The 224,786-nt window shown below is 63.8% G+C and carries 210 protein-coding genes, 2 tRNA genes and 3 pseudogenes (1 of these 215 running past the window's edge); 116 read left to right on the top strand and 99 right to left on the bottom strand.

Annotated features, from left to right (window positions below; all coding sequences use genetic code 11):
• Positions 1 to 45: 45 nt before the first annotated feature.
• Positions 46 to 741 carry a glutathione S-transferase family protein gene (locus ABIC03_RS24050; protein ID WP_354061598.1) on the top strand — a complete coding sequence of 232 codons (696 nt, stop codon included), beginning with the start codon at positions 46 to 48 and terminating at the stop codon, positions 739 to 741.
• Between the two features lie 159 nt (positions 742 to 900).
• On the opposite strand, the gene ABIC03_RS24055 is transcribed toward ABIC03_RS24050, so the two are convergent.
• Complete coding sequence (locus tag ABIC03_RS24055; RefSeq protein ID WP_354061600.1) at positions 901 to 1,113, bottom strand: cysteine-rich CWC family protein; 213 nt, start codon at positions 1,111 to 1,113, stop codon at positions 901 to 903.
• Positions 1,114 to 1,227: 114 nt separating this feature from the next.
• On the opposite strand from ABIC03_RS24055, the gene ABIC03_RS24060 reads away from it, so the two are divergent.
• The 3 genes from ABIC03_RS24060 (at position 1,228) to hmuQ (ending at position 4,426) form a co-directional block, all read left to right on the top strand.
• Entirely contained in the window at positions 1,228 to 2,805 is a 1,578-nt protein-coding gene (locus ABIC03_RS24060; RefSeq protein ID WP_354061602.1) for a DUF1800 domain-containing protein, read from the top strand.
• Positions 2,806 to 2,807: 2 nt separating this feature from the next.
• The gene (locus ABIC03_RS24065) at positions 2,808 to 4,025 is read left to right on the top strand and encodes a DUF1501 domain-containing protein (RefSeq protein ID WP_354061604.1); all 1,218 of its coding nucleotides are present in this window, start codon (positions 2,808 to 2,810) and stop codon (positions 4,023 to 4,025) included.
• A 77-nt stretch (positions 4,026 to 4,102) separates the two neighbouring features.
• Positions 4,103 to 4,426, top strand: coding sequence for a heme-degrading protein HmuQ (hmuQ, locus tag ABIC03_RS24070; protein WP_354061606.1), 324 nt, complete (start codon positions 4,103 to 4,105; stop codon positions 4,424 to 4,426).
• Positions 4,427 to 4,445: 19 nt separating this feature from the next.
• On the opposite strand, the gene ABIC03_RS24075 is transcribed toward hmuQ, so the two are convergent.
• The 6 genes from ABIC03_RS24075 to ABIC03_RS24100 all read right to left on the bottom strand — a co-directional run bounded on the left by ABIC03_RS24075 (position 4,446) and on the right by ABIC03_RS24100 (position 8,341).
• Positions 4,446 to 5,387 (bottom strand): aldo/keto reductase, encoded by a 942-nt coding sequence (locus ABIC03_RS24075; RefSeq protein WP_354061608.1) that lies wholly within the window; start codon positions 5,385 to 5,387, stop codon positions 4,446 to 4,448.
• 277 nt (positions 5,388 to 5,664) lie between these two features.
• Positions 5,665 to 6,120 carry a GNAT family N-acetyltransferase gene (locus ABIC03_RS24080; protein WP_354061610.1) on the bottom strand — a complete coding sequence of 152 codons (456 nt, stop codon included), beginning with the start codon at positions 6,118 to 6,120 and terminating at the stop codon, positions 5,665 to 5,667.
• Between the two features lie 65 nt (positions 6,121 to 6,185).
• A complete protein-coding gene (locus tag ABIC03_RS24085; RefSeq protein ID WP_354061612.1) occupies positions 6,186 to 6,998 on the bottom strand; it encodes a PAS-domain containing protein in 813 nt (270 codons plus the stop codon).
• A 129-nt stretch (positions 6,999 to 7,127) separates the two neighbouring features.
• The gene (locus tag ABIC03_RS24090) at positions 7,128 to 7,322 is read right to left on the bottom strand and encodes a hypothetical protein (protein WP_275172527.1); all 195 of its coding nucleotides are present in this window, start codon (positions 7,320 to 7,322) and stop codon (positions 7,128 to 7,130) included.
• A 37-nt stretch (positions 7,323 to 7,359) separates the two neighbouring features.
• Positions 7,360 to 7,536 (bottom strand): hypothetical protein, encoded by a 177-nt coding sequence (locus tag ABIC03_RS24095; RefSeq protein ID WP_007614766.1) that lies wholly within the window; start codon positions 7,534 to 7,536, stop codon positions 7,360 to 7,362.
• 154 nt (positions 7,537 to 7,690) lie between these two features.
• Positions 7,691 to 8,341 carry a glutathione S-transferase family protein gene (locus ABIC03_RS24100; protein WP_007596746.1) on the bottom strand — a complete coding sequence of 217 codons (651 nt, stop codon included), beginning with the start codon at positions 8,339 to 8,341 and terminating at the stop codon, positions 7,691 to 7,693.
• A 636-nt stretch (positions 8,342 to 8,977) separates the two neighbouring features.
• On the opposite strand from ABIC03_RS24100, the gene ABIC03_RS24105 reads away from it, so the two are divergent.
• From ABIC03_RS24105 to ABIC03_RS24140, 8 genes and pseudogenes are all read left to right on the top strand, one after another.
• Entirely contained in the window at positions 8,978 to 10,180 is a 1,203-nt protein-coding gene (locus tag ABIC03_RS24105) for a pyridoxal phosphate-dependent aminotransferase (RefSeq protein ID WP_275172483.1), read from the top strand.
• Between the two features lie 163 nt (positions 10,181 to 10,343).
• Positions 10,344 to 10,823, top strand: a complete 480-nt coding sequence (locus ABIC03_RS24110) for a DUF992 domain-containing protein (RefSeq protein ID WP_354061615.1) — start codon at positions 10,344 to 10,346, stop codon at positions 10,821 to 10,823.
• A 169-nt stretch (positions 10,824 to 10,992) separates the two neighbouring features.
• Positions 10,993 to 13,041 carry an elongation factor G gene (locus ABIC03_RS24115; protein ID WP_354061617.1) on the top strand — a complete coding sequence of 683 codons (2,049 nt, stop codon included), beginning with the start codon at positions 10,993 to 10,995 and terminating at the stop codon, positions 13,039 to 13,041.
• 358 nt (positions 13,042 to 13,399) lie between these two features.
• On the top strand, positions 13,400 to 13,672 hold the full coding sequence (locus tag ABIC03_RS24120; protein WP_354061619.1) for a helix-turn-helix domain-containing protein: 273 nt from the start codon (positions 13,400 to 13,402) through the stop codon (positions 13,670 to 13,672).
• A gap of 109 nt (positions 13,673 to 13,781) precedes the next feature.
• Positions 13,782 to 15,536: a SulP family inorganic anion transporter gene (locus ABIC03_RS24125; RefSeq protein ID WP_354061621.1), complete on the top strand. Its 1,755-nt coding sequence runs from the start codon at positions 13,782 to 13,784 to the stop codon at positions 15,534 to 15,536.
• A 93-nt stretch (positions 15,537 to 15,629) separates the two neighbouring features.
• Positions 15,630 to 16,463, top strand: a complete 834-nt coding sequence (locus ABIC03_RS24130) for a shikimate dehydrogenase (RefSeq protein WP_354061623.1) — start codon at positions 15,630 to 15,632, stop codon at positions 16,461 to 16,463.
• A 65-nt stretch (positions 16,464 to 16,528) separates the two neighbouring features.
• A complete protein-coding gene (locus ABIC03_RS24135; RefSeq protein ID WP_354061625.1) occupies positions 16,529 to 17,155 on the top strand; it encodes a hypothetical protein in 627 nt (208 codons plus the stop codon).
• Between the two features lie 14 nt (positions 17,156 to 17,169).
• Positions 17,170 to 17,463: pseudogene (locus ABIC03_RS24140) on the top strand (hypothetical protein); the annotation flags it as partial.
• A gap of 210 nt (positions 17,464 to 17,673) precedes the next feature.
• On the opposite strand, the gene ABIC03_RS24145 reads toward ABIC03_RS24140, so the two are convergent.
• Entirely contained in the window at positions 17,674 to 18,810 is a 1,137-nt protein-coding gene (locus tag ABIC03_RS24145) for an alpha-hydroxy acid oxidase (protein WP_354061627.1), read from the bottom strand.
• A 149-nt stretch (positions 18,811 to 18,959) separates the two neighbouring features.
• Here ABIC03_RS24145 and ABIC03_RS24150 point away from each other — a divergent pair, with 149 nt between their 5' ends.
• The 11 genes from ABIC03_RS24150 (at position 18,960) to ABIC03_RS24200 (ending at position 30,063) form a co-directional block, all read left to right on the top strand.
• Positions 18,960 to 19,127, top strand: coding sequence for a hypothetical protein (locus tag ABIC03_RS24150; protein ID WP_007596725.1), 168 nt, complete (start codon positions 18,960 to 18,962; stop codon positions 19,125 to 19,127).
• Between the two features lie 217 nt (positions 19,128 to 19,344).
• Positions 19,345 to 20,688 (top strand): phosphoglucosamine mutase, encoded by a 1,344-nt coding sequence (gene glmM / locus ABIC03_RS24155; protein ID WP_275172491.1) that lies wholly within the window; start codon positions 19,345 to 19,347, stop codon positions 20,686 to 20,688.
• Positions 20,689 to 20,812: 124 nt separating this feature from the next.
• On the top strand, positions 20,813 to 22,063 hold the full coding sequence (locus tag ABIC03_RS24160) for an MFS transporter (protein WP_354061630.1): 1,251 nt from the start codon (positions 20,813 to 20,815) through the stop codon (positions 22,061 to 22,063).
• Between the two features lie 235 nt (positions 22,064 to 22,298).
• Positions 22,299 to 23,135, top strand: a complete 837-nt coding sequence (locus tag ABIC03_RS24165; protein WP_354061632.1) for an outer membrane protein — start codon at positions 22,299 to 22,301, stop codon at positions 23,133 to 23,135.
• A gap of 167 nt (positions 23,136 to 23,302) precedes the next feature.
• Positions 23,303 to 24,130, top strand: coding sequence for an outer membrane protein (locus ABIC03_RS24170; protein ID WP_354061634.1), 828 nt, complete (start codon positions 23,303 to 23,305; stop codon positions 24,128 to 24,130).
• 70 nt (positions 24,131 to 24,200) lie between these two features.
• Positions 24,201 to 24,791 (top strand): glutathione S-transferase family protein, encoded by a 591-nt coding sequence (locus tag ABIC03_RS24175; protein ID WP_354061636.1) that lies wholly within the window; start codon positions 24,201 to 24,203, stop codon positions 24,789 to 24,791.
• A 25-nt stretch (positions 24,792 to 24,816) separates the two neighbouring features.
• On the top strand, positions 24,817 to 25,281 hold the full coding sequence (locus ABIC03_RS24180) for a GNAT family N-acetyltransferase (RefSeq protein WP_354061638.1): 465 nt from the start codon (positions 24,817 to 24,819) through the stop codon (positions 25,279 to 25,281).
• Positions 25,282 to 25,437: 156 nt separating this feature from the next.
• A complete protein-coding gene (locus ABIC03_RS24185; protein WP_007614735.1) occupies positions 25,438 to 25,644 on the top strand; it encodes a hypothetical protein in 207 nt (68 codons plus the stop codon).
• Positions 25,645 to 25,723: 79 nt separating this feature from the next.
• On the top strand, positions 25,724 to 26,896 hold the full coding sequence (locus ABIC03_RS24190; RefSeq protein WP_027520323.1) for a phosphoserine transaminase: 1,173 nt from the start codon (positions 25,724 to 25,726) through the stop codon (positions 26,894 to 26,896).
• Positions 26,897 to 27,030: 134 nt separating this feature from the next.
• Positions 27,031 to 28,620: a phosphoglycerate dehydrogenase gene (serA, locus tag ABIC03_RS24195; protein WP_204512347.1), complete on the top strand. Its 1,590-nt coding sequence runs from the start codon at positions 27,031 to 27,033 to the stop codon at positions 28,618 to 28,620.
• Positions 28,621 to 28,890: 270 nt separating this feature from the next.
• On the top strand, positions 28,891 to 30,063 hold the full coding sequence (locus ABIC03_RS24200) for a thiolase family protein (protein ID WP_275172497.1): 1,173 nt from the start codon (positions 28,891 to 28,893) through the stop codon (positions 30,061 to 30,063).
• An 85-nt stretch (positions 30,064 to 30,148) separates the two neighbouring features.
• Here ABIC03_RS24200 and ABIC03_RS24205 read toward each other — a convergent pair whose 3' ends face one another.
• From ABIC03_RS24205 to ABIC03_RS24220, 4 genes are all read right to left on the bottom strand, one after another.
• Entirely contained in the window at positions 30,149 to 31,054 is a 906-nt protein-coding gene (locus ABIC03_RS24205; RefSeq protein ID WP_354061642.1) for a hypothetical protein, read from the bottom strand.
• Positions 31,055 to 31,174: 120 nt separating this feature from the next.
• Entirely contained in the window at positions 31,175 to 31,327 is a 153-nt protein-coding gene (locus ABIC03_RS24210) for a hypothetical protein (protein ID WP_354061644.1), read from the bottom strand.
• A gap of 265 nt (positions 31,328 to 31,592) precedes the next feature.
• Positions 31,593 to 31,853, bottom strand: a complete 261-nt coding sequence (locus ABIC03_RS24215) for a hypothetical protein (RefSeq protein WP_354061646.1) — start codon at positions 31,851 to 31,853, stop codon at positions 31,593 to 31,595.
• A gap of 42 nt (positions 31,854 to 31,895) precedes the next feature.
• Positions 31,896 to 32,084, bottom strand: coding sequence for a hypothetical protein (locus tag ABIC03_RS24220; RefSeq protein ID WP_354061648.1), 189 nt, complete (start codon positions 32,082 to 32,084; stop codon positions 31,896 to 31,898).
• Between the two features lie 151 nt (positions 32,085 to 32,235).
• On the opposite strand from ABIC03_RS24220, the gene ABIC03_RS24225 reads away from it, so the two are divergent.
• Complete coding sequence (locus tag ABIC03_RS24225) at positions 32,236 to 34,239, top strand: BTAD domain-containing putative transcriptional regulator (RefSeq protein WP_354061650.1); 2,004 nt, start codon at positions 32,236 to 32,238, stop codon at positions 34,237 to 34,239.
• A 3-nt stretch (positions 34,240 to 34,242) separates the two neighbouring features.
• Here the strand turns inward: ABIC03_RS24225 and ABIC03_RS24230 are convergent, their stop codons facing one another.
• Positions 34,243 to 34,710, bottom strand: a complete 468-nt coding sequence (locus ABIC03_RS24230) for an MAPEG family protein (RefSeq protein WP_354061652.1) — start codon at positions 34,708 to 34,710, stop codon at positions 34,243 to 34,245.
• Positions 34,711 to 34,827: 117 nt separating this feature from the next.
• Between ABIC03_RS24230 and ABIC03_RS24235 the strand changes: the two are divergent.
• A pseudogene (locus ABIC03_RS24235) lies at positions 34,828 to 34,974 on the top strand (acetyl-CoA C-acyltransferase); the annotation flags it as partial.
• A 56-nt stretch (positions 34,975 to 35,030) separates the two neighbouring features.
• Here ABIC03_RS24235 and ABIC03_RS24240 read toward each other — a convergent pair.
• On the bottom strand, positions 35,031 to 36,140 hold the full coding sequence (locus ABIC03_RS24240) for an AI-2E family transporter (protein WP_354061654.1): 1,110 nt from the start codon (positions 36,138 to 36,140) through the stop codon (positions 35,031 to 35,033).
• Positions 36,141 to 36,407: 267 nt separating this feature from the next.
• Positions 36,408 to 39,824, bottom strand: coding sequence for a PAS domain-containing sensor histidine kinase (locus ABIC03_RS24245; RefSeq protein WP_354061656.1), 3,417 nt, complete (start codon positions 39,822 to 39,824; stop codon positions 36,408 to 36,410).
• Between the two features lie 647 nt (positions 39,825 to 40,471).
• On the opposite strand from ABIC03_RS24245, the gene ABIC03_RS24250 reads away from it, so the two are divergent.
• From ABIC03_RS24250 to tenA, 5 genes are all read left to right on the top strand, one after another.
• A complete protein-coding gene (locus ABIC03_RS24250; protein WP_354061658.1) occupies positions 40,472 to 40,903 on the top strand; it encodes a phasin in 432 nt (143 codons plus the stop codon).
• 193 nt (positions 40,904 to 41,096) lie between these two features.
• Positions 41,097 to 41,173: transfer RNA gene (locus ABIC03_RS24255), tRNA-His, on the top strand.
• 418 nt (positions 41,174 to 41,591) lie between these two features.
• Positions 41,592 to 42,008 carry an ATP-binding protein gene (locus tag ABIC03_RS24260; RefSeq protein WP_354061660.1) on the top strand — a complete coding sequence of 139 codons (417 nt, stop codon included), beginning with the start codon at positions 41,592 to 41,594 and terminating at the stop codon, positions 42,006 to 42,008.
• Between the two features lie 2 nt (positions 42,009 to 42,010).
• Positions 42,011 to 42,334, top strand: coding sequence for a hypothetical protein (locus ABIC03_RS24265; protein WP_354061662.1), 324 nt, complete (start codon positions 42,011 to 42,013; stop codon positions 42,332 to 42,334).
• A 343-nt stretch (positions 42,335 to 42,677) separates the two neighbouring features.
• Positions 42,678 to 43,370 carry a thiaminase II gene (tenA, locus tag ABIC03_RS24270; protein WP_354061664.1) on the top strand — a complete coding sequence of 231 codons (693 nt, stop codon included), beginning with the start codon at positions 42,678 to 42,680 and terminating at the stop codon, positions 43,368 to 43,370.
• A 33-nt stretch (positions 43,371 to 43,403) separates the two neighbouring features.
• Here the strand turns inward: tenA and ABIC03_RS24275 are convergent, their stop codons facing one another.
• The 4 genes from ABIC03_RS24275 to ABIC03_RS24290 all read right to left on the bottom strand — a co-directional run bounded on the left by ABIC03_RS24275 (position 43,404) and on the right by ABIC03_RS24290 (position 47,183).
• A complete protein-coding gene (locus tag ABIC03_RS24275; RefSeq protein WP_354061666.1) occupies positions 43,404 to 43,808 on the bottom strand; it encodes a nuclear transport factor 2 family protein in 405 nt (134 codons plus the stop codon).
• Positions 43,809 to 44,145: 337 nt separating this feature from the next.
• A complete protein-coding gene (locus ABIC03_RS24280; RefSeq protein WP_354061668.1) occupies positions 44,146 to 45,084 on the bottom strand; it encodes an AEC family transporter in 939 nt (312 codons plus the stop codon).
• 6 nt (positions 45,085 to 45,090) lie between these two features.
• On the bottom strand, positions 45,091 to 46,020 hold the full coding sequence (locus tag ABIC03_RS24285) for an HpcH/HpaI aldolase/citrate lyase family protein (RefSeq protein WP_354061670.1): 930 nt from the start codon (positions 46,018 to 46,020) through the stop codon (positions 45,091 to 45,093).
• Positions 46,017 to 47,183, bottom strand: a complete 1,167-nt coding sequence (locus ABIC03_RS24290; RefSeq protein ID WP_354061672.1) for a CaiB/BaiF CoA transferase family protein — start codon at positions 47,181 to 47,183, stop codon at positions 46,017 to 46,019. Before ABIC03_RS24290 ends, ABIC03_RS24285 begins: the two co-directional genes overlap by 4 nt.
• A gap of 322 nt (positions 47,184 to 47,505) precedes the next feature.
• On the opposite strand from ABIC03_RS24290, the gene ABIC03_RS24295 reads away from it, so the two are divergent.
• Both ABIC03_RS24295 and ABIC03_RS24300 read left to right on the top strand, forming a co-directional pair.
• The gene (locus tag ABIC03_RS24295; RefSeq protein WP_354061674.1) at positions 47,506 to 47,856 is read left to right on the top strand and encodes a hypothetical protein; all 351 of its coding nucleotides are present in this window, start codon (positions 47,506 to 47,508) and stop codon (positions 47,854 to 47,856) included.
• A gap of 428 nt (positions 47,857 to 48,284) precedes the next feature.
• On the top strand, positions 48,285 to 48,962 hold the full coding sequence (locus ABIC03_RS24300; RefSeq protein ID WP_007596685.1) for an AAA family ATPase: 678 nt from the start codon (positions 48,285 to 48,287) through the stop codon (positions 48,960 to 48,962).
• A 78-nt stretch (positions 48,963 to 49,040) separates the two neighbouring features.
• On the opposite strand, the gene ABIC03_RS24305 is transcribed toward ABIC03_RS24300, so the two are convergent.
• From ABIC03_RS24305 to trxB, 5 genes are all read right to left on the bottom strand, one after another.
• Entirely contained in the window at positions 49,041 to 49,220 is a 180-nt protein-coding gene (locus ABIC03_RS24305; protein ID WP_211396596.1) for a hypothetical protein, read from the bottom strand.
• 98 nt (positions 49,221 to 49,318) lie between these two features.
• A complete protein-coding gene (locus ABIC03_RS24310) occupies positions 49,319 to 49,465 on the bottom strand; it encodes a hypothetical protein (protein ID WP_354061676.1) in 147 nt (48 codons plus the stop codon).
• Positions 49,466 to 49,643: 178 nt separating this feature from the next.
• Positions 49,644 to 50,552, bottom strand: a complete 909-nt coding sequence (locus tag ABIC03_RS24315; protein ID WP_354061678.1) for a 4-hydroxy-tetrahydrodipicolinate synthase family protein — start codon at positions 50,550 to 50,552, stop codon at positions 49,644 to 49,646.
• Between the two features lie 462 nt (positions 50,553 to 51,014).
• The gene (locus ABIC03_RS24320) at positions 51,015 to 51,938 is read right to left on the bottom strand and encodes a LysR family transcriptional regulator (RefSeq protein ID WP_007614700.1); all 924 of its coding nucleotides are present in this window, start codon (positions 51,936 to 51,938) and stop codon (positions 51,015 to 51,017) included.
• A 5-nt stretch (positions 51,939 to 51,943) separates the two neighbouring features.
• Entirely contained in the window at positions 51,944 to 52,909 is a 966-nt protein-coding gene (gene trxB / locus ABIC03_RS24325) for a thioredoxin-disulfide reductase (protein ID WP_354061680.1), read from the bottom strand.
• 265 nt (positions 52,910 to 53,174) lie between these two features.
• Here trxB and ABIC03_RS24330 point away from each other — a divergent pair, with 265 nt between their 5' ends.
• On the top strand, positions 53,175 to 53,654 hold the full coding sequence (locus ABIC03_RS24330; protein ID WP_275172518.1) for an Lrp/AsnC family transcriptional regulator: 480 nt from the start codon (positions 53,175 to 53,177) through the stop codon (positions 53,652 to 53,654).
• A 188-nt stretch (positions 53,655 to 53,842) separates the two neighbouring features.
• On the opposite strand, the gene greA (ABIC03_RS24335) is transcribed toward ABIC03_RS24330, so the two are convergent.
• From greA (ABIC03_RS24335) to ABIC03_RS24345, 3 genes are all read right to left on the bottom strand, one after another.
• The gene (greA, locus tag ABIC03_RS24335) at positions 53,843 to 54,316 is read right to left on the bottom strand and encodes a transcription elongation factor GreA (RefSeq protein WP_007596674.1); all 474 of its coding nucleotides are present in this window, start codon (positions 54,314 to 54,316) and stop codon (positions 53,843 to 53,845) included.
• Between the two features lie 212 nt (positions 54,317 to 54,528).
• Positions 54,529 to 57,993 carry a carbamoyl-phosphate synthase large subunit gene (gene carB / locus ABIC03_RS24340; RefSeq protein ID WP_354061684.1) on the bottom strand — a complete coding sequence of 1,155 codons (3,465 nt, stop codon included), beginning with the start codon at positions 57,991 to 57,993 and terminating at the stop codon, positions 54,529 to 54,531.
• Positions 57,994 to 58,138: 145 nt separating this feature from the next.
• On the bottom strand, positions 58,139 to 59,239 hold the full coding sequence (locus ABIC03_RS24345) for an MFS transporter (RefSeq protein WP_502917342.1): 1,101 nt from the start codon (positions 59,237 to 59,239) through the stop codon (positions 58,139 to 58,141).
• Between the two features lie 182 nt (positions 59,240 to 59,421).
• Here ABIC03_RS24345 and ABIC03_RS24350 point away from each other — a divergent pair, with 182 nt between their 5' ends.
• Entirely contained in the window at positions 59,422 to 59,793 is a 372-nt protein-coding gene (locus ABIC03_RS24350; RefSeq protein ID WP_354061686.1) for an ArsR/SmtB family transcription factor, read from the top strand.
• A gap of 237 nt (positions 59,794 to 60,030) precedes the next feature.
• Here ABIC03_RS24350 and ABIC03_RS24355 read toward each other — a convergent pair whose 3' ends face one another.
• Positions 60,031 to 60,732, bottom strand: coding sequence for a class I SAM-dependent methyltransferase (locus tag ABIC03_RS24355; protein WP_275173562.1), 702 nt, complete (start codon positions 60,730 to 60,732; stop codon positions 60,031 to 60,033).
• 113 nt (positions 60,733 to 60,845) lie between these two features.
• Between ABIC03_RS24355 and ABIC03_RS24360 the strand changes: the two genes are divergently transcribed.
• The gene (locus ABIC03_RS24360) at positions 60,846 to 61,370 is read left to right on the top strand and encodes a Dps family protein (protein WP_275173563.1); all 525 of its coding nucleotides are present in this window, start codon (positions 60,846 to 60,848) and stop codon (positions 61,368 to 61,370) included.
• A gap of 112 nt (positions 61,371 to 61,482) precedes the next feature.
• On the opposite strand, the gene ABIC03_RS24365 is transcribed toward ABIC03_RS24360, so the two are convergent.
• Both ABIC03_RS24365 and carA read right to left on the bottom strand, forming a co-directional pair.
• Entirely contained in the window at positions 61,483 to 62,004 is a 522-nt protein-coding gene (locus ABIC03_RS24365) for a hypothetical protein (RefSeq protein ID WP_354061688.1), read from the bottom strand.
• A gap of 160 nt (positions 62,005 to 62,164) precedes the next feature.
• Positions 62,165 to 63,355, bottom strand: a complete 1,191-nt coding sequence (gene carA, locus ABIC03_RS24370) for a glutamine-hydrolyzing carbamoyl-phosphate synthase small subunit (RefSeq protein ID WP_354061690.1) — start codon at positions 63,353 to 63,355, stop codon at positions 62,165 to 62,167.
• Positions 63,356 to 63,501: 146 nt separating this feature from the next.
• On the opposite strand from carA, the gene ABIC03_RS24375 reads away from it, so the two are divergent.
• The 6 genes from ABIC03_RS24375 (at position 63,502) to ABIC03_RS24400 (ending at position 68,748) form a co-directional block, all read left to right on the top strand.
• A complete protein-coding gene (locus ABIC03_RS24375) occupies positions 63,502 to 64,230 on the top strand; it encodes an alpha/beta fold hydrolase (RefSeq protein ID WP_502916942.1) in 729 nt (242 codons plus the stop codon).
• A gap of 33 nt (positions 64,231 to 64,263) precedes the next feature.
• Complete coding sequence (locus tag ABIC03_RS24380) at positions 64,264 to 64,719, top strand: GatB/YqeY domain-containing protein (RefSeq protein WP_275173566.1); 456 nt, start codon at positions 64,264 to 64,266, stop codon at positions 64,717 to 64,719.
• A 160-nt stretch (positions 64,720 to 64,879) separates the two neighbouring features.
• On the top strand, positions 64,880 to 66,016 hold the full coding sequence (locus tag ABIC03_RS24385) for an epoxide hydrolase family protein (RefSeq protein WP_354062020.1): 1,137 nt from the start codon (positions 64,880 to 64,882) through the stop codon (positions 66,014 to 66,016).
• 119 nt (positions 66,017 to 66,135) lie between these two features.
• Entirely contained in the window at positions 66,136 to 67,746 is a 1,611-nt protein-coding gene (locus ABIC03_RS24390; protein ID WP_354061693.1) for an acyl-CoA synthetase, read from the top strand.
• 9 nt (positions 67,747 to 67,755) lie between these two features.
• A complete protein-coding gene (locus tag ABIC03_RS24395; protein ID WP_354061695.1) occupies positions 67,756 to 68,223 on the top strand; it encodes a MarR family winged helix-turn-helix transcriptional regulator in 468 nt (155 codons plus the stop codon).
• Between the two features lie 81 nt (positions 68,224 to 68,304).
• Positions 68,305 to 68,748 carry a hypothetical protein gene (locus ABIC03_RS24400; protein ID WP_354061697.1) on the top strand — a complete coding sequence of 148 codons (444 nt, stop codon included), beginning with the start codon at positions 68,305 to 68,307 and terminating at the stop codon, positions 68,746 to 68,748.
• Here ABIC03_RS24400 and ABIC03_RS24405 read toward each other — a convergent pair whose 3' ends face one another.
• Positions 68,749 to 70,977: an ATP-binding protein gene (locus tag ABIC03_RS24405; protein ID WP_354061699.1), complete on the bottom strand. Its 2,229-nt coding sequence runs from the start codon at positions 70,975 to 70,977 to the stop codon at positions 68,749 to 68,751.
• 312 nt (positions 70,978 to 71,289) lie between these two features.
• On the opposite strand from ABIC03_RS24405, the gene ABIC03_RS24410 reads away from it, so the two are divergent.
• Entirely contained in the window at positions 71,290 to 72,063 is a 774-nt protein-coding gene (locus ABIC03_RS24410; RefSeq protein WP_354061701.1) for a DUF2189 domain-containing protein, read from the top strand.
• A 27-nt stretch (positions 72,064 to 72,090) separates the two neighbouring features.
• Here ABIC03_RS24410 and ABIC03_RS24415 read toward each other — a convergent pair whose 3' ends face one another.
• Both ABIC03_RS24415 and ABIC03_RS24420 read right to left on the bottom strand, forming a co-directional pair.
• Complete coding sequence (locus ABIC03_RS24415) at positions 72,091 to 72,282, bottom strand: hypothetical protein (RefSeq protein ID WP_354061703.1); 192 nt, start codon at positions 72,280 to 72,282, stop codon at positions 72,091 to 72,093.
• A complete protein-coding gene (locus tag ABIC03_RS24420) occupies positions 72,282 to 73,088 on the bottom strand; it encodes a transglutaminase-like domain-containing protein (RefSeq protein ID WP_354061705.1) in 807 nt (268 codons plus the stop codon). The genes ABIC03_RS24415 and ABIC03_RS24420 overlap by 1 nt, the downstream gene beginning before the upstream one ends.
• A gap of 392 nt (positions 73,089 to 73,480) precedes the next feature.
• On the opposite strand from ABIC03_RS24420, the gene ABIC03_RS24425 reads away from it, so the two are divergent.
• Positions 73,481 to 73,657, top strand: coding sequence for a hypothetical protein (locus ABIC03_RS24425; RefSeq protein ID WP_245286329.1), 177 nt, complete (start codon positions 73,481 to 73,483; stop codon positions 73,655 to 73,657).
• 18 nt (positions 73,658 to 73,675) lie between these two features.
• Here ABIC03_RS24425 and ABIC03_RS24430 read toward each other — a convergent pair whose 3' ends face one another.
• The 3 genes from ABIC03_RS24430 to ABIC03_RS24440 are packed head-to-tail and all read right to left on the bottom strand — an operon-like array spanning position 73,676 to position 74,962.
• The gene (locus ABIC03_RS24430; protein ID WP_275173575.1) at positions 73,676 to 74,188 is read right to left on the bottom strand and encodes an SRPBCC family protein; all 513 of its coding nucleotides are present in this window, start codon (positions 74,186 to 74,188) and stop codon (positions 73,676 to 73,678) included.
• Positions 74,185 to 74,655: an SRPBCC family protein gene (locus ABIC03_RS24435; protein ID WP_275173576.1), complete on the bottom strand. Its 471-nt coding sequence runs from the start codon at positions 74,653 to 74,655 to the stop codon at positions 74,185 to 74,187. Before ABIC03_RS24435 ends, ABIC03_RS24430 begins: the two co-directional genes overlap by 4 nt.
• A complete protein-coding gene (locus ABIC03_RS24440) occupies positions 74,648 to 74,962 on the bottom strand; it encodes an ArsR/SmtB family transcription factor (protein WP_354062022.1) in 315 nt (104 codons plus the stop codon). The genes ABIC03_RS24435 and ABIC03_RS24440 overlap by 8 nt, the downstream gene beginning before the upstream one ends.
• 166 nt (positions 74,963 to 75,128) lie before the next feature.
• Between ABIC03_RS24440 and ABIC03_RS24445 the strand changes: the two genes are divergently transcribed.
• Positions 75,129 to 75,749, top strand: a complete 621-nt coding sequence (locus ABIC03_RS24445; RefSeq protein ID WP_085384410.1) for a LysE family translocator — start codon at positions 75,129 to 75,131, stop codon at positions 75,747 to 75,749.
• Positions 75,750 to 75,760: 11 nt separating this feature from the next.
• On the opposite strand, the gene ABIC03_RS24450 is transcribed toward ABIC03_RS24445, so the two are convergent.
• A complete protein-coding gene (locus ABIC03_RS24450; RefSeq protein ID WP_354061708.1) occupies positions 75,761 to 76,567 on the bottom strand; it encodes an N-formylglutamate amidohydrolase in 807 nt (268 codons plus the stop codon).
• Between the two features lie 90 nt (positions 76,568 to 76,657).
• Between ABIC03_RS24450 and ABIC03_RS24455 the strand changes: the two genes are divergently transcribed.
• Together ABIC03_RS24455 and ABIC03_RS24460 are read left to right on the top strand one after the other, a co-directional pair.
• Positions 76,658 to 77,569 carry a transglutaminase family protein gene (locus ABIC03_RS24455; RefSeq protein WP_354061710.1) on the top strand — a complete coding sequence of 304 codons (912 nt, stop codon included), beginning with the start codon at positions 76,658 to 76,660 and terminating at the stop codon, positions 77,567 to 77,569.
• 184 nt (positions 77,570 to 77,753) lie between these two features.
• Positions 77,754 to 78,152, top strand: coding sequence for a gamma-glutamylcyclotransferase family protein (locus ABIC03_RS24460; protein WP_354061712.1), 399 nt, complete (start codon positions 77,754 to 77,756; stop codon positions 78,150 to 78,152).
• Here ABIC03_RS24460 and ABIC03_RS24465 read toward each other — a convergent pair.
• Positions 78,149 to 78,712 (bottom strand): chlorite dismutase family protein, encoded by a 564-nt coding sequence (locus ABIC03_RS24465; protein ID WP_354061714.1) that lies wholly within the window; start codon positions 78,710 to 78,712, stop codon positions 78,149 to 78,151. The genes ABIC03_RS24460 and ABIC03_RS24465 overlap by 4 nt on opposite strands.
• A gap of 191 nt (positions 78,713 to 78,903) precedes the next feature.
• Between ABIC03_RS24465 and dnaG the strand changes: the two genes are divergently transcribed.
• Together dnaG and rpoD are read left to right on the top strand one after the other, a co-directional pair.
• Entirely contained in the window at positions 78,904 to 80,913 is a 2,010-nt protein-coding gene (gene dnaG / locus ABIC03_RS24470) for a DNA primase (RefSeq protein WP_354061716.1), read from the top strand.
• Positions 80,914 to 81,290: 377 nt separating this feature from the next.
• A complete protein-coding gene (gene rpoD, locus ABIC03_RS24475; RefSeq protein WP_354061718.1) occupies positions 81,291 to 83,441 on the top strand; it encodes an RNA polymerase sigma factor RpoD in 2,151 nt (716 codons plus the stop codon).
• A 166-nt stretch (positions 83,442 to 83,607) separates the two neighbouring features.
• On the opposite strand, the gene ABIC03_RS24480 is transcribed toward rpoD, so the two are convergent.
• Positions 83,608 to 83,844, bottom strand: coding sequence for a hypothetical protein (locus ABIC03_RS24480; protein ID WP_007596614.1), 237 nt, complete (start codon positions 83,842 to 83,844; stop codon positions 83,608 to 83,610).
• A gap of 589 nt (positions 83,845 to 84,433) precedes the next feature.
• Positions 84,434 to 85,359: pseudogene (locus tag ABIC03_RS24485) on the bottom strand (OmpA family protein).
• Positions 85,360 to 85,542: 183 nt separating this feature from the next.
• Here ABIC03_RS24485 and ABIC03_RS24490 point away from each other — a divergent pair.
• Complete coding sequence (locus ABIC03_RS24490) at positions 85,543 to 86,349, top strand: lytic murein transglycosylase (RefSeq protein ID WP_354061720.1); 807 nt, start codon at positions 85,543 to 85,545, stop codon at positions 86,347 to 86,349.
• A gap of 201 nt (positions 86,350 to 86,550) precedes the next feature.
• Here ABIC03_RS24490 and ABIC03_RS24495 read toward each other — a convergent pair whose 3' ends face one another.
• Positions 86,551 to 87,381 carry an SDR family NAD(P)-dependent oxidoreductase gene (locus ABIC03_RS24495; RefSeq protein WP_354061722.1) on the bottom strand — a complete coding sequence of 277 codons (831 nt, stop codon included), beginning with the start codon at positions 87,379 to 87,381 and terminating at the stop codon, positions 86,551 to 86,553.
• Positions 87,382 to 87,508: 127 nt separating this feature from the next.
• Between ABIC03_RS24495 and ABIC03_RS24500 the strand changes: the two genes are divergently transcribed.
• From ABIC03_RS24500 to ABIC03_RS24515, 4 genes are all read left to right on the top strand, one after another.
• The gene (locus ABIC03_RS24500; protein WP_275173588.1) at positions 87,509 to 87,883 is read left to right on the top strand and encodes a response regulator; all 375 of its coding nucleotides are present in this window, start codon (positions 87,509 to 87,511) and stop codon (positions 87,881 to 87,883) included.
• Between the two features lie 56 nt (positions 87,884 to 87,939).
• Complete coding sequence (locus tag ABIC03_RS24505; RefSeq protein ID WP_354061724.1) at positions 87,940 to 88,551, top strand: LysE family translocator; 612 nt, start codon at positions 87,940 to 87,942, stop codon at positions 88,549 to 88,551.
• A 582-nt stretch (positions 88,552 to 89,133) separates the two neighbouring features.
• Entirely contained in the window at positions 89,134 to 90,345 is a 1,212-nt protein-coding gene (locus ABIC03_RS24510) for a GGDEF domain-containing protein (protein ID WP_354061726.1), read from the top strand.
• A 34-nt stretch (positions 90,346 to 90,379) separates the two neighbouring features.
• Positions 90,380 to 91,006 (top strand): peptidoglycan recognition protein family protein, encoded by a 627-nt coding sequence (locus ABIC03_RS24515; RefSeq protein WP_354061728.1) that lies wholly within the window; start codon positions 90,380 to 90,382, stop codon positions 91,004 to 91,006.
• 182 nt (positions 91,007 to 91,188) lie between these two features.
• Here ABIC03_RS24515 and ABIC03_RS24520 read toward each other — a convergent pair whose 3' ends face one another.
• The 3 genes from ABIC03_RS24520 to ABIC03_RS24530 all read right to left on the bottom strand — a co-directional run bounded on the left by ABIC03_RS24520 (position 91,189) and on the right by ABIC03_RS24530 (position 94,017).
• Positions 91,189 to 91,530 (bottom strand): hypothetical protein, encoded by a 342-nt coding sequence (locus ABIC03_RS24520; RefSeq protein WP_275173591.1) that lies wholly within the window; start codon positions 91,528 to 91,530, stop codon positions 91,189 to 91,191.
• A gap of 362 nt (positions 91,531 to 91,892) precedes the next feature.
• Positions 91,893 to 92,792, bottom strand: coding sequence for an RNA polymerase sigma factor RpoH (gene rpoH / locus ABIC03_RS24525; protein ID WP_007596598.1), 900 nt, complete (start codon positions 92,790 to 92,792; stop codon positions 91,893 to 91,895).
• A 217-nt stretch (positions 92,793 to 93,009) separates the two neighbouring features.
• Positions 93,010 to 94,017: an RluA family pseudouridine synthase gene (locus tag ABIC03_RS24530; protein WP_354061730.1), complete on the bottom strand. Its 1,008-nt coding sequence runs from the start codon at positions 94,015 to 94,017 to the stop codon at positions 93,010 to 93,012.
• Here ABIC03_RS24530 and ABIC03_RS24535 point away from each other — a divergent pair.
• The gene (locus ABIC03_RS24535) at positions 94,016 to 94,360 is read left to right on the top strand and encodes a hypothetical protein (RefSeq protein ID WP_354061732.1); all 345 of its coding nucleotides are present in this window, start codon (positions 94,016 to 94,018) and stop codon (positions 94,358 to 94,360) included. The genes ABIC03_RS24530 and ABIC03_RS24535 overlap by 2 nt on opposite strands.
• Before the next feature lie 221 nt (positions 94,361 to 94,581).
• Positions 94,582 to 94,656, top strand: a tRNA-Glu gene (locus tag ABIC03_RS24540).
• 103 nt (positions 94,657 to 94,759) lie between these two features.
• On the opposite strand, the gene ABIC03_RS24545 is transcribed toward ABIC03_RS24540, so the two are convergent.
• The gene (locus tag ABIC03_RS24545; RefSeq protein ID WP_275173662.1) at positions 94,760 to 95,713 is read right to left on the bottom strand and encodes an alpha/beta hydrolase; all 954 of its coding nucleotides are present in this window, start codon (positions 95,711 to 95,713) and stop codon (positions 94,760 to 94,762) included.
• Between the two features lie 749 nt (positions 95,714 to 96,462).
• On the opposite strand from ABIC03_RS24545, the gene ABIC03_RS24550 reads away from it, so the two are divergent.
• Positions 96,463 to 97,953 (top strand): amidohydrolase family protein, encoded by a 1,491-nt coding sequence (locus ABIC03_RS24550; RefSeq protein WP_354061734.1) that lies wholly within the window; start codon positions 96,463 to 96,465, stop codon positions 97,951 to 97,953.
• A 4-nt stretch (positions 97,954 to 97,957) separates the two neighbouring features.
• Positions 97,958 to 98,887 carry a CobW family GTP-binding protein gene (locus ABIC03_RS24555; RefSeq protein WP_354061736.1) on the top strand — a complete coding sequence of 310 codons (930 nt, stop codon included), beginning with the start codon at positions 97,958 to 97,960 and terminating at the stop codon, positions 98,885 to 98,887.
• A 61-nt stretch (positions 98,888 to 98,948) separates the two neighbouring features.
• Here the strand turns inward: ABIC03_RS24555 and ABIC03_RS24560 are convergent, their stop codons facing one another.
• Entirely contained in the window at positions 98,949 to 99,422 is a 474-nt protein-coding gene (locus ABIC03_RS24560; protein ID WP_354061738.1) for a hypothetical protein, read from the bottom strand.
• A gap of 11 nt (positions 99,423 to 99,433) precedes the next feature.
• Positions 99,434 to 99,892 (bottom strand): hypothetical protein, encoded by a 459-nt coding sequence (locus tag ABIC03_RS24565; RefSeq protein WP_354061740.1) that lies wholly within the window; start codon positions 99,890 to 99,892, stop codon positions 99,434 to 99,436.
• A 339-nt stretch (positions 99,893 to 100,231) separates the two neighbouring features.
• Between ABIC03_RS24565 and ABIC03_RS24570 the strand changes: the two genes are divergently transcribed.
• From ABIC03_RS24570 to ABIC03_RS24585, 4 genes are all read left to right on the top strand, one after another.
• Positions 100,232 to 101,914: a methyl-accepting chemotaxis protein gene (locus ABIC03_RS24570; RefSeq protein ID WP_354061742.1), complete on the top strand. Its 1,683-nt coding sequence runs from the start codon at positions 100,232 to 100,234 to the stop codon at positions 101,912 to 101,914.
• Positions 101,915 to 101,925: 11 nt separating this feature from the next.
• Positions 101,926 to 102,609: an aspartate/glutamate racemase family protein gene (locus ABIC03_RS24575; protein WP_354061744.1), complete on the top strand. Its 684-nt coding sequence runs from the start codon at positions 101,926 to 101,928 to the stop codon at positions 102,607 to 102,609.
• A gap of 127 nt (positions 102,610 to 102,736) precedes the next feature.
• The gene (locus ABIC03_RS24580; protein ID WP_354061746.1) at positions 102,737 to 106,042 is read left to right on the top strand and encodes an acetyl-CoA carboxylase family protein; all 3,306 of its coding nucleotides are present in this window, start codon (positions 102,737 to 102,739) and stop codon (positions 106,040 to 106,042) included.
• A gap of 109 nt (positions 106,043 to 106,151) precedes the next feature.
• Positions 106,152 to 108,032 carry a sigma-54-dependent Fis family transcriptional regulator gene (locus ABIC03_RS24585; RefSeq protein WP_354061748.1) on the top strand — a complete coding sequence of 627 codons (1,881 nt, stop codon included), beginning with the start codon at positions 106,152 to 106,154 and terminating at the stop codon, positions 108,030 to 108,032.
• Positions 108,033 to 108,237: 205 nt separating this feature from the next.
• On the opposite strand, the gene ABIC03_RS24590 is transcribed toward ABIC03_RS24585, so the two are convergent.
• Together ABIC03_RS24590 and ABIC03_RS24595 are read right to left on the bottom strand one after the other, a co-directional pair.
• Positions 108,238 to 108,792, bottom strand: coding sequence for a flavin reductase family protein (locus tag ABIC03_RS24590; protein WP_354061750.1), 555 nt, complete (start codon positions 108,790 to 108,792; stop codon positions 108,238 to 108,240).
• Between the two features lie 55 nt (positions 108,793 to 108,847).
• A complete protein-coding gene (locus tag ABIC03_RS24595) occupies positions 108,848 to 109,945 on the bottom strand; it encodes an LLM class flavin-dependent oxidoreductase (RefSeq protein WP_275173603.1) in 1,098 nt (365 codons plus the stop codon).
• A gap of 240 nt (positions 109,946 to 110,185) precedes the next feature.
• On the opposite strand from ABIC03_RS24595, the gene ABIC03_RS24600 reads away from it, so the two are divergent.
• The 3 genes from ABIC03_RS24600 (at position 110,186) to poxB (ending at position 113,563) form a co-directional block, all read left to right on the top strand.
• Positions 110,186 to 111,100 carry a 2-dehydro-3-deoxygalactonokinase gene (locus ABIC03_RS24600; protein ID WP_354061752.1) on the top strand — a complete coding sequence of 305 codons (915 nt, stop codon included), beginning with the start codon at positions 110,186 to 110,188 and terminating at the stop codon, positions 111,098 to 111,100.
• A gap of 13 nt (positions 111,101 to 111,113) precedes the next feature.
• Positions 111,114 to 111,746, top strand: coding sequence for a 2-dehydro-3-deoxy-6-phosphogalactonate aldolase (locus ABIC03_RS24605; protein ID WP_354061754.1), 633 nt, complete (start codon positions 111,114 to 111,116; stop codon positions 111,744 to 111,746).
• Between the two features lie 80 nt (positions 111,747 to 111,826).
• Positions 111,827 to 113,563: a ubiquinone-dependent pyruvate dehydrogenase gene (gene poxB / locus ABIC03_RS24610; protein WP_354061756.1), complete on the top strand. Its 1,737-nt coding sequence runs from the start codon at positions 111,827 to 111,829 to the stop codon at positions 113,561 to 113,563.
• On the opposite strand, the gene ABIC03_RS24615 is transcribed toward poxB, so the two are convergent.
• The gene (locus ABIC03_RS24615) at positions 113,560 to 113,925 is read right to left on the bottom strand and encodes a hypothetical protein (RefSeq protein WP_354061758.1); all 366 of its coding nucleotides are present in this window, start codon (positions 113,923 to 113,925) and stop codon (positions 113,560 to 113,562) included. The two genes, poxB and ABIC03_RS24615, sit on opposite strands and share 4 nt — an antisense overlap.
• Before the next feature lie 67 nt (positions 113,926 to 113,992).
• Complete coding sequence (locus ABIC03_RS24620) at positions 113,993 to 114,901, bottom strand: PaaI family thioesterase (protein WP_354061760.1); 909 nt, start codon at positions 114,899 to 114,901, stop codon at positions 113,993 to 113,995.
• Positions 114,902 to 115,051: 150 nt separating this feature from the next.
• On the opposite strand from ABIC03_RS24620, the gene ABIC03_RS24625 reads away from it, so the two are divergent.
• Positions 115,052 to 115,372 carry a hypothetical protein gene (locus ABIC03_RS24625; protein WP_354061762.1) on the top strand — a complete coding sequence of 107 codons (321 nt, stop codon included), beginning with the start codon at positions 115,052 to 115,054 and terminating at the stop codon, positions 115,370 to 115,372.
• 37 nt (positions 115,373 to 115,409) lie between these two features.
• Here ABIC03_RS24625 and ABIC03_RS24630 read toward each other — a convergent pair whose 3' ends face one another.
• The gene (locus ABIC03_RS24630) at positions 115,410 to 116,879 is read right to left on the bottom strand and encodes an amidase (RefSeq protein WP_354061763.1); all 1,470 of its coding nucleotides are present in this window, start codon (positions 116,877 to 116,879) and stop codon (positions 115,410 to 115,412) included.
• A gap of 124 nt (positions 116,880 to 117,003) precedes the next feature.
• Positions 117,004 to 118,116: a cyanuric acid amidohydrolase gene (atzD, locus tag ABIC03_RS24635; protein ID WP_275173610.1), complete on the bottom strand. Its 1,113-nt coding sequence runs from the start codon at positions 118,114 to 118,116 to the stop codon at positions 117,004 to 117,006.
• A gap of 397 nt (positions 118,117 to 118,513) precedes the next feature.
• On the opposite strand from atzD, the gene ABIC03_RS24640 reads away from it, so the two are divergent.
• The 4 genes from ABIC03_RS24640 (at position 118,514) to ABIC03_RS24655 (ending at position 123,493) form a co-directional block, all read left to right on the top strand.
• Positions 118,514 to 120,853 carry a Tex family protein gene (locus ABIC03_RS24640; protein WP_354061765.1) on the top strand — a complete coding sequence of 780 codons (2,340 nt, stop codon included), beginning with the start codon at positions 118,514 to 118,516 and terminating at the stop codon, positions 120,851 to 120,853.
• 331 nt (positions 120,854 to 121,184) lie between these two features.
• A complete protein-coding gene (locus ABIC03_RS24645) occupies positions 121,185 to 121,643 on the top strand; it encodes a hypothetical protein (protein WP_354061767.1) in 459 nt (152 codons plus the stop codon).
• A 97-nt stretch (positions 121,644 to 121,740) separates the two neighbouring features.
• Positions 121,741 to 122,433 carry a response regulator transcription factor gene (locus ABIC03_RS24650; RefSeq protein WP_354061769.1) on the top strand — a complete coding sequence of 231 codons (693 nt, stop codon included), beginning with the start codon at positions 121,741 to 121,743 and terminating at the stop codon, positions 122,431 to 122,433.
• Complete coding sequence (locus tag ABIC03_RS24655; RefSeq protein WP_354061771.1) at positions 122,420 to 123,493, top strand: sensor histidine kinase; 1,074 nt, start codon at positions 122,420 to 122,422, stop codon at positions 123,491 to 123,493. Before ABIC03_RS24650 ends, ABIC03_RS24655 begins: the two co-directional genes overlap by 14 nt.
• On the opposite strand, the gene ABIC03_RS24660 is transcribed toward ABIC03_RS24655, so the two are convergent.
• Both ABIC03_RS24660 and ABIC03_RS24665 read right to left on the bottom strand, forming a co-directional pair.
• Positions 123,490 to 123,861, bottom strand: coding sequence for a response regulator transcription factor (locus ABIC03_RS24660; RefSeq protein ID WP_354061773.1), 372 nt, complete (start codon positions 123,859 to 123,861; stop codon positions 123,490 to 123,492). The two genes, ABIC03_RS24655 and ABIC03_RS24660, sit on opposite strands and share 4 nt — an antisense overlap.
• Complete coding sequence (locus tag ABIC03_RS24665; protein ID WP_354061775.1) at positions 123,858 to 124,724, bottom strand: S1C family serine protease; 867 nt, start codon at positions 124,722 to 124,724, stop codon at positions 123,858 to 123,860. The genes ABIC03_RS24660 and ABIC03_RS24665 overlap by 4 nt, the downstream gene beginning before the upstream one ends.
• 197 nt (positions 124,725 to 124,921) lie before the next feature.
• Between ABIC03_RS24665 and ABIC03_RS24670 the strand changes: the two genes are divergently transcribed.
• From ABIC03_RS24670 to ABIC03_RS24680, 3 genes are all read left to right on the top strand, one after another.
• Positions 124,922 to 125,887, top strand: coding sequence for a VOC family protein (locus tag ABIC03_RS24670; RefSeq protein ID WP_354061776.1), 966 nt, complete (start codon positions 124,922 to 124,924; stop codon positions 125,885 to 125,887).
• 64 nt (positions 125,888 to 125,951) lie between these two features.
• Positions 125,952 to 126,827, top strand: a complete 876-nt coding sequence (locus tag ABIC03_RS24675) for a dihydrodipicolinate synthase family protein (protein WP_354061777.1) — start codon at positions 125,952 to 125,954, stop codon at positions 126,825 to 126,827.
• 143 nt (positions 126,828 to 126,970) lie between these two features.
• A complete protein-coding gene (locus tag ABIC03_RS24680) occupies positions 126,971 to 129,292 on the top strand; it encodes a xanthine dehydrogenase family protein molybdopterin-binding subunit (protein ID WP_354061779.1) in 2,322 nt (773 codons plus the stop codon).
• Positions 129,293 to 129,490: 198 nt separating this feature from the next.
• On the opposite strand, the gene ABIC03_RS24685 is transcribed toward ABIC03_RS24680, so the two are convergent.
• Genes ABIC03_RS24685 through ABIC03_RS24695 form a run of 3 tightly spaced genes read right to left on the bottom strand, consistent with a single transcriptional unit; the run spans position 129,491 to position 132,711 of the window.
• Positions 129,491 to 130,687, bottom strand: coding sequence for an acyl-CoA dehydrogenase family protein (locus tag ABIC03_RS24685; RefSeq protein ID WP_275173620.1), 1,197 nt, complete (start codon positions 130,685 to 130,687; stop codon positions 129,491 to 129,493).
• Between the two features lie 15 nt (positions 130,688 to 130,702).
• Positions 130,703 to 131,851, bottom strand: a complete 1,149-nt coding sequence (locus ABIC03_RS24690; RefSeq protein WP_354061781.1) for an acyl-CoA dehydrogenase family protein — start codon at positions 131,849 to 131,851, stop codon at positions 130,703 to 130,705.
• A gap of 5 nt (positions 131,852 to 131,856) precedes the next feature.
• Positions 131,857 to 132,711, bottom strand: a complete 855-nt coding sequence (locus ABIC03_RS24695) for an enoyl-CoA hydratase (protein WP_354061783.1) — start codon at positions 132,709 to 132,711, stop codon at positions 131,857 to 131,859.
• 182 nt (positions 132,712 to 132,893) lie between these two features.
• On the opposite strand from ABIC03_RS24695, the gene ABIC03_RS24700 reads away from it, so the two are divergent.
• From ABIC03_RS24700 to ABIC03_RS24710, 3 genes are all read left to right on the top strand, one after another.
• Positions 132,894 to 133,502 carry a LemA family protein gene (locus tag ABIC03_RS24700; RefSeq protein ID WP_275173623.1) on the top strand — a complete coding sequence of 203 codons (609 nt, stop codon included), beginning with the start codon at positions 132,894 to 132,896 and terminating at the stop codon, positions 133,500 to 133,502.
• 138 nt (positions 133,503 to 133,640) lie between these two features.
• A complete protein-coding gene (locus ABIC03_RS24705; RefSeq protein ID WP_354061785.1) occupies positions 133,641 to 134,531 on the top strand; it encodes a TPM domain-containing protein in 891 nt (296 codons plus the stop codon).
• Between the two features lie 3 nt (positions 134,532 to 134,534).
• Positions 134,535 to 135,032: a TPM domain-containing protein gene (locus tag ABIC03_RS24710; protein ID WP_354061787.1), complete on the top strand. Its 498-nt coding sequence runs from the start codon at positions 134,535 to 134,537 to the stop codon at positions 135,030 to 135,032.
• Between the two features lie 209 nt (positions 135,033 to 135,241).
• Here the strand turns inward: ABIC03_RS24710 and ABIC03_RS24715 are convergent, their stop codons facing one another.
• Together ABIC03_RS24715 and ABIC03_RS24720 are read right to left on the bottom strand one after the other, a co-directional pair.
• Positions 135,242 to 136,054, bottom strand: coding sequence for an MBL fold metallo-hydrolase (locus ABIC03_RS24715; RefSeq protein ID WP_275173626.1), 813 nt, complete (start codon positions 136,052 to 136,054; stop codon positions 135,242 to 135,244).
• A complete protein-coding gene (locus ABIC03_RS24720) occupies positions 136,051 to 136,422 on the bottom strand; it encodes a Crp/Fnr family transcriptional regulator (protein ID WP_035974430.1) in 372 nt (123 codons plus the stop codon). Before ABIC03_RS24720 ends, ABIC03_RS24715 begins: the two co-directional genes overlap by 4 nt.
• Positions 136,423 to 136,712: 290 nt before the next feature.
• Between ABIC03_RS24720 and ABIC03_RS24725 the strand changes: the two genes are divergently transcribed.
• From ABIC03_RS24725 to ABIC03_RS24735, 3 genes are all read left to right on the top strand, one after another.
• Positions 136,713 to 137,705 carry a hypothetical protein gene (locus tag ABIC03_RS24725; protein ID WP_354062024.1) on the top strand — a complete coding sequence of 331 codons (993 nt, stop codon included), beginning with the start codon at positions 136,713 to 136,715 and terminating at the stop codon, positions 137,703 to 137,705.
• A gap of 93 nt (positions 137,706 to 137,798) precedes the next feature.
• Positions 137,799 to 139,343 carry a hypothetical protein gene (locus ABIC03_RS24730; RefSeq protein ID WP_354061790.1) on the top strand — a complete coding sequence of 515 codons (1,545 nt, stop codon included), beginning with the start codon at positions 137,799 to 137,801 and terminating at the stop codon, positions 139,341 to 139,343.
• Positions 139,344 to 139,424: 81 nt separating this feature from the next.
• On the top strand, positions 139,425 to 139,589 hold the full coding sequence (locus ABIC03_RS24735; protein ID WP_354061792.1) for a hypothetical protein: 165 nt from the start codon (positions 139,425 to 139,427) through the stop codon (positions 139,587 to 139,589).
• Between the two features lie 8 nt (positions 139,590 to 139,597).
• Here ABIC03_RS24735 and ABIC03_RS24740 read toward each other — a convergent pair whose 3' ends face one another.
• The 3 genes from ABIC03_RS24740 to putA all read right to left on the bottom strand — a co-directional run bounded on the left by ABIC03_RS24740 (position 139,598) and on the right by putA (position 144,761).
• Complete coding sequence (locus ABIC03_RS24740; RefSeq protein ID WP_354061794.1) at positions 139,598 to 140,245, bottom strand: glutathione S-transferase family protein; 648 nt, start codon at positions 140,243 to 140,245, stop codon at positions 139,598 to 139,600.
• Positions 140,246 to 140,442: 197 nt separating this feature from the next.
• The gene (locus tag ABIC03_RS24745) at positions 140,443 to 141,648 is read right to left on the bottom strand and encodes a CaiB/BaiF CoA transferase family protein (protein ID WP_354061796.1); all 1,206 of its coding nucleotides are present in this window, start codon (positions 141,646 to 141,648) and stop codon (positions 140,443 to 140,445) included.
• Between the two features lie 113 nt (positions 141,649 to 141,761).
• Positions 141,762 to 144,761 (bottom strand): bifunctional proline dehydrogenase/L-glutamate gamma-semialdehyde dehydrogenase PutA, encoded by a 3,000-nt coding sequence (putA, locus tag ABIC03_RS24750; RefSeq protein WP_354061798.1) that lies wholly within the window; start codon positions 144,759 to 144,761, stop codon positions 141,762 to 141,764.
• 114 nt (positions 144,762 to 144,875) lie between these two features.
• Here putA and ABIC03_RS24755 point away from each other — a divergent pair, with 114 nt between their 5' ends.
• Positions 144,876 to 145,337, top strand: a complete 462-nt coding sequence (locus ABIC03_RS24755; protein WP_275173632.1) for an Lrp/AsnC ligand binding domain-containing protein — start codon at positions 144,876 to 144,878, stop codon at positions 145,335 to 145,337.
• A 170-nt stretch (positions 145,338 to 145,507) separates the two neighbouring features.
• Here ABIC03_RS24755 and ABIC03_RS24760 read toward each other — a convergent pair whose 3' ends face one another.
• The 4 genes from ABIC03_RS24760 to ABIC03_RS24775 form a co-directional block, all read right to left on the bottom strand.
• Positions 145,508 to 145,708, bottom strand: coding sequence for a cold-shock protein (locus ABIC03_RS24760; protein WP_007596519.1), 201 nt, complete (start codon positions 145,706 to 145,708; stop codon positions 145,508 to 145,510).
• A 208-nt stretch (positions 145,709 to 145,916) separates the two neighbouring features.
• Positions 145,917 to 146,225, bottom strand: coding sequence for a SorB family sulfite dehydrogenase c-type cytochrome subunit (gene sorB / locus ABIC03_RS24765; RefSeq protein WP_275173633.1), 309 nt, complete (start codon positions 146,223 to 146,225; stop codon positions 145,917 to 145,919).
• 11 nt (positions 146,226 to 146,236) lie between these two features.
• Positions 146,237 to 147,436, bottom strand: a complete 1,200-nt coding sequence (sorA, locus tag ABIC03_RS24770) for a SorA family sulfite dehydrogenase catalytic subunit (protein WP_275173634.1) — start codon at positions 147,434 to 147,436, stop codon at positions 146,237 to 146,239.
• 135 nt (positions 147,437 to 147,571) lie between these two features.
• A complete protein-coding gene (locus ABIC03_RS24775; RefSeq protein ID WP_275173635.1) occupies positions 147,572 to 149,308 on the bottom strand; it encodes an adenylate/guanylate cyclase domain-containing protein in 1,737 nt (578 codons plus the stop codon).
• 337 nt (positions 149,309 to 149,645) lie between these two features.
• On the opposite strand from ABIC03_RS24775, the gene ABIC03_RS24780 reads away from it, so the two are divergent.
• Positions 149,646 to 151,211: a glycosyltransferase family 39 protein gene (locus tag ABIC03_RS24780; RefSeq protein ID WP_354062026.1), complete on the top strand. Its 1,566-nt coding sequence runs from the start codon at positions 149,646 to 149,648 to the stop codon at positions 151,209 to 151,211.
• A 191-nt stretch (positions 151,212 to 151,402) separates the two neighbouring features.
• Here the strand turns inward: ABIC03_RS24780 and ABIC03_RS24785 are convergent, their stop codons facing one another.
• Together ABIC03_RS24785 and ABIC03_RS24790 are read right to left on the bottom strand one after the other, a co-directional pair.
• Complete coding sequence (locus tag ABIC03_RS24785) at positions 151,403 to 152,431, bottom strand: YcjF family protein (RefSeq protein ID WP_354061802.1); 1,029 nt, start codon at positions 152,429 to 152,431, stop codon at positions 151,403 to 151,405.
• A complete protein-coding gene (locus ABIC03_RS24790; protein WP_354061804.1) occupies positions 152,428 to 153,897 on the bottom strand; it encodes a YcjX family GTP-binding protein in 1,470 nt (489 codons plus the stop codon). The genes ABIC03_RS24785 and ABIC03_RS24790 overlap by 4 nt, the downstream gene beginning before the upstream one ends.
• Positions 153,898 to 154,081: 184 nt before the next feature.
• Here ABIC03_RS24790 and trhA point away from each other — a divergent pair, with 184 nt between their 5' ends.
• On the top strand, positions 154,082 to 154,777 hold the full coding sequence (gene trhA / locus ABIC03_RS24795) for a PAQR family membrane homeostasis protein TrhA (RefSeq protein ID WP_354061806.1): 696 nt from the start codon (positions 154,082 to 154,084) through the stop codon (positions 154,775 to 154,777).
• A 50-nt stretch (positions 154,778 to 154,827) separates the two neighbouring features.
• Positions 154,828 to 155,622 (top strand): SDR family oxidoreductase, encoded by a 795-nt coding sequence (locus ABIC03_RS24800; protein ID WP_354061808.1) that lies wholly within the window; start codon positions 154,828 to 154,830, stop codon positions 155,620 to 155,622.
• A gap of 155 nt (positions 155,623 to 155,777) precedes the next feature.
• Here ABIC03_RS24800 and ABIC03_RS24805 read toward each other — a convergent pair whose 3' ends face one another.
• Positions 155,778 to 156,239, bottom strand: coding sequence for a MarR family winged helix-turn-helix transcriptional regulator (locus tag ABIC03_RS24805; protein ID WP_354061810.1), 462 nt, complete (start codon positions 156,237 to 156,239; stop codon positions 155,778 to 155,780).
• Between the two features lie 76 nt (positions 156,240 to 156,315).
• Between ABIC03_RS24805 and ABIC03_RS24810 the strand changes: the two genes are divergently transcribed.
• Positions 156,316 to 157,092, top strand: a complete 777-nt coding sequence (locus tag ABIC03_RS24810) for an SDR family NAD(P)-dependent oxidoreductase (RefSeq protein WP_354061812.1) — start codon at positions 156,316 to 156,318, stop codon at positions 157,090 to 157,092.
• A gap of 163 nt (positions 157,093 to 157,255) precedes the next feature.
• Here ABIC03_RS24810 and mdlC read toward each other — a convergent pair whose 3' ends face one another.
• From mdlC to ABIC03_RS24830, 4 genes are all read right to left on the bottom strand, one after another.
• Positions 157,256 to 158,878: a benzoylformate decarboxylase gene (mdlC, locus tag ABIC03_RS24815; RefSeq protein WP_354061814.1), complete on the bottom strand. Its 1,623-nt coding sequence runs from the start codon at positions 158,876 to 158,878 to the stop codon at positions 157,256 to 157,258.
• Between the two features lie 137 nt (positions 158,879 to 159,015).
• Positions 159,016 to 159,864: an HTD2 family dehydratase gene (locus ABIC03_RS24820; protein WP_354061816.1), complete on the bottom strand. Its 849-nt coding sequence runs from the start codon at positions 159,862 to 159,864 to the stop codon at positions 159,016 to 159,018.
• 15 nt (positions 159,865 to 159,879) lie between these two features.
• On the bottom strand, positions 159,880 to 160,983 hold the full coding sequence (locus ABIC03_RS24825) for a CaiB/BaiF CoA transferase family protein (protein WP_354061818.1): 1,104 nt from the start codon (positions 160,981 to 160,983) through the stop codon (positions 159,880 to 159,882).
• A gap of 10 nt (positions 160,984 to 160,993) precedes the next feature.
• Positions 160,994 to 162,163 (bottom strand): acyl-CoA dehydrogenase family protein, encoded by a 1,170-nt coding sequence (locus ABIC03_RS24830; RefSeq protein ID WP_354061820.1) that lies wholly within the window; start codon positions 162,161 to 162,163, stop codon positions 160,994 to 160,996.
• Positions 162,164 to 162,287: 124 nt separating this feature from the next.
• Here ABIC03_RS24830 and ABIC03_RS24835 point away from each other — a divergent pair, with 124 nt between their 5' ends.
• Positions 162,288 to 163,208, top strand: a complete 921-nt coding sequence (locus ABIC03_RS24835; protein ID WP_275173645.1) for a LysR substrate-binding domain-containing protein — start codon at positions 162,288 to 162,290, stop codon at positions 163,206 to 163,208.
• Positions 163,209 to 163,432: 224 nt separating this feature from the next.
• On the opposite strand, the gene ABIC03_RS24840 is transcribed toward ABIC03_RS24835, so the two are convergent.
• Positions 163,433 to 164,707 (bottom strand): cytochrome P450, encoded by a 1,275-nt coding sequence (locus ABIC03_RS24840; protein ID WP_354061823.1) that lies wholly within the window; start codon positions 164,705 to 164,707, stop codon positions 163,433 to 163,435.
• Positions 164,708 to 164,800: 93 nt separating this feature from the next.
• Positions 164,801 to 166,066, bottom strand: coding sequence for a cytochrome P450 (locus ABIC03_RS24845; protein ID WP_275173647.1), 1,266 nt, complete (start codon positions 166,064 to 166,066; stop codon positions 164,801 to 164,803).
• A gap of 364 nt (positions 166,067 to 166,430) precedes the next feature.
• Between ABIC03_RS24845 and ABIC03_RS24850 the strand changes: the two genes are divergently transcribed.
• The 3 genes from ABIC03_RS24850 to ABIC03_RS24860 all read left to right on the top strand — a co-directional run bounded on the left by ABIC03_RS24850 (position 166,431) and on the right by ABIC03_RS24860 (position 169,289).
• Positions 166,431 to 167,585, top strand: coding sequence for a YjgN family protein (locus ABIC03_RS24850; protein WP_354062028.1), 1,155 nt, complete (start codon positions 166,431 to 166,433; stop codon positions 167,583 to 167,585).
• 3 nt (positions 167,586 to 167,588) lie between these two features.
• Complete coding sequence (locus ABIC03_RS24855) at positions 167,589 to 168,698, top strand: M48 family metallopeptidase (protein WP_354061825.1); 1,110 nt, start codon at positions 167,589 to 167,591, stop codon at positions 168,696 to 168,698.
• Between the two features lie 99 nt (positions 168,699 to 168,797).
• A complete protein-coding gene (locus ABIC03_RS24860) occupies positions 168,798 to 169,289 on the top strand; it encodes a DUF305 domain-containing protein (protein ID WP_354061827.1) in 492 nt (163 codons plus the stop codon).
• A gap of 16 nt (positions 169,290 to 169,305) precedes the next feature.
• Here the strand turns inward: ABIC03_RS24860 and ABIC03_RS24865 are convergent, their stop codons facing one another.
• The 4 genes from ABIC03_RS24865 to ABIC03_RS24880 all read right to left on the bottom strand — a co-directional run bounded on the left by ABIC03_RS24865 (position 169,306) and on the right by ABIC03_RS24880 (position 172,890).
• Positions 169,306 to 169,518 (bottom strand): hypothetical protein, encoded by a 213-nt coding sequence (locus tag ABIC03_RS24865; RefSeq protein ID WP_354061829.1) that lies wholly within the window; start codon positions 169,516 to 169,518, stop codon positions 169,306 to 169,308.
• Between the two features lie 78 nt (positions 169,519 to 169,596).
• On the bottom strand, positions 169,597 to 170,226 hold the full coding sequence (gene upp / locus ABIC03_RS24870) for a uracil phosphoribosyltransferase (protein ID WP_027520210.1): 630 nt from the start codon (positions 170,224 to 170,226) through the stop codon (positions 169,597 to 169,599).
• Between the two features lie 161 nt (positions 170,227 to 170,387).
• Positions 170,388 to 171,626, bottom strand: coding sequence for a URC4/urg3 family protein (locus tag ABIC03_RS24875; protein WP_275173651.1), 1,239 nt, complete (start codon positions 171,624 to 171,626; stop codon positions 170,388 to 170,390).
• A gap of 7 nt (positions 171,627 to 171,633) precedes the next feature.
• Complete coding sequence (locus ABIC03_RS24880; RefSeq protein ID WP_275173652.1) at positions 171,634 to 172,890, bottom strand: GTP cyclohydrolase II; 1,257 nt, start codon at positions 172,888 to 172,890, stop codon at positions 171,634 to 171,636.
• A gap of 372 nt (positions 172,891 to 173,262) precedes the next feature.
• Between ABIC03_RS24880 and ABIC03_RS24885 the strand changes: the two genes are divergently transcribed.
• A complete protein-coding gene (locus tag ABIC03_RS24885; RefSeq protein ID WP_354061833.1) occupies positions 173,263 to 174,390 on the top strand; it encodes a threonine synthase in 1,128 nt (375 codons plus the stop codon).
• 102 nt (positions 174,391 to 174,492) lie between these two features.
• Positions 174,493 to 175,299 carry a class I SAM-dependent methyltransferase gene (locus ABIC03_RS24890; RefSeq protein WP_354061835.1) on the top strand — a complete coding sequence of 269 codons (807 nt, stop codon included), beginning with the start codon at positions 174,493 to 174,495 and terminating at the stop codon, positions 175,297 to 175,299.
• A gap of 181 nt (positions 175,300 to 175,480) precedes the next feature.
• On the opposite strand, the gene ABIC03_RS24895 is transcribed toward ABIC03_RS24890, so the two are convergent.
• The 3 genes from ABIC03_RS24895 to ABIC03_RS24905 all read right to left on the bottom strand — a co-directional run bounded on the left by ABIC03_RS24895 (position 175,481) and on the right by ABIC03_RS24905 (position 177,153).
• Positions 175,481 to 176,296, bottom strand: coding sequence for a DUF2927 domain-containing protein (locus ABIC03_RS24895; protein WP_275173655.1), 816 nt, complete (start codon positions 176,294 to 176,296; stop codon positions 175,481 to 175,483).
• 72 nt (positions 176,297 to 176,368) lie between these two features.
• Complete coding sequence (locus ABIC03_RS24900; protein ID WP_275173656.1) at positions 176,369 to 176,947, bottom strand: L,D-transpeptidase; 579 nt, start codon at positions 176,945 to 176,947, stop codon at positions 176,369 to 176,371.
• The gene (locus ABIC03_RS24905; protein ID WP_275173657.1) at positions 176,944 to 177,153 is read right to left on the bottom strand and encodes a hypothetical protein; all 210 of its coding nucleotides are present in this window, start codon (positions 177,151 to 177,153) and stop codon (positions 176,944 to 176,946) included. Before ABIC03_RS24905 ends, ABIC03_RS24900 begins: the two co-directional genes overlap by 4 nt.
• A gap of 50 nt (positions 177,154 to 177,203) precedes the next feature.
• On the opposite strand from ABIC03_RS24905, the gene ABIC03_RS24910 reads away from it, so the two are divergent.
• Both ABIC03_RS24910 and ABIC03_RS24915 read left to right on the top strand, forming a co-directional pair.
• A complete protein-coding gene (locus tag ABIC03_RS24910; RefSeq protein WP_354061838.1) occupies positions 177,204 to 178,751 on the top strand; it encodes an acetolactate synthase large subunit in 1,548 nt (515 codons plus the stop codon).
• Between the two features lie 160 nt (positions 178,752 to 178,911).
• Positions 178,912 to 179,430, top strand: a complete 519-nt coding sequence (locus ABIC03_RS24915; RefSeq protein WP_354061840.1) for a hypothetical protein — start codon at positions 178,912 to 178,914, stop codon at positions 179,428 to 179,430.
• A gap of 45 nt (positions 179,431 to 179,475) precedes the next feature.
• On the opposite strand, the gene ABIC03_RS24920 is transcribed toward ABIC03_RS24915, so the two are convergent.
• From ABIC03_RS24920 to ABIC03_RS24935, 4 genes are all read right to left on the bottom strand, one after another.
• Positions 179,476 to 180,042 carry a hypothetical protein gene (locus ABIC03_RS24920; protein ID WP_354061842.1) on the bottom strand — a complete coding sequence of 189 codons (567 nt, stop codon included), beginning with the start codon at positions 180,040 to 180,042 and terminating at the stop codon, positions 179,476 to 179,478.
• A 22-nt stretch (positions 180,043 to 180,064) separates the two neighbouring features.
• Positions 180,065 to 181,666: a hypothetical protein gene (locus ABIC03_RS24925; protein ID WP_354061844.1), complete on the bottom strand. Its 1,602-nt coding sequence runs from the start codon at positions 181,664 to 181,666 to the stop codon at positions 180,065 to 180,067.
• A gap of 262 nt (positions 181,667 to 181,928) precedes the next feature.
• Positions 181,929 to 183,464, bottom strand: coding sequence for a peroxidase family protein (locus ABIC03_RS24930; RefSeq protein WP_275174632.1), 1,536 nt, complete (start codon positions 183,462 to 183,464; stop codon positions 181,929 to 181,931).
• Between the two features lie 325 nt (positions 183,465 to 183,789).
• On the bottom strand, positions 183,790 to 184,023 hold the full coding sequence (locus tag ABIC03_RS24935) for a DUF3551 domain-containing protein (protein ID WP_275174633.1): 234 nt from the start codon (positions 184,021 to 184,023) through the stop codon (positions 183,790 to 183,792).
• A gap of 255 nt (positions 184,024 to 184,278) precedes the next feature.
• Between ABIC03_RS24935 and ABIC03_RS24940 the strand changes: the two genes are divergently transcribed.
• The 4 genes from ABIC03_RS24940 to ABIC03_RS24955 all read left to right on the top strand — a co-directional run bounded on the left by ABIC03_RS24940 (position 184,279) and on the right by ABIC03_RS24955 (position 186,588).
• Positions 184,279 to 184,617, top strand: coding sequence for a hypothetical protein (locus ABIC03_RS24940; protein ID WP_247282441.1), 339 nt, complete (start codon positions 184,279 to 184,281; stop codon positions 184,615 to 184,617).
• A gap of 153 nt (positions 184,618 to 184,770) precedes the next feature.
• Positions 184,771 to 185,283 (top strand): hypothetical protein, encoded by a 513-nt coding sequence (locus ABIC03_RS24945; protein WP_354061846.1) that lies wholly within the window; start codon positions 184,771 to 184,773, stop codon positions 185,281 to 185,283.
• 90 nt (positions 185,284 to 185,373) lie between these two features.
• Positions 185,374 to 185,856, top strand: coding sequence for a transcription elongation factor GreA (greA, locus tag ABIC03_RS24950; RefSeq protein ID WP_354061848.1), 483 nt, complete (start codon positions 185,374 to 185,376; stop codon positions 185,854 to 185,856).
• Between the two features lie 54 nt (positions 185,857 to 185,910).
• Positions 185,911 to 186,588: a hypothetical protein gene (locus ABIC03_RS24955; RefSeq protein ID WP_354061850.1), complete on the top strand. Its 678-nt coding sequence runs from the start codon at positions 185,911 to 185,913 to the stop codon at positions 186,586 to 186,588.
• Between the two features lie 550 nt (positions 186,589 to 187,138).
• Here ABIC03_RS24955 and ABIC03_RS24960 read toward each other — a convergent pair.
• Both ABIC03_RS24960 and ABIC03_RS24965 read right to left on the bottom strand, forming a co-directional pair.
• A complete protein-coding gene (locus tag ABIC03_RS24960) occupies positions 187,139 to 188,380 on the bottom strand; it encodes a tyrosine-type recombinase/integrase (RefSeq protein WP_354061852.1) in 1,242 nt (413 codons plus the stop codon).
• Positions 188,381 to 189,334: 954 nt separating this feature from the next.
• Positions 189,335 to 193,363 (bottom strand): CHAT domain-containing protein, encoded by a 4,029-nt coding sequence (locus ABIC03_RS24965; protein ID WP_354061855.1) that lies wholly within the window; start codon positions 193,361 to 193,363, stop codon positions 189,335 to 189,337.
• Here ABIC03_RS24965 and ABIC03_RS24970 point away from each other — a divergent pair.
• Positions 193,335 to 194,510 (top strand): S1C family serine protease, encoded by a 1,176-nt coding sequence (locus ABIC03_RS24970; protein ID WP_354061857.1) that lies wholly within the window; start codon positions 193,335 to 193,337, stop codon positions 194,508 to 194,510. The two genes, ABIC03_RS24965 and ABIC03_RS24970, sit on opposite strands and share 29 nt — an antisense overlap.
• A gap of 200 nt (positions 194,511 to 194,710) precedes the next feature.
• Entirely contained in the window at positions 194,711 to 196,651 is a 1,941-nt protein-coding gene (locus ABIC03_RS24975; protein WP_354061859.1) for an ATP-dependent nuclease, read from the top strand.
• An 831-nt stretch (positions 196,652 to 197,482) separates the two neighbouring features.
• On the opposite strand, the gene ABIC03_RS24980 is transcribed toward ABIC03_RS24975, so the two are convergent.
• Positions 197,483 to 197,800, bottom strand: coding sequence for a hypothetical protein (locus ABIC03_RS24980; protein WP_354061861.1), 318 nt, complete (start codon positions 197,798 to 197,800; stop codon positions 197,483 to 197,485).
• Between the two features lie 341 nt (positions 197,801 to 198,141).
• Here ABIC03_RS24980 and ABIC03_RS24985 point away from each other — a divergent pair, with 341 nt between their 5' ends.
• The 7 genes from ABIC03_RS24985 (at position 198,142) to ABIC03_RS25015 (ending at position 206,337) form a co-directional block, all read left to right on the top strand.
• Positions 198,142 to 198,528: a hypothetical protein gene (locus ABIC03_RS24985; protein ID WP_354061863.1), complete on the top strand. Its 387-nt coding sequence runs from the start codon at positions 198,142 to 198,144 to the stop codon at positions 198,526 to 198,528.
• Between the two features lie 52 nt (positions 198,529 to 198,580).
• Positions 198,581 to 200,314, top strand: coding sequence for an efflux RND transporter periplasmic adaptor subunit (locus ABIC03_RS24990; protein WP_354061865.1), 1,734 nt, complete (start codon positions 198,581 to 198,583; stop codon positions 200,312 to 200,314).
• Between the two features lie 9 nt (positions 200,315 to 200,323).
• On the top strand, positions 200,324 to 203,443 hold the full coding sequence (locus ABIC03_RS24995) for an efflux RND transporter permease subunit (RefSeq protein WP_354061867.1): 3,120 nt from the start codon (positions 200,324 to 200,326) through the stop codon (positions 203,441 to 203,443).
• A 28-nt stretch (positions 203,444 to 203,471) separates the two neighbouring features.
• Positions 203,472 to 203,843, top strand: coding sequence for a hypothetical protein (locus tag ABIC03_RS25000; protein ID WP_354061869.1), 372 nt, complete (start codon positions 203,472 to 203,474; stop codon positions 203,841 to 203,843).
• A 24-nt stretch (positions 203,844 to 203,867) separates the two neighbouring features.
• Positions 203,868 to 204,926: a DMT family transporter gene (locus ABIC03_RS25005; protein ID WP_354061871.1), complete on the top strand. Its 1,059-nt coding sequence runs from the start codon at positions 203,868 to 203,870 to the stop codon at positions 204,924 to 204,926.
• Positions 204,927 to 205,081: 155 nt separating this feature from the next.
• Positions 205,082 to 205,378, top strand: a complete 297-nt coding sequence (locus tag ABIC03_RS25010; RefSeq protein ID WP_354061873.1) for a hypothetical protein — start codon at positions 205,082 to 205,084, stop codon at positions 205,376 to 205,378.
• A gap of 380 nt (positions 205,379 to 205,758) precedes the next feature.
• Positions 205,759 to 206,337: a hypothetical protein gene (locus ABIC03_RS25015; protein WP_354061877.1), complete on the top strand. Its 579-nt coding sequence runs from the start codon at positions 205,759 to 205,761 to the stop codon at positions 206,335 to 206,337.
• Positions 206,338 to 206,358: 21 nt separating this feature from the next.
• Here ABIC03_RS25015 and ABIC03_RS25020 read toward each other — a convergent pair whose 3' ends face one another.
• The gene (locus tag ABIC03_RS25020; RefSeq protein WP_354061879.1) at positions 206,359 to 207,732 is read right to left on the bottom strand and encodes a carbohydrate porin; all 1,374 of its coding nucleotides are present in this window, start codon (positions 207,730 to 207,732) and stop codon (positions 206,359 to 206,361) included.
• Positions 207,733 to 208,220: 488 nt separating this feature from the next.
• Between ABIC03_RS25020 and ABIC03_RS25025 the strand changes: the two genes are divergently transcribed.
• Positions 208,221 to 210,227: a carbohydrate porin gene (locus ABIC03_RS25025; protein WP_354061881.1), complete on the top strand. Its 2,007-nt coding sequence runs from the start codon at positions 208,221 to 208,223 to the stop codon at positions 210,225 to 210,227.
• Between the two features lie 6 nt (positions 210,228 to 210,233).
• Here the strand turns inward: ABIC03_RS25025 and ABIC03_RS25030 are convergent, their stop codons facing one another.
• Together ABIC03_RS25030 and ABIC03_RS25035 are read right to left on the bottom strand one after the other, a co-directional pair.
• Positions 210,234 to 211,526, bottom strand: coding sequence for a hemolysin family protein (locus ABIC03_RS25030; RefSeq protein ID WP_354061883.1), 1,293 nt, complete (start codon positions 211,524 to 211,526; stop codon positions 210,234 to 210,236).
• A gap of 333 nt (positions 211,527 to 211,859) precedes the next feature.
• Entirely contained in the window at positions 211,860 to 212,228 is a 369-nt protein-coding gene (locus ABIC03_RS25035) for a response regulator (RefSeq protein ID WP_354061885.1), read from the bottom strand.
• Between the two features lie 262 nt (positions 212,229 to 212,490).
• Between ABIC03_RS25035 and ABIC03_RS25040 the strand changes: the two genes are divergently transcribed.
• Entirely contained in the window at positions 212,491 to 212,619 is a 129-nt protein-coding gene (locus tag ABIC03_RS25040) for a hypothetical protein (RefSeq protein ID WP_354061887.1), read from the top strand.
• A 213-nt stretch (positions 212,620 to 212,832) separates the two neighbouring features.
• Here ABIC03_RS25040 and ABIC03_RS25045 read toward each other — a convergent pair whose 3' ends face one another.
• The 3 genes from ABIC03_RS25045 to ABIC03_RS25055 are packed head-to-tail and all read right to left on the bottom strand — an operon-like array spanning position 212,833 to position 215,268.
• On the bottom strand, positions 212,833 to 213,639 hold the full coding sequence (locus tag ABIC03_RS25045; protein ID WP_354061890.1) for an ABC transporter permease: 807 nt from the start codon (positions 213,637 to 213,639) through the stop codon (positions 212,833 to 212,835).
• The gene (locus tag ABIC03_RS25050; RefSeq protein ID WP_354061892.1) at positions 213,636 to 214,232 is read right to left on the bottom strand and encodes an ABC transporter ATP-binding protein; all 597 of its coding nucleotides are present in this window, start codon (positions 214,230 to 214,232) and stop codon (positions 213,636 to 213,638) included. Before ABIC03_RS25050 ends, ABIC03_RS25045 begins: the two co-directional genes overlap by 4 nt.
• A 4-nt stretch (positions 214,233 to 214,236) precedes the next feature.
• Entirely contained in the window at positions 214,237 to 215,268 is a 1,032-nt protein-coding gene (locus ABIC03_RS25055; RefSeq protein WP_354061894.1) for a Cj0069 family protein, read from the bottom strand.
• A 465-nt stretch (positions 215,269 to 215,733) separates the two neighbouring features.
• Here ABIC03_RS25055 and chrA point away from each other — a divergent pair, with 465 nt between their 5' ends.
• The 10 genes from chrA to ABIC03_RS25105 all read left to right on the top strand — a co-directional run bounded on the left by chrA (position 215,734) and on the right by ABIC03_RS25105 (position 222,931).
• Entirely contained in the window at positions 215,734 to 217,125 is a 1,392-nt protein-coding gene (gene chrA, locus ABIC03_RS25060; RefSeq protein ID WP_354061896.1) for a chromate efflux transporter, read from the top strand.
• A gap of 55 nt (positions 217,126 to 217,180) precedes the next feature.
• Complete coding sequence (locus ABIC03_RS25065) at positions 217,181 to 217,414, top strand: PepSY domain-containing protein (protein WP_354061898.1); 234 nt, start codon at positions 217,181 to 217,183, stop codon at positions 217,412 to 217,414.
• Positions 217,415 to 217,431: 17 nt separating this feature from the next.
• The gene (locus tag ABIC03_RS25070) at positions 217,432 to 218,340 is read left to right on the top strand and encodes a DUF1259 domain-containing protein (protein WP_354061900.1); all 909 of its coding nucleotides are present in this window, start codon (positions 217,432 to 217,434) and stop codon (positions 218,338 to 218,340) included.
• 155 nt (positions 218,341 to 218,495) lie between these two features.
• The gene (locus ABIC03_RS25075) at positions 218,496 to 218,807 is read left to right on the top strand and encodes a hypothetical protein (RefSeq protein WP_354061902.1); all 312 of its coding nucleotides are present in this window, start codon (positions 218,496 to 218,498) and stop codon (positions 218,805 to 218,807) included.
• A 353-nt stretch (positions 218,808 to 219,160) separates the two neighbouring features.
• A complete protein-coding gene (locus tag ABIC03_RS25080) occupies positions 219,161 to 219,751 on the top strand; it encodes a superoxide dismutase (protein WP_354061904.1) in 591 nt (196 codons plus the stop codon).
• Positions 219,748 to 220,131, top strand: a complete 384-nt coding sequence (locus ABIC03_RS25085) for a hypothetical protein (RefSeq protein WP_354061906.1) — start codon at positions 219,748 to 219,750, stop codon at positions 220,129 to 220,131. Before ABIC03_RS25080 ends, ABIC03_RS25085 begins: the two co-directional genes overlap by 4 nt.
• A 374-nt stretch (positions 220,132 to 220,505) precedes the next feature.
• Positions 220,506 to 220,805: a hypothetical protein gene (locus ABIC03_RS25090; RefSeq protein WP_354061908.1), complete on the top strand. Its 300-nt coding sequence runs from the start codon at positions 220,506 to 220,508 to the stop codon at positions 220,803 to 220,805.
• 2 nt (positions 220,806 to 220,807) lie between these two features.
• On the top strand, positions 220,808 to 221,704 hold the full coding sequence (locus ABIC03_RS25095; protein ID WP_354061910.1) for a YncE family protein: 897 nt from the start codon (positions 220,808 to 220,810) through the stop codon (positions 221,702 to 221,704).
• A 103-nt stretch (positions 221,705 to 221,807) separates the two neighbouring features.
• Positions 221,808 to 222,401 carry a 3-keto-alpha-glucoside-1,2-lyase-like domain-containing protein gene (locus tag ABIC03_RS25100; RefSeq protein ID WP_354061912.1) on the top strand — a complete coding sequence of 198 codons (594 nt, stop codon included), beginning with the start codon at positions 221,808 to 221,810 and terminating at the stop codon, positions 222,399 to 222,401.
• A 29-nt stretch (positions 222,402 to 222,430) separates the two neighbouring features.
• Positions 222,431 to 222,931 (top strand): GlcG/HbpS family heme-binding protein, encoded by a 501-nt coding sequence (locus ABIC03_RS25105; protein WP_354062030.1) that lies wholly within the window; start codon positions 222,431 to 222,433, stop codon positions 222,929 to 222,931.
• A 109-nt stretch (positions 222,932 to 223,040) separates the two neighbouring features.
• Here ABIC03_RS25105 and ABIC03_RS25110 read toward each other — a convergent pair whose 3' ends face one another.
• The 3 genes from ABIC03_RS25110 to soxA form a co-directional block, all read right to left on the bottom strand.
• The gene (locus tag ABIC03_RS25110; RefSeq protein WP_354061914.1) at positions 223,041 to 223,301 is read right to left on the bottom strand and encodes a YjiS-like domain-containing protein; all 261 of its coding nucleotides are present in this window, start codon (positions 223,299 to 223,301) and stop codon (positions 223,041 to 223,043) included.
• A 465-nt stretch (positions 223,302 to 223,766) separates the two neighbouring features.
• Entirely contained in the window at positions 223,767 to 224,084 is a 318-nt protein-coding gene (locus tag ABIC03_RS25115) for a hypothetical protein (RefSeq protein WP_354061916.1), read from the bottom strand.
• Positions 224,085 to 224,321: 237 nt separating this feature from the next.
• Positions 224,322 to 224,786, bottom strand: partial view of a sulfur oxidation c-type cytochrome SoxA gene (gene soxA, locus ABIC03_RS25120; protein ID WP_354061918.1) — the 3' end only. It continues 843 nt past the right edge of the window; the window shows 465 of its 1,308 coding nt (coding positions 844–1,308); the start codon falls outside the window, past its right edge; its stop codon occupies positions 224,322 to 224,324.

Here is a 224,786-nt window from a genome sequence, read left to right on the forward strand (position 1 = left end):
TGCTTCGCTTCGCTCGCAATGACGGAATACCAGGAGACCCCTTTCATGTCGCTCAAACTGTTCGAACTCGTCGGCACCGATGCCTCGCGACCGTTCAGCCCGTTCTGCTGGCGCACGCGGATGGCGCTGGCGCACAAGGGCCTTTCGGCGGAAACGCTGCCCTGGCGCTTCACCGAGAAGAGCGCGATCGCGCCGCACGGCTCGGAGAAGGTGCCGGTGCTGCTGCATGACGACCAGCCCGTGGTCGATTCCTGGGCGATCGCGACCTATCTCGAAGACAAGTTTCCGGATCGTCCGTCGCTGTTCGGCGGCGAAGGCGGCCGCGCCATGGCGCGCATGCTCAATGCCTGGGGCGACATTGCCATCGTCGGCGGCATCTTTCCGCTGATCATCGCCGACATCCCGAAGAATCTGGCCGAGGTGGACGCCGCCTATTTCCGCCAGTCGCGCGAGGCGCGTTTCGGCAAGAGTCTGGAAGAGGTGATGTCGGGCCGCGATGCCGGCGTGGTCGCCTTCCGCAAATCGCTCGAGGTGATGCGGCAGACCCTGAAGAAGCAGCCCTTCATCGGCGGCGCCGCACCGAACTATGCCGATTACATCGCGTTTGGTGGCTTTCAGTGGGCGCGCGTGACGAGTCCGTTCAAGCTGCTGGAAGCGGACGACCCGGTCTACGCCTGGCGCGAAAAGCTGCTGGATGCGTTTGACGGAATGGCGCGGAAGTCCCCGGGGCATGCGGTGTAGTTGTCGCGAGCCGTCTCCCCTCAGCGTCGTCCTGGCGAAAGCCAGGACCCATACCGCGGAATCTATCGATACGTTGGGTAGATGTCCCGAACGACCAGTCTTCGCCGAACAACTCCCTGGGGTAATGGGTCCTGGCTTTCGCCAGGACGACGCGGAGGATTACGCTTGCGCTCCATCCGGGCTACGCATCGCCGCCGCCTCGCGCAAGCATTCCCGGCACAAGCAATCCTCGCCCTTGACCGGCATCGGCAGCCGCGCCGTTTCTTCCGCGCACCAGCAGGTGCCTGAGAGGTCGCAGCCGAACTCGGCGCCGCAACGGGAGCAGGCGAGGCGGCGGGGTTCCTGCACCGGAAGTTCTTGCGGATTTGTCATGATTTGCGCAAAAGCTGTGCTGTCATTTTCATGTCGGGTTCATCCCCCGCTGCGGTATATTATGCCTCGCGCACGTATCAGGAAAGCGGTTGGCAACGCGCGAAGGACACATCGATGGCCCGCGATTCGCAAGCCGCGCTCGTCGCGCTCAACCGTTTCGGCTTCGGCGCCCGCGGCGGCGCATCCGGCGATCTCATCAACGCGGCCTCCGATCCTCGCGGCTTTGTGAAGGCGGAACTCGCTCGCCCCAACGCTGTGCTGTTGGAGGCGCCGGGCCTGCAATCCACGCCGCAGCTCGGGCAGGCCGTGTTCGCCTACCAGGACCAGGTCAAGCAGGCGCGCGAGGCCGCCGCCAAAGCCGGCGCGCCGACCGAAGCGCCGGCCGATCAGAAGCCCGGACCGCGCCGCAATCTCTCGCTGAACGCCGCGGCAACCGAGATCGCGGGCCAGATGGCCGAGGCCAAGCCGACCGATAATAAGCCTGCTGACAACAAGCCAGTCGACAATACGGCCAAGCCGGACGCCATGCAGCCCAACGCGGCCGCGCCGGCTGCCGCAAAACCCGCCCCGCAGCCGCTCAACGTCATCCAAAAAACCTTTCGCGCCGAGGCGTTGGCGCGGTTGCAGCGCGCGACCCTGGTCGAGTGCGGCTTCACCGAACGTCTGGTCGTGTTCTGGTCCAACCATTTCTGCATCTCCGCCAGCAAGGGCGAACTGGCGCGAATATGGGCCGGCGCGTTCGAGCGCGAGGCGATCAGGCCGCACGTGCTCGGGCGTTTCGCCGACATGCTGAAAGCGGTGGAGCAGCATCCGGCGATGCTTTTCTTCCTCGACAACCAACAATCGCTCGGACCGGACTCGCGCGCCGGCCAGAACCGCAAACGCGGGCTGAACGAAAATCTCGCGCGCGAGATCATGGAGCTGCATACGCTCGGCGTCGGTGGCGGCTACACGCAGGACGACGTCACCTCGCTCGCGCGCATCATCACCGGCTGGACCTTTGCCGGCCGGCAGGGACAGCTGGGGGCGCCGGGCTCCTTCGTGTTCAACGTCAATGCGCACCAGCCCGGGCCGCAAATGCTGCTCGGCAAGACCTACGAGCCGACGGGCCTTGCGCAAGGCGAAGCCGCCCTCGCTGACATCGCACGCCATCCCTCGACCGCGAACTTCATCGCCACAAAGTTCGTCCGACATTTCGTCGCCGACGATCCGCCGCCGGCGCTGGTGGCGCGATTGCGCGATGTCTTCATCAAGACCGACGGCGATCTCAAGGCGCTCGCAACGGCACTGGTTGATTCCGACGAGGCGTGGAAGGCGCCGCTGACGAAGATGCGCAGCCCTTATGATTTCCTGATCGCGAGCGGCCGGCTGCTCGCGCGCGTGCCGGAGGATCCGGGCGCCTATCTCAACAATCTCAATCTGCTGGGCCAGCCGTTGTGGTCGCCAGCCGGCCCGAATGGTTTTGCTGATACCAGCGCCGCCTGGGCTGCGCCCGAAGGCATCAAGCTCCGGCTCGACATTGCCGCGCAAATGGGCGCGCGGCTCGGGCCCAACATCGACCCGCTCGACCTGCTGGAATTTGCCGTAGCAGATGCGGCCTCGATCGAAACGCGGCGCACCATCGAGCGGGCGGAGTCGCGGCAGCAGGCGCTGGCGCTGCTGTTGATGTCGCCGGAAATGCAGAGGAGATGATGATGATCGACTGCGTCGAGAACCGGCTCATCACCTCGCGCCGCGGCCTCCTGCTCGGCGGCGCGTCCTTCGCGGCCTGGGCTTATTTGCCGAAATTCGCCCGCGCGGCGGACGGTCGCGATCCCCGGCTGATCGTGGTGATCCTGCGCGGCGCGCTCGATGGTCTCTCGACCGTCGCGCCGGTCGGCGATCCCGATTATGCCGGCCTGCACGGGTCGATCGCGCTCACGGCGGACGGCGCGCATCCTGCCATCATGCTCGATGCTTTCTTCGCGCTGCATCCGGCGATGCCTGAGTTCGCACGCATGTACCGCGATAGGCACGCCGCGGTGATCCACGCGGTGGCGACGCCCTATCGCGACCGTTCGCATTTCGACGGCCAGGACGTGCTCGAAAGCGGCTACGCCGGCCCGGGTCGCGTGCAATCCGGCTGGCTCAACCGCGCGCTGGAGGCGCTGCCGCGTGGCGAGCGGGTGTCGAGTGCTCTTGCCGTCGGCCCGACCACGCCGCTGGTGCTGCGCGGCAATGCGCCGACCGTGGGCTGGGCGCCGGTGGCGCTGCCGCAAGCCGATGACGACACCGCGATGCGTCTGGTCGAGCTCTACCGTCATCGCGATCCCGCGCTGGCAGCCGTGCTGTCGCAGGGCCTTCAGCTGGAGAAGGCCGCGAGCGGCGACGACATGAAGCCGAAGCTGGGCAATGCGGTCGCGCAGATGCGGCAGGTCGCGCGCGGCGCCGCAAAACTGATGGCGTCCGACGACGGCCCGCGCATTGCGGCGCTCGCGTTCGATGGCTGGGACACGCACGCCAATGAAGGCGGGCCGGTCGGTCGCCTCGCGTTCCTGCTCGGCGGGCTCGACGGTGCGCTCGCCGAATTCGAAAGCGGCCTCGGCGAACGCTGGCGCGACACCGTCGTGGTGGTCGCCACCGAATTCGGCCGCACCGCGCGCATCAACGGCACCGACGGCACCGATCACGGCACGGGAACGATCGCGCTGCTCGCCGGAGGTGCGGTGAAGGGCGGCCGCGTCATCGCCGACTGGCCCGGCCTCAAGCCCGCCAACCTCTTCGAGGCCCGCGATCTCAAGCCCACCACCGATCTGCGCTCCGTGATCAAGGGCGTGCTGCAGGGACAGTTCGGCCTGTCGGATCGCGTACTGGCCGAAACGGTGTTCCCCGACAGCGCAAGCGCAAGGCCGATGAAGGGGCTGGTTACTTAACCTGCGATTCCGGGCCCGCCTTGCGGCGCGTCCCGGAATGACGACATGATCAGCCAAACATCAGGAGACCATCACCCATGTACATCGCCATGAATCGCTTTCGCGTCGCCAAGGGCTCCGAGGCCGCCTTCGAGCAGGTCTGGCTTTCGCGCGATACTCATTTGGACAAGGTGCCGGGTTTCGTCGAGTTTCATCTGCTGCGCGGCCCCGAGCTCGAGGACCACACGCTGTACGCCTCGCACACGATCTGGGCCAACCACGCCTCGTTCGAGGCCTGGACCAAGTCGGAGGCGTTTCGCGCCGCGCATGCGCGGGCCGGCGACACCAAGCCGACCTATCTCGGCCATCCCCAGTTCGAGGGCTTTGAGGTGATCCAGACGGTCGGACACGGCGCCAAGTAGCGCGCCACGCCCCAAAAGATCAGCCCAGCGTGATCTTGTCGATCTCGGCGAGATCATCCGCTCCGAGCTTCCACGCAATCGCCTTCACGTTCTCCTCGACCTGCTCGACGCGGGTGGCGCCGGCGATCACGCTCGATACTTGCGGGCGCGCGGCGAGCCAGGAAAAGGCGAGCTCAAGCATGCTGTGCCCGCGGGCTTTCGTGAATGCCGCGAGCTTGTCGACGATGTCCTCGTTTCGCGGGGTGACGTAGCGGTCGCGTAACGCCGGTACCTTGCCGAAGCGCGTATCGCTCGGGGCGGCCGCGCCGCGCTGGTACTTGCCGGTGAGGAGCCCGCTTGCGAGCGGGAAGAACGGCAGGAGGCCGAGCTTGTACTCCTGTGCGGCCGGCAGCAGGTCCTTTTCGATGTCGCGCACCAGCAGGCTGTATTCGTCCTGGCAGGAGACGAAGCGGCTGACATTCATCGCACGCGCCGTGAATTCGGCCTCCGCCACGCGCCAGGCCGGGAAATTGGAATTGCCGATGTAGCGCACCTTGCCCTGACGGACGAGATCGTCGAGCGCGCGCAGCGTCTCCTCCATCGGCGTCAGCGGGTCGTAATCGTGCTGCTGATAGAGATCGATGTAGTCCGTCTTGAGCCGCGTCAGGCTCGCCTCGACTGCGTTCATGATGTAGCGGCGCGAAGCGCCCTGTTTGGTTCCGTCGGTCGCCATCGGCTTGGAAAACTTGGTGGCGAGCACGATGTCCTTGCGGCGGTCGCCCAGCACGGTGCCCAGCACCGTTTCCGAACCGCCCATGCCGGCATAGATGTCGGCGGTGTCGAACAGCGTGATGCCGAGATCGAGCGCGCGATGGATTACCTTGCGCGAGGTCTCCAAATCCGTGCGCTGGCCGAAATTGTTGCAGCCGAGGCCGACCGCAGACACGCGCAGGCCGGAGGCGCCGAGATTGCGAATTTCCATGGGAGATCCCTGTCGGAGATGGGCAGGGGCGTATTGTGACTGCGGTGCGCCGCCGCAGCAAGCGGCGCGCCGCGTTGCTGCCATGCTGACAAGGAGCTGCCGACAAGAAATTGCCGACAAAAAAATGCGGCCCCTGTCAGACGCGGCGACTGACGGGGACCGCTTTGGGGCGCTTGATCGGTGACGGGGGGCTGACCAGACGCAGCTGCAGCCTAGTCCCGCTATGTTACGCGCGGGTGACAGGCAGAGTTATCCACAGGCCTCGCGATCGCGAGGATCAGAAGATCTTGCGATAGACGATGAACCCGGAACGCTCGGCCACCTTGTCGTACAGGCGCTGCGCCGTGACGTTGGTCTCGTGCGTCTGCCAATAGACGCGCGGGGAGCCCGCGAGCTTCGCGCGCTCGTAGACGCCGTGGATCAGCGCCGAGCCGACACCCTTGCCGCGTGCCGCCTCGGTCGTGAACAGGTCCTGCAGATAGCAGGACGGCTCGATCGCGGTGGTGCTGCGGTGAAACAGATAATTTGTCATCCCGAGCAGGCGGCCGTCACTCTCGGCGACCAATCCGTGCACCGGCTCATAGGCGTCGAAAAAGCGCTGCCATGTCACGCGCGTGATTTCGGGCGAGAGCGCGGTCGGGCCGGAGCGGCCGTAGAAGGCGTTGTAGCCGTCCCACAACGGCAGCCATTGTTCGTAGTCCTGCCTCGTGACGGAGCGAATGGTGAGCGACATATGAATTCCCGGGAGCGATGAGGCGTCCTTCATACGTGATGATGGACGTGCTGATCAATCGGGCATCACTCCGCGACGCGCAGATACCGGATCAGCTTGCGACCCGCGGGGTCGCGCAGCGAGCGGTAGTAGTCGGCGCGGGACGGCGCATCGGTGTGGCGCACGAGGTCGGTCACGGGCGTGTAGCTCAGCATTCGCCCGCCGTCGGGCAGCGTGGCACAGACGAAGCGCAACACCTCGCCATTGCGTAAGGCGATGTTGATCGGCGTGGCATCGCCGATCCGCACCATCTCCATGCGCTGTGCGATGAAGGTGCCAAGCTCGTCCTCGGGTAGTTCGAACGCGCCGGTGTCGCGGCCATGATACATCAGCGCGATGAACGGCGGCTTGCCGTCGGCGATGTCGTCCGGCACCGCAAAATAATCGCGGAACGCCCGGTTGATGAATTCGGCGCGCGTCTCGGCATCGAGCAGCACGATGCCGATATCGACCTGGTCGAGCGCGGCCGACAGCCGTGCGGCGGTGGCGTGGCTCCGACGCTCGGCGGCAAACGTGCCGAGCAGCCGCTGGCGCATCAGGACGGTGATTCCTGCGGTGCCCGCGGCCGTCGCGGCCAGGAAGCCGAGTTGGATCATATCCGCCGTGGTAAGACCTGAAACGCCGTGCCGGCTGAGGAGCAGCAGTGCCGCGCCAATGACGGCGATGGCTACGCTGGCAACGGCGGAAGCGGGACCAGAGAGCGCGCCAGCGAGCGCCACGATACAGACGAGCAGCGGCGCGGGCGAGGGAACGGGGACGAAGCGATCGAAAAACATCGTCAGCAGCAAAGTCGCTGCCGTCAGCGCCGGACCGGAGATCGCACGCCATCCCAACCGCATGGGCCTGTCTCGCTCCTCCCTGGACGAGGTAAGGCGGCAACACTGACCGAACATTGCGCCATTGCGATGCGGTTTCGCGCGGTGTGCTTAAGGTGCGCTTTGGTTCACGCGCAAAGCTTTCGGATGATTTTAGACCAAATGCGCGTGCTTGAGACGCTGTTGCAGCGCGGGCGCATTCAGCGTCGACGTCCCCTGGCCCTTGCGCGTGCCGACGAAGATCAACAGCGATGCCGCGACGAGGATGGCCGCGGTCAGGGTGATTGCAACGACTACCACAGGTGATTTCATCGACGTCCTGTCGCGATGCCGGTCGGCGCGGGCCACGCGGCGCCTTGAAGGCGGGTCCAGGATGAAGCGGGAATCAGACCGGCAGGCCCATCGCCATGGTCGCCTTGGTCGACAGCACCGTCAGGGTGACGATCAAGCACAGCGAGAGCGCGGCCACGGCGAGCGAGGCCGCGACCGCGTTGGTCAGCCGGGAAGACGAAACGGTAGCGGGTGGGCCCTGAAAGCCTGCCGTGCCGGACGCCCGAATCATGGTCTAAATCCTTCAACGCGCGAGCGAATCACCCGCGACATCGAACAATTTCACTGTTCCAATCGGCAATATTGCGGCGGCCAATCGAGCGAAAACGGCGAGATTGCGGCAATGATGGCCCTTGTGCCCGCTATTCGCAGAGCACTACGCGCCGTCAAGCGCCCGCGGCGATGCTGGCGGGGTCCTCGATGTCGGCCGGCCGCCAGTCCATTGCGACGAAGCCGGGGGCCGCTTCCACGCGCTTCAGCCAGTCCCGGATCGCCGGGAAGGTCGAGAGGTCGAAGTCGCAGCGGTCGGCGAGGTGGGTGTAGCCGTACAGCGCGATGTCGGCGACCGTGAGCTGGCGGGCGGCGAAATAGGCGTTGGTCTTGAGGTGATTCTCCATCACCTGGAGCGCGCCATAGCCGCGCTCCATCCAGTCTTCCAGCGAATGAGTCTGGAGGTCGCGGCCGCCCCTCACCAGCGACAGCCAGAAATAGGCCGCGCCGATGTTCGGCTCCAGCGCGTGCTGCTCGAAGAACATCCATTGCAGCGCGTCGGCGCGATCGATGCGGTTCTCCGGTGCGAGCGGCGTGCCGACTGCGACATACCAGAGGATGGCGTTGGATTCGGCGAGATAGCGATCGTCGCCGACCTCGAGAAGCGGCACCTGACCGGATGGGTTCTTGGCCAGGAAGTCCGGGGTGCGGCTCTCGCCGCGCAGAATGTCCACCTCGACCGCTTCGTAAGGCAAGTTCAGCAGCGCCAACGCAAGGCGGACCTTGTAGCTGTTGCCCGAGCGCTGCATCGAATAGAGCTTGTACATTCTGAGGATGATTCCGGAAGACGGGAGGGCGCGGCGCTTGTTGCCCCGCAACGCGGCTAAACAATGATGCCGATGCGAATCCGCCGCAAGACCCGGCCAATAGAAAAACTCGAAAACCCTACCGCATTGCAATGCGGCGGAAGATCATTTCCGTGCGACCATCCAACTCAGTTCACGCTTGCGTCAACGCGCAAGTGCGTTGCTCGACGCGATCGTGTGCGAGAAACGGCGGCCGCGTTTTGGCACTGAAGCTTCCGCATCGTCATGGCCGGGCTTGTCCCGGCCATCTACGCGCTGCATACGGCACGAAGAACGTGGATGCCCGGGCCTTCGCCTCGCCGAAGCGGCTTCGGCCGCGCAGGCGGGACAGGCCCGGGCATGACGACGTTCTCGTTTCATGGCCCTCGAAGGCGCCAAAATTGCTCCGAGGACACGCCTTGTCGGATATGTGGGATTTGCCCCGCAAAGTTGCGGAATATTGCGAGAAATCGCGGCTTGATGCGCGTCAGACACGTAAACTTTTCCGAGATCGGGCCGAAGTTTCTTGCGGCGCAACGGCACTCGTTTTAGGGTGGCTCATTCCCACAATCGGAGTCGTGAAGCCAAAGGGTTCGCGACGCTTGTCAGGAGATGACGATGTCCTTCCTTGCCGCTGCGCTCGACCGTGTGAAGCCGTCCGCGACCATCGCGGTCACGGATAAAGCACGTGCGCTGAAAGCGGCGGGCCGCAACGTCATCGGCTTAGGCGCCGGCGAGCCCGACTTCGACACGCCCGCCAACATCAAGCTGGCCGCGATCCACGCCATCGAAGCCGGCAAGACCAAGTACACCGCGGTCGACGGCATTCCCGAGTTGAAGGACGCCATCATCGCCAAGTTTCAGCGTGAGAACGGCGTCGTCTACAAGGCGAACCAGATCATCGTCGGCACCGGCGGCAAGCAGGTGCTCTACAACGCGCTGATGGCGACCATCAATCCGGGCGACGAGGTGATCATCCCCGCGCCGTACTGGGTCAGCTATCCCGAGATGGTGGCGCTCGCCGGCGGCGAGCCGGTGCCGGTGGTCTGCACCGCCGCGACCGGTTTCAAGCTCCAGGCCGAAGCGCTCGAGCGCGCGATCACGCCGAAGACCAAATGGGTGATCCTGTGCTCGCCGTCGAACCCGACGGGAGCCGCCTACACCAGGACCGAGTTGAAGGCGCTCACCGACGTGCTGGTCAAGCATCCCCACGTCTGGGTCATGACCGACGACATGTACGAGCATCTCGTCTATGACGACTTCCAATTCACAACGGTCGCGCAGGTCGAGCCGAAACTCTACGACCGCACGCTCACCGTGAATGGCGTGTCGAAGGCCTATTGCATGACCGGTTGGCGCATCGGCTATGCCGGCGGGCCGGCGCAGCTGATCAAGGCGATGTCGACGATCCAGTCGCAGTCGACCTCGAACCCGTCGTCGATTGCGCAATGGGCCGCCGTTGAGGCGCTGAACGGTCCGCAGGACTTCATCCCCGCCAACAACAAGGTCTTCAAGGAGCGCCGCGACCTCGTCGTCTCCATGCTCAACCAGGCCAAGGGCATCGAGTGCCCGCGTCCCGAAGGCGCCTTCTACGTCTATCCGTCCTGCGCCGGCACGATCGGCAAGACCGCGCCGTCCGGCAAGGTGATCGACAATGACGAGACATTCGTCACCGAACTGCTGGAGACGGAAGGCGTCGCCGTGGTGCAGGGTTCGGCCTTCGGCCTCGGCCCGGCATTCCGCATCTCCTACGCGACCAAGACCTCGGACCTCGAAGACGCCTGCAAGCGAATCCAGCGCTTCTGCGGCAATCTGCGCTGAGCTCGCAGACCTGATGTGACATCAAAGGGCCCGCGCAACGCGGGCCCTTCTTCTTTCAAGTCTGCGCGATCTGGCGCCACCGGAACTGTTGTGGCATAGACCATCGCGCACCACGGGTAGGGCGCTCTCTCTACTCGCATCACATTCATCGCCGGAGATCTTCATGCGCCGTTCACTCCTCCTCGCCGGGCTTGCCGTTGCGAGCCTCGTTGCCTCCGTCGCGGGCGCCAGCGCGCAGTCGCGGATGGTGCAGGTGGGCGTGCTCGAATGCCGCGGCGGCGCCAGCGTGGGCTTCATCGTGGGATCGGTGACCCATCTCGGCTGCGTGCTGCGCGTCGATGGTTTGCCGGACGACCGTTACGTCGCGACGATCCGCAAGGTCGGCCTCGACATTGGCATCACCCAGGAAACGGCACTCGCCTGGGGCGTGTTCGCGCCGGTGAACCGGCTCGGACCGGGCGACCTTGCCGGCACCTACGCCGGTGCGCAGGGCAGCGCATCGGTCGGCGTCGGTCTCGGCGGCAACGTGCTGGTCGGCGGCTCCAACAATTCGATCGCGCTCCAGCCGCTCAGCGTGCAGGGCCAGGTCGGCCTCAATGTCGCCGCCGGCCTCGAGAGCCTGGAACTCCGCCCGGGCCGTTGAGGCTCGGCGCCAGCCGAAGCGTTCCTCCTCACCTCTCTCTTCGGGCGAGGAGGAAATACCGACGACGCACCGCAGCGACGTTTGATGCTTGCCAAATCTCGGGGACGGGCAGAGCATCGGCGTTTGCCGACCCAATCACGGGCCGAGCTCCACACCAAGGAGGCGGCGAATGGGACAAGACGTCAGAAGTCCCCGAGGTCCACGGTGCATCGCGCTGGTGGGCCCTTTCCAAAGCGGTAAAACCACACTTCTCGAAGCCATCCTGGCGCGAACGGGCGCAATCCCGCGCGCCGGCAGCGTCGACGCCGGAACCTCCGTCGGCGACGCCACGCCAGAGGCCCGTCATCACAAGATGACCGTCGGGCTGACTGCCGTCACCACGAGTTTCATGGGTGACAGCTACACCTTTCTCGATTGTCCCGGTTCCGTCGAATTTGCCCACGACATGCGCGCCGCGCTGCCTGCGGTCGACGCCGCAATCGTGGTCTGCGAAGCCGACGAGAAGAAGCTGCCGCAGCTTCAGATCATTCTGCGCGAGCTGGAGGAGCTGAAGATCCCGCGCTTCCTGTTCCTCAACAAGATCGACCGCGCCAACAAGCGCATCCGCGAGACGCTCGAGATGCTCCAGCCCGCCTCGCGCGTGCCGCTGGTGCTGCGCCAGATCCCGATCTGGAAGGACGAGCTGATCGAGGGCTTCGTCGATCTCGCGCTGGAGCGCGCGTTCATTTACCGCGAGCACAAGGCCTCCGAAGTGGTCGCGCTCCAAGGCGGCGATCTCGATCGCGAGAAGGAGGCCCGCTTCTCGATGCTGGAGAAGCTCGCCGATCACGACGATGCGCTGATGGAGCAGCTGCTCGAGGACATCCAGCCGCCGCGCGATGCCGTGTTCGATGATCTCGCGCGGGAATTGCGTGACGGGCTGATCTGCCCCGTGCTGCTCGGCGCCGCCGCACGCGAAAACGGCGTGCTGCGTTTGATGAAAGCGTTGCGCCACGAGGCGCCCGGTATCGCGGAGACCGCAAAGCGTCTCGGCGTTCCCGAGACCAGGGACGCCCTCGGCTTCGTTTTCAAGACGCTGCATTCGCAGCACGGCGGTAAGCTGTCACTGACGCGGATGCTCGCCGGTCATCTCGACGACGGTGCCACCCTGCAATCCTCCTCCGGCGGGGCGAGCCGCATCTCCGGCATCCTCGCCGTCACCGGGGCCTACGATACCAAGCGTGCCGCGGCGGAAGCCGGCGACACGATAGCGCTCGCCAAGCTCGACCCGATCAAGACCGGCGACACGGTCTCGAACGGCAAGACCCAGCCGACAGCGCTCGCCGCCGGCGAGCCCACTCCGCCGGTGCTCGCGATCTCGGTTGCGGCCACCGACCGCAAGGACGACGTCAAGCTCGGCCAGGCGCTGATGCGGCTGCACGAGGAGGATCCCTCGCTCGTTTTCGTGATGAACGCCCAGACCCACGACACCGTACTGTGGGGGCAGGGCGAGATGCACTTGCGCGTCGCAAGCGAGCGGCTGCGCGACCGTTTCGGTGTCAAAGTCGCCTCGCATCCCCCCGCGATCGGCTATCAGGAAACCATCCGCAAGCCGATCGTCCAGCGCGGCCGCCACAAGAAGCAGTCCGGCGGCCATGGTCAGTTCGGCGATGTCGTGCTCGATATCAGGCCGCTGCCGCGCGGCGAAGGCTTCAAGTTTGCCGAGAAGGTGGTCGGCGGCGCGGTGCCGCGCAACTACATCGGCGCGGTGGAAGAGGGCGTCGTCGACGGGCTTGCCCGCGGCCCGCTCGGTTTCCCGGTCACCGATTTGCAGGTGACGCTGACCGACGGCTCCTATCACAGCGTCGATTCCTCCGACCTCGCCTTCCGCACGGCGGCGCGGGTCGGGCTCAACGAAGGCCTTCCGCAATGCCAGTCGGTGCTGCTGGAGCCGATCCATGTAGTCGAGATCGTCTGCCCGACTGACGCCACCGCCAAGATCAACGCGATCCTGTCGGCGCGGCGCGGCCAGATCCTCGGCTTCGACACCCGCGACGGCTGGAGCGGATGGGACTGCGTCCGCGCCATGATGCCGGAAGCGGAGATTGGCGAGTTGATCGTCGAACTGCGCTCGGCCACAGCAGGCGCCGGCAGCTTCACCCGCCAGTTCGACCACATGGCCGAAGTCACGGGGCGCGCCGCCGACCAGATCATCGCAGCGCATCAGCACGCGGCGTGATCGGCCTGCCGAAGTAAGGGACGCATCATTGTCTCACTCCCTCTCCCCGTTGTTGCGTGGAGAGGGGCGGGGGTGAGGGGCTGTCACCATTCGCGTGGTGAAGGTTGGACTCACGCTCTCCTCCCAACCGTCATTGCGAGCGCAGCGACTTGTCGGCCGAAGCTTTAGCGAAGGCGGACGCAATCCAGTCTTTCCGCGGAGGAATTCTGGATTGCTTCGTCGCTTCGCTCCTCGCAATGACGGTGGAGGAGGTGGCTTGCACGGCCAACTTCCCCTTGCGTTCGGCCTCAGATGATGTATTTTACGTCATTGTACATGCTTCAGATATCACTTATAAAGGCTGAAACGTGAGGCCAAGGTGATCACGTCGTTCCAGATGCGGGCAGCGCGCGCGCTGCTCGGCATTGACCAGAGAGCCTTGGCGGAGCTTGCAGGCGTTTCGTTGCCGACCATTCAGCGCATGGAGGCGAGCACCGGCAACGTCCGCGGCGTGGTCGAGACCTTGATGAAGGTGGTCGAAGCCTTTGATCGGGCCGGCGTCGAGCTGATCGGCGAACAGGCGCGCAGCGAAGGCGGCGGACGTGGCGTTCGGCTCAAGCAGCCAGGGTCGCCGCGGCGAGTGGGAGCATGATCCCGCAATGATCGTGCTCGGAAGCAGTCTTAACTAACGCACCGTCGCGCCCCGCTACGCGGCCGCACGATGCATCGGAGCGTTGTGGGCAGCGGAGCATTTTGCTGAAATGAGCATCACAGGCGAACACGCAGGCAAGCTGCACCAGCTTCGTCAGCCGACCTTTACCGAACTCTATCTGCCAAAGCTCGTCACCGTATGGCGCGAGGGCTATGGCCTATCGGATTTCCGCGCCGATGTGTTCGCGGGCCTCACGGTCGCGATCGTCGCGTTGCCGCTGTCGATGGCGATCGCGATCGCCTCGGGCGTGACGCCGGACCGCGGACTCTACACCGCTGTTGTCGGCGGCTTCATTGCGTCACTGCTCGGCGGCAGCCGGTTCCAGATCGGCGGTCCCGCCGGCGCCTTCATTGTGCTGGTTGCGGCGACCGCCGACCGTCACGGGGTCGACGGCGTGATCTTGGCCACGCTGATGGCGGGCCTGTTCCTGATCGCTGCGGGCTTCCTGCGGATCGGCACCTATATCAAGTTCATTCCGTATCCGGTGACGGTCGGCTTCACGGCTGGCATCGCCGTCATCATCTTCGCGAGCCAGCTGCGCGATCTCGGCGGGATCACGCTGGTCGCGAAGGAGCCGAGCGAATTCGTTCCGAAACTCGTCGCGCTTGCAGGAGGCCTGCACACCGTCAATCCGTCGGCCCTCGCGGTCGCGATCGTGAGCATTGCCATCATCGCCGGCCTGCGACGCTGGCTCCCGTCCTGGCCGGGCATCCTGATCGCGGTCGTGTTCGCGGCGGTCGCATGTGCCGTGCTGTCGCTGCCGGTCGAGACCGTCGGATCGCGCTTCGGCGGCATTCCGCGCGAACTGCCCTCGCCGGCCTTGCCTGCGTTCTCGCTTGCGAAGGCGACCGCCGTGCTGCCCGATGCTATCTCCTTCGCGTTGCTCGCGGCCATCGAATCGCTGCTGTCGGCGGTGGTGGCCGACGGCATGACCGGTCGCCGTCACCGCTCCAATTGCGAGCTGGTGGCGCAAGGCGCCGCCAATGTCGGCTCGGCGCTGTTCGGCGGCATCTGCGTCACGGGGCTGATCGCGCGCACCGCGACCAACATCCGCGCCGGCGCGCGAGGGCCGCTCGCGGGCATGCTGCATTCGGTCTTCCTGCTGCTGTTCATGCTGATCGCAGCGCCGCTCGCCAGCTACATCCCGCTGGCCGCGCTCGCTGCCGTGCTCGTCGTGGTGGCCTGGACCATGGCGGAGAAGCACGAATTTGCGACGCTCCTGCGCTCGTCATGGGGCGATGCCGTCGTGCTGCTCGCAACTTTCCTGCTCACCATCTTCCGCGACCTGACCGAAGGCATTTTGGTCGGCTTCGCGCTTGGCGCGGTCCTATTCATCCATCGCATGGCGGAAATGACCGGCATCGAGGAACGTTCGCCGATGGTGGCTGCCGATCGTCCCGACGACGAAAATGGCGAGCGCGTGCCTTACGACCCCGCGCTCGCGGTCGATCGCGACGTGCTGGTCTATCGCATCACCGGCGCGTTCTTCTTCGGCGCGGCCTCGGCGATCGGCAGCGTGCTCGACGGCATCGCCGACAAGCGCAAGGGTTTTGTGGTCGATTTCGCCGCGGTGCCGTTTCTGGATTCGACCGCGGCCAACGTGCTCGGCCGCGTCGCCGCCAAGGCCCACCGGCAGGGCATCCGGCTGTTCATCACGGGGGCATCGCCAACGGTTCGCCGCGCGCTGCTCACCCATGGCGTCACGCCGCCACGCGCGCGCTATCGCGAGACCATCGCGCGTGCGGTCGCCGACATCAAGGGCGGTGCGGCGCACCCCGCAGCCGGTGAGACAGGCACGACCTGACGTCGAGCCTCTCCCGAGACGGCCCGCGCGCTTGACAGGGCCTGCGGGACGCGAAATGGATCGCCTCCGAAACGACCCCAGGGGAGGACGACTGTGACCAAGGCTCCCGCAGCCTGTCTGATCGGATGGCCGGCCGCGCATTCGCGCTCGCCGCTGATCCATCGTTACTGGCTGCGCACGCTCGAGATCGAGGGCGGCTATGTCATCGAGGCGGTTCCACCCGATAATTTGCGCGATTTCGTGCTGCGGCTGTCGCTGCGCGGCTTCGTCGGCGCCAACGTCACCATCCCGCACAAGGAGGGCGTACTTGAGCTCTCGACGCCCGATGCCCGCGCGCAGGCGATCGGTGCGGCCAACACGCTGTGGTTCGCGGATGGCGAGCTGCGCTCGACCAACACCGACGTCGAGGGCTTTATCGGCAATCTCGATGCCAGCGCGCCCGGCTGGGACGCAGCCAGCGAGGCGCTGGTGCTGGGCGCCGGCGGCTCCGCGCGCGCCATCGTGTTCGGGCTGCTCGAACGCGGCATCAGCTGCGTGCATCTCGCCAATCGCACCATCGCCCGGGCCGAGATGCTTGCAAGCCAGTTCGGACCGAAGGTGCATCCGGTTGCGTGGGAGGGGATCGACGACATCCTGCCGCGTGCAAAACTTCTCGTGAACACGACCTCGCTCGGCATGTACGATCAGCCTTCACTCGACCTTGAAGTGGCGCGCCTGCCGGATGGCGCTGTCGTCGCCGATCTCGTCTATGTCCCGCTGGTGACGCCGTTGCTGGCGGCCGCAAAGGCGCGCGGGCTGAAGACCGCCGACGGGCTCGGCATGCTGCTGCATCAGGCGGTCCGCGGCTTCGAGTTGTGGTTCGGCCAGCGACCGCAGGTCACGGCCGAGCTGCGTGCGCTGGTCGAGGCTGATCTCACAAAGACTTGAAAGAATAGCGCGTAACCTCCGGAGTTCTATGTCCGTAAGGGCGATAGGGACAATCGGAGACCATCATGTCTGTTCAACGTGCAACTTTCACACGTCCGCTCATCGCCGTCGCGATGGTGGCCGTCTCGACCCTCTCGGCACTTGCGCAAAGGGCGCCGGTGCCGACGCGCGTGCGTGGCACGATCGAAAGCGTCAATGGTGACACGATGCAGGTCAAGGCGCGCGGCGGCGAGGACGTCAAGCTGCACATCGCCTCCGACGTGAACGTGTCAGGCATTACCAGGATTTCACGTGCCGACATCAAGCCCGGCTCCTTCGTCGGCGCCACCACCGTGCCCGGACCGGATGGCGGCGCGAACGCGGTCGAGGTCCACGTGTTTCCGGAGAGCATGCGCGGCACCGGCGAGGGCTCGCGACCCTACGACCTCAAGCCCAACTCCAGCATGACCAATGCGACCGTGTCGGAGAGCGTGGTCGGCAATGACGGCCATACGCTGCTGGTCAAGTACAAGGACGGCGAGAAGAAGGTGTTCGTCGCCGACAATACGCCGGTGGTGACCTTCGTGCCCGGCGACAAATCCGATCTGAAGGCCGGCGCCAAGGTTATCGCCTTCATGAAGCAGCTGCCGGACGGCTCGTTCGAAACCAACCGCGTCAGCGTCGGCCGCGACGGCCTGACGCCGCCGATGTAATAGAGGATAACAACGCCGAAGGTTTTCGTCCCTGGGACGCGCGCGCCAATTCGACCATGACCAACGCCACCGTGGCGCAGACGGTGAAGGGCACCGACGGCCAGAACATCACGGTCAAGTACAAGGACGGCGAGAAGAAAGTCGTGGTGCCGCCGGACACGCCGATCGTCACCTTCGTCGCCAGCGACAAATCCGAGCTCAAGCCGGGCGCCAAGCTGATCATCTTCGGTGCGGTGAAGAAGGACGATGGTTCGCTGGAAGCCAACCGCGTCAATGTCGGCCGCGATGGGGTGACGCCGCCGATGTGAGAGTGCTGCTGCGGCGACATCTTCAGTGTCGTCCCGGCGAAGGCCGGGACCCATACCGCGTGATCTATCTTTGGGCGCAGGTCTCAGTACCGCGCGAAGGTTGAAATAACTACCAATCTTCGCCAAACTACTCGCTGTGGCTATGGGTCCCGGCCTTCGCCGGGACGACGGCTGAGTTTGAAGCGGCTGCTTTTCACCACACTACGGCGATCACATCGCAATGATATGTTCGTCGATCTCGTCAATCCTGTTGACGCCGCACAGGCCCATGGTGGTGAGCAGCTCCTTCTGGATGATGTCGATCGCTTTGGCGACGCCGGCCTGGCCGCCGGCGCCCAGGCCGTAGGCGTAGGCGCGGCCGATCATGCAGGATTTTGCGCCGAGCGCGAGCGCGCGCATCACGTCCTGGCCGGAGCGGATGCCGCCGTCGAACATGATCTCCATCCTGTCACCGACCGCCTCGGCGATCTCGGGCAGCACCTCGATGGATGACGGCGCGCCGTCGAGCTGACGGCCGCCATGGTTCGAGACGACGAGAGCCTGCGCGCCGGTCTTGGCGGCTTCCTCGGCGTCCTCGACGTCCAGAATGCCCTTGATGATCAGCTTGCCCGGCCAGATGCTGCGGACCCACTCGACGTCCTTCCAGTTCAGGGACGTATCGAACTGCGATGCCGTCCACTCCGCGAGGCGATTGAGGTCCCCGGTGTTCTTCACATGACCGGCGATGTTACCGAAGGTGCGACGCTTGCCTTGCAGCACGCCGGAGACCCAGGTGGGCTTGCTAGCGAAATCTAGCAGTTTCGAGAGCGACCATTCCGGCGGAACCGTCATGCCGTTCTTGATGTCGGCGTGGCGCTGGCCGATGACCTGGAGATCGACTGTCAGCACCAGCGCGGAGCATTTCGCCGCGATCGCGCGCTGGATCAATTCCTTGATGAAGCCGCGGTCCTTCATCACGTAGAGCTGGAACCAGAACGGCTTCTCGACACTGGCCGCGATGTCCTCGATCGAGCAGATCGACATGGTCGACTGCGTGAACGGGATACCGGCGGCTTGCGCGGCGCGGCAGGCATGGATCTCGCCATCGCCATGCTGCATGCCGAGTAGGCCCACCGGCGCGAGGATTAGCGGCATGGTCGAGGGCTCGCCAAGGATCGTGGTGGAAGTGTCGCGTTTGGAGACGTCGACCAGGATGCGCTGGCGGAACTTGATTGCCTGCATGTCATCGCGGTTGGCGCGCAGCGTTTCCTCGGCGTAGGAGCCGCGGTCGCAATAATCGAAAAACGCCTTCGGCACGCGGCGCTGATGCAGTGTGCGAAGATCGTCGATACAGGTGATGTGCTTCATGAAGGTTTCCCCGGCCCGGCTTGTATCGGAAGAGTCTGCATCGGAAGTCTTGTAGCGGAAGAGGCTTGCATCGGAAGATCGAGGGGTCATCTAGCATGGTTGGATGCACAGCCAAATCGTTTCCAAATCGTTTTGAAGAGGAGGGCGCCATGACCAGGCCGCACACCGGACCGACGCCGGAGGAGATCAAGGAGAAGCATGATCTCGAGGAGGCGCTGGAGGAAGGTCTGGAAGAGACCTTTCCGGGCTCCGATCCCGTCAATGTCACCCAGCCGGCGCCGAGCCGCGGGGACGGCCATGTGAAGCGCTCGGACTAGCGGGTTCCGCACCGTTCCGGCGTTCCCGCTGGAAATATAAGGTTAACAAGACGTTATCGGCGCTGGGGCGCGCCGGGTTCCGTAATGATTTATCATATTTTTTGAAGCCAAGTTAGCTGCGATGGCTTTATAAGAACTCAGCAAATCAGGGATGCGGGTCCCGCTTGGGCACCCGGAGGTTGTATTGGGGATCCCTGGTTGTTGCGTGGGGGACGATATGAGCCGCAAATATTTCGGGACGGACGGGATTCGGGGCCGCGCCAACGGACTGATCACGCCGGAGCTCGCGCTCAAGGTCGGCCAGGCCGCAGGCCTCGCGTTTCAGCGCGGTGACCACCGCCACAGGGTCGTGATCGGCAAGGACACCCGCTTGTCCGGCTACATGATCGAATACGCGATGGTGGCGGGCTTCACCTCGGTCGGCATGGATGTGCTGCTGGTCGGCCCGATGCCGACGCCGGCGGTCGCGATGCTGACCAAGTCGATGCGCGCCGATCTCGGCGTGATGATTTCCGCCTCGCACAATCTGTTCGAGGACAACGGCATCAAGCTGTTCGGCCCGCAGGGCTTCAAGCTCTCCGACGATGTCGAGAAGCAGATCGAGCAGCTGCTCGACGAGCCCATCGACAAGCGTCTCGCCCAGAGCGCCAGCCTCGGCCGCGCCCGCCGCATCGACGGCGTGCATGACCGCTACATCGAATTCGCCAAGCGCACGCTGCCGCGCGATCTGTCGCTCGACGGCCTGCGCGTCGTGGTCGATTGCGCCAATGGCGCCGCCTACAAGGTGGTGCCGGAAGCGCTGTGGGAGCTGGGCGCCGACGTGATCCCGATCGGCGTCGAGCCGGACGGCTTCAACATCAACAAGGAATGCGGCTCCACCTCGCCGGAAGCGCTGTCGAAGAAGGTGCGCGAGATGCGTGCCGACATCGGCATCGCGCTCGACGGTGACGCCGACCGCGTCATTCTGGTCGACGAGCGCGGCCACATCGTCGACGGCGACCAGCTGCTCGCGGTGATCGCGCAGAGCTGGAAGGAAGACGGCCGGCTGTCGCGATCGGGCATCGTCGCCACCGTGATGTCGAATCTCGGGCTCGAGCGCTTCCTCAATGCGCAGGGGCTCGATCTCGTGCGTACGCCGGTCGGCGATCGCTACGTGCTCGAGCAGATGCTGAACGGCGGCTACAATCTCGGTGGCGAGCAGTCCGGCCACATCATCCTGTCCGACTACGCCACCACCGGCGACGGCTTCGTTGCCGCATTGCAGGTGCTTGCCGTGGTGCAGAAGCTGCGCCGGCCGGTGTCGGAAGTCTGCCACCGCTTCGATCCGCTGCCGCAGATCCTGAAGAACGTCCGCCACAAGGGCGGCAAGCCGCTCGACAATTCCGACGTCAAATCGGCGATCTCCGACGGCGAGCAGCGGCTCAACGGCCACGGCCGTCTGCTGATCCGCTCCTCCGGCACCGAGCCGGTGATCCGCGTCATGGGCGAGGGCGAGGATCGCATCCTGGTCGAGGACGTCGTCGATACCATCGTCACCGCGCTCGGGCAGGCCGCGGCTTAAGGCGCATCGCGAAGCACGATCGTAGCCCGGACGCATCCCAGCCATCGACGATTGGCGGTGGATCGGTCGCCGCGCGCAGCGTAACTAGCAGGTCGCGGCAATGTGCCGCGCCTGGATCGATCCATTGAACAAGCCTGTCGTCGTCTCAGAGGAAACGCTGACCGAGCCCGTCATCGTCAGCGACGTGACGCCGGCGGCGAAGTCAGCGGCAGGGCCGGCCTATGTCGTGCTGGCCGGCATCAGCTTCTCCCACTTCCTCAACGACACCATGCAATCGCTGATCGCCTCGGTGTATCCGATCCTGAAGGACACCTACGCGCTCGACTTCGCGCAGATCGGCATGATCACGCTGGCCTTCCAGTTCACGGCCTCGCTGCTCCAGCCGGTGGTCGGCCACTACACCGACAAGAAGGCGCAGCCTTATTCGCTGTCGATCGGCATGGCCTCGACCTTCTTCGGTCTGTTGCTGCTCAGTGCCGCCCACCAATATCTCGTCATCCTCGTCGCCGCCGCGCTGGTCGGCCTCGGCTCGGCGGTGTTTCATCCGGAGTCGGCGCGCATTGCGCGGCTCGCCTCCGGCGGCCGCTGTGGTTTTGCGCAATCGGTGTTCCAACTCGGCGGCAGTTTCGGCACCTCGATGGGACCGGTGCTCGCCGCGCTCATCGTCGTGCCGTTCGGGCAGGGCAGTATCGCCTGGTTCTCCTCGATCGCCTTCCTCGCGATCCTCATCCTCTGGCGCATCGGCCGCTGGTACGAACCGCAGATCAAGGCGAAGAAGACCGCGGTCGCTCAAGCCCATCCCGACGCGCCGAACTCGCGTCGCGTCGCCGTTGCGCTTCTCGTGCTGGTGGCATTGCTGTTCTCGAAGCAGCTCTACGTCTCGAGCCTGTCGAGCTACTACATTTTCTATCTGATCGACCGCTTCGGCGTGTCGACGCAAGCCGCGCAGATGTATCTCTTCATTTTCCTCGCGGCGAACGCGGTCGGCGCTTTTCTCGGTGGACCCTTGGGCGATCGCTTCGGCCGCAAGATCGTGATCTGGATCTCGATCCTGGGGGCGCTGCCGTTCACACTGGCGCTACCCTATGCCGGGCTCTACGCGAGTGCGGTGCTGTCCGTGATCATCGGCCTGATCATCTCCTCGACGACGTCGTCGATCATCGTGTTCGCGCAGGAGCTGGTGCCGCATCGCTTCGGCATGATCTCCGGCGTGTTCTTCGGTGTTGCGTTCGGTATCGGGGGCCTTGGCGCCGCCGTGCTTGGCAAGCTCGCCGATCACACCTCGATCGCGTTCGTCTACCAGGTCTGCGCCTATTTGCCGGCGATCGGCCTGCTTGCGGTGTTCCTGCCCAAGCTGCCGCGGCACGCGCGTTAATATATCCTGTCTTGCTGCAACGCGGCTTCATACATCGTTAGGAAATGCGGCGAAGAGGTCGCATTTGGCGCTGCATTTTTGCAACGCTCGCGTCGCACGCGCGTGTGAGTTGAGAAAAAATCAACCTTAAAAATTAGGGTTAAGTGGCGCTTAAACATTTGCTGGCATCGTCCCGACCGTGAGTTTCCAGAACGTGAGGCGCCGTATTGCCTCACCGGCCAAAAGGACGAAGCCAATGCGTAGCGTTAAGTCTCTCCTTGCCGCGGGTGCGGCAACCCTGATCTCCTCGATGGCGTTCGCCGCCGACATGCCGATCGCGGCGCCCCCTCCGATGTACGCGCCCCCGGCGCCGCCCGCCGAATTCGGTGGCTGGTATCTGCGCGGCGACGTCGGCATGACCAATCAGAGCGCCAAACGCATCGACAGCGCGACCGCGCAGGCGTTCCCGACCCAGACCGTCGGTCTCGGCTTCGATTCGTCGCCGCTGTTCGGCCTCGGCGTCGGTTATAAGTTCAACAACTGGTTCCGCACCGATTTGATCGGCCAGTATCGCGGCAAGGCCAATCTGCATGGCTCGGACAACGTCACGCTCGGAGCCGCCGATTTCGAAGCCAACAACTACTCCGGCAGCAAGTCCGAGTGGGTCGTCATGGCCAACGCCTACGTCGATCTCGGCACCTGGTGGTGCATCACCCCGTTCATCGGCGCCGGTGTCGGCGGCTCGTACAACAAGCTGAGCGGCTTCCGTGACGACGGCACCCGCATCAATGCTGGCGGTCTCTCCAACAGCGTGACCTACTTCGCCGACAACGGTAAGTGGAATCTTGCCTGGGCGGCTCATGCCGGTCTTGCCTACAAGGTCAGCCCTGGCCTAACCGTCGAACTCGCCTATAGCTACATGGATCTCGGCGACGCGAACCCCGGCAACTTCCGCGCCTATGACAATAGCATCTCTGGCGCGTCGACGATCAAGGTCAAGGACATCACTTCGCATGACGTGAAGCTCGGCGTGCGTTGGGACCTCAGCAGCCCGCCGGCCTACATGCCGCCGCCGCTCGTCACCAAGGGCTGATCGTCCGCCTGATCGGTTAGGACTTCTTAACGGCGCGGGATCATCCCGCGCCGTTTTGCTTTGCGTATTTTTCATGGCGAGCGGCGACGAAGGGCTCCGGCGCAACCATTGGTTAAGGTTAACGGGCCATGATCACGAGCGAAAGTTCGAGTTCGATGGAGCGTTCGATGCGTAGGCTATTGTTGGCGGCGGCGATGTTGGGGACGGTCTCTGTGGCGCACGCGGCCGATCTCTCCGACCTGCCGATCCTGCGCGGCAGCTTCACCGACGGATTGAGCAAGTCCAACGTCAACTGGCAGGGAAGCTATATCGGCGCCCAGGGCGGCTATGGCTCGTCGGACGAGAACTTCAGAGGCTCGACCAGCAATATGATGGCGGCGTTGCTGGCCGATACCTTGGTCGAAAATGAGATGGGCGTATCGCAGTGGAACCTCGGACTTGGCAAGGCTTCACAACGCACCAGCGGCTACGGCGCTTTCGTCGGCTACAATGCCCAGTGGGACGATGTCGTACTCGGCCTCGAGATCAGCTACTTGCACGGCAAGTTCGGTGGATCGGCGTCGGCCTCGGAGCGGCGCGTGAGCGCCCTCGCTCTGTCCGACAACAATTTTCACGACGTGACGGCGACCTCCACGTCATCGATCAACATCAGCGACATGGCGACATTCCGCGGCCGCGCAGCTTACGCCTGGGGATGCTTTCTGCCCTACATGTTTGCGGGTCTCGCACTCGGAAATGCCGACATCATCCGCACGGTCAGTGCGCAGGACCGCATTAGCGCGACCCAGCTCGGCACCTATACTCCACTCGCGCTGCTGAGCTCGACGGAGGCCCAGCATAACCATTTGATCTACGGCTACAGCGCCGGTCTTGGTGTCGACGTCAATCTGGTCGGTGGCCTGTTCTTCCGCGGTGAGTACGAATATATCCGCTTCAGCTCGGCGGTCGACACCAGCATCAACACCGTCCGCGCCGGTCTCGGCTACAAGTTCTGACGCGCCCGCGCGGGCCGATTGACAGGCCGCCTCCGTCCTGATGCTCTGTCGCTGAACGCGGGGGGCAGCGATGCGGATCTACGGCGATAGCAATTCCGGCAATTGTTTGAAGGTGAAGTGGGTCTGCGACAAGCTCGGCGTGCCCTACCGGTGGATCGAGATCGACACCCGCAAGGGCGAGAGCCGCACGGCGCAATTCCTCGAGATGAACGGTGCCGGCCAGGTGCCCACCGTCGCTTTCGACGACGGTCGCACGCTGGCGCAATCGAATGCCATCATCCGCTATCTCGCGCGCGACAGCGCGCTCATACCGGGCGATGCCTTCACTGCCGCCAAGATGGACGAATGGCTGTTCTGGGAACAATACAGCCACGAGCCCTACATCGCGGTGTGCCGCTTCCAGCTCGTCTATCTCGGCAAGGACGCCTCCGAGCTCGATCCTGAAAAGGTCAAGCGCGGCTATGCGGCGCTCGACCGCATGGAGCAGCATCTCTCCGGCAACCGTTTCCTCGCCGGCGATGCGGTTTCGCTCGCCGATGTCTCACTGCTCGCCTATACCCGCGTTGCGCATGAAGGCGGCTTCGATCTCGGTCGTTATGCCGCCATCCGCCGCTGGATCGCCGAAGCCGAGACCTTTCTCGGGCTTCCCAAGGTGCGCTAAGGCGCGCTGAGGCAGGAGTAACTTAATGAACGCCGAATCCGTCTCCATTCGTCCCGCGCGCCGCGAAGACGTTGCTGCGATCGTGACGATGCTCGCCGACGATCATCTCGGGCGCGCACGCGAGCGCGTGGAAGACCCGCTGCCTGCGTCCTATTACGAGGCATTCGCTCGGGTCGAGCGCGATCAAAATCTCCAGCTTGTGGTTGCCGAGAGCGAGGGCAGGGTGGTCGGCTGCCTGCAACTCGCGATCCTGCCGGGTCTCAGCTCGCAAGGCGGCCTCCGCGGTCTGCTCGAAGACGTCCGCGTTGCTTCCGATTGCCGCAGCCGCGGCATCGGCGAGCAATTGGTGCAATGGGCGGTGACGGAAGCGAAAGCGCGCGGCTGCAATCTGGTCGAACTGCTGACGCATCAGACGCGAACAGATGCGCAGCGCTTCTACAAGCGGCTTGGGTTCACGGCGAGTCACGTCGGCATGACTGTCCGCTTTTGACGCAGCACGCTATGAGCCTTGCGCGATCAGCGAAATCGGATCGCGCGTACGTTCATATTAAGAGCTGATAAACCACCGCTACGGCGTTCACGTTGGTGAAGGAACGAACGGTGCTACGGGACGTCGAAACCGGGCTCGATCGGTTCGGGGATTTCGATGACAAGCTATTCGATGATCAAGGTCGGCAACGACTACGTCGTGCAGGCCAATGACAAATGCATTTTGAAAGTCGGCAGCCGTCGCCGCGCCGCGCAATTGATCAGCGAAGCCACGGACTTGTTGAACGCACTCGCCGCCGTTGAATCCCCTAAAATCGCACCGGAAGCGCCATCACTCGCGCGTGAGGCCCCGGAACTTCCTTGACTGGTCTTCCCGATTCCCGTATCAGCCGCGGCGGGACACCTCCCCCCAACGGGAGGCTTACTATCTGGAAGGGTAGAAGATGACTGTAGCGAAGCCCGCTTCGCGGCCGAACGTGCCGCATTTCTCCTCCGGCCCTTGCGCCAAGCGCCCCGGATGGAATGCCCAAAATCTCAAGGACGCAGCGCTCGGCCGTTCGCATCGCGCGAAGGTCGGCAAGACCAAGCTCAAGCTCGCGATCGATTTGACGCGCGAGGTGCTCGAAGTGCCCGCCGATTATCGCATCGGTATCGTGCCGGCCTCCGATACCGGCGCGGTCGAGATGGCACTGTGGTCGATGCTGGGTGCGCGGCCCGTCACCACGCTCGCCTGGGAATCCTTTGGCGAGGGCTGGGTCAGCGACATCGTCAAGGAATTGAAGCTCAAGGACGTCACCAAGCTCAACGCGGCTTACGGTGAGATCCCCGACCTCTCCAAGGTCGATCCGAAGTCCGACGTCGTCTTCACCTGGAACGGCACCACCTCGGGCGTGCGCGTGCCTAACGCCGATTGGATCAGCGCGACCCGCGAAGGTCTGACCATCTGCGACGCCACCTCGGCCGCGTTCGCGCAACCCCTCGACTGGGCCAAGCTCGACGTCGTCACCTTCTCCTGGCAGAAGGCGCTCGGCGGCGAAGCCGCGCACGGCATGCTGATCCTGTCGCCCCGCGCGGTGGAGCGGCTCGAAACCTACAAGCCGGCCTGGCCGCTGCCGAAGATTTTCCGCATGACCAAGGGCGGCAAGATCAACGAAGGCATTTTCGTCGGCGAGACCATCAACACGCCGTCGATGCTCTGCGTCGAGGATTATCTCGACGCGCTGAACTGGGCCAAGTCGATCGGCGGCCTGAAGGCGCTGATCGCGCGCGCCGACGCCAACACCAAGGTGCTCGCCGACTGGAAGGCGAAGACGCCCTGGATCGACTTCCTCGCCAAGGACGCCGCGATCCGCTCCAACACTTCGGTGTGCCTGAAGTTCACCGATCCCGCGATCACCTCACTCTCCGAGGACGCGCAGGCCGACTTCTCCAAGAAGCTGGTGGCGCTGGTCGAGAAGGAAGGCGCGGGCTACGACTTCGCCTACTACCGCGATGCGCCCGCCGGCCTGCGCATCTGGTGCGGCGCCACCGTCGAAGCCAGTGATGTCGCGCTGCTGACCCAGTGGATCGACTGGGCCTTCGCCGAGACCAAGGCCACGCTCGCCAAGGCGGCGTAAGCAAGCTTCGCTCGTCGCGTTATCTCATCTCGTCATGGCCGGGCTTGACCCGGCCATCCATCGAAGAGAATGGATCCGCGGGGCAAGCCCGCGGATGACGGTCTCAGATTTATCGACCATCAGGGATCATTCCCATGACCAAACCCAAAGTTCTCATTTCCGACGCGCTCTCTCCCGCTGCCGTGCAGATCTTCAAGGACCGCGGCGTCGAGGTCGACTTCCAGCCCAACCTCGGCAAGGACAAGGACAAGCTCGCCGAGATCATCGGCAATTACGACGGCCTCGCGATCCGCTCGGCGACCAAGGCGACCGCGAAGATCCTCGAGAAGGCGACCAATCTCAAGGTGATCGGCCGCGCCGGCATCGGCGTCGACAACGTCGAGATTCCCGCCGCCACGGCCAAGGGCATCATCGTGATGAACACGCCCTTCGGCAATTCGATCACGACTGCCGAGCACGCCATCACCCTGATGCTGGCGCTGGCGCGCGAGATTCCGCAGGCGGACGCTTCGACCCAGGCCGGCAAGTGGGAGAAGAATCGCTTCATGGGCGTCGAGATCACCGGCAAGGTGCTCGGCGTCGTCGGCTGCGGCAACATCGGCTCGATCGTCGCCGACCGTGCGCTCGGCCTGCGCATGAAGGTGATCGCGTTCGATCCGTTCCTGTCGCCGGAACGCGCCAGGGACATCGGCGTCGAGAAGGTCGAGCTCGACGACCTGCTCAAGCGCGCCGACTTCATCACGCTGCATACGCCGCTCACCGAGAAGACCAAAAATATCATCGACGCATCCGCGATCGCCAAGATGAAGAAGGGCGTGCGCCTGATCAACTGCGCCCGCGGCGGCCTCGTCGACGAGCAGGCCGTGGTCGACGCTTTGAATTCCAAGCACATCGCCGGCGCCGCCTTCGACGTCTTCGTCGAAGAGCCCGCCACTGCGAACGTGCTGTTCGGTCATCCCAACGTGATCTGCACGCCGCATCTCGGCGCGTCCACCACCGAGGCGCAGGAGAACGTCGCGCTTCAGGTCGCCGAGCAGATGTCGGATTATCTGCTCACCGGCGCGATCTCGAATGCCGTCAACTTCCCCTCGATCACGGCGGAAGAAGCGCCGAAGCTGAAGCCGTTCATCGCGCTTGCCGAAAAGCTCGGCTCGTTCGCGGGACAGCTGACCGAGAGCGGCATCCTCAAAGTCGAGATCACCTATGAGGGCCATGTCGCCGAGATGAAGATCAAGGCGATCACTTCCGCCGTGCTGTCCGGCCTGCTGCGGCCGATGCTGGGCGAGGTCAACGTCGTCTCCGCGCCCGTCGTCGCCAAGGAGCGCGGCATGGTGGTCGACGAGATCGTCCGCGCCGCCCAGAGCGACTATGAAAGCCTGATCACCGTCACCGTCACCACCGAGCGGCAGGAGCGGTCGGTCTCGGGCACGGTCTATGCCGACGGCAAGCCGCGCCTCGTCGACATCAAGGGCATCCGCGTCGACGCCGAATTCGGCAAGTCGATGATCTACGTCACCAACGAGGACAAGCCGGGCTTCATCGGCAAGTTCGCGAGCCTGCTCGGCGATGCCAAGATCAACATCGCGACCTTCCATCTCGGCCGCGTCGCCCCGGGCTCCGATGCCATCGCGCTGATCGAGGTCGACGGCGCGGTGCCGGCCGATCTGCTCGCCAAGGTGCAGGCCCTGCCGCAGGTCAAGCAGGTCAAGGCGCTGACGTTCTAGTCGAGCTTTCTCCGTCGTTGTGGCCGGGCTTGACCCGGCCATCCACGCCTTGCCCGGTCGGAGAAAGAACGTGGATGCCCGGGACAAGCCCGGGCATGACGAGTGGATAGAGCGATGCTCACATTGATATTCCGACCCGCGGAACAACGCCGCCCTCTCGCGAGGGCGGCGTTTTTATTTCTCCCGCGACCGCTGCACTTTGTGTACCAATGGCGCCGAGAAGACCTCGACCGACGCACCGGTCAAAATCGTTCGAAAAGGGAGAAAACAATGCGTGAAGCCGTCATCGTATCCTATGCACGCACGGGCCTCGCGAAATCCGGCCGCGGCGGGTTCAACATCACCCCGCCCATGTCGCTCGCGGCCCACGCCATCCATCACGCGGTGGACCGCGCCGGCGTCGAGAAGGACTATGTCGAGGATTGCTATCTCGGCAATTGCGCCCATGGCGCGCCGAACATCGGCCGCCAGGCCGCGCTGCTGGCAGGAATGCCGAAATCGACCGGCGGCGTCTCAGTGAACCGGTTCTGCTCGTCCGGTCTCCAGACCATCGCGATGGCCGCCAACTCGATCCGCTCGGACGGTTCCGACTGCATCGTCGCAGGCGGCGTCGAGAGCATCTCGATGCCGGGCGGCGGGACGCCGAAGGAATCGATCGATCCCGAGCTGCTCAAGACGGCGCCGGCAATCTTCATGGCGATGATCGATACCGCCGACATCGTCGCCGAGCGCTACAATCTAAGCCGTGAATATCAGGACGAGTATTCGCTGGAGTCGCAGCGCCGCATGGCCGCCGCGCAGCAGGCGGGCAAGTTCAAGGACGAGATCGTCCCGATGAAGACCAAGATGAAAGTGGTCGACAAGGCGACCAAGGCCGAGTCGATCGTCGACTACGTCGTCGACCGCGACGAGTGCAACCGGCCCGAGACCACGCTGGAAGGTCTCGCCAAGCTCGAGCCCGTCAGGGGTCCCGGCAAGTTCGTCACGGCCGGCAACGCCAGCCAGCTGTCGGACGGTGCTGCGGCCGTGGTGCTGATGGAAGCCAAGGACGCGGAGAAGCGCGGCCTCAATCCCATGGGCCGCTTCGTCGCCTGGGCGGCCGCGGGTTGCGAACCGGACGAGATGGGCATCGGCCCGATCTTTGCCGTGCCGAAGCTGTTGAAGCGCCATGGCCTGAAGATCGACGACATCGATCTCTGGGAGCTCAACGAAGCCTTCGCCAGCCAGTGTCTCTATTCGCGCGACAAGCTCGGCATCGATCCCGACAAGTACAACGTCAACGGCGGCTCGATCGCGATCGGCCATCCCTTCGGCATGACCGGCGCGCGTCTCACCGGCCACATCCTCCAGGAAGGCAAGCGCCGCAAGGCCAAATGGGGCGTCGTGACGATGTGCATCGGCGGCGGCCAGGGCGGCGCGGGACTGTTCGAGATTTATAGCTGAGACAGACTGCAGGACTGCGAAGGGCACGGCGCCGCAAGCGCCGTGCCCTTTGTTTGAGTACCAGGTCAGGCGTGCACTCTTTGGATCACCGGTTTTGTGGGATGAAGCGGCTGAAGGAAGGTAGTCTAAGACAAAGCTTGATGATGAGGGGAAGCGCGAGGACCGGGATGACGCACGCAGCGACATAACCTTCCGCCAGCGACGGCAGACCGAAGCTCGCCGCTGCCCACACGAGCGTGACGTTGCGGTTTCCGCTCACGAGACCGATGGTACCGGCGGTTTGCCACCCCAGTCTCGCGAACGTCATGGCAGCGAGGACGCACAGACCGAAATTGAACACGATCGCCGCGGCGAGCATCACGTCGAAACGCAGGGCGTTGCTGGTCCATTGCGCCCGTATGCCTTGCGAGGTGGCAAGCCCCACGATCATGAGCCCGACAACGGCGATCCCGGTGGCGGCGCTTTGATCGGGCAGAACGGGAATCACATGACGACGAAACCTCATGGCTAAGAAGGCCACCAGGCCTGCAGCGCCGATAATGCTGAAGAGCCGGATCGCCAGCCTGCCCATGTCGAATGCAATTCCAAGTCCGAGCACCGTGGCAAAACTCGGAATCGAGATCGGTGTGAGCAAGGTCAGTGCGATGGAAACGAGCAGTGCGAGACGTGGTCGCAAACCGAGCATTCCGGCGATCGCAGCGGCGCTTCCGACCGGCGGCGCCAGCAGTGAAAGCAGAACGCCGGCCCGCAGCGCAGGATCAAGCGGAGCAAAGGACAGCAGAATCGCAGCAGCGAATGGCAGCACCAGGCCAACCCAGGCAAGCACCACGCCCATCAGGAGCGGACGAATGCTGGCTTCAGAGGGGGCAAGACCCGCCGTAAGAAACGAGCCCAGCGTCAGAAGAAATGCCGAAAAGGGCAAAAGATCGTAGCCGAGATGAGCGAGGGGAGTGATCACCAGCCCTGCGCAAAGCGAGATCACCAGGAGCATGGGTCCTTGTCCGCCAAGCGTGGACAATATCCGGCCAACGTACATATCAGCTCCTCAGGACTTGCGCATCGACGACGATGCGTCTTCAGATTTCAGTCATGTCGGCCACCATTGCGAACGTCAGAAGAATCCGGCGCTCAAATCCAGGCCGTAGGTTCGTGAGAGCACGAACACAAAGACGCACGCTGCGCACAACAAGAAGGCGTGCTTCGCCAATTCGGCACCGATGACCGAGAGGACCGTGCGGGAAATCGTGCGTATGATTGCTGGCATGTTGCCTCCTGGGTTTTCAAATCCCATGAACCGGCTGCATGTGGCGGCCGTCAGTCGGTGTGCGAAGCGAGGATCAGGGGCGGATCACCTCGCTCGGTCGACGCGCGCTGAATGAGGATCGCGCCGATCACGTGAACGAGGCCGAATCCCAGCAGAACGAGGATCATCAGGCGCGTCTCGCCGCCTGTTCGCTTTCTGTCGTGCGATGCTGGAGATCTGGCCCGAATTGGAGACGCAGCACGGTTGTGATTGTTCACGATTGTCCTCATATGCTTCGCTGTCGCTCGTCCCGATCGCCTACCGGTGTCGGCGGGTTCGAAATGTAGTGGGTGACGAAATCATTGGAGGCGAGGTTGGCTTGGCGCTCTCGGGGCGCCTTGCTTATTGCCGCGAAGGCAATCACCAGCGCCATGAGCGAGCCATAGAAGGCGACCACTCCAAGTCTCCACATCGCAACCAATCGCTGTTCTTGGTCGGACGCGAGAAACCTCTGCGATTGTCTTCCCTGCTGTGCGATGTCGGTCAATGCGACCTCCTGTTTGATGGCTGTTGTGATGCCGGCGTGCGATCAGTCGCCTCCGAAAAGGAGCGGTGCGACGGGCGGCGCCGACTGCGAAGCGGCCCTGAGTGCCGGGTGTGCAAAGGTCGTCAACGCTGCGTCGAATCCGGCGAGCACCACGAATAAGCCAACGACGATCATGATGAGGTGATGCGCGCGCACGCTGACTTCCGGATGAAATTGCTCCGCGTCGATCAACCAACCGGCATCTCGTCGCGATGCGATCTGAACCCACTGTCGTCGTCGCCGGCGTCACTCGGCCGTCACTGCAGCGTTAATATTGTTCGCTAAGGCGGCAATTCGTGTAGGATGTATATCCGTGAGCGCATCTGCTTATTTTTGAGGCGGAATGACCGAAACTGCACCCGCGCCCAGCCCAAGTTTTACTCTCGCACTTCTTGGACGTTTTGAACTGATCGGGCCGGACGGCGCCGTCAGCTTGCCGAACAAGAAACTCGCGGGATTGCTGGCCTATCTGGCCTGCACGGCACCTCAGCCTCAGCACCGCGAAAAACTCTCGACCTTGCTGTGGGGATCGCACTTCGAAGCGCAGGCGAAGCAAAACCTGCGACAGGCGCTGTTCAAGCTACGTCAAGTTCTTGGTCAGAGTGCTCTCAGGAGTGACGGGGAATTCATTTCGTTGAATGCCGTTGTGATCACCTGCGATGTGCCGCAATTCGAGCGGCTTGTCAGAAAGGGCAGCCGTGACGCGCTGACCGCGGCGGCAGATCTCTATCGCGGGCGCCTCGTCGATGACATCGCGGTCAACGCTGAGGGCTGGAGCGAGTGGCTGGCCGGCGAACGCGAGCGGTTATCGGAGCTGGCTGTCGGCGCGATGGTAGCGCTCGGCGACCAGGAACTGTCCGACGGACGTGCCGGCGATGCCCTGCTCGCCGGCCAGCGCGCCAATGCACTCAACAGCATGCGCGAGGATGCGCACCGCCTGATCATGCGCGCGTTGTCCGCGGCCGGCCGCAACGCCGAGGCGCTCAAATATTATCAGGCCGTCGTTGCCTTGCTGAAGCAAGAGCTCGGCACCGTGCCCGATGCGGCGACCACCGCCCTGGCTGCGGAATTGCGCAAGGTCCAGGAGCAGAAGATCATTCTGCCGGCAGCGGAGCCGACGGCAGACCTTTCGCACCAGGCGGAGCACGTGTTCGGCAACGACAGGCCCTCCGTGGCGGTGCTTCCGTTCCGCAACATGGGTGGTGAAACCGAACAGGACTACTTCGCCGATGGCGTCACTGCAGACATCATCACCGCTCTATCGCGCTTTCGCGAGCTCGTGGTGATCGCGGCCGGATCGAGCTTTGCCCTTCGGGACAAGGGAATGACCAGCCGGCAGATTGCGCAGCAACTCGGTGCGCAATACGTCCTGAGCGGTCATATTCGCAAGGCGGGCAACCGCATTCGCGTCTCGGCCGAGCTCACTCATACCGGAAGCGAGGCCCAGGTCTGGTCCAATCGCTACGACCGCCCCCTGGTCGACATCTTCGACCTGCAGGACGACGTCAGCAGCAGTGTTGCCGCAGTCGTCGATCCCGCCGTTCGTAGCGCCGAGATCGAACGCGCACGCCGCAAGCCGCCAACTGATCTTTCGGCCTATGATCTGTATTTGCGCGGCCTTCACCATTTATGGGGCGGCACCCGCGAAGGTATCGTCAAGGCCATCGATCTGCTTCGGCGGTCTCTGAGCCTCGATCAGGAGCGAACGGCGACGCTGGCGGCGCTGGCTTGGGGACTCGTGATGGCTCCGCCGCTCGGCGCCAACATGTCTGCGGATGCCGCGTCCGAGGCGGTCGGTCTGGCGCGCCGCGCCGTCGAGCAGGATAGTGGGGACGCTTTCGCCCACGCTGTCTATGGCTTCACGCTGTTTGGGCCCGCCGGCGACAACGATCAGGGGCGCATTCACGCCAGCGAAGCCGCAAGACTCAATCCGAGTTCGGCCTTCGCATGGGGTGTACTCGGAATGATCGACAGCATGGGAGGCGATTATGCCAACGCACTCGCATGCCTGCATCGGTCTCTCGTCCTCAGCCCCGAGGACAGCATGCTCCATATGTGGATGACGGGATTGACCGCGTCCTACTTTGCCCTCGGGCAGTACGAGGAGGGCGTTGCCTGGGCGCGCAAGTCGGTTCGGCACAATCCGAGCAACGGCACCGGGCATCGCATGCTCGCGGCAAACCTGGTCGGGGTCGGCCGGCTGGAGGAAGCCCGCGAGGTCACCCGGGTTCGCGATGCGGCACAAAAAACGACGATCCGCGATCTGCGCGCCATGCGCTTTTTCAAGCAGCACGAGGCGCTTGAACGCTACCTTTCGGCCCAGCAGATAGCCGGCGTGGCCGACTGAGCCTCAAGCGCCGAGTGCAACGAGCAGCGTGCGCATGGTCATGAAGACCAGGATGACCGAGCCGACGGTCCACAGCATTGCGCGAATGTCGTGAATTTGCCCGGTGAGATAGGCGAGAAAATGCAGCAGGCGTGAGGCAACGTAGCCGTAGAGCAGGCATTGCGCGAGAAGCAGCGACGGCTTTGTGAGAACATAAAGAAAGCCCGCGACCAGGAAATACGGCAGGCTCTCGAGATCGTTCATCTGGATCCGGCGGATCCGCTCCACATCTTCGTTGGGAAGAAGCTGCGCCGGATCGGGCGCGGGATTCAGTCGTGTCTTCTGGATGTCCTCCGGCGAACGGTAGCCGCCCTGGGCCCTCACCATCCGGACGACGGTGAGCCACGACATCGCCACGGCCTTGAGGATGATCAAGCTGGCGGCAACGACATAGGTGGCGAAGAGGGGATCGTGAAGATTGATTCCGTCCAATTTGGTACCCCGCTCCGGCAGGGCCATACTACATGTCCGAGCGGGTTGCGCCACCACGCAAAGGCAGCCGCCAGTCCAGTCCCAGCCTGATCTCGCCTTACGCCTTCGCCAGCGCCGATCGGCCATCCCTTCGGCATGACCGGCGCGCGTCTCACCGGCCACATCCTCCAGGAAGGCAAGCGCCGCAAGACCAAGTGGGGCGTCGTGACAATGTGCATCGGCGGCGGCCAGGGCGGCGCCGGACTGTTCGAAATCTACAGCTGAGCTCGGGTGCTATGAATGCGGAAGGCACGGCGTCGCAAGCGCCGTGCCTTTTGCTTTCAGCCGTTCTTCTCGTGCGCGACAGGTCGGAACACCCACTCGCGCCAGACCACCAGCAAGGCTGACATGATCACCGGGCCCAAGAACAAGCCCAGAAGGCCGAAGGCAGCCAAGCCTCCGAAGATCCCGACGAATGCGAACAGAAACGGCAGCCGCGCGGAGTCGCCGACCAGGGTCGGCCATACGAAATGATCGCCGGCCAGCATGACGATCGCACCCCAGAAGAAGACGCCCGCGGCTGCGAAGCCGCTGCCTCCGCCTGAGACCAGGACTACCGCCGCAGCGGTGAAAGCCAGCCAGGCGCCGAAGGGAAGCATGGCGAAGGCCGTGGTCAAAATGGTGAATACGATGGCATTCGGCACGCCCGCGACGAAATAGGCCACGCCGATCAATAATCCCTCGCCCGCGGCGACCAGCACCGTACCGTTCACGGTGCCGCGGATCGCGCCGACCATCTGCTCGGCGAGACCCTCTCCCGCCTCACCGAAAAGCCGATCGCAGGTTTCCAGCACGCGGTCCGAGATCGACCGGCCGTTGCGCAGCAAGACGAACAAGGCCACCAGCGAGAAGAACAGAAGAAACAGGCGGTGAAGCAGCTGGCCGCCGAAGGTTCGAAACAATTCCGATGCGTTGTCTGCATTGACGCTTTTCAGCCATGCGGTCGCGGCCTTGGGATCGGAAAGATTGCTGCGCCACCACTGCTCCATGCTCTCTGCGGCGATCGGAAGGCGGGCGAGCCAATCAGGCACTTCGATCCCGCTCTCTCCGGCCTGCTTCATCCAGCCCACGAGCAGATCGCCTTGCTGCGCGATCTGATAGACGGCAAGTGACATCGGCGTAAACAGGATGAGGGCGACGACGAGCGTGAAGACCAGCGGGGCCAGGCTGGAGCGGCCGGAGCTTACGCGCGCTGCAAACTTGGTGTAGAGCGGCCACAGGCTGGTTGCGAGAATCGCGGCCCAGATCAACGCGGGGAGAAATCCCGCCGCCGTCCACAACGCAAGTGCGACGAGCGCGAGGGCAAGCACGACCCTTGCGTTCATGCGCGCGCCCGCGCCGGTGGGCAGCGGCTTTCGCTCAGTGGCGGTCGGGCCTCCCTCGCTTCGCACCGCCTCGCTCCGCCTGGGCGAACGCTGCTTCGATGCCACGGATTTCGCTCGGTCGGCCATTTGAAATCACTGGGGTGCGGGATCTGCAGTGTCGAACTGATCAGCAGGCGAAACGCTTGGTCCAGGCTTCAAGCCGCAACAAGGGGCTTCGGTTCCGTTCGGGAATAAGTTGCAAGACGTGGCAGCCTTCGTCGGGCGCGGCTCGGCCGAAGCCGGCCGCAGCGCCGCCGCGGGGGTGCAGCATCGGCTGGAAATCGAGGTCGCCGCTTACGCCTTCGCCAGCGCCGGTGCGAACACCACCTCGATCAGCGAGCCGGAGTTCGCCGCGCTCTTGATGTTGAAGCGGGCGCGGTTGGCTTCGACCAGGGCCTTGGTCAGCGACAGGCTCAGCGCCGAATTGTCCTCGGCGTCGCCGGGCGGTGGCGTCCGGAACGGCTCCATCGCGGCGGCGACTTCGCGCTCGGTGAGGCCATGGCCGGTGTCGCGGATGCGAAGTGCGACCTCGCCGCGGTCGGTCAGCGCAGTCGAGACGATGACCTGGCCGCCGGCGCTGGCGAGCCGGATCGAGTTCGAGATCAAATTCATGGTGATCTGCCGCATCGCGCGCGCATCCGCGCTCACCTGCGGCAGCGCGTGGCCGAGCGAGGTGCGGATGATGATGCGCTCGCGGTTGGCCTGCGGCTGCATCACGACCACGCAGGCCTCGACCAGATCGTTGAGGTTGAGGTTGGCGAAGTTGAGGTCGAGCTTGCCGGTCTCGATCCGCGACAGCTCGAGCAGGTCGTCGATGATGGCGATGACGCGCTCGCCGGAGGCGCGGATGTCCTTCATGTACTCGCCATAGCGCTCGTTGCCGAGCGTGCCGAAGCGCTCCGAGATCATCACCTCCGAGAAGCCGATGATGGCGTTGAGCGGCGTGCGGATTTCGTGGCTGATCCGCGCCAGCATGTCGGCCTTGGCATTCGCCGCGCCGTCGACCAGACGTCGCGCCTGCGTCAGCTCGCTCTCGCCCTGCTTGCTCTGCGAGAGGTCGCGGAACACGGCGAAGAAGTTCGGGCCGTCGGGCCTGGTGCGGCCCATGATCATGGCGAGCGGAATGACGCCACCCTTCTTCTCGCGTCCCAGCACCTCGCGGCCGTGGTCGAGCAGGCTCGCGATGTCCTGGCTCTTGAGGTTTTCCAGATAGTCGATCACGACATGCTGGCTCTCCGGCGCGAACAGCGTCACCAGATTCTGCTGCATCAGCGTCTCGCCGTCATAGCCGAACAGCGCCTCGGCGCTGCGGTTGCAGGCGTGGATGTTGCCTTCGGCATCGAACATGACGATGCCCTCGGCCGTGGTGTCGAGGATCGCGGCGAGATCTTCCGCGTCGGCCTCGCCGACCTCGGGCTCGGGCGCGAAGATCTCGGGGACAATGGTCTCGGCGACGACGGTCTCCGCGATCACGGGCGCAGCCGCAACGGGCGCGGCCTGCGGCAGCGCGCAGATCAGCGCATGCGCGCTCTCGCCGTCCCAGTCGATGGCGTGCAGATGCGCCTCGGTGGTCGGCAGCGGCGCTTCGCCATTGGCGAGCGTCGCGCTGATCGTGACAGGCGTGCCTGCTTGCGACGTGCTGCTGGCCGCCGACACGCCCGGCTCGACATAGAGCGCATCCAGCCCGCCGGCATTCTCCAGGGCGCTCAGGCTGGCATAGCCCATGCGCGCGAGAAACGCGGAATTGGCATAGAGCAGGCGGTCGAGCCGGTAGATCAGGATGCCGGTCGGCAGCAGGTCGAGCAGCGCGCGGTCGCGCGTGCTGTGGCCGTGCGCGGGCGGCGCGGGCGCGGTCAGCCATTCGGCCGGCGTGTGCGGCGTCTCAGGGTCAGACTTGGGCTCGGGCTCCGGCGTCGGCGCTTCAGGCGTGATCTCGGCATCCGGCGGCTCGGACGATGCCGCGATGGTTTCCTTGTCGCGTTCGAGGCGCTCGGACAATTGCCGCGCGAGCTCGTTGAACGCGCTGTTCTCGACCGGCGTCAGCGTCGGCGGTCGCGTGTCGCCGGGCGCTCGGAACGGCAGGACATTGGGAGGCGTTTCCACTGGCGTTTCCGGATCGGTTGGATGTGAATTCGCGTCGGGTGTGGGTTCGGGCAGTTCAGCTTCAGGCTCAGGCTCAGGCTCAGGTGCGGGCGGCTCGATCGGCGGAGGCGGCGGCGCCTCTGGCTCGGGTTCGGGCTCCGGCCCGACCACATCGGTAGACAGGCTTTGCGGCGCCGGCGGCTCGGCCAGCAGCTCAAAGCGCCTGAGCGCGTCGAGCCGGTTGAGGCCGTCGAGATCGCGGCAGACGCCAAAACCCCTGAAGCCCGCGAAATTGCGGTCGCCGTCAAAAACCGGAAGCCCGGCAAGCTCGACCGGCAGATGCTCGCCGCCGTCGGCCGGCCAGTTCACGGTGATCCCGGCCCAGGTGTCCTTGCTGGCAAGCGCCTGCGCCACGCGGCTTTCAGGATCGAGCGAGAATGCGTCGGCGATCTCGTGCCAGGGGCGGTCGAAGCCGGCCGCCGTGCGCGGGCCGATCAGGCGGATGAATTCGTCGGAGAGAAGCACAAAGCGGCCCTCTGCATCCGCCTTCCAGAGGAAGCGCAGCGGATGCTGACGCGGTGCGGGCGGCTCTTCGTGGCCCGACGGCGGCTCGACCATGCCGGTTACGGTCGGCGCGGCCTGCGGCGACACCATGGCTTCCGGCGAGTTTTCAACCGGAGTTTCTGGCGCGGCGTCGGCTGCTTCCTCGACGGCTTGCTGAATCGAGACGATCTCTGTCGCCGGCTCGCTTGCGGGCGGTTCGTGCGCGATCGTCCTGGTGGCTTCCGGCGCGTCCTCGGCAAAGGCGTCGAACAGCGCGATTTCGGATGGCGCCTCGTTCGACGGCGCTGCTTGCACATGCTCCGGCACGGCGGGTGGGGCAGGGGACGGCGCAGGCTCGGACGAAGCGATGTCTTCGCGCGCGATCTCTTCAGCGGGCTTGGCTTCGACCTCCTCACTCGCAGCCGCCGCCTGCTGCACCGCAGGCTCGATCAGCGCGACCAAGCCGATGTCGGCCCCGCTGCCGACCCGCTGCAGCACCATCTGGCCGATGCCGATCGGCGTCTCGGCGCGGCCCTGGCGAAGCGCGTCGCTGCGCGCCTGTTCGAGGCCGGCTTCGCCGAGATCGCGGAAGCCGAGCAGGGTGCGGGCCGTTTCGCTGGCGCCGACGAACAGGCCGTCGGGCGCGAACGCCGCCATCGGCGTCTTGGCGCCGTCGACGAGACGAAGCAGCCGCTCGACCAGCGGCATCGAGCGCAGCATCGGATCCATCGCCGTGACGAGCACCGCGCGGCCGCCATCGGCGAAGTCGAGCCGGGCACAGGCGCAGGTCATCAGCGTGCCCAGCCGGGCGCCGAAGCCGCGCAGCCGTTCGAGCCGGATGGCGCCGTTCGGAGGCAGCCGGCCGGCAAGCCGGATGATCTGGCGGCGGTGGCTGTCGGTGGGCCCGAAAATCCTGTCCGCCAGCGCCGTGGCATTGGCCGCGCCGAACAGCCTTGCCCCGACCGGATTGGCCCAGAGCACGCGCGTGCCGTCGATCGACCAGAGCCAGGCGGGCAGCGGCGAGGTCGCGTGCACGGCCAGCCGGGGATCGCCCACGCCTCGCAACTGGAAATCCGAACTCGTCATCCGACCGGCTTCGCGTCTCGCTTGTCAGCAAGGCTGCCTGGAATGACAGCCTTAAGAAAGGGTTAGTATCGCCCGCAGCCGCGGGCAGGTCCACGTCCCAAGCCTATGCGCCAAGGCCTAAAGCCGCGATAACCTTAATGTCCCCAGGCCCGCAAGGCGCAGCCGCGCTGCATCCGCAGGATTCGCGCGTGGCAAATGGTCAGTCGCTTCAACCCGAACTCGTGCCCCCACCCAGCTGCGTTCCCTCCCCCCTTGTGGGGGAGGGCTAGGAAGAGGGGTAAGCCCAGCAAAAGGTGTCAGTCGTTGCCCCGAGACCGAAGCGCGACAGAGAAAATCCCCGTGTGGCACCCCCTCCCTGACCCTCCCCCACAAGGGGGGAGGGAACGGAGAGAGCGCGGCGGCCGGACTCAAATACCTCAACCACCGGTTCCCCAGCCCGGGAACCTCATCCTCCCCGAGATTAAATTTTGCAATGCACCCGCCAAACCCGTTGCGTTGCACAATGTTGACATTTTAGGCAGGCATGGTCCCCGCGCTGGGCGAGCCATCATTCGTTTCGTGTTTCCAGTCTTCGCTCCCGTCACCCGGTTGGCCGGCGGGCGCGCCTGAAGGCTCACTCCGTTTTTTCATTAGTGTGAGGGACAACCATGACAGGTGCGACTGATCCGTTTTCTGCCTCGATCATTCCGTTCGAGGTCCCCGAGCAGGTGCGTGCGTTCGCCGAAAAGGGCGTGTCGCAGGCCCGCGAGAGCTACGCCAAGTTCAAGGACGCCGCCGAGACCCACAACGGCACCGTCGAGGCCGTGTTCTCTTCCGCCCACAAGGGCGTGAGCGAATACACCGCCAAGCTGATGGAGTTCGCGAAGGCCAACACCAAGGCCCATCTCGACTTCACCCAGGAGCTGTTCAGCGTGAAGGCGCCGCAGGATGCGTTCGCGCTGTGGACCAACCATTCCAAGGCGCAGCTCGAGACCTTCCAGGCCCAGGCCCGGGAGCTCGCCGAGATCACCCAGCGCGCTGCCACCGCCGCCGCCGAGCCGATCAAGGCCTCCGCCGCGAAGCTCTACCCCGCCGCCTGATCCGGCGCGGCCGTCTCAATTAAGAAACCCGGGCCTAGAGCCCGGGTTTTGCTTTGGAAATAACCTCGTTTGCGGGACGTTTTGAGGGTGTTGCGGCCTTGCCAAAAACGCCCGTTGCACCTAGTTTCCGCCCCGTCCAGCCCCCCTTGGTTCTCGGCCCGTTCAGGGCGCCCCTCGGGCGGCTCGCAAGGATGCAGTTGTAGCTCAGTTGGTTAGAGCGCCTGTCTGTGGAACAGGAGGTCGGTGGTTCGAGCCCACCCAACTGTACCAGTGATTCCGCCACAGGATCAGTACTTTATGTAAACTGCCGCTGCATGTTCAGCCACGCATGTTTACCTCCCGTACCCTCGACCCTCTTCGATACCCGAATGCAGCGGCCATCCCCTGGAAGGCTCTATTGGCGTGCGGTTTGATGGCCGCTTGCAAAAACTGCCGTGGCTATGCGCTTCGGTGCCAAGCACAACGATATCTATCCGATCGTTGGCGATATGATCCGTTGGAAACTTGGGCTTCCGTCGCGTCATTCATCTGAGGCAGTTGCTGAAGCTGCCGCCGCATAGCGAGATCATCTTAGATATCTACCATCGTCGTAGATCATCGACTTACGCAAATGTGGTGCCCGGGTTTCCGGGCACTGATTTGAATTCAAATTTCTTGTGTTCCCTAGAATTTAGATCACGAGGATACAATGAATAGTTCACCAAACGTCACTGCCTTACGTGTCGCCGACGAGGACTTTCTCGTTGCTAGTATGATCGAGCGCTGCCCGAAGACGATGATGATCCGCGAATTGGTCATGAACGCGATCGAGGCAGCAATCAATGCTCCAGCAGGCGAGCAAACAATAGAATTGATGCCGAAATGGATCGGCGGCGTAGAGAAGCTTTGTATTTGGAATTCTGGGCCCGGGATGTCCAGTGAAGAGCTCCATCAGATATGCGACCTGGCTGCATCCATTGGAAAAGACAAGGGGCTTGATGACAATTTCGGTATGGGCGCAAAGGTGGCGTCACTACCTTCAAATCGTTACGGCCTTCGTTATCGCAGTTGTAAAGGAGGGTTAAGGCCGCGAAATTTTATCCTGAAGCAGGGCAGCTATTTGTAAACATGCATTACCATTCGATTGCTGAAATGCGCACCCAACTTGAATTGGAGTATGCACACGCCCCTGAGCCCGAGGCGATGCGTCGGATGACAAAGGAATTTGCTGAACGAACGATGATCATTCGCGTCGGTCGGGCTGTTGTTTATGCGCTCGCTAAGCAATTGAACCAGGAGTGGACCACCGAGGATATGGCGCGCGCTCAATCTCCAGAAAGCCTGAGCATTGCGGCGGATGATTTCATCGATGGTCTTCAGAACGTTCGTAGACGAATGGGCATTGCGCTACGTGCGGTACGATCGGAGGCACCGGAAGGCATGCCCTCTTGACGCGAACAGTCCCTCAGAGCGGCGTCACCGCCGCCAACAGCGTGCCCCGCGCTACCGCGCCCGAGCCGGGTTCACCAACCACTGGTGGAGTCTTGCGTGATAACGTCCGATCAGCCTGAGCTCGAAATGCCTAAGAGCGAAAACCTTCGCCCTAACGATCGACCGTCGGGACTAAAGCGTTCGAGATTACGGTGACAGTGCGCCAAACTCCCGACGCGGGCAGTGTCCGCAACGCTACTCAAAGCCAGTTTTGTGCGCGGTCGCCGTCGCTCCCCGGTCCGCAATGCGCTATCGGTAGCGAACCAAAGACATTCATGGACAAGCAAGCCGGGCGAAAAAGATCGTGAGTTTCTTCGAGCGTCTCAAGACAGCAGCATCCGTTGAGTGGCGGGCCTACACCGAGCATCCCTTCACGAACGGATTGGCAGACGGCTCGCTCCCCGAGGCGGCGTTTCGTCACTACCTCGTTCAGGACTATCTATTCCTGATCGAGTTTGCTCGCGCCTATGCGCTCGCGGTCTACAAGTCGCCCAGACTTGCCGACATGCGTGAAGCAGCGGCCGGCCTTTCGGCCATCCTCGATGTCGAGATGAACCTGCATGTGAAGCTCTGTGCCGATTGGGGTCTATCCCCGACCGACCTTGAACAGGCGCCTCCGGCGGCCGAGATGCTGGCCTATACACGCTACGTGCTCGACGCGGGAATGCGCGGCGATCTGCTGGCACTCAAGGTGGCGCTTGCCCCCTGCGTGATCGGGTACGCGGAGATCGCAACGCGGCTCGCCTCGCTCCCCCTCGCTGACGCTGCGACGAACGCCTACCGCGTCTGGATCGCCGAGTACGCCGGCGCGCCGTACCAGGAGGTCGCCGCCAAAGCGCGGGCGCACATGGAGCATCTCGCCGATCTCTACGCCACGCCGGCGCGCGAGGCAGAACTGATTGCGATCTTCAAGGAAGCCACCCGACTCGAGGCGGACTTCTGGGAGATGGCCTGGCGCGAGGGCCAGCGTGTTGTGACAGTGCACCAAACTCCCTAACGTCAGGCGACACTGACACAACCTCTTTGCGCGTCAGGATATCATCGCCTTGATCTGCGCAGTGTCCGCAAACTCGATCAGCTCGACGATCTTTTCGTCCTGAAATCTGAACAGGTCCAGGATCTCGGTGCTGGAAGCCTTCCCGGTCGGATGGTGTAGAACGACGACGCGGGAATGGACAGCAACGCGATCTCCGTCGACCAGCTCGGCCACGATTTCGCGATCTTCGAAGCCGAATTCATCAATCAATTTACTGAAGGCTCCACGCAGGGTCGGGTGCCCCTGCATAGTCCCCGTCAGTGCGAGCGCGCTGTTGTCGCCCATCAAGGTGAACAGACCCTCGGGATGAAAGGCTGTCACCAAGCCTTCGGCGTTACCGCCGTCGCGTGCCGCGTAAGCGCTTCTGATCAATGCCAGTCTCTCTTCACGCTGTCCCATGTCACCCTCCCTGCAGGACGTATCAGGGCAGCCTAGCGACCTTTGCGTGTAAACGAAAAATCATTGAGGGGGCGAAGCTCAGCACGCCACGACGCAGGATGGGTCGCTTTCGTTCCCCGATTTCAGGAGAAAACGGCGCCGAGCACCGCCGAACCTTTTCACGACCTTCGGTGTTTGTGTTGCGGCAGGACTGACAACGCGGAGGAGCTGAGACATGAACGGCATTATCTATCTGGTCGGACTCGTCGTCGTGATTGGTGTGGTGCTCTCGTTCCTGGGCCTGCGCTGATTGGATATTCGGGCGGTGGTGCGGCGCACTCTGCAGGCCTCTGACACTTCACCTCGCCACCACCCACACCACCACCGGCAACGTCACCGCTGCCAGCAACGTCCCCAGCGCCACCGCGCCCGACACCGGGTTCACCAGCCGCTGGTATTGAACCGCGAAGATGTACGCATTCGCCCCGGTCGGCATCGCCGCGAACAGCACGACCACGCCGGCCGCGAGCGGCGGCAGGTCGAGCAGCTTTGCCAGCACGAACGCGGCCGCCGGCATCGCCAGCAGCTTGAGCGCGCTCATCACGACGACGCTTAACATCTCGCCCTTGACCTCGAACCGGAACAGATTGATGCCGAGCGCGATCAGCGCCGCCGGCGAGCCCGCCTGCGCCAGCAGCTCGGCGGTCCTGTCGACCACGGGATGCAGGCCGAGGCCGGTGAAACGCCAGACCACGCCAAAACCGATCCCCAGCATCAGCGGATTGCGCGCGAGATCCGTGAGCACGGGCCGGATCACCGACAGCGCCGAGCCGGTCTGCTTGCGGCTGACCCATTCCATTTGCAGGATGCCGCAGAGCCAGAGCAGCGGCGTGTTCACCGACAGGATCAGCGCCATCGGGCCTGCGGCCTCGTTGCCCAGCGCCGAGAGCGTCAGGGGGATGCCGAGCATCACGATGTTGCCGTAGACCGAGCCGATCGCGAACACGACGCCGTCCTCGCGGTCCTCGCGCCGCTTGCGCAGCAGGGCCGAGAGGACAAGCGCCGCGATCCAAATGAGCGCGAGCGCGCCGTAATAGGCGCCCCACATCCGCCACGGGCTGACGTCGGAAAATTCTGACACGACGATGGTGCGGAACAGCAGCGCGGGAATCGCGATGCTGAAGGCGAATTCGGAGATGCCCTTGTGCGCGGTCTCGGAGACAAAGCGAAACAGTACCGCGGCATAGCCGGCCGCGATTAGCGCGAACACCGGCGCGACGATCAGCACGGTGGCCATGCGCCGCTACGACCCCATCTCGATGATCCTGCGCGCCATGCGAACATTGGCATAGTCGATCATCTTGCCGTCGAGGGTCACCGCGCCCTGGCCCTGCGCCTCGGCCTGCTCCATGGCCTCGACCACCCGGCGCGCGTGCGCGAGCTCGGTGTCGGACGGGACGAACGCCCGCAGCGTCGGTTCGATCTGGTCGGGATGGATCACCTGCTTGCCGTCAAAACCCATCGCAGCCGCCTTGAGCGCGCTGCTTTCAGTCAGTCTGCCATCCCGGAACGCGCCGCACGGACCGTCGATGGCGCGCAGGCCGAACGCGCGCGCGGCCACCAGCAGGCGCATCATCGGATAGGCGAACAGATCGAGCGGGGCGGAGGCATAGCCGCTCTGGGCGGAGCCCACGTGGCGGTAGCCGTCCGGCGACGCGCCGATTTCCGAGGAGCGGGCGCCGATCGACGCCGCGAAATCGCCGACGCCGAGATGAAGGGCGGCGACGCTTTGGTGCGCCGCGGCGAGCGCGTCGACATTGACGAGACCGAGCGCGGTCTCGATCAGCAGTTCGAGCGCCACAGGCGAGGGGCGATCCGGCGCGGCCGCGCGCAGCTGATCGGCAATGGCGGCGATGTCGCTCGCGTGCTCCGCCTTCGGCACGATCACCGAATCCAGCCTGGGCAGCGCAGCGAGCATGCGGATTTCCTGCGCGATGAAGGGGCTGTCGACGGCGTTGAGCCTGACCGCGACGACCTTGTTGCCCCACTCCAGCGAGGACAGCGCCCGCGCAGCTTCCTCCAGCGCCGCGCTCTTCTCGGTCGGCGGCACCGCGTCCTCGAGGTCCATGAACACCGCGTCCGCGGCCGAGGCAGCCGCCTTGGCGACGAGACGGGAGCGATGCGCGGGAACGGCCAGATAGACCCGCGTCGGCCGCCGGGGCGTCATCGTCATGTCTCCCTTGCGAGACCGAGCTCGCTGAGGATGGATGGGTTGTGCTGGCCGACGTCAGGCACCGGATCCATCCGGGGCGACAGGCCGGGAATGGTGAGGGCCGGCAGGAAGCTCATGACCGGACCGCACGGAGATCCCACCGGTTGCACCCGGGAGCGGGCGCGGAGCTGCTCGTGCTCCAGGAACGCCTCGACCGAATTCAGGTGCGCGTTGGCGATCGAGGCCTCGTCGAGCAGCCGCAGCACCTCGTCACTGGTCATCGCTGCAAAACGCTGCTCGATATGGACCTGCAGATCGTCCCTGTTCTGCATGCGCAGCGGATTGGTGCGGAAGCGGGGGTGGTCGGCAAAGGCGGCGTCGCCAAGCACAATGGCGCACAGCGATCGCCATTCCCGGTCGTTCTGGATGCCGAAGAAGATCGTGTTGCCGTCGCCGACGCGGAAAGGGCCATACGGCGCTATCGTTGCATGCCTGGCGCCGGTTCGCGGCAGCGGCCGGCCCGTACTCTGCGTGTAGAAGGCGGGATAGCTCATCCAGTCCGTGATGGAATCGAACAGCGAGGCCTGGAAGGCGGTGCCCTTGCCGGTCCGCTCGCGGCGATACAACGCCATCAGCACGCCGTTCAGGATGTACATGCCGGTGGCGATATCGACCACCGAAAGTCCGACCTTGGCGGGCTCCGCCTCGGTGCCGTTGATGGCGAGGACGCCGGCCTCGCACTGCACCAGGAGATCGTAGGCCTTCTTGTTGCTGTAGGGACCGCCCGCGCCATAGCCCGATACGTCGCAGGCGATGATCCGGGGATATTTCCGCAGCAGCGAGGCGGCATCGAGGCCGAGCCGCTCCGCCGCGCCCGGCGCCAGGTTCTGGATGAAGACGTCGGCCTGCGGCAGCAGGGCGTCGAGCACCTCCTGTCCTTCCGGGCTTTTGATGTCGATGGCGAGGCTCTCCTTCGACCGGTTCGTCCAGACGAACTGGCTCGACATCCCGTTCATCACGTGATCGTAGTCGCGGCAGAAATCGCCATCGCCCGGCCGCTCGATCTTGATGACGCGCGCGCCCCAGTCCGCAAGATGGCGGCTGGCAAGAGGAGCCGCGATCGCCTGCTCGAGCGAGACCACCGTCACGCCCGACAGCGGCAGCTCCGCCTCATTTCGCTCCATGCAATCGTCTCCGTCCCGCTCACGCTTTTGTCCAGCGCAGGAGACAGGCCGACCACCCCACGCACGTTCTGTGATGATGGCATCATGCTCCTGTTTTGCCCGACGAGTCAAACCGCATTTCGTAAAATCCGCAAATCACCATTGGCAAAGTCCAATCAACACATGGACTTGGCTACTGTGCATGGGGTTGTTTTCGCGTTTTTTTGTTTTGGGGGGCCCTGTTGCCGAGACCGCACACGTCCCGCCTTTCGCATCTGCCCTCGTTGCCAACGAACCCCCGTTCACCCACTATCCGCTCCGACTCGACATTTTGGGGGGATCGATGCCGCCGTTCCGTTTCAACAAGACCTTTGCTGCTGCGATCACGGGGATCGCCCTGGCCGTCCTGATCCACCCGAGTGAAGGCTTTGCCTACTCCCAGGAGGAGCAGCAGGCCTGCACGCCCGATGCGATGCGGCTGTGCGGCGACTTCGTTCCGAACGTCGACGCCATCACCGCCTGCATGATCCAGAAGAAATCGCAGCTCTCGCCGCAGTGCCGGGTGTTCTTCCGGCCGGGACCGGAGCCGGGCATGGCGGCCGCGCCCCGCGCCGGCAAGCCGACCAGCATCGCGCCCAAACCTGCGAAGAAGAGCACGAAGACCGCCAAGAAGAAGAAAGCCAGCGAAGGCTGAACGCGGGCAAGCGTTCCCTTTTTGAAACTCGATCATGCCCGGGCCAAAGCGCGCAGTGCGTTTGAAGTCCCGGGCATTTGCGTGTCCGGCCCCTCGTCGCTAAGTCCAAACTGATCAGGGCATCAGTCCCACACCAGCCACTGGACTCGTTTTGTTCGCCTCCGCGTGCGGACGCTTGCGACAAGGCGGGATGGAAACGGCCAGCGAAACGGATTGCGCGGCGAGGTTGCATTCCATTATTTCCCGCCGGACTGCTCAAAAAACGCACGATTGGCGGCATGAAGCCGTCGTCGCACGCGACAGTGTGACTCAAAAGCCAACGCGCTTTGTTATTTCATGGCGCCGACATAACTTATGATAAATTTTTCTTTCCCGAATCACCGCGGTGATTCATTTTCGCCGCCTGGGGTCAATCTGGAGGCAGAGGTATGAACGTTATTGTTTTTGCATCGCGTAAAGGTGGCTCGGGCAAAAGTACGCTGGCCGCGCATCTCGCCGCGCAGATCAAGGCGACCAAGCCGATCCTGCTCGTCGATGCGGATCCGCAGGGCTCGCTCACGCTGTGGCACAAGCTGCGTGGCACCAACGAGCCGCCGATCAAGTCCGCAGTGAACTCGGTCAGCGGCATCGTCTCCGCTGCCAAGCGCGACGGTTATGAATGGGTGTTGATCGACACGCCGCCGAACCTGTCGGCCGTCGTCGACGACGCCATCCGCAATGCCACCATGGTGGTGATTCCCGCCCGTCCCGGCGTGTTCGACGTCAACGCGGTGCAGGAAACCATCCAGATGTGCCGTGCGGCTCGCAAGCCCTACGCGGTCGTGCTCAACGGTGCGCCGGCGCGCCGCGACGAGTCCGAAAGCCCGATCGTCACCATCGCCCGCGAAGCGCTGGCGAAATTCCGTGCTCCGGTGTGGGGCGGCCAGATCACCAACCGTTCGGATCTGCTGATGGCGCTGAGCCACGGCGAGGGCGCGCGGGAATATCAGGCCGAGAGCCGTGCGGCTCAGGAAATCGCAAGGCTGTGGGCGGCGATCGAACGTTCGGTAAAGGCTATTCGCGGCACGGCGTCGGCGTCCGGCGCAATGCACAAGCAGGCGGCATAATTTTTCATAAATCATTCCCCGGACGAAAAACGCGCGGACATCCGCGCGTTTTGCGTTTTTCGGAAGATGACTTGGTAGCTAGGCCACCATCAGCATGTAGAACACGATCACCGGCGATAGAGTGAGAATCACCGACCAGATGCCGGCGGCCCAGAGAATGTCCTCGGTGGTAAAGCCCTGCTGTTCAGCGTCGTAATGCGACGCCACTTCGTTATGACTATTCACAAACGCCCCCGCGATTTCTTCGCTTATGGGCATGAACGCTACATTGGATGTTTTAAAAATCCGGGTCGCAGTCTCGCGCGCTTTCGAACACAGGTGCTACCACGGATTAACCATCCGGACGTGCGTTCGCCTCATGCCAGCCAGACCCGAAACACCAGCACCGGCATCAGGCCGAGCATCACCGCCCAGAAGCCGAACGACGACACCACCACAATTCCCCGCATGAAATCGGCTGACGCGAAGACGTCTGCCGCCGTCGGGCGGATGCGTTGCCCCATGATCATTCCCCCATTTGAAAAGACTTTGAATGAAGACGATAGGCGCGTTTGCGTAAACGAGCCGTGGATGCACCATGCGGCAGCAGCGAAGGTCATTGGTGCGCGGTTAACCACGCACTCCGCTCTCTCACTCCCTCTCCCCGTACTTACGGGGAGAGGGTGGGGTGCGGGCTATCAGCTACGCCGCGACTTGCATCCGTCGCTCGATCTCGCGGTCGAGCTGGACTGCGAGTTCGCTGCCGACTTCGACCATCGGCAGGCGCACTTCGGGGCTGTCGATCAGGCCCGCGCGCCACAGCCAATACTTCGCCGGTGCGGGACTGGGCTCGGTGAACAACAGGCGCGTCAGGTCGGCGACCTCCTGCCAGCGCGCCAGCGCCGCATCGTGATTGCCGTGCTTCAGCTCGGCATGGACAGCCGCAAACGTCGCGGTCTCGAGGTGGGCTGACAGCACGATGCCGCCGTCGGCACCGTCGCTGAGCGCCTCGAAATAATTCGCATCCTCGCCAGTCAGCACGCGAAAGCCCGCAGGCCGGTCGCGCAGCAGCGCGATGGATTGCTCGCGGCTCGCGCCGCAATCCTTCAGGCCGATGATATTCGGATGCCCGGCAAGCCGCAGCAGCGTCTGGTTGGTGATGTTGACCGAGGTGCGATAGGGAATGTTGTAGAGCGCGAGCGGCCAGGCGGCGTGATCGGCGAGCGCCTCGAAATGCGCCAGCAACCCGCGCTGCGACGGCCGCACATAATACGGGCTCGCAATCAGATAGCCGTCGATCGGCCAGTCCGCGGTCTCGTCGAGACGCTCCTTCAGCCGCGAGGTGTCCGCGCCTGACAATCCGAGGCAGACCGGAATCTTGCTGTGGGCGGTGGCCAGCTCGTCGCGCACGATGGCGACGAGGCGTTCGAGCTCCGCGTCGCGCAGCGTCATGCCTTCACCGGAGGTCGCCCCCAGGATGAAGCCGTCGACGGCCTGTCCGCTGTAATGCCGGGTCAATCGGCGCAGCGACCTCTCGTCGAGAGCGCCGTCGCGAAACGGCGTCACAAGCGGCAGCCAGAGCCCGTGCAATTGTTCCTGTAGTCCGGTCATGTTCCATCTCCTTCTCGGGAAAAATCCTGAGACGAGGCACATGAAAAAACCCCGTCCAGGCGGCGGGGTTTTCGAAGTTTCGGCTCGCGATGACGAAGGCTGTTAGCGCGCGCAAAATTCCGAGGTCCCCAGATGGGGGCCTTTTTTCGAGGCGACTGCCGTCGACGAGGTTGCGCACGACTTCGTGATCATTCGCAAATGATGCGGGGTAAGCATGGAACTGTCAATACACGCGGAGGGCGAAGGCCGGATCTGCCAAAAAAAAGCCGGGCTCGATCGAGCCCGGCTTAAGGTATTGGCCACGTGAGGCCGACACAATCACCTTCCAAGAGGGATTACTGAACTCCCGCGCCACTGGAGGAGGGGGACAAATGCGCAACGCGAAGGCTCAGCGTGAAAACATTATGGGCTAGCCTCGCGCCCTGCATCAAGCGTCCAAGCCGCATGTCAGACATGCGGAAATCAGGACGGCCAGCGCTGCGCCTTGCTCACCACGAAATCGCGGAACACTTGCACGCGCGCGACCGTCTTCAGCTCTTCCGGATAAACAAAATACGTATCGAGCTGGATCGAATCCGATTCGCCGAACAGCTGCACGAGGCGGCTCTGTTCTTCGATCAGATAGTCCGGCAGCGCGGCGATGCCGAGGCCCTGCTGACAGGCGCGCACGAGGCCGAGAATGTTGTTGACCCTGAAATAGGCTTCGCGCGGACCCGAGCCGTTGCGCCCCGCTTCGACCAGCCAGTTGCGGTTCTGAAGATGCGGCGCGAAGTTGCCGTCGGAGAGCGTGATGATGCGATGAGAGTCGAGCTCCTCCAGCGTACGCGGCGTGCCGAAGCGCTTGATGTAATCAGGCGAGCAATAGGCGTGGAAGCCCATCGCGAACAGCTTGCGCTGGATGAGATCCGGCTGCGTCGGCTTGCGGGTACGGATCGCGACGTCGGCCTCGCGCATCGACAGATCGAGCTCCTCGTCAGTGACGATCAGCGAGATCCGGATTTCCGGATAGAGCGCGGTGAATTCGCCGAGCCGGGGGATCAGCCAGTTGATGCCGACGCCGGGCGTGGTGGTGATCTTGAGATCGCCGCTCGGCCGCTCGCGGCTGTCGGTCAGTTTCGCGCGCGCCGCCTGCAGCTGCATGAACACGTCATGGGCGGTGCGGAACAAGAGATCGCCCTGTTCGGTGAGGATCAGGCCGCGCGCGTGGCGGTGGAACAGCGAGACCGAGAGTTCTTGCTCCAGTGCCGACACCTGGCGTGACACCGCCGATTGCGACAGGCCGAGCTGCTCGCCCGCGTGCGTGAAGCTGCCCGCTTCCGCCGCCGCGTGAAACACCTTCAGCTTGTCCCAGTCCATATCCGTGAATCCGTCGCGTGTTCGTGCCATGATGCCTATTCCGCTGCCGCGCGCTCGCTGGCGCGCAGGGCCAAAAATCGTTCCGCCTCGAGCGCTGCCATGCAGCCGAGGCCTGCCGCCGTGACCGCTTGACGATATGTCTCGTCGGCGACGTCGCCCGCGGCGAACAGGCCGGGGACCGAGGTGGCGGTCGAGTTCGGGGCGACCTCGACATAGCCCGACGGTTTCAGCTTGATCTGGCCGGCCACGAGCTCGGTCGCCGGGGCATGCCCGATCGCGACGAAGACGCCGTCGGTCGGCACGTCGGTCAAGGCGCCGGTCCTGACGTTCTTCAGCCGCACATGAGTGACCTTGTTCGGGTTCTCGGTGCCGCAGATCTCGTCGACGGCTGAGTCCCAGATCACCTTGATCTTCGGGTGCTTGAACAGACGCTCCTGCAGGATGCGTTCGGCGCGGAAGTGATCGCGACGATGCACGATGGTGACCTGCGAGGCATGGTTGGTGAGGTACAGGGCTTCCTCGACCGCGGTATTGCCGCCGCCGACCACCACGACGTTCTTGTTGCGGTAGAAGAAGCCGTCACAGGTGGCACAGGCCGACACGCCGCCGCCCTGGAATTTCGTTTCGGACGGCAGCCCGAGCCAGCGCGCTTGGGCGCCGGTGGCGAGGATGACGGCGTCGGCGAGATAGACGTCGCCGCTATCGCAGGTCAGACGAAAGGGTCGCTGCGAGGTGTCAAGCTTGGTCACCAGATCGGTCTTGATCTGGGTGCCCACATGCAGCGCCTGCTTTTCCATCTGCTCCATCAGCCAGGGGCCCTGGATCACGTCGGCGAAACCCGGATAGTTCTCGACGTCGGTGGTGATGGTGAGCTGGCCGCCCGCCTGGATGCCCTGGATCAGGATCGGCTCGAGCATCGCGCGCGCGGCGTAGATCGCCGCCGTGTAGCCGGCGGGGCCGGAGCCGATGATGACGACCTTTGCATGGACAGCGGCGGACATTTCGACAGATGCCTTTCACGGGGGACTGCAGCGCGGGCGCGGAACGTGCCGGGAGGCCTCGCGGAGGCGCTGAAATATCAGAGGTAATCTAAGCCTTCTGGTGAGCTATGCAAGAATTGCATTCCCTGTCGGCGGATTTTTCCAACAAGGAACAAAAGTCGATTGCGCTGCACGCGCAATAAAATTGCGCCGAGTGCGCGGTCTGGGCTATGAGGATTGCGACAGACCCACCAATACCGCCGTAAAGGCCAGGAGTTCCAATCACGTGTCGCGGAACCTAGACGAGATCGACCTGAAAATTCTCACCGAGATTCAGGCCGACGGTCGAATCACGAATGTCGAGCTGGCCAAGCGCGTCGGCATTTCGCCACCGCCCTGCCTGCGCCGCGTCCGGGCGCTGGAGGAGGAGGGGTATATCCACGGCTATCGCGGGCTTCTGGATGCGCGCAAGCTGGGCTTCGACGTCACGGTGTTTGCCGCGGTGCACCTCTCCAGCCAGGCCGAGGCCGATTTGCGCGCCTTCGAGGAGTTCGTCCGCGCCGAGCCGCTGGTGCGCGAGTGCTGGATGCTGTCGGGCGAAGTCGATTTCATCCTGAAATGCGTCGCACCCGACATGGCCACCTTCCAGGATTTCGTCACCCACCTGACCGCCGCCCCACACGTCCGCAACGTGCGGACCTCGCTGGTGCTGCACAATTCGAAATACGAGGCGGCCGTGCCGCTGGACGTGAGGGCAAGAAGGTAGCGTCTCCGCCGTCATTGCGAGCGGAGCGAAGCAATCCAGGCGGTCTCCGCGGAAAGACTCTGGATTGCTTCGCTGCGCTCGCAATGACGAGGGGGAGGGATCATCCCACCTCATTGCCAGCAACATGCAGCAACAAAAAAGGCCGCGCACTGCGCGGCCTTTTTCAAATCACATGCGACGGCAAATCGTTACCGCCACTCCACCTTGGTGATCTCGTAAGCCTTGGCGCCGCCGGGTGCGTTGACCTCGACGGTTGAGCCCTTCTTCTTGCCGATCAGCGCGCGCGCGAGCGGCGAGGTGATGGAGATGCGGCCCTTCTTGGCGTCGGCCTCGACCTCGCCGACGATCTGCCACACCGTCTTCTTTTCGGTGTCCTCGTCGACCAGTGTCACGGTCGCGCCGAACTTGATGGTGTCGCCGGACAGCTTCGAGATATCGATGATGTCGGCGCGCGCGAGCTTGTCCTCGAGCTCGGCGATGCGGCCTTCATTGTGGGACTGCTCTTCCTTCGCGGCGTGGTATTCCGCGTTCTCCGAAAGGTCTCCGTGCGAGCGCGCCTCGGCGATATGCTCGATGATCCGCGGACGGTCCTCCGACTGGCGCTTCTTCAGTTCTTCCCCGAGCGCGGCAAAGCCGCCCGCTGTCATCGGTACCTTTTCCATCTCTTCTCTCGTCCTTCGGTCGCGCGCGCCCTGACATGCCAGCGCGCACGCAACTTGATTCGTCAGTCTGTCCGGCGGCTCAACGCGCTTGCCGCCGAACGTTCATATGGGCTTGGCGCCGGAACAGAACAACCATATGGCCGGACAGTTCCTCCGGCCATAGTGGCTTCATCGCCAATCACTTAGCGAAAGGTTGGGCCTCCCGCTCGCGATCAGGTTTCCGAAAAGTAGCTCTGCAGGGTCCGAACCTCAAGGTCCCCGCCCAGATAGGCGCGGATGCCCTGCGCGGCCGCCACGGCCCCGGAAAGAGTGGTGTAATACGGCACTTTATGCAAGAGGGCCGCGCGCCGCAGAGAACGGCTGTCGGCGAGCGCCTGCGGGCCTTCGGTGGTGTTGAAGACGAGCTGGACGTCGCCATTGGTGATGGCGTCGACGATGTGCGGCCGGCCCTCCAGCACCTTGTTCACCTTCTCGGTCGGGATGCCGTGGTCGGTCAGGAAGCGGGCCGTGCCGGATGTCGCCAGCACCTTGAAGCCGAGCGAATGCAGCTCGCGAACGGCCTCGGTGATGCGCGTCTTGTCGCTCTCGCGAACCGAGACGAACACCGTGCCCTTGCGCGGCACCCGCGTGCCGCCGCCGAGCTGGCTCTTGGCGAACGCCACCGCGAAGGAGCGGTCGATGCCCATGACCTCGCCGGTCGAGCGCATCTCGGGCCCGAGCACGGTATCGACGCCGGGGAAACGGGCGAACGGAAACACCGATTCCTTTACGCCGACATGATCGAGGTTCGCCTTCTTCAGCTTGAAATCGGCAAGCTTCTCGCCGGCCATGATGCGCGCCGCGATCTTCGCAACCGGCGTGCCGACCACCTTGGCGACAAAGGGCACCGTGCGCGAGGCGCGCGGATTGACTTCGAGCACGTAGATCTCGCCGTCCTTGATGGCGTATTGCACATTCATCAGGCCGACGACGTCGAGGCCGAGCGCCAACTCGCGGGTCTGCCGCTCCAGCTCCTCGATCATCTTGTCGTCCAGGGAGTGCGGCGGCAGCGAGCAGGCGCTGTCGCCGGAATGAATGCCGGCTTCCTCGATGTGCTCCATGATGCCGACGATGAAGGTGTCCTTGCCGTCGCAGAGGCAGTCGACGTCGATCTCGGTCGCATCGGACAGATAGCGGTCGAACAGCAGCGGGTTCTTGCCGAGCACGGTGTTGATCTGGCCGGTTTTGTCGTTCGGGTAGCGGGCCTTGACGTCCCCCGGCACCAGCTCCGGCAGCGTGCCGAGCAGGTAATCGCTGAGCTGGTTCTCCTCGCGGATGATTTGCATCGCGCGGCCGCCGAGCACGTAGGATGGGCGAACCACCAGCGGTAGGCCGAGATCGGTTGCGACCAGGCGCGCTTGCTCGACCGAATAGGCGATGCCGTTCTTGGGCTGCTTCAGCCGCAGCTTGTCGAGCACCCGCTTGAAACGGTCGCGGTCTTCCGCCAGGTCAATGGCATCGGGCGAGGTACCGAGGATCGGCACTTCGGCGGCTTCCAGCGCTCGCGCGAGCTTGAGCGGGGTCTGACCGCCGAACTGCACGATCACGCCGTGAAGCGTGCCGTTGGTGCGTTCCTTCGCGATGATCTCCAGCACGTCCTCGGCGGTGAGCGGCTCGAAATAGAGCCGGTCGGCAGTGTCGTAGTCGGTCGACACCGTCTCCGGGTTGCAGTTGACCATGATGGATTCGTAGCCGGCGTCGTGCAGCGCGAAGCAGGCGTGACAGCAGCAATAGTCGAACTCGATACCCTGGCCGATGCGGTTCGGTCCGCCGCCGAGGATGATGACCTTTTTCTTGCCGGACGGCGAGCTCTCGTCCGCAGGCGCGCCCGCGAACGGCGCCTCATAGGTCGAGTACATGTAGGCGGTCGGCGAAGCGAATTCGGCCGCGCAGGTATCGATGCGCTTGTAGACCGGGCGTACGCCGAGCGCGTGGCGCTTCGCCGTGACCTCTGCCTCCGTCGTCTCCGCGATCACCGCGAGCCGAGCATCGGAGAAGCCCATGGCCTTGAGCGTGCGCATGCCGAAGGCGTTGCCCGGCAGGCCGTTCCTGCGGACCTTCGCCTCCATGTCGACGATGCCGCGCATCTCGCTGAGGAACCACGGATCGATCTTGCAGGAATTGAAGATCTCCTCGTCCGACCAGCCGAGCCGCATCGCCTGCGCGACCTGGAGCAGCCGGTTCGGCGTCGGCGTGCCCAGCGCAGCGCGGATCGCATTCTTGTCGTCGTCGCGGCCGAGACCTTCGATCTCGATCTCGTCGAGGCCGGTGAGGCCGGTCTCGAGCCCGCGCAATGCCTTTTGCAGGCTTTCCTGGAAGGTGCGGCCGATCGCCATGACTTCGCCGACCGACTTCATCGACGTGGTCAGCGTGGTGGAGGCGCCGGGGAATTTCTCGAAGGCGAAACGCGGCACCTTGGTGACGACATAGTCGATCGTCGGCTCGAACGAGGCCGGCGTGGCGCCGCCGGTGATGTCGTTGGCGATTTCGTCGAGCGTGTAGCCGACCGCAAGCTTAGCGGCGACCTTTGCGATCGGAAATCCGGTGGCTTTCGAAGCCAGAGCGGAGGAACGCGACACGCGCGGATTCATCTCGATGACGACCATGCGACCGTCTTCGGGGTTGACGCCGAACTGCACGTTGGAGCCGCCGGTCTCGACGCCGATCTCGCGCAGCACCGCCAGCGAGGCGTCGCGCATGATCTGGTATTCCTTGTCGGTCAGCGTCAGCGCCGGCGCCACCGTGATGGAATCGCCGGTGTGCACGCCCATCGGATCGAGGTTCTCGATCGAGCAGACGATGATGCAATTGTCTTTCTTGTCACGCACCACCTCCATCTCGTACTCTTTCCAGCCGAGCACGGATTCTTCGATCAGCACTTCGTTGGTGGGAGACGCATCCAGGCCGCGCTCGATGATGTCGAGGAACTCTTCCTTGTTGTAGGCAATGCCGCCACCGGTGCCGCCCATGGTGAAGGAGGGGCGGATGATCGCGGGCAGGCCGATCTCGGACAGCGCCATCAGCGCCTGGCCGAGCGCATATTCCTGGTAACGCTTGCGACGGTCGCTCTCGCCGAGCGTCCACTGCCGCTCGAGCTCTGCGAGCTCCGCGCCAGAGGCCTTTGCGCGTTCGGCCTGGTACTTGTCGCGAAAGGACTTCTTCAGGGCGGAGGCGTTGGCGAGCCGCGACTTCGGCGTCTCGAGCCCGATCTTGGTCATGGCCTCGCGGAACAGCTGTCGGTCTTCGGCCTTGTCGATCGCGTCCGCGGTGGCGCCGATCATCTCGACGTCGAATTTTTCGAGCGTGCCTTGCTGGCGCAGCGACAGCGCGCAGTTCAGCGCGGTCTGTCCGCCCATGGTCGGCAGCAGCGCGAAGCCGCCGGGAATGACGTGACGTTCCTTCTCAATGATTTTCGCGACGATCTCGGGCGTGATCGGCTCGATATAAGTCGCATCGGCCAATTCCGGGTCGGTCATGATGGTGGCCGGATTGGAATTGACGAGGACGATGCGATAGCCCTCTTCCTTCAGCGTCTTCACCGCCTGGGTGCCCGAATAGTCGAACTCGCAGGCCTGGCCGATCACGATGGGACCGGCGCCGATGATCAGGATGGTGGTGATGTCTGTACGTTTGGGCATCAACTCTCGCCGAAGTGGAATTTGGGCACAAAAAAAGGGCGCGCCTGCTGCGCGTCCCTTTGGCCGAGAGCGCGGTGGTCCCCCCTCGCGCGCGGGGTGGGTCTTAGACCAGTTTTCGGGGCGGCGAAACCCCGAAAAACGCCCATCAACCGGCAATTTTGACCGGTTTTGGCCGGGCCTGCCAGCCCCGGGCGAGATGCACCAGAACAGCCGCCGAAACGCTCAGTCCGCCGACCCAGCCGAGATCGGCCGGGCTCCACGCCGCAAGCACGGCGCCACCCAGGGCACCGCCGATCGCAAATCCGAGATACATGGCCGAGGCGTTGAGCGAGAGCGCGATCATCGAGGCCTGCGGCTCGATCCGGATGATGCTGGCGACCTGGGCCGGGTAGAACGCCCAGCCCGAGATGCCCCACAGGAAGATCGCGCCCAGCACCGCATAATGCGCCTGTCCCGGCATCAGCTTCAGGACCAACGAATGCAGGATCAGCGCGCTGGCCATGCCGGCAAGCCCGAGACCTGCTGTGGCGAGCGTGCCGAGCCGGTCGGCCAGGACGCCGCCGAGCATGTTGCCGATCGCAGCGGCGCCGCCGAACACCAGCAGCGCGAGGCTGATCTGCGACGCATCGAATCCAAGGCCGCGCAGCGGGATCGCGAAATAGGTGAACACTGTGAAGCCGCCGAGCGCCCATAGGATCGTGATCAGAAGCGCGGTCAGGACATTGCGGTGACGCGCCACTGCCAGCCGATCGCCGAGCGAAGCCGTGTTGCGGGGCAGGCCGCGGGGCAGGCCGAGCAGGAGGCCGGCGAGCGCAACGGCGCCGATCAGGGCGACCATGGCAAAGGTCGCGCGCCAGCCGAGCAGGCTGCCGACGAGGTTGCCGAGCGGAACGCCGATGACGGTCGCAACCGTGAGGCCGGAGGTAACCAGCGCCACCGCGCGGCCGCGTCGTTCCGGCGCCGCGACGGCCACGGATACGGCCAGCGCGGTCGGCATGCACAGGCCGGAGCCCAGCGCCATCAGCATGCGCGAGGCCAGCAGCAGGGCGTAGTTGGACGCCACCATCGCCGCGAGGTTTCCGGCGATGAAGGTCGATAGCGCCAGGGCCAGCACGGTGCGGCGGTCGATATTGTTCAGCGTCACCGCCAGGATCGGCGAGCCGACCGCATAGGTGAGGGCGTAGGCCGTGACCAACTGCCCGGCGGCGGGGACGGAAATCGCCAGGTCGGTGGCGATCGACGGCAAAAGCCCTGCAATGACAAAGCCTTCCGTGCCGATCGCAAAGGCCGCGCCGCCAAGGCCAACCAGAATACGCTCATCCGAGGATTCCCTATGTTCAATGTTTATTGAACTATCGATGGGACGGTCAGGAGTCAATTGGTTCAAGAACTATTGAACATCGAAGCCATTTCGCTATGGTCTCCGACATGAGCCGCACCCCACCCCACCCCACCCGCGCGCAGATCGAACTGCCGATGGTTCTGGATTGCCTGAGCGATCCGATCAGATTGGCGATCGTGTATCAGCTCGCGCAGCAGGAACGTGTCAGCGGCGAGCTGTGCTGTGGCGATTTCAACGGGCTCAGCGGCAAGTCGAATCTGGCCTATCACTTCGCCAAGCTGCGCGAATGCGGCCTGATGCAGACCCGCGTCGCCGGCACCAACCGCTTCGTGCGGCTGCGCCGCGAAGATCTGGACGCACGTTTTCCGGGCCTGCTCGATGCCGTCATCACCTCCGCGGCAAAGGATGCCGACCGGCTGCGACTTGTGTCGGAAGGCGAAGTGGTCGAGATGGAGTGAGGATTGGACGGCTTGCGTGGCCGCGCCACGCGTAGCCCCGTGAGGGGCGAAGCGTGGAGACCCGGCCTGGATTTGAACCAGGATAAAGAGCGATGCATCGCCCTCGCGTAACGCTTCCGCCACCGGGCCGCGGCGATCATTACCGATCGAGGTGCGACAAGCCACCTCAGGCAGACGTTATGCTTAACGGACCCAGGAAGCCTAACGAATCCAGGAAGTTTACCGAACCCAGGAAACTTACCGAACCAACGGCGGCCGCGCGACGAACGTCATGCGCCAGCTATTGTGGCCGATATTGCGGTGAGCGCGCTGGACCGCGAAGTCGGCTGCCTTGAGCCTGGCGGTGATCTCCGCCTCGCTGTAGCGCTGCAGCCCGATGCGCGTGCGCAGATGACGGTAATCCGACAGTGCGGTGCTGATCAGCCCGATCAGTGCATCTTTCAAAAAGCCGTGACGCAGGCCGAAGCTGAGCAGCGCCGTGACGTCCCTGAACATGCCGACATTGGGCTGGAGGATGTCGCCGAGCACCAGCTTCCCGGAGGGTTTCAGGATGCGGCGGAAATTGAGGAGCGCGCCGTCGAGCTCGTCCGGCGTCATGTATTGCGCGACCGAGTTCATCACGACGAGATCGATCGACTGCTCCTGCATGTTGTGGACGTCGTCGAGCGAGCGGACGCGGATTTTCGTGTTCGGGGCAAACCGGGCGATCAACCGGCCGCGCACGCCGGGCGCGGGCTCGGCGAGGATCAGCTTGCCGCAAGCCGCCGCGACCTGGCTCGCCGACAGCGCCTCGCCGCAGGCATAGTCGAGCACGGTCGCCTCGGGCGAGGAGATGTAGCCGATGATGTCCCCCGCGATGATCTGAAAGTGCAAGTCGCGATGCAGCTTGCTGACATAGATCGTATGCGTCGAGTCGTAATAATCGATCCAATCGTCCATGGTATCCGAGGGCCCCGGCCAAACGGTTCCGCTGAAGGAACCGGCGCTGCCCGCCTGCGTTAGGGGTGCGGCGGCGCGCCGTCAATGTCCGCGTCCTAACAGGAAGGTTTCTCGTGAGCAAAGCCCCACAAAAGGTCTCGCCCGACCTCGATACCCCCACCGATCTGTCGTCCCAGGCGGTCAACAAGGTTTCGGAGGCACTCAACGTGCTCCTGGCCGATGCGTTCGCCCTTTATCTGAAGACCAAGAATTTCCACTGGCACATTAGCGGCCGGCACTTCCGCGATTATCATCTGCTGCTTGACGAGCAGTCCGACCAGATCTTCGCCACCACCGACCAGCTCGCCGAGCGCGTCCGCAAGATCGGCGGCACCACGCTGAAGTCGATCGGGCAGATCGCCAAGCTCCAGACCATCAAGGACAACAACGAAGACTACGTCCCGCCGCGTGAGATGCTGCGCGAGTTGATGCAGGACAACAAGCATGTCGCCGCGGCAATGCGCAAAGCGCACGACGTGTGCGACGAGGCCGGCGACGTCGCCAGCGCCAGCATCCTTGAGAACTTCATCGACGAGACCGAGCGCCGCACCTGGTTTTTGTTCGAAGCCACAAGACAGGAAGGTGCGAACGAGGCGTAGGATAGGTCGTAGGGTGGATTAGCCGCAGGCGTAATCCACCACGTCTGCCTCCGCGGAAACAGAAGAGGTGGGTTACGCTTCGCTAACCCACCCTACATCACCTTGCTTGCAGCTACCGCCACAACCGCATCAACGCCCCGTCCTTCCCCGTCACCGGATCGGCCGGCGGCAGCGCGACGTTTGGAATCGTCTTCAGCGCCTTGGCGTGGTTCTCCGGCGTTGCCCGGGTGACCTCCATCTTCGCGCCCGGCGGATAAGCGCCGATCACGCAGAAATCCTCGCTGGCCTTGATACGTTGGTGACCTGTGCCGGCGGGCAGGATCGCGACGTCGCCGGCCTTGATCTCCAGCTCCTGGCCATGGTCGCCGCCGAAGCGCACGCGCGCGCTGCCACGCGCAACGCCGAGCACCTCGTGCACCGTCGCATGATAATGCAGATAGTCGAAGACGCCATTGCGCCACGTGCCGCCCCAGCCGTTCGCTTCAAACAAGCGTTCGATCGTCTCTTCCGGCCGTCTGGAATCGAGCTTCACCGCGGCCTGGTAGACCAGGAAGGGGAGGATATTGTTCGGCACGAGCCCGTCATCCTCAAACACGATGGCGAGCGGCTCGGCATTGTCGCGGACGACGGACATGGCGGGCTCCTGCGTGAGCGTAGTAGGGATCAACGAAGGGAGCTAAGCGGCGTTCCTCGTGCGCTGTCAGTGCGGGTTGGCGCTGCGCCCCGGAACAACAAAAGCCCGGGAGAAGGCCTGGGCTCGATGTCGTCAAAGCAGTTGCAGGAGAGCGCGCGATTTACGCGCTCTTCTTCTGCCGCATCAGGTCCGCAAAACGCTGGAACAGATAGTGCGAGTCGCGCGGACCCGGCGAGGCCTCGGGGTGGTACTGCACCGAGAACACCGGCTTGCCGTCGAGCTGGATGCCGCAATTCGAGCCGTCGAACAGCGAGATGTGGGTCTGCGTCGCGCCGGTCGGAAGGGTGCTCTCGTCCACTGCAAAGCCGTGGTTCATCGAGGTGATCTCGACCTTGCCGGTGGTCTCGTCCTTGACGGGATGATTGGCGCCGTGATGGCCCTGGTGCATCTTCTTCGTCTTGGCGCCGACCGCGAGGCCGAGCATCTGATGGCCGAGACAGATTCCGAATGTCGGCGTGCCCGACTTGATCACGTCCTGGATCACGGGCACGGCATATTTGCCGGTCGCGGCCGGATCGCCGGGACCGTTCGACAGGAACACGCCGTCTGGCTTCATCGCCAGAATATCTTCAGACGACGTCGTTGCCGGCACCACCGTCACCTTGCAGCCGACGCCGGCGAGCAGGCGCAAAATGTTGCGCTTGATGCCGTAATCGATGGCGACGACGTTGAACTCAGGCTTGTCCTGACGGCCAAAGCCCTTGTCCCACAGCCACGGCGTCTCGTCCCATGTGAAGCGCTGGCCGGAGGTGACCATCGGCACGAGGTCCATGCCCTCGAGGCCCGGCCATTCGCGCGCTTCTTCCTTCAGGCCGTGCAAATCGAACTCGCCGTCTTTGGCGTGCGCGATCACGGCGTTGGGCATGCCCTTGCTGCGGATCAGCGCGGTCAGCGCGCGGGTGTCGATGCCGGAGAGGCCGATGATGCCGCGGGCCTTCAGCCACTGGTCGAGATGCTTGGTGGCGCGGTAGTTCGAGGGATCGGTGATCGCGGTGCGCAGGATCACGCCGCGCGCGCCGGGCGTTGCGGCCATGTTCACCGTCTCGATGTCGTCGTCGTTGGTGCCGACATTGCCAATATGCGGGAACGTGAAGGTGATGAGCTGGCCGGCATAGGAGGGATCGGTGAGGATTTCCTCATAGCCGGTCATCGCGGTGTTGAAGCAGACCTCACCGACGGCTTGGCCTTCGGCGCCGAGGCCAAAGCCTTCCAGCACCGTGCCATCGGCAAGCACCAACAGCGCGGTCGGTTTGTGGTCCGGCCAGGCAGGATCGTTGTCATGTTGTGTCATGAGCCCGGTTCATAGTCTCCGCGGGCGCCGACGTCAAAGCGGAGATGCGCCGATTCACATGCGTTTTTGCATATTTGACAGGTCGCCTTGGGCCCCTAAGCTCGGTGGCATAATTTCCGGCAAATTCCGGGGCTTGGGAGGCAATAATGGACCAGACGACGCCGATTCTGCTGGTTCCGGGATTAGCCTCCTCGGCCCGGATCTACGCGCCGGTCATCCCGGCGCTCTGGCGGTTCGGCCCGGTGATGGTCGCCAACCATATTCGCGACGACAACATGGCGGCGATTGCGCGGCGGGTGCTGAGCGAGGCGCCGCCGCGCTTCGCGCTCGCCGGCCATTCCATGGGTGGCTACATCGCGCTCGAGATCATGCGCCAGGCGCCCGAGCGGGTGGCAAAGCTGGCGCTGATCAACACCCAGGCCCGGCCCGACACGGCGGAGGCGACCGCGCGTCGCCGCGGTCTGATGGAGCGGGCCCGGCGCGGCGAGCTCCGTGCGGCCCGCGAGGAGATGTTTCCCGAACTGGTGCATCCCTCGCGCCGCGACGATGCCGGCATTCGCCAGCTCGTACACGAGCAGGGCGATGACGTCGGCGTCGAGGGCTATCTGCGACAGCAGACCGCGATCATCGCGCGGGTGGATTCACGGCCGACGCTTGCGACGATCAAATGCCCGACGCTGGTTCTGACGGGCGATGCGGACAATACGATTCCCAACGCATTCTCGAAGGAGATGGCGGAGGGCATTGCCGGCGCAAGGCTCGTTGTTTTGGAGAATTGCGGACATCTGCCGCAGCCGGAGCAGCCCGCGGCGACGGTGCGGGCGCTGGACGAATGGCTGGGAACCCCGGTTGTCTCAGGGCCGCGAACGGCCTAGATCAGGCCTCGGATATTCTAGGGGAGCACGACCATGCTGCGCGACGACATCAACAATGCGGTCAAGGAGGCCATGAAGGCCAAGGAAGAGCGCAAGCTGTCCACTCTGCGCATGGTCAACTCGACCATCAAGAACGCCGACATCGAGGCGCGCGGGAGTGGCAAGCCGCCGCTCACGGACGCGGATCTGCTAGGCGTGTTTCAGAAGATGATCAAGCAGCGCCAGGAGTCGGTGGAGCTCTACGAGAAGGGCGGCCGTGCCGAGCTCGCCGCGCAGGAGCGCGAGGAGATCGCGGTGATCTCTGCGTATCTGCCGAAGCAGATGTCGGACGACGACGTCAAGAAGGCGATCTCGGACGCGATCGCCGAGACCGGCGCCGCCGGCATGAAGGACATGGGCAAGGTGATCGCCGTGCTGAAGACGAAGTACGCCGGCCAGATGGATTTCGGCAAGGCTTCCGGTTTGGTGAAGGCTGCTCTGACGGGCTAGACGGCCGCGCCGCAAGATTTGCCAAGAGCTGACAGACTATCATCCCGTCATGCCCGGCCTTGTGCCGGGCATCCACGTTCTTCAGAATGAAGAGAAAGAACGTGGATGGCCGGGACGAGCCCGGCCATGACGAGAACCTCCGATGAGCAGGGCCTCTCCGATGACCGCCATCAAACCGTTTCGCATCGCCATCAGCGACGACATCCTCACCGACCTCAAGTCGCGCCTCGCTCGCACGCGCTGGCCGGAGGCGGAGCTCGTCTCCGACTGGAGCCAGGGTGCGCCGCTGGCATGGATCCAGGAGATATGCACCTACTGGGCTGATGGCTACGACTGGCGCGCGCGCGAAGCAAAACTCAATCGCTTTGAGCAGTTCACCACCGAGATCGACGGGCTCGACATTCACTTCCTGCATGCGCGCTCGCAGGAGCCGTCGGCGCTGCCGCTGATCATCACCCATGGCTGGCCCGGCTCGATCGTCGAATTCCAGAAGGTGATCGCGCCGCTGGTCGATCCTGCCGCGCACGGCGGCGATCCTGCCGATGCCTTCCACGTCGTCTGTCCGTCGCTGCCGGGGTTTGGGTTCTCCGGCAAGCCGAACACCACCGGCTGGGGCGTCGATCGTATCGCCGCGACCTCGGCCAGGCTGATGGACCGACTCGGTTATATCAGGTATGGCGCGCAGGGCGGCGACTGGGGCTCGGCGGTAACGACCTCGCTCGGCATGCAGGACGCCGAGCATTGCGCCGGCATCCACATTACGCTCGCCTTCAACGCAGCACCGAAGGTCGAGGGCGAACCGACGCCGGAAGAGAAGCGCGCGCTCGCCGGCCTCAAGCATTACGTCGACCTCGATTCCGGCTATTCGAAGCAGCAATCGACGCGGCCGCAGACACTCGGCTACGGCTTGACGGATTCGCCGAGCGCGCAGGCGGCCTGGATTCTGGAAAAATTCCGGGCCTGGACTGACTGCGACGGTCATCCCGAAAACATCTTCACCAAGGACGAGCTGCTCGACAACGTCATGCTCTACTGGGCGACGGAGACGGCGACCTCGTCCGCGCGGCTCTATTGGGAAGGCTTCGGCAAGCGCCGGACCACGCCGGTCGTCAAGGTGCCGACGGGCGTCGCTGTCTTCCCCAAGGAGATCATCACGCCGGTGCGGCGCTGGATGGAGCCGAACTTCCACAACATCACGCACTGGAGCGAGATGGAGAAGGGCGGGCATTTCGCGGCATTCGAGCAGCCGGAGCTGTTCGTGCGCGATGTCCGCAAGTTCTTCGCGACGGTGCGCTGAAACGCAATCTGCGTCATGCCCGGGCTTGTCCCGGGCATCCACGTCCTTAAACTGAGGTCAAACAAGAACGTGGATGGCCGGGACAAGCCCGGCCATGACGACGCCGCCGGGAAACGACCATGCTCACCGAAGCCAGCACCTACGACGAACTCTATGGCAATTTCTGCTGGGAGATCCCGGCGCGCTTCAACATGGCGGAGGCCTGCTGCGATCGCCATGCTGACGGCACTGGCCGGTTGGCGCTGGTCTATGTCGACGAGAACGGCGCCATCACGCGCACATCCTTCGACGAGGTCGCGGAGATGTCGCGCCGCTTCGCCAATGTGCTGAAGGCGAATGGTCTTGCCCGCGGCGACCGCGTCGCGGTGTTCCTGTCGCAGTCGCTGGAGCTGCCGATCGCACACATGGCGGCGTTCCGTTCGGCGATGATCTCCATTCCGCTGTTCGCATTGTTCGGCGAAGACGCGCTGGAATTCCGTCTGTCGAACTCGCAGGCCAAGGCGATCGTCACCGACGAGGGTGGCTGGGAGAAGCTTTCGAAGATTCGCGACCGCCTGCCGGAGCTGAAGAATGTCTACATCGTTGGCGAACGAACGCCGGCGGGCACGACATCGTTCTGGAATTCGGTCAAGGCTGCATCGCCCGACTTCACGCTGGTGGACACGTCTGCGGACGATCCCGCGCTGATCATCTACACCTCGGGCACGACAGGCAATCCGAAGGGCGCACTGCATGCGCATCGCGTCGTGCTCGGACATCTCCCCAATGTCGAGATGTGCCACAACTTCCTGCCGCGCCCCGGCGATCTGATGTGGACGCCGGCGGACTGGGCCTGGATCGGCGGCCTCATCAACGGCCTGTTCGCGTTCTGGTATCACGGCATCCCCCTGGTCGGTCACCGCGCGCGAAAGTTCGAACCGCAAGCCGCGATGCAGATGATGGCCGATCTCGGCGTGCGCAATGTCTTCCTGCCGCCGACCGCGCTGAAGCTGATGCGACAGGCCGGGGTGACGCATCCGGGCGTCAGGCTGCGCAGCATCTTTACCGGCGGCGAGTCCCTCGGCGGCGAGATGCTCGGCTGGGTGCGCGAGACTTTCGGCATCGACGCGCATGAGGTGTTTGGCCAGACCGAATGCAATCTCGTGATCGGCAGCAACGCGAACCTTTTTCCGATCCGCCCCGGCTCGATGGGCAAGGCGACGCCCGGTTTCGATGTCCGCATCGTCAACGACAGAGGCGAGGAGCAGCCGCGTGGCCAGCGCGGCATCATCGGCGTGCGCCAGCCCTGTCCTTGCACGATGCTCGAATACTGGCGCAATCCGGAGGCGACGGCGAAGAAATATGCCGGCGAGTTCCTGCTCACCGGCGATCTCGGCGTGCAGGACGAGGACGGTTACTTCTGGTACGTCAGCCGCGAGGACGACGTCATCACCACCGCCGGCTATCGCGTCGGCCCGTCCGAGATCGAGCACACGCTGATGAAGCATCCGGCGGTGGCGATGGCGGCGGTGGTCGGCATTCCCGATCCGATCCGCACCGAATCGATCAAGGCCTGGATCGTGCTGCGCCCGGGCTTTGTCGCCGGCGACGCACTCGCGCGCGAGATCCAGGAATTCGTCAAGGTGCAACTCGCCGCCCACGAATATCCAAGATTCGTGGAGTTCGCGGAGACACTGCCGATGACCGCCACCGGAAAGGTGCTGCGGCGCGAGCTGCGGACGAGGGGTTAGCTTCCTGCAATGGCAAAGACGTCTCAAGCCGCGGGGCTTCACCGGGCCTCACTTGCGAAGCTGCACGATCTCGATGCGGCGCTGGAGCTCATGTATTACGGCTGGCGCGGGATGACACTCGAAGCCGATGCGTATCTCGCCAAGCAGGGACTGTCGCGCCCGCACCATCGCATTCTCTACGTGGTGGCGCGCCGGCCCGATATCGCGATCGGCTCGCTGATCGAGATCCTCGGCATTTCCAAGCAGGCCCTGAACCGGCCGCTCAATTTGTTGCTGGAGCGCAAGCTCCTGACCTCGAAACGCTCGCCCGAGCAGCATCGCTCGAAGCTGCTGCGCCTGACCGCCGCGGGGCAGCGCATCGAGCAGCGTGCATCGGACCACGAGCGCAAGGTGCTGCGCAAGGCGTTCGATCGCGTCGGAGCGACAGGTGCGGCTGCGTGGATGGGCGTCATGGAGGCGATCGCCGACACCAATTGACAATTCCTGAAGTCAACATGGTTGACATGAGGAGCGGGCTTTGCCACTTTCCTGGCGAACGAGCCGAGGGAGGGCTCCGCCATGCGTCTTTCGGATATCGTCCTGCTCCTCAACGCGCTCTGGTTCGGCGGCGCCTTCATCCAGTTCAGCATTGCGCAAGCCAACACGCTGAAGATTCTGGTGCCGCGGGAAGAGCGCGCCAATCCGATCGCGCCGACATTGTCGGCCAGCGTGGCATTCCTGGGCGGCATCAATCTGCCGATCGGCCTTCTGTCGCTCTATCTTCTGGCAGCCCGTCCGGTTTTCTTCCAGCCGGTCGAAGCGCAGCTGGCGCTATTCCTGTTCTTTGCCGCCTGCCATTTCAGCCAGTTCGCCTACAACCTTCCGGTCCTGCTGCGCGGAGGACGCGTCGGGGTGGCTTACTGGCCCGTGTTGAAGGGCCCGATGCTCAGGATCTTCGTCATCGACGCGGCCTTGTTCGTGGCCAATCTGGGTGCGGCGCTTCTCCTCGCGTCGCGCTCCTGACTACCGCGACGGCGTCGACAGCGCGGATCGCAGCATCGCGGCGAGATCTCGCCGCCGGAACGGCTTGGTCAGGATGCGGGCATCGCCGATCCCGTCGGGCGCCTTGACCGGATTTTGGCTGTAGCCGGAAGTGAAGAGCACCTTGAGCCCGGGCCGCAGCTTGATCGCTTGCCTGGCTAGCTCCGGCCCGAACATGCCGCCGGGCATCACGACGTCGGTGAACAGCAGGTCGATGTCCCCGGGCTGGCGCAACAAGTCGAGCGCCTCCGGGCCGCTCGCCGCCGTGATGACGCGGTAGCCGAGCGTCTTCAGCTCGCTTTCGACATAGGTCCGAACCATGTCGTTGTCCTCGACGACGAGAATGGTCTCGCTTGGTTCGCGCGTGACGATCCCTTCGGCGGGTGAGGGGGTCTCGTTCGGCGGCGTTGCCAGGCGGGGAAAGAACAGCCTGACGGTGCTGCCTTGTCTCGGCGCGGACTGCATCTGCACCAGCCCGCCAGACTGCCGCACAAACCCGTAGACCATGCTCAGGCCGAGCCCGGTCCCCTTGCCGACCTCCTTGGTGGTGAAGAACGGCTCGAACGCCCGGCTCGCCACCTCGGCGGTCATGCCGCTGCCGGTGTCGGTCACGGCCACCATGACATAGTCGCCCGGTCGCGGCTCGCCGTTGACGTCAAGGTCGGACTCACTGAGCGAAGCGTTGCGCGCCTCGATGGTCAGCCTGCCGCCCAACGGCATGACATCGCGCGCGTTGAGCACGAGATTGAGCAGCGCCGTCGTCAGCTGACCGGGATCGACGCTGGTCAACCCCACATCCGGTTCGAGCGCGAAGGCGCATTCGATGTGCTCGCCCAGCGGCCGGCGCAACAACGCCTCCATCTCCTGAATCTTCTCGCTGATGTCGATGTCTCGCGGCCTCAGGGGCTGCTTGCGCGCGAAGGCGAGCAGGCTCCGCGTCAGGTCGGAGCCGCGCTCGGCTGCCGTCGCGATGTCGCCGGCGATCCGGTGCAACTCCGTGTTCCCCGCCAGCCTGTCGGCAAGGTGCTCCGAATTGCCGAGAATGACGGTGAGGAGGTTGTTGAAGTCATGTGCCACGCCGCCGGTGAGCTGGCCCATGGCCTCCATCTTCTGGGATTGGCTGAGCTTCTGGTTGAGGTCCGCGATGGCCGCGCGTTGCTGCTCGAGCGACTCGGCGGTGCCATTGAGCAGGGTCATCAATCCGCCCAGCTCGCCGCGCGGATGGGGAGGAGGAATTCGCGCGCTGAGATCGCCGAGCCCGAGTCTCTTCGCCATGTTGGCGAGCCGCCCGACCTGGCGCCCGACGCTCACGGTTGCGAGGATCCATACGCCGGCCAGCAGCAGCAGCAAGGCCACCGCGAGGATCGCCATGTCCTCGTATAGCCGGCGATTCGCCGCCGCGACCAATCCGTCCTTGGACCGTCCGACCAGGATATGGAGGCCCGCATCACGGATCGAAGGCGAGTGGGCGACGGCCCAGACCTGCGTGCGGCCGTCGCGATCGGTCACTTCTTGATATGCATCTTGATCGGGAGCCGTCGCGAAGCGGAGCAGGTCGGATCCCGCAATCGACGCGCCCACGGGCGCGCTCCAGCCGGCTGTCGAGGGGGCGACGAGAACGGTGCCCTTGGCGTCGATGAGCAGGATATCCTTCTCGGCGAGCAGCCGCTTGTGGTGATACTCGGCGAATTTGCGCAGGTTGAACGAGGCAAGCAGCACCAGCTTCAGCGCGCCCGCCTCCGATCGCACCGGATATGCGATCTGGAGCACCGATATTCCGGTCAGCCGGCCGAATACCGGCTCAACCACGACGCTGCGCGAGACCAGGGCCTGCTTGAAATAGGCGCGATCCCTCAGATCGAGGGTGCGGTTGGTCCGCAGCGAGTCGCAGAACAGGCTGCCGTCCGGGTCGATGGTCAGGATTCCCGTGAACTGAGGGTATTCCTCGCGCACATCCGACAGAAACGCCGAGCACGCCGCCTTGTCGCGCGTGTCGAGGTCGCGCGCGCGGGCCAGACCGTAGTGAAGCTGCGCGGTGCCCTGAATCTTCTCGCCCAGATCGCTGGCAATGTCGTCGGCCGAGGCCGCCAGATTGGCCAGGGCCGCATTGATTTCGCTGCTCCGGTTCTGCACGAAACGCAGCCCGACGAGGCTCGCCGGCACCAACATGGCCGCGATGACGAGTATCAGTAGCCGGGTACGCAAGCTCATTGGTGGGACGGTCCATTCGGGTCATCACGCGCTGGTTCAAGGACCCAATTTGCGGCAGCACCCTCCGCCCAGTCCATAGGCATCGGGCCGAAAAAGTCCCCGACGGGGAAAGATTTCGAGCTGCGTGCAGCACGGATGAACTCCCGAAGGGAGCGACGCCGACGGCGCGGTGGTTTTCCCGGGTCTGCGCCGGCGGCTTCGGGATACCGTCGTCCGGCCGTCAACTCGCGCGTGCGCGCCGGCCGCGGGGACGCTAAGATCGAGGTCATCCGCGTGCGACGGAGATCGCGCCGGCCAACGAGGAGGAAGCTGATGTCCATTTCGGGCAAGGTCGATCCGGTGGTGCGTCCCGTCGCGGCGACCGACATCGCCGAGGCGCTGGTCGAGGGCCTGCGTGATTTCCAGGCGCTGCCGCTGTACGGCCTCTGCTTCGGTGCGCTCTACGCCGCCGGCGGCATTGCCATCATGCTGTGCTTCACCGCGTTCGGCATGGTCTATCTGGTCTATCCGTTGGCCGCCGGCTTCGCGCTGCTCGGGCCATTCGTGGCGATCGGGCTCTATGAAGTCAGCCGCCGTCGCGAGCGCGGCGAGGCCATCTCGCTCGGCGCGATCTGGTCGGCCGTGCGCGCGCGCAGCGAGATCGGCTGGATGGCCTTCGTCACGCTGTTCGTGTTCGTGGTCTGGATGTATCAGGTGCGGCTTCTGATCGCGCTGCTGCTTGGCCTGCATGCCTCGTTCTCGAGCCTACAGGAGTTCATGACGGTGGTGCTGACTACGAACGAGGGCTTGCTGTTCCTCGGCATCGGCAACGCGGTCGGCGCGGTGCTGTCGCTGATCTTGTTTTCCCTGACCGTGGTGTCGTTTCCGCTGCTGCTCGACCGCGAGGTCGATTTCGTCACGGCGATGGTGACGAGCGTGCGCGCGGTCGTCGCCAGCCCGCTGCCGATGATTGGCTGGGCCGCGGTGATCGTGATGGTCCTGATCGTGTCGGCGCTGCCGTATTTTCTGGGGCTGGTGGTGACGCTGCCCGTGCTCGGGCACGCGACCTGGCATCTTTATCGGCGGATCGTGGTGCCGGTGGCGTAACAGCGAGCCGGACGCAACGGCAGCGAGCTATTCGCCCGTTGCCAGCCGGCGCGAGCCGGATGAGGTCAGTTCGAGTTCGCCGAGGCGCCTGATCGCATAACCCAGATTGGTCAGGCGCTCACCGTGCGCTTGCGGAATTTCGCCTTGCGCCTTGCCCTTGCCGATCTCGGCCAACGACGCAAATTCATCGGCGCTGAGCGCAACGCTGTTGTCTGTCATCAGGCAACCTCGTCGGTCCATACCTTGAAATTGACCAGCTTATTCGGACCGAAGGTCTGGGTGATCGGGACGTCCGCGGCATCGCGTCCTTGTGCGATCAGCACGCGGCCGATCCGCGGCGTGTTGTTGCGGGGATCGAACATGTGCCAGCTTCCTCCGAGATAAGCCTCGAACCAGCCGGCGAAATCTCCCACAGCCCAGGGCTTCGGCGTGCCGATGTCGCTGAGATAGCCGGTGCAGTAGCGCGCCGGGATGTTCATGCAGCGGCAGAACGTGATGGCAAGGTGAGCATAGTCGCGGCACACACCCTTGCCTTCGTCGTAGGCCTCCCGCGCCGTCTTGGTTGCGCGCGCGTGCTCATAGCCGAAAGCGATGTGACGATGAACGAAATCGCAGATGGCCTGGACCCGCGCCCAGCCCGGCTGGGTGTGCTCGAACAGTTTCCATGCGATATCCGACAGGCGATCGGTCTCGCAGTAGCGGCTGCCGAGCAGATAGACGAGCGTGTCGGCCGGCAGCGCCTCGACGGCGTGCTGAGCCGCTTTCGGGAACACCGGGTCGGGCAGGCCGCTGTCGCTCACGACGCCGTCGCCGGCAAGGCGAAAGGCGCCGGCCGGCGCCACGATACGGCTGCACCAATTGCCGAAGAGGTCGCGATAGGGAGTGATCGGCACCGAGGGTCTGGTGGTCACCAGGTCGGGTACGATGACATCGGAGGCGCGCGTAAAGTGCGTGCCCAACACCATGATCATAGGCGTGGGCTGCGGGAATTCGTACAGCATCTCAAACCCGACGCGGAGCTTCATACGATTTTCCCTTGGCTAAGCTCCCAACATGGCTACGAAGCCGCCGATCACAAGGCTTCGACGGCTTATTCGATCGCGCACGGCATTTGGCGCCTCAAAAGCGCGGCGCGGGCGAGAAAACGATAGCTAATTGCGGCGATTGCGCGCACGGTGCCGATAATGTCGGAAAGACCTGTCGTCTCTGCGCTATGCAGCGCCACGACTATTCGCGCGACGTGAAGCGCCTCATTTCCTCGCACCGGCGGAGCCGACTCATCGCGACGTCGCAACAGCGGTCGTTGCGCAGATTGCCCGCTCCAGCGGGTGAGTTGGACGCGGCAGCGCGTGCCGCGGACCTCTGAAGGTTTCACCGCGATTCGATCATGAGATCGAACGCCAACCGAAAGCACTAGATGCAAGCTCTCTCCCCACGACACGTCAAGACAGAAGAAGCGCTCCGGCTCGGCGTCGAGTCGGGCTGGTACGCGATCAAGGTCAGCGGGACCTTTGTCTCGGGCCCGCACGATTCGGAAGCGGATTGCAGTCGCAAGATCGACGAAATCAATCCGCCGGTGAAGAAGAAGCGATGACGGCGCCGGGTTCGCCCGCTACGGCGTCTTGATACCCATCGCCTTCAACGCTTCCAGCATCTGCGCCGGCGGCGCCATCTTGATCTGCGGCGCCTTGCCCGTTTCCAGCAGGCTCTTCAGCCCTGACAGGATTGCGGGCCAGCCGGTGCGGCCGCCGGAAAGGATGTCGTCGCTGAGCGGGCGGTCGTGACGTTCGCTCATGGTGAGGCGGACGGCCTCGCCGGCTTGTTCGATCTCATAAGTCACAAGCGTCGTGCCGAGCTTTGCGACGAGGTCGGGCCAGTTGACGTTCCACGTCACCGTCAGCTTGTTCGGCGGATCGTATTCGAACACATCGCCCGAGATGTGTTCCGAACCGTCGGGCGCGCGCACGATGAATTTCCCGCCGAGTCTTGGCTCCATCTCAACTGCAAAGCCGGAAAAGTATTTGCGGCTGAACTCGGCGGAGGTCAGCGCCTCCCACACCTTGTCCGGCGTCGCGGCGATGTAAATCGTGTAGACGGTGAGCGGCTTGAACTGATCGAGGTTCATCTTGCATCGAATCCCTTGTTGAGGGCTGCGCGCGGAATAGCCAGCACCTTGCCGCTTTCCAGCAGGCTCTTGAGACCGGACAGGATCGCCGGCCAGCCGTTGGAGACGGCGCCGAGATATTTGCCGTCTTCGACGAAGCCGTCATGCAGCACCGTCAAACGCACGAGCGAGCCGAACGGTTCGATGGTGAACACGACGCGGGATATCGGCTCACCGCGCAATTCCTCGTATTTCTGGTGCTTGAAGCTGTAGGACAACCGCCGCGGTGGATCGGCCTCGAGGATCTCGCCGGAATCGGTGGTCTCGCCGTCCAGCAGCAGCGCGAAAGGGGAGCCGATTTTCCAGTCGGATCTGACCTCGGCGCCGAACCAGTATTGCTTGCTGAACTCGCTTGATGTCAGCGCCTCCCACAGCCTCTCTGGCGTGGTCTCGATGTAGGTGACATAGACGAATTGCGGCTTACTCATCGCGCTTCTCCAACTGGCGTTTCAACTCGCCGAGTGCGGCGAGCTTGCCGCGCTCGAATTTCTTGATCCAGCGTTCGCCGATCTGGTGGATCGGAACCGGATTGAGATAGTGCAGCTTCTCGCGGCCGTGCCTGAGCGTCGTGACCAGATTGGCCTCTTCCAGAATGACAAGGTGCTTGGTCACCGCCTGGCGCGTCATCGCGAGGCCTTCGCAGAGCTCGTTCAGGGTCTGGCCGTTCCTGGTGTGAAGCCTGTCGAGCAGCGACCGTCGTGACGCATCGGCGAGCGCTTTGAAGACCTCATCCATGGCAGCGAGAATAGGCAACCAAATGGTTGCCTGTCAAGATGGTGATGCAGCGCGCGGTGCTCGTGTTCCTGCAGACGCCGGGAGATGAAGACGTGGGGCTGCGGCGCTGGACGGACATTGAGTGTCATGCATTAATGCTCCGAACCGCTCTCAGCGAGTCCTCCCCATGATGTCTCTGCAAGCCTATCTCGCCTTCCTTGCCGCCTGCATCGCGCTGGCGCTCCTGCCCGGTCCGATCGTCACTCTCGTCATCGCCAACGGGCTGCGCCACGGCACGCGTGCGGCGCTGACCAATGTGGCCGGTGCGCAGGCCGGCCTCGCCATCGTCATCGGCATCGTCGCGGTCGGCCTGACCTCGCTGATGGCGACCATGGGCTACTGGTTCGACTGGGTGCGCTTTGCCGGCGCCGCCTATCTGGTCTGGCTCGGCATCAAGCTGATCTGGGCGCCGGTCGAGGGCGTCAATGTGGACGAGCCGCCGGCGCCGCCGCGTGGCGGATTCTTCCTGCAAGGTTTCCTGGTGCTGCTGTCGAACCCGAAGGTGCTGGTGTTCTTCGGCGCCTTCATCCCGCAGTTCATGGACATGAACCGCGACCACTTCCCGCAGGTCGCGCTGCTGGGGGCCACCTTCATGGTCACTGCGGTGATGACGGACGCGCTTTACGCCATCGCGGCCGGGCGCGCCCGTAAGTTCTTTTCGGCTCGCCGCACCCGCATGATGTCGCGCATCTCCGGCGGGTTCATGATCGGCGGCGGCATCTGGCTGGCGCTGACCAGGGCGAAATAACCGCCGTCGGGCTAGTCGACCAGCCTCTCCGCCCTCAGCTCCAGCTCGATCTCCGCAAAAATCCGCGCCAGCCGCTCGGCCCATTGTTGCTGGCCGGATTGGTCGGCGATCAGATCCTGGCGGATCTCGATGCCGGTGTTGACGAGGCCGCGGGCTTCGCCGTGGACGGGAATGGTGTAGTCGGTGAGGTCGTTGACCGCGTAGGGCTCGTTGTCGCCGACGACGAGATCGCTCTCTCTGCGCAGATGCCTGAGCAGCAGCTGCGGCAGCACGGTGTCGCGATTGTAGAGCGCGCCGATGTGCCAGGGACGCGCGACGCCGGCGTAAACGGGGGTGAAGCTGTGCAGCGACACCAGCACCGTCGGCCGCTTGTCGTGCACGCGGCGGCCGATCGCGGTATCGATACGGCGGTGATAGGGCTCGAAAATCTCGCGCCTGCGCGCTTTGCGCTCCTGCTCCGAAATTCCCTCGTTGCGCGGGATCGCGGTTGCTTCGGAAATCACGGGAATCGAGCTTACGGCGGCGGGCGGGCGATTGCAGTCGATCACCAGCCGCGAATAGCGCTGGGCGACCAGATGTGCGCCCAGCATCTCTGCCAGCCGGTCGGCGACCCCCGCGATGCCGATGTCCCAGGCGATGTGCCGCGTCAGCTCGCCTCCCGCGACGCCGAGATCGCCGAGCGTACGTGGCAGCACCCGTCCGTAGTGGTCCGAGGTGAGCAAAAAAGGCGAAGTCCCTTGCGCATTCACCTCGTGCACCGGGGGGACGTCACCCTCGCTGAGGAGTTGATTGGTCGCCTCGATTGTGTCTAAAGCCATCCTGATTGCCTAATGAAACAGCAGTCACCCGAAGAATCGGGCGGGATTGCTATAGATTGGTCCGCCCGACATCACCATGATTGCCTGACGATGCCGCTGCTGACGATTCATCACAAGACCGAATATCGCTACATCCGCCCCGTGGCGTTCGGCGAACACAGGATCATGCTGCGTCCGCGCGACGGGCATGATCTGCGGGTGCTCGACTCCAGGCTCGAGATCTCGCCCGAGCCGATGTCGCTGCACTGGATCCACGACGTGTTCGGCAATTCCGTCGCGATCGCGAATTTCGACGAGCGCGCGAATGCGCTGGTGTTCGATTGGCACGTCACCGTCGAGCACAATCCGGTCGAGGAGTTCGCGCTGACGCCGGACGATTCGGCCTATTTCTATCCGTTCGCCTATGACGACGAGGAATTTCCCGACCTCGTCCAGTACATCACGCCGCAATATACCGATCCCGAGGGCGAGATCGCGGAATGGGCGCGCGGCTTTCTCGACGAGGACGCGCCGACGCCGACCTTCAAGATCCTGAGCGGCATGACCCACGGCATCCGCGAGCGGTTCAAGTATCGCAAGCGCCATGAGCTTGGCACGCAGCATCCGCTCGACACCTTGCAGTCCGGTACCGGAACCTGCCGCGACTACGCGCTGTTCATGATCGAGGCGCTGCGCCATCTCGGCATCGCCGCACGATTCGTCTCCGGCTATATCTTCCTGCCGGAGGATATCGCGCAGCGCCATGTCGGCGGTGGTTCGACGCATGCCTGGGTGCAGGTCTATCTGCCGAGCGCGGGCTGGATCGAGTTCGATCCGACCAACGGCATCGTCGGCACCCGCGACCTCATCCGCGTCGCGGTCGCACGCGATCCGCGCCAGGCGATCCCGCTGCACGGCGTCTATATCGGCCCTGCGGGCGCGTTCGAGGCCATGGACGTGACCATCAGGGTGGTGTCGGACGAGCAGCGCAGCGACGAGGAGCTCGAGGCGGAGGTTTCGTAGGCGCTCACCGTCGTCTTCCTGGCGACAGCCAGGATCCATTACCCCGACTGTCAGTGTGGTGCGACGTTGTAGCTGTCGAGTTGCCCGCTCCCGTGTTCGGTGGCTATGGGTCCTGGCGTTCGCCAGGACGACACTGGAATGTGTGGCGCTGTCGCTCCGCATCATTCGTAGCTATAGAGCCCCCATGACCTCCAATCGTCTTTTCGTCTACGGCACCTTGATGCGCGGCTTCGACCATCCGATGGCGCGGCTGCTTGCGGGCCACGCGGATTTTCTGGGTGAAGTGACCTGTTGCGGCCGGCTCGTTCTGGTGAAGCATTATCCGGGGCTGCTGCTCTCCGATGTGCCGTCCGACCGCGTCCACGGCGAACTCTTCCAGCTGCGCGTGCCGGACGAGCTGTTGCGCGAGCTCGATATGTACGAGGCCTGCGGTGAGGGCTTTCCGGAGCCGACCGAATATCTGCGCCAGCTGGTCGACGTGACAGGGGCGGACGGCGCGACGGCACCGGCCTGGACTTACATCTACAACTGGCCGGTCACCGATCTGCCGCGCATCGAATCCGGCCGCTTCCTCGATCACTAGGCCGACAGCACTTCCTTCACCGCGCGTACGTCCACCTCGCGCTCGACATAGCTCCACTCCTCGGTCCGCCTGAGCATCGCCACCAGCTCCTCGAACAGCGAGGCGTGCGCGGGCGCGAATTCGAACCAGGTCAGGAAATCGAAGGGCCCGCCGAGGTCGCGGCAATGATAGAGCTGGCGCGCGATCGCGGGCAGGAAGCGCAGGCTGCTCGCGATGTGATGCGACTTGTCTTCGAATATCCTGCGGCGCTCCTCCTGGGTCAGATCCCACCAGGCCTGCGACTTGCGGATCGGGATCAGCGCCGCGCTGGTTGCTTCCAGCCGGCCGAGGCCGGCCTGCACGGCCGTGAGCTGCTGCTTCTCGGTGCGCTCGGTGTAGCGCAAGCTGCTCGCGGTGCCGACCAGCCGCCAGGCATTGCGCGAGGGCACCAGCGGCAACGCGATGGCCTCGCTGTCGGTGACCGACAGCGCCGGCATGAAGGGGAGGGGTTCGCCCGTCACAGGCGAAATCGAGGTGATGCGCCAACCCCCGCTCTGGCCGCCTCGGAAGGTCCTGAACATGGCCTATGGAAGCGTGGAACCGGGGCGGGTTCAAGGCCTCTGTCACTCCGGGCTCAGGCTCCGCCCGCCCCGGAAGACGGAAGGGCTGTGAACAGCGCGTATAAGCCTGACAAACCTGACTTCTGGACGGGTCGTCCCTATATCCCTGATCCCTTCGCCCGACTCACACGGTTTCGCGTTACACAGAGCCCATGCGCTTCACGCCCCAATTCCTCGACGAGCTGCGTGCCCGGCTTTCGGTTTCCGAGGTCGTGGGCAAGCGCGTCAAGCTGAAGAAGGCGGGGCGGGAATGGAAGGGGCTGTCGCCGTTCCAGCAGGAGAAGACGCCGTCCTTTTACGTCAACGACCAGAAGGGCTTTTACCACGACTTCTCCTCCGGCAAGCACGGCGACATCATCAGCTTCATGATGGAGACCGACGGCCTGCCGTTCGCGGAGGCCGTGGAGCGGCTCGCCAATATGGCGGGCCTGCCGTTGCCGGCGGTGACGCCGGATGCGGCGCGTCAGGAGCAGCGGCGCCGCTCGCTGCATGACGTGATGGATCTCACCGCGAAGTTCTTCGCCGAGACGCTGGCCTCGCGCGTCGGCGCCAAGGCGCGCGGCTATCTCGCCGATCGCGCCATCTCGCCGGCGACGCAATTGCAGTTTCGGCTGGGCTATGCGCCGCCCGATCGGTTCGCGCTGAAAGAGCATCTCGGCAAGCTCGGCGTCTCCGTCGACGACATGGTCGAGACCGGCATGCTGGTGGCCGGCAACGACATCCCGGTGCCCTATGATCGCTTCCGCGATCGCGTGATGTTTCCGATCACGGATTTGCGCGGTCGCGTCATCGCCTTCGGCGGGCGCGCGTTGGAAAAGGACGTTCCGGCCAAATACCTGAACTCGCCGGAGACGCCGCTCTTCCACAAGGGCGACAATCTCTACAACCACCAGACGGCGCGCAAAGCCACCCATGACGGCAGCGCCCTGGTCGTGGTCGAAGGCTATGTCGACGTGATCGCCATGGTCACCGCGGGCTTTGCCGGCAGCGTGGCGCCGCTCGGCACCGCGCTCACCGAAAACCAGCTCGCGCTGCTCTGGAAGATGGCGGACGAGCCGATCCTCTGCTTCGACGGCGACCGCGCCGGCCAGAAGGCCGCGTATCGTGCCGCGGACCTCGCCTTGCCCTTCCTCGCGCCGGGCAAGAGTCTTCGTTTCGCGCTGCTGCCGGAAGGGCAGGACCCCGACGATCTCGTGCGCTCCGGCGGTCGCGGCGCGATCGAGGAGGTGATCGCGGCGGCGCGTCCGCTGGCCGAGATGATCTGGTCGCGCGAGCTCGAAGGCGGCAATTTCGCCACGCCCGAGCGCCGTGCCGCGCTGGAGGCGCGCATCAAGGAGCTCTCCAACGGCATCCGCGACGAGGTGGTGCGGCGCTATTATCGGCAGGATCTTGCCGAGCGGCTTCAGCGCGCCTTTGCGCCCGAAGGCGGGCGCGGCGGCTTTGGCGGCGGCCGTGGCAATTTCCGCCCCGGCCCCGGCGGCCGCCAGTTTCAGCCCCGTGGGGGAGGCGCGAATCGATTTGGCGGGCAAGGATTTGGAGGCCGCCGCGGCCCGCCCGGTCCCGTCCAACTGCCCTCCGGGCCCTACCAGGCGGCGAGCGCGCAACTCGCGGCAAGCCCGATCATGCGCGGCCAGCGCAGCGCGATCTCCCGCCGGGAGGCCCTGATCCTGCAGATTCTGATCAACCATCCCTGGCTGCTGCACGATCATCTCGAGGAAGTCGCGGCCCTGGAGCTCGCCCATCCCGAGGTCCATAAGCTCCGGGCCGGCATCATCGCCGCCTTTGCCAACGACCATCATCATTCGCCGGACCCCGGCGAGCTCGCCGAGAAGATGCGCAGCGACCTCGAGAAGGGTGGTTTTTCGCAGGCTCTTCAAAGGGTTGAGGGCGGTATCACGACCGCGGCGGTATGGGGCGCCCGCGAGGGCGCCGCACGGGATGACGTTCTCTCCACCTGGCATCAGCTGGTCGCCTTGCATCGGCAGTACCATTCACTACTTAGAGAGCTGAAAGACGCCGAGATGGCCTTGGGGGATGATCCCAGCGAGGCCAACATGGCGTGGCTGCGCGACGTCAAGGCTCGGATAGGCGAAGTCGACGGCACCGAGGCCCTGATCGAGGGTTTTGGCGAGCTGTCGGGCCGGTTCCAGAAGAGCGTGTGATGAAAGAATCATGCGGACGGCCGGGACCGGAACCGCTAAAAGACTCGCCAAATCCGAGGTTTGGCGGCAAAAACAGGGTTAATCGAGGCTTAACGGTCTTGTAGCACTTTGGCCACCAGGCGGCCGCAGGCAGAACAGACGCGTCAGGAATGAATCCGCGCAATTGCTGTTGGCACTACACCTGCATTCGCTGCGACAAAGAGGCTCTACGAAGCGTTAGGCAAATCCGGCGAGTGAAAGGTCGGGGGTGGCGACAAGAGGTCCGCGCCGCCCTTTCCGTGTCGAGATCTGACGAAGCGAGAGCATCGAGCAACAGGTTCAAGTGATTTCACGCGGGCGCGGCGAACGTCTGTGTGAAACGCGTTTAGGAGCAATGGATGGCCACCAAGGCAAAGACGCTGCAGGCGAAGGACAAGGAAAAAGACGACAAGGCAGCGGACGCGCCGGAGAAGGACTCCCAGGACGCGCCCTCGCCGTTGCTCGATCTGTCCGACGCGGCCGTGAAGAAGATGATCAAGCAGGCCAAGAAGCGCGGCTTCGTGACCTTCGATCAACTCAACGAAGTTTTGCCGTCCGACCAGACCTCTCCCGAGCAGATCGAGGACATCATGTCCATGCTCTCGGACATGGGCATCAACGTCACCGAAGCCGACGATAGCGAAGGCGAGGAAGACAAGGACGAGAGCGGCGAGGACGAGACCGACAACGAACTGGTCGAAGTCACCCAGAAGGCCGTCACCGAGGTCAAGAAGAGCGAGCCGGGCGAGCGCACCGACGATCCCGTCCGCATGTATCTGCGCGAGATGGGCACCGTCGAGCTGCTGTCGCGCGAAGGCGAAATCGCGATTGCGAAGCGCATCGAGGCCGGCCGCGAGGCGATGATCGCAGGTCTGTGCGAAAGCCCGCTGACCTTCCAGGCCATCATCATCTGGCGCGACGAGCTCAACGAAGGCAAGATCTTCCTTCGTGACATCATCGATCTCGAAGCCACCTATGCCGGGCCCGACGCCAAGGCCGGCATGAACAATGCGATGATCGCGGGTCCCAACGGCGAGAATGGTGAAGCGACGGCCGAAGGCGGCCAGGTCACCGGCGCCGCGCCCGCGCATGTCGCCCCGCCCGCAGCACCGCCGGCGCCGACCCCGTTCCGCGCCGCGCCTGCGCCCGGCAATGCCGGCGAAGCCGCGAAGGATCCCGCGGAGTCCGCCGCCGAAGCCGACATGGACGAGGACGACGAGTTCGAGAACCAGATGTCGCTTGCGGCGATCGAGGCCGAGCTCAAGCCGAAGGTCGTCGAGATCTTCGACAAGATCGCCGACAGCTACAAGAAGCTGCGCAAGCTTCAGGAACAGGACATCCAGAACCAGCTCGAGAGCACCTCGCACGGCCCCTCGCTCTCGCCGCACCAGGAGCGCAAGTACCGCAAGCTCAAGGACGAGATCATCGTCGAGGTGAAGTCGCTGCGCCTGAACCAGGCGCGCATCGACTCACTCGTCGAGCAGCTCTACGACATCAACAAGCGCCTCGTCTCGCATGAGGGCCGCCTGATGCGCCTTGCCGACAGCCACGGCGTCGCGCGCGAAGACTTCCTGCGCAACTACACCGGCTCGGAGCTCGATCCGCGCTGGCTCAACCGTGTCTCGAAGCTGTCGGCCAAGGGCTGGAAGAACTTCGTCCATCACGAGAAAGACCGCATCAAGGACCTCCGCCACGAGGTGCATCAGCTCGCGGCCCTGACCGGCCTCGAGATCATCGAGTTCCGCAAGATCGTGCACTCGGTGCAGAAGGGCGAGCGCGAAGCCCGCCAGGCCAAGAAGGAGATGGTGGAAGCCAACCTCCGTCTCGTGATCTCGATCGCCAAGAAATACACCAACCGCGGCCTGCAGTTCCTCGACCTGATCCAGGAAGGCAACATCGGCCTGATGAAGGCGGTCGACAAGTTCGAGTACCGCCGCGGCTACAAGTTCTCGACCTACGCGACATGGTGGATCCGGCAGGCGATCACACGCTCGATCGCCGACCAGGCGCGCACCATCCGCATTCCCGTGCACATGATCGAGACGATCAACAAGATCGTGCGCACCTCGCGCCAGATGCTCAACGAGATCGGCCGCGAGCCGACCCCGGAAGAGCTGGCCGAGAAACTCGGCATGCCCTTGGAGAAGGTCCGCAAGGTTCTCAAGATCGCCAAGGAGCCGCTGTCGCTGGAGACGCCCGTCGGTGACGAAGAGGATTCACACCTCGGCGATTTCATCGAGGACAAGAACGCGATCCTCCCGATCGACGCCGCGATCCAGTCCAACCTGCGCGAGACCACCACGCGAGTGCTGGCCTCGCTCACCCCGCGCGAAGAGCGCGTACTGCGCATGCGCTTCGGCATCGGCATGAACACCGACCACACGCTGGAAGAAGTCGGCCAGCAGTTTTCGGTAACGAGAGAGCGTATTCGTCAGATCGAAGCGAAGGCACTGCGGAAGCTGAAGCATCCGTCAAGGAGCCGGAAGCTGCGGAGCTTCCTGGATAACTGAGCGCGAACATCGATCCAAAGCAAACCGGCGGGCCCAAGGCCCGCCGTTTTTGTTTTAGCTTCAGCTCTCGCCCGTCATTGCGAGCGGAGCGAAGCAATCCATCGCGCGGCATGTGGAGACGTGGATTGCTTCGCTCCGCTCGCAATGACGTGGATAGGGCTGAGACTTACTTCTTCTTCGCGCCGACCCGCTCGAGGTTCTTGATTTCCAGCGCCGGGCGGCCGGATTTTTCGGCGATCTCGCGGTCCTGCTCCATGATGAAGGCGCGGGCCGGCTCGTCGCCGTCGAGGCCGCCGAGCAATTCGGCGGGCACGCGCCGGTTGGAGCGTTGGGAGCCGTCTTCATAGAAGACGTTGAAAAAGGCGAATTCGCCCTTGGGATTGGTTCCGGGTTTTTTGGCCATGGCCGGCTTTTCGTCGATCAGGGGGCCATAGTCAAATGACTTTGGCAGGTTTCCGGTGGTCGGTTGCGCGCCCTGCAGCGGCAGAACCGGTTGCGCGATCGATCGACGAACCCGTTTGCGAGGCGCCTGGATGTCGGGCGGAAGCGTCCAACGCTTCGTAAAACCCGATGCGCTCCTTCGAGGAGACCCTTGCCTCACCCTTGCCTCAACAAACGGCGGGCCGCGAAGCCCGCCGTTTATTTTGGTCTTCAGCGTCGCCCGGGGCTGGCGGGGCGACAACCTAGAATAGAATGTTATAACCGGCGCCATGCTGTGGCAAGGCAAATCGTTGACGCTGCGATGTCGCAGCGAGCGCATCAGATATGCAGTGGTCGCGACATCGCGTTTCGCAAAGAAATTTGCTTGGATGGCCAAATCACTTCGTTCAGATTTCCTGCTCTCGCAATGCAGCGACCGGTACCCGCCTTGTGAGAAAGCGCGTTTCCCTGCACGTATTCCCGCGTGCATGCAGTTGCGACCTAACATATGTTAGTCCGCTTTCGCCCTTCACGCTGCTTCCATCACGTTGCGCGTGCCGCATGCACCGATCTCACGGCGCCACCAGCTCCACGCGCCGGTTCAGCGCGCGGCCGGCGTCCGATGTGTTGGATCCGACCGGCGCCAGCAAGCCAACGCCGGCGGTGCGCAGCCTCGTTTGCACAATTCGAAAACTCTTCACCAGCTCGGCTGCGACTGCTTCGGCGCGGCGCTTCGACAGGTCGAGATTGTACTCATAGGCGCCCTGGCTGTCGGTGTGGCCGACGATGAAGACGTTGAGCTGCGGCTGGCTCGTCAGCAGCTTTGCGATCTGCTCCAGCGTCGGGCGGCTTTCCGTTTTGAGCACGGCCTTGTCGGTGTCGAAATAGATGCCGTAGAGCGCGATGTGGCCGGTCTCGCCAATCCCTTCGCCGTCGCGGCGGCGTCCACCATCTTGTTCGCGATGGCGCCGAGCTCGGCGACGGTGACCTGCGCGGTGATGTCCTGATTGTTCTGGCTGACGAGGACGCTGGCAAAGGTCTCGCGCCCGCTCTCGATCTTGCGGCCGGCGTAGTAACGATAGTTGAAACCATCGACCCACATCTGCGGCACCGGCAGCGTGTCGATGGCTTTGGTAAAGGGAATGGCGCCGCAGGCATCGGTGTCGCAGGCGAGCAGGGTCTCGAAGCCGGCTTTGGCAAGCTGCGTCTCGAAATTGCGCGACACTTCCAGGATCGAGGGGCCGGGATTGGTGCGATAGGCGATGCGGACAACGCGGCCCTCGAGCCGCCGCGCATCGACGGGCTGGCCGTCCTTGAAGGGAGCCGCCTGCATCCGTGCCGCGTCAAAATCATTGATCACATAGCCGGTGATGACGCTGCCGGCGAACCGGCCGATGCCGGGATAGTCGCGGCCGCCTGCGACATCGCGCGTCTGTGCGGAAGCGCCCATCACGGTGAGGGAGAGCAAGGCGAGGGCGGCGAGCATCCGGCGCGACATGGACATGGTCGTGGATATCGTCATGGACATCTCGATCGGTTGGGGAGGGGGCGAGCGCATTTGATTTGTCGCAGGCAGGATGCGATCGGTTCTGGCGAGGATTTGCCGCTTTGACGCGAATCCGGTTCCCGGGCATGATCGCGCGCTGCTTCCCCCCGCTCATTCCCTGTAGGATTTTTCCGAATGTCGAAATACGCCCTGGCCATCGCCTTCGTCGCCTGTCTGGCCAGTGGATCGGCGCAGGCCGCGCGCTGCGGCGGCGACTTCAATAGCTTTGTCGCCAGCATGGCCTCGGAAGCGCAGGCCGCCGGCGTCTCGGCGGGCGTGACCAGCGCGGCGCTCAGTGGTGTGCAGCAGGATGGTGCGGTGCTCGCCTTCGACCGGCGCCAGCGCTACACCTTCAACAAGAGCTTTGAGCAGTACGTCTCGACCCGCGTCGGCCCCGGCCGCATCAATGGCGGCCGCGCGATGTTGCAGCGCCACGCCGCGCTGCTCTCGCGCATCGAGCAGCAGTTCGGCGTGCCCCGCTATATCCTGGTCGCGATCTGGGGGCTGGAGAGCGATTTCGGCAAGGGCGACATCGGCAAGATGCCGGTGATCCGCACGCTGGCAACGCTCGCGCATGATTGCCGCCGCACGGACCTGTTCCAGGGCGAGCTGCTCGCCGCGCTGAAGATCGTCCAGCGCGGCGACCTGCCGCTGCGCGACCTGATCGGCGCCTTTGCCGGCGAGATCGGCCAGACCCAGTTCCTGCCGTCGTCCTACATCAAGTATGGCGTCGATTTCGACGGCGACGGCCACGTCGATCTCCGCCACAGCGTCCCCGACGTGCTCGCCTCGACCGCGAACCTGCTCCACACCAGCGGCTTCAAGATGGGCCAACCCTACGGCGAAGGCACCGCCAATTTCGAGGCCATGCGCGAATGGAACAGGGCGGTGATCTATCGCAAGACGATCGGGTATTTTGCCGATCGGCTGGCGGGGCAGTGAGGGGCGTGATGCCTCTCCGCCGTCGTCCCGGCGAACGCCAGGACCCATTACCCCAGGCGGGAATCGTTACAACGACTCGCAGTCACGTACCGGGTAACTGCCAGTCTTCGCCAAACTGAATTCGGTGGGTATGGGTCCTGGCTTTCGCCAGGACGACAGCGGCGGGTGTGACGCCTGCCATCGTGCAATTCGTCGGCACCGCTAGCTCCCCTTCGCCATCCTCTCCAGCTTGCGCTGCAACGGGGCCCAGTACGTTGCCGGGCGGAAGCGCTGCAGGAGGTCCATGAAGCGGGCGTCGTTGCCGATCAGGATGCGCGGCTCGTTTCTCTCGATGCCCTTGATGATGCGCAGCGCGGCGTTTCGCGGCGTGGTCCTGGCTGCGTTCTCGAACCGCTCGATCGATTGCGACCGGCGCGCATTATCGGTGACGCCGGTCCCGGTGCGCGAATTGCGGGCGATGGCGGTGGCGACGCCGCCGGGATGCACGACCGACAGCCTGACGGGGCTGCCCGCCATGGCAAGCTCGTGCCGCACGCTCTCGGAAAAGCCGCGCACCGCGAATTTCGCCGCGGCATAGGCCGACTGTCCCGGCGGGGCGATGATGCCGAAGATCGAGGACAGGTTGACGATGTGCGCCTCGCCCATCGTCTTCAGATGCGGCAGGAAGGCGCGCGTGCCGTGCACCACGCCCCAGAAATTGATGTCGAACAGCCAGTCCATCTGTGCCTGGTCGATCTCCTCGAACGAGCCCATCAGCGCCACGCCGGCATTGTTGACGACGATGCCGAGCGCGGGATGCGTGGTGGTCGCCTCACGCGCGAACTGCGCGATGTCGTCGGGCTCGCTGACGTCGACGCGATGCAGGCTGACCTTGCGCGCGGCTCCGATCTCGGCCGCGAGCGTCTTCAGCCCGGACTCGTCGCGATCGGCGAGCGCGAGATCGCAGCCGCGCCGCGCAAGCTCGCTCGCGAGCGCCCGGCCGATGCCGCTTGCCGCTCCGCTGATGGCGGCGGCGCCGCGGATCGATGTCATGATATCCCCGTCAAGCCTTTCGAGCGGAACTATGCTTTACATTTTTTCATATTGGAACCGAACCGCATCGCTGTTCCCACCTTAACGTACGTTACTTCATGAAGACAGGCAGCATTGGGAGCCGCCGATGGGACAAGCAAAGCCGTTTCGAGCCACCGCACTGATCGTTGAAGACGACCTCATGCAGAGGGAGATGCTCAGCCTTCTTCTCGAAGAAAGCGGCTATGACGTCATTCAGTGCGAGAGCGCCGAGGCGGCCGAGCTGGTGCTGGAGAAGAGCGCCGGGGCGCTTTGCCTGATGATGACGGACGTGCAGCTTGCCGGCCGCATGAACGGCGTCGAGCTCGCGCATGTCGCCAAGGACCGCAACCCGAAGCTCGACATCGTCGTCACCTCCGGCCGCCCCTTGATGCAGCCCTTGCCGAACGGCGCAAAGTTCTGGGCCAAGCCCTGGGCGCCGCTCGACGTGCTCCGCGAGGCCGAGATCGCGCAGCTGTCCTGACGGTCGATCTGGCAGGCCGGCTTTCACGGTCCGCGGCGCGGTGATAAGGTCGGTCCATGACCTTGTCCTTCCTGCTCACCTCGCTGATCGTCGTCGCCTCGCCCGGTACCGGCGTGCTCTACACGCTGGCGGCAGCGCTGACCCGTGGCTCGCGCGCGAGCATCGCGGCCGCGTTCGGCTGCACGCTCGGGATCGTGCCGCACATGACGGCCGCGATGCTGGGGCTCGCCGCCGTGCTCCACACCAGCGCGCTCGCCTTCGCCGCGCTGAAATGGTGCGGCGTCGCCTATCTGCTCTACATGTCATGGCAGGCGCTGCGCGAGACCGGGGCACTGGCGGTCGACGGCGAGATCCGCGAGCGTTCGGCTGGCCGGGTGATCGTGACCGGCTTCCTGATCAACATCCTCAATCCGAAGCTGTCGATCTTCTTCCTCGCCTTCCTGCCGCAGTTCATCGCCGCGGACGAAGCCCATGTGCTGGCGCGGATGCTGGAATTGAGCGGCGCCTTCATGGCGATGACGTTTGCGGTGTTCGTGGTCTACGGCCTCTGCGCAGCCTCGGTGCGGGAGCGCGTCATCTCCCGCCCGCGTGTCATGGCCTGGCTGCGCCGCAGCTTTGCCGCCGGCTTCGCCGCGCTCGGCGCCAAGCTGGCGTTCGCGGAGCGGTAGCTTCTCCAGCCAACAAAGGCGGGAGCCAACAAAAAAGCGGGCCTTGCGCCCGCCATCTTCAAACTCACAATTGCTGCCCGACGCCCGGGCGGAGCGAGCTCCACCCGGGCAAAGAATAAGAAGCCTCGTTACTTCTTCTTCGCTGCCTTCTTGGCCTTCTTCTTCGTCGCCTTCTTCGCCTTCTTCGCTTTCTTAGCCATAGGATCCTCTTCAGGGTTAATGGTGAAACGCGACACGAGGGATGCTCGGCGGAGGGCCAGCCTCGCAACATCCTCAATGACAAGCTCAGCAGATTCGCGCGCTTCTGCCCCGCGCTGTCACATCCGTGTCATCGCGTTATCCACAGCTCAGATGCATTTTCGGGTGATTTTGGCTCGCGAATCCACATCGCCGGCCATGCCTAACGATCCGACAATGCGCCGGCCGTTCATGAATCCAAAACCAAAGGCATGTTTTCGCGGATCGCAGTGAGACTCCGTTAAGCGCGTCGGTCGCATTGTCCCCGCAAGAAAACGGGGACGGGGTCATGAACGGACAGCTGGCAGGGACGGAGGGCGCGATGCTGCGCTTGTGGCGCGCGCCATGCTGAACGTGCCGACACTCTGGACCGTATTCGTCGTCAACTTCCTGGCGCTCGGTCTGATCTGGGCCTACGTGACGCGCTCCTATCCGAAATTCGCGGCCGCGCGGTTCTGGATGGCATCGTGCTTCGTCGGCGCGATCGGCACGATGGCGGCCTTGATCCGCCTTTTCGTCGTCTCGCCTGTCCCGCTGCTGCTCGGAGCCGTCGGCATCATCGCGGCGAGCAGCCTTGCCGCCATGGGCATTCAGCGCTTCTACGGTCGGCCGGTGTCGTGGCGCGTCATGGCCGCGACGGGAATTCTCAGCCTCAGCGGCGTCGTGTTCTTCATGGTCGTATTCGATCACATGCAGCTGCGCATGCTCAGCTACTCGCTCGGCCAGGCGCTGCCGCTGGCGCTGTCGCTGCGTTTGCTGCTATCGCCGCCGGAAGGCCGTGCCAGCCCGGGAGCCCGGCTCTCCGGCATCGTGATCATCATGATCATCGCGATCTTCGCGGCCCGTGCGATCGGCAATCTGCTCGGCGGCGATTTCTCGTCGGTCGCCGGAGGGCAGTCTCATGCCGTCATGGTGCTGGGCCTGCTGTTCCTGTCGATGACGCTCAATTTCGGCTTCCTGCTGATGGCGATGGACCGCCTGCGCAACGAAGTTGCCGACCTCGCGCTGCTTGATGATCTCACCGGTGTCGCCAACCGGCGGCATCTGTTGCAGCGGCTGGGTGAAGAATGCGCCCGCTCGGAGCGCAGCAACGAGCCGTTCTCGCTGCTGGTGATCGATCTCGACGGCTTCAAGACCATCAACGACACCCATGGCCATGCCGCGGGCGACGCCTGCCTGCAGCACTTCACCCTGATGGCGCAGACGCGCTTGAGGCCCGGCGACATGCTCGCCCGCACCGGTGGCGACGAATTCTGCGTCGTGCTGCCGTCGTCGACCTTGCGCGAAGCGGCTGCGATCGCCCGACGCGTGCTCGAGGTCTGCCGCCAGGATGCCGTCAACTGCACCGGCATCGACATTCCCATCGCGATCTCGATCGGGGTGGCGCAGTGGGACCGTGGCGTCGGCCAGTTTCCGGATCGCCTGATCGCACATGCCGACCACGCTCTTTATGCGGCCAAGAAGAACGGCAAGAACGACTTTGCCGTCCACGATCCGGCGCCGCCGCTCATGCCTGACCCGATCGATCCAGGTGAGGCCTTGCGCAAATTCGCGTAGGGGCGTGCTAACGTCGGGTCCGCACTGGACCCGCATGATGATCTCTCGCCTGCTCGCGACCATTCTCGCCGCCCTCGTTCTGATCGCACCTGCCGCCGCGGCCGACGCCGAACTCGCAAAGCTCGCGCGCGCCTCCGGCACGCCTGACATCCCCGGCCTGAAGATGGTGTGGCTGGCGCCATGGGGGGACGTCGGCAACGCAAAACCCTGGCGCAACATCATCGTGCACCAGACCGAGGGACCGGCAGGTTCGGCGCGCGGCGGTGCGCAGGAGCAGGCTAAGAATCCCACGCGTCGCGGCGTCACATTGTGGGTGGAGACCGACGGCACCGTCTATTGGGCGGTGGCGGAAAACCTGGTGCCGACCCATGGCGACGGCGCCAACCGCAACGACAACAAGTACATCGATAACAAGCCGACCTATCGCCAGGTGGTGCGCCACAATTCGATCGGCGTCGAGTTCGCCGGCAACTATCCCGACGTCACGACGGGCCCGACCGCGGCGCAGGTCGCGGCGTGGAAGATCCTCGTCCAGATCCTGCGCGCGCGCTACGGGATCCCGCTCGACCGCGTTTATGCGCACAACTGGATCGACTACAAGGACGCCCGCTATTGCGAAGGCTGCTGGCTCGCGACCCTGGCGCGGGTTTGGGGGGAGTAGAGTTAGCGAGGCGCCGGCGGTGCGCTCTTCCCTTCTCCCCTTGCGGGAGAAGGTGGCGCAAAGCGCCGGATGAGGGGTTGTCTCCGCGAATGACGATGTGAGAGATGCGCTCGCGGAGGCGACCCCTCACCCGTCTCGCTTCGCGAGCCACCCTCTCCCGCAAGGGGAGAGGGGAAAAGCAACTACACCGGCTCCGACATCCAGCCGAACAACCGCCGGATCAAGCCCGGCCGCCGCGGCACTTCCGGCGGGTCATCCGCCGCGAGCACGCGCTTGAAGAAGTAGTCCAGGAACACCATGTCGTTCGGCTCGGTGACCGTGAATGTCTCGTCGCCGAAGTAGACGCTGTAATTGAAGAAGAACGGACCCATCAGCGGGATCGTCGCGGTCGAGGCATAGTCCTTCGAGATCACGAACTCCGACGGCTCGAGCCCGTGCTCGCGCATCGCCTGCTCGACCAGCGGCAGCTTGCGCATGAACTGGGCGGAGAAGCCGCCGACGGTGGATTGCAGGATGATCGACACGGTGAGTGTCCGTTCTCTTGATGCTGTCGGTCCAATGTTTTTGGTCGGCCGACCGGCAGTGCGGGTTCAAGGCAGAGCCACAACCCCCCACCGTCATCGCCGGTTTAGCCGGGCGATCCAGGATTCCAGAGACCTGCATTGGAGATTTCGCTCTTGCAACGAGCGCTGTGGCGTACTGGATGCCCCGCTTGCCGCCTACGCTAAAAGCTTCGGCACCCCTGAACCTCAACCTCGGCGAAGCCTTGGCGTAGCCGGGTCGCGTGGCATGACGGCGAGAGTTGCGCCCAACAAAAAAGCCGGCGTTGCCGCCGGCTTTCTGTCTCTTGTCGATCCGCCAATCTCTGGCGCTAAAAACCCCGCGCTTAGAGCGCGGCTTCCAGCGCGGCCTGTTCGGCCTTTGCGATCGTGCCCTTGACCGCGGACTGCACCTTCTCGAAGGCGCGGACCTCGATCTGGCGGACGCGCTCGCGCGACACGCCGAACTCGGCGGCAAGGTCTTCCAGCGTCATCGGCTCATCGGCGAGGCGGCGGGCCTCGAAGATGCGGCGTTCGCGCGGGTTGAGCACGCCCATCGCGCCGTTCAGGGCGTCGCGGCGGTGATCATACTCCTCATGCTCGGCGAGCATGGCTTCCTGGTTGGGCGAATTGTCGACCAGCCAGTCCTGCCATTCGCCGGCTTCGCCGTCGTCGCGGATCGGAGCATTGAGCGACGCGTCGCCACCGAGGCGGCGGTTCATGTCGACCACGTCCTGAGCCGTGACGCCGAGACGCTTGGCAATGATGGCCACCTGGTCGGGGCGGAGATCGCCTTCGTCCAGCGCGGAAATCTTGCTCTTCGCCTTGCGCAGGTTGAAGAACAGCTTCTTCTGGTTCGCGGTGGTGCCCATCTTCACGAGCGACCACGAACGCAGGATGTACTCTTGAATCGACGCCTTGATCCACCACATCGCGTAGGTGGCGAGACGGAAGCCCTTCTCGGGCTCGAACCGCTTCACCGCCTGCATCAGGCCGACATTGCCTTCCGAGACGACCTCGGAGATCGGCAGGCCGTAGCCGCGATAGCCCATGGCGATCTTGGCCACGAGACGGAGATGGCTGGTGACGAGTTGGTGCGCGGCGTCACGATCATCGTGCTCGCGCCAACGCTTGGCGAGCATGTATTCCTGCTGGGGTTCCAGCATCGGAAACTTGCGGATCTCGCCGAGGTAACGGGAAAGGCCGGATTCGCCATTAAGGACCGGCAGGGTAGCTGTACGGGCCATAGTGCGCCCTCCAAACAGGTTCAGGCCCCCGATAGCGGCGGGCCAGGCAGACGACCGCTTGGTTAAAGCCGATCGGTGCTGCGATGTTCCGCGTTGGTCTTCAACGCAAGCGCAATATACTCCATCGGGAGGCAAAAAGGGAAGGATTGCTGACGTCACGTCCCCGTGTGGCAGCTATAACTTTTTGTAATGTAAAGCATTTCTGAAGCGGCCTGCGTCATAGCGCCGCTTTCAGGGCCCCCTGGAGGAGAAGCAAATCCTCCGGCAGAGGCGCTTCCCAGTGGAGTAATTCTCCAGTCCTCGGGTGCTCCAATACCAGCAGGTAAGCATGCAGGGCCTGCCGCCCCAGCGCGGCCAGGACGGCCTGCGACTCGGGGCCGAGCTGGTTCGCCTTGGTCTTGAAATGCGGGCCGTAGACGGCATCGCCCATCAGGGGGTGGCCGATATGGGCGAGGTGGACGCGTATCTGGTGGGTGCGCCCGGTCTCGAGTTCGCAGGCGAGCAGCGTCGCGATCGGCTTGCCGTCGCGCCCGTTAAAACTCTCCAGAAGCTCCCAATGCGTCACGGCCTCGCGGCCGCCCTGGCGTACCGCCATCTTCTCGCGCGCATGCGGGTGGCGGTCGATCGGCGCGTCCACGGTGCCGCGATGGCGCCCCGGCAGCCCCCAGGCGAAGGCCATGTAGCCGCGCCGCATCGGCCCGGTGCGGCCGTGATCGGCGAATTGCGCGGTGAGCGAGGCATGCGCGAGGTCGTTCTTGGCGACCACCATCAGCCCGGTGGTGTCCTTGTCCAGCCGGTGCACGATGCCGGGCCGGCGGACGCCACCGATGCCCGACAGCGATGAGCCGCAATGGGCGATCAGCGCGTTCACCAGCGTGCCGGTCTCGTGGCCGGCCGCGGGATGCACCACCAGCCCTTTCGGCTTGTTGAGGACGACGATGTCGTCGTCCTCAAACACGATATCGAGGGCGATATCCTCGCCTTTCGGCTCCGGCGGGGCCGCTTCCGGCACGTCGATTGTGATCGTATCACCGGAGGCGACGTGATAAGCGGGGTCCCGGATCGCGGCGTCCCTGAGGCTCACCGCGCCCGCCAGAATCAGGGCTTTCAGCCTCGATCGCGACAGCTCGGCAAGGTGCACCGCCAGCACGCGGTCGAGCCGGGTCGAGCCCTCGGAGCCTTCGACGACAACCTCCAACCTTTGCGCAGAGCCAGAATTTTCCATGACGACGTCTGATACCGTTGTTCCCGAACCGAGCCCCGAGCAGGCCGCGCTGTTCGCGCGGGTGCGGCGGATGATGCTGATCGCGGGGTTGACCACGGCGCTGGCAATCTGCGCCGTGCTGATTGCGGTGGGCTACCGCCTTTTCAAGTCGGAGGGAAGGGCGCCCGAGCCGGCCGGCGACGTCATTGCCACCCTGCCCAAGGGCGCCAAAATCGTCTCGAGCGCCGTCGCCGGCGACCGCCTCGTGATCACGCTCGACATCGGCGGCGTCACCGAGATCCGTACCTTCGACGCCCATACCTTGCGGCCGGCCGGAAAGCTGAAATTTGCCAATGAGCCGTGAGTCCGGCCCCGGAACTCGCCGCCATCGTCGTCCTGGCGAAGGCCAGGACCCATAGCCACCGAATCCGCTTGCATGAACGAGATCGTCGCTCCGATCTGCTTAACCATCCGCATTCGAGCTAATGGGTTCGGATTCCGCCGGGACGACGCCAAGCAGAGTTCCAAAACCCCGCGATCCCCGCTTGCCGCCGGCAAAATTCGAGGCTATGTCCTCTCCCTCACGCTCCCTTCGTCTAGCGGTTAGGACGCGGCCCTCTCAAGGCTGAAACAGGGGTTCGATTCCCCTAGGGAGCGCCATTCGCGTACGAGACTGGGCACTTCAAACCCCGGCCGTTCCCGCCTGAAGCCGCAACGAGCAAGCGCAGGAGCGAGCTTTCCACGGCTCGGCGCAGGCGCTCTCTTACGCGATCGTGCCGTCGATCGAGCGGCGGATCACCCGCTGCACTTCTGCATTCGACAGAAACAGATCGTGGTTGATGATGCCCCACCCTTCCTGCGAGGCATCGACCACGCGCACACCGAGCCGCGCGATGACGGCCTTCTCGGCGGCGCCGACCCGGGTCATTCCACCTGCGATTTGTCCCGACAGCGCCAGTGCGCGATCGTTCGTCGCGGCGATCACGGTGATTTTGCCGGCAAGCGGACCGATGCGGTGGACCGCCGACGTGAACACGTCCATGTCGATATCTGGCGCAGCAAACACAACCGCGCCGATCTTGCTCGTAACTGTGTCGCCGTATCGGGCATAGAGCTGACGCAGGCTTTCGAGCGTCAGCATGGTTCCCATGCTGTGCGCAACGATGTGTACGCGGCCGCCGCCCGGAGCGGACACGAGGGCAGAGAGCACGCGTTCGAAATCGTCGCGGGACCACATCGCGCTGTCGCGGTCATAGGCATAGTCGAACAGCCCTGCCTTGGAAGGCCAGGAGAACGCCACGGTTCGGCCGCGGAACTTGATCCCATCCGAGAGATGAGCAGCATCCAGCATCGCCGTCTCGAATGTCTGTTTGAAGCCGTGCACATAGATAAGCACGTCTCCTCCGCCGGCCTGCGCGACCAGATCGCCAACGTCTGCCGATACCGGTTCGAGCCGATCAAGGCGCCAATCGCCAAATCCGACCGAGGCGAGAGAAAGTCGGCTCTCGTCCGGCGCCACCAGCTTCGCCCTCGCGACCGTCATGTTGGTTGCACGCTCCGGCCCGAACCAGGGTTTCGTCCGACCACCGTTGACGGGCTTGCGCGTGGTGGCGACGAGCAATGTGGGATCAAGGGAGAGCGATGACGCGTCGAAACGCGCCCCGGTCGCACCCAAGCCGGCGCATCCGCCGAGCGCAATGGCGGTCCCTGCCGACATAAATCCACCGAGGAGAGCGCGGCGCGAAATAGAATGGTGAGGGTCGCGTTGCAGAAGAGGTCGAGCGATCACACGAAACCTTTGGGAACTTTGTCCACCGTAGCGCCCCATCTAACTTCCTGAATGACAATGGGGGCGAGAAGACGGCGGAGCAGCTTCGCGGGTCCCTTGCATGGTCGTGGCGTCGGTTGCGAAGTCTTTTGCCGAAGCAGGACCATGTCCTGCGAAGCCTTAGGCGAAGCAGGAAGCCTGCGTACGGCGAAACCGTGTGGTCCTGGTCGTCGTTACTACGGTCAAGCCTTTGCGAAGGCGTCAGCGCGTCAACCGGCGCGGTGCCGTGCATTTCGCGGAGGTGACGGAGGCAAGAAGGAACTCGTCTCCGGGGGAGAGCGCGGCATAGGCCGTCAAATCATCGCGCAGGGAAGGCCTGGTCTCGGCTGCCCTGTGTCTCCCCTGTGCATTGCGTGTGCAATCAGTTCGCATGGGGTTTTTTATGGGTGCCAGCCGGCGCCCGGTCTTCCCTGCGCCCTTTCTTCGAGGGCGTGAAGCGAGAAGCATACCTCGGGCAAACCTGCCGCGAGACTGCGAGCGCGTGTCCGCGACCTGCTGTGAATTGACCTCTCCTTCGAGCCTCCCTTTCGAGCCTGCCTTCGAGCCTCCCTTGCGAGCATGATGCGTCGGCATCGGTGGAGGTGGTCGTCCCTCCGGGAATCTGCCTTGATGCGAATTCAGCGTGAGGGAGTGACGACATGAGCGGTTTGGTGATCTCTGGCGGCCGGGTGGTGGATCCCGCCAGCGGAATGGACGCGGTTGGCGATGTGGCGGTGGTGGACGGCAAGGTCGCCGCGGTCGGCGCCTCGCTCGGCGGCGCCGAGCGGGTGATCGACGCGACCGGCCTCGTGGTCGCGCCCGGCTTCATCGACCTGCATGCGCATGGCCAGTCGCTCCCCGCCGATCGCATGCAGGCGTTTGATGGCGTCACGACGACGCTCGATCTCGAAGCCGGCGTGCTGCCGGTCGGGTCGTGGTATGAGCGCCAGGCGCGGAAGGGACGCGTGCTGAACTACGGCGCCGCCACCAACTGGGCCTTCGCGCGCATCGGCGCGATGACGGGCTCCAATGCGGAGAGCTCGCTGGAGGCGTTCGGCAACGCCATGCGCGATCGCCGCTGGATGGACAACGTGGCGAGCGATGCGGAGGTTGCGGGAATCCTCGAGAGGTTGTCGCGCGGCCTGAACGAGGGCGGCATCGGCATCGGCATCTTGAACGCCTATGCGCCAGGCGCCGGCGTGCAGGAGCTGACCGCGGTCTGCCAGCTCGCGGCCGCGCAGGACGTGCCGACCTTCACGCATGTCGCCTACATGTCGCGCGTCGACCCCGAGAGCGCGGCGGAGGCCTATATCCGCCTGATCGGCTATGCCGGCGCCACCGGCGCGCACATGCACATCTGCCATTTCAATTCGTCGAGCAAGACTGACGTCGAGCGCTGCCGTGTGCTGATCGCGAAAGCGCAGGCGCAGGGCCTGCCGATCACGGTCGAGGCCTATCCTTACGGCACCGGCTCGACCGTGCTGGCGGCGGCCTTCTTCAGCGACCCCGAATTCGTCGAGCGCAACGGCACCGGTTACGATTCCGTGCAGCGGGTCACCGACGGCCATCGCTTCAGCGATCGCGAGGAGCTCCTGAAGGCGCAGGCTGAAGAGCCGTCTTCGCTGGTGCTGTGGCACATCCTCGACACCGAGAACAATGCGCATCACCGCGACCTGCTCGACATGTCGGTGCTTTATCCCGGCGGCGCCATCGCCTCCGACGCGATGCCGTGGACGACGTCGGACGGCAAGACCTACACCGGCGATGCCTGGCCGCTGCCGGACGACGCCACCTCGCATCCGCGCTCGGCGGGCTGCTTCACGAAATTCATCCGCGAATGGGTGCGGGAGCGCAAGACCGTGTCGCTGCTCGAAGGCGTGCGCAAATGCGCGCTGATCCCGGCGGAGATCCTGTCGCAGAGCACGCCCGCGATGCGCGCCAAGGGCCGGCTCGCGAAGGACGCCGACGCCGACATCGTCGTGTTCGACTACGAGAAGCTCTCGGACCGCGCGACCTTCACGGCGATGAACCGCCCCTCCGAAGGCGTGCGGCATCTCGTGGTCAGCGGCGAGGTGCTGATCACAGATGGCGTGCTGCACGTGGCGGCGCGGCCCGGCCGTCCCGTGCGCCGCCCCGTCGTCGGGAGCTGATCCCATGCCGGTCCCCATTCTCCTGGTGACGGGCTTTCTGGGGGCCGGCAAGACCACGGTCGTGAACCATCTGCTGGCGCATGCGGAGGGACGGCGGATCGCCGCTGTGGTCAACGATTTCGGTGTGATCAACATCGATGCCGAGCTGATCGCGGGTGCCAGCGACGGCGTGGTCAGCCTCGCCAATGGCTGCATCTGCTGCTCGCTCGAAGGCGACCTGCTGCGCACGCTTTCGACGTTGCTGCGGCGTGATCCGAAGCCCGAGTACATCGTCATCGAGACCAGCGGCGTCGCCGATCCCGCCGACATCGTCCGCAACTTGATGGATCCCGTGATTCTGCGCGAGGCACCCCTGGAAACGGTGCTCTGTGTGATGGACGCGGCAACAGCCCCCGCCGCTCTCGACGACGCGCTGCATCGTTCGCAGCTGCGCGTCGCCGACATTGTGGCGCTGAGCAAGCTGGATCTGGCGGAGGAGGGCGCGGGCGGGCGGATGAGGGAGGCCATCCGCGCGCAACGCGTTCCTGCGGTGGTGGTCGATGCGCAGCATGGCGAGATTCCGTCCGCGCTGCTGTTTCCCGCGACCGTCGATCGCGCCCCCGCGCGACGCGAGCCCGGACCGAAACGTCCGGCAGAGCAACGCTTCGAAACGCTGAACTGGACCTCGGACCACCGGATCTCGCTGGCCCGCCTGCAGCAGGCGATCGGCAAACTTGCGCCAAAACTCGCGCGGGCAAAAGGCCTGTTCGAGACCGTCGAGCAGCCCGGGCGCCAGATGGTGTTTCAATTCGCCGCCGGCCGCGCCACGCTGGTGCCAGGCGAAGTGGCGACGCCGGGCGTGCCGCGTGCGCGCATCGTGTTCATCGCCGAGCTCGGGGTGCTCTCGAAGGCGGAGCTCGATGCGATCATGGAAACGTGCGTTGCCGATCGGTGAAGCTGCCGCCTCAAGCGAATTGCGCGAGGCGAACACGGTGATCTGGAAGGACCGCTAGCTGTCAGCAGAACGCGAGCGCGTTGACGGCCCTCGTTGTCGCGATCCCGTTCTCGTTGCCGACGAACTGGCAGACGGCGGATTCGAGCTCACCCGGCCGATCGCCGCGCGCCACCGCCAGCAGCCGCATCAATTCCGCCTCGTCCTTCGAAAGACGCCGGCACGACGGCGGCATGAAGCACAATTGGCACGGCCGGCCGCTGCGCAGGATTCTGACGAGCGCCGCAACGCGTGCGACCAGCAGCGGGCTGTCGGCGATGCCCGGCGCCTCGTCGGCAAAGCGATAGGCCGCCTCCCAGCAATCGGACGCGCCGGTCGCATAGGCCGCGCCGATGAACCGCAACAGCGAGAGCGTGACGCGGCCAAAATCATCGTAGCTTTCGACGTTAGGCCGCGTCGCGAGCGCGGCCTGGAGCGGACAGAGCCGCGCCTGGCCGGCTTCCGTGACAGACACAGAGCCGCAACTATCCTGCATCATGCGTGATCTCGTCAGTGCAACGTCGGGCTACCGACCAGCCAGCTCTTCATCGCCATCGTCCGGTCATGCTCGAACGACGGAACCTGTCGGTCGGGCAGGATGAGACCGGCCATGCGGAAGATCGTTGCAAGCCCCCGCACGGGTGCGAGAGCCCAATCGGCGCCGACAGGCGGCAGCCAGCATTCGAACTGTTCGCGCGCGATATCGTCGCGCTCTTTCTGCGCGGCGGCGATCGCCCGCAACATGCCGTGCTCGCTGTCGGACATGCGCGGGCAGGTCGGGCAGTGCACCGCGATGGCCGTATGCGCCGTGCAGGCAAAGATCTCGATAATGGACTCCAGCGAAGGCACGGCATCGCCCACGTGAAAATGGTCGTACACTTGCTGGATGTCGGCCGCGGTCGGAACGGCGCTTCCGCTGCGTGCCTTGGCCCGAAATCCCCAAATGAAGAGCCGCTCCGCCGCGTTCAACGACGGTAGGTCGAGGGATCCTGTCGATGTCGATTGATGCATTGAGCCTCTGGCCTCCGGCTGCGCCCACGCCCCGGCTGGCGCCGATGATCTGCGTCGATCGTTCCGTCAGAGCCCCCTGCAAGTCAACGCTCGGAGGAGCGATATCGAGGTCTTCTAGTTTTGAAGAGATCGCATCTCGGATGCAGCCGGCCTCGTGAGCCTGCAAGGCCGTCTGCGGCGTGCCGGTAGGATTCTACGGAGTTTTGCGGGTTTTTGCGGGAGCCCGAATGCTTAAAGCTTTGCTAAGGGGCGCGGGATAAACTGGCATATCAGCCCTTCCAAATCTTGCGAGCACCGATGTTTTTCTCCCGCATCAGTTTCAAGCTGGTCCTGATTGTCGGCATCAGCCTCCTTGGCATGATCGCGCTGGCGCCGATCGCGCTTTCGACCCTGCGCGCGCAGATGATCGCAGACCGTGAGGCCAAGACGCAGCACATGGTCGACGTCGGCTACGGCATCCTGGCGCACTACCAGAAGCTCGAGAGCGAAGGAAAGCTGCCGCGCGAGCAGGCCCAGGCCGGCGCGATCGCGGAAATCAAGAGCCTGCGCTACGACAAGGTCGAGTATTTCTGGCTCAACGACATGACCCCCAAGATGGTCATGCATCCGATCAAGCCCGAACTCGACGGCAAGGATCTCGCCGGGATGAAGGATCCATCCGGCAACGCGCTGTTCGTCGGCTTCGTTGACGTCGTCAAGAAGCAGGGCGCCGGCTTCTACAGCTACCTCTGGCCGAAGCCCGGCTTCGACCAGCCGGTCGGGAAAATCTCCTATGTGAAGGGCTTTGCGCCCTGGGGCTGGATCATCGGAACCGGGATCTATCTCGACGATGTTGACGCCGTCTTCCGCCAGAATGCGATGACCTTCGCCCTGGTGTGCCTGGTCGTGTTCGTGCTCGTGCTCGGCGCCTCCTTCGTGATCGGCCGCAGCGTGACCCGGCCGCTGGCGAAGATCACTGCGCTCACCGAGCGCCTCGCCGCCGGCGACAGCGCGTTCGATGTGCCCCATACCGATCGTCGCGACGAGATCGGCGGGCTCGCCAAGGCGCTCGCCGTGTTCAAGGACAATGCGTCGGCGGTCGGCCGGATGCACGCCGAACAGCAGGAGACGAAGCAGAAGGCCGACGAGGAGAAGCGCAAGACGATGACCGACCTCGCCGGCAAGTTCGAGGCCAACGTTCAGGCCGTCGTCCGCGACGTCTTCAACGAGGCGCGCGCGATGCAGCAGGCCGCGCAGGGCATGTCCGAGACCGCGAACAAGGCGACCGACCGTGCGAGCTTCGTCGCCACCGCCTGCCAGCAGGCTTCGAGCAACGTGCAGACGGTGGCCTCCGCCGCCGGGCAGCTGTCGTCCTCGATCGCCGAGATCAGCCAGCGCGTCGCGCAGGCTGCAAGCGTGGCCGACAAGGCCGCCGCCGACGGTCAGCGCACCAACGACACGGTGCAGGGACTTGCCGCCGCCGCGCACAAGATCGGCGAGGTCATCGACCTCATCAACCAGATCGCCTCGCAGACCAATCTGCTCGCGCTCAACGCCACCATCGAGGCGGCGCGCGCCGGCGAGGCTGGCAAGGGCTTTGCCGTGGTGGCAAGCGAAGTGAAGTCGCTGGCAAGCCAGACCGCGAAGGCGACCGACGAGATCGGCGCGCAGATCACCGCGATCCAGGCCGAGACCAACCAGGTGGTCGGCAACATCGACAGCATTCGCAAGACCATCATGGAGGTCAACGAGATTTCCTCGTCGATCGCCGCAGCCGTCGAGGAGCAGGGCGCCGCGACCGCGGCGATCGCCCACAGCGTAAGGGAGGCCGCCTCCGGCACCGACCAGGTCTCGCAGAACATCTCGGGCGTCACTGATGCCACGGCGGAGACCGGCCAGGCCGCCGGCCTCGTGCTGCAATCGAGCGGCCGGCTGTCGCAGAAGCTGCAATCGCTGGAAAACGAGGTCAGCGCTTTCGTTGCGGGGGTGCGAGCGGCCTAGTATAGCAGGGGATGGGCCCAAATTCCGATCGTCGCGCGCGCGTTCTCCTGATCAATCCGAACAGTTCCGTGGCGACCACAGCGATGATGGTCGCCATCGCGAAGTCGGCCGCCGTGGACGGCTTCGACGTCGACGGCGCGACCGCAACGCGCGCGCCGCAAATGATCGTGACGCCGGATGCGCTGGATGCAGCTTCCACCGAAGTTCTCGAGATCGCGCAGTCGAACCGGCATGCATGCGACGGTATCATCGTCGCGGCGTTCGGCGATCCCGGATTGGCGGGGATCAAGGCCGCGATGAAACTGCCCGCGGTCGGCATCGGCGAGTCCTCGATGCTGGAAGCCGCCGAGAACGGCCGCCGCTTCGGCGTGGCGACCACGACACCGCTGTTGGAAGCGAAGATCGACGCTCTGCCGGAAGCGCTGGGTTTGCGATCGCATTACACCGGCGCCCGCTTCACCAAGGGCGATCCGCAAGACCTGATGGCCGATCCGGCGCGGCTGCGCGCGGCTCTCGCGGTCGCAGTCGAGGCCTGCATCGCGCAGGATGGCGCGGAGGCCGTCATCATCGGCGGCGGGCCGTTGGGCGAAGCTGCGCGCGAGCTTAAGCCGATGTTCACCGTGCCAATCATCGCCCCGATCCCGTCTGCCGTGGCGCGGATTATTCGCCTCATCACGGCGCAAGCGACCGACTGAAATTCCGGCCCGCGGGAACGGTCGTCGCGACCGGCGTTCTTGCCCTTGACGGCCTCGATTAAAGTGACGAAGCAGAACCATCGGACCTGTCGACCCGCGCTTGGGCACGCGGGCATGGAGACGCTGCATGTCGTTCAAGAAGCTCCTGATCGCCAATCGCGGCGAGATCGCCATCCGCATCGCGCGCGCCGCAGCCGATTCCGGCATCGCGACGGTCGCGATCCATCCCGCGGACGATGCGCTGTCGCTGCATGTGCGGGTTGCCGACGAGGCGGTCGAAATTCCCGGCCGCGGCGCGCGGGCCTATCTCGACATCGACGCGGTGGTGAGAGCGGCGAAAGCCGCCAGCTGCGATGCCGTGCATCCCGGCTACGGCTTTCTCAGCGAGAACGCCGCGTCCGCCCGAATCTGCGGGGATGCAGGCATAACTTTCGTCGGACCGACACCGGCCGCGCTCGAATTGTTTGGCGATAAGGTCGCAGCACGGCAACTGGCAAAACGCTGTGGCGTGCCGATCATTGCTGGCACCAGCGGGCCGTCGAGCCTTGAGGATATCACGGCGTTCTTCATCTCGCTCGGCAGCAACGCGGCGATCGTGATCAAGGCGATGGCCGGCGGCGGCGGGCGCGGAATGCGCGTGGTCGAGCGCGCTGCCGATCTCGCGGAGGCCTACGCGCGCTGCCAGTCCGAAGCCAAGGCCGCGTTCGGCTTCGACGGCGTCTATGCCGAGCGGTTGATCCGGCAGGCGCGCCATATCGAGGTGCAGATCATAGGTGACCGTCACGGTGCGAACTCCCACCTCTGGGAACGCGAATGCACCATTCAGCGCCGGCACCAGAAGCTGATCGAGGTGGCGCCGAGCCCGTCGCTCAGCGACGGCTTGCGTAGCCGTATCATCGAGGCGGCGAAGCAGCTTGCGGCTGCGGCGTCCTACGACAATCTCGGCACGTTCGAGTTCCTGGTCGACGGCGCGGCCGAAGACAGTTTTGCCTTCATCGAGGCCAACCCGCGGCTTCAGGTCGAGCACACCGTGACGGAAGAGGTGCTGGGCATCGATCTCGTCCGCGCCCAGCTCGCGGTCGCTGCCGGCGCCTCGCTTGCCTCACTTGGCCTGGCGCAAGGCTCGATCCCGAAACCGCGCGGCTATGCCATGCAGCTCCGCGTCAACATGGAGACGCTGGACGAGCTAGGGGCGACGCATCCGACCGGCGGTGTGCTTGCCGTGTTCGAGCCGCCGTCAGGCCCCGGCGTCCGCGTCGACAGTTTCGGTTATGCCGGCTACAAGACCAGCGCCGCTTTCGACTCGCTGCTGGCAAAGGTCATCGTGCATACGCCTGGCGAAGCCTGGCACGACGTCGTCGCCAAGGCCTCGCGCGCCTTGCGCGAGTTTCGGATCGACGGCGTCATCACCAACATCGCCTTCCTCCAGGCCGTGCTGGCGCATCCCGATTTCAGGGGTAACCGCATTGCGACAGACTTCATCGATCGCAACATCGGCAAGCTCGTCGAAGCCGCGGATGGCGCGGCCAAACCACTCTATTTTGCGGCGACGGAGCGAAGCGGCGGTCCCGGCACCGAGGCGCATACGGCACAGATCGCGCCCGAAGGCACGGTGATGGTCGCAGCACCCTTGCAGGGGACCATTGTCACCATTCAGGTGAAGGAGGGCGAGATCGTGCGCCCGGGCCAGCAGCTCGCCGTGATCGAATCCATGAAGATGGAGCATCTGGTCATGGCCGAGCAGGGTGGTCGCGTCATGAAGCTCGTGGCCGGCGACGGCGTCACGCTGATGCATGGCGAGCCGATCATGTATCTGGAGCCGCTCGAGGTTGCGGCGGATGCGTCGGCAACGGAAGCCGATATCGATCTCGACCATATCCGTCCCGATCTCGCCGAACTGATCGCGCGCCAGGCCAACACGCGCGACGAAAATCGCCCTGCCTCGGTCGAGCGCCGCCGCAACACCAATCAGCGCACCGCGCGCGAGAACGTCGCGCAGCTCGTCGACGACGGCTCGTTCATGGAGTATGGCAGCCTTGCGATCGCGGCGCAGCGGCGCCGGCGCAAGCTCGACGATCTCGTCAAGAACACGCCGGCCGACGGCCTCGTCATGGGCGTCGCGACCGTCAACGCCGAGAAGTTCGGTCCCGAGGGCGGGCGCTGCATCGTCGTGGCCTACGACTACACCGTGCTCGCGGGCACGCAGGGCCACATGAACCACAAGAAGATCGACCGCATGCTGACGCTCGCGGAAGACTGGCGCGTGCCGCTGGTGTTCTATGCCGAAGGCGGCGGCGGCCGGCCCGGCGATACCGACCGGCTCGGTATGACCGGGCTCGATGGTCCGTCCTTCGTGCAGTTCGCGAGACTCTCGGGTCTCGTGCCGGTTATCGGCGTAGTCTCCGGCTATTGCTTCGCCGGCAATGCCGCGATGCTCGGCTGCTGCGATGTCATCATCGCGACCAAAAACGCCTCGATCGGTATGGGCGGCCCCGCGATGATCGAGGGCGGCGGGCTCGGCGTCTATCACCCGGCCGAGGTCGGCCCTGTTACGTTCCAGTCGCCGAATGGTGTCATCGACATCCTCGTCGAGGACGAAGAGGAGGCGACGCGTGTTGCGCAAAAGTATCTGTCTTATTTCCAGGGGGCGGTGACGGAGTGGCAGGCCGCCGACCAGCGCCTGCTGCGCCGCGCGATCCCCGAGAACCGTCTGCGCGTCTACGACATCCGCAGCGTGATCGAGCTCGTCGCCGACAAGGATTCCGTGCTGGAGCTGCGCCGCGACTTCGGTGTCGGCATGATCACCGCCTTGATCCGCATCGAGGGCAAGCCGTTCGGCCTGGTCGCCAACAATCCGCGCCATCTCGGCGGCGCGATCGACGCAGATGCCGGCGACAAGGCCGCGCGCTTCCTCCAGCTCTGCGACGCCTTCGATCTGCCCATCGTCTCGCTGTGCGACACGCCCGGCTTCATGGTCGGCCCGGAAGCCGAGAAGACCGCGATCGTGCGCCACGTCTCGCGCATGTTCGTGACAGGCGCGAGCCTGACCGTGCCGCTGTTCGGCATCGTCCTGCGCAAGGGCTATGGGCTTGGGGCACAGTCGATGATCGGCGGCGGCTTCCACGCCTCATTCTTCACCGCGTCCTGGCCGACCGGCGAGTTCGGCGGCATGGGCCTGGAGGGTTACGTCCGGCTCGGCTTCCGCAAGGAAATGGAGGCGATCGCCGACCCCGTCGAGCGCGAGACTTATTATCGCAACAAGGTCGCCGAGCTCTATGCCAACGGCAAGGCTGTCTCGATCGCCTCCGTGTTCGAGATCGACAACGTCATCGACCCCGCTGAGACGCGGCGGTGGATCATGGCAGGCCTGCGCTCGGTGCCGAAGCTGCCGGCGCGAACCGGGAAGAAGCGACCGTGCATCGACACGTGGTGAGGGCGGTGCAGCAATTCCGATTGCGCTTCGCCGCGTTCCCGGTTCCCGATTGACATCCCCGCCTGCGGTGCCAGACTTTGCACAATAATACAGGGTGGAGACGTCCGCGATGGCCAGCCTTTCGGCCTCGAACCATGTCGCCCGTGTCTTGTCCGTCGCCAATCAGGTTACAAACCGCTTGGCCGACGTCGATGCCTCTTCGCGCATTGCCAATTCCTGGCGGCGCTGCCTGGTCGGCCACAAGCTCGATCCCGCCCGTCAGGGACCGCCGCAGACGCTCACCGAAGCCGAGATCCGTCACGTCGCCGAACCCATGGAGAAGACGATCCGGCTCGTAACTCCGGAGCTCGACGATCTCGCCCGTGTGCTGCGCGATGCCGGCTATTGCGTCAATCTGGCGGACGTGAACGCAACCATGCTGTTCAGCCGCCTGCCCGGCGAAGCCGACGCAAGACTATTCATGGACTGGAAGATCTTCACCGGCTCAAATTTTTCCGAGTCCTTCGAAGGCACCAATGGGCTCGGCACGGCACTTGCCGAGCAAAAGCCGATCCTGGTGCATCGCGACGAGCATTTTCGCGCGCAGTGGCACATGTTCTCCTGCGCCGTGACCCCGCTGTTCGACGAGGCCGGAAGGCTTGCAGGCGCCGTGAACATCACCTCGTGCCGCGAGGACCTCGAACGCACCGCGCATCAGCTCGCGCTCGCGGTGACGATCGAGGCGACGCGGCGCATGGAGGGTGCGATCTTCCGCGGGCATTTCCGCAACGCCTGGATCGCGACCGTACCAGGCGACGGCGGCAGCGGCCTGCTCGCCTATGACGACGATCGCCGCATCGTCGGCGCCTGCCGTTCGGCGCGCGCACTGCTGGGTCTCACCGACGGTCTGATCGCATCCGGCATCGATCTGTCGCGGTACGTCAAGTTCGACCATCCCGCCGCGCGCGACGCAGACGATCTCGTCGAGCTGCGCCGGGCCGATGGCACTCCGTTGGGGCATGGCCATGTCGCGCCGCCGCTGCGGGCGAGGGCCTCGACCCGTCCGCTCGCGCCGCGCCGCGATGCCCCGGTCGATCGCTTCGACGCGCTGCAGCGGCTCGCCGGCCGCGACCCTGGTCTGATCAGGAGCGTGAAGCGACTTAGAAGCATCGGCGATCACAATCTGCCGGTGCTGCTGCATGGCGAGACCGGCGTCGGCAAGGATGTGTTCGCTCGTGCCATTCACGCAGCCGGCAATCGCGCGCGTCACAACTATGTCGCGCTGAACTGCGCGGCGATGCCGGAAAGCCTGATCGATGCCGAGCTGTTCGGTTACGAGGCCGGCGCTTTCACCGGCGCGCGCCGCGACGGCTCGAAGGGCCTGATCGTGCAAGCAGACGGCGGGACGCTGTTCCTCGACGAGATTGGCGACATGCCGATCGCGCTGCAGACGCGACTGCTGCGTGTGCTGGAGAACCGCGAAGTCTGGCCGCTCGGCGCGCTGAAGCCCGTGCCGGTCGACATTCGCCTGATCAGCGCCACCCATCGCGATCTCGGCCGCATGGCCGAGGAGGGCGCCTTCCGCACCGACCTGTATTTCCGTCTGCGCGGCATGGAGGTGCGGCTGCCGGCCTTGCGCGAGCGCGCCGACCGCGACGACGTCATCCGCCAGATCGCGCGCGAGGAAGCGCCGAACTGCTCGCTCTCGGACGAGGCTTGGGTGCAGCTCGCGGCCTATCCCTATCCCGGCAACATGCGCCAGCTCCGGCATGTGCTGCGGCTCGCCGGCTGCACGGCGGAGGACGGCGTGATTACCGATGCCGATCTCGATCTGCCGCCGTTTGGTGGAAGGGCGGTGGAAGCGGACCTCGCGGCGGCGGAGCGCGCCACGATCGTGGAGGCACTACGCAAGCACGGTGGTCGTGTGACTGAAGCGGCGCGCGCGTTGAAGCTGAGCCGCGCCACACTGTATCGCAAGCTCAAGCAGTTGAAGATCGAGACGGCGCAGTAGGACTCAGCTGCATGCGGCGAGCGTTCTTCCCCTCTCCCCTTGCGGGAGAGGGTGGCTCGCAGCGTAGTGGCGAGACGGGTGAGGGGTCTGTCTCCGCATTCACCTCAGCCATTTGTGTATGCGGAGAGATACCCCTCATCAGGCGCTTCGCGCCACCTTCTCCCGCAAGGGGAGAAGGGAACGGCAGCTCGCTCGGCGTCGCTCTCTACGAAAAATCACTCCAGCTCAGATGCCGCGAGTCGAGGTCGCCGACCGTCACGGTGCCGCGGATTTCGCGAGGGGCGTGGAAGCTGCTGCGCAGATACACGAGCGGCGCCGCGCCGTCGGAATGCGATGCGCCGCGCACCTCGCCGATGAAGATCGAATGCGTCGTCGTCTCGAATTCCTGGGCCAGCACGCAATCGAACGCCGCGACCGCATCGCTCAGCACCGGCGCGCCGGTCACCCCGCGCGTCCACTCCCCGAACGCAAAACGGTCGTCGCCATTGACGCCCTTCTGGCCGCTGAAGGTCAGCGCCAGCGCCGCGTGGTCCTCGTGCAGGAAGTTGATCGCGAACGCGCCTTCTTCGCGGATACGCGCGTGCGCGCTGGCGTTGCGGTTGACGCAGACGATCAGGGATGGCGGTGAGTCCGACAGTGAGCAGGCCGAGGTCACCGTCAACCCCGTGCGCTTGCCGTGCTCGGCCCCCACAGTGACCAGCGCGACGGCGCCGGCACACTGGCGCATCGCCTGCTTGAAATCCTTTGCGTCCACGCTCACGCGATGGTCTCCAGAAAGAACGGGTGCGGCACGATCGCGCCGCACCCGCGTCGGGTCAAGCCGCCTTCTTCGCGGAGCCGAGATGCTTCAGGCGCGGCATCACCTCGTTCCTGAGCAGCGACAGCGAGTGATGCCAGGCTTCAGCCTTGTGCTTGTAGTCGAAGCCGAACACCAGCAGCACGCCGAAGCCGCCGACCTCCTCGTAGATCTTCTCGATCTTCTCGGCGACGGTCGCGGGCGAGCCGACGATCCAGTTCCGCTTGGCGCAATATTCGACGGTGACGTCGCTATCGGGCACGTCGGGCGCGTGCTTCAAATAGTCCTTGAAGCCGAAATGGCCGAGCAGCGGCAGGAAGTACTCGCCCATCATCCGGCCCATCATGTCGCCGGTCGAGAGCCTCCACGCTTCCTCGTCGGTATCGGCGACGAACACCTCGCGCACCAGCCGCCAATCCGCGCGGTCCGGCTTGCGCCCGGTCTTGGCGGCACCTGCTACGACCGAATCCCAGTGACTGCCGACATAGGCCGGGTTCAGGTTGAGGCTCATCGGGATGAAGCCGCGCTCGCCGGCGAGCTTCAGCGTGTCCGAGTTCTTCGAGAGACCGGCGACGCCGATTGGCGGATGCGGCGTTTGCAACGGCTTGATGTGGGGCTTGAGGAAGTCGAACATCGTGTCCGGCTTGGTCACCGTCCAGAACTTGCCCTTGTAGGTCCAGGGCGCGGGATCGCTCCACATCTTCAGAATGATCTCCAGCGCCTCGCGCGTCATGTCGCGGTTCTGTCCGCTCATCCCATCGACGTTGAACATGGCCCAGTCGCTCGGCAGGCCGCTGGCCGCGACGCCGAAATTGAGCCGCCCTCCGGAGAGATGATCGAGCATCGCGACGCGATTGGCGAGCTCGGCGGGGTGGTGATAGGGCAGCAGGAAGCCGCCCGGCCCGATGCGGATGTTCTTGGTCTGCATCAGGGCCTGTGCGATCAGCAGATCCGGCGTGGGATTGGGTTCCCAGGGCGCGGTATGGTGCTCGCCGACCCAGGCCTCCTGATAGCCGAGCTCGTCGAGCCAGCGCATGACTTGCAGGTCCCAGTCGTTCCCTTCCTTCAGGCCGCACTCCGGCGGGTGCGAAGGCATCGTGAAATAACCGATCTCCATGGGTTTCCTCATCTGATGTTGACGCGTCTTGTTGCGCGGTTCACGGACGTGAGCGGGAACACTTTAGCAAGCGGTGTGCCACCTCTTCGAGAGCGGTGTGCCTGCGCGAGCGGCGCCTCAGACCTGCGAGAAATGGCTGGTTTGCGGCAGCAATAGCCGATATCCCGGGGCAGATTTGCGGGGCGTTGTCTCATTGTCGCGAGACGGCGTCTTGCCGGTGAGACGAGGACGAGAACCGAGATGACCGAACCCGCTTACGTCGCGGTGGACTGGGGCACCAGCAGCTTCCGGCTCTGGTTGATCGATCGTACCGGCGTGGTGCTGGCCGAACGGCGCAGCGATGAGGGCATGCTGGCGGCGGCAAAGACCGGCTTCGCGGCCGTGCTGCAATCGCATCTTGCCGCCGTCGAAGCACCAGCTCATCTGCCGGTTCTGGTCTGCGGCATGGCCGGCGCCAAGACGGGCTGGGTCGAAGCCGGATATGTCGATACACCGGCGCCGCTCGCGGCCGTTCTGAAGCAGGCTGCGCGGGTGCCGGGCGAGACGCGCGATATACGCATCCTGCCGGGTATTGCGCAGCGCGATGCAAAAGCGCCCGACGTGATGCGCGGCGAGGAGACGCAATTGCTCGGCGCCCTCGGGCTCGATGCCGCCGGCGAAGCGCTGGTCTGCATGCCCGGCACGCATTCGAAATGGGTGCGCCTGAAGGACGGCACGGTTGCGCATTTCTCCACCTTCATGACCGGCGAGCTCTTCAGCGCCGTGTCGCGCGAGACGATTTTGTCGCTTGCGGTCGCAGGCGCCGAGGACGCCGAGGATGTCGCGAGTTTCCAGGCGGCGGTGAAAGCCGCGTATGAAGCGCCGGCCTTCGCCGCCAATTTTCTGTTCGGCGCGCGGTCGCGGCAGCTTTTGTTCGGGGGCACACCGGCCGCGGCGCGCGAAACGCTGTCGGGAACGTTGATCGGCGTCGAGCTGGCGGCAGGGCTGTCCGGCGCGATGCCGAAAGCAGGAATCACGCTGATTGCCTCGGGGCGGCTCGCAATGCTGTACCGGCTGGCTTTCGACACACTGTCGGTCACTGTGAACCCGGTCGATGCCGATGAAGCCGTCCGCCGCGGTCTGTCGATGGCGGCTGCCGCGATCTGGACGAAATGAGAGGACTGTTGAGATGAGCGTTCCCTTTCCGGCGATGAAGCGGCCACTGGTCGCGATCCTGCGCGGCGTGAAGCCCGAGGAGACGCAGGCCATCGTCGGCGTGCTGATCGAAGCCGGCATGACCGCAATCGAGATCCCGCTGAACTCGCCGGACCCGTTCCGCTCCATCGCGACAGCCGTGAAACAGGCGCCGGCGGACGTGCTGATCGGCGCCGGCACGGTGCTGACCACCGCAGATGTCGATCGTCTCAACGATGTCGGCGGCAAGCTGATGGTGTCGCCGAATGTCGATACACAGGTGCTCACGCGTGCGCATCAATACGCCATGGTGACGTTGCCGGGCGTGTTTTCGCCGACCGAGGCGCTGCTTGCCGCGCGCTCCGGCGCATCGGGCCTGAAATTCTTTCCGGCAAGCGTGCTCGGTGCGTCCGGCATTGCCGCGATCCGTGCCGTGCTGCCTGCCGGCGTGATGATTGCCGCCGTCGGCGGCGTCTCCGACCAGAACTTTGCGGAGTACATCAAGGGCGGCGTCACCGTGTTCGGGCTCGGCTCCAGCCTCTACAAGCCTGGCATGACGGCAACGGACGTTGCCGCTCGCGCAAAATTGACGATCGCGGCCTACGATCGGGCGATTGCGAAAGACTGAGCCCGCAATAAACAAGCCGTGATGCGGTCACACCCGCGCGTTATCCTATCTTGCTGGACCAGCGAGATCAGGAGACCGACATGGCGATCAACAACGTGGCCGATCTGTTCGTGGCAACGCTCGAACAGGCCGGTGTCAAGCGCATCTACGGCATCGTCGGCGACAGCCTGAATGCATTGACCGAAGCGCTGCGACGGCGCGGCACGATCGAGTGGATCCATGTCCGGCACGAGGAGGTTGCGGCCTTCGCCGCTGCCGGGGAAGCGGAGATGACGGGCAGCCTTGCGGTGTGCGCGGGCTCGTGTGGTCCGGGCAATCTGCATCTGATCAACGGCCTGTTTGACGCACACCGCAGCCGCGTGCCCGTGCTGGCGATCGCGGCGCAAATCCCGACCGCCGAGATCGGCAGCGGCTATTTCCAGGAGACGCATCCGCAAAACCTGTTCCGCGAGTGCAGCCATTATTGCGAGCTGGTCTCGGATCCGAGTCAGCTGCCTTACGTGCTGGAAAACGCCATCCGTGCGGCGGTGGGCATGCGCGGTGTTGCGGTCGTCGCCATGCCGGGCGACGTCGCGTTCCGCTCGCCACCCAAGCGTGCGCTGTCGACGGCGCGTGGCCTTGCGCTGTCCGCGCCGAAAATCGTGCCGCAAGCCGATGAACTGAAGGCGCTTGCGGACCTCCTCAACGGCGCCGAGCGCATTACCCTGTTCTGCGGTCGCGGCTGCGCCGGCGCGCATGCGCCGCTGATGCAGCTTGCGGAAACCTTGAAGAGCCCGATCGTGCATGCGCTGGGCGGCAAGGAGCATGTCGAATACGACAATCCGTACGACGTCGGCATGACCGGCTTCATCGGCTTCTCCTCCGGCTATGCCGCCATGCACGCCTGCGACGCGCTGGTGATGCTCGGCACGGATTTTCCCTACAAGCAGTTCTTCCCGACCGATGCGAAGATCGCGCAGGTCGACATCCGTCCGGAAAATCTCGGGCGCCGCTGCAAGATCGATCTCGGCCTCGTCGGCGACGTCAAGCTCACCCTTGAGGCGCTGCTGCCGCTTCTGAAATCCAAGACGCAGCGCAGGCACCTCGACGATGCGATCGCGCACTATAAGAAGGCGCGCGAGGGCCTGGACTCACTCGCAAAGGGCACGCCGGGCACCAAACCAATCCATCCGCAATACCTGGCCAAGGTCATCAGCGACCACGCCTCAGAGGATGCCGTGTTCACCGCCGACGTCGGCACACCCACGGTGTGGGCCGCGCGCTATCTCGACATGAACGGTCGCCGCCGGCTGATCGGCTCGTTCGTGCACGGCTCGATGGCCAACGCCATGCCGCAGGCGATCGGCGCGCAGGCCGCGCGGCCCGGCCGGCAGGTGATCTCGCTTTCGGGCGACGGCGGATTCACCATGCTGATGGGCGATCTGATCACGCTGACGCAGATGAAGCTGCCGGTGAAGGTGGTCATCTTCAACAACGGCGTGCTCGGCTTCGTCGCACTGGAAATGAAGGCGGCCGGCTTCGTCGACACCAATGTCGATCTGGAGAATCCGGACTTCGCGGCGATGGCGCGCGCGATGGGTATCTTCGCAAGGCGCGTCGAGGATCCCGGCGAGCTTTCAGGTGCGATGAAGGAGATGCTGGCTCACAACGGACCGGCGCTGCTCGACGTCGTCACCGCGAAGCAGGAGCTGTCGATGCCGCCGACCATCACGCCCGAACAGATCAAGGGATTCAGCCTCTGGGTCTTGCGAGCCGTGATGAACGGCCGCGGCGACGAGGTCGTCGATCTCGCCAAGACCAATCTGCTGCCGCGCTAACCCCGCTTGACCGACGGCACCGGCAGCCGCTCATGGCGGCGCTGGAAGCGTTGCCAATGCAGCACGATGCCGATCAGCAGCGCCGGCACGAAGCCGAGCGCAATCAGGAAATGCGGCAGCTGCGCCGGTGAGATGAACGCAATGCCGATGTCGGAGATCAGCCAGACCGCGGCGAACATCACCGCGAAATCGGTGCGCGGGCAGCGCAGATAGTAGAACACGGCGGTGATGACGACGGCGGGTCCGATGGCGATGCCGATCATCACCGTCGTCAGCTCCTTCGGCGTCAGCGCGTCGAGCACCATCGCCACCAGCAGCCAGAGCGCGGCGAACATGGCGATGATGTCGAGCGGATGCCGCAACCCAATACCTCTCGCGGGAACGCGCTATCGTTGTGGCCCAGACCTTGGCCGTCAAGGGAAAATGCGCCTATTCCTCGTCGTTTCCGGGCGTCGGCCGCAGCATGAAATGGCCGAAGGCCGTGGCGATCGGCTTGTTCGCATCGTCCTGCCAGGCCCGCGCCTCGAAGGCGACGATGCGCCGGCCCTGCTTCACAATCGAGACGTTGGCGATGGTGTCGAGCGCGCGGCCCGAGCGCAGATAGTTGACGGTGAGTCCGATCGGCTTGGGCAATCCGGCCGCGCCGAGCTCGCGCGCCACTCCGAAGATCGCGGTGGTCTCGAGGAAGGCGCCGGTCATGCCGCCATGAATGGCGGGCAGGATCGGGTTGCCGATGATCTTTGGTGAGAACGGCATCGTCAGTGTGTCGTCGTCATTGACGCGAATGCCCAGGCAGCGCGCGAACGGGCTGTTGGCGAACGGGCCTTCCGGATCGTCCGGCGCCTCCAGCGACGGAATGCCGGGCGAATCCGTCCTGCGGTCCGCAAGCATGTTGGTGCGGTTGGCGCCGATCATGAAGCAGGCGGTCGCGGTCGCGACCGGATCGTCCTCGGACTCCTGATAGGCGGTGGAGCGCACGAAGGCGATCGAACGCGTGGTGCGGTAGCAGACCGAATGCGCCTTGATGTCGAGACCGGGCGTTGCCGGCTTCTGATAGTCGATGCGCAGATCGAGCGTTGCGATTGCGCTCGTGCCGTCCAGCGCAAGTTGCACCGCCATGCCGCAGCTTTCGTCCAGCATCGCGGTGACGACCCCGCCATGCAGGACGCCGGTCTCGGTGTCGCCGACGAAGACGGGCCGGTAGGGCAGGCTGGACCAGGCCTCGCGAGGTGCGAAGCGGTCGAGCTGGAGCCCGCTGATCTGGCCGTAATCGGAGCGGCGGCCCTTGATCGCCTCGGCGAGGTCCTCGAACGAAAGTGTGGTCGGTGAGCTGGACATGAGGACGTTCTAGACCAGTGGCGGGCGCGGCGCAAAACCGCGGATGCGTGTCCCGCGGCAGGCGTGCCGGGGGCGGTTTGGCCTCGACAGGGCGGGCCGAAGCAACGATGGTGGGCGCCTCGTTCGTTCGACTAGCCGCAAGGAGTGCCCATGGCCGATCCCGAAACGCCCGCCACCAGCCAGGGGCCCGTCATTATTTCGACCTCGAGCTCGGAGCGGGCGCCAATCATCTATTTCGACGGCGCATCCTGCTTCGGACACCACAACGGCGCCATTCAGATCGAACTCGCCGCGAACCTCCTGATGCCGGTCGGCGCCGCCGTCAGGGTTGACGTCGTTCAGACCGCGCATCTGCGCTGCAGCGTGGCCGCCGCGCTGGCGCTGCGCGAAGCGCTCGAAAAGGCGCTGGCGATGTACCAGCAGGGCCAGCAGCAGCCCCGGCCGGAGGAGATCCCGACGGTGAAGAACTGAGGCCGTTAGCGGATCGCAGTTAATGCGATCAACGCGCTCAGCTCACATGCACCTTCGGCTTCCTGCCGTCGTTCCACTTGCCGTCGAGCGCGCGCTCGATCTGGGCGGCGAGTTGCAGCAGGAGGCCGTCATTGGCCTGTTTCGCAATCGCCTGGATGCCGAGCGGCAGGCCGTGGTCTTGCGTCGCCATCGGCATCGAGATCGCGGGCATGCCGCAGAGATTGGCGAGCGGTGTGAAGGCGAAGAAGCGCCAGAGATTGCCGAACCAGTCGAGCACGTCGGGGTTGTCTGAGATGGTGAGATATTCACGGGTGCCGACCTTCGGCGTCGGCAGCGCGGTGATTGGGGTCAGGATCACGTCCCACTGCTCGAAGAAGGCGCCGAAGGCGCGTGAGGTCGTGTTGAACACGCCTTGCATTTTCGCCCGCTCGGCGAAGCTCGTGTGCCGGCCGGCTTCCCAGATCCGGATGTTCATGGGCTCGATGAGGTCTTCCGGGGGCCGTTCCAGCCCGCGCGCGGCGAGCATGTTGGAGATCACCACGGCAAAATTCGAGATATAGCAGGTGGTCTGCGCCTCGAACGCGGCGCGGAAGTCGAGCTCGGGCAGGGCGTAGTCGACGTGATGGCCGAGGCCTTCGAGGAAACGGCCGGCCTTCGCCAGCTCGGCCGCGATCTCGGGCGTCGCGGTATAGTCCCCCCAGCTGTGTGACAGCGCGATGCGAAGCTTTGAAGGGTCGCGCTTGATCATCTCGGAATAAGGCTGCGCCGTGGTCCAGAACGGCATGAACTCGCCGGGCGCCGCTCCCCTTGCATGATCGACGAAGGCGGCGGTGTCGCGCACCGAGCGCGACTGGCAGCCCTGGATCGAGACGAGCCCGGTGAGATCGGACATGTGCGGTGCGAGCGAGAACACGCCGCGCGAGACTTTCAGTCCGATATTGCCGTTAACGCCGGCGGGAATGCGGATCGAGCCGCCGCCGTCGGTTGCGTGTGCGATCGGCAGCACGCCGGCCGCGACCATTGCCGCGCTGCCGGCCGACGAGCCGCAGGTGGTGTAGTCGGTATCCCAGGGATTGCGCGTGACATAGACGGCCGGATTGTCGGCCGAGCTGCAGACGCCGAATTCCGGCGTCGTGGTGCGTCCGATCAGGTTCAGTCCAGCCTGGCGGAATTTGCCGGTCAGGAACGTGTCGGCGCTGGCGCGATTGCCGCGCATCAACAGCGAGCCCATCTCCTGGAGCCGGCCCTTCATGGTCGGGCCGAGGTCCTTCATCAGGAAGGGCAGGCCGGCGAACGGGCCGGCGAGATTGGCGCCGTCCTTGGCCGGATCGGCGATCACATCATCGAACAGCTCGACCACGCCCGACAGTGCCGGATTGAGCTTGGCAACACCTGCAGCGGCCTGGCGCGCCAACTCCTTTGCCGTGAGCTCGCCCTTGCGGACGCGCGCGGCCAGCCCCACGCCGTCGTGCTGCGCCCATTCGTTCCAGCTCATCGGAAAAGTCATGCGATCCAACCCTCTTCATGCGGCGCCACCTTAGTTTCGCACGGGAACACTTTAATCAACTGAGCGGCGCGAAGGGCAGGGTTGCGCCGGATGGAGAGGTAAGCCCGCATTGCATGCGTACGCATCAATTCGAGAGCTTAGCGATCACCGCGACCGGGCCGCCGCCGGCGGGGCCCTGGTGCTCGGCGCCGCCGGAGACATAGACCGCCCCGGTGCCGGCGAGGCCGGCAATCAGGCCGCCGACGGCAGCCCGGGCGTGCCGTGTCGAGCTGATATCGGTATCTTCCAGCATGGTGTGTCGGAAGCCGCGCACGCTGCCATCAGGCGAGGCCTCGGCCTTGGCGAAGACGTTGACGAGCTCGCGGCCGGTCGTCGTCTGCGGCGCGGCACCGAGCCCAACGCTCTCCAGCGCCGCAAGCACCGCGGCGGCGTCGATCGCATCGCTCATTACGGCATGCCCGATCTCGAATTCGCTCGTCGAGGACATAGCGTTGCCGAGCACGATGACCACGTTGTGCATCAGCTCGATTCCGGACGATGTCGAGGCGACGTTCGAGAACAGATCGTAGCGTCGCAGCACGTCCTCGCCGCGAATGTCGGTTGCGATCTCGCCGAGCGCGACTGCAACGCCGAGCGCGGAGGCGCCGCGGGAATAGGCCATCGAACTGTAGGCGCTGGTCGTCACCGTCTTGTTGCCGCGCGCATTCGCTGCCGCAACGCGCTCACTGGTGAGCAGCGGGCACTTGATCTGCACGAAGTGGACGTCGGCGGGATCGGCGATGCCGGCATCCTCCGTCGCGGCCTTCACGGCGTCGGCTGTCTCCATGATCTGAGCGGAGCGGCCGAGTTCTTCCGGGAGAAAATCCCGCGTGTGCGCCATGCCGATGCTCAGGCGCTTGCCGGCGGTGCCTGCCGGGCGCTGCAGAACGTCGCGGCGCGTGAACACGGTGATGTGCGGGCTCAGCACGCCCTCGGTGCCGCCGGACATCACGAAAGCGATGCGCTGCTCGACCTCCTGCGGCGAGAGCCCGAGCTGCGGCGCCAGCGCCGTGCACAGCGCGGCAACGGCATATTCCCGGGTAAAGTCGTTGACGCCGCCATTGCCTTCGGTCTTGCCGAGGATGGCCAGGATGGATGTCGGATCGATCGCGCCGGAGCCGATCATGCTGATCAATCCGGAGACGTCGCCGGGGCCGTGGGTGGCGACCTTGAAGACGCCGACCGATGTCGTCCGCATGATAGTCCTCACATGGGGTTCAGGAGCCCGACGGACAAAACAGCCGCTGAACGAGGGTGTCTGTCAAGGTGTCGAGGCAATCTCCACCGTCGTCCTGGCGAAAGCCAGGACCCATTACCCCAGGGGAGTTTGGCGAAGGCTCGTCGTTCGGTACGCCTACCGCCCACAATCGATGTATCACGCGGTATGTCCTGGCTTTCGCCAGGACGACGACGGAGTATGTGCGCCGTCTGCGTCGCTCCCACGATTGTGGCGAGATCGCATCGCTCCGGCAAAAAATCCCCTGTCGACGGTCGTCCGCCGCACCTTGATGAATCAACCCCGATTGGTCCATAAGCGGCGTCCCGCAGCCGGTGGTTCGCCTCCGCGATGCGTGCTTGGTTAGAGAGGTTCTCGCGTGGCAAATATCAACCAGAAAATTGCGCAGGAGCTTGGGGTTCGGGCGGAGCAGGTCGAGGCGACAGTGGCGCTGCTCGACGGCGGCGCCACGGTTCCCTTCATCGCCCGCTACCGCAAGGAAGCGACCGGTGCGCTCGACGACGCGCAATTGCGCACGCTCGAGGAGCGCCTGGGTTACCTGCGCGAGCTCGAAGACCGCCGCAAGGCCATCCTCGAATCGGTCCGCGATCAGGGCAAGCTCGATGCCGCGCTGGAAGCCTCCATTCTCGCCGCCGACAGCAAGGCACGCCTCGAAGACATCTATCTGCCGTTCAAGCCGAAGCGCCGCACCAAGGCCGAGATCGCCAAGGAAGCCGGCCTCGAGCCGCTCGCCAATCAGCTCATGGCCGAGCCCACCAACGATCCGAAGGTCGTTGCCGAAGCCTTCGTCAATGCCGAGAAGGGCGTTGCCGATGCCGCTGCAGCACTCGACGGTGCCCGCGCCATCCTGGTCGAGCGTTTCGACGAAGACGCCGACCTGATCGGTGCGCTTCGCGAGGAGGTGTGGACCAATGCGCGCATGACATCCAAGGTGCGCGACGGCAAGAAAACCGAGGGCGAAAAGTTTGCCGACTATTTCGAGTTCTCCGAGCGGCTGACGAAGCTGCCCTCGCACCGCATCCTCGCGATGTTCCGCGGCGAGAAGGAAGAGATCCTCGATCTCCAGATCCAGGCCGAGACCGAAGCATCGCCGCCGGGCGTGCCGAGCGTGTATGAGCTGAAGATCATGAAGCGGTTCGGCATCGCCGACCTCAAGCGCGCCGGCGACCGCTGGATGATAGACACCGTGCGCTGGGCCTGGCGCACCAAGATCCAGGTGCATCTCAACATCGACCTGCGCATGCGGCTGTGGAATGCGGCCGAGACCGAGGCTGTGCGCGTGTTCGCCTCGAATCTGCGCGACCTGCTGCTCGCGGCGCCCGCCGGCACCCGCGTCACCATGGGGCTCGATCCCGGCTTCCGCACCGGCGTCAAGGTCGCCGTCACCGACGCAACCGGCAAGGTGGTGGATACCGCCGTGATCTATCCGCACGAGCCGCAGCGGCAGTGGAACGAGGCGCTTGCGATCCTCGGCAAGCTCGCGCTGAAGCACCGCGTCGAGCTGATCGCGATCGGTAACGGCACCGCCTCGCGCGAGACCGACAAGCTCGCGGCCGACCTCGTCAAGGGCCTGCCCGATTTGGAGATGACCAAGATCGTGGTGTCGGAAGCCGGCGCGTCGGTCTATTCGGCCTCGGCATTCGCCTCGGAGGAATTGCCGGGCCTCGACGTCACCCTGCGCGGCGCCGTCTCCATCGCGCGGCGGCTCCAGGATCCCCTCGCTGAGCTGGTCAAGATCGAACCCAAGGCGATCGGCGTCGGCCAGTACCAGCACGACCTCGGCCAGGCCAAGCTCGCGAAATCGCTCGACGCCGTGGTCGAAGACTGCGTGAACGCCGTTGGCGTCGACGTCAACACGGCGTCCGCTCCGCTGCTTGCGCGCGTGTCGGGCGTCGGCTCCGGCCTTGCCTCCAGCATCGTGGCACACCGCGACGCCAACGGTCCGTTCAAGTCGCGCAAGGCGCTGAAGGACGTGCCGCGGCTCGGCCCCAAGGCGTTCGAGCAGTGTGCCGGCTTCCTGCGCATCCTCGGCGGCGAGGACCCGCTCGACGCCTCCGGCGTGCATCCGGAAGCCTATCCGGTGGTGCGCCGGATTCTCAGCGCCACCAAGAGCGACATCAAGGCGTTGATCGGCAGCAGCGACATCGTTCGCACGCTGAGGCCGAAAGACTTCGTGGACGAGACGTTTGGTCTGCCGACCGTCACCGACATCCTGCGCGAGCTCGAGAAGCCCGGCCGCGACCCGCGGCCGGCGTTCAAGGCCGCGGTGTTCATGGACGGCGTCGAGGAGATCAAGCACCTCAAGAAGGGCATGATCCTCGAGGGTACCGTTACCAACGTCGCCGCGTTCGGCGCCTTCGTCGACATCGGCGTGCACCAGGACGGCCTCGTGCACATCTCGGCGATGTCCAGGACCTACATCAAGGATCCGCGCGAGGTGGTGAAGCCCGGCGACATCGTCAAGGTGAAGGTGCTGGACTTCGAGGTCGCGCGCAAGCGCATCTCGCTGACGCTGCGGCTCGACGACGAGGTCGGCGCCAAGAAGGAAGCGCCCGGCATGCAGCGGGACAACAGCTCACGCAACCCGTCCCGCATGACTTCGTCGGCCCCGCGCCAGCAGGAATCTTCCGGCGGCGGCGGTGCGCTCGCGGAAGCGCTACGCCGCGCGGCGGAGAAGAACGGCGGCAAGCGGGCGTGACTCTTAACCTCTCCCCGCTCTTGTGCGGGGAGAGGTCGGAATTCGCGCGAAGCGCGGATTCCGGGTGAGGGGCAGAGCAACCTGCGAACCGGATCAAAGATCCCTCCGAGTCCCCATGCGCTGCACCCTCCAATTCAAAATCGAATTCGCGGATGCAGCCCCTCACCCCACCCTCTCCCCGTAAGAACGGGGCGAGGGAGTGAGAGAGCGATGCCTCCCTGACTCCCGCGTCAGAATCTGGCGCGTTTGTAAGTTGAACGCGCCTGTCCCTTCCTCTCATCTGAGCCTCCTCGCGCGGCAGGTATCGCCGCGCAGCACGGAGGATGCTTCGATGGACAACAGGCTTCTCAAAGGCCTCACCGCGGTGACGATCGCAGCGGTGATGGCGCTCGCTTCACCGGTGCTCGCCAGAGGTGGCGGTGGTGGCGGACATGGCGGCTTCGGCGGCGGCGGACATTTCGGCGGGGGTGGGCATTTCGGTGGCGGTATGCACGCCGGTGGCTTCGGCGGCATGCATGTGGGCGGCATGGGTGGCGCCCGTTTCGCCCATGTCGGCGGACCGGGCTTCGGCGGCGCCCGCTTCGCACATGCGGCGATCGGGCCGCGCTTCGCAGGCTCCGGCTGGCACGGCAGGCCCTTCATCGGCCGCCACGCCTTCTTCCGGCACCACCACCGCTTCTTCTTCGGAGCACCTTTCATCTACGCCGGCTACAATGACGGCTGCTGGCGCAGGAGCTTGACGCCCTATGGGTGGCAATGGGTCAATGTGTGCGGAGACTCTTGGTACTAGCATCGCCGTACCGCACCATTGTCGCGATCGTCATCGGGCGGTTCCGCTCAGCCCCGGAACGGGATAGTCTGGTGGCGATCGTCGCGCGGAGTTTGTCATGACCCGAGGTCACCGCCGCATTCTGGTCGTCGAGGACGATGCGGAAACCGCAGGCCAGCTCGTCGAGGAGCTGACGACCTCCGGCTACGACGTCGATCTCGCCGCCACGGGGCGCGAAGCCCTCAGCCGCGGCGCCGCGCGCGACTATGCCGTGATCACCATCGACCGCATGCTGCCCGACATCGACGGCATCAGCGTGATGCGCCAGTTGCGTGACGACGGCATCGCCGCACCGTTCCTGATCATCTCCGCACTTGGCGAAGTTGACGACCGCGTGCGCGGCTTGCGCGCCGGCGGCGACGATTACCTCGTCAAGCCATTCTCTTTCACCGAGTTGCTGGCGCGACTGGAGGCACTCGGCCGGCGCAGTGACACCGTCGCCAAGGAGACGATCCTGCGGGTCGGCGATCTCGCCATCGACCTGATCGCACGCAACGCGAGTCGCCGCGGCCGGAAGATTCCGCTGTTGCCGCGGGAATTCCAGCTGCTCGAATATCTCGTCCGCAACGAGGGCCGCGTCGTCTCGCGTGCGATGCTGCTCCAGCATGTTTGGGATCTGCACTTCGATCCCTCCACCAACATCATCGACGTCTATGTCGGTCGCGTCTGTCGCAAGGTCGATGGTGCCCAGGCCTATCCGCTGATCCACACCATCCGCGGCATCGGATATTGTCTCCGTGCTCCTGGCTAAAACGCTCCGCTCCTCGACCTTCCGCCTTGCGCTGATCGCGATCGCGGCGTTTGGGCTGATCGTCGCGGCGATCATGGCCTATGTCTATTTCGGCACGATCGCCTATGTGCAGAGTCGTATCGGCGATGCCCGCGACCACGGCGGCTTCACCGCGATGATCGAGCTCGCAATGGTCGCTGTCGCGGTGCTGATGCTGGTGCTCGCCGGGCTCGCCGCGGTGCTGGTGACGCGCCGCACGGTCGGGCGAATCGAGGAGATCAACGCCACCAGCCGCGCTATCATGATGTCCGGCCTCGACCAGCGCATTCCCTTGCGCGGCAGTCATGACGAGTGGGACCGCGTCGCTGAAAACCTCAACCAGATGCTCGACCGCATCGAGACGCTGATGGGCGAAGTCAAGCAGGTCAGCGACAACGTCGCCCATGATTTGCGCACGCCGCTGACGCGCATGCGGGGTCGGCTGGAGAAGGCCTATCACGCCCCGCGCAACGGCGAAGCCGACGCGGCGCTGATCGGCGACACCATCGCCGATCTCGACGCCGTGCTCGGCATGTTTGCCTCCATCACCCGCATCTCCGAGATCGAGACCCGAGCCCGCCGCAGCGCGTTTCGCACCCTCAATCTCGCCGAAATCGCCGGCGAGGTCGTCGAGCTCTACGATGCCGCCGCCGAACAGGTCGCGACCCGGCTCAGCCTGGGCGGCGATCGCGAGGTGGCGATCACGGGCGACCGCGACCTGCTGTTCGACGCCTTTGCCAATCTCGTCGACAACGCGATCAAGCACGGCTGCAAAGGCGGGCAGGTGACCGTCACCTGCCGCAGCACCGACCGTGGTGCGACGATCGCAGTCGCCGACGATGGACCGGGCATTCCGGCGGATCAGCGCGATCACGTGTTCAAGCGGTTCTACCGGCTCGAACAGAGCCGCTACACCCCGGGTAACGGCCTTGGTTTAAGCCTGGTCGCCGCGGTCGCCGGCCTCCATGGCGCCGAGATTGCCCTGCACGACAACGCGCCGGGCCTGACGGTTCAGCTCAGCTTCCCGCTGCTCCCGCTCTAGAGTTCGATCACGCCGCGGCGGGCCGCATGTGCCACTGCATCGGTGCGGCCGGTGGCATCGAGCTTGTCGAGCAGCGAGCCGACATGGAATTTCACGGTGTGGACGGAAATGCCGAGCTGGCGCGCGATCATCTTGTTGGAACCACCTTCCGCCATCAACGCCAGCACATCGAGCTCGCGCTGTGTCAGCGCGATGTCCTCAGGCATGATGCGCGGATCGCGGCTGACAATCGTCGCCGCGGCCTTCTCGCCGGGTTCGGCGAGGCGAAGCCCGGCGATATTGCCGAGCAGAGCCGCCAGGCGATCGGCGAGCGCGGGATCGTCGATCTCCAAGGCCAGAACGATCTCGGGCGCGATGTCCTCGCTCACGCCGCCGGCCTCTCGCCGATCGTGACCTTGAAGCTGACCGGCTCGCCTCCGCGGCGCGCCGCGACATCGACCACCGTGCCGACACTCGCCGGACCCAGCGTTCGCGACAGTGCACGTACGCCGGACAGCTTCTGGTCGTTGACGGCGACGATGACGTCGCCCTGGCGGATTCCGGCCGCGGCCGAAGGGCCGGCCTTGTCTACATTCATCACCATCGCGCCGACACCGTCGTCGAGCCGGACCGGCTGGAGCCCGAGGCCGAGATACCCGCGTGCAATCCGGCCGCGCGCCTCTAACTGTGCCGCGACCCGCTCGATCGTCGCCGTCGGGATCACCAGCACACGCCTGGGGCCGAGCACGGCCATGCCGAAGGCGTCGCCCGATGCATCGAGCGCGAGGCCGCCCTGCTGGCTGGAGCGCAAGCGGACGTCGAGCTCGATCCGCGCGTCGATGTCGCCGCCGCGCAAGGACCGCCAGCTCTTGCCGGACAGCGACACCATGCCGAGCGCGGCGCTCGGCGCATCACGGTTGGTGGCGACGACGACCGACAACGCGCCCAGAGGCGGCACAATTGTGGCCAGCTTGACCGGGGCAATCGCGCTATCGACGCGCAGCAGTGCGATATCCGTCGTATGGTCGCGGCCCGCGATCGTGGCGGCTGCGGTGCTGCCGTCGGGGAGGCCGATCTCGACGTCCCCCTCATCGGCCAGCGCCTCGTCGGCGGTGACGATCATGCCGGGTTTCCAGACGAAGCCGGTGGCGCGGGAGCGATGCGAGTGGACGGAGACGACGGAGGGCGCGGTGCGGGACACCATATCCGCGAGCGCGGACGACAGCGAAGTCAGGCGAGTTGAGTCGGTCATGGCAGGCTCCTGTAAAGCTGTCCTCAATCTGGGATGTCGCGGGCGATCGCGTAACTGGCCGCATGGCCAGGAAATAGGCAGGGAAGCTGGTCCGTAAGACCACGGCCGACGAACATGTGATTGGGAGCCGCTCACGGCAACGTGTAGCAATCGAGAAATTGCGCCGCACGGCCCTAAACCTTTCAGCGAGCTGACCGATGACCATCGACCTGACCCGCCGCACCCTGCTTCAACTCGCCGGCGCCACCTCGCTTGCAATGGCGGCTGCGGGCGCGGCGCGCGCCGAGGGCGCACCACAGGGCGGCGGGCCGACCTACGCCAGCCGCACGCCGATGCGGGTCGGTATGGTGACGCTCCGGGTGAAAAATCTCGACAAGGTCGCCGACTACTATCGCGACGTGATCGGCCTTACCGTCTTGGAGCGCTCTGCGAGCGCCGCCAAGCTCGGCACAGCCGGTATCACGCTGCTGGCGCTGGAGGCCCGTCCTAATGCCGAGATCGAGCCGCGCAATGCCGCCGGCCTCTACCATACCGCGTTCTTGATGCCGACACGCAAGGACCTCGCGCGCTGGCTGGTAGCAGCCGCCTCGCATCGTGTGCCGCTGTCGGGCTTTGCCGATCATCTCGTCAGCGAATCCGTCTATCTCGACGATCCCGAAGGCAACGGCATCGAGGTCTATGCCGACCGCGATCCCGCCCAATGGCAGTGGAGCGAGGGCAGCGTGAAGATGGCGTCCGACGAGCTCAACATTCCCGACCTGCTGTCGCTGACCAATACGCGCGTGCCTGATTATGCCAAGGCGCCGGACGGTCTGCGCATCGGCCACATGCATCTGCGGGTCGGCGATCTCGCGCAGGCGCAGAATTTCTACCAGGGCACGATCGGCCTGGACCCGACCCGCAGCCGCAGCGGTGCTGCGTTCCTGTCGTCGGGCCGCTACCACCATCACCTCGGCATGAACGTCTGGCAGAGTCAGGGCGCCGGCCAGCGCGACGATCAGGCAACAGGGCTCGCCTGGTTCTCGCTGGTGACGGAGAAGCCGGACCTGCTTGCCGCGCAGGACGAGCGCCTGCGCAAGGGCGGTGCGAAAGTCACGGCGCTGGCGAACGGGGTGGAGGCGATCGATCCCTGGGGCACGCGGGTGCGGCTGATCAGGGTTTGATCGCCGGCGCGAGCGTTGGTAAGACCGGTCAGGCGCTAGCCAGTTTCCGGGATTCACAGCTGACATGTCCGATTTTCGCGGCGTCTTCCCTTATCTCGTCTCGCCCGTCGCTGCCGATGGCGCGGTGCGCACGAACGTGCTCGCAAGGCTCTGCGACGATCTGATCGGCGCCGGTGTCCACGGTCTGACCCCGCTCGGCTCGACCGGCGAGTTCGCCTATCTCAACGCCGCCCAACGCACCGCGGTGGTGCAGACCACGATCGAGGCGGCAAAGGGACGTGTGCCTGTGGTTGCGGGCGTCGCCTCCACCTCGACGGCTGACGCGGTGGCGCAGGCGAAAGCGTATCAGAAGCTCGGCGCCGACGGCATTCTGGCGATCCTGGAAGCGTATTTCCCGCTCGCCGATGCCCAAATCGAATCCTATTTTCGCGCCATTGCGGATGCCGTGGACATCCCCGTCGTCATCTACACCAATCCGCAATTCCAGCGCTCCGATCTCACCCTCGACGTCATCGCGCGTCTCGCCGAACATCCGCGCATCGGCTACATCAAGGACGCCTCGACCAACACCGGCCGGCTGCTCTCGATCATGAACCGCTGCGGCGATGCCTTGCGGGTGTTCTCGGCCTCCGCCCACATCCCAGCCGCGGTGATGCTGATCGGCGGGCTCGGCTGGATGGCGGGCCCGGCCTGCATCATTCCGCGCCAGAGCGTCGCGCTCTACGACCTCTGCAAGGCCGGCCGGTGGGACGAGGCCATGGCGCTCCAGCGCAGGCTGTGGCGCATCAACGAGGCTTTTGCCCGCTTCAATCTGGCGGCCTGCATCAAGGCCGGGTTGGCTATCCAGGGCTACGACGTCGGCGATCCCGTCCCGCCGCAGGCCGCTCTCACCGCCGATGCGCGCAAGGTCGTGGAGGCGGCCCTGCGCGAGCTGGGCTAGGCGCCGATAGGACGGCTTCGCTTCCGCTCGCCTATGCCCGGCATGACGAAATCGTGGATATGCCGCCCAAAACCGCGGCTGGCCTCGCATGCCTCGATCCGCTAAAAGGCAGCCGCTTTTGAGAGATTAAGGGACCCCACGGAATGAACATTCTTCCCGGCAATTTGCGTTTCGGAGCGGGGCAGCCCGTCAAGCGTTTGGAAGATCAGCGGCTGCTCACCGGGAAGGGGCAGTTCATCGACGACAAGCCGGAAGATGGCGCGCTGTGGTTGTACCTGCTGCGCTCGCCCCATGCCCACGCGAAGATCGTCTCGATCGACACTGCCGCTGCCACTGCGATGCCCGGCGTGACCGCGGTCTACACCGGCGCCGACCTCGTCAAGGACGACATCGGCGTCATCCCGACACTGAGCATCTTTAAACGCCCCGACGGCAAGCCGATGACGGTGCCGCCACGCCGCCTGCTGGCGCACGAAATCGTGCGCTATGCCGGCGAGGCCGTGGCTGCCGTGGTGGCCTCCTCGCGTGCCGACGCGCAGAGCGCGGCCGAAGCGATCGTAATCGAATATGACGTGCAGCCGGCGGTGGTCGATCCTGTCGAAGCGGTCAAGCCCGGCGCGCCCGTGGTGTGGCCGGAGGCCCCCGACAACATCGTCGGCGCGATGGCTTACGGCGATGCAGCCAAGGTGGACGAGGCTTTTGCCAAGGCGGCGCATACCGTCGAGCTCGATCTCGTCAGCCAGCGCCTGGTGCCCTCGGCCATGGAGCCGCGCTCGACCATTGCCGAGATCGACAAGAAGACCGGCCGCCTTCTGCTGCATGTGCAGTCGCAGACGCCGGCCTCGACCCGGGACGTGCTGGCCGAGGCCGTGCTGAAGCGTCCCAAGGACAGCGTGCGCGTGCTGGTCGGCGACATGGGCGGCGGCTTTGGCCAGAAGACCAGTCTCTATCCCGAAGACGGCATTGTCGCTTACGCTGCGACCAAGCTGAACAGGAAGATCCGCTGGCGCGGCGACCGTACCGATGAATTCGTCGGTGGCACCCACGGCCGCGATCTGACCTCGACTGCTTCCTTCGCGCTCGACGAGAAGGGCAAGGTGCTGGCCTATCGCGTCAGCTCGATCGGCTGCACCGGAGCTTACTCGTCAGGTGCAGGCAATATCATCCCGCTCGTGCTGGGGCCGTTCGTGCAGACCGGCGTCTATGATTTGCCGCTGGTGCATTTCGAGGTAAAGTCGGTGATGACCCACACCGCGCCGGTCGGTGCCTATCGCGGTGCCGGCCGCCCGGAGGCCGTGTTCATCGTCGAGCGCCTGTTCGACGCGGCCGCACGAAAAATCGGCATGGATCCGCGCGCGATCCGCAAGGCGAATTACATCAAGCCGGCGCAACTGCCCTACACCAATGCGGCGGGGCAGGTTTACGATTCCGGCGCCTTTGCGCACATGCTCGACCGTGCCGTGAAGCTCGCCGACTGGGACGGCTTTGCCGCGCGCAAGAAGGCTGCGAAGAAGAAGGGCCTGCTCTACGGCCGTGGGCTCACCTCCTATATCGAATGGACCGGCGGCCGCGCTCACACCGAGAAGGTCAGCCTGCACGCGACCGCGCAGGGCCGCGTCGTGCTGCATTCCGGCACCATGGCGATGGGGCAGGGGTTGCAGACCACCTACACCCAGATGATCTCCGACACGCTCGGCATTGCCATGGACAAGATCGACGTGGTCCAGGGCGACACCGATCTGGCGACGGGCTTCGGCAGCGTCGGCTCGCGTTCGCTGTTCGTCGGCGGCACGGCGGTCGCGGTCTCCTCCAACGATCTGATCCAGAAGGCGCGCGAGAAGGCGGCGAGCGTGCTGGAGACCTCGATCGAGGACATCGAGTACCAGGGCGGCATGCTCACCGTGGTCGGTACCGACCGCCGCATCAGTCTGTTCGATATTGCAGAGAAGGAGAGCGGCGCAAAACTCAGCGTCGATTCCGAAGGCGAAGTGGATGGTCCGAGCTGGCCCAACGGCACGCATATCTGCGAAGTCGAGATCGACCCCGAGACCGGCGTCTCCAAGGTCGTGCGCTACACCACCGTCGACGACGTCGGTGTCGCCGTGAATCCGATGCTGGTCACCGGCCAGATCCATGGCGGTGTCGCGCAGGGTATCGGCCAGGCGCTGTATGAGGGCGTGTCCTATGATGCCGACGGCCAGCTGCTCACCGCGAGCTACCAGGACTATTGCATCCCGCGCGCCGACGACGTTCCGCCGATCGTGGTGACGCTTGATGACTCTGCGCCCTGCCGCACCAATCCGCTCGGCGCCAAGGGCTGCGGCGAATCCGGCGCCATCGGCGGCCCGCCTTGCGTCACCAACGGCGTGATGGATGCGCTCGCCGAACTCGGTATCACCCAGCTCAACACGCCGCTGACGCCGCAGAAGATCTGGCAGGCGATCAGGGACGCGAAGGTGGGGTAGTTGTAGTCTGCGCCGTCGCAACAATCACAATTGTCGTCCCGGCGAAGGCCGCGACCCATAACCACCGAGTCCAATTTGGCGACGGCTGGTGGTGACCAGCTTCGTGCTACAACTTCGTCACGGCGTATGGGTCCCGGCCCCCCGTGCGCAATGGCGCACCAGGCCGGGACGACAGCGAGAATGTAGCGCCGGTACCCCTCAAATTCCCAGCATCATCTTCGCGATGATATCGCGCTGGATCTCCGAGGTGCCGCCGAAGATCGTATAGGCGCGGCCGTTGAGATATTCCGGCACGACAGTCAGCATCTCGTCCGGCATCGGCGGCTCATGGTTGAGCCTGTAAAGCGGGCGCATCGGCTCGACCGCGAGGGCGTCGTGGCCGATCACGTCGGCGCCGAGCCGCGTCACGGCCTGCCGGATCTCGCTATTGCGCAGCTTCAGGATCGACGACACCGCACCGGGATTCTGTCCGGTCTGCAATGCCGACAGCACGCGCAGCTCGGTCATCTCCAGCGCGTCGATGTCGACCTCGACCTCGGAGATGCGCGTCGCGATATCGAGGCTGTCGATCGCGCGCCCCGTCAGGTCGGACTCGGCGAGATCCGCGATCGCCTTCAGCCCCTCGCGCAATTTTGCGGAGGCGATGCCGGAGCCGCGTTCGAATTCGAGCAGATATTTGCCGTAGGTCCAGCCCTTGCCTTCCTCGCCGACGCGGTTGGCCACGGGCACCCGCACGTCGTCGAAGAATACCTGGTTGACCTCGTGGTCGCCGCCGATGGTGAGGATGGGGCGGGTCGTGATGCCCGGTGTCTTCATGTCGATCAGGATGAAGCTGATGCCATCCTGCTGCCGCGGGCCGTCGCTGGTGCGCACCAGCGCGAACATGCGGTTGGCGTGGTGGGCATGCGTGGTCCAGATCTTGGTGCCGTTGATGATGTAGTCGTCGCCATCGCGCACCGCGCGCGTCTTCAGCGAGGAGAGATCGGAGCCGGAGCCCGGCTCGGAATAGCCCTGGCACCAATAATCTTCGCCGGAGAGAATGCGCGGCAGGTAGAAGTTCTTCTGCTCAGGCGAGCCGAAGCCGATGATGACGGGGCCGACCATCTTCACGCCCATCACGTTGACGTTGGGCACGCCGGCCCGCGCACTTTCGGTCTCGAAAATCCAGCGCTGCGCCGGCGTCCAGTCGGGACCGCCATGCTCGACCGGCCAGCCCGGCGCGCCCCAGCCCTGCTTGTGCAGCGTGCGCTGCCAGGCCATGCCGATATCGGGGTCGGAGAACACCGACGGCGTCAGCGCAGTCGCGCGCTTCATCTCTTCGGTGAGATTTTTGGCAATGAAGCCGCGCACCTCGTCCTGGAAGGCGCGCTCCTCGGCATTGAACGACAGGTCCATGATGCGGTCCTTGTATCAGGCCGGCACGGTGGTGCGGCCAAGCCGGGCGTGGCGGCCATAATGGTGGGCGCTGCCGCCGAACAGCGTGTCGAACGCGACCAGCCGCTTGAAATAGGCGCCGACCTCGAGCTCCTCGGTGACACCCATGCCGCCGTGAAGCTGGATCGCCTGCTCGCCGACGAAGCGCGCGGATCTGCCGATCTTCGCCTTCGCGCCGGAGGCGGCCCGCGCGCACTCGACCGGATCGGCATCGACCTTCAGCGCGGCGCGCAGCGCCATCGAGCGCGCTTCGTCGACCTGCACCGCCATGTCGGCGAGGCGGTGGCGGATCACCTGGTTGGCCGAGAGCGGCCGGCCGAACTGCTTTCGGATTTTGGTGTACTCCAGCGTGGTGTCCAGCAGCACCTGCATGATGCCGACGGCCTCGGCACCGACCGCGGCCATGGCGCGGTCAACAGCCCATTCGATTGCCGGCAGTGCGTCGTGGCCATTGCCGAGCAGCGCATCCTCCGGCAGTTGCGCATCCGACAGCACGATGTTGCAGGCCCGCCCGCCGCCGAGGCGCTCGTAGTCGGAGATCGCAACATTTGGCGTCGTCGCCGGCACCAAAAACAGGCCGATCCGCGCCGACGGTCCCTGATGATCATGGATATGCGCAGAGACGATGATCTCGTCGGCGGCGTGGCCGTCAAGCACGGCAATCTTGTTGCCGGCAAGGCGCCAGCCTTGCGCCGTCTTGTGGGCGGTGGTTGCGACCTTGGCAAGGTCGAACCGCGCCGCGCGCTCGGAATGCGCGAGCGCGAGCTTCAACGATCCGTCCGCGATCTTCGGCAGGATTGCCTGCTTCTGCGCCGTGCTGCCGCATCGCTCGATCAACGCAGCGCCAAGCACGACTGTCGCGACATACGGCTCCGACACCAGCCCGCGGCCGAATGCTTCCATTAAAATGCCGATCTCGACCGCGCTGCCGCCGAGCCCGCCAAACTCCTCCGCGATCGGCAATGCAAGCCAGCCGAGTTCGGCGAATTGCGTCCACACCGCCGGGCTGAAGCCGAGCGGGTCGTTCGCCATCTTGCGGCGGTGATCGGCATCGTAGCTTTCGGCCACGAAACGCTCCGCGCTTTCGCGCAGCAGCCGTTGCTCGTCGGTGAGATTGAGATCCATCCCGTCTAGTCCGCGGCCGCCGGCGGCTTGCGCACGGAGGGGTGCAGGCCGGATGGATCGACGACCATGCCGAATTCCTGAAGATTATGCGCGTGACAGAGCTGATGCAGCGCAAAGGCCTGGTCGATTGCCGCCGGTTGGCCCATGACGTCAACCGAACGATTCACCGCCTCCTTGGTCAGCTTCAGTGCAAAGGACGGTTTTGATGCGATCCGGCGCGCCAGCTCCAGCACGCGCGATGAAAGCTCCGCGCGCGGCACGATCCGGTTGACCATGCCGAGCTGGTGCGCCTCCTGCGCGCTCCAGCTGTCTGCGGTGAACAGAAATTCCTTGGCCTTGCGCGGGCCGAGCTCCCAGGGATGCACGAACCATTCGACGCCGCAGACACCCATGGTGACCACGGGATCGCAGAACTGCGCGTCGTCGCTGGCGACGATGAGATCGCAGGCCCAGGCCAGCATCAGCCCGCCGGCGATGCATTTGCCGTGCACCTCTGCAATCGTGGGCTTGGCGAGGTTGCGCCAGCGCCGCGTGATCTGGAGATAGATCTCCTGCTCGCGCGCGAAGCGGCCATGGGCGTTTGATTCGGCGAAGCCGCCCCAATTTCCGATCGGCGGAAAATCCACGCCTGCTTCATTCTTGCTGCCGGGTCGCAGGTCATGGCCCGAGGAGAAGTGCGGACCATTGCCGGCGAGAATGATGACCTTGACCGTATCGTCCTGCACCGCCTCATCGAAGGCGGCGTTGAGATCGTAGGTCATTTGCAGGTTCTGCGCGTTGCGCGCGTCGGGCCGGTTCATCACGACCCGGGCAATCGCCGGCTCCGGCCTCTCCACGAGGATGGTCTCGAACGAGCTCATCGCGTTCCCCTGGCGTTCCCGAACCGGTTTATTGTTCCCTTGAGTTGACTATTACAGCCGGGATTAAGCAAGAGGCTTGCGTACATCGGCTGCTTTTGGCGGCCTCGGCCCGGACGCAAGATGTCTGGCATCTCGCGCATGCAATCTGGTAGCTTGCGCCCGATTCCACCGGGAGAAATTTGATGCGCAAGATCCTGACCGTGCTGGCGGCGCTGGCCTCGTTGAGCCTCACCAATTGCGGCTATAACGCGATCCAGAGCGAGGACGAGCAGATCAAGGCCAACTGGTCCGAGGTCGTGAACCAGTATCAACGCCGCGCCGATCTCGTGCCCAACCTCGTCAACTCGGTGAAGGGTTTTGCGCAGCAGGAGAAGGACGTGCTGCTCGGCGTCACCAATGCCCGCGCCAAGGTCGGCAGCATCCAGGCGACGCCGGAGGTGCTGAACGATCCCGCCGCATTCCAGAAATTCCAGGCCGCCCAGGGCGAGCTCTCCGGCGCGCTGTCGCGGCTGCTGGTGGTCACCGAGAACTACCCGCAGCTCAAGTCGGATGCGCTGTTCAAGGATTTGATGTCGCAGCTCGAGGGCACCGAGAACCGCATCACGGTGGCGCGCAACCGCTACATCAAGGCGGTACAGGACTACAACGTCACCATCCGTTCGTTCCCGAGCAACGTCACCGCGATGATGTTCGGCTACAAGGAGAAGCCGAACTTCTCGGTCGAGAACGAGAAGGCAATCTCGACCGCACCGAAGGTCGATTTCAATCCGGCACCCGCGCCGTCGAAGTAAGTGCGCGCTATTTTGCGCATGCGCTTCTCCCCGCCCACCGCCGCCATTCCCCGCGAAAGCGGGGAATCCAGTACGCCGCGGCTTCACCGTATCCCGCCGGCGTCTCTGGAATACTGGATCGCCCGGTCCCGCCGGGCGATGACACCGAGTGTGTGGTGGCGTGTTGCCGCCATAGTCGCGCTCCTGTTCACCTTTGCGCTTCCCGCCGCAGCCGATGTCGCCATACCCCAGCTCACCGGCCGCGTGGTCGATCAGACCGGCACGCTCTCCAGCGGAGACATCGCCGCGTTGTCGCAAAAGCTGCAGGACTTCGAGACCCGCAAGGGCAGCCAGCTCGTCGTCCTGATCGTGCCGACGACGGATCCGGAGACGATCGAGCAGTTCGCGATCCGCGTTGCGGAGGCCTGGAAGATAGGACGCAAGAAGGTCGACGACGGCGCCATCCTCGTCGTGGCCAAGAACGACCGGCGTTTGCGCATCGAGGTCGGTTACGGCCTTGAGGGCGCGCTCACCGACGTCACGTCGCGGCGCATCATCGATGAAGCCATCACGCCGAAATTCAGGAGTGGCGATTTCGCTGGCGGCATCACGGCGGGGGTCGATCGCATGATCCGCGTCATCGATGGAGAGCCGCTGCCGACGCCCTCGCGCAGCGTGAATTTCGGGGATTGGAACGACATCGAGCCGCTTTTTTTCTTCCTGCTGTTCGGTCCGCTGGTCATCGGCGGCATCCTGCGCTCAATGTTCGGGCGGCTGTTCGGTTCAGGGATCACCGGAGCGATCGTTGGTGTCATCGCCTGGTTCGTGATCGGCTCTGCGGTGATCGGACTGGGCGTCGGTTTGCTCGGCGCTGTCCTGACGTTTATTGCCGATCTGTTTGGGGCAGGATCGGGCACGGGGTCCTCGCGTCGCGGCTCGTGGTCGAGCGGTTCGTCATCCGGCGGCTGGAGCAGCGGGTCGTCGTCGAGCGGCGGCTTCAGTGGCGGTGGCGGCAGCTTTGGCGGCGGCGGTGCTTCGGGGAGCTGGTAGGTCATGAGCATCAGGCGCATCACCCGGCATCTGCTCCAGCACCATTGGCGTGCCAAGCAGGTGTTCCCTAAGGGCGTGCTCGACCGCATCGAGCAGGCGATCAAGCGCGGCGAAGCCAGCCATTCCGGGCAGGTTCGCTTCGTGGTCGAAGGCGCGCTCGACGGCGGCCCGCTGTTTCGCAACCAGCCGGCGCGCGAGCGCGCGCTCGACGTCTTCTCGCAGCTGCGCATCTGGGACACCGCGCACAACAACGGCGTCCTGATCTATCTCCTGCTCGCCGACCGCGATGTCGAGATCATCGCCGACCGCGGTATCGATGCGAAGGTCGGTGGCGAGCGTTGGGAGAGCATCTGCCACGCGATGGAAGTCCAGTTCAGGTCGGGGCAGTTCGAGCGCGGCGCGATCGGCGGGATCGAGGCGGTGTCGCGAGAGTTGGCAAGGCATTTCCCGCCAAGCGGAGTGCACCCGAACGAGCTGCCGGATGCGCCGGTGGTGATGTAGCCGCTACAAGCAGGCGGTGACGGAGTCCCGCTGTCGTCCTGGCGAAAGCCAGGACCCATTACCCCAGGGAGAAGTTTGGCGAAGATTCATCGTTCGGTACGCCTGCTGCGTACACCGATGGACCTCGCGGTATGGGTCCTGGCTTTCGCCAGGACGACGTTGTGGGGACCTCGGTGCTTTGCCTTGCGGACCAACGCCCGCAAGCCCACCTAATCGTCCAGCTTGTTCAAATCCCGCACCGACTGCATGATCGGCTCGAAGTTCGAGCGTGCATCCAGCGCGTCGAACAATTGTGCGGTGTCCTCCAGTAGACCGTGTGACCGCGCGATGGCGATACGCACGTCTTCCTGCGGCGTGTCCGACAGCCGGCCGTGGCCTGAAAGCAGGATCTTCGCGTTCAATCCCTTGAGCCGCTCCAGCGATTCGATGTAGTCCGCGATGCTGCCGGAGCCGAACACGCCGCCCATCACGCCGCCTGGCATGAGCGTATCGGCGGCAAACAGCAGCCCCTTGTCCTGATCGAACAGTGTGATGCAGGCCGACGTGTGTCCTGGCGTGTGCATGACGTTGAGACGGAAATTGCCGAGGTCGATCAGATTGCCTTCCTCGAGCCAGATGTCGATATTAACAGGTACGTTCGGCTCGTTGAACATCTTTCGCAGCATCGAGAAGTCGTCGCGCAGCATGATCTTGTTGGCGGCGAGGCGATGGGCGGCAACGAAGGTGCGGCGCTCGTTGAAGTGCCAGGCCGCGCCGATGTGGTCGAGATGCTCGTGGCTGAGCACCACCATGTCGATCTTTTCCGGCGGGCAGCCGGCAAAGTTCAGGCATTCGACCATCGCCGCATAGTTCGAGGACAGCCCGGTATCGATCAGGATGGTCCGCGCCGAGCCGCGCACGAGATAGACGTTGGCGGCGCGATTGGAGAAGCGGATCTGGTAGACGTCGTCCGCAGCCTGGATCAGCGAGCAGGTGTCGTTCTTCATCAGGACCGGAAAGGCCGTGGGCTTGCCGTCGCTCATGATTGGGCCGCCCGGTAGCTGACCGCGTTGGCGGCGCGCAGGCGTTTCGACAACGCATCCATTACCATCAGCGCAAACGCCGGCTGCTGGCTGACGAGATAGACGAAGCGGGCGTGGTTGACCCTCATCACCTTGGTGTTCGGTGCCGCCGCGATCGCGGTCGCCGAACGTGCGGAGCCGTCGATCACGGCCATCTCGCCGAAGAATTCGCCCTTGCCGAGTTTGATGATGCTGGTCTTGCTGGCGCCGCTGATCTTGGCGATCTCGACCTCGCCGTCGAGGACAACGTACAGCTCGCGGCCGGTCGAGCCTTCCTCGAAGATGATGTCATCGACGCCAAATTCGTTGATGCACTTCTCGATCGTCATGACACCCCCCAAGGGCCGTCTGCAGCCGTTCTGGCTGACAGGACCGTCATGTTAGCGGGGTAACAGGGGCGGGCAAACAGCCCGTTCGGCGAGAGCCGTGGCTGCCGCAGAGCAGCATCGGCTGACAATTTGTTGCACAGCGCCACACCGGTTCCACGTTCCCGGCCCAATTCGGCCCCGGATGAGTTCCTAAAATTTTGGTAAGCGGGTCCGCAGGTAAGGAATTCGCAAGCAATGAAAGTTACCAAAAGGTCAACCGAGACTGGAGTATTTGAGCCGTGAGCGAACCAATGGCCGAGCAGGCCGTCCAGGATACTGGCGTCGTCGAAGCCGCCGCGACCGCGCCGCAGGCCGTCGAGGCTGCGGGGATCGAGGCCCCTTCGATTGCCCCCGACCACGAGACGCCGCCCAAGCCTGATCCAGTGAAGCCCGACCCGGTCAAGATCGAGCCGCCAAAAATTGAGGCGTCAAGGATCGAGGTGCCCAAGTTCGAGGCCAAACTTGAGCCCAAAGCCGAGACCAAGTCCGAGCCAAAGCCCGGCAAGCTCATCGTCATGGCACCCGTGGAGCGGTCCTGGGACCGTGAAGAGTTTGCCCCGCATGTGAAGTCGGACGAGCCGCGCGAGGCCGGCGGCAAGCGCAGCCTGTCGGCGATGGCTGCGGTGGTGGCGATTGCGGCCAGTGTCGGCGCCATCAGCGGCGCGCTCGCGACCGCAGGGATGATGCACTTCGCAAGCCCCGCGCCGGCCCAGGTTGCCGACACCAGCGCGCTGGAATCCTCGGTCGCCCGGATCGATGCCGATGTCGTCGCGCTCAAGGCCAACGTCGAGCACACCTCCAAGACCGGCCTCGGCCAGTTCAACCGCACCAACGACCGCCTCGACAAGCTTGAGAAGGCGCAGGCCGAGCCGATGGCCAAAATCGCGAAGCTGTCCGAGACCGTCGACAAGCTCCGTGCCACCCCGCCGGCGGCTCCCGCCCAGGCCGCAGCCGCCGTGCCCGCCAGGGAGACCACCGGCTCGATCGCGCCGACCCAGGTTGCGACCGCCGCAGCTGCGCCGGCTCCCGCCGCACCCAAGCCCGAGGTCGGCCGGCTGCCGACGGTCGAAGGCTGGGTGCTGCGCGACGTCTCCAACGGCGGCGCGCTGATCGAGGGCCGCGGTGGCCTCTACGAGGTCTATGCCGGCGACCCCATCCCCGGGGTCGGCCGGGTCGATGCGATCCGCCGTCAGGACGGCCGCTGGGTGGTCGTCACCAGCAAGGGGCTGATCGTCTCGCGCTGAGCGGCTGCTATCCGATTTCCGAAAAGGCGCTTCACCACCATGTGAAGCGCCTTTTTGCTTGAATAGCCGTCCCTGCGCGGTGTTACCTGAGACATGAGCCGCGCGTTGCGAATTCTCGTTGCCGTCGCCGTGTTTCTCGGCGGCATCCTGTCGTCGTTGGCCGCGGAGAACGCGCAACTGGCGCGCGGCACGGCGATCACCGATCCCGATCTTCTGCGCGAGCTCGACCGGCACGATGCACTCACGATCTCGCGCCTGTTGTGGCCGGAGGGGAACGCGAACTTTCCGCTGACGACCGATCTGATGTTCTCGTGGTTGTCCCAGCTCAAGGAGATTCCTCCCACGATCGACGCGGAGATCGACCGCTACGTCGCCCGGCAGAAGGCGGCATATCCGACCGAGACCATCGGCGTCGGCGAGGGCTTCGACGTACAATTGTTCGATCGGTCCAATCTGAAATCCCGCGACACCCGTTTCGTGCTGGCCGGTATCGTCAACCGGATGGACCGGGCCTATGTCTCGGAAGACTCCTGCGGCGAGATCAGGCTGATCTATCGTCTCGCGCATTTCGACACGAAACCGGACGGCGGCACGACCGCCACGCGGCTGCCGATGACGTTCAATCTGGTGATGAAGGCGCGCGACGCGCGCCAGATGGACAGGAACGGCAAGCCGATCACCTGCGCCGAGGTCGCGCGACGCTGGCTCGGCAATGGCGACTGGCAGGGGCTGATCGGCAGCAGCTTCTATCCTTACGATGCGATGCTCGATCGCATCGAGACCAACATTCAGATCTCGGTTGCAGCGAAATCGGCACTGCACGATTTCCGCTCCGACTATCTGCTCAAGGTGTTCAAGTACGACGCTTCCTCAAAGACGTTCGAGGAATCGACGCTGGAGAACCAGATCGATCGCGATCGCATCCTCGCGGACAATGATCTCCGGCGCGCCTTCAGGGATTGGCTGCTCGCGCCCGATCATCTTCGCGACTTCGACCGCGGCACGGTGCTGATCCCCGAGAAATTCCTGGCCAGGGGTGCAATCGTGCCGACGCCAGCCGGCCTCGATGCTTCTCCGTTGCAGCCGGAGTTCGGGATGATGCAAGGGGAGGGCAATGGAGAGGGACAAGGCGAGCCGGTCTTCTCCGAGAACGACGTAGTTGGTGCGTTGAAGCAAGCTGCGCGCGGGGACATGCTGAACGTCCGCTCGGTCGCGGGCTTCCAGCGCCGCCTCAATGACGTCACCTGCGCCGGCTGCCACCAGACCCGCGGCATCGGCGGCTTTCATTTTCCGGGCGTCGATTGGCTTGCGGACAAGCCGTCCAATGCCACCATCGTGCAAGCCTCGCCGCATTTTCTTGGCGACCAGGTCCGCCGCCGCGACATCCTGACCGCGATGGCCGCAGGCAAACGTCCTGATTTCTCACGCGGTTTTGCCAGCCGACCGCAGACCCGCGGCAGCACTGAGCTGGCCGGGACCGAATATCAGGACGGCTGGGGCGCGCATTGTTCCCTGGAGAATGCGGGATCGGGATCGGCCGACAGGAGTTTTACGTCATGGAGCTGTGCTAAAGGATTGACCTGTCAGGCTGCCGCGGCCTCGCGCCGCATCGGCATGTGCTTCATCAAGACGCGTTAGCGCGTGATCCGGAAAAGTGTGCAGCGGTTTTCCGAAAAGATCACGCGCAAGATAAAGCCAACAAACCGATTTGGATAACCCATGACGGACTCCAGCGAAGCCAACAAGGAGCGCAATCGCGAGATCGCGCAGAATGAAGAAGCCAAGCAGGTCGGCGGCAGCATCCGCGTCAGCACCTGGGCGGTCGCGGTCGTCGTCATCATTGGCGGAATCCTGGTCACGCTCGGCTGGCTGGCGCTGAAGTAGTCGGCGCCTCACTTGGCGTAGTTCGTCATCCGCTTGCCGGGCAGCAGCTCGTAAGCCGGCTTCCATCCGGGCAGTGCGGCCATGCGGCCAAGCCAGGCGTGGATGGCGGGATAGCTTTCCGCGAAATCAAAGCCGTGCTCGTCGCTCGGATAGTGCAGATAGGCCATCATCGAGACGTCCGCGACGGTCGGCCTGATGCCGATCGCGAATTCATTGTGCTGGAGATGACCGTCGAGAATGCCGAGAAAATCCTCGAGCCGTCGGCGAAAGTGTTTCAGCACCTGCGGGTCGTTGTTTGGCGTGAACGCGCGCATGAAGCGGTAGGTTGCCATGTAGCCGGTGAGCTTGTGGTTGTCCCAGAACAGCCAGCGCAGCAGCTCGAACTTTTCCTCCTCGGTCTCGGCACCGAAACGCCCGTATTGCTCGGCAAGCTTGAGCAGGAGAGGCGCGGTCTGCGTCATCTTCACACCGTCGATTTCGAGCACGGGAATCTCGCCCATCTCGTTCACGCTCTTGCGCCATTCCGGCGTCCGCGTGACGCCGCCGCCAAAGTCGGTCCAGACCGGCTCGAACCTCTCGCCGCAAAGCGTCAGCATCAGCGCCAGCTTGTAGCTGTTGCCGGATTCGGGGAAGTAGTGCAGGCGGTAGCTGGGCATGTGACCTCGCGATGGCCGTGATTGTTGAAGTAAGCTATCCCCCTACGGTCGTCCCGGCGAAGGCCGGGACCCATAGCCACCGAATATGGTTTGGCGAGGACTCGGAGTTGTCGGCTTGGGCGACAACTTCCTCTCTGGGATATGGGTCCCGGCCTTCGCCGGGACGACAGCGTGAATGTATCACCGCCGTCGGCTCCTTACTCAACCGCCCCCTGCGACCGCAGCTGCTTGATCGCCGCCTCGTCGTATCCCGCGCCACGCAAAATCTCGTCACTGTGCTCGCCGACGCCGGGCGGTTTGCGCGGCTGCACTTTCTTGGCGCCGTCGATCCAGATCGGGCTGGAGATGGTGAGCATGGTGTCGTTCTCGAACGGTACCAGAACTTCGTTGTCGAGCATCTGCTTGTCGTTCGGGATGTCGTCCAGAATGCCGACGATGCCGAACACCAGCCCGTTGCCGTCGAGGATCTTGCGCCATTCGGCGAGATCCTTGCTCGCAAAGGTCTCGTCAAAGATCTTGATCAGCTCGACCGAGCGGGCGTGGCGGTCGGGTTTGGTGGCGAAACGCGGATCGGTGATGAGGTCTTCGCGGCCGAGACACTTGGCCAGCGTCGGAAACTGCTTCTCCTCGCTCAGCAGCGACAGGATCAGCCAGCGGCCGTCCTTGCACTGGTAGTGGTTGGCGACCGCATTCAACGCGCGTTCGCGCGGCCGCCGCTCGGCGAACTTGGCGCCGCAGAGTTTAGCCTGCGCCAGCACGCTAGCGGCCCACACGCCGTTCGCCATCAGATTGGAGGCGACATGCGAGCCCTTGCCGGTCTTCTCGCGCTGGTACAGCGCGGTGACGATGGCGCCGTAGAACGCCATCGCGCAGGGATGGTCGCCCATGCCGGCGACCGAGCGGGCCGGCGTCGTGTCGGTGTCGGCGCGGACGAGGTCCATCAGGCCGGAGCGCGCCCAATAGGCGTTGCTGTCGAAGCCGGGCTTGTTGGCCTCTTCGCCTTTTTCGCCATAGCCAGTGAAGGAGGCGTAGATCAGGCGGTCGTTGAGATGGGCGAGATGGTCATAGGTGATGCCGAGCTTGGCGCGCACTGGCGGCGGCATGTTTGTGATGAAGACGTCGGCCTCTTCCACCAGCTTGTAGAGCACGGCCTGCGCCTCGGGCTTTGAGAGGTCGAGCGCGATGCTCTTCTTGTTGCGGGCCTCAAGCAGCCAGGCGAAATTGTGCTCGCTGCTCGGATAGCCCGGAATGTTGGGCAGGTTGCGGTAGGGATCGCCGGCGCCGGGCGGCTCGATCTTGACGACATCGGCACCGAAATCCGACAGCACGGTCGCGGCGGCTGGTGCTGCGATGAAGCTCGCGCAATCCAGCACCTTGAGCCCTGCAAAAATGCCCTTTTCCATTGCGGCGTCGCTCCCTCGCTCGTGTTGTTTCCCGCGCGCTGGAATTGGCGAGGGCCACGTCACGGCAGCATTAGACCGATGTTTCGGCGGGATGCAACGCTCCTCGCCGCGCCTCACTCATCTCCTGCGAGCAGGGCAGCGTTGCCACCGGCTGCTGCGGTGTTGATCGTTACGGTCTGCTCGGTCGCAAAGCGCGCGAGGTAGTGCGGGCCGCCGGCTTTCGGACCGGTTCCGGACAGGCCGTTGCCGCCAAACGGTTGCACGCCGACGACAGCGCCGATCATGTTGCGATTGACGTAGATGTTGCCGATCTGGACACGGTCGACGATCGCCTCGATCGTATCGTCGATACGGGAATGGATGCCGAGCGTCAGCCCGTAGCCGGTGCGCTCGATGGCTTGCAGGACGCGTTCGAGATTTTCGGCACGATAGCGCACGACGTGGAGAATCGGGCCGAACACCTCCGAGGTCAGCTGGCCGGCATCCCCAAGCTCGAAAATATGCGGCGCGACGAAGCAGCCCTCCGGCGCGCTGCCGGCAAAGTGCAGCCGCGCCTCGGTCTTCATTCGTGCGATGTGCGCATCGAGGCGCTGCTTGGCCTCGACATCGATCACCGGGCCGATATGGGTCGCGACGTCGCTCGGATCGCCGATCTTCAACTCGCGCGCCGCGCCCGCGATCATCTCGATCATGCGGTCGGCAACGTCCTCCTGCACGAACAGCAGCCGCAGCGCCGAGCAGCGCTGGCCGGCGGAACGGAACGCCGAGGTGACGACGTCGTCTGCGACCTGCTCGGGCAGCGCAGTCGCATCCGCGATCATGGTGTTGATGCCGCCTGTCTCCGCGATCAGCGGCACGATCGGCCCGTCCTTGGCCGCCAGCGCCCGGTTGATGCTGCGCGCGACCTCGGTCGAGCCGGTGAAGACGATTCCGGCGATATCGGGGTGCGCGGTCAGCCCGGCGCCGACGCGGCCGTCGCCGACGACGAGGTGGAGCGCGCTTGCGGGGATGCCGGCCTCGTGCAGCAGCCGTATCGTCTCAACCGCGACGCACGGGGTCTGCTCCGCGGGCTTGGCCACCACGCTGTTGCCGGCCATCAGCGCGGTCGTGACCTGGCCGAGGAAGATCGCCAGCGGAAAATTCCACGGCGAGATCGCCACGAAGACGCCACGGCCGCGCATGGCCAGCGCATTGCTCTCGCCGGTCGGGCCTCGCATTGCCACGTCGTGGCCGAAGAGCTTGCGGCCCTGCGCGGCATAATAGCGGCAGAAGTCGACAGCCTCGCGCAGCTCCGACAGCGCATCGTCGAGCGTCTTGCCACCCTCGCGTTGCAGCAGCGCGATGAAATGGGGCGCGCGGTTCTCCAGAAGATGCGCTGCCTGCTCCAGCGCCGCCGCGCGCGTGGCTGCCGGAGTCCGGCTCCAGGCGGCAAAGCCCGCGCGCGCAGCCGTCACGGCCGCGTTGGCCTGATCCGGCGTTGCATCGGCGATCGGCTTGAGATCGATCCTCTCGGCCTTGACGTCGGTCAGCAACCGGTCGAGCGCGGCTCGCGCGCCGAATTCGACGCCGCGTGAATTGCGCCGCTCCGGCGCGAACAGATCGCCCGGCAGCGGAATCTTGGGATGGGCCGCCTGCTGCGGCCGGACGATGGCATCCGCCGGACGTTGCAACAGCGCCGTAACGGGCACGCGGTAATCGGAGGCCTGCGCCACGAAGGAGGAGTTGGCACCGTTCTCCAGCAGTCGCCGCACCAGATAGGCGAGCAGGTCGCGATGGCTGCCGACCGGGGCGTAGGTGCGGTAGGCGATGTCGGGGTGGTCCTTGGCGAGCTGCTCGTAGAGCGCCTCGCCCATGCCATGCAGGCGCTGGAATTCGAAGCCGCCGTTTTCACCGGCAAGCTCCAGCACGGTCGCGACGCTCAGCGCGTTGTGGGTGGCGAATTGCGGGAAGATGCGTGGCCGCAGGCTCAACAGCTTTTGGGCGCAGGCGACGTAGTTCAGATCCGTCATCGCCTTGCGGGTGAACACAGGGTAGCCGTCGAGCCCGCGCTCCTGCGCGCGCTTGATCTCGGTGTCCCAATAGGCACCCTTGACCAGCCGCACCATCAGCTTGCGGTCATGCGCGCGGGCTAGCGCATCGACATAGTCGATCACGGCGCCGGCGCGCTTCTGATAGGCCTGGATCGCGAGGCCAAATCCGTCCCAGCCGGCAAGCGAGGGATCGGCGAGCGTTGCCGCGATCACGTCGAGGGACAATTCCAGCCGGTCGGCTTCCTCGGCATCGACGGTGAAGTTGAGATCATGGGCCTTGGCGCGCTGCGCCAGGTCCAGCAGTTGCGGCACCAGCTCAGCCATCACGCGGTCGCGGCTGATCGCCTCGAAGCGCGGATGCAGCGCCGAGAGTTTGACGGAGATGCCGGGCCGGTCGGGCAGGGGATGGTTGCCGGCCGCCTTGCCGATGGTCTCGATCGCACTGGCATAGGCGTCGAAATAGCGCCTGGCGTCAGTGGCCGTGCGCGCGCCTTCGCCGAGCATGTCGAAAGAATAGCGCTGCCTCTCGCCGGAGCGCGGCCGGGCCCGCTCCAGGGCCTGCTCGATGGTCTCCCCCAGCACGAAATGATTGCCCATCAGCCGCATCGCCTGACGCGTGGCGGTGCGCACGGCCGGTGCGCCCAGCCGCTTCACCAGCCGGCCGATGGTGCCGTCGGGCGTCTCGCCGGGCTGGATCACCCGTGCCGAGAGGCCCAATGCCCAGGCCGAGGCGTTGACCAGGAAGGCGGTGGACTTGGTCTCGTGGTGGATGAAGTCGCCCTCGCCGAGCTTGTCCTCGATGAACTGGTCGGCGGTGCGCGCGTCCGGCACGCGCAGCAGCGCCTCGGCCAGCACCATCAAGGCGAGCCCTTCCTTGGTCGAGAGCGCGAACTCCCGCAGCATGTCCTCGACCCCACCAAGCCGGTCGTCGCGCTTGCGGATCGCTTCGATCAGCCGGGTCGCGGTGCGATCGATCCGCGCCTCCTGCGGCGCGCCGAGATGTGCAGATGGCAACAGGCGCGCGGCGATGTCGGCATCATCGGGCGCGTAGGCTGCGGAGAAGGGAGGCGGAACGTTCGGCATGGCGTGTCCTGTGGCTTCAATCCAGGATAATGCTCACGCTACCTTAGCTCGATAGACAATTTAGCTCATTCGGCTTAGAAAATGAAGCCATCTAGTCATTTGGCCTTATGAACTATGGAATTAGATCGAACCGACCGGAGAATCCTCTCGATTTTGCAGCAAGACGGGCGAATCGCCAATGTCGAGCTCGCGGAACGCATCGGGCTATCGCCGACCTCGATCGGCGAGCGGCTGAAGCGTTTGCAGCGAGAGGGCTTTATCGAAGGCTATGGCGCGCGGCTCAACCCGCACCGGCTCGGCCTCGGGCTCCTGGTGTTCGTCGAGGTGCTGCTCGACAAGACCACGCCCGACAATTTCGAGCGTTTTGCGCGCGCGGTGAAACTCGCGCCCGAAGTGCTGGAGTGTCACATGGTTGCCGGCGGCTTCGACTATCTTGTGAAGGCGCGGCTGGCAGACATGACCGCGTATCGACGTTTCCTCGGCGAGACCCTGCTGTCGATGCCGGGCGTGCGCGAAACGCGAACCTATGCGGTGATGGAAGAGATCAAGCGCGACGCACCATTGCCGGTGGACTAACGAAGTGCTGTCGCGATTGTCATTGCTGTGGCGTCGAACGGGCGGTCTTCGCGGGCAAAATAGTTTTCCGTGTGCAATCGCAACGCCTGTCGTCGAATGCACTGACCGTCTTCTGAAATTTCTTGGCCCGGCTCCCGGATCGATCCGGGAGTTAGCAACAGCTGGCGGGCTTATACTTTGAGGTTCTCTGCGGAGCTTTTGCCTCGGTTTGCGATCTCTTCATATTCCACCGTCTGTCCTTCGTTCAGGGACGACAGACCGGCTTTCTGCACTGCCGAGATATGCACGAACACATCCTTGCCGCCCGACGCAGGCTGGATAAATCCATAACCCTTCGTCGGGTTGAACCACTTGACCGTACCTTTAGCCATCACGACTTCTCCGCGGGTCTTCCTCCGAGATCTCGAACCGCCAGTCCCCGCCAACCGGCCGGTTCGGTCCTAATACGATACGCGGAATGTGGCTGGCTTGGTAGCTCAAACCACATCGGCATTTCGCCGAATTCCGCTCAACTTCGCGGCGTTTTTGCCGGATTTGCCCGTTTCGCGGTCACTTGGTCCGCGCGCCGCGCGCCATCCGTCAATAAGTCGCGGCCAGATAATCGACGATCTTGCCGACATCGGCATCGTCAATGGGGGCGCCATAGACTTTGATCATCTTGGTCACCTCGGCCTGCCAGAAACCTTTCCTGTCCTTCATCGGCGGCTGCGTGTTGATGTAGTCGGACGAGTGGCAGGCCGTGCAATTGCCCTGAACCACTTCGAGATTGGGCCCGGGCTTGAACGCCGCGACCTCATCGGGGGTCTTGTAATTGACCGGTGCTGCAAGAGCCGAACCCACCACGGCGGCGAGGGCGAACGAGACGGCGAGGAAAACGGTGCGCTGCATGATCATTCCCCTCAAGCCACGGTGACGCGGACGGTTTCGACGACGTTGCGAAGATAGCCCGCCGGATTCCAGCGCGGCGTATCCGGCTGGGTTTCGCCGCCATTGCCGGTGGCGCGCACCTTGAGCTCGTGGGAGCCCGCCGCGAGCTTCACCGGCAGCGTCCATTCACGGAACGAGTATTTGCCAAGATCCTTGCCGAGCCTAGCGCCGGTCCAGGTCTTGCCGCCGTCGGTGGAGACCGCGACCTCCTTGATGCCCTTGCCGCCGTCGAAGGCGATGCCGCGCAGCGTGGTGCCGCCTGCTTTCAGCTTGGCGCCGTCGGGGACGCTGGTGATGAAGGAACGGATGGTGAAGCGGTTGATCGGGATCGTCGCCTTCGGCGCGGTGCCCGGCTCGACCGCATTGTTCGGCGTGTCCGGAATGCGATACGCCGACTTCATCCAGAAACCGTCATAGACATTGTCGACGACGGTGATCTCGTTGAGGTGCTTGACCCAGTAGGTGCCGTAATAGCCGGGCACGATCAGGCGGAGCGGAAAGCCGTTGAGGAACGGCAGGTCCTCGCCGTTCATGCCATAGGCCAACATCACCTCGCCGTCGCTGGCGTGATCGATATCGAGCGCCTTGACGAAGTCGGGCGTCTTGTCGCTGACCGGACCGTCCATGCCGTTGAAGGTGACCTGCTTGGCGCCGCTCTGCACGCCCGCCATCGCCAGCACGGCCTTCAGCGGTACGCCGCGCCAGCGCGCATTGCCCATCGCGCCGTTGGCGAGCTGGCCGCCGGCCACGCGCGGATCCAGGAAGCCGCGGCTGTTGCCGGAGCACTGGTTGACGGCGACGATCTCGGTCGCCTTCATCTTCCTTATGTCCTTCAGCGACAGCTTGAGCGGCTTGTCGACCTTGCCCTTGACCTCGAGCGTGAACTTGTCGGGATCGAGACTGTAGGGCAGGTCGGAAAGGTGATAGCGCACGAAGAACGCGTTATTCGGCGTGATCGGGCCGTCGTTGAACACCGCGAACGGCGTCTCGAGCTGCGGCGGGCGGCTAGTCAGGCCGATCATCGGCCGCTTCTGCGGATATTTCACCAATGGCCGTTCGCCATTGGCAAAGGGAAGGGTGACGGTGTCGAGTGCCAGCGCCTTGGTCGGGTTCAGGGCGGTCGCAACAGCGGCAAGGCCTGCTCCTTTGAGCAGGTCGCGTCGATCGAACATGTGGTCTCCTCCCGGAGCTTTTCGTTTGATGGCGGTCATCACCGCGATCTCGCGCTCATCTGTCGCAACGACTCGGATGAAGTCAATTCGTGCTTTCGCAGCAGGCCCATGCCGCTGCGTTGCAGCAAGCCGGTGTTACGCCGCGACGCGTTCGCCGTGGTCGACGAGCGCCGACAGCTCCCTGGCGTCCGCGACGACGCGCACGGCCATCGGTTCGTCGCGGCCGCGGATCGCGACCTCCTGCTGCGGCAGCGCATCGTCGGCAAGGCCGGCGGTGCGGCGGACTTCCTCCGACACGACCGCTTCGCAGGCCAGTGTCTTGGTCATGTCCTGGAGCCGGGCCGCGACGTTGACGGCATCGCCTAGCGCCGTGAAGACGATGTGATCGCGATAGCCGATGTCCCCGATGATGACCTCGCCGCCGTGGATGCCGATGCCGAAGCGGATCGGCTGGCGCAGATCGTGGCTCAGGAGCTCGTTCAGCTCGTCGATTTGCCTGGCGATGCCGGCGGCGGCCTTTAGCGCCTGCCGGCAGGCCTCTTGCGGATCGGCACTCAGTCCGAACAGCGCCAGCATGCCGTCGCCGACGAATTGGTTTGGCTGGCCGCCATTCTCGATCACGGCCTGCGAGACGGCGCCGAGGAAGCGGTTGACGATGAACACGGTGTCGAACGGCAGCCGCTTCTCGGCGAGCTGTGTCGAGCCGCGCATGTCCACGAACAGGCTGACGAGATAGCGCTCCTGGCCGATTCTGGCGGGCGTCGAGGCCTGCGCGCTCGCTGTCAGGGTATGCGCGGTGAAGAGCTGGAAGAAGGAGAGATCCGACGTCGGCCGCAGCTGGCAGGCGAGCCTGATCGAGGGGTCGCTGGTGCCGACACGGGTGAGCACGAACGCCTCGCGCTGCGACGGCTCGGGCAGGGCGTCATGATCGCCGATGATGCGGATGCGGCAGGTCGAGCAGCGGGCGCGGCCGCCGCAGACGCTGGCATGCGGCACATTGTGGCGAAGGCTCGCCTCCAGCACGGAGAGGCCTTTTGGGACGCGCACCGTCTTGCCGTTGCCGTAGGACAGCGCGATCATGCCACCGCGTCGTTCGCGCAAGGCCCGTACGCCGCGTGCGGCCAGCGCCAAAGCGAGCAATCCGAGATAACCGGCGGTGAGGCCGCCGGTGATGCGGTCGAGCGTCGTGGCCTCGGCCGTCGTGCCGACCTGGCGGCGCGTGAGATTATGCGTCCGCCATTCCCCATCATCGGCCTCGATCTCGACGCTACGGCCACCCTGGTAGACACCCAGCAGCGACAGCGTCGGAATCAGCACGGCCGCCGCGAGCAGATAGGGCGCCGCGCGCGTGAAGAGCGGTTTGAGGCGAAGCCAGAAATAGATGCCGATGCAGCCGTGCACCCAGGCGATGAGAAGCAGGATCGTCATCGTCCAGATCCGACCTGGCGATGCGACAAAGAACAGATAGAGTTCTTGCGGATAGAGTTTCTGGTGTCCGTACAGCGTCTGCCCCAGCCTTACGCCGATCACATGCCCCATGACGAGGGCAGGGATGCTCAAGCCGAGCACGAGCTGCAGCGGCTCGACCGTCCGCCAGCGGAACTGCCGGCGCTGATACAGCGCATAGATGCCGAGCCCCATATGGGTCAGCGCCGCCGTGTAGAACACGATCGCAACCGGAAGGAACTGCCAGAACAGCGTGTGGTAGTAGACCCCGATCTCCATGGCATCGACCGAGATGTTGCCGAGCGCATGGTTGAGGAAATGGCTGATGACATAGGCGAACAGGATGACGCCGCAGACCAGCCGCAGCTGGCGCAAGCTGATGGCGCGGGAAAGCTCGGAAAATCGTGAGGATGCGGTTGCGGCCATGATTCTGTTGTATCAGTTCATGAAGGAGAACAGCCAGCGCCGCGTTTAATTCCGGCGGTGGATAGCTTACGGGATCACATCCGCGGCAAGCCGCACTCTCAACGTCATCCCGGACAAGCGCGCCCCTAGGCGCGCGCCGATCCGGGACCCATAGCCACCGGACCGGGTTTGGCGACGACTCGTGGCGATCAGCTCGTGCCACGCCACTCCCTGTGGCTATGGGTCCCGGGCTCGCGACTACGTCGCGCCCCGGGATGACAGGTTTCTTCCCTCAACATTGACTCCCCCTCCCAGGTTGGCGAAAAGCGCCGCCGTGACGACAGCTCCCGACATCACGATGCCCCCCGTAGGCGCGGCGCGCCGGCCGCTCGTCATGGCCGCGGCGATCATTGCTGCGATGACGCTGCTGCGCATGGTCTACGCCTCCGCCATCGAGCTGCGTACGGACGAGGCCTATTACTGGACGTGGTCGCAGGAGACGGCGCTCAGCTTCCTGGATCATCCCCCCGGCATCGCCTGGCTGATCCGGTTCGGCACTGCGATCTTCGGCGACACCACGCTCGGTGTGCGCTTCGGCGGCATCGTCGCGATGCTGGTGACGCAGCTCCTGCTCGCCGACATCGTCCGCCGCCTCACCCATGATGTGCGCGCCGTCGTGCTCGCGGTACTGATGCCGGAGGCCGCGCTCTATTACGGCCTGCTGATGGCCAAGGTTGCGCCCGATGTCGCCATGATCCCGTTTGCGGTGGCGATGATGTGGTGCCTGGCGCGGCTTGCGCAGGGCGGCGACGGCCGCTGGTGGCTCGCGGCCGGCCTGTTCGCCGGGCTGGCGATGCTGTCGAAATTCACCGTGATCATGTTCGCGCCGGCGGTTGCCGCCTTTCTGCTGGTGCCGGATTGGCGCTGGCGCTGGCTGCGCAGCCCCTATCCGTATCTAGCGGTCCTGATCGCAATCGCCGTGTTCTCGCCGGTCCTGATCTGGAACGTGCAGCACGACTGGGCCGCGATCCGCTTCCAGGGCGTGCGCGCCACCACCAGCTACGGCTTCTCGCTCCGCACCTTCGGCGATTACATCGGCCTGCAATTCGGACTGGTCGGCTTCGTCATGCTGCCGGTGGTGCTCACAGGGGTGGTGCTGACGGCGTGGCGCGGTTATCGCACGCGCGAGCCGGTCGCGATTTTGCTGTCGACCGCGGTGCTGGTGCCGTTTCTCTATTTCCTGGCGAAATCGCTGACCCTCCGCGTCGGCGACACCTGGCCGATGTTCATGTGGCCGGTCGGCTTTGCCGCCGCCGCTATCAACCTCACCATGCTGCCGCGTGAGAAGTGGTCGGCGCGAATGATCAGGTCGTCGCTGTTCTGGGCCAATACGGCGGTGGTCTCGGGAATCGCTTTTGTCGTGGTCGTGTTCCTCTATTACGTCGCCACGCCCTGGAATTTGCTCGGCAAGATCGATCCGATCGGTGCCGAGTCCGGCTACGAGCAGGTCGCCGCGCGCGCACAGGCCGCATTGGACGAAACCGGCGCGACCTGGATCGCCACGACGGACTATCGCACCTATGCCATGATGCGCTGGCTGTTCAGGGGCCGCGTGCCCGTGATCGAGATCAACGAGCGCGGCCGCTTCCAGGACTTTCGCGATCCCGGCCTGGACCGGATCCGGGGGCACGCCGGCATCTATGTCGGACGCGAGCCGGACAATCGTTCGCCGCTGTGGGAGATCATCCCCGCCAAGCGCGAGCAACTCGGCCAGGTCGAACGACGCTGGCGCGGTCTTGTGATGGATACGTATGTGGTGGAGAAGCTGTCAGGCTGGACCCCGGAGCTGTCGCCACCGAAGGACTCACCGCTGTTCCAGTGGCGCGTGCTGGCGGGCGAGTTTGAGTTGCGTACGCTCGCCTAGCAAGGCGGGCTTCTTCCTTCTCCCCTTGTGGGAGAAGGTGGCGCGAAGCGCCGGATGAGGGGTCTCTATCGGCTAAGACGACTGCGAGAGGCGCGCGCGGAGAGAGACCCCTCACCCGTCTCGCCGCTGCGCGTCGAGCCACCCTCTCCCACAAGGGGAGAGGGGAAAACGAGGGCGTCGCGAACAGAACGCTACTCCTCCTCATCCTTCTTCCGCAGCAGATCCGTCGCGAGGTCCGACAGTTTTGGCGGCGGCAGGGCCGCGAATGGCAGCGGCCGTGTGACGTCGATCGCGGCGAGGCCCAGCCGCGCCGTCAGCAATCCATTCAGCATGCCTTCGCCCAGCCGCTGCGACAGCTTCGCCGCAATGCCGTGGCCGAGCATCTGCTGCACCAGGCTGTCGCTCGCCGCCATGCCGCCGGTGATGGCGAGATGGGCGATGACGTGGCGGAGCAGGCGGATCATGCCGAGCGCGCCGGGACGGCCGCCATAGAGCCGCGCAAGTTGGCGTATCAATCTCAGAGACGCCACGAATACGAACAACACGTCGATCGCGGCACGCGGGCTCACCGCCGTGACGATCGAGACCTTCTGCGCGGCTGACGACACCAGCCGCCGCGCCTCGATGTCCAGCGGCGACATCAATTCGCGCTCGGCGAGCCGGATCATGTCGGCGCCGTCGATGATTTCGCCGGCGTGGCTTTCCAGCGTGGCGCGGGCGCGCGCGAGCTGCGGGTTCTGATGCGCGATCTTGAGCAGGTCCTGCACGATGATGCGGCTCTCGTTGCGATCGTCGCTGGCAAGGACGGCGGCTGCGCGCTGATGCAGCTTTTCGATGGTTGCCAGCCGCGCCAGCCCGAATGCCTCGCGTCCGGTCACCACCGCGAGCGCAAGGGCGGTGAGGGAGGCAAGCGCCAGTCCGACGAAGCCGAGGCTGTCGCTGCGTGCAAACAGATCCTCGATCAGACGGACGACACCAAGCCCGACGCCGAGCAGCGTCAGCCCGGCAACGCCGGACCAGAACAATGCGCCCCAGGGAAAGCCGCGCCGCGCCGGAAGCGTCGCTGCGATCGGCACCGGCAAAGTCGCCGGATCGGGCTCCGGCGTGATCTGGATGGTGGTGCGGCCGAGCCGGGTCGTCTCGTCGGCCTCGGTGACGACGACGCCTGGGTCGTCGAGCCGGAACGTCGCCGGCCGCCGTGGCTTCGATCGGTCGTTCATGACAGCTTGTCTCCGATCAGGAACTGCAAGGCGCGGTCGAGGCGGATGTGAGGCAGCGCCGGCTGGTCCGCCCCCTCGCGTTCGAGCTTTGGCGGACGGAAGCGCAGGAAGCGAAAATCGCTCTTCTCGGCGGCCTCGGTCGAGAGGCCACGGAATGCGTCGATGCCGTTGAACAGCGGCTCGGGATCCAGCGGCAGGTCGCCCGGAAAGGTCGCGACTTCCGTGTTGCCGTCGAAGAACTCGCCGCCGGCGCTTTCGCCCGCGGCCGGCGTTCCCAAAATTGACGGCAATTTGTCACGGCCATGCGCGACCTGGGCCTCGCGCGTGGCGCGGACGGCGGCGAGCGCGACGACGTCGATCGCCGCGCCGGTAGTTTCCGCGCGCGCAACAGCACCCGAGACCGCGCGGCGCAGCACGGCCTCGAGCCGGTCGTGGCTGGAATGATGTAGGTGATCCGCCTTGGTCGCCGCGAACAGCACGCGGTCGATGCGCGGCCGAAACAGGCCGCTGAGGAACGTGCTGCGGCCGATGTTGAAGCAGTCGAGAATGCCCGCGAGTGCGGCTTCGAGATCATGCAGCGCTTCGGGGCCGGCGTTGAACGCGGCGAGCGCGTCGGCCAGCACGATCTGGCGATCGAGCCGGGCAAAATGATCACGGAAGAACGGCCGCACCACGACGTCCTTGTAGGCCTCATAGCGGCGCACCATCATGGCCCACAGCGATCCCTCCGGCGCCTGGCCGCCTGCGGGAACGTCGAGCGGCGCAAAGGTCAGTGCCGGTGTGTCGGCCAGATTGCCCGGCATCAGGAAGCGGCCGGGTGGCAAGAGGCTCATCGCAAACCGCTCGTCGCGGCAGCCTTGCAAATAGCCCCTGAACAGCTTTGCGGCCGTGAGCGTCGCCTGTTCATCCTCGCGCGCCTCGGGCTTGAGGGTTGCGAGATGCGCGTGCCAATCCGCGGCAAGATGGACGCGCGGCGCCTCGCGCGACAACGCCAGGCTTTCGGCCGACCATTGCTCAAAACTCTTCTGAAGCAGCGGCAGATCGAGCAACCACTCGCCGGGATAGTCGACGATGTCGAGCGTCAGCGTGCGGTCGGCGCCGTTCGGGCGCTGGTAGTCGATGACGAGCCTGAGCTCGCTGATGTCGACGGTCGAGCTCGGCCAGCGCCGCTCCTCGATCAGCGCGCGGAGATGGCTCTCATAGGCAAATCTGGGCACGGCGTCGTCCGGCTGCGGCGCCAGATGCGCCCGCGCGATCCGCCCGGATGAATAGGCCTCGAACACCGGAAACCGCCCACCGCGCGTCAGACCGTGGATCAGCGCGGTGATGAACACCGTCTTCCCGGCTCGGGACAGGCCGGTGACCCCCAATCGTACCGTCGGATTGAAGAAATGCTCGCCGTAGTCGATCAGCGCCCGAGCCGACAGGCGCGCCTCCTCGAACATATCCTGGAAACTAAATGCCATATGAACGTTGGGAATCCCGGGCGGGGGCGGATACGCAAAAAGGACTAGTCACAAAAGTGGCAACTGCCTGAGGAAAATCAAGCTTCATACTTCCACCGTCTTTGTCGGCAAATCAGCCGTTTGAACGACGCGCCGATCCCGAAACACCCATACAAGAGGGTATTGTCTCACTTTGCGGATTGCCATGACCGTCTTCCACCTGAAACAGCTCGCATCCTCCTCCGTCCACGCAGCCGCCGACGCGATCGGCTGGCACTACGACCGCGCCGAGTTAATCGCCGACGGCGTGATCCACGCGATCGGCGTGCTCTGCGGCATCGTTGCCGCGACCGTGCTGGTGGTGCTGACGGTGCTCTATGCCGACGCGACCGACATCGTCGGCGTCGCGATCTACGTCGCCGGCCTGCTCTCGATGCTGGTGTTGTCGGCGACCTATAATCTGTGGCCGATCTCACCGGCCAAATGGCTGCTGCGGCGATTCGACCATTCGGCGATCTATCTCCTGATCGCGGCGACCTACACGCCGTTCATCCTGGAGGTGAAGGACAGCGGCTTCGCGCTGGTGCTGCTCACCGGCGTCTGGTGCGTGGCGATGCTTGGCATCGTGCTGAAACTTCTCTACCCCGGCCGGTTCGACCGCGTTGCGGTCGGCATCTATCTCGCCATGGGCTGGAGCGGCATCATGCTCTACGATTCCGTGGTCAAGGCGCTGCCTGCGCTGGTGCTGGGCTTCATCCTTGCCGGCGGCCTGCTCTACAGCTTTGGCGTGATCTTCCATGCCTGGCGGCGGCTGCGCTTCCAGAATGCGATCTGGCACGGCTTTGTCTTGGCCGGAGCGGCATGCCATTATACCGCGGTGCTCGACCTCGTGTTGAGCTGAGCAAGCTCCGCGAAGCGGAATAAGCGTAGCGGTATAAGAGGAGACGTCGCATGCAGGTGACCGGCAAGGTCGTGGTCGTCACGGGCGGCGCCAACGGCATCGGCAAGGCGCTGTGCGAGGCGTTTCACAAGGCGGGTGCGGCCAAGGTGGTCGTCGCCGACATGGACGCGGACAACGCGCGGGCGGTCGCTGCCACAGTGGATGGCGCGGCGTTCAAATGCGATGTCGCGCAGGAAAAGGATATTTCCCACGTCATCGATGAGACCGAGCGGCAGTTCGGCCCAATCGAATTGTTCTGCTCCAATGCCGGCATCGGCGGCGGTTTCGATCCGATGTCGGTCAATGCCGGCGGTGCCTCGGATGAGCCGTGGCAGCGCAGCTGGGCTATTCACGTCATGGCGCACGTCTATGCGGCGCGGCATCTGATCCCGCGCATGAAGGCGCGTGGCGGCGGTTATTTCCTCAACACGATCTCGGCCGCGGGACTGCTGTCGCAGGTCGGCAGTCCGGCTTATTCCACCACCAAGCATGCCGCGGTCGGCTTTGCCGAAAATCTCGCGATCTCACATAAGGCACACAACATCCGTGTCTCGATCCTCTGTCCGCAGGGCGTCGACACCAACATGCTGCGTTCGATTCCCAAGGGCCCGCAATCCGGCGACGGTGACCTCTCGCCCGAGCAGGTTGCCAAGGACGTGCTCGCCGGCCTCGATCAGGAGACGTTCTTGATCCTGCCGCACCCGCAGGTGCTCGGCTACATGCGCAAGAAGACCGAGAATTACGACCGCTGGATCGGCGGCATGGCCAAGATCCAGGCCAGGATGCGGGAAGACTTCGGGACGTAGGGAAGGCGGGCGCCAACACTCGCTGTCGTCCCGGCGAAGGCCGGGACCCATAATCCCAGGGAGTAGTTGTTTGGCTCGGCCGTAAACTCCGAGTCCTCGTGACCACATCCGCCTGTGGGTATGGGTCCCGGCCTTCGCCGGGACGACGCTGGTGGTCACGCCGCCGACTCCACCTCGTCCTCCACCCGGCTCTGCCGCAATGCCCGCGCATAAAGCATCATCCCTTCCCGCACCGTGCGCTGCTCGGCCTCCGTCAGCGCCGCGAGTGCGCCACTCACCTGCTGCCGTCCGAACGCGTGCAGCGCCTCCAGCGTGCGGCGGCCCTTCGCCGTCAGCGACAGCACCTTGCTGCGTGCGTCGGCTTCATCGGGCGTCTCCCGCAACTCGCCGCAGTCGATCAGCTTGCGCACCAGGCGGCTGACGCTCGATTTCTCCAGCCGCAGGAAATCGCTGAGCTCGCCCGAATTCATCGGCCCACGAATACCGATCTCCAGGATCGTATGCACGGCCGACGGCGGATAGTCCGATGCCGCCACGGTCGCATCCATGAAGCCGAGCTCGCGCACCATCAGGCGCGAGGCCGCGCGGATGTCGTCGATCAGCGAAAGCCCGGTCATGCTTGACTCCACGCATATAGTTGTATCATACAACTATATGCGTGCAACGGCGCGCGCAAGCGTTTTGGAGTGAGCCATGAGCGGAACTTTGCCGCCGGGAGCGCGGATGAGGGGCAAGGTCTGCCTGGTGACGGGTGGCGGAAGCGGCATCGGCCGTGCCACGGCGTTGCGAATGGCGTCCGAAGGCGCGGAGGCGATTGTCCTGGCGGGCCGACGCGAAGCCGAGATCGACGCCACCGCCGCGGCGTGCCGCGAACTCGGTGCGGATGCCATCGCGATCAAGACCGATATCACGCGCGAAGACGACGTCGCACGCATCGTTGCCACGGCGGTCGAGCGATGCGGCAGGCTCGACGTCGCCTTCAACAATGCCGGCTTCCAGGAGCGGCGCGCCCCGCTGGAGGAGCAGGGCACGGCTGTCTACGACAGCGTGTTCGACACTAATGTCCGCGCGCTGTTCCTGTGCCTGCGCCATCAATTGCCTGTCATGCTCGCGAAAGGCCGCGGCAGCATCGTCGTCAACGCCTCCGTCAGCGGCGTGCGCAATCCCAATCCCGGGTTCTCGCTCTACTCGGCATCCAAAGCTGCGGCGATCTCGCTGACACGCTCTGCTGCGATGGAGAACGCGCCACGCGGCATCCGCATCAACGCCATCGCCCCCGGCCGCGTCGTCACCGACATGATGCTGCGTGCCGGTGTCGGCGATGTCGCAACCGTCAGCGCGGGCCTGCCGCTGCGGCGGATGGGGAGCCCGGAGGAGGTGGCCGAGGCGGTGGTGTGGCTATCGTCCGACGCGTCGTCCTATGTCGTCGGGCATGTGCTGGCAGCCGATGGCGGATTCCTGGCGTCTTAGATTTGCGCGGCGGCATTGGCCAAAAACCTGGTGTCGTCCCGGCGAAGGCCGGGACCCATAACCCCAGGGAGACGTTTGGTGAAGATTGGTTGTTCGGGATTGGCGCCGAGCACAACCGATGAATCGTGCGGTATGGGTCCCGGCCTTCGCCGGGACGACGTCGTCAATGCTTCTGCCCGTACAGCACCGGCACCGCCGAATCCACGATCACCTCGACGAGGCTCGTGCCTTCGAACGCCAACCCGCCCTTGAGCGCCTCGCCCAGCTCGGCTGCCTTGCTCACCCGCACCGCGTGGCAACCCATGCCTTCGGCGAGCCGGACGAAATCGATGCCCGGCAGTTCGAGCCCCGGCACATTCCTCACCTGCATTACTTGGCTGAACGAGCGCATCGCGCCGTAGCCGGAATTGTTGATGACGACGATGGTGAGCGGCAGCTTGCGCTGCGCGGCGGTCCACAGCGCCTGGATCGAATACATCGCCGAGCCGTCGCCGATCAGGCACACGGTGCGGCTGTTCGGCTTGCCCAACGCCATGCCGACCGCGGCCGGCAGCGAGTAACCGAGGCCGCCGCTCGCCATGGTGTAAAAACTGTCCTGGCCGCGCATCGGCATGAACTTTTGCATCGCCGGCCGGTGCGAGGGGATTTCCTCGACCAGCGACGCGCCATCCGGCATGGCCTGCGACAGCGAATGCAGCAGGAATTCGACCGGCAGCGGATCGCCGGCTTGCGGCGCCGGGGGCAGCGTACGTCCCTTCGGTGCCGCGCGCTTGTTCTCGGGCAGGAGATCGAGCAGCATTGAAAGCGCCGGCTTCATCGTCGCGATGATGCTGGTTCCGACCGGCGTCACCGCTGCGGCATCGGGGTCATCCGTGATCTGGAAGATCGTCGCGCCGCCGTCGAAGATCGCGGCGTGGCCTTCGACGTGGAAGGTGAACACCGGCGCGCCGATCACGATGACGAGGTCGTGCTCGCGCAGCGCGTCCGACAATTGCGCCGGCGAGGCATGCAGGAAGCCCGCGAACTGGGGATGGCGTTCCGGGAACGAGCAGCGCGCCGAAAACGGGCTGACCCAGACACTGGCCCTTGCCTTCTCGGCCACGCGCACCATCAGGTCGACCGCGCTGGCGCGATCGACGCCGGGGCCGACGACGAGGGCAGGGTGTTTGGCCGAACCGAGCGCTGTGACCAGCGCGGTCATCGCATCAGCCTCGGGCCCGATCTCGCGGCTGACCTTGCGGGATTCGACAGGAGCTGCGGCATGCGCCCAGTCGTCGACCGGAATCGAGACGAAGGTCGGCCCGCATGGCGGCTGCATCGCGGTGTAATAGGCGCGCGCGATCGCGGCCGGCACGTCCTCGGGTCGCGCCGGCTCCACGCTGTACTTTACATAAGGCCGCGGGAATTCGGAGGCGCGCTCCGCATAGAGGAATGCCTGCAACGGAAGGATCGAGCGCGCCTGCTGGCCCGCGGTGATCACCAGCGGCGTCTGGTTGCGATGCGCGGTATAGATGTTGCCGAGCGCGTTGCCGACGCCGGCTGCCGAATGCAGGTTGACGAAGCCGGCATTGCGCGTCGCCTGCGCATAGCCGTCGGCCATGCCGACCGCGGAGGCTTCCTGAAGCGCCAGCACGTAGTCGATGTCGTCGGGCCAGTCGCTCAGGAATGGCAGCTCGGTCGAGCCTGGGTTGCCGAACACCTTCTTGATGCCGAAGGAGCGCAGCAGGTCGAGCGTCGCCTGCTTGACGGTGACGGATTTGCTGCCGCTCTTGCCGTTCTTCGCCATGATTTCCGTTCCCTGATGTTTGTCGGCTATCAGCCCCACCCGTCATTGCGAGCGAAGCGAAGCAATCCAGAATCTCTCCGCAGTGACAGTCTGGATTGCTTCGTCGCTTCGCTCCTCGCAATGACGAGGAGAGAGCGTCACCACACCGCCGTTCCCTTCATCGTCGGCTGTCCCTCCGCGTTCGCGGTCCACAGCTCCATGCCCGCCTCGGTCTCGTTGGCGTTGATGGAGAACTCGGAACCCTCGAACAGCGGCTGCACCCCGCGATAGGTGAATTTCTTCGGCGCCTTGCCGCCGTGCAGCTTCGCCGCCATCTCGATGATGAACGTTGCCTGCAACGGCCCGTGGAAGATCAGGCCCGGATAGCCCTCGACTTTGGTGACGTAGTCGCGGTCGTAATGGATGCGGTGGCCGTTGAAGGTCAGCGCGGAATAACGAAACAGCAGCACGGGGTCCGAGACATGCGTCTCGCGATGCTGCGCCTTCGGCGGCGGAGGCGGGGCCTTTGCCGGCGCGGGCGTCGTCGTCATCTCGCGATAGACGATGTCCTGCCGCTCGCGGATGGCGATGCCGCGCGGCGAGGAGATGCTGTGCTCGACCGAGACGAAGCACAGCGTGCCGGTCGAGCCTGATTTCACCTGCACGTCCGCAATGCGCGAGGTTCGCGTCGATTCATCGCCGACGCGCAGCGGCTGCAGGAACTCGATCTCGCCGCCGGCCCACATCCGGCGCGGCAGCGGCACCGGCGGCAGGAAGCCGCCGCGGGTGGGGTGGCCGTCAGGGCCGAGCATCGACATCGGAAACACCGGCTGCGCCAGGCACCAATGCACCGTGAACGGCGCCGCATCGCCCGCCTTGGGCGCGCCGACCTCCTGGAACAGCGTCGCGCGCAGGCCCTTCACGAGCTGCGCCGTGACGGTGTCGGTTGCCTCTTCGCTGCGGCCGATCCACTGCCTGAGATGATCGATGTCGAGCTTCTCGGTCATGACGCCTCGCTCTTGTTATTTCCTGGATTGGGGATTTTCGCCGATCCCTGGCACCGCGCCATAGCTGCGCGTCTCGCCGATGATGATCGGCGCCGGCGCGGGATAGCTGACAGGCCCCTGCGGCGTGTCGACCTCGATGCGGCGCAGGTGCGGATGATTGGTGAGATCGGCCATGGTGTTGACCTCGGCAAAGGCGATGTCGGCGTCGGACAGCCGCTTCAATAGCTCGTCGCGCGTCATCCTGCCGAAGGCATCCGCGACCGTCTTGTCGGTGAAGTCGCGGTTGCGCACGCGCTCGACCATGTTCGCAACGCGCGGATCGGCGGGCAGGTCCGGCTGGTCCAGCACTTTTGCGCAAAGCGTCTTCCACTCGCGCTCGCTCTGGATCGAGATCAGAATGTCCTTGCCGTCGCTCGACGTGAACACGCCGTAGGGCGCGATCGAGGGATGGCGCAGCCCCATGCGCTTGGGCGGATTGCCGGCTTCCGAGTTGAGCAGCGGCACGGTGCACCAGTCCGCCATCACGTCGAACATGGAGATGCGGATGTCAGCGCCCTTGCCGGTGCGTCCGCGCCCGATCAGCGCCTCCAAAATCGCTGCATGCGCGGTGGCGCCGGTCGCGACGTCGACGATGGACATGCCGACCCGCGAGGCGCCGTCGGGATTGCCGGTGATCGAGGCCAGGCCGCTCTCGGCCTGGATCAAGAGATCATAAGCCTTGCGGTGCGCATAGGGGCCCTCGTCGCCATAGCCGGTGATCGTGCACGAGATCAGCCTGGGATAATCCTTCAGCAGCCGCTCGCGCGAAAAGCCGAGCTTGTCCATCGAGCCCGGCTTGAGGTTCTGGATCAGCACGTCGGCGCTCGCGATCAGTCTCTCGAGCTCGGCGCAGCCTTCCTTGGTGGCGAGATCGACCACCGCCGATTGCTTGCCGCGGTTCAGCCACACGAAGTAGCTGCTCTGGCCCTTGGCTGCCGCGTCATAGCCGCGGGCGAAATCGCCTTCCGGCCGCTCGATCTTGATGACCTCCGCGCCGGCATCCGCCAGCCGCGACGAGCAGAACGGTGCTGCCACCGCCTGCTCGACCGCAATCACCCTGATCCCGTCAAGAGCTCCCATGATGGCTGCCTCAGTACGAGCGGGGCATGCCGAGCACATGCTCGGCGATGAAGGACAGCACGAGATTGGTCGAGATCGGCGCCACCTGATAGAGCCGCGTCTCGCGGAATTTGCGCTCGACGTCGTATTCCTCGGCAAATCCAAAGCCGCCATGGGTCTGGACGCAGGCGTTGGCCGCTTCCCACGACGCATCGGCCGCCAGCATCTTGGCCATGTTGGCCTCCGCGCCGCAGTCGAGCCCGGCCTCGTATTTGCGCGTCGCTTGCTTCACCATCAGTTCGGCGGCGCGCATCGCAGCGTAGGCCTTGGCGATCGGAAACTGGATGCCTTGATTCTGGCCGATCGGCCGGCCGAAAACGCTGCGCTCCTTGGCGTAATTGGTGGCCTTCGCGATGAACCATTTGGCGTCGCCAACGCATTCGGCCGCGATCAGGATCCGTTCGGCATTCATGCCGGAGAGGATGTAGCGAAAGCCCTTGCCCTCTTCGCCGATCAGATTTTCCGCCGGCACCTTCATGTCGGTAAAGAACACTTCGGTGGTGGCGTGGTTCATCATGGTGCGGATCGGGCGGATCTCGAGGCCCTTGTCCTTGGCTTCGCGCATGTCGACGATGAACACCGAAAGTCCATCCGTGCGCTTCTTGACCTGGTCCTTCGGCGTGGTCCGCGCCAGCAGGAGCATCAGGTCGGAATGTTCGGCGCGGCTGGTCCAGATCTTCTGGCCGTTGACGATGTAGCCGGCGTTGCCGTCCTTGCGCGCAAAAGTCTTCAGCGAGGTGGTGTCGGTGCCGCTGGTCGGCTCGGTGACGCCGAAGGCCTGCAGCCGCAATTCGCCGCTCGCGACCTTCGGCAGATATTTTGCCTTTTGCTCGTCGTTGCCGTGCCGCAGCACGGTGCCCATCGTGTACATCTGGGCGTGGCAGCCGCCGCCGTTGCAGCCCGCGCGCTGGATCTCTTCGAGGATCGCGGCGGCCGCAGAAAGCTTCAGGCCGGCGCCGCCATACTCCTCGGGGATCAGCACCGAGAGATAACCGGCCTCGGTCAGCGCGTCGACGAAGGCCTTGGGGTAGGCCATCTCACGGTCGAGCTTGCGCCAGTATTCGCCGGGAAACTGCGCGCAGAGCTTTGCGACGGCTTCGCGGATATCGGCGTGATCTTCGGTGTGGTGTTCTTCACTCATGGGGTTTCCCGTATGTGCGGCAGTTAGGATAACGCCGGCCGATCCTCTGGCGTTGTGAAAACAATGCCAGCCCCCTATGCTCATTTGCTATAGCGTATGGAGTAGCCTTCCAGGATTGGCAAGCATGGATTTCCGTCAGCTCAGGACCTTCAGTTGCGTGGCGGAGCTCGGCAGCCTTTCCAAGGCGTCCGATACGTTGCGTGTGGCGCAGCCGGCGCTCTCCAGGCAGATCAAGCTGCTGGAACACGAGCTGCGCACCGAATTGTTCACTCGCAACGGCCGCGGCATGGTGCTCACGGATGCCGGCCGCCTCTTGCTGGCGCGCACCTCCGGCATCGTGCGGCAGATCGACCAGATCCGGGACGACATCCAGTCGTCCAAGGGGCCGCCGTCCGGCCAGGTCGTGCTTGGCCTGGTCCCGACCGTGAGCTGCGTGCTGTCGGCGCGCTTCGCGCGGCGCTGCGTCGAAAAGTTTCCCGGCATTTCGCTGCGCATCGTCGAGAGCTACAGCGGTCATCTCGTCGAATGGCTGCATCGCGGCGAGATGGATCTCGCCATCCTCTACGGCCGCTCCGCCGATCTGCATCTCAACGTGGAGAGCCTCGGTCGCGACAACATCGTCGCGGTGGGTCCACGCGGTTGTGGCTTGGCGCGCAAGAAGAGCGTCGATGTCGGCTGGCTGCTGCGGCAACGGCTGGTGCTGCCCAGTCATTCCCACGGCCTCCGTGCGCTGATTGAGCACGCGGCGGCGCAACGCAAGATCAAGCTCAACGTCCAGCTCGAGGCGGATTCGTTCCGCGTGCTCACGAGCCTCGTCGAGGAAGGCCTCGGCTTCGCGCTGCTGCCGCCCTCGTCGGTCCACGGCGAGGTCGCGGACGGGCGGCTGGAAACGGCTGTCGTCTCGAAGCCGATGACGCGCGAGCTCATATTCGCCTCTCCGATCGACCGTCCGGTCTCGACGGCCTCGGTTGCCGTCACCGCCCTCCTGCGCGAGGAGGTCGCCGCCTGCCGCAAGGACGGCGTGTGGGACATCAAGTTGAGTTAGGCGTGCCCACGTCGTAGAACAGTCGCGCGCGATCTCGCCTTCGCATTTGGCGCGACCTGTCATGCCGGAATTTTATAGCTGGGGTGATCTCACCGAGTTTGGCGCGCAAGTGCACCCAAAACCTCGTCATTGCGAGCGCAGCGAAGCAATCCAGGAATCCCTCCGCGGTGACAGTCTGGATTGCTTCGTCGCAAGAGCTCCTCGCAATGACGGAGGATGGCGCTCTACCCCGGAATCCTCACCGGCAGCGACTCGTAGCCCTTGATGAAGCTCGAATAGATCCGCTTCGGCTCACCGACCACCTCGATGCGGTCGAAGCGCTTCAGCATCTCTTCCCAGACGATCTTGAGCTGGAGTTCGGCGAGGCGCATGCCGACGCAGCGGTGGATGCCGAAGCCGAAGGAGAGGTGGGTGCGCGGCCGCGGGCGGTCGATGACGAACTCGTTCGGCCTCTCGAACATCTCCTCGTCGCGGTTGCCGGAGACGTACCACATCACGACGCGGTCGCCCTTCTTGATGTGTTTGCCGCCAACTTCAGTGTCCTGCAGCGCGGTGCGCCGCATATGCGCGAGCGGGGTCTGCCAGCGGATCACTTCTGGCACCATGGAATCAATCAGTTCCGGATTGGCGCGCAGTCTGTCGTACTGCTCCGGATTCTCGTTCAATGCCAGCACCGAGCCGGTCATGGTGTTGCGCGTGGTGTCGTTGCCGCCGACGATGAGCAGGATGATGTTGCCCATGAGATTGTCGGGATCCATGAACCGCGTGGCGTCGTTGTGCGCCATCAGCGACAGCAGATCGTTGCGCGGCGCGGAATTGACGCGCTCGTTCCAGAGCTTGGACATGTAAGCGTAGCATTCGTCCATCTCGCGGCGGCGCTCTTCGGCGGAAGCAACGATGCCGCTCTTGGGCAGCGCGGTCGCGACATCGGACCAGCGCGTCAACTTGCGTCGTTCCTCCCAGGGGAAGTCGAACAGGGTGGCCAGCATCTGCGTCGTCAACTCGATCGAGACGCGCTCGACGAAATTGAAGGTCTCGTTGCGCGGCAGATTGTCGAGCACGGTCTGCGAGCGCTGGCGGATCAGTTTTGCCAGCTCGTCCAGATGCGTCGGCGTGAACATCGGCGACACCGTCTTGCGCTGCGACGAATGACGCGGCTGGTCCATGGCGATGAAGCTCGGCCAATCATAGCCTTCCGGCACGTCGCGGATTCCGATGCCGCCGAGCGTCGAGTCGGAGGAGAACAGGCCGTGGTTGGTGTCGACATGCATGATGTCGTCGTACTTGACCACCGACCAATACGGCTCGATCGGCGCATTGGTGCAGTAATGGACCGGCTCTTCCTTGCGCAGCCGTTCGAACCACGGCCACAGGGTGTCGTCCTGGAACAGTCTCGGCGCGCCCGGGTGGAACTGCGCCAGCGGTGTCGCATAGGCCTCTTCGCGAGCCCTGCGCATGCGTTCGGCCTTGTCCACTTTAACCGGCGCTTGGATGTTCATGGTGGGTTGCTCCAGTTGCTTGCTTGACCTCTCCCGCGTGCGGGAGAGTGGGCGCAGCTTCCTTGTGGACGTGTCGAACTCATCTTTGCGAATCTAAGCCGCAATCTTGACCGGCAAGGCTTCAAGACCCTTCACGAAACTCGAATAGACCCGCTTGGGTTCGCCGACCACCTCGATATGGTCGAATCGCTTGAGGATCTCTTCCCAGATAATCTTGAGCTGGAGTTCGGCAAGCCGCAAGCCGACGCAGCGGTGGATGCCGAAGCCGAATGAGAGATGCGTGCGCGGCCGCGCGCGGTCAATGATGAATTCGTAGGGCTTTTCGATCGCGTCGGCGTCGCGGTTGCCCGAAACGTACCACATCACGACCTTGTCACCTTTCTTGATCTGCTTGCCGCGGAACTCGAAATCCGCAAGCGCGGTGCGCCGCATATGGGCCAGCGGCGTCTGCCAGCGGATCACTTCCGGCACGAAGCTGTCGAGCAGCGCGGGGTTGTCGCGCAGCTTGCGATATTGCTCCGGATGCTGGCTCAGTGCGTCGAGCGAGCCGGACATGGTGTTGCGGGTGGTGTCGTTGCCGCCGACGATCAGAAGGATCAGATTGCCGAGGAAGTTCTTCGCGTCCATGTCGCGCGTCGCGGCACCATGCGCCATCATCGACAACAGGTCGCTCTTCGGCGGCTGCGCGATGCGCTCCTTCCACAGCCGCGTGAAATAGCCCGCGCATTCCGTCAGCTCGGCCTGACGCTCGTCTTCGGTGGCGACGAGGCCGTCGGGTCCGGGAATGGTGGTCGCGATGTCCGACCAGCGCGTCAACTTGCGGCGGTCCTCCCAGGGGAAGTCGAACAGCACGGCGAGCATCTGCGTGGTGAGCTCGATCGAGACGCGGTCGACCCAGTCGAACACCTCGCCACGCGGCAGATTGTCCAGGCACTCCGCCGAGCGCTGGCGGATGCTCAGCGCGAGATTGTCCAGATGCGTCGGCGTGAACATCGGCGCCACGGTCTTGCGCTGCGCCGCGTGGCGCGGCGGGTCCATCGAGATAAAGCTCTCGCGGCGCAGATCCGGATCGATGTCGCGGATGGTGATGCCGCCGAGCGAGGAGGCCGAGGAGAACACCGAATGATTGGTCTCGATCTCCATGATGTCGTTGTAGCGCGTCACCGACCAATACGGCCCGAACATCGAGTCCTTGCAATAGTGCACGGGATCTTCGCGGCGCAGGCGATCGAAATAGGGCCAGAACGTATCGGTCCTGAACAGCTCGGGGTCGCCTGGATCGAACTGCTCCAGCGGCAGTGACGTTGCGCGTGCGCGTAACGCGTCGAGCTTCGCCGCGCTTTCGATGGTCCCATGCATGACCGCTCTCCCTGACATGAACCGCGCGTTCTCGTTGAATTCTGCGCTGCGGTATTTGATTTGCAATTACAACCCGTTGTCGGCGCCGGAGCAAGGGCGAGTTTTGCCAAGATCTCGCCGGTAGCCCGGATGGAGCGTAAGCGTAATCCGGGATTCGGGCGGCCACTGCCGCTGTCCCGGATTGCGCTTCGCTCCATCCGGGCGACGCGACATTCGCGAACGTGATCTCGCGCACGCCCTCGGCCGCGGAATCGTGCCAGAAATCGACCCGAATCGAGCCAAATCGAACCCGCCCATCTTGGGCATCGACTAATCTCTGATCTATAGTTTGATCGAACCAGATCCGCATCCCGAGGTTGCCGCCGTGAACGACATGCAATGGGCCCCCATCGGCTCCGAGCCCTTACCTCCGCCGCTGCCGCCCACGCGGGTCGATTTCACCGGCAACCGCACCGAGTTTCGCAAATTGGTCACCAAGGGTGCCCTGCTCGAGCTCGTCACCTTCGGCTTCTACCGGTTCTGGCTCGTCACCGACATCCGCCGTCATCTCTGGGCGAACACCGCGGTCGACGGCGATGCCGCCGAATATACCGGGCGGGCCAGGGAGCTTCTGGTCGGCTTTCTGTTCGCGCTCGCGATCCTGGTGCCGATCTACCTCGCCTACTTCCTTGTCGGCATCGAGTTCGAGCGCTGGCAGGGCTTTGCCTCCACGCCGCTGTTCATCAGCTTCTACGCCTTCGGTCAGTTCGCGATCTTTCGCGCGCGGCGCTATCGCCTGACGCGCACGGTCTGGCGCGGCGTGCGGTTCTGGATGGACGGATCGGGCTGGGCCTATTCGTTCCGCGCCATGCTGTGGGGCTTGCTGGTGTTTCTGACGCTTGGTCTCGCATTGCCGTGGCGCGAGGCTTCGCTCGAACGCTACAAGATGCGGCACACCCATTACGGCGATTTGCGCGGCGATTTCGAAGCCGACGGCTGGACGTTCTTCAAGCGGGGCTGGTGGCTGTGGCTGCTGAGCCCGATCGCGCTCGTCATTTTCCCCCTCGCTCCGTTCGTCTATGCCGAGTTCAAGGCGCGCGAATGGCGCTGGTGGCTCGACGGCATTCGCATCGGCGGCGTCAGCCTGTCCTCGGAGTTGCCGCACAACGCATTTTACGGCCTGTACTGGAAGGTGGTCGGCTGGTGGCTGCTGCTCTCGACCATTTTCGGCTTCTATATTGGCGGTGCCACCATGCTCGTCGTCCAGCTGAGCGGCGTTCCGGCCGACGAAGTCTTCGGCCCCGGAAATGCCTCCAGAAGCATCCCGATGCTGGTGATGATGGTCATCGGCTACTTCGCCGTCGCCCTTGCGGTCAACATCGTCATGCGGGTCTATCTCCAGCGCGATCTCTGGGCCAAGGTGCTGGAAACCGTCGAGGTGCACAACATCGCCGCCGCCGCGGATGTGCGTGGCAGTGCCGAGCTTGCCAGCGCGCTGGGCGAAGGCTTTGCCGATGGACTCGATGTCGCGGGATTCTGAGCTGTGAGTGACGTATTCGCCGAGGCCCCGGCGCAGTCCGCGAAGCCGACGATCTTTTTCGACGGCGTGTCGAGCCGCAGACGGCAGGTGACACTGACGCTCAGTGACGCGCTTGAGATCGTCGAAGAGGGCGGGACGCCCGTTCGCTGGGCCTATGCCGACATCCGCCGCGCCGACAGCCCGCCCGGCATTTTGCGGCTCGGCTGCGCTTCCGCGCCGCCGCTGGCGCGGCTGGAAATCCGCGACGCTCTGCTCGCGTCGGACGTGACCGCGCGCTGCATGCGGCTCGACGAGCACCAGACCTCGCGTCGCGGCGTCGCAAAGATCGTCGGCTGGTCGATGGCTGCCGCCGTCTCCATCGTCTGCGTCGTGCTGTTCGGCGTGCCGCTCGCTGCCGACCGCCTCGCGCCGCTGGTGCCGAAACCGATCGAGCGGCGAATCGGCGATGCGTCGGAGGTTCAGGTAAAGACCATCTTCGGCCGCAATGTGTGCGAGGATGCGGCGGGAAAGGCGGCGTTCATCAAACTCGTCAATCGGCTGCGCGATGCCGCCGGCCTCGACGACGATTCCATGACCGCGGGCGTGCTGCCGACCCCGGTGCCGAACGCGTTCGCGCTGCCCGGCGGCAAGGTCTTTGTGCTGAAGGGCCTGCTCGACAAGGCCGAAAGCCCGGACGAGCTCGCCGGCATCCTCGCCCACGAGCTCGGTCATCTCAAGCATTACGACAACATGCGCGGCCTGATCTACAACGGCGGCACCTCGTTCCTGATCGGCCTGTTGTTCGGCGACGTCACCGGCTCGAGCGCCGTGATCTTCGCCTCGCGCAGCGTGGTCGAGGCCTCCTATTCCCGCGAAGCCGAGACCGCTGCGGATACGTTCGCCATCGAGATCATGCATAAGCTCGGCCGTTCGCCGAAGCCCGCGGCCGAGCTGATGTTCCGCATCACCGGCAAGGAAGGCGGCGGCCTCACGTCGATCCTGGCGAGCCATCCGCTAACCGAGGACCGCCTCGCCCGCATGACGAAAGAAGACCGCCCCGTCAGCGGTCCGCCGCTGCTGACCGATGCGGAGTGGCAGTCGCTGAAGGGGATCTGCGGCAGCGGCAAGATCTGAATCTCTCGCCGCCCCGCGTTGGCCCCGCCAAATCATCGTCGGCGAGGAACGATCGCTCGGGGAGTGGTTATCCCCCGATAGACAGCAGGAATGTTCCTCATGGCTTACGGTCGTTTCGTCACGATGATCGCGGCTTCCACCGTGATCATGTTCGGTCTGATGTATCTCAACACCTTCGCTCTGGATCACGTCTGGTACAGCCAGACCCGGACGTGGATGGCGTTGCTGATGGGCGCCGTCATGGCCGCTGTGATGCTGGGCTTCATGTGGGGCATGTATAGGAACCGTACGGCGAACGTCGCCATTCTGGCCGTCAGCGCCGTCGTGTTTGCGGTTTCGCTCTGGCTCGTTCGAAGCCAGCAGACCGTGACCGACGTCGCCTATATGGAGGCGATGATCCCGCATCATTCCATCGCCGTTCTCACCAGCGAGCGCGCGCACATCAGGGATCCCCGCGTCCGCAAGCTGGCCGACGACATCATCGAAGCCCAGGTGCGCGAGATCGGCGAGATGGAACGGTTGATCGCCGACCTCAAGGAGAAGCCCGCGCCCGCGGACGCGAAGGATCTGCCGCCGCGGCCGCCGACCTGACGAAGCGGCCCTCGTATCACTTTGCCGGGGCGGCCGGATTGGTCGAGCCCGTGGTGACGCTCGGCGCGTTGGTCGGGCTGGTGGTGGTCGTCTGGGGACCGACATCGCGTCCATTGTAGAAGAAGACGGCCGCGACCACGGCGATCACGAAGATCGCGCCGATAGCCCAGCCCACCGGGCTGTTGCGGCGTGCTCTGTCTACTCTGCGGTCGTCATCCTGATAGGTCATCATGCTCTCCATCGTAGAGCAGGAAAACCTTGCGCGAGCGAAGCTGTTCCTAATGTGGCGCGGTTTGCAGGCCGGCGCCTATCGCGTCCCGTAGGCGCGGTCGCCGGCGTCGCCGAGCCCCGGCAAAATGAAACCGTTCTCGTCGAGACCTTCGTCGACCGCGGCCGTCCAGATCGGGACGTCCGGATGCAGTCCGCGCAGCCGTTCGAGCCCTTCGGGGGCGGCGATCAGGCAGGCGAGGCGAATATCCTTGGCGCCGCGCTCCTTCAGCCGGTCGATCGCGGCCACAGCGGTGTTGGCGGTCGCCACCACCGGCGTCACCACGATGGCCAGGCGTTCGCCGAGATCGGACGGCGATTTGAAGAAATACTCGACCGCCGCAAAACTGTGCGGCTCACGATAGAGCCCGATATGCGCGACGCGCGCCGTCGGCACCAGGTCCATCATGCCGTCGACGAAGGTGGTGCCCGCGCGCAGCATCGGCACGAAGACCAGCTTCTTGCCCGCGATCTTAGCCGAATGCATCGTCGCCAGCGGCGTTTCGATAACGGTATCGGCGAGTGGCAGGTCGCGCGTCACCTCGTAGCACAGCAGCATGCCGATCTCCTTGATCAGCTCCCGAAACGATTTGGTCGAGATCGATTTGTCCCGCACCAGGGTCAGCTTGTGCTGCACCAGCGGATGATCGACGATCGTGACGCCTTGCATGACGGGATGCCTTTCTTCCTTCTCCCCTTGTGGGAGAAGGTGGCGCGAAGCGCCGGATGAGGGGTACTTTCCGCGAACTCCTGTGAGAGATATGCCCGCGGAGACAACCCCTCACCCGGCTTCGCTCCGCGAAGCCACCCTCTCCCACAAGGGGAGAGGGTTTAAAACACCGTGCCGTCGCTGATCACCTTGAGCGGCGGCGAACCATCGGGGCGGCGCGCGAAGGCGATGGCGCGGCCCGCGGCCCAGGTGCCGCCTTCCAGAATGCTGGCGAGCGGCAATGTCTCAGGCGTGCGGCCGAGTTTTGCGCGGACCAAATCGGCCAGCCGGTCCAGCAGCGCCACCGTCAGCGCGCGCCACTCGACGACGAGCAGTGAGTCCACCTCATGCGCACGCTCGGCATCGGCGGCGTCGCGCAGGCGCAACACCTCGTGATCGACGAACAGGCCGCCGTTGCGATATTCGGCAAGTCCGGTCAGGCCATCGATGTCGGTGACGTCGAACCCGGCGCGCTGGAGCGGCTCGATCAACGAATAGCTCAGCCATTGCGACAGCTTGTGCAGGGGCACGAGGCTCGAGGTCGCATCGCTGGTCTTGATCGCCGGATGGCGCCAGCAATCGCCGAGCGGAATTCCGGCAAGCTCGAGTCGCGACGGCCAGATCGGTCCGAGCTGGTTCAGCACCGCCGACAGGATCGTGGGCGCGGGGACCGCGCCGCCCTTCGCCAGCGCCGCGATGTGATCGAACAAGCCGCCCGGCCGCGGCGTGTCGTGCGAGCCGAACACGTCCGCGCGCTCCGCCACTAGCTTGCCCAAGCGCCGCAGCAGATCGGTCCGTCCCTCGAGCCCGAGCAGCGGATTGGTATCGTTCACCTGAAAGGCGGAGGTGAGGGAGGCGAGGGGCAGTTTAGCAAGGATGTCCGCATCGGCCCTGAAAGGCGCGCGGGGATCGTGGGAAAAAAGACCGCTCGCAAACATGTCGAGACTTGCAATCGCGAGTCCCTCGGATCGGCCGATGTCTTGCTCCGTCGTCACGTCGCGATATCGCCACGCCGCGCCCGCACCGGCATCAAGCAGCACGCTGACGATGGCAAGGTCGAACTCCGCGCGCGCCCGCGCGGCGCGATCCGGCCACGGGGCCGCGTCCGCGAGCCGCGCCCATCGGTTGACGCCGCCAAGCACGAAATGGCGCCAGCGCGCATGAAAGGGAATCTCCAGCGTCGGATAGGCTTTTCGCGTGACAGCCAACACGGCGTCGGCAACGCCGTCCATGCGATCGAGATCGATCGTGAAATGCGTCAGCCCGCCGTTCAGGCCGATCTCGAACATCTCGCCGGCACGCGCACGAACCGCTGCTGCGCTGAGCAGCGAACGGGCCTGCAATTCCAAAGCCTCTGCCATCAATCGATCAGTATTTTTCCAGCGAACGCCCGACCACGCCGTCGACGTCCTTCTCCGGCGCGATGTCGGTGGAGTAATAGCCGGCGGCCTTCTTCGCGGCGATCTCGACATAGGCGTCGGCGGGAATGAGCTCGGGCGGGATCGGCACGCGCTCGACGATGTCGATGCCCTGCGAGGTCAACGCGTCATGCTTCATGTCGCTCATCGAGAGGAAGCGGTCGATGCGCTTCAGGCCGAGCCAGTGGATGGTATCGGGCATCAATTGCTGGAAGCGCGCGTCCTGGACGCCGGCGACGCATTCGGTGCGCTCGAAATAGGCGGCGGCCGCGTCGCCGTCCTCCTGGCGCTTGCGCGCGTTGTAGACCAGGAATTTCGTGACCTCGCCGAGCGCGCGGCCTTCTTTGCGATTGTAGATCACGAGCCCGAGCCCGCCCTCCTGCGCGCCGCGCGCGGACTCCTCGATGCCGTGAATGAGGTAGGGCCGGCAGGTGCAGATGTCGGAGCCGAACACGTCGGAGCCGTTGCACTCGTCATGCACGCGGCAGGTGATCTTGGTGCGATGGTCCGGCAGTTTTGTCACATCGCCGAACATATACACGGTGGTGCCGCCGATCGGCGGCAGGAACACCTTCATGTCCGGCCGGGTCACCAGTTCGGGGAACATGCCGGCGGTCTGCTCGAACAGCGTGCGCCGCAGCTCGGTCTCGTTGGTCGCGAAGCGTTCCGCAAGGCCCGGCAGATACCAGACCGGATCGATCGCGATCTTCACCACCGACACGCTGCCATTGGCATGCACGACGTCGCCGTCGGCGCGTAGGCGCTTGGCGGCGAGCGCCTCGCGGATCTCCGGCAGGTCCAGTCGCGCACGCGTCACCGCGATGCTCGGCCTGATGTCGGAACCCTCGGCGATCTCCTTGCCGAAATTCTCGGCGACGAGATGCCCCCAGGGATCGAGTGCGACGATTTTTGCGGGATCGCTCCATTGCGGGAACGGCCCGATGGTCGCGGCCGGAAAGGTGTTGGTGAGATCGGGCCTACGGATCGGATCGAGCGCGCCGGCGGACACCGCGAGCGCGCGGTACATCGCATAGGACCCGCCATGGCTGCCGATCACGTTGCGATCCCCGGCGCGCGACACCGTGCCGATGATCGGCCCGCGGGCGCGTGCGTCGGCGGCGCCCCAGTGGATCGGGAAGGCCGCCTTCCGGCCCGGCTCCGGATGGGAGGTGAGGCGGATGTGGTCGGTACGGTTCGCTCGGCTCATGACCAAACTCCCAAAAAGCCAACGGCCCGCCGCTCGGACGGGCCTGGCTCTGCGGCGTTGCCGGTGCGGTCACCGGCGACGCAATCCAACATATTGTAGCGGCCAGCCACGACAGACAAGTTAATCGTGCTGCGCAGGGCAGGCGGCTCGCGGCCAAATCCCCGTCATCACCGAGCCGGCAGGGGCTGCGTGAGAGCCACGCCACCACACTGTCCGACCTCGATGAAATCGCTGTAAGGCAATGAAGTAATTGTGTTTTTCGTGCTTTCAAGGGGCGGTGCACGGCTTGCGCGGCGGGCGTCGAGTTTCCGGACAAAACGTGTCATCAAACCAAACGTACAGATCGCCTTTGCCTCTGCCCTGGAGACCGCCATGCCCGCCGCCGCCTACATCGACCCCCGCAACGGACGGCTCTATCCGCTGGACCAGCCGCGCTGGTGCTCGGACGAGCGCACGCCGCTGCTGGTGACGCCGGGGGCAGGGATGTCGCGCGAGGACATCGACGGCCGGGCGCGCTCGCTCTGGCGCTACCGGGCGGCGCTGCCGGTCGAGATCACGACTCCGATCACGCTCGGCGAAGGCTGCACGCCGCTGGTGCAGCAGGCTTGGGGGAATTTGCGCCCGTTCTTCAAGCTCGAATGGTTCAACCCGACCGGCAGCTTCAAGGACCGCGGCTCCGCCGTGATGCTGTCGTTCCTGCGGCAGATTGGCGTCGACGCCATTCTGGAGGACTCGTCGGGCAATGGCGGCTCGTCGATGGCGGGGTTAGGTGCTGCCGGCGGCATGCGCGTGAAGATCCTCGCGCCTGCATCGACGTCTCCGGCCAAGATCGCGCAGGTCCGCGCCTATGGCGCGGCGGTGCAGCTCGTCGAGGGCCCGCGCGAGGAATCGGAGGCCGAGGCGATCCGGCAGTCGAGCCAGACCTTCTATGCCAGCCACAACTGGCAGCCGTTCTTCCTCGAAGGCACCAAGTCGCCCGCCTACGAGATCTGGGAAGATCTCGGCTTCCGCGCCCCCGACAACGTCATCGTCCCCGTCGGCGCCGGCAGCAGCCTTTTGGGTTGCGCCTTTGGTTTCCGTGAGCTGTTGAAAGCCGGTCAGATCACCAAGCTGCCGCGGCTGTTTGCGGCGCAGCCGCTCAATTGCTCGCCGATCGATGCAAGCTTCAAGGGGGGCGTCGATACACCTGTCGCGCGCGAGGTGAACAAGACCATCGCCGAAGGCACCGCGATCAAGTATCCGCTGCGCCTGCGCGAGATCATCGGCGCGTTGCGTGAGAGCGGCGGCGGCACCGTCGCGCTCACCGAGGACGAGATCGTCGCCGCGTTGCGGCGTCTTGCGCGGCAGGGCCTGTTCGCCGAGCCGACCAGCGCAAGTGCTGCCGCCGCGCTGGACAAACTATCCGCCACCGGTGCCATCAGGGCGAACGAGACCACGGTTGCGGTCCTCACCGGCACTGGCCTCAAGGCCGCGACCATCGTTGCCGATCTGGTGCAATAGGACCGCGAGGAGGCGAAGCCGTCGCCGTCATGGGCCCGCGTTGAACCTTTGGCATCCGTCGTCAGCCTCATGGAAACTGACCTCGAGCGAAGGGAGAGTTCCATGACCGCGCAAGACCCGTTTGCTGGTTTCAAGGCAGTCCAGAAGGAAGCCTGGTCGCTGTTCACGCCGATGGAGGTGTTCACGACGCCCTCGGCCGCCAAGCTCGTGAGCTTCGCCGGGGCTGCGACCGGCCAGAGGCTGCTCGACGTCGGCTGCGGCACCGGCGTCGCCGCGATCACGGCGGCGCGCCGCGGTGCCAAGGTCAGGGGTCTCGACCTATCGCCTGTCTTGATCGAGCGCGCCCGCGAGCATGCGCAGCTGGCGAACCTCGATGTCGACTTCGCCGAAGGCGACGCCGAAAGCCTGCCCTATGGCGACAACGAGTTCGACGTGGTGCTCAGCCAGTTCGGCCACATGTTTGCGCCGCGTCCCGAGGTCGCCATCGGCGAGATGCTGCGCGTGCTGAAGCCCGGCGGCACCATCGCCTTCTCCACCTGGCCGCCGCATCTCTATGTCGGACGGATGTTCGCGTTGATCGGCCGCCATCTGCCGCCGCCCGAGGGCGTGGCATCACCGGTGTCGTGGGGCGATCCGAAGATCGTCGCCGAACGTCTCGCGGGGAAAGTGAAGGACATCGCCTTCGACATGGACATCATGACACCGTCCGCACTCAGCCCGCAGCATTTCCGCCGCACCATGGAAACGACGATCGGGCCTTTGATCAAGCTCGTCGCCCAGTACAAGGACGAGCCGGACAGGCTGCGGAGTTTTCGCAGCGAGTTCGAGGCGCTGATCTCCGAATATTTCGACGGAAGCAACAACGTGATGCGCCAGCAATTTTTGATGTCGAAGGCGAGGAAGGCGTGAGGCGGCGTTGACGGTGACTTCCCTTCTCCCCTTGCGGGAGAAGGTGGCGCGAAGCGCCGGATGAGGGGTTCTATCGGCGAACTAGGACGTGAAAGATTTACGTGCGGAGAGAGACCCCTCATCCGTCTCGCCGCTACGCGGCGAGCCACCTTCTCCCGCAAGGGGAGAAGGTGGAAGTTCTCTACTCCTTCAGTTCGTTCACCCGCTTCACCCAGATGCGCACATCTGTGAGCACGTCGGGCAGCACCGCCTTGACCTCATGTATGGTCATGCCGGCCTTGATGCGGGGATCGTAGAGCAGGTTGAGGATGTACTGGTCGTAGACGTCGAAATAGCCCATCGAGACGTTGTCGTTGAACATGGTCCAGGGCACGCTCGCGGTGTCGTTGATCGGGCCGAGCGATTGCAGCAGCTCCTCATAGGCGCAGTCGAGAAAGGTGAAATCGCCGTTGTCGACGGTGAGGATGACGTCGGAATGCTCGATCTCGAAGTTGTCGTTCTTGCGAAACCCTGACAGGCATTGCGGATCGAGCGAGGTGCGGATCTCGCGGGCCTTCTCCGCACCGTAGAAGCTCGAGATGGTGCGGAACAGATCGCGGTCGCGCACGAGCTTCACTCGCACATTTGCAGCCTCGCTGCTGTCGATCATGGCGATGTCGAGATGCTGCACGCGCTTGCCGATGTCGGCCACGACCTTTGCGAGCTGCGCCTTGCGGTCGGCGCGGTCGCTCTCGGCGAACACGCGCACCGGCCCGTCGAACTTGCGGATGCGGTCGACACGGCCGGCAAGGTGGTATTCGGCGCCGAACGCCGTCTTGAGAAAGCCATCGACGATCTCGCCGTCGGTAAAGCTCTTCTTCTCGGCGCGCTGGCGCGAGGCGATCGCGGGCAATTCGCCCGCGACGACGATGGTAGCGGTGTCAGGGGCAAACGCGACGGTGGCGAGCGCCAGCAGGGCGATGCGAAAGCCGGACGAAGGCAGGGCCATTGCGCTCATTGCCGGGCGACGCTGCCGTATTCGGAAGCGACGCACAAGGCCGCATATTCACGCGCCCTGCGGGTTCCTGCTCTAGTTGTTCAGCACGACCACGGTGGTGCCGACCCCGACGCGGCCGTAGAGGTCGCTGACGTCCTCGTTGGTCATGCGGAAGCAGCCCGAGGACACCGCCTGGCCGATCGTCTCCGGCTCGTTGGAGCCGTGGATCCGGTAGAGCGTCGAACCCAGATACATCGCGCGCGCACCGAGCGGATTCTCGACGCCGCCCTTCATATGACGCGGCAGGTCCGGCCGGCGGGCCAGCATCTGCGACGGCGGCGTCCAGTCCGGCCATTCCTTCTTGGCGGTGATCCTGTGCACGCCGCCCCAGCGGAAGCCGTCGCGGCCGACGCCGATGCCGTAGCGCAGGGCCTGGCCGTTCTGGAGCACCAGATAGAGCCGGCGCTCCGAGGTGTTCACCACGATCGTGCCGGGGGCGTAATTGCCGTTATACATGACGGTGGTACGGGGGACCGGGCTCGAGCCGCCGCGGAAGAAATTCGGGCCGCCGCCCATGATGTCGCGCGAGTCGAACTCCTCGGCGAAGGCGCCGCCGGCGGTAGCCGACAGCAGTGCGATGGCGGCAAGCGGCGCGGCAAAAAACCGGATCATTGTTCCCCCAGCAAAAAAATCGATTCAACTGAAGTCACAGGCCATATTTGCGAGCTTTCCGCAAGCCACGGCACCGTGAGGGAGGCATCCTTAATGAACGGCGTTACCAAATCGGCAACCATGCCAATTTGCCGGAAAGCATTAGCCAAACGGGCGCATCGCAGGGCGGCGATGCCGGCTATTGCTTTGACGAGACGAGCGAACAATGATTGATCGGACGGATTGTTGGAACATTGCCGGTTGCAGGAGCTGACGGATGAACGGTGCGGAAAGTCTGGTGCGGACGATGGTCAAGGGCGGGGTCGACGTCTGCTTCTCCAACCCCGGCACCTCCGAGATGCATTTTGTCGCAGCGCTGGACCGCGTGCCCGGCATGCGTTGCGTGCTCGGCCTGTTCGAAGGCGTGGTGACCGGCGCCGCCGACGGCTATTTCCGCATGAAGGGCACGCCGGCCTCGACGCTGCTGCATCTCGGTCCCGGCCTCGCCAACGGCCTTGCCAATCTGCACAACGCCAAGAAGGCGAATTCCGGCATCGTCAACATCGTCGGCCAGCACGCCGTCTACCACATCGGCTACAACGCGCCGCTGACCTCCGACATCGAGGGTCTGGCCCGGCCGATGTCCTCCTGGGTCCGGACCTCGCCGGACTCCAAATCGGTCGCCGCCGACGGTGCCGCGGCGATCGCCGCCGCCAAGAGCGCGCCGCCGCAGATCGCGACCCTGATCCTGCCTGCCGACACCGCCTGGAACGAAGCGGACGGCATCGCCGAGGTTCCGGCCGAGCAGCAGCGCGCGAGCTATTCGCCGCAGGCGGTCGAGCAGGCCGCAAAGATCCTGCACGGCGACGGCGAGGGCACGCTGCTGCTGATGACCGGCAGTGCGCTGAGCGAGCAGGGCTTGGCGCTGGCCGAGCGCATCGCCGCCAAGACCGGCTGCACCGTGATGGGCCCGACCTTCCGTCCCAGGATGGCGCGCGGCCGCGGCCGCTTCTCGATCGATCGCATCCATTACGTGATCGACAACGCGCTGCAGATGCTGGCGAGGTTCCGCCATATCGTGCTGGTCGAGTCCGACGATCCCGTGGCCTTCTTCGCCTATCCGAACAAACCGAGCATCCTCAAGCCGGAAGGCTGCGACGTGCATCGCATGACCTCTTGGGGTGAGAATTCGGTGGCAGCGCTGGAAGCGCTCGCCGGCGCGGTGAAGGCCAGCGCGAAGGACGTCAAGCCGCAGGCCTCGGCCGAGCTGCTCAAGCCGACCGGCGCACTGACCCACGCCTCGATCGCGCAGTCGATCGCCTATGCGATCCCCGAGAATGCGATCCTGGTCGACGAATCCCTCACCACCGGCCGCGCCTTCTTCCCGCCGACGGCGGCGGCTGCTCCGCACGACTGGCTCCAGAACATGGGCGGCTCGATCGGCTTCTCGACGCCGCTCTCGATCGGTGCCGCGATCGCCTGCCCGGACCGCAAGGTGATCTGCATGGTCGGCGACGGCAGCGCGATGTACACGATCCAGTCGCTGTGGACGCAAGCTCGTGAAAACCTCAACATCGTCACCATCGTGTTCGCCAATCGCATCTACCAGATCCTGCGCGGCGAGTTCGACAATGTCGGCGCCGGCGAGCCCGGCCAGCGCGCCAACGACATGCTTCGCCTCGACCGACCGACGCTGGATTTCGTGGCGCTGGCCAAGGGCATGGGCGTGCCCGGCCGCGCCGTTACCAACGCGGACGAGTTCAACAAGGCGTTGGCCGAAGCCGTCGCCGAGCCCGGGCCGCGGCTGATCGAACTCCAGATGTAAGAACTGCTCGATCGCGCCGCGAATTCCGACCCTCATGTAGCCCGGATGGAGCACAGCGTAATCCGGGACATTGTGCGTTTTGCGAGAACCCGGATTGCGCTACGCTCCATCCGGGCTACTCACGGCTTTGAAATGGAGCGCCGAGTGGCCGGGGGGCAAGATGCAGACCGAGCTGAACAAGGTGATCGCGGCGCTGCGGGACTTCTATGTCCACGAAACATTCCTGTTCGAGAAGGACATCGGCGAGCGTGCCATCACGCACCGCTTCGCTGTATATCTGGAGAAGCAATTCTCCGGCTGGTCGGTCGATTGCAACTACGACCGGCTCGGCGAACGTACGCTGCATCTTCCGCACGGCACCATCATCTCGACCGACGATCACCTGGGCAAGTCGATCTATCCTGACGTCGTCGTGCATCAGCGCGAGATCCCGAACAATCTGCTGACGGTGGAGATCCGCAAGGCGAGCAATCACACCGCGCTTGACCATGACCAGCACAAGCTGATGGCGCTGACCGATGCGCATGTCTGGTTCGCCTTCTGGATCGGCGTGCTGCTGGTGCTGGACAAGAACAACGTGACGATCTCGGAAGTCTATGTCAGCGGCGTCCTCGATCAACCGCTGTCGCGCTGGTTCGCGACGCGGCTGGAGGAAGTTGGCCTCGGGGCTGCGCGTTAAGGCGAGTGCCGAGATTGTCGCGTTCAATTCAGCTATTGCTTTGAGTCATAACCCAAGGGCGATCTCGGCCCATTTCAACATGCGGTCGCTATTGAGGAATGACAGCACCGCCGGCTCCAGTGACGCGGTCGCGCCCGGTGCGAGCAAAGCCGTCGCGGCTACCATGTCGCAGCGTTGATTGAAGGCGAGTGAGAGCGCGGCCTTGGGGTTCCCTTCGACGCGGTATGCTCGGCTGCGGCCGCGCATCGGACCGACGACGATCTCTCGGCCGGCAGCCGTCGGCGTTGCCCTCCCAATCAGCGCCAGGTCGCCCATCTGTTCGAGGTCGCCGTCGTCGGCGACTCCGGTAGCGCAGTTGCAAAAGCCGAGCTTGGGGCGAACGTAGAGCTGGACCTCGCCGCCGCAATCTTCGGCCTTGCAGCGGAACGCTTTTCCTTTCCCCCAGGGATCCGCGCCGAAAGGCCAGTCGATTTCCGTCCACACCGGGCGGACCTCGCCGGAGGCCGATGTTGCGCGTGCCGGTTCACCGGATCGCAATATCCAGACCGCAGCGGCTGCGCAGAGCAGCGCACTGGCTGCGCTGATTGCAACGAATTTGCTGGTCAAGCGCATGGACGTTGCCGCGGCACCTTTGCTAATTCTGAGCCATCAACTTTCGTGCGGCCGCGAGGTCTTCCCGAGACGAGTCGCCATTTCTCGCCGTTTCGACGACTTTGGCGTAGTACTGGCGGGCCTTCACAGCATCCCCCGCTTTCTCGGCCGCGCGAGCGGCGCCGATGGTCGCGCCAAAGCGGTTCGGCTCCTTGCGCATGGTGCTTTCGAACGCGGCCAATGCTTCCGTCGCCATGCCACGTTCGAGCAGCATGGTCCCGTAAAGCTCGCGTGCGGGGGCAAGCGGACCCGGCGTCACGATGGATTTCTCGGTCTTGTCTTCGGCATCGGCGGCAAGGCGCATCGCTTCCAGCGCATCCGCCTGTTTCCCCAGGGCGTTGAGCTGCCAGGCTGTAGCGACCTGCCGCTGAATGTCCACGATTTCGGTCCAATAGGCGTCCTTGTCTTGCTGCAGCTTGTCCCGCAACTCTGCCAGCTTGGCGATGTCCGCCGTTGCTGCGTCTGCATTGCCGGAGCGCGCGGCGCCAAGAGCGCGGGCGAAATAGGTGATCGCATCGACATAGGCAAACCGGCTCGGCTCGACCTTCAGCGCAGCAGCGCCCTGCCAATCACCACGCTCGACCATATAGCGCGCCTGGCTGGCCGCTATCGCGTAGGGACCGGCGCGGACAGCCGGCGCATAGCCCGTGGTCGCAACCATGTCCGCGATGACCTCGCTGGCTCGGCTGTCCTGCGCAAGCTGGAGCAGGGCGTAGACCATATAGTCGTCGGCATGCAGCTGCTCGCTCGGGTCCTTGCCCTCCTTGGCAGCCTTGGCGGAACGGCTATTGGCGTCGATGGATTCGTTCCAGTAGCCGACGCGCGTGAAGATGTGCGACGGCATATGCAAGGCGTGCGGTGCCGCCGGCGCGATCTCGGAATAGCGCTTGGCAGCGTCGAGTCCTTGCTCTGCGATCGCCGGATAGTCATAGAGGTGGATCAGATAATGCGCGACGCCGGGATGCCGCGGCTGGCGCTTGAAGATCGGCTCCAGGATAGCAGCGCCCTTGAGCTGGTTGGCATAGGTCTTGTCGTTTGGTGACGCCGTGACATTCAGCGTAATGGCGTAGGCGATCTGCGCCTCGTCATCATCGGGATAGCGCGCGGCGACGGCTTCGGTTGCCTTGAGATAGGCCTGCGCGCGCTGGCCAAACGTCGTCTTTTCGTCGCCCGAATAGAAGGCCAGCAGCGCGTCGATATAGTCGCGTTCGCGTTCGCTCTTGGCGCCGAGTGCCTTGGCCTTCTGCAGCGCGGCGATACCTCCGGTGAGGTTTTCCTTCGGCGCGGGAAAATGCGGATTGTACAGCAGGCTCAGCGCAATGCCCCAATACGCGATCGCGCATTCCGGATCGGCCTGCAGCGTCTCCTCGAAAATTTCCTTTGCGGGCCGGTACCAGAACGAGTGCTGATAACGCATCCCGCGATCGAAGCGGCGCTGCGCCACCTCGTTGCAGGAGGTCTGGAAGTGCACCTTGCCGAATTTCTCATCGGCCCCGTCCTCCGCGCGTGCGGCGGGCGTGCCGGAAATCGAGCTCAGGGTAGCGAGGGCGAGAAGAGAGACGGTTCTCAAGGCGAGCGCGCGCATCGGCCCCTCCGTTTTCTGTTCAGAATAAATCTGGTCAGATGGCGCCGACAAAACCGAGGGCGCCGAAGTTCGTACTGCTGAGATTGGCAATGGCAATTGCGTTTTTGAAGGATTTCTCCATTCGCGATGCGAGTCAACAGGAAGCGGACGGATTCGCGTTAGGGAAGCACGCCTGTCAGGAGCCATCCGCCCGCCCGTCGTGCGAGTGGGCCACAAGGCCGCTCGCACGACGAGCGGCCTTGCACCATCGTCCGTTACCCGCTCAATGCAACGGATCGCCCTGGCCGAGCGCGTAGGCGACGAGGTCCTTCAGCGCGAAGCTGGAGCCGGTCACCGGCGTCCATTGCGGATCGAGCGACAGCACGGAGGAATTATCTCCGAACATCATGCCGAGGAAGACCTCGGCGACGATGCGGCCGCCGACCGGCCCGAGCTGCGGGGTCTTGACGGTGGCGGGCCCACCGGTGGCGGGGATTGCCATGTCCGTCGCGTTTTGCCGCGCCTCGGCCAGGATGTAGGCCCACAGCGGGCAGTTGCCGGCGAACACGCCGTTCGCGATGGTCGCGATCTTGACTTGCGGATCGCCCGGTCCCGGCTCGTCGACGGCCTTGCCGATGATGATCTCGTCGTCGGTCAGCGGCGTCAGGTTCATCGCCCTGGCGACGGCCTGGCCCGACGGCAGTCCGAGCCGCCAGCTGCGCTCGAGATTGCGTAGCGCCAGCGACGCCGGATTGGAGGCGACTTCCGGCGGCAGCTTGCGCAGCGGGTCCACCAGCGAGGCATCGATGCGATAGGCGAACTGCAGCCGCCTCTTGTTGTCGGGATTGGTATCGTCGTCCTCGACGCCGTAGGGGCGGGTGTCGAGATCGATGAAGCGGCCCCAATCCATGGCGCGTCCCGGTCCCATCGCGCGGAAGCCGGTCAGTGCGTTGTGGTCGGGATTGTTGGGATCGGGGAAGATCTGCAGCAGCATGTTGGCGGCGTCGTTCAGCCGGTAGCCGGGGCGGATCATGGAGTGCCCGAGCCGATAGGCCGCGACCGAGAACTCGACCGGCATGAACGGATAGGTCTTCCAATGGTAGTAAGCGAGCTTGCTGCGGTCGTATTGACCTGCGGTCTTCAGCTCGTCCAGCACGCTGGCGTGGACGATGCGCGGCAGGAAGTCGTTCAGCACCACATACTGATAGTGGAATCGAACGCGCTGCTGCACGTCTTCGAACGACAGGCTGTCATTGTCGTCGACCATGCGGTTGTGAAAGCGCAGCATCAAGGCCTGGAATTGCGAGACGATGCTGTTCTCGTCGTTGCGGGGATCGCCGATCAGCGCGCGGCCCTTGAACCGCGGCAAATCGACTGCATCGGGCACGCCGGCGCCGGTGACCTTCTCGCCGAGGCGGAACTTGATGCCGTCATACATGTAGGGCTGGTCGTTCGGGCCGCGGCCGTAGAGATTGTCCATGTCGAGCGACGGTGTGCGGAAGTCGACGAGCCCGTCGGGATCCTGCTGCTTGGTCAGCGAGCTGACCGGATCGAAGGTGATGTCGTGGTCGATGAACTGGCCGAAATAAGTGTAGAGCGAGGGAATGCCGCTCTCTTCGGCGTCCGGCCCGTCCTTCGGTCCGTCGAAGCCGGCGACCATCTTGTCGGCGAGCGCCGACAGGTTTGCAACATTGTCGGAATCGTTCGGGCCGAATTTGGCCGGTGCGAGCTTGCGGAACATGCGGCCGAAGCGGCCTTGCGAAAGCGGCGAACGCGTTGCGTTCAGACCGCGCGGAACAATTGCGTGGCGGCTGCTCATTGAAACACCTTCCTGAAAAGTCGGATGAAACAGTTCGGGCTCAAGTTTCTCGCGCTGGAGTTTGCAGCCTAGGCGCGATCACGCCTGCCACGAGCGAGATGGATCACAATTGCCCGTCATCAAAATTTTCGGAAGGAGACGCCCGCCTGCAAGCCACGGCGGCGCATCGTGAATATTCTCCGTGGCGAAGACGGATAACATTCTCGTCATCGACGGACGCAGGCGGCTTCGCACAGTTTCAATTCGCCGAGGTATCGGCGACGCGGATCGTTTTCACGCAAAAATTGTGGCGGCGCGCGCGTCATGCGCGCACGCCGCGAATTCGTCAGTAGTCGCGCTGCTGCGAGAACGCGTAGCGCGGGTTGATGCCGCAATAAGACGACGTGCCGGACGCGCTGGCGAGGCACTGCTGATAGCTGGCGAACTGGCAATTGCCGGGGTAACCCCACGAGCGGCCCTGGATGCAATATCGATCGTTCGCAGGATGTGCCTGGGCGGCCGGGGCTGCTACGGCCATCAGGGCCGCGAGCGATGCGAGTGTGAGGATGGTGCGACGCATTTCAGTCTCCTTCGAGAGCGAGTGGATAGGAATGTCAGCGGGCCTGGCTCGTCTGTTGCAAAGTCATGCCTGTGTTGGTGTCGGCGAACGGCTTTTGCGTTCGCGACAAGGCACATCATGACGCAGCCTGCCGCCGGCAATGTGATCTCGGCCACAGTTCACGACGGGGTTCCGGCCTATCGTGAACGGACTTGCACGCGTCGATCCCGGAGAACTACGCTTGCCTTGTTCGGATCAGGAATTTTGGAGGTTCTAATGCAAAAATCATACTTGCTGGCTGCGACAGCAGCGCTGGCGCTTCTCATGCAGACACCGCTTGCGCTGGCACAGGGCGCACCAGCCGCCGCAGGAACGGCGGCGCCTGCGGCGACAACCGCCGCGCCGGCAGCGACGACGACAGCGCCGGGCGCCACCAATGACGCTTCCAGCCAGCCGACCGACTCCAAGAAGAGTGCGTCGAAGAAGCCGGCGAAGAAGAAGATGACGCGGCAGCAGGAGATCGATCACTCGGTCGACAGCGGCACGGTGCCCGCGCGCTACCGCAGCTCGGTGCCGAAGCAGTACCAGCAATACGTTCCGTTCGATAAGCAGTGACGGATCCACGGCGGCGCGAAATGATCGGGCATCGCGCCGCCGGTGCCATCGCGAGACGGTCGTGAAACAGGATCTTGGCCGGAATCCGGCCATACATCCCCAGTGGCGGTCCGCGCGAGCGGTGCTAGAGTAGGTCGAAGCCTGGGGGGAGTTATGAGTGACGACGTGAGGGATGCTGGCCTTGTGGCCATGATCAGCAGCATCCTGGGAGGCAACAAGCGCGCCGCAGAAAGTGTCGCGCCACCGCCGCTCATCGAGGTTCCGCCGCCGACTGCGCCCACGAACGGATTTTTTGAGCTGGTCGAGCCCGTCCCCGATACGCCGGCCAAGCCCGAGAACAACTCAGAGAACGATTCCGAGAGCGCGCCCAATCCGGCGCCGGCTGCCGCGAAGCCGGTCGAGCCGCCGGCGAAGATCGCCACGACGCCTGATGGCAAGCAGTTGCTGCCTGCTGAAGCAATCGCGGATCTCGTCCTGGGCGAGCTGCGCAAGCTGGAGAATTTTCCGGCGACCGGCGCCTCCGTCACGGTCTACGGGTACAGGCACTGGAACGCGATGATCACCTTCGCGCCGTTCTCGGCCACGTTCCGGGATGCCACGCGGTTCCGCCAGGCCATGCCGGACATCGTCTTCAAGCTGCGCCGTTTCGTCGAACTTGAGATATGATCCGGGAGATCGCCAGCTTCGGCCCGCCGCAATTCCTCGCGGCGCGACGGTGCCGGCCGTGAGCCCGAACAGTTCGACAGGATTTTCGACTTGAGCGTTGCCTTTACCAAAGAAGAGAGCGCGGAAACCGCCGCCGAGACGCTGCTGCCGGATCGGCCGATCTCGCCGCATCCGAACCTCGTGACGGAAGCGGGCTTGCAGGCGCTGCAAAGACAGCTTCAGGACGCACGCGAGGCCTATGAAGCCGCGCAAGCCATCGAGGACGTCAACGAAAAGCGCCGGCAATCGGCGGTGCCCTTGCGTGACGCCCGCTATCTCACCGAACGGCTGCGCACGGCGCAGGTCGTTCCCGCCCCGGCCTCGACCGATATCGTGGCCTTCGGCAGCACGGTGACCTTCAGCCGCGCCGATGGCCGCGTGCAAACCTATCGCATCGTCGGCGAGGACGAAGCCGACCCCAAGGCCGGCTCGATCTCGTTCTTGGCGCCGGTGGCGAAGTCGTTGATGGGGAAGGCGGTCGGGGATGTCGTGGGGGCGGGTGCGCAGGAGATCGAGATTTTGTCGATTGGGTAGGGGACGTTTATCGATGGTTTCCGCTGTGTCCGCGCAACAAGGCGCGATAGCTGGATGAGGCGGTTTCTGTCGGGAGCATTGCCGTTCTACGCGCTGGCCGGATTGGCCATGTGCATGTACCTCGTCCTGTACAAGACTGATCTCTTCGACTTGAACGCCATCGTCCAGGATGCGACCGGTTCGTCGTGGTTTCTGGTCTTCATTTTCGTCTGCGTGCTGCTGGAGTCGGTCTTCCCGTATTTTGGCTATTTTCCCGGAACCGCTCTCATCCTGATGTCCGTGGCGCTCAATCCGAAGCCCGCGGACGTCTCCGTTTTCATCGTGGCGTGGCTGGCCATCATCGTGGGCGCCGTCCTGAGCTACGGGCAGGCTCGCTTTTTCCGACCGCTGTTGCAGCGGGTCGCCTCAAAGGCGGCGCTGAACCGGTGTGAGTCCTTGCTCGATGCCTACGGCCCTTACGCGCGAATTGCCCTGTTCGTTCATCCCAACGCCTGCGCGATGTATTTCACGGCACTCGGCCTCCTCGGCCGCAACCTGACGCGCGAACTCGCCTATCTCGGCGTGGGTGCAGCAGCTTCCGTGGGCGTTCTGTTCGTCGTCGTGAGCAGACTCGTGTCGTCCGTAGGCACCACCGACGACGGAGAATTGCAGCTGCTGCTGGCCGCAGCACTGGTCGCCATCGGGACCTTCGTCGGTCTGTACGCGGCCTGGCGGCCGGCGCGGGTTGCTTGACGCTTGAGATGGCGTGGGCGTCGATCGGCGCGGTCTCACCCCTTGCTCCGTCATTGCGAGCGCAGCGAAGCAATCCAGTCTGTCTCCGCGGAAAGACTCTGGATTGCTTCGCTGCGCTCGCAATGACGACATGAGATCATCCGTTCCGCGACGATGCCATCATGCCGGTGTTTTGCCCGACGAGTCAAATGGGATTTCGGAAAAACAGTAGCATGGTAACCCATTGATCCGACTGAGGTCGGCTACTGTGCATGGGGTTGTTTTCGACATTTTTGATTGAGGCGGTCCCGACACGCCGCCAGGCGTCGACGATGGGTCCGCAATCAGGATGGCTTTGGAAGGTGGATGGTGGGCGCACAAGGGATCGAACCTTGGACCTCTCCCGTGTGAAGGTAATAACCAACGATCATTAACAACTTGATATTGCCTACTTTTTTTTATTATTTGTTCCGGCATGGGCGGATTTTGGGCGCGAGATTCGATCGAAAGTCTCTATGGCCGGCTATGCTGATCGTCGATCTCGTCGGCGCCAGCACGAAGTTGACGGCGATCAGGCGTCCACCGCCTTGATTTCCGCCCCGTCGCTCGCTGCGCCGCCTTTTCGGGCCGTCGCGCTGGATACCTTGACCGCCTTGGCGAGGCCCTTGTCATGCTGGTCGGACTTGTGCGCCTTCGCCTTCGCAATAACCTTTGCCGGGCCAGGCGCGGGCGTGGGTGCGATCGACGGCATGTTGTTGATCGATGGCGCGGCGTGCGCGACGTTGACGTGAGCGTAGCGCAGAACCATCGAGAGGCTTGACCAACCACCGAGGTGCATCAGCATGTTGAGGTCGCGGTTTTCTTGGTAGTGCCACGTTGCCCACGTGTGCCGGCAATCGTGCGGATGAAAATCGGTGATCCCGGCGCGCCTGACCGCCGCCGCAAATCCTTTCTTGATCCGCGATCCCGCCGACACGTCGCGCGGATCATCTTCGTCGAGCGGCGCATACGGTTCGCCGAGCGCATATTCTATTTCAATTGGCTCGCCGCTGTTGGTGCCCGCTGGCGTGTAGCTCGTCGGCCTGATGATGCGGCCTTGCTTGCGGAAAACTTCGCCTTCCCGATGGGGCAGGTTGGAAAGGATCGCGACGAGATCGGGGTGCAGCGGCACGCCGCGGTCGCGGCCGTTCTTTGTGTCCAGGAATTGGACTTGCCCGCGCTGTAAATCGACAAAGCGCCAATCGATCCAAAGCGCTTCCCCGACGCGCGCACCGGTGTAGAACAGGAAGGCAACGAGCGGCTTAAGATGCGGGGCGCACGCCTCGATCAGACAAAACGCCTCAGCGTGAGTAATCCATCGCACGCGGCCCTTTGGCATCTTCGGCCGGCTGAGCTTGATCGGCCCACAATAGTTTTTCTCGGCCGCCTTGTTAATGACGGCTGCGAGCGGCGTGTAAAGCTGGCGGTTAAGCGTCGCCGGCGCGAGGCCGGGGTAAATCTTGCGGCCGGCCTCGTCAGCGGCGGCTTGGTCGATCTTGGCGAGCGCGGTCGATCCGAAATGATCGATGAGCGGTTGCAGAAACCGCGTGTCGCCGCCGTTCTCTAAGTAGATTGCGACGGCCCTGATGAACGTGCCCGACGCTTTGATGCCATAGACGCTACGTTGCAGAATTTCCCATTCCCGCTTGGCTTTGATTTCTCCAGCGATCTTGCGGTCATCGGTCTGGCAGCTTTCGCGGACCGAAAGTCCGCGAAGGGTGCCACGGAGGTACCAATTTGGTGATCCGGCACGCTGGTAAAGTTTAAGGGGCATTTTGAACCTCCGCTCCCGCCCGTCGCGCACCGATGGTGCTACTTATTATTGAACGTATGAACGCGGTCCAGTCCAGTCGATCAGATGACCTCGCTCCCACCAAGATGAGAGGAGACCCTCGAGACGGGACGGGCTGGGGCTCCCAGGGAGGCTCAATGAATTATTTTGTATCGTACGAAACAGAAAAGAACGGCCGTGAGGGCCGTACTTCTCAACGGGGCGGGCTGTCATCCCCCGGCTTTTCTGTTTTAACGCATGGAGCGGGCCGGCTGCGCCGGCGGGGAGCCATCTAAGGCCAGTGTTGCACCCCGCTTCCAGCATAAATCGTGGCAATCCGGTTGCCGGCTGGCCCGGGGAGCGCGTTAATGCCGTTCTTCACCCTGTGGTCGCCAAGTCCGGAGACGCCGCCATGACCTAGCGGCGTCTCGGAGAACGAGGGCTATGCTGAGGATATTGCGACGCAGCGGAGTCGTTGATTTTTGCCCCGCTCCGGTGTGCGCGGCTCCGGAGCCCAGATTAGCAATGCGGGCAGGCTCATAACCTGAAGGTCATAGGTTCAAATCCTATCCCCGCAACCAAGCAAGATGCTGTACTTGCAGCAGAAAACCAGAAAGCCGCTCTTTCGAGCGGCTTTTTGTTTGTCCAGAGTCGCCACGGCACGTCGGCAAGTCCGGAGAATCGAATTTTCTCCGAATCTTAGTACCCGTCAAATCGGTCTTAGTACGGCATTTTCCGACAAACCGAGCGCTTACTGGGAAAGCGCTTTGCATCCCTCTCGCTCGATCCGAAGGGGAACAAAACTCTCTCGATACGAGCCAGCCGATTGGGAATTTACGGGTTCGATCGGCCGTTGCATGCCAGCGCCGCGGCGCGCTTAGCTCTGATAGGGTTTCTAACAAAAGCTTACGGGGTTCGTTTGTCTAGAACGGGTCATCGAAGTGATGGAGACAGCTATTATTGTCGCGTCGAAAGGGCCGGCCTGCCGCCGAGACTGCCATAGATGACCAGCTTGCCCCGGTCGAACACAAGTCCCTGGGCAAAGGCACTCAGACCGAAGGCGGAATTGTAGGAAGGGACGGCCCCACCATTCGGTCCGATCTTGAAGATCGAAAACTCGAGAAGCTCGTCGCCGCTGTCGCCCCATCGCTTCGAGCCCGTCTCTGCTGTTGTGACGCCGAGGCGCCGCACGCCGATCGGACGCTGCCGCTTTACGGCGAAAAATGTCTCGCCCTGCTCACTCGCCACAGATTGGACGTTGGACGGAAACGGATCATCATCCTTCCACAGCGCCGAGAATGTAAACTGCCGGCCAACCTGGAGGAGAAGGCCCTTGCCGCCAGCCTCGCAGGCTCCGCGCGTCTGGCCGCCGATCTTGAGCTCGCCGTCCCCACTATCGGCGCCAAAAGCCTGAAAGTCCGGGATCGTGAGGGTCTTCTTAGTTTCGAAAGTTGAGCTGTCCAGCAGATAGAGTACCGTTTGGCGCGGCCCGTCGCAGAGGGTCGGCAGGCCGAAGAGAGCTTCGTTCGCACCAAAATTGCCAAATTGCCGCAAGTTGACGACGAGCACGGGATCGGGACCGAGCTTTGAGAGCAAGGTCGATCGGCCGACGACAGACGCGGACTTTCCGACCTTGATCTCTTTGCGCGCGATCTCATGACCATCCACGTCGAACCGGGTCAGATATGCCACGCGTTCGTCGGTCTGCTGCGAATAAATCGAGCCTGACAACATCACGATGTCATTGCCAATCCTTACCGCACCCGCTGGCGAGTTGTCCTCGAGATCCGGCCATGCCCTTTCCCAGACTTTGGAGCCATCCGGCGCGAGCCGCCGCACAATCGGGTAGGGGTGGGGTGACGTCTTGTAACCAAGCGCATAGATCTGCGATTGATCGATGAAGAGAGGGCCGGCGGCGATGTCATGCGAAGCGGCCGGAAAGTCGGCGCCGTCCTGCCCCGCATCCCTGATGATGCTGGCCATCGAGCTTCCGTCCCAATCGCCCATCGCCGATAGTATAAGGCGGCCAGCGAGAGGTTTGGCATCAAAGAGTTCTCCGACCTCGTCGTTGCCAAAGGGGGCATAATCAAACGTAGGGTTTGTTGATTTTACGCCATCGTCTGGCAAGCTGGCTGCGTAGCCAAAGACAATGAAAGGGGCCCAGAAGCGCGGATGGTGATGAGCCCTGTCCGCCCGGGCGAGATAGCGTTCAATTCCTCCCGCCAGAGCCGCCGAGGCGCTCTTGTGGTGCTGTTCGTTCCAGGTTGCGAAAAATGCCAGTATCAGATCATGTGCAGCGTTGGTTTCTACGGTCCAAAGCGACGCAAGCAAAGTCGGCGATCCTGCAACCGAGAAAGCGGCAGCGAGATCGGTGATGCCGATATTTGCGGCCGATGTATCCATCCGCGCCGTATTGCAGGCCGACAGAACGACAAGGCGCGCATCAAGCGGAAGCCGGGTGATCTCCGGCGCCGTCAGCAATCCATCGTCGAAACTGTCGGACAAATCCTTGGGCGTGAGAACCAGCGACGCCTCGTTCAAGCCGGGTATGTCGTTGCGCAGCAGCCCGTGCGTTGCGAAATGGATAATATCGTACTTGCCGAGATCCTTGGTGCGAAAGTTCTCCTCAGACGCGTCTGTACCCAGCAGCACATCGCCTTTTGCGGCCTGCATGAGTTGCCCGACGATGGTGATTTCGTCAGCCGTCTCCGGCAGCGATCCCAGTTCGCTCAAGGCGCCGCGCAGGGAGGCGTCGGTATTACCACCGCGCGTCAGACTGGCCTGTTGAGTGACCGTGGAAAGGGAGGGATTGCCGATGCCGAGATAAGGCAGCGGAGCGTGCTGGTGCGAGATCGACGTGCGCGTGCCAAGAAAATGACGTGCCGAGATCGAACTCGCGAATCTGTATGTCTTGCCAAGCCAGCGGGCCGCGAGCAGATCGTATCCGTCGCCCCGCCGGGGCGGCGCTTCCTCGAGCAAGGCGGCGAGCGGAATGCCCGACAGCTCCTCAGGTGGCGCTGCATTGACCAGCGAGCCATGCTGCGCGCAGGATTCGAGACCCTTGAAGAGAAGATCCCTGAGGCGAACAGCTGATTGGACCGGATACTGGCTATCAAGCGTCTCATCAGCCGCACGCTCCTGCGTCAACGCCAATCGCACCAGCTTGGCGTCAAGGATCGCCAATTGCGGGTCGACATCTGACACCGAAAACAGCGTCGTCGTCTTTGAGATGCAAAGTCGACCCATACCCTTGAGCGTGGGAAAGAAAGTGAGAAAGACCTCGTTGGGTTCAAGCACCGTTTGAATTTGTGTGGCCGTCGGATACCCGATCGCCTTGGCGTTATCCGCATCTTTCGTGAGTGCGTCTTCCAACCGAACAATCGTTTCGGTAAGGCCCGCGTAAGTCGTAATGAGATATCCAGCTTCCTTCTTGCCGCCAGCCATGAGGTTCTTGATCTGATCGAGCTCCCACTGCCGCTTTTGTTGCTGCAAGATATAATAAGAGCGTACGGTGTCGCGCGAGCGTTCGGTCTTTTGGGCGCCGATCAGGACGGCAAAATCGCTGGTCTGATGCCGAAGCGTGCGCGAAAGCATCTCGCTCCCCCTAAGCGCCAGGTCGGCGGCATCAGGCGGCGGAAAGTCCACAAGGGACGTCAGAGCCGTTTGAATAACAAGGGCGTCGATCAAGGTCGGTAGCTGAAACCCTTCAAAGCGGCGTGTCAGAAATCCTTCAAAGACCTCAATCCGCTCCCGCGCCGCCGTTTGAATCAGTGCAGCGGCTTCCGCTCGTGAAGTTGGAAGAGCTATCAATCCGAGTGCGAAATGACGGTAAGATTCAATATTCTCGGCGACGTATCCTGAGAGCTGCCAGGAGGCAGGGATCGCTGCGAAGTGCGACTTCCAGGCCGCCATATGTGATGGATCTTTGGAGCTCGAAATGAGCAACTCAGAGAGTCCGAAGTAAAACTCCTGCAGCGTCTCGAAATGATCACGTGCGATAATTGCGTTGCGCTGCGCTTGCAATGGATGACGCGCATGGAGGGCAGCAGCTTCGTCAGTGGCACCTTCGAAGAGAAGCGAGAGCGATGCAAGGCTATTGCTTGTCGAGGTCCGATAGAGCTTTATGCCTTCATTTATGTCCAGACGGTCGTTGAGCCGGATCGCCTCCTCGAGAAATCCGGCGACCTGCCTGGACCGGGTTGTCATCGCGACCAGCTGGGTCATGATGTGCACGTAACCCGCAAACACCGGGCCTTCGTGATTGAGATTGGCTGACATGTAGGGATCGATCAGGCGTGCGAGCGCTTGGGCGCTAACAATGTCCTGTTGCGAAATCAGCGACTCCAGAAATTCGGCTAGCGCCTTGCAGATGCTGTATTTGTCCTTGGGGTCGATGAGTAAGAGACCCATGACCGCAGTGGAGTAGGCCTTCTCAGCCAACTGATGTTCGTTCAAGAGCAGGAAGTGGTTCACGGCCGTCAGATTGGCCATCACCGCCGGATACGGAGACGCCGCGGGATTGAATGGGACTTTGTTGTTCGGAAAGAGGCTCTTGCGAGCTTGCGGATCGTTGTTTGCGAAGAACTGCGCGCGAAGCAGGTAAGCATAGAGATCCGGGAAGAGCGGTTTGAGCTTCTCGTCCGTTTTGATGATCTCATAGGCAGCGACCTCGGATTCGATCGCGCACCCGACTTCGTAGGCCGTCGAACATATCTCGGTCAGGTCGCGCAGCAGAAGCGCTTTGGCATTCTGATCGGCCGTCTCCTTGACAAGCCCGGCGATCTCGCGCCCGGCTTCGCGGACCTGGCCGCGATGAAATTTCTGGTACGCGGCCTGTTTTCGGCTTTCCAAATCCGTCGTAGGCTGTGAAAATGCACGTGAAACGACAATGAGTTGCAGGGTTGTGCAAAGCAGCATCGCTGCCAGCACAGACAAGAGGGACGGGGAGCCCGATCGCATGAAACGCGCCGTCCTGTCTGCCTTCATTGCCGTCGCTCTCACGGATACAGCCTTGGCCCAGGCAGACCTGGTCGGCAAGGCCCTTCCGGCCTCGCCTGAGAACGCTAACATACTCTCCCTTGAGAGCACTCCCGAACTTTATGACATGGGCGGCCTCGGCAACTCGCTCGTCACCAAATACGTGGGTGCCAAGCTCGCCGATGCGCCTTACGTCAGCCGCGGCCGGCACGATTCCGAGATCTACCGGCTGCTTTCGCCCTCTGTCGTCATCGTGGTTACCGACACCAGCATCGGTTCAGGCTCCTATATCGGTTTCGGCGACGCGGTCCTGACCAACTGGCATGTGGTGAAGGGCTTTCAGAAGGTCGGTCTCCTGTTCAAGCCGCCAACTGAGGGAAGCAAGCCGTCCGAAGCTGACTTTGAGATCGCGCAAGTCGTGAAAATCGATCCGGGTCACGACCTGGCCCTCCTTCGCCTTGCTTCCGTGCCGCGCGACGTAAAGCCTATCGTCCTTGGCTCCGAATCCGACATTCAGGTCGGTGCCGACGTGCACGCTATCGGGCATCCGACCGGGGAGGCTTGGACCTACACCAAGGGGTTCATCAGCCAATACCGTAAAGATTACGAATGGCGCGACGAAGAAGGCTCGCACAAAGCAAGCGTCATCCAGACTCAGACACCCATCAATCCCGGCAATTCCGGCGGTCCGCTGCTCTCGGATGACGGCAAGCTCATCGGCGTGAACGCCTTCAAGGCCAAAGGCGAGGCACTCAACTTCGCGATCTCCATCGCCGATGTCCAGGCCTTCCTTGCCAAGGCCGGCCAGCCAATCCCCGCGAAGGCACCGGCGACCTGCAAGTCGGTAAAACTGTATGAGGGAAGGGACCGGCAGAACACAGCTCTCCTCGTGCAGTTCGATACAAACTGCGATGGCAAAGCAGACTATTCCTTTGTCACGCCGGACGACCTCACCAAGCCTATCTCCGCGCATCTGGACGCGAACTTCGACGGTAAAACGGACATCTCAGTCGAAGATCGCAATCGCGACCAGAAGTGGGACATCTCTTTTCATGACGTTGATTTCAACGGAAAGATCGATCTCGTCGGCTATCATCCCGACGGCAAGCTGACACCCTCGCGCCTCGACAAATACATCCCCGGCACCCGCTATTAAAAAATCCGCCTTGCGCGCGCAACGAACGCTGTTGGTGGGCGGCGGTCGCGCTCTACGGCGCCTGCCTGCCGCCTGCGATTAAGACGACGTGCCAGAGAGCGAGGTGGTCACTCGATTACGGAAGATATTGATCCCAGTTTGGCGGCGCACGGCTGGTATCAACAGACAATCTGTGATTGAAGGCTGTGAGGGGGGCCTCAATGCACATAAAGTCGATTCGCATCAAGAATCTGCGCGCCTATTACGATGAAACCATAGATTTCGACAATTATACCTGTCTGGTGGGTGCGAATGGGGCGGGCAAGTCAACCGTGCTGTGCGCCTTGAACATTTTTTTCCGTGAAACGGAGAGTGCGGCGACCAATCTGAGCAATCTGGAAAGAGAAGACTTCCATCGCAGTGACATTGACACGCCGATTGAAATTACGGTCACCTTTGCCGGCTTGTCGGAAGCCGCCCAGTCCGACTTCGCAGACTACTATCGGCAGGACGCCCTCATCGTCACTGCCAAGGCGCAGTTTGATGTCGGGACTGGCCATGCAGCCGTGAAGCAGTACGGCAATCGGCTCGGACTGGCTGACTTCACTCCATACTTCAAGCTCCTGGGCGACGGCGCAAAGGTCGCCGATTTGCAGGCTCAATACACGAAACTGCGCGAGGGTTATCCAGGTCTGCCCGTTGTCAAAGTCAAGGATGCGATGACGGCCGCGCTCCGCGAATGCGAGGCAGCCGTACCCAGAGATTGCGTTCTAATCCCGAGTGAGGACCAGTTTTATGGCGTCAGCCAAGGGCAGGGGCACCTCAGGAAGTACCTGCAGTGGGTCTATGTGCCCGCGGTAAAAGATGCGGCAGGCGAGCAGGCGGAAAGCAAGAACACTGCGCTGGGGCGTCTCCTGGCGCGCACGGTGCGTGCGCAGGTCAACTTCAGTGAAAAGCTGTCCACACTCCGTACTGAAGCAGAGGAGAAATACAAAGATCTACTTTCGGTCGAACAGGGCGCGCTCGACCAGATATCTGCCGCGCTTCAAGAGCGTTTGACCGAGTGGTCGCACCCGGAGGCGACGGCAAAACTTATGTGGCACCAAGATCCCAAGACCTCGGTCCGCATCGAGGAACCGATGGCACGTCTTCTCGCGGGTGAGGGCGAGTTCGAGGGCTCTATCGCTCGTTTCGGCCACGGCCTCCAGCGCTCGTACATCATTGCCCTTCTTCAAGGCCTGACGGCCAGCGATGATGACACAAGCCCCCGCTTGATTTTGGGGGTAGAGGAGCCGGAGCTTTATCAGCACCCACCTCAGGCACGGCACCTGGCAACAGTGCTCCAGGCGCTTAGCGCAAAGAACTCGCAGGTGATCGTTTCAACCCACAGCCCGTACTTCGTTGGTGGCAGCGGTTTTGATCAAGTACGTTTGGTCAGGAAGCGCCAGAATGACGGCCGTGCGACGGTGCGGTCCTGCACGCTTGCTGCACTTGGCGCAGAGTACGCGAGAGTGACAGGCGACGCTCCGATGGCGCATGACAGCGTGCTGGCAAAGCTGCATCAGGTAATGCAGCCTCACCTCAGCGAGATGTTCTTCACGCCAAAGCTCGTGTTGGTCGAAGGCCTGGAGGATGCCGCTTACATCAATGCGTGGCTCGTTTTGTCAGGCCGTTGGGATGCCTTCCGTGCCCGCGGCGGGCATATTGTTGCGGCCAATGGCAAAAGCGAAATAATTCGCCCCGCAATCATTGCCGCCAAAATGGAGATCCCGACCTTCTTCACTTTTGATTGCGATGGCGACAAGCTCACGCACAATAACCCTGACACCGAGAGGTCCATCCGAAAGGCCCACGAACGAGATAACAAGGCCCTTTTTGCGCTAGCCAATGCAGGTGACGATCCGTTTCCCGGCGAGGTAGTTTGGGGCAACACCTTCGCAGCTTGGCCCTGCGACTTGGCGAAGAGTGTAGCGATCGATGCAGATGCGCACTGGGAACCCGCCGGCTCGTCAGCGTCGGCCGCCTTCGGCGGGGCCGGAGGTTTGCAAAAGAACACGCTCCACATCGGCGCCCGGCTCAAGGAGCTGCAGAAGCTGAATGCCAATACTGCGACGATCGACCGACTCTGCGAGGCGCTTGTTGCGTTCGTGTCTCAAGCTTAGCTGAGCAACGCTGGTGGCCGCGATAGCGCGGCAAGGTTTTGTGGCATTGTTCCCAGACCAGTGTGGGCGGAGTTGCGTACAACCAAGGCGTCGGCACTCGCCGTCGCGAGTGCCGCTCGCCGTGGCGTTACGGGCTGCGGGATCGATGACGAGATCATCGAAGTTTAGAGACCTTTGCCCTTGAGGCGGCGCCTCCAACTGATACCAAGATTACACAAAGCTTATCCGTTGACTGGACTGTTCCATAACATTCGATTTACGAACCCGCGCCGGCCCTGTTCCAGTTTAGAAGGGACTCAGCCGCGTCCGGCTTTCGGGGCGGATGACCTGAGCAGAGCCTGCTGCTCGTCCCACTCGGCTGGGATCGATTTCAACAGCTGCGCCAGTTCAAGCCCTTGCGGCTGCAGCCCATTCAGGATGGCATCAGTGGTAGCCGGCGAGAGCAGGGTTAGCCGAAGCACCCGGCAGAGATAAGCGAACGACAAGCTCAGCGGTCCAAATAGAGGGCTTGGCCATGGCTGCTATCTAGGGAATGCACTCAGCGAAGTGCTGGCGGATGCGCGCCGAGGATTTCGCACTAAGGCCGACTGCTGCCAATTCACGCAGAGCAGAGACACGCTTCGCCAAGTTGCGAATAACAGCGCTGGCCCGGCGCGCCGAACGGATAGTCACCTCACTGAGCTGGATGAGGGCACGTTAGAAGCTCGCCGAGTGGCACAGGACGACGCTGACGACCAGCGCGCTATCATGCGCCAACAGCGGCACTGGATGGACCAAGCCAGCCCACTGGGCGGCCCTCCCGCTAAGCTGCAAGCGCGAGCGCTAACGGCTCTATTTTGGAGCGCCGGTCTGGCTACCCGAGCCGGTCGTCTGCTCACTTCCTGGTCGGCCCGGAGGATGCGCAGAAGCACCCGGCTTGTCTTGATCGGCCACGTAACCGGATTGCCCGGAGTTGCGCGTCTTGACCCCTTTGTCTGCATCACGCTGCATCTGCTCGTTGGGCTCGCTAGACTTGAGCCCTTTGTCTACATCACTGTGCATCTCCTCCTTGGTTTGCTCACTAGGTGCGGCCTTTTGCTGTTGCGCCGCTGCTTGGAAGGTAATCGCGCTTCCGGCAACGACAATGATCGCGAGAGTTGCTGTTCGCATGCGTCTCCTCCAGTGCGTTCGCCCCGGTCTGCTAAACACGCGAGTTTCCAAACGTTTCCTGGTTCCGATTGCCATTTTCAAAAGGTACGTCCTTGCGATCAGATGGGATAGGCTCAATGCCGCCTATTGGCCCTTAGCTGCCATCGAAGCGGCGCCGCTACAGGTCGGCTCACAAGGCCAGACCGGAAGTTTGCAGCCGAGCGCCAGTTCGGCGGCTTGTGGACCCATTGCAGACTCAGGAGAGCGAGGCACGTCGGCTTGAAATCGCGCCCGGGACCACCTAGATTTTTGCTGTGCAACGCCACCGTATTCAACGTCTCCGTCAACTAGCCAGAACAGCCATGTTCGTGGCGGTGTCGGCGTTTGTGCTTCAGGTAACCCTGATTTCGATCTCGCAGGCGAAGGCTGCCGTTCGTGCCATGCCGGCGCCTTCCGTCACGTTGAGTGGTTCCTTGCATTTTCACGATCAGCTGGCAGGTCACGTGCACTCCCACGGAGGCGACAGCGCCGAAGGCCACGTCCATGACGGGTCGGATCACGATGATGACGAGGGTGGTTCAAGCCTAGCTTGGGACATGTTCGGCACTTCGATTGCGTCACCGCAGTTCATGACCCTGCTCAGCCCATTTGAGGTGCTGATCCCGGTCGAGCTGCCGGTTGCACAAGCTATTGTCGGCGTACGGCCCGACGAACTCACCCGGCCACCAAGTACCTTCAGCATCGCGTAATCCCGGCGGCCCCTTTGGCCGCCGACCTTTCGCATGTCTGAAGGAATTCCCCATGTTGATCAATCAGCGCTGCCCGAAAGGGCGGCTCGCAAGACCTGGCCAAAAACGACTTCGTCCGGCGAGGCTTGCTCTAGCCAGTATCTGTTGGCTGGTGAGCCTGTTCTTTGGCCTCTTAGGCGCCCTTGCCCATGAGGGGCACGATCATGGCGACGCTGAAAAAGCGGCCGTCGTGTCGTCAGCCTACCCAAGGGTTGCGGCGCGATCCGAACTCTACGAAATCGTTGGCATCCTGAAAGAGGGAAGGCTTTCCGTCTTCATAGACGATCCCGTCACGAACGAACCGGTTTCGGACGCAGTCTTGCAGGTCACGATCGGCGATTCCGCCCCGACCGAGGCTACGAAGACCGACGAGGGAGTTTACACGGCCGTTGTTCCGAACGGCACGCCGGCGGAATCGGTGGAAGTCATTTTCTCGGTCAACGCCAAAAAGGGAAATGATCTGCTGGTCGATTCGCTGGTGCCGACACGTGCCGGCAATGCCCCGCCTCCTGAGCTGAAGCAAGAGCGGCGCTGGCTCTTCTCAAGCCGAACCGCCGTTGTGGCCTCCGCACTTGCTGCCGTGGGGCTCGGCCTTCTCTATGGCTATTGGAGGCGGCGTGGTCGCAGCATGGCCGCTGCCGTTTCAGCGACGATGGCAGGCGCATTTGTCATTCTCACCGCCATCGCCTTCGGCGAAGGCCAAACCAACGCAAAGCAGGCAAATCCGCCGGATGTCCCCGCCCTGAGCGATGCCCCGCGACGCCTGCAAGACGGCACCGTCTTCGCGGCCAAGCCGACGCAGCGGCTGCTTGATTTGCGGACCGCCGCCACCGAGCCGCAGACCATTCGTCCCGCCGTCACGCTGATCGGCCGCGTCATCGCCGACCCTAACCGCAGCAGCATCGTGCAAAGCGTCTATGGGGGGCGTGTTGTTCCGAGCGGCGGCATACCCCGGATCGGACAAGCCGTCAGCAAGGGCGATCTGCTCATTCAGATCGAGCCGCATCTGCCGATTGCGGACCGCACGACGATCCTCGAGAAGGTCGGCGAGATCGAACAGTTGGCGGCGATCACCGAAAACAAGCTGCGCCGCCTGCGGCCGCTGGCCGAGCGGGGCGCGGTGCCCCAAGGGCAGGTCAACGACCTCGAAAGCGAATTGGAGGGGCTCCGGGCTCGCCGCGAAACCGTTCGAAATTCCCGCACCGGGTTCGAGGAGTTGCGCGCATCGACCGATGGCGTCATCACCTCGGCCAGAGTCGTGCCGGGCCAGGTCATTCAGCCGCAGGACGTCCTGTTCCAGATTGCTGATCCCAAGAGCCTATGGGTCGAAGCCTTGGCCTATGACGATTTGGGTTTGAAGGAGCCTGAAGCTGCGACCGCCACGGCGCCAAATGGAGAGCCGATTGCGCTCTCCTTCGTCGGAATGAGCCGGGCTCTAAGGCAGCATGCATCCGTCGTTCAGTTTGCCATGCCGGAGCCGCCGACAGGCCTCAACATCGGCCAGCCGCTGAACGTGATGGTCCAGAGCGGCGCAGCGGTTACTGGTTTGATCTTTCCTCGCAATGCGGTGGTCCGCAGCGGCAGCGGCGAGAATGTCGTTTGGCTGCACCCGGAGCCCGAACGCTTCGAGCCGAGACCGGTTCGCGTGCTGCCGGTTGATGCGACGCGCGTGATCGTGGCGGCCGGTATCAACGAGGGCGAACGCATCGTCGTTCGCGGTACCGACCTCATCAACCAGATCCGGTAGGGACGGCCCATGTTCAAGCTCATCGTCCAGGCAAGTTTGCGCAATCGGCTGTTCGTGCTGGCGGTTGCCGCCGTGCTCGTCGGCTACGGCCTTTTTGTCCTGCCGACCGTTTCCGTCGACGTCTTGCCGGACATCAACCGTCCGACCGTCAACATCCTGACCGAGGCGGAGGGGCTTGCGCCCCAGGAAGTCGAACAGCTCGTGACCTTTCCGATCGAGACGTCGATGAACGGCATGCCTGGCGTGATCCGGGTGCGCTCGGTCTCCGGCGTTGGCCTGTCGGTCGTTTATGTCGAATTCGACTGGGGTGTCGACGTCTATCGGGCCCGGCAGTTTGTCTCGGAACGGCTGGCGCTGATCCGTGAGCAATTGCCGTCTTCGGTCAATCCCCAGATGGGCCCTGTGACGTCGATCATGGGCGAGATCATGCTGATTGCCCTGACCAGCGACGGCACGGCTTCGCCCATGGAAGTGCGCGAGATCGCGGACTTCGTCGTCAGGCCGCAGCTCCTCGCCATTGCCGGCGTCGCCCAGGTGATTCCTATTGGCGGCGAGGTCCGCCAGTACCGGGTAACGCCGAACCTCGCGACGATGCAGGCGCTCAGCATTACCCACGACCAGATCGAGCAGGCCGTGGCAAAATTCGGCACTAACAGCGGCGGCGGCTTCGTCGACCAGCATGGCCGCGAATATCTGATCCGCAATGTCGGCCTCAGCAAGCGGATCGAGGACCTCGGCAACACCGTCGTTGCCACGCGGGACGAGCAGCCGATCCTGCTGAAGCAGGTCGCATCCGTGGATTTCGCAGCGCGCACCAAGCGCGGCGATGCCGGGTACAACGGCAAGCCGGCGGTCATCGTCAGCGTCATGAAGCAGCCGACTGCCGATACCGTGACGTTGACGCGCAATATCGAAGCCACACTCAAGGACCTGCAACGAACCATGCGTTCGGGGATCGACGTCACCAACGTGCAATTCCGTCAGGCCACGTTCATCGAGACCTCGATAAGCAATGTTGAGCGCGTTCTGGCCGAGGCCGCTGTCGTGGTCGCATTGGTCCTGGTCGTTTTCCTGATGAACGGACGCGCCGCGTTCGTTTCGCTGACGGCCATTCCCATATCGATCCTGGTGACGGTCTTGGTGTTCCATGCCTTCGGTCTCACGATCAACACCATGACGCTGGGCGGCCTTGCCATCGCCATTGGTGAACTTGTCGACGATGCGGTGGTAGACGTCGAAAACATCCTGCGGCGACTACGGGAGAACGCCACGTCGGGCACGCCGCGTCCCGTTCTGGACGTGATCGCCGGCGCAAGCCAGGAGGTTCGTTCCAGCATCGTCTACGCAACGATGATCATTGTTCTCGTCTTCGTGCCGCTGTTCGCCCTTCCGGGAATCGAAGGGCGGCTGTTCACGCCGCTCGGCGTGGCCTATGTGGTCTCCATCCTTGCGTCGTTGCTGACGTCGATCACGGTAACGCCGGTGCTGTCCTACTATCTGCTTTCAGGACGAACCCATTCGGGTGATCGTGAAAGTTTTGTCGTCACCAGGCTGAAGCAGGCCAATAGCTGGGTGCTTACATGGGCGTTTGGACGGCGCGGCTTGGTGCTGGGTTCGGTCGCGACGGCGGTCGTGGCGGCCGGCTACGTCGCAAGCCAGATGCCCCGCAGTTTCCTGCCGCCGTTCAATGAAGGGACGCTCGTGCTTTCGCTGCAATACAATCCCGGCATTTCGCTCGCGGAATCACACCGGCTTGGGCTGCTGGCGGAACAATCGCTTGCAAAGGTGCCCGAGGTGAAGTCGGTCGGCCGCCGCACCGGTCGGGCGGAGCTCGATGAGCACGCCGAAGGCGTCCACTTCAGCGAAATCGATGTCGATCTCGTTCCGTCCAAACGCCAGAAGGCGGACGTCTATGCGAGCATCAGGGAAGCCCTATCCGCGCTGCCGGCGTCGGTTGCGATCGGACAGCCGATCAGCCATCGGCTGGATCATCTGCAGTCGGGTATTCGTGCCCAGATTGTGCTCAAGATCTACGGGCAGGATATCGAGATGTTGCGGCGTCTTGCCGAAACGTCGCGCCAGCGCCTTTCGACGATCCCGGGCCTGGTCGATCTTCAGGTCGAGAAGCAGGTGCTGATTCCCCAGGTTCAGGTTCAGGTTGATCATGCCCGCGCCGCACTCCATGGACTGACGCCGGCCGCGATTACACAGGCGCTCGATACGCTGTCCAACGGACGGAAGGTCTCGCAGATCGTCGATGGCAATCGCCGTTTCGACGTCGTGATGCGCCTTTCGGAGCAGGACCGCTCGACCACGGGACTGCAAAATCTGCTGATTCCGACCGGCCTCGAATTCGTCCCGCTGAGCGCTTTGGCAGAAGTCATCGAGACCGATGGGCCGAACCAGATTCAGCGCGAGGGAACCCAGCGCAGGATTGTCGTCTACGGAAACGGCGACGGACGCCGCGACATCGCGGATATCGCTGCCGACATTCAGAAGGCCGTTCGGGAGCTCGATTTTCCGCAGGGCTACACGACCAACCTCGAAGGCGCATTTCAGGCGCAGCAGGAGGCGTCGTGGCGCATCGGCATTCTCTCGCTGGCGTCCTTGGCAATGATCTTCATCGTTCTCTACAGCCGCTATCGGTCGACTGCGCTGGCGCTGATCATCATGGGCGGCATCCCGCTCGCCCTGATCGGGAGCGTGGCCGCGTTGAAAATAGCCGGTCAACCCTTGTCGGTGGCATCGATGATCGGCTTCATCACCCTTGCCGGCATCTCGGCGCGCAACGGCATCTTGAAGATCTCCCATTACATCAATCTCGCCATTCATGAAGGCGAGCGTTTCGGGACCGGACTGATCGTTCGGGGCAGCATGGAGCGCCTCAGCCCCGTTCTGATGACGGCACTTTGCGCAGGACTGGCGCTGACGCCTCTGTTGATCGGCGCGGACGAGCCGGGCCGGGAAATCCTGCATCCCGTGGCCGTGACGATCTTCGGCGGCCTGCTCAGCGCCACGATCCTCGATACCGTCGTGACCCCGATCCTGTTTCTGATGTTTGGTATGCAGCCGCTGGAGCGGCTGGCCGCCGGACACGCCGCAACGTTCACCCCCGCGGAAGCCTATTGACCTCCGCACAAACACCGAGGAGCTACCAATGAGAAAATACATCTTCCTGGCCATGATGGCTGTGATCGCCACCATGCCTGACCTTGCCGCGGCACAGACGAAAGGTAGCAACGGCGGTCCCGTCGTGAAATCGCAAGGACATCCGATCGAGTTTGTTCGGAAGGGCACGGATATCGTGTTTTATGTGGGAGACGACGATGGTTCTCCGCTCCCGACCAAGGACATGCGGGGACGGGCAACCATTCAGGACGGCGGCAAGACCGTCACCGTGCCGCTCACTCCGGCCAGTCCCAACTTGATGTCGGGAAAGCTTCAGACTGAGCTGTCTCCAAAGGCTATCGTGGTGTTTTCCGCGAGCTTGCACGGTCATTCCCTGACGGCGAGATACACTGCGGAATAAACGCGGTTGCGAAGGGCGAAGCACATGCGGCGAGATCGATCATCCGTTCAACTGCCTGGCGTCCCATTGGCGCTTGGTTCGGCTCTCCTGTTCGGTGCTGCAACGCCGCTTTCAAAATTGCTGCTCGCCAGCATCGATCCCCAGATGCTGGCGGGCCTGCTCTATCTCGGTGCGGGCGTTGGCCTTGCCGCGGTCCACGTCGCACGGGCGGCGATCGGGCTATCGGTTCCGGAGGCTCCGCCAAGACGGCATGACGTGCCCTGGCTGATAGCCATCGTCATCTTCGGGGGAATTCTGGGTCCCGCATTGCTGATGCTCGGACTTGGCCGGACGTCGGCGTCTTCCGGGTCATTGATGCTGAATCTCGAGAGCCTCGCAACGATGGGAATTGCGTGGCTCGTATTTCGCGAAAACGTCGATCGGCGGTTGTTGTTGGGGGCCTTAGCGATCGTTCTCGGCGCGATCGCCCTGTCTTGGGAAGGTCAGGGCCCTTCGTTCGATGCGGGCGCGGCGCTGATTGCCGGGGCTTGCTTGTGTTGGGGCATCGACAACAATCTGACCCGGAAACTGTCGTCGGCCGATCCCGTCGTCATCGCAATGATCAAGGGCCTGTTTGCCGGTGCGGCAAACATCGCCGGTGGGTTCTGGCTCGGCAACAGCTTACCCCCCGCGGGCCTTGCGATACTCGCGGCAATCCTGGGATTCTTCGCAATCGGGGTGAGCCTTGTCTTCTTTGTACTCGGCCTTCGTCATCTGGGCACCGCCCGCACAGGCGCTTACTTCTCGCTCGCTCCCTTCATCGGCGCACTGATCGCCTTGAGCTTGGGCGATCCCTTCACCCCGAAGCTTGTGGTCGCGGCGCTACTGATGGGAGCGGGCCTCTGGCTCCATCTCACCGAACGGCACGAACACCAGCACGTTCATGAAGCCATCGCCCATGAGCACAAGCATGTTCACGACGAGCATCACCAGCACGATCACGCGGGGGCTGTCGATGAACCCCACTCGCACTGGCACGAGCACAAAACGTTACGGCACAAGCATCCACATTATCCCGATCTGCACCACCGGCATTCGCATTGAGCTCTGTTCTTGAAGGTCCCGGACGATATCCCGTAGTCGTAAAGTTCCAGAATTAACCCGAAGCTGCGGCATCAAGCCTAATGCGCGAGTTCGATTGTGAGTGTGATGTGGAAGAGTAAGATCGCGTACCGGACATTGCGGCGTCCGGGTCAAGCATGGCGAAGGCATTGCGCCAAAATACTCGGTGCGACGGCTTCGTTTTACCGCGCGGCGAGCACAATGTGACAGATCAGCCGGACCATCATCAACTCGATCTCATCAAGATGCGGCAACAAATCACGGGTCTGCGGTCCAGGCATTCGGACAATCTTCGCGTAACCTACCTATTGAACTCATTGTTGATCAAGTTTGCGTATCTCACCGAGCCGACGAGCGCTGTCCACGCGGAATATCTGTGCGAGGCCTTCGAAAGGACGATGGCCGAGGTTGAGAAGAGCATCGCGCGTAAATGATCCAAAGCCGACTTGGTATGGCTGCGAGCTAGTAGGATTGCATACAAAACGTCAGTCCAACCGATTCTATCTTTAGTCGCTAAGCAGCCTTGGCATCGCGTCTCGCTTCTTTGCGGCAAGGGGTCGCTGGCCTGCAGTGAGCGCCCCGCGCGTCGGGAGACGCAATACTGAACCGACATTCTGAAGCGCTGAGTGGGATGACCCGAGCTTTGAGTTGTCTGCACGCCTGGACGCTTGGCAGCGCCGCAGGTTGCGTCGGCACGCTTAAGTGTTACTCATTGCTCCCGCTCGACGCGGATACCTGCTATTTTGTAGAAGGCGGCGTTGAGCGGCTCGGTCGCGTGGGGCATAGTTGCCGACGTCCAGGGGTGAGCTTTCGCGTGATGGAAAGACTTCGTGTGATTAGAGAGCTGAGGCACTACGTACTGAAGGGTAGCGCCGCCGCGGTCATTGTGGCTGGCACGATTCTTTCTGCATTCGGGTTGGAAGTTGCCGCTCCATTCGGATTTGCTTGGGGGCCGCTCGACAGAGTTCCGAAGCCGTCCCTGGCGCTCAAAGATGCGAATGTCACAGTATTGGCCTATCGTCGAGAGCGGCTTCCTGGAAATGAGTTGGCTGATACCGACATCGTGTTGCTCGATGTGTGCAAAAAGGAAGGACTTCAGCAGGTAAGCTGGGCCGGCAAGGCTCTTTCGTCCGAGGAGGCCTCCGCCAAGCTAGTACAACTTGTGGCCTTGGGCGTTCAGAAGTACGGAGAGGCTAAGCCGAGCGATGAAGGGGCGCTGGGTTGGAATAACGGTCGGATCGAAATTCTTCGTGTCGCAGGTAGCGGTGGAGAATACCGCATCCTCATGGTTCACCGGGGGCCGGACTTCGAGACGTGTGCCGCCGAACATGATCTCGCGTCTGATCAGAAATTGAAAACCCGATGGCTTCAACGGATCGAATTTCCAAACTGAAGAGCTTCGCCCGATTCAATCTCAGAATTTCCATACGCTTCGCGCACCGACGAGCACTGCATTCCCCGGGCGATCTCCGGTGTACGTAAGTGGGGTGACTGCATTACCGCTTGGGTTGATCACCACCGCGACGTTCGGTTGCAGCGTCCAGCCCGGCATTAGAGAAAAAGAATAGTTCAATTCGAACGATAGCTCGAAGCTCCGCCGCGGTGGCGGCACTCCGTTAAAGAGGGCAACGTCCATCTCGAGAGCGGTCGCACGTGGCGAAATGTGAGTGTACAGAAAAGATGCACCAAAAGCGTCGTTGGGCCGGCTTGCGATGAAACCACTGAAGATCAGGCCTCCGTCCAGGTACCAGTCCGAAAGGTTTCGATCGCTAGGACTGGCGCTAACGCGAGCGAAGGAAAGGATGCCAGTGCTCGCATCTGCTCCCGCTGGACGGTAGAGCTGCTGGTCCACAACGGCATAAACGCCGCTGTTTCCGCGATAACGCCGCGCCAAACCGGTGCTCAAAGGGCTCGCCAGCGAGAGGCCGAATGCGTCAAAGCGCAGGTCGTTAAAGCTTCCAAAATGGTGCCACCCGCCCAAGCGAATTCCACCAGCAAGACCTTTATCAGCTCGGCCTTGATTGTAGGTGTACTGCGTTTCGGCGATGAGGAAGGGCGGGTCGTTTACGCGAAAGTTGAGCCCGTAACGATTACGCAGTTCCGGATCAGTGGTGCCGGGGCCGGCGGGATCACCATTAAGTAATGACAGCAGAAAGGTGAATCCCGGCTTCAGTTCGACCTTCAAACGCAAGCCGGGCGTCGAAAGCGGATAGGCAGCACCGCCGCTTGGGATGTTTACCGAAGGATTTGTCGGCCAATCACTTGAATTGAAGAAGGAGAAATATTGGCTGAACAAGAATTCGGTGTCGACGACTAGTTGACCCGCGCGCAACGAGGCCCGTCCGTCCCAGAAAGACTGCTCAAGCCAGACCTCCGACAAACGCGTCGTGGGGATAGCTTCGATATTCGAAATGGTATTTAGATTGTTGACCAGTTCTCGGTCGGGACCACGACTCCCATGGAGCTGTAAAATATTGGCATAGGCCGTCAAGCCTCGCACACCGGCCAATTTCTCCAGATCCACACCGACGATGGTTTCAAGCTTTCCGGAGAGAATCGCGCCTCGCTTGATGCCGCCTCGCAGATTGGCCAAGAGATCTTCGGTGAGGATTATGCCAAATACCACACCGTGGTCCTTGAGCCAGCTGCGCGTGCTGACCAACTCGCTGTCCTTTGGAAGGCTCGATTCCATCGACGGCTTCGGCGGCAAATCGGCAACGGACTGCGCAAATGCGGGCGTGAGCGCGCAGAACCACATCAGCGGGGTAAGAGACAGTCGGATCGCCATGGAGAAAAGGGTCCCAGTGAGCGCGCCGTTTTACAAGGGTCGTGTGACAGTTAGGAACAGGCTGAGCCGCGCCTGCTGCGTTTTTTTTGCGAGCCGGGCTCATGTTTGCTCAATCGCCGGCCGGACTGCTTGTGAGCTTCTCCCATCAATCGGGCTGCAGCGGCGGCTCACTTCGCTCGCTGCTTTTCAAGTGAGCAAATCAAATGTCGCCTGGAAGTGGGGTGCCGGGGAGTTGGTTTGCAGCCCCCGCTGCCCGTTCCAACGTAAGTGGGCGAAACTGGTGTGGCCCTGCCGGTTGCACGCGCATCGGCGTGATCTGCGAGAAAGAACGCCAGTGAAATCAGCATCAACGCGAGCTGGATGAATCTCATCATGTCTGTCCGCCTTCAACGAGTCGACTGCCTAATGAGAATAGCTCGCAACAACTTGCAAGGTCGTTATGGATGTGCCAGTCTAGTTGCGAGTGATTAGCAATTGCATCGGGGGGCATGATGGACGGTCGTCAAAAAGGTAGGGGGGCATGCCTCCTGACGGCTGCCATTGTACTGTCCGGCACCATGGCCGAGCCCGCGCGGGCAGGTCAGAACATGCGAGGTGCCGATCTGGCGCCGATTCCGTTCGTCAGGTGGACCGGATTTTATGTCGGCGGTCACACCGGCTATGCCCGAGGATCCGCGACGGATCACGTGGCCGACCCGTCTGCTACGGGCAAAGCTCTTGGAAGCATGTTTGGCGGAGTACAGGCCGGATACAACCATCAACTGAAGTCGGGCCTCGTTTTGGGAGTCGAAGGGGATCTTTCGTTTCCAAACTTCCTCAGCGCGGACGACGTCGTTCGCTCACGGTACACGGCGCAGGGGCTTCTCGCCGAAAAGATTGATTACGTCGGAAGGCTGCGCGGCCGTGTCGGGTTCGCCTTCGACAACTGGCTGGTCTACGGAACCGGTGGCTTTGCATGGTCGCACGCCCGTTTCACCGAGACCAATGATCTCACCGGCGAAGAAGACAAGGTCCTTAGCATGCGCACCGGCTGGGTGGTCGGCGCCGGGGCTGATCTTGCAATTGCGCCGGAATGGAGCGCCCGGCTGGAATATCTCTACGACAGTTTCGGAAAAGCCGCCGCCACAATGCCTTCTGGAGTGCGCACGGAAACCACGTTCGAAACGCATACATTGCGGCTGGGACTGAATTGGCACCTGGGTAGAACAGAGACCAATGCGCTACCGTACACCTATCAAGGGCAGCCATTGATCGATCCCGACAACTGGAATGTCCACGGACAGTACACGCTCATTGGCCAGGGCTACCCAAGTTTCAATTCCCCTTATCAGGGTCCGCAAAGCCTTGCTGGATCCCGACAGTTTCAAAACACGCAGAGCGCAACGGCGTTTGTCGGTGTGCGTCTTTGGGAAGGCGCCGAATTCTACATCAATCCGGAACTGATGCAGGGATTTGGTCTTAGCGATGTCAATGGCATCGCCGGATTCACCAACGGCGAAGCACAAAAATCAAACTTTCCCTCGCCGCGCTTGAATGTAGCACGCGCTTTCGTGCGACAGACGTTCGGGTTGGGGGGCGAACAGGAGACCATCAACGACGGTCCTAACCAACTCGCCGGTAAGCAGGACATTTCCCGAATCACGGTTACCGCCGGAAAGTTTGCCGTTCCCGACGCGTTCAATGGAAACGTCTACGCGAACGATCCACGCACAACTTTCCTCAACTGGAACATTTACGGCGGCGGTTCATACGACTGGACCATGGACAAGCTAAGCTGGACATGGGGCGCCTTCGTCGACTTCAACCAAAAGAACTGGGCTTTCCGCACCGGCTACTTCCTGCTTCCGACCACGTCCAATGCCAACAATTTTGATACCCACATTCCGGATCGCGGCCAATATACTGCTGAACTGGAGCTGCGGTACCAACTGTTCGCGCAGCCCGGCAAAGTGCGATTTTTTGGGTGGCTCAATCATGGCACGATGGGCGGCTACACGGACGCGCTCGCGCTCCCTCTGACAAGTCCGAACTATCCGGACATCACGCTAACGCGTCGTATCAGAACTAACTACGGCTTCGTCGCCAACATTGAGCAGGCCATTTCGCCCGACTTCGGTGTGTTTTCGCGAGCCACCTGGAGTCCAGGACTGACCGAGATCGTAGGCTGGACCGATTGCAGCGAGAGCCTCTCCTTCGGCGGAGTACTGACCGGAACGTCATGGGGTAGACCCAACGATAAGATTGGCGTCGCTGGCGTAATAGAAGGTCTATCAGGAGAAGCACGCGCTTATTTCGCTGCTGGCGGTCTCGGTATTCTGATCGGCGATGGGCAACTCAACTATCGGCGAGAGAAAATTATCGAGGCTTACTACGCCTACAGCCTCAACAAGTGGGCGACACTAACCTTCGACTACCAGTTCATCAATAGCCCTGGCTACAACGCCGATCGGGGACCGGTCTCCGTGTTCTCGGGCCGATTTCACGCTGAGTTCTAGGTGAGCCTAGTCCGGACTGGGAAGGGCTGTCGCAAGCACCTTGTCGATGCGCCGCCCATCGAGATCCATAATTTCGAAATCCCAACCGTAAGCTTCCAAATGATCACCGACATCTGGGATTCTGCCGAACTGGTGAAGCAGAAAACCCGCCATGGTCTGATACCGCCGCGAAGCGGGCAGCGGAATCTTGAGCAGATCCGCGAATTCGATTGCGGGCATCCAACCCGAGATGAGGTAAGTCCCGTCTTCGCGCTCAATCACAGCTGGTTCCGCCGGTCCCTCCTCCGTATGGAAGCTGCCCACGATCGCTTGGAGGATGTCGGCGCTGGTCACGACCCCCTGAAACGTTCCGTACTCGTCGTGGACCAATCCCATGTGCACGGAAGAGTCCCGTAGGACCGACACGACATCCCGCGCATCGAGAGACTCCGGAATGACGGGCGCATCGCGAACAATTTTCCGGACGTCAGGAGTTTCGCCCGACAAATAAACGTCGAGCAGGTCCTTGGCCTGAATAATTCCCAACGCGGAATTCGCGTCGCCGTCGAAGACGACGAACCGGGAGTGTGTACTATTGGCCAGTGCCGAATAGATGACTTCTGGAGTGTCTGCCAGATTGATCATGCTGACTTCGTGTCGCGGCGTCATTACCGCTCCTACGGGGAGGTCGCCAAGACGCATTACGCCTGCGATCATTTCCTTTTCGCCTGGCTCCAAAACACCAGCGTTCTCCGCTTCCACAACCAGCGTGCGTATCTCATCCTCTGAAATCTTTTCTTGAGCTTCGCCTCTTTGACCGAGTAGCCACAGCAGGATCTTTCCAGAGCGATCAAGTAGCCAAACCAGCGGCAAAGAAATCTTCGAGAGCAGGACCATTGCGGGTGCAACGCGGACGGCCACCGCTTCCGGATCGCGCAACGCGATTTGCTTCGGAACTAGTTCACCCACAATGAGCGACGTGTAGGTGATGGTCGTCACGACGGTGGCTACTCCAATTGCGTCCGCCAAGCTTTGCGATATTCCGAGGTCTACAAGCCAGGCTGTCATACGAGATCCGAGGGTCGCGCCCGAGAACGCACCGGACAGAACTCCGATCAGAGTAATCCCGATTTGAACCGTCGAGAGGAATTTGCCGGGATCGGACGCAAGATTGAGAGCACGACGCGCGCCTCGGACACTTCTCTCGGCCAGTGCAGCCAAGCGCGCCGGACGGGAAGAAACTATCGCTAGTTCGGACATCGACAGCAGACCATTCACCACAATGAGAACGGCGACAATACAGAGCTCTAGCCAAAGCATAGGGGTGACCGGCCTTCTATCCGTTTTCCGTAGGAGTATCTTTGTGAACCCTGGCCTACATCCACCGCGTCTTGCAACTGGAGTCTCTCTACGAACTAACGATTGGACGAAAGGGCGCTTTGTAGTGATTACAAATAGATAAGCGCGCTGGATGCCAATGGACCAAACATCTCTTCTCGGGCTCGGAGCAATGAATGCGCTAGGTCAGGTCCTGCGTAGTTGGTTCGACCCGCATTCGCGAAGAGTGCATGCTGGCTAGCACCATTAGTCAAAGGGCGCCGCTTCCAAAAGCAGGCCGGGTTGGGCAGACGCAATCTACAGGACGACAGATACCTAGCTAGCCAGATAGATCGGCGAAGTGGTCAATTTCTGGCCGGTTCCAGCAACCGAACTGTCGAAACCGGCTTGCAAGAAAGTGGTATTCGGCGGAAGATCTTTCACAATGCTGCCGAACATCAAGATGATGTTCATGCTTGGATATTTCTCCCGCGCATACTCCGCCAGCTCTCGACCTGTCATTGCGCCGGCGAGGTTTTGGTCGGTCACGAGTGCTGGGAGCTCGGAGCCGGTGGAGGCGACGATGAGCTCGGCGGCCTCGGCCGTGGTACACTCGACAACTTCGAAACCTTCGTCCTTGAGTAGGTCAGCCAGTATCTCTCGCTGGAGAGAGTCGTCCTCCACCAGCAGCGAGCACGCATTCACCGTTTGCTCGAAGCGTCATTGCAACTTTTTCCCATCTCTGTTGTTGAGAAGTGCTGATTGTGACGGGCGGCGGCTCGCACGGAATCGTATTTGGAGTTCATGGGTGGAGGCACTTATATGAAATGGGTCTGCTTGGTCGGTTTTGTGGCGTGCGCCGTTGCTGTAGCTCACGCGCCTTCTGCTTCGGCGATGCCCGCTGCCACGCCTGGCGCAATCGGTGCGCCTGAGACGACAGCGCTCCAAGTTAAAGGAGGGCATGGTCATGGATGGGGCCATCGCGGCGGCCGTGGCCATCATTACGGTTGGGGTAGAGGCCGTGGCCACCACTATGGCTGGCGGCACCGCCGCCATTGGTAAATCCTCTTCATCTTCAAAAAGGGCCGCTCAATAGCAGCCTTTGTTCATCTCGAGTTCAACCCGACCTAACATCCGAAACCTCGTCTGTCGGCAATCCAAGCTGCGCGAGGACTGGGCGGGCAAATGTCGGCGAAACGGCCAACATACCCGACCGGATACAACGGCGCGACCGCAGCCCTCGTCTACGACCGCGCAGGAGGATGATTTGGCTCTGAGCCAGAGCAGACCCGTGATGACGACCGATGCTTCAAGTGGATGTTTCCGCGGGAATTCGATCGAGGCGTAATCGATGTCGATGATCGGTGAGCAGGCGAGCGCCTCCCATCACAGCAGCGAGAGTTCCCAATCCTGTCCCGCCGGCGATCAAGAACATAATCATAAGCTGATACTTAACAGCGTCTATCGGTTCGACGCCCGCAAGGATTTGACCGGTCATCATCCCTGGCAAGGAGACAAGGCCGATCGCAGCCATCGCATTGATGGTCGGCATCAGCCCGCTCCGCATGGCATCCCGCAGGACCGGCAGCAGCGCCTGATACCGGGTACCGCCAAGAGCAAGGCAAGCTTCTATCGCGGCCCTCTCGCGCACCAGGCCATTTGTCAGCACATCCAGGCCTAGGCTTATCCCTGTCATGGTGTTACCCAGGATCATACCCAACAATGGCAGCGCATAGCGCGGATGATACCAAGGATCCGGCCGGAGCTCCGTCAGAAGCGAAAAGACCGTCACGGTGCCGGCCGCGAGCAGCGTGCACCCGGCGCCCAGACCGTAGCTCCAAATACCTGGCAGGCGCCGCTTTTGCCGTGCGACGATTTCCCGTGATGCGAACAGAACCATGATGAAGGCTGCGAGGGCAGTCCAGAGCGGCGAGACCGCGGCAAACAGGAAGTTCAATACATATCCAACGAGCACCAGCTGAAGCACCATCCGCACGGTCGCGATTGCCAGTTGTTTTTCAAGCTTGAGGCGGAGAGCAAGGGAGAGAGCGCCGTCCATGACAACAAGGAGCGAGGGCAGGACCAAATCACCGTACGCCAGTTGGATGTAAGTCACGGCCGCTTTTCCTCGATGCCACCCTTGTCATTCATGACCAAGACCCTTGATCCGACACGCCTTGCCTGGGCGTCATCATGCGTGCTCCAGACGACGCTCGTTCCATTTGATGCGCGTTCGGCGATCAAGGATTCAACGGCCGCGGCGGATGTCGAGTCGAGTGCCGATGTAGGCTCGTCCAGCAGCAGCACCCGCGACCGCAGCATGAGAGCGCGCACAAGTCCCAATCGTTGTCTCTCGCCAGTCGAAAGTCTCTGGATCGGCCAGGGCCCGCAACTGGGCGGCAACCCCAACCGTTCAACCAGCGGCAAGGCTTCATCCCACCCGCTGAAGTGCTCTTGCACGATGTCCGACCACCAGCCCGGCTCGGCAGCCAGGTAAGTCACTCGCTTTCGCCAGGTGGGGGCGGGCATCGCCTCCCTGAGCGTTCCGTCCAGCTTGACCGTTCCCTCGTTCGGATCAAGATCGGCGATGGAGCGCAGCAGCAGGGTCTTCCCGACCCCAGAAGGTCCTTGCAGGGCGACGCATTCGCCATCCTGCAAGTCGAGTGACACGGAGATGTGCAAGCGCTTGAGCCCACTGATCGTCAGCATGGCTTCAAAGCTTGCGCTGCAACCGGTCGGCAACTCGCTTCGCGATCTCCGCCGGCGCCTCGTCCGGGTAAGGATGCACCGAGCTCACATTGATCTCGCCGAGGACGTAACTGTCGGTCCCGTCGGGCAGGAAGGGGCCGAGCATGAAGTCGGCGTCCCAGATCATGGGCAGGTCGCCTCGCGCAATATTCAGCAACGAAGTTAGCTGTGGCGTCCACTCATCCTCCATCAACCGACGCAGCCGCTGGAAGCGCGGGTCTGCGTTCGAGGAATAGAGCCGTGGTCCAGCCTCCGAACGCGCGGCCGGCGCGTCGATAAGTGCCTTGACCTTGTGATGACCGAAACCGGCGCAGCGATCGCCCGCCATATAGCAGCGCACCACGCCTTCGCCCAGGCGAGGCTGGAATGGCTGATCGACGACGCTGCCATTTTCGAAATACTCCGCGCAGCGACGGACAAAATCATCGAGCGTCAGTTCCTCGGACGAGTCCTTTGTAGCATCCAGCACCCTTATCATGGGGGAAGTCGCAAGTCTCTCCACCTTCCAGACGCCTTGGCCGCCATTGCCCCGGTTGCGCTTGATCACGCGCGAACCCGTAGCCAGCCGTGGCGGCAGCTCGGCGCGCATCGCCTCGGCGGTTCGATACAGCGCCGTGTCGCTTCCCCACCCCATCGAGCGGGTATGATAGAGGACCTCCTTGGTGCCCATCTTGAGGATGACGTCCGGATGAGCGCTGACCCACACGCCCCGCGCGGCGACATCGCGCAGCAGGGCGTCTAGACCCGCGCGGCTTCGGCCGTCTTGAATTGGATTGACCCAGACGAGCACACCGTCGACCGCAAGCAGTTGCTCGCGGATATCCTCGGCGAAACTTTCATCGTAGATGGCCGGGCGAGCCTCGACGCCAAGGGCGGCGAGCGCTTCGAACACCTGCACGAAGCGACTGTTCTGCGGCGTCGCATCTCGGCGCGCGACAGCGTCGCCTCGCGAGAGAATCGCCACCGAGTGCAGGAAAGGGGATTGAGGTTCGGCCATGCGCAAGCTCCACGTGTTGCGTGCTGCGCAGAGCTTGGACCGTGGTCTCACGGGGAGTCTGCTTGTCCCCTCGGAAACACCTTATGTGATAACGTTCGGATATTTCAAGCGAAGGGCCAGGAAATCTTCCTCGGATTGGACCTGCGGGGTGTCGCAGGACCGGCTCGGAACCGGTGAAATTTTCGTGACGTTCCGGGCCTAAACTCTTGAGCGCGTGCGGGTTGACAGCTCCGTCTTCCGGAGTTTTAGTTGATGCACGGGGATTTGCGATCTCCCCGCGAGGCGACATGCCCAAGAATCGCGTCCTGGTCACCAAGGGCGCAGCATGTCTTCATCATACAACTCGATTTCGTCCCAAATAAGCGTCTCGTCTCATTGGTGCGGCGGCCCCGCCGACGCCTGTGCATGTTCGCATCTGCCAGGACTTTTCGGCCGACCCGCGTATGATTCCGGGAAGGTGAAGTGATGACTGACGTTGCAGCAAATCAGAAGGTCGCCGCGCAGGAGCACGCGCACGGCATCTCCTTCAACGAGGCCCTTCTCGTCTGGATGCGGGTCGCCATCCTAAGCTTCGGCGGGCCGGCGGGGCAAATCGCGGTCATGCATCGCATTCTGGTCGAGGAGAAGAACTGGATCTCCGAAAGTCGATTTTTGCATGCACTGAACTACTGCATGCTCTTGCCAGGCCCAGAGGCGCAGCAGCTCGCCACCTACATCGGGTGGCTACTGCACCGCACCGTCGGCGGCATCGTGGCGGGAGGCCTGTTCATCTTGCCCGGCATCTTCGCCATCATGGGGCTGAGTTATATCTATGCGGCGTATGGCAATGTCGGTTTCGTCGAGGCGTTGTTCTTCGGCCTCAAGGCGGCGGTGCTCGCGATCGTGATTCAGGCCGTCGTCCGCGTCGGCAAGAGGGCCCTCCGCAACCCGATCATGGTGGCGCTGGCCGCGATCGCCTTCGTTGCGATCTTCTTCTTCGGGGCGCCATTTCCGCTGATCATCGCCGCCGCCGCTCTCATCGGCTTCATCGGCGCCCGGCTTGGACGGCCGGAGTTCGCGGCACTCGAGCACGGGGGCAAGAACTCCGCCGCAATCGACAGCATGCTGGGCGAGGGGCTGCCTGATCACGTCAAGCCGAACACCGCTCGTACGCTTCGGGTCGGCGCTGCCTGGCTTGCGATCTGGCTCGTTCCTGTTTTCGCGATCCTGATCGGACTGGGGCCGAACGACGTCTTCAGCCAGATCGCGATCTTCTTCAGCAAGATGGCGATGGTGACGTTCGGCGGAGCCTACGCGGTGCTTGCGTACGTCGCGCAGCAGGCCGCCGAATACTATCACTGGGTGACCCCGCCGGAGATGCTCGACGGTCTCGGCATGGCAGAGACGACTCCCGGGCCGCTCATCATGGTCGTCCAATTCGTGGGCTTCATGGCCGCCTTTCGCGAGGCGAGCGGGCTGTCTCCGATGGTGGCGGGAACGCTCGGCGGACTTCTGGCGACCTGGGTGACGTTCGCACCCTGCTTTCTCTGGATCTTCGTCGGGGCGCCGTACATCGAGGCGCTGCGGGGCAATAAGGCGCTCGCCGGCGCGCTCTCAGCCATCACCGCAGCCGTCGTAGGGGTGATCCTCAATCTGTCGATCTGGTTCGCGCTGCACACGGTTTTTCGGCAGACATTCCCCGTGCACGATTTCGGGCTGTCGTTCGACGCGCCGGTGCCGACCAGCATCGACCTTCCCGCGCTCGCCCTCTCGGTAGCAGCGGCCACGGCGATTTTCCGCTTCAATGTCGGCATGCTCGTCGTGTTGGCCGCTTCGTGCATCACGGGCGTCCTGCTGCGGTTGGGAGGCATCATCTAGGGGCAGCACTGCGGGCCGACTTGACCTGGGGCTGGGACACACCAGGAGAACGGACATGCGGACACCAACGGTCTATCAGATAGCCGCCTGGTTTGCGCTTATGGCGGGGCTATCACCTGCCCACGCGCTGACCCAGGAAGAACTCGTGGCCAAGATCCAGGCGGCCGGCTACTCGCAGGTGAGCGACATCAAGTCGACGGCCGAAGGCATCACCGCCAAGGCGGTGAAGGACGGCAAGCCCGTGACGCTCGTCGTGGACGGCAGCGGCCAGATCAAAGAGCGAAACTGAAGGCGAGGAGTAGCACGATGAAAAGACTCATCTGGGCGATGGTCGGTATTGGCGTCTGCCTTCTTGCATTTCGCTTCGGCCCTTTCATCCCGGCGTATGCCCAAGACGCCGAATGGCAGAAGGTGGACGAGACCCTGGGCCGCAAGCCCGCCGTCTCCGACGACGTTCGCCGTTACGGCTTTCCCCGCAGCGATCTCTCCGTGACGCTGGACGGGGTCGCGATCAAGCCGGCGTTGGCTCTAGGCGGCTGGGTCGCATTTAAGCCTGCGCATGGCGGCGCAATGATCATGGGCGACCTTGTGCTGCTCGAGACCGAGATCAATCCCGTGATGGCGAAGATGATCGCGAGCGGTCTCGAGATCACCGCCGTGCACAATCATCTGCTGCGTGCGAGTCCGGCGACGTTCTACATGCACGTCGCCGGCCATGGCGATCCCGTCAAGCTGGCCGCCCTGATCCGCGATGCGCTCGCCGAAAGCAAGACCCCGATGACGGTCGCGTCGCCGGCGAACGCGCCGCCCGCCGTCGACCTCGACACGGCGAAGCTCGACCAGGTCATCGGAGTGAACGGGAAAGCGAATGGCGGCGTCTACCAGTTCAACGTGAAGCGGCGCGACCCGATCAGGCAAGACGACATGTTGCTGACCCCCGTCGCCGCGATGGGCGTCGCAACCGCACTCAATTTCCAGCCGACCGGAGCGGGCAAGGCAGCTATCACTGGCGATTTCGTGCTGACCAGCGACGAGGTAAACCCGGTCATCCTGGCGCTGCGGACGCACGGTATCGAGGTGACGGCGCTGCACAGTCACATGCTGGACGAACAGCCGCGCCTGTTCTTCATGCACTTCTGGGCCAACGACGACGCAGTCAAGCTTGCCGAAGGCCTGCGAGCCGCACTCGACAAAACGGCCAGCACGAAGAGCTGATGCCGGGGTGCGGGAGCTGCGCGCGAAGATGTTCGACGAACGTGAGCCGGCCAAATTCGCGCGCAAATTTCGCACTGCAGCACTGAAACGGCTCCGATCGTTCCGAACCCAAGCTTGTATCCGTCGTTACCCTTCAACGAACGGAGGAGGAAAGCATGCGTCTCTTGGTGATCACAGCGGCAGTATTACTGTCTTGTACGCTCAATCCCTCACGCGCCGACGAGACGGCTCCTGGACGTCAGGCGCAGGCGACCGTTCCGGTGCAGCCGGATCGGACTCCTGAGCAAGCTGAGCAGGCCCGAGAACAAGACAGGAAGAACGCTGAAGACGTTAAGATCGAACGTGATTGGAAGGCGCAAGGCGGCTCCGATGGCGATCGCGCGGGTCGAGCGGATAAATCGGATCAGGATCATCAAACGGTGGGGCGTGATTGGCGCCCCCGGCCTGACAATGCCGAGCGTCATTGAGCACTACAGGGAGCACCAGCAGGTGACGAGGAGAAGCTTTGTCGGATGCGCGCCGTTTAGTTCTTAGAAACAAAGCTCCGACAGCATTGACAAATTCGACCTGCGCGTAATATTTGCCTCACGGGGAAGCGATCTCCCCGTGAGGCGACATGCCCAAGAATCGCGTCCCGTTTCGAAGGACGCTGCATGTCTGCCGTTTGCCGATCCCCTCTCCAAGGCTTTCTATTCGGCTCCCGCGCGCCAGGACCTCACCGTCGGCGACGGGATCTCCGTGCCTACGGCCTCCGCCGAGCAGCCAGGCAACGCGAACGGCTCAACTTGAAACTCTTCTGTGATCTTATTGGAGGACTACCATGACCTACGTCATGAGGCCGCTATCGTGCGACCCGAGTCGCATCCGCGGCATGTCGGAGCGGATGATTATCAGTCACTACGAGAACAACTATGGAGGGGCAGTCAAACGGCTTAATCTGATCGAAGAAAAACTGGCCGAGCTCGACTTCGTCAACACGCCTGGCTTTCAGATCAACGGCTTGAAGCGCGAGCAGCTCATCGCCGCCAACTCGATGATCCTCCACGAAGTGTTCTTCGACGGTCTTGGGGACGAGAGCGATCCGGGCGCAGGTCTGAAAGAGGCCTTGGCACGCGACTTCGGTTCGTACGAGCGGTGGCGGGCCGAATTCATTGCCATGGGCAAGGCGCTCGGCGGTGGCTCCGGATGGGTCTTGCTGACGTGGTCGCCGCGCGACCGCAAGCTCGTCAACCAATGGGCATCGGATCACTGTCACACCCTCGCGGGCGGAACGCCGATTCTGGCGCTCGATATGTACGAGCACTCCTATCACATCGACTATGGCGCCAAGGCCGGCAGCTACGTGGACGTCTTCATGGCGGCCGTCAATTGGAGCGTCGTGCAGCGGGCCTATGAGGGAATGCAGGAATGAGGCGCGCTTCACGACACGCTTTGCGCCTGATTGGTTGTGCGGCGGTGCTGGCCATTACGCTCGAAGCACGCGCAGGAGATCAGTTTCGGATACTGGATGGCAAGCAGATCCGTTCGCGGATGGTGGGGAAAGACATCACGGATGGAGCGCACTGGTCGCTTTATCTGCGACCGGACGGCTCGGTCATCGGTTCGGAATCCGGAGAGTCCTGGACCGGAAGCTGGAAAATTCGCGACGACAGGCTCTGCATGACGCAACCGAGCATCACGTCGCCGGTCTGCAACGAGGTCTGGATGTCGGGTGCGAATATCAGGATGCGCGCCGGCGGGGCTGAGAAGACGTTGGACGCCATGGTCATGGCTCACCAACCGAATCGATGAGACGACTGCAGGCACAGCCCGGCAGGCGGGCTGCCTTGGAGAAGGTCCCACGCGCCGGGCAGGGCGTTACTCACGAAAGGAAAATCGAATGCGAAAAGCGGCTCTTGGTTTATGCGTTCTGACCTGTCTCTTGGCTGCGAACGCGACGGCGCAGGCTCAAACATCCTGCAAGGTATGCGCAGAACAGCAACAAGCGTGCATGAAGAACTACGCCGGACCGGTCTGCAAGACCGAGTATCAGATGTGTCGCAAGTCATGCAAGAAGTAGGGCCATGGTGTCGAGATGTTTGCGAGCGGGTCGTTTCATTGCGGCACACGCTGCTGGCGTCGGGGGCCTCATCGCCTTCCATGCCGGCTTTGCCGCAGCCAAAAGTATGCGCGCCCTCACTGGTGCGCAGATTCGCGCGGACTTCACGGGGAAGCAGCTCACGGACGAGGTCCACTACCGTCTCGTCTATGAGCAGGACGGCACGCTCCGAAGCTATTCGATGGGCGTGAAGAAGATCGGCAAGTGGCGTGTCGAGAAGGACGAATTATGCCTCGATCTCGGAGAGACGGATGATGGCTGCTACCGCGTTACTGTGAGCGGCGAGCGGATCGAACTGGTGCCGACCGGTCTAGGCGGGCCGCTCGACGGCATTTTGCAGCCGGCATATCGCGACAGCGGGAGGTAGTCATGCCACTGAAGAGCCTGGGCGTCATCGCAATCCCGAATGGCCTGAACAGCGATTTCGATCACGCCGCCTTCGACCCGAAGACGCGCCGCGTCTTCATTGCGCACACGGCGTGCGACTGCCTGGAGGTGATCGATCACGATCGTCGGGCACACATTGCGACGCTGCCTGGCTTTCCCGGGGTTGCCGGTGCGGTTGCCGACGACGGGCAAGTCCTCACGACCAATCGGGGCGCGGCGACGATCACCTGGCTGGACGCCGCAACCTACGAAATCAAAGGCGTCTTCCCGTCCGGCCCGCGGCCGAATGGAGCAGCCATCCTGAAGCGGAGGGGAATTGGCGTTGTCGCCTGTATCGGCGACGCGCAACAAGGCCCGACACTGCAGGTCATCGACCTCAAGGAAATCACCCAGCGCGCGATCGACCTGCCGGGCCGGCCACGCTGGTGCGTTACCGACGCCGGCGGCGAGAGGATCTTCGTCTGCATTCGCGACCCCTCGATGATACTGGCAGCCCGGCTGCCGGATCTCGCTAACGTTCTCCACTGGCCGCTGCCGTCCGGCGGCGCACACGGACTGGACATCGATCATTCCCGCCATAGGCTTTACGCCGCTTGCGACAACGGCGAACTGGTCGAAGTCGACAGCACCTCGGGGCAGGTCACGAAGGTCTGGCCGATTGCTGGTCCGCCTGATGTTACGTTCTTCAATCCCGCCACGGGTCGCGTTCACGTGGCGATCGGCGAGCCCGGCGTGATCGATACAATCCATCCAGAGACCGGCGAGTGCGTCCGGACTCCGACGGGCGCCGGGGCTCATACCACGGCCATCGCTGCACCGAATCGGCTCTACGTGGTTTCCCCGGTGCACGGAGGCCTCCTGGTATTCTCCGATGACTGAGGACTGCAGATCGAGCGGGATAAGCCGCGCGCCAATTCAATCTTCCGCATGGGCTAGGCTTGCCTTGGGGTCCATGCTGATTTTGTTAGCCGGAGGAAATGCCGTGGCCGAGACTGTGAATTTTGACGACGCTGCAGCCGGAACTTCGCTTGACGCGTGGACCTTGACGATGACCGGCAAGGGATCACCGAAGTGGACCGTCGAGGCCGAGTCCACCGCGCCAAGCAGGCCGAACGTTCTCAAGCAATCCGGACGGGCGACCTTTCCCCTTGCCATCAAGCGGGATACCTCCATCCGCGACGGCTTCGTTGAGGTGAAATTCAAGGCCGTCGCCGGCTCCGAGGATCGCGCCGCGGGAATCATTTGGCGCGCGAAAGATGCCGATAACTACTACGTGGTCCGGGCTAACGCGCTGGAGGACAATGTCGTGCTGTACAAGACGATCAACGGCGCTCGAATGTCGCTTGAGATCGTGGGTCGCAGGGGCGGCTATGGCGTCAGCGCGCCGGTGTCATCCGGGCAATGGCACGTGCTGCGCTGCGACTTCGCAGGAAGTCGGTTCAAGGTGAGCTATGATGGAAAGCAATTGTTCGAGGTGGAAGACGCCACCATTCCGGACGCCGGCATGATCGGCCTGTGGACCAAGGCAGATAGCGTGACCCTGTTCGATGATCTGACATATGGTGAGATCAAATAGGCGTTTGGTCACCTATGCCGGAGATTGCCATGACTGTTCGATGCCTGTCGGTCGCGACGGCCTTGCTGTTTGCGTCCATCTGCCCAGTACGGGCGGAAGAGAGCTTGGTCGCCTACAAGTCACTCAGTCCGGAGTTGGCACTCGATCTGGCGCGCGCTGCGTTGGATAGCTGCCGCACCCGCGGATACCAGGTTGCGGTCGCTGTCGTCGATCGGTTCGGCGTGACGCAGGTGATGTTGCGCGACCGCTTCGCGGGTCCTCACACGCCATCAACGGCAGCAGGCAAGGCGTGGACGGCTGCATCGTTCAAGACCAGCACGACCGAGCTGAATGCGATCAGCCAGCCGGGTATGATGCAATCGGGCATTCGCAATCTTCCCGGAGCGGTCGTCATAGCCGGAGGAATGATCGTCGAGGCAGGCGGCTCTCTGGTCGGCGCGATCGGCGTGTCCGGCGCTCCGGGCGGTGATGCAGACGAAGCCTGCGCGAAAGTCGAAATTGACGCCATACGCGACAAGCTGGACTTCTGAGGCGTAAAAATCAGAGTTGAAAGGTCCCTCGGACCTTTGCGAGCGTGGCGGTCGTCTGATCCGCAGAGAGAAGCAGACACGCCGCCTTCGCGGCGCAGGTGTGGGGCGCTCACCGACAGGAATCGACAATATGCGATTTGTCGCGCCAACCTGAGAAGTAAGACCGTCGAGCTTCTCCGACGATTGTTCTCGATAAGCCCATGTCCGCGAGAAGCCGGTCGTCCAATTCGAGAAGCTCGTTGTATTGGCGGCGCCGTGTGATGCCCTCCAGCAGGGCGAGCGGGAGTTTCCAGAACCAACGAGGGTTTGGAGAAGGGACGAAGGCTGCGCTGGATGTGCCGATTGAGCCAGTTGTGCTGTCGCAAGACATGTTTCACCTCCATAATGGAGCGAAACAACGCTTGGCTCGAAAGCTTGTCGGGCGGTTGTGTTTGACCCGATGGCGCTTGCTATCATGCTCGTCTTTGCCGCACAAGCGATGCCTGCAGGCTCCGCAAATAGATCGGGATCAGCCGGCGATATGCAAGAAGGTTGTCTCCGATCGGTCCGCGGCCCCTCGCTACGGATGCCGTCGCTCTGGCCACTACGACGTGTACCCATAAACGTCGGCTTAGCAAGGCAAGTCGGATCGTCCGTAGGTTAGCTGCAACCACTTGGCGTACCGAAGCTCCCCAGGTTTGGCGTAGTCGGCGACTTGTGACCCGGAACGGACATTTGGCCGGCGGCAAGTATGACTAAGCGCCGGGCGCCAGCCGTGAATGTGGGCGGCCACTCTGGGCGCCGCGGTCAAGCCGACCCTGACGCCGCTCGCCGCCACGTGTGAGCGCTAACGACTCTATTTTGGAGTGCCGGTCTGGCTGCCCGAGCCGGTGGTCTGCTCACTTCCGGGCCGGCCGGGAGGGTGCGCAGAAGCGCCCGGCTTGTCTTGATCGGCCACGAATCCGGACTCTCCGGAGTTGCGTGTCTTGACCCCTTTGTCTGCATCACGTTGCATCTGCTCGTTGGGCTCGCTCGTCTTGGGCCCACTGTCTACACCACGGTGCATCTCTTCCTTGGTTTGCTCACTAGGTGCGGCCTTTTGCTGTTGCGCCGCTGCTTGGAAGGCAATCGCGCTTCCGGCAACGACGATCATCGCGAGGGTTGCTGTTCGCATGCTTTCCTCCAGTGTGTTGCCCCGGTCTCGCTAAACGCGCGGACTTCCCAGTGTTTCCTAGTTCCTATTGTTATTTCAAAACTTACGCCGAGCGATTGGATGGGACGGGCTCAATGTTGCTTTATGGCCCATCTGCGACGTCGGAGGCCTTCCGCTCCTCGGCCGATGTTGGCAGTAAACCGGACATTGGGGGCCAGCCGCGTAATGAGCTCAGAGTTCTACAGGCGAGCAAACAGGTTAGTGACGAATGCCGGGAACGCTGAGCTTTTGGCCGGCGTTCTGGCTCGCCAGATACAGCTCGAGATCGCCATATTCGCGGGCGTCTGGTGGAAGGTCATCGGCCCAGATTGCGACCTGGCACCACTGAAAGCGCTTGCGGATGTCCCAGACCGACTGCTGGCTGGTTCGCCAGGTCGGGAAGTGATCGAGTTGTCCGCGCAACTCGCCGAGCCATTGACCGCGAATCCACTTCGAAGCGGACTTGTCGGCGCCGTGACAGTCGGCGCACGAGAAATTCAACGCGCCGATCTTGCGCATGCTCAAGGCTTCGCCGCGCTGATAGGCGGCCTTTGCTTCGGCGCCGGCGGTATCGACCGCAATCGGTACACCATTGGCGAGATAGCGCAAATACGTCGACAGCGCGGTATTTTCCTCGCTCTGCATCAGCCAGTTCTGGCCCGTCGTCGCTTTGGTGTGGCGCGT

It is taken from the genome of Bradyrhizobium sp. RT6a (assembly GCF_040547675.1).
GTDB lineage: Bacteria > Pseudomonadota > Alphaproteobacteria > Rhizobiales > Xanthobacteraceae > Bradyrhizobium.

Coding starts and splice junctions, on each gene's coding strand:
- ABIC03_RS24050 (WP_354061598.1), top strand. CDS start 46: ATGTCGCTCAAACTGTTCGAACTCGTCGGCACCGATGCCTCGCGACCG.
- ABIC03_RS24055 (WP_354061600.1), bottom strand. CDS start 1,113: ATGACAAATCCGCAAGAACTTCCGGTGCAGGAACCCCGCCGCCTCGCC.
- ABIC03_RS24060 (WP_354061602.1), top strand. CDS start 1,228: ATGGCCCGCGATTCGCAAGCCGCGCTCGTCGCGCTCAACCGTTTCGGC.
- ABIC03_RS24065 (WP_354061604.1), top strand. CDS start 2,808: ATGATCGACTGCGTCGAGAACCGGCTCATCACCTCGCGCCGCGGCCTC.
- hmuQ (WP_354061606.1), top strand. CDS start 4,103: ATGTACATCGCCATGAATCGCTTTCGCGTCGCCAAGGGCTCCGAGGCC.
- ABIC03_RS24075 (WP_354061608.1), bottom strand. CDS start 5,387: ATGGAAATTCGCAATCTCGGCGCCTCCGGCCTGCGCGTGTCTGCGGTC.
- ABIC03_RS24080 (WP_354061610.1), bottom strand. CDS start 6,120: ATGTCGCTCACCATTCGCTCCGTCACGAGGCAGGACTACGAACAATGG.
- ABIC03_RS24085 (WP_354061612.1), bottom strand. CDS start 6,998: ATGCGGTTGGGATGGCGTGCGATCTCCGGTCCGGCGCTGACGGCAGCG.
- ABIC03_RS24095 (WP_007614766.1), bottom strand. CDS start 7,536: ATGATTCGGGCGTCCGGCACGGCAGGCTTTCAGGGCCCACCCGCTACC.
- ABIC03_RS24100 (WP_007596746.1), bottom strand. CDS start 8,341: ATGTACAAGCTCTATTCGATGCAGCGCTCGGGCAACAGCTACAAGGTC.
- ABIC03_RS24105 (WP_275172483.1), top strand. CDS start 8,978: ATGTCCTTCCTTGCCGCTGCGCTCGACCGTGTGAAGCCGTCCGCGACC.
- ABIC03_RS24110 (WP_354061615.1), top strand. CDS start 10,344: ATGCGCCGTTCACTCCTCCTCGCCGGGCTTGCCGTTGCGAGCCTCGTT.
- ABIC03_RS24115 (WP_354061617.1), top strand. CDS start 10,993: ATGGGACAAGACGTCAGAAGTCCCCGAGGTCCACGGTGCATCGCGCTG.
- ABIC03_RS24125 (WP_354061621.1), top strand. CDS start 13,782: ATGAGCATCACAGGCGAACACGCAGGCAAGCTGCACCAGCTTCGTCAG.
- ABIC03_RS24135 (WP_354061625.1), top strand. CDS start 16,529: ATGTCTGTTCAACGTGCAACTTTCACACGTCCGCTCATCGCCGTCGCG.
- ABIC03_RS24145 (WP_354061627.1), bottom strand. CDS start 18,810: ATGAAGCACATCACCTGTATCGACGATCTTCGCACACTGCATCAGCGC.
- ABIC03_RS24150 (WP_007596725.1), top strand. CDS start 18,960: ATGACCAGGCCGCACACCGGACCGACGCCGGAGGAGATCAAGGAGAAG.
- glmM (WP_275172491.1), top strand. CDS start 19,345: ATGAGCCGCAAATATTTCGGGACGGACGGGATTCGGGGCCGCGCCAAC.
- ABIC03_RS24165 (WP_354061632.1), top strand. CDS start 22,299: ATGCGTAGCGTTAAGTCTCTCCTTGCCGCGGGTGCGGCAACCCTGATC.
- ABIC03_RS24170 (WP_354061634.1), top strand. CDS start 23,303: ATGCGTAGGCTATTGTTGGCGGCGGCGATGTTGGGGACGGTCTCTGTG.
- ABIC03_RS24175 (WP_354061636.1), top strand. CDS start 24,201: ATGCGGATCTACGGCGATAGCAATTCCGGCAATTGTTTGAAGGTGAAG.
- ABIC03_RS24180 (WP_354061638.1), top strand. CDS start 24,817: ATGAACGCCGAATCCGTCTCCATTCGTCCCGCGCGCCGCGAAGACGTT.
- ABIC03_RS24185 (WP_007614735.1), top strand. CDS start 25,438: ATGACAAGCTATTCGATGATCAAGGTCGGCAACGACTACGTCGTGCAG.
- ABIC03_RS24190 (WP_027520323.1), top strand. CDS start 25,724: ATGACTGTAGCGAAGCCCGCTTCGCGGCCGAACGTGCCGCATTTCTCC.
- serA (WP_204512347.1), top strand. CDS start 27,031: ATGACCAAACCCAAAGTTCTCATTTCCGACGCGCTCTCTCCCGCTGCC.
- ABIC03_RS24200 (WP_275172497.1), top strand. CDS start 28,891: ATGCGTGAAGCCGTCATCGTATCCTATGCACGCACGGGCCTCGCGAAA.
- ABIC03_RS24205 (WP_354061642.1), bottom strand. CDS start 31,054: ATGCTCCTGGTGATCTCGCTTTGCGCAGGGCTGGTGATCACTCCCCTC.
- ABIC03_RS24210 (WP_354061644.1), bottom strand. CDS start 31,327: ATGCCAGCAATCATACGCACGATTTCCCGCACGGTCCTCTCGGTCATC.
- ABIC03_RS24225 (WP_354061650.1), top strand. CDS start 32,236: ATGACCGAAACTGCACCCGCGCCCAGCCCAAGTTTTACTCTCGCACTT.
- ABIC03_RS24245 (WP_354061656.1), bottom strand. CDS start 39,824: ATGACGAGTTCGGATTTCCAGTTGCGAGGCGTGGGCGATCCCCGGCTG.
- ABIC03_RS24250 (WP_354061658.1), top strand. CDS start 40,472: ATGACAGGTGCGACTGATCCGTTTTCTGCCTCGATCATTCCGTTCGAG.
- ABIC03_RS24260 (WP_354061660.1), top strand. CDS start 41,592: ATGAATAGTTCACCAAACGTCACTGCCTTACGTGTCGCCGACGAGGAC.
- ABIC03_RS24265 (WP_354061662.1), top strand. CDS start 42,011: ATGCATTACCATTCGATTGCTGAAATGCGCACCCAACTTGAATTGGAG.
- ABIC03_RS24275 (WP_354061666.1), bottom strand. CDS start 43,808: ATGGGACAGCGTGAAGAGAGACTGGCATTGATCAGAAGCGCTTACGCG.
- ABIC03_RS24280 (WP_354061668.1), bottom strand. CDS start 45,084: ATGGCCACCGTGCTGATCGTCGCGCCGGTGTTCGCGCTAATCGCGGCC.
- ABIC03_RS24285 (WP_354061670.1), bottom strand. CDS start 46,020: ATGACGATGACGCCCCGGCGGCCGACGCGGGTCTATCTGGCCGTTCCC.
- ABIC03_RS24290 (WP_354061672.1), bottom strand. CDS start 47,183: ATGGAGCGAAATGAGGCGGAGCTGCCGCTGTCGGGCGTGACGGTGGTC.
- ABIC03_RS24295 (WP_354061674.1), top strand. CDS start 47,506: ATGCCGCCGTTCCGTTTCAACAAGACCTTTGCTGCTGCGATCACGGGG.
- ABIC03_RS24300 (WP_007596685.1), top strand. CDS start 48,285: ATGAACGTTATTGTTTTTGCATCGCGTAAAGGTGGCTCGGGCAAAAGT.
- ABIC03_RS24305 (WP_211396596.1), bottom strand. CDS start 49,220: ATGCCCATAAGCGAAGAAATCGCGGGGGCGTTTGTGAATAGTCATAAC.
- ABIC03_RS24310 (WP_354061676.1), bottom strand. CDS start 49,465: ATGGGGCAACGCATCCGCCCGACGGCGGCAGACGTCTTCGCGTCAGCC.
- ABIC03_RS24315 (WP_354061678.1), bottom strand. CDS start 50,552: ATGACCGGACTACAGGAACAATTGCACGGGCTCTGGCTGCCGCTTGTG.
- ABIC03_RS24320 (WP_007614700.1), bottom strand. CDS start 51,938: ATGGCACGAACACGCGACGGATTCACGGATATGGACTGGGACAAGCTG.
- trxB (WP_354061680.1), bottom strand. CDS start 52,909: ATGTCCGCCGCTGTCCATGCAAAGGTCGTCATCATCGGCTCCGGCCCC.
- greA (WP_007596674.1), bottom strand. CDS start 54,316: ATGGAAAAGGTACCGATGACAGCGGGCGGCTTTGCCGCGCTCGGGGAA.
- carB (WP_354061684.1), bottom strand. CDS start 57,993: ATGCCCAAACGTACAGACATCACCACCATCCTGATCATCGGCGCCGGT.
- ABIC03_RS24350 (WP_354061686.1), top strand. CDS start 59,422: ATGAGCCGCACCCCACCCCACCCCACCCGCGCGCAGATCGAACTGCCG.
- ABIC03_RS24355 (WP_275173562.1), bottom strand. CDS start 60,732: ATGGACGATTGGATCGATTATTACGACTCGACGCATACGATCTATGTC.
- ABIC03_RS24365 (WP_354061688.1), bottom strand. CDS start 62,004: ATGTCCGTCGTCCGCGACAATGCCGAGCCGCTCGCCATCGTGTTTGAG.
- carA (WP_354061690.1), bottom strand. CDS start 63,355: ATGACACAACATGACAACGATCCTGCCTGGCCGGACCACAAACCGACC.
- ABIC03_RS24375 (WP_502916942.1), top strand. CDS start 63,502: ATGGACCAGACGACGCCGATTCTGCTGGTTCCGGGATTAGCCTCCTCG.
- ABIC03_RS24380 (WP_275173566.1), top strand. CDS start 64,264: ATGCTGCGCGACGACATCAACAATGCGGTCAAGGAGGCCATGAAGGCC.
- ABIC03_RS24385 (WP_354062020.1), top strand. CDS start 64,880: ATGACCGCCATCAAACCGTTTCGCATCGCCATCAGCGACGACATCCTC.
- ABIC03_RS24390 (WP_354061693.1), top strand. CDS start 66,136: ATGCTCACCGAAGCCAGCACCTACGACGAACTCTATGGCAATTTCTGC.
- ABIC03_RS24395 (WP_354061695.1), top strand. CDS start 67,756: ATGGCAAAGACGTCTCAAGCCGCGGGGCTTCACCGGGCCTCACTTGCG.
- ABIC03_RS24400 (WP_354061697.1), top strand. CDS start 68,305: ATGCGTCTTTCGGATATCGTCCTGCTCCTCAACGCGCTCTGGTTCGGC.
- ABIC03_RS24405 (WP_354061699.1), bottom strand. CDS start 70,977: ATGAGCTTGCGTACCCGGCTACTGATACTCGTCATCGCGGCCATGTTG.
- ABIC03_RS24410 (WP_354061701.1), top strand. CDS start 71,290: ATGTCCATTTCGGGCAAGGTCGATCCGGTGGTGCGTCCCGTCGCGGCG.
- ABIC03_RS24415 (WP_354061703.1), bottom strand. CDS start 72,282: ATGACAGACAACAGCGTTGCGCTCAGCGCCGATGAATTTGCGTCGTTG.
- ABIC03_RS24420 (WP_354061705.1), bottom strand. CDS start 73,088: ATGAAGCTCCGCGTCGGGTTTGAGATGCTGTACGAATTCCCGCAGCCC.
- ABIC03_RS24425 (WP_245286329.1), top strand. CDS start 73,481: ATGCAAGCTCTCTCCCCACGACACGTCAAGACAGAAGAAGCGCTCCGG.
- ABIC03_RS24430 (WP_275173575.1), bottom strand. CDS start 74,188: ATGAACCTCGATCAGTTCAAGCCGCTCACCGTCTACACGATTTACATC.
- ABIC03_RS24435 (WP_275173576.1), bottom strand. CDS start 74,655: ATGAGTAAGCCGCAATTCGTCTATGTCACCTACATCGAGACCACGCCA.
- ABIC03_RS24440 (WP_354062022.1), bottom strand. CDS start 74,962: ATGGATGAGGTCTTCAAAGCGCTCGCCGATGCGTCACGACGGTCGCTG.
- ABIC03_RS24445 (WP_085384410.1), top strand. CDS start 75,129: ATGATGTCTCTGCAAGCCTATCTCGCCTTCCTTGCCGCCTGCATCGCG.
- ABIC03_RS24450 (WP_354061708.1), bottom strand. CDS start 76,567: ATGGCTTTAGACACAATCGAGGCGACCAATCAACTCCTCAGCGAGGGT.
- ABIC03_RS24455 (WP_354061710.1), top strand. CDS start 76,658: ATGCCGCTGCTGACGATTCATCACAAGACCGAATATCGCTACATCCGC.
- ABIC03_RS24460 (WP_354061712.1), top strand. CDS start 77,754: ATGACCTCCAATCGTCTTTTCGTCTACGGCACCTTGATGCGCGGCTTC.
- ABIC03_RS24465 (WP_354061714.1), bottom strand. CDS start 78,712: ATGTTCAGGACCTTCCGAGGCGGCCAGAGCGGGGGTTGGCGCATCACC.
- dnaG (WP_354061716.1), top strand. CDS start 78,904: ATGCGCTTCACGCCCCAATTCCTCGACGAGCTGCGTGCCCGGCTTTCG.
- rpoD (WP_354061718.1), top strand. CDS start 81,291: ATGGCCACCAAGGCAAAGACGCTGCAGGCGAAGGACAAGGAAAAAGAC.
- ABIC03_RS24480 (WP_007596614.1), bottom strand. CDS start 83,844: ATGGCCAAAAAACCCGGAACCAATCCCAAGGGCGAATTCGCCTTTTTC.
- ABIC03_RS24490 (WP_354061720.1), top strand. CDS start 85,543: ATGTCGAAATACGCCCTGGCCATCGCCTTCGTCGCCTGTCTGGCCAGT.
- ABIC03_RS24495 (WP_354061722.1), bottom strand. CDS start 87,381: ATGACATCGATCCGCGGCGCCGCCGCCATCAGCGGAGCGGCAAGCGGC.
- ABIC03_RS24500 (WP_275173588.1), top strand. CDS start 87,509: ATGGGACAAGCAAAGCCGTTTCGAGCCACCGCACTGATCGTTGAAGAC.
- ABIC03_RS24505 (WP_354061724.1), top strand. CDS start 87,940: ATGACCTTGTCCTTCCTGCTCACCTCGCTGATCGTCGTCGCCTCGCCC.
- ABIC03_RS24510 (WP_354061726.1), top strand. CDS start 89,134: ATGCTGAACGTGCCGACACTCTGGACCGTATTCGTCGTCAACTTCCTG.
- ABIC03_RS24515 (WP_354061728.1), top strand. CDS start 90,380: ATGATGATCTCTCGCCTGCTCGCGACCATTCTCGCCGCCCTCGTTCTG.
- rpoH (WP_007596598.1), bottom strand. CDS start 92,792: ATGGCCCGTACAGCTACCCTGCCGGTCCTTAATGGCGAATCCGGCCTT.
- ABIC03_RS24535 (WP_354061732.1), top strand. CDS start 94,016: ATGACGACGTCTGATACCGTTGTTCCCGAACCGAGCCCCGAGCAGGCC.
- ABIC03_RS24530 (WP_354061730.1), bottom strand. CDS start 94,017: ATGGAAAATTCTGGCTCTGCGCAAAGGTTGGAGGTTGTCGTCGAAGGC.
- ABIC03_RS24545 (WP_275173662.1), bottom strand. CDS start 95,713: ATGTCGGCAGGGACCGCCATTGCGCTCGGCGGATGCGCCGGCTTGGGT.
- ABIC03_RS24550 (WP_354061734.1), top strand. CDS start 96,463: ATGAGCGGTTTGGTGATCTCTGGCGGCCGGGTGGTGGATCCCGCCAGC.
- ABIC03_RS24555 (WP_354061736.1), top strand. CDS start 97,958: ATGCCGGTCCCCATTCTCCTGGTGACGGGCTTTCTGGGGGCCGGCAAG.
- ABIC03_RS24560 (WP_354061738.1), bottom strand. CDS start 99,422: ATGATGCAGGATAGTTGCGGCTCTGTGTCTGTCACGGAAGCCGGCCAG.
- ABIC03_RS24570 (WP_354061742.1), top strand. CDS start 100,232: ATGTTTTTCTCCCGCATCAGTTTCAAGCTGGTCCTGATTGTCGGCATC.
- ABIC03_RS24575 (WP_354061744.1), top strand. CDS start 101,926: ATGGGCCCAAATTCCGATCGTCGCGCGCGCGTTCTCCTGATCAATCCG.
- ABIC03_RS24580 (WP_354061746.1), top strand. CDS start 102,737: ATGTCGTTCAAGAAGCTCCTGATCGCCAATCGCGGCGAGATCGCCATC.
- ABIC03_RS24585 (WP_354061748.1), top strand. CDS start 106,152: ATGGCCAGCCTTTCGGCCTCGAACCATGTCGCCCGTGTCTTGTCCGTC.
- ABIC03_RS24595 (WP_275173603.1), bottom strand. CDS start 109,945: ATGGAGATCGGTTATTTCACGATGCCTTCGCACCCGCCGGAGTGCGGC.
- ABIC03_RS24600 (WP_354061752.1), top strand. CDS start 110,186: ATGACCGAACCCGCTTACGTCGCGGTGGACTGGGGCACCAGCAGCTTC.
- ABIC03_RS24605 (WP_354061754.1), top strand. CDS start 111,114: ATGAGCGTTCCCTTTCCGGCGATGAAGCGGCCACTGGTCGCGATCCTG.
- poxB (WP_354061756.1), top strand. CDS start 111,827: ATGGCGATCAACAACGTGGCCGATCTGTTCGTGGCAACGCTCGAACAG.
- ABIC03_RS24620 (WP_354061760.1), bottom strand. CDS start 114,901: ATGTCCAGCTCACCGACCACACTTTCGTTCGAGGACCTCGCCGAGGCG.
- ABIC03_RS24625 (WP_354061762.1), top strand. CDS start 115,052: ATGGCCGATCCCGAAACGCCCGCCACCAGCCAGGGGCCCGTCATTATT.
- ABIC03_RS24630 (WP_354061763.1), bottom strand. CDS start 116,879: ATGACTTTTCCGATGAGCTGGAACGAATGGGCGCAGCACGACGGCGTG.
- atzD (WP_275173610.1), bottom strand. CDS start 118,116: ATGCGGACGACATCGGTCGGCGTCTTCAAGGTCGCCACCCACGGCCCC.
- ABIC03_RS24645 (WP_354061767.1), top strand. CDS start 121,185: ATGGACAACAGGCTTCTCAAAGGCCTCACCGCGGTGACGATCGCAGCG.
- ABIC03_RS24650 (WP_354061769.1), top strand. CDS start 121,741: ATGACCCGAGGTCACCGCCGCATTCTGGTCGTCGAGGACGATGCGGAA.
- ABIC03_RS24665 (WP_354061775.1), bottom strand. CDS start 124,724: ATGACCGACTCAACTCGCCTGACTTCGCTGTCGTCCGCGCTCGCGGAT.
- ABIC03_RS24670 (WP_354061776.1), top strand. CDS start 124,922: ATGACCATCGACCTGACCCGCCGCACCCTGCTTCAACTCGCCGGCGCC.
- ABIC03_RS24675 (WP_354061777.1), top strand. CDS start 125,952: ATGTCCGATTTTCGCGGCGTCTTCCCTTATCTCGTCTCGCCCGTCGCT.
- ABIC03_RS24680 (WP_354061779.1), top strand. CDS start 126,971: ATGAACATTCTTCCCGGCAATTTGCGTTTCGGAGCGGGGCAGCCCGTC.
- ABIC03_RS24685 (WP_275173620.1), bottom strand. CDS start 130,687: ATGGACCTGTCGTTCAATGCCGAGGAGCGCGCCTTCCAGGACGAGGTG.
- ABIC03_RS24690 (WP_354061781.1), bottom strand. CDS start 131,851: ATGGATCTCAATCTCACCGACGAGCAACGGCTGCTGCGCGAAAGCGCG.
- ABIC03_RS24695 (WP_354061783.1), bottom strand. CDS start 132,711: ATGAGCTCGTTCGAGACCATCCTCGTGGAGAGGCCGGAGCCGGCGATT.
- ABIC03_RS24700 (WP_275173623.1), top strand. CDS start 132,894: ATGCGCAAGATCCTGACCGTGCTGGCGGCGCTGGCCTCGTTGAGCCTC.
- ABIC03_RS24705 (WP_354061785.1), top strand. CDS start 133,641: ATGACACCGAGTGTGTGGTGGCGTGTTGCCGCCATAGTCGCGCTCCTG.
- ABIC03_RS24710 (WP_354061787.1), top strand. CDS start 134,535: ATGAGCATCAGGCGCATCACCCGGCATCTGCTCCAGCACCATTGGCGT.
- ABIC03_RS24715 (WP_275173626.1), bottom strand. CDS start 136,054: ATGAGCGACGGCAAGCCCACGGCCTTTCCGGTCCTGATGAAGAACGAC.
- ABIC03_RS24720 (WP_035974430.1), bottom strand. CDS start 136,422: ATGACGATCGAGAAGTGCATCAACGAATTTGGCGTCGATGACATCATC.
- ABIC03_RS24725 (WP_354062024.1), top strand. CDS start 136,713: ATGGCCGAGCAGGCCGTCCAGGATACTGGCGTCGTCGAAGCCGCCGCG.
- ABIC03_RS24730 (WP_354061790.1), top strand. CDS start 137,799: ATGAGCCGCGCGTTGCGAATTCTCGTTGCCGTCGCCGTGTTTCTCGGC.
- ABIC03_RS24735 (WP_354061792.1), top strand. CDS start 139,425: ATGACGGACTCCAGCGAAGCCAACAAGGAGCGCAATCGCGAGATCGCG.
- ABIC03_RS24740 (WP_354061794.1), bottom strand. CDS start 140,245: ATGCCCAGCTACCGCCTGCACTACTTCCCCGAATCCGGCAACAGCTAC.
- ABIC03_RS24745 (WP_354061796.1), bottom strand. CDS start 141,648: ATGGAAAAGGGCATTTTTGCAGGGCTCAAGGTGCTGGATTGCGCGAGC.
- putA (WP_354061798.1), bottom strand. CDS start 144,761: ATGCCGAACGTTCCGCCTCCCTTCTCCGCAGCCTACGCGCCCGATGAT.
- ABIC03_RS24755 (WP_275173632.1), top strand. CDS start 144,876: ATGGAATTAGATCGAACCGACCGGAGAATCCTCTCGATTTTGCAGCAA.
- ABIC03_RS24760 (WP_007596519.1), bottom strand. CDS start 145,708: ATGGCTAAAGGTACGGTCAAGTGGTTCAACCCGACGAAGGGTTATGGA.
- sorB (WP_275173633.1), bottom strand. CDS start 146,225: ATGCAGCGCACCGTTTTCCTCGCCGTCTCGTTCGCCCTCGCCGCCGTG.
- sorA (WP_275173634.1), bottom strand. CDS start 147,436: ATGTTCGATCGACGCGACCTGCTCAAAGGAGCAGGCCTTGCCGCTGTT.
- ABIC03_RS24775 (WP_275173635.1), bottom strand. CDS start 149,308: ATGGCCGCAACCGCATCCTCACGATTTTCCGAGCTTTCCCGCGCCATC.
- ABIC03_RS24780 (WP_354062026.1), top strand. CDS start 149,646: ATGCCCCCCGTAGGCGCGGCGCGCCGGCCGCTCGTCATGGCCGCGGCG.
- ABIC03_RS24785 (WP_354061802.1), bottom strand. CDS start 152,431: ATGAACGACCGATCGAAGCCACGGCGGCCGGCGACGTTCCGGCTCGAC.
- ABIC03_RS24790 (WP_354061804.1), bottom strand. CDS start 153,897: ATGGCATTTAGTTTCCAGGATATGTTCGAGGAGGCGCGCCTGTCGGCT.
- trhA (WP_354061806.1), top strand. CDS start 154,082: ATGACCGTCTTCCACCTGAAACAGCTCGCATCCTCCTCCGTCCACGCA.
- ABIC03_RS24800 (WP_354061808.1), top strand. CDS start 154,828: ATGCAGGTGACCGGCAAGGTCGTGGTCGTCACGGGCGGCGCCAACGGC.
- ABIC03_RS24805 (WP_354061810.1), bottom strand. CDS start 156,239: ATGACCGGGCTTTCGCTGATCGACGACATCCGCGCGGCCTCGCGCCTG.
- ABIC03_RS24810 (WP_354061812.1), top strand. CDS start 156,316: ATGAGCGGAACTTTGCCGCCGGGAGCGCGGATGAGGGGCAAGGTCTGC.
- mdlC (WP_354061814.1), bottom strand. CDS start 158,878: ATGGCGAAGAACGGCAAGAGCGGCAGCAAATCCGTCACCGTCAAGCAG.
- ABIC03_RS24820 (WP_354061816.1), bottom strand. CDS start 159,864: ATGACCGAGAAGCTCGACATCGATCATCTCAGGCAGTGGATCGGCCGC.
- ABIC03_RS24825 (WP_354061818.1), bottom strand. CDS start 160,983: ATGGGAGCTCTTGACGGGATCAGGGTGATTGCGGTCGAGCAGGCGGTG.
- ABIC03_RS24830 (WP_354061820.1), bottom strand. CDS start 162,163: ATGAGTGAAGAACACCACACCGAAGATCACGCCGATATCCGCGAAGCC.
- ABIC03_RS24835 (WP_275173645.1), top strand. CDS start 162,288: ATGGATTTCCGTCAGCTCAGGACCTTCAGTTGCGTGGCGGAGCTCGGC.
- ABIC03_RS24840 (WP_354061823.1), bottom strand. CDS start 164,707: ATGAACATCCAAGCGCCGGTTAAAGTGGACAAGGCCGAACGCATGCGC.
- ABIC03_RS24845 (WP_275173647.1), bottom strand. CDS start 166,066: ATGCATGGGACCATCGAAAGCGCGGCGAAGCTCGACGCGTTACGCGCA.
- ABIC03_RS24860 (WP_354061827.1), top strand. CDS start 168,798: ATGGCTTACGGTCGTTTCGTCACGATGATCGCGGCTTCCACCGTGATC.
- ABIC03_RS24865 (WP_354061829.1), bottom strand. CDS start 169,518: ATGACCTATCAGGATGACGACCGCAGAGTAGACAGAGCACGCCGCAAC.
- upp (WP_027520210.1), bottom strand. CDS start 170,226: ATGCAAGGCGTCACGATCGTCGATCATCCGCTGGTGCAGCACAAGCTG.
- ABIC03_RS24875 (WP_275173651.1), bottom strand. CDS start 171,626: ATGGCAGAGGCTTTGGAATTGCAGGCCCGTTCGCTGCTCAGCGCAGCA.
- ABIC03_RS24880 (WP_275173652.1), bottom strand. CDS start 172,890: ATGAGCCGAGCGAACCGTACCGACCACATCCGCCTCACCTCCCATCCG.
- ABIC03_RS24885 (WP_354061833.1), top strand. CDS start 173,263: ATGCCCGCCGCCGCCTACATCGACCCCCGCAACGGACGGCTCTATCCG.
- ABIC03_RS24890 (WP_354061835.1), top strand. CDS start 174,493: ATGACCGCGCAAGACCCGTTTGCTGGTTTCAAGGCAGTCCAGAAGGAA.
- ABIC03_RS24895 (WP_275173655.1), bottom strand. CDS start 176,296: ATGAGCGCAATGGCCCTGCCTTCGTCCGGCTTTCGCATCGCCCTGCTG.
- ABIC03_RS24900 (WP_275173656.1), bottom strand. CDS start 176,947: ATGATCCGGTTTTTTGCCGCGCCGCTTGCCGCCATCGCACTGCTGTCG.
- ABIC03_RS24910 (WP_354061838.1), top strand. CDS start 177,204: ATGAACGGTGCGGAAAGTCTGGTGCGGACGATGGTCAAGGGCGGGGTC.
- ABIC03_RS24915 (WP_354061840.1), top strand. CDS start 178,912: ATGCAGACCGAGCTGAACAAGGTGATCGCGGCGCTGCGGGACTTCTAT.
- ABIC03_RS24920 (WP_354061842.1), bottom strand. CDS start 180,042: ATGCGCTTGACCAGCAAATTCGTTGCAATCAGCGCAGCCAGTGCGCTG.
- ABIC03_RS24925 (WP_354061844.1), bottom strand. CDS start 181,666: ATGCGCGCGCTCGCCTTGAGAACCGTCTCTCTTCTCGCCCTCGCTACC.
- ABIC03_RS24930 (WP_275174632.1), bottom strand. CDS start 183,464: ATGAGCAGCCGCCACGCAATTGTTCCGCGCGGTCTGAACGCAACGCGT.
- ABIC03_RS24935 (WP_275174633.1), bottom strand. CDS start 184,023: ATGCGTCGCACCATCCTCACACTCGCATCGCTCGCGGCCCTGATGGCC.
- ABIC03_RS24940 (WP_247282441.1), top strand. CDS start 184,279: ATGCAAAAATCATACTTGCTGGCTGCGACAGCAGCGCTGGCGCTTCTC.
- ABIC03_RS24945 (WP_354061846.1), top strand. CDS start 184,771: ATGAGTGACGACGTGAGGGATGCTGGCCTTGTGGCCATGATCAGCAGC.
- ABIC03_RS24955 (WP_354061850.1), top strand. CDS start 185,911: ATGAGGCGGTTTCTGTCGGGAGCATTGCCGTTCTACGCGCTGGCCGGA.
- ABIC03_RS24960 (WP_354061852.1), bottom strand. CDS start 188,380: ATGCCCCTTAAACTTTACCAGCGTGCCGGATCACCAAATTGGTACCTC.
- ABIC03_RS24970 (WP_354061857.1), top strand. CDS start 193,335: ATGAAACGCGCCGTCCTGTCTGCCTTCATTGCCGTCGCTCTCACGGAT.
- ABIC03_RS24965 (WP_354061855.1), bottom strand. CDS start 193,363: ATGAAGGCAGACAGGACGGCGCGTTTCATGCGATCGGGCTCCCCGTCC.
- ABIC03_RS24975 (WP_354061859.1), top strand. CDS start 194,711: ATGCACATAAAGTCGATTCGCATCAAGAATCTGCGCGCCTATTACGAT.
- ABIC03_RS24980 (WP_354061861.1), bottom strand. CDS start 197,800: ATGCGAACAGCAACTCTCGCGATCATTGTCGTTGCCGGAAGCGCGATT.
- ABIC03_RS24985 (WP_354061863.1), top strand. CDS start 198,142: ATGTTCGTGGCGGTGTCGGCGTTTGTGCTTCAGGTAACCCTGATTTCG.
- ABIC03_RS24990 (WP_354061865.1), top strand. CDS start 198,581: ATGTTGATCAATCAGCGCTGCCCGAAAGGGCGGCTCGCAAGACCTGGC.
- ABIC03_RS24995 (WP_354061867.1), top strand. CDS start 200,324: ATGTTCAAGCTCATCGTCCAGGCAAGTTTGCGCAATCGGCTGTTCGTG.
- ABIC03_RS25000 (WP_354061869.1), top strand. CDS start 203,472: ATGAGAAAATACATCTTCCTGGCCATGATGGCTGTGATCGCCACCATG.
- ABIC03_RS25005 (WP_354061871.1), top strand. CDS start 203,868: ATGCGGCGAGATCGATCATCCGTTCAACTGCCTGGCGTCCCATTGGCG.
- ABIC03_RS25010 (WP_354061873.1), top strand. CDS start 205,082: ATGGCGAAGGCATTGCGCCAAAATACTCGGTGCGACGGCTTCGTTTTA.
- ABIC03_RS25020 (WP_354061879.1), bottom strand. CDS start 207,732: ATGGCGATCCGACTGTCTCTTACCCCGCTGATGTGGTTCTGCGCGCTC.
- ABIC03_RS25025 (WP_354061881.1), top strand. CDS start 208,221: ATGATGGACGGTCGTCAAAAAGGTAGGGGGGCATGCCTCCTGACGGCT.
- ABIC03_RS25030 (WP_354061883.1), bottom strand. CDS start 211,526: ATGCTTTGGCTAGAGCTCTGTATTGTCGCCGTTCTCATTGTGGTGAAT.
- ABIC03_RS25040 (WP_354061887.1), top strand. CDS start 212,491: ATGGATGGGGCCATCGCGGCGGCCGTGGCCATCATTACGGTTGGGGTA.
- ABIC03_RS25050 (WP_354061892.1), bottom strand. CDS start 214,232: ATGCTGACGATCAGTGGGCTCAAGCGCTTGCACATCTCCGTGTCACTC.
- ABIC03_RS25055 (WP_354061894.1), bottom strand. CDS start 215,268: ATGGCCGAACCTCAATCCCCTTTCCTGCACTCGGTGGCGATTCTCTCG.
- chrA (WP_354061896.1), top strand. CDS start 215,734: ATGACTGACGTTGCAGCAAATCAGAAGGTCGCCGCGCAGGAGCACGCG.
- ABIC03_RS25065 (WP_354061898.1), top strand. CDS start 217,181: ATGCGGACACCAACGGTCTATCAGATAGCCGCCTGGTTTGCGCTTATG.
- ABIC03_RS25070 (WP_354061900.1), top strand. CDS start 217,432: ATGAAAAGACTCATCTGGGCGATGGTCGGTATTGGCGTCTGCCTTCTT.
- ABIC03_RS25075 (WP_354061902.1), top strand. CDS start 218,496: ATGCGTCTCTTGGTGATCACAGCGGCAGTATTACTGTCTTGTACGCTC.
- ABIC03_RS25080 (WP_354061904.1), top strand. CDS start 219,161: ATGACCTACGTCATGAGGCCGCTATCGTGCGACCCGAGTCGCATCCGC.
- ABIC03_RS25085 (WP_354061906.1), top strand. CDS start 219,748: ATGAGGCGCGCTTCACGACACGCTTTGCGCCTGATTGGTTGTGCGGCG.
- ABIC03_RS25090 (WP_354061908.1), top strand. CDS start 220,506: ATGCGCGCCCTCACTGGTGCGCAGATTCGCGCGGACTTCACGGGGAAG.
- ABIC03_RS25095 (WP_354061910.1), top strand. CDS start 220,808: ATGCCACTGAAGAGCCTGGGCGTCATCGCAATCCCGAATGGCCTGAAC.
- ABIC03_RS25105 (WP_354062030.1), top strand. CDS start 222,431: ATGACTGTTCGATGCCTGTCGGTCGCGACGGCCTTGCTGTTTGCGTCC.
- ABIC03_RS25110 (WP_354061914.1), bottom strand. CDS start 223,301: ATGTCTTGCGACAGCACAACTGGCTCAATCGGCACATCCAGCGCAGCC.
- ABIC03_RS25115 (WP_354061916.1), bottom strand. CDS start 224,084: ATGCGAACAGCAACCCTCGCGATGATCGTCGTTGCCGGAAGCGCGATT.